This window comes from Halanaerocella petrolearia, assembly GCF_054657875.1.
This window is the reverse complement of sequence record NZ_BAAHXW010000002.1, coordinates 230,687-461,372: the sequence shown is the minus strand read 5'-3', so window position 1 is coordinate 461,372 and position 230,686 is coordinate 230,687. Positions and strand designations below refer to the sequence as shown.

The following is a 230,686-nucleotide window of genomic DNA, read 5'->3' as shown; positions in this document are numbered from 1 at the left end:
ATCACTTAAATACTTATCACTTTCTATAGCTTCAATTTCTTGAACAGTTCCAGTTAATTTATATCCATTCTTTTTTAAAGTGTTATAAATAGAATTTTTAGCTAAATCAATTTCCAACAATCTAGAACAAACTGAATGTGGAATAAAAGATTTTTCAAAAGCTATAGGAATACTATCAGCTAATCTTAATCTAACTGTTAAAATTACTTTTTCTTCCTTGGATATTTCTAATTTATTACAGATGATTTCTTTAGGACAAACTATTTCTTGTGATAAAACTTTAGTTTCAGGTTCCACCCCTCTACTCTTCATAGTCTTCTTAAACCCTTTAAAATCAGAAAAATCATCTATTTTTTCTTCAGAAACAAAAGTTCCTTTGCCTCTTTCTCGATATAAAACTCCTTCTTCTACCAAATTATTAATTGCCTTACTAATAGTCATTTTACTTAGATTAAATTTCTTGCTTAATTCTGTTAGAGAAGGAATCTTATCTCCTACTTGATATTCCTCCTTTTCTATTCTTTCTCTAATTATATTCTCTAATTGGTAATATAACGGAATGGGACTATTTTCATTAAGTTCCATAGCAGACAATATCATTTCACCTCCTTTAATAAGTTAATATTAAATAATAAAAACCTATAATAGATTATCTTAAAGAATAATATAGTTATCCCCAAGATTCCCTAATAATAGGTCTTATAAACTCGTTATAATTAACTTATACTTGCTTAAATATTCACTTTTTAAATTCTACATTATACAACTCTATAATTATACACTAGCGGTCTATACCACATATAATAAAAAATTTCCTTATCTAGACATTGTAAAATTATATTATTATATTTTTTAAATTACATATAATATAGTTGTATGCTAGTGGTCTATACCTCTTTGATCTTAATCATAGTATAGCAAAAATTATGTTTAATGTCAAATTATTCTTGGTATACTAATTAATTAATGAAATACTACTTAGTGTTAGTATAAAAATATAATTAGAGAAAGAGTCTGTTCGTATGGCTAAGAGATATATGGAATATATAACTTCTTAGATAATTTCTAAGAATAAAATAGCATTAAAAATATAAATAAATTACTGTTGCTTATAATATTAGTCTTTACTTGATATAAATACTTAAGCGATTTTAATTATTATCTTAAATAATTATAGTAAATATACCTATATATTAATAATTATTTTAACAGAATAGCCCGTCCTCTCCTTTCTTTATCTGTAAAGGAGGACAAATTAAAGTATATTCACCTGAAGAGACTTCTGTAAGATTAATCCCTTCTAGAATCTTTACACCATTAGTTAACAAAACTTTATGAGTTAAATGTTCAGGCTGATTTCTTTCTATCCCTAAAGCATCAATCCCTACTCCAGACACCATTTTTAAGTATAAAATAAAGAAATTACCATAAATAATCCTAACGAACAGAGAATAGATAATGAAATAGTACTATCAACATAGGCTTGATTCTCTTCTTCTTTTTCAGAAACAAACAATGATATCATAAAAGGAGGGGGTAAAATAAATAATACAAGTACAGCAACTTGAAACAGATAATTCAACTCTAACATCTGATTAAAGATAAAATGACTTATCAATAAAGCTACTGAACTTAAAACTGTAAATCTTAATATTAGTGTTTTTAGTGGCAAATACAACTCATCAAAATCAAAATTAACTTTATATCCAATTGTTATTAAAATTAAAGGTAACATAGTTGGGGAAACTAAATCAATTGTATTCTTAATTCCTGATAAAAAAATATTTTTACTGAATAATGGCTGCATCCCTGCTAAATTTAAAGTAACTCCTGTTACAATTCCTATTAGAATTGGATTTTTAACAAAAGATATAACTAATCTCTTTATATTTCTAGAACCTGTCTTTAAAACCAATAAGGAAGGAAAGATCATCGTCCAAACATATAATTCTTGCCCTAATTGAATAGTTCCAAATATACCAATATTATCTATGCCATATACTATTCCAAATAAAGGTATTCCCATTGCTCCAGCTGCAAATCCAGTAAACAACAAAGGGAAATAAGGATTATTTATAGCCAAAACTTTATTAAGTAATTTTGCTAACATAAAAATCAAAATATTAACAGCATAAATTAACAATATAATATTGAGATATTCAAACTTAAACTCCATTTCAAGAAAAGATTTAAATAGTAAAATAGGTAATAAAATATTGAGAAGTAAATTATTAATCTCATTTATAGTACTACTAGATAAAAATTTAGTCTTTTTCATTGCATAACCTATACTTAATAAAATAAAAATAGGCATTACATCTGGAAAAATTTTAAATAAATTGTCCATCTTCTATCCTACCTCTTACCTTTTAATTTCATTAAAACTTCAGCTACACCGTTTTCATCATTAGAAGGAGCAACAAAATCAGCTTTTTTCTTTAATTTAGCACAATCTGAATTATCCATTACTACAGATACTCCTGCACTATCAAAAATTTCTAAATCATTTCCACCATCACCGAATACCAAAGACTTATCAACTGAAATATCAGATTTGCTAGATAAAAATTCTAAAGCTGCTCCTTTTGTAGCACCTACAGCATTAATTTCTAGATTATTTTTTCCTGAACTACTTAGATTAATATCTTTAAAATTAGAATTCATTTTACTTTTTACAATATCTAACCTAGTTTTATCTCCCATAGCAAATATTTTTTGGATATCTAACTCTTTTTCCCTCATAAATTCAATTGGATTATCAATTTCTTTTATAGGCATCTTATTAACATGTTTTATAAAACTAACTAGTTTTTTTGTTGAGTTAACTAATTTATTTAACGATAATAAACTCTTATCAGATCCTTCTATCGAAAGAAAAAGTTTTTTTAAATAATTAAACTTATTAGTTACTAAAATATGATCTGGTAAATAAATAGAATAACTTAAATCATCTTCTTGTTCTAATATTTCTATCAGATCTATAGCCTTATTATTTAAAATAGGTTTATTTAATAATAATTCACCATTTGTATCAACAATATTACTACCATTTGAAGTTATGTAAGTTAAATCTGGAATATCATTAGTTAAAGCTTTAGCTGTTGCATAATTTCTTCCAGTAGCAATAACGACTTTATATCCTGCATCAATACATTTATGCAGAACTTTCTTAGTTACATCAGTAACCTGAGCCTGTGAGTTTAATAGTGTCCCATCAAGATCAATAGCTATCATTTCTATTTCTTGAGATAAATCGATCGAGATCACCTTCCTATCTACTAAATTATTATACTAATTTATCTTGCATTAATAATTGCTCCTAAAAGATTGGCATCATTATTATACTTACATGGTCTAATTTCAGTAGTAAGAGGATTAGCACCTCGAAAATATTGATCACAAGTATCTACAAATTTTTCTCTTACTAGTTCAATAAACCATTCTTCCTCTGATATACCTCCACCTATACAAATAACCTCAGGGTTATAAAATGTAGCTATAGTTAATAAATGCACTGCTATATTAGTTATCCATTCTTCAATAGCTAACTTAGCTACTTCATCTCCAGCTAAATATTTTTCAGTAACTTCTCCACCATACTGTAAAGGATTTTGTTTACTAACTTTTCTATTATAAATTTCAACTAATGCAGTAATAGATGAGTAATCTCCTTGTCTATCTATGGAATTATCCTTTAAATTAATAAATGGCAGATGATGAAATTCACCAGCAAAACCATCTTTACCATAGATAACATCCTCACTATTACAAATACAGCCACCAGTTCCTGTACCAATAATCAAAAAGGCGGAACTATCATTATTTTTAGCATTTCCTATCTTTAATTCACAAAGTCCTGCCGCCTTAGCATCATTAATTGTAGCAATTTGCTTTCCGGTTCTCTTAAAAATCTCTTGGTTAACATTAGTATCATACATTATTTTTACATTAGGCGCAGCATAAGATTTAACATTAGATTCTTGATCAATCAAACCTGGAGCACTAACTCCAATAATCTCTATTTTATTTATATCTCTAATGTTTGCACATAAATAATCATAAAACTCATCTTTAGTATCGAATTTAACTGTAGATACTTTCCACTTTTCAACTATATTATATTCTTCATCCACTAACGCATACTTAATAAAAGTTCCTCCAATGTCAATCCCTAAATCATAGTTGATCATCTTATCCCAACCTCATCTTATAGTTGTTAATATCATTCTTGTAATAATTGGTCATTAGTTTTTATAACTTCTTCATACCATTTAAAACTCTTCTTTTTAATTTTCCTTAAACCATTTAAATCAAATTTAACTTCTTAGAAAATAGAAACTGTAGCAATTTAGTTCTTGAATTTGAAGATTTTAAACTAGCTCATAGCCCATAACTCATGACACACGACAATTTAATCACTCAACAAGATAAATACTAAAAATAAGCAAGTATCAATCCAGCTATTATCCCTCCAATAATTGACCCAATTAAGTTAGGAGCAGCTTTTCTTAGCTTACCACCAAGTATAGCTGTGGCAACCATTACTCCTACTCCTGCTGCCCAAGCCATATCTATAAATATCTTGCCACTTTGATGAATCATACTAAAACCATGGTTGAATACCCAAGTTGTACCTACTAAAAATAATGCCGCCATCCAACCACCAATTACTCCCCAATTATCAACCATTTTTCCCCAAAACATTCTCAATAAAAAAGGAAACAAAAAACTTCCTAAAACTGTTGTAAATATAAACGTAATAGTCATAATTTGATCTCCTAGTCTAAATCAAATAACTATTCTTATTATTTTCTTGAGACTTGCTTTTTTCTACTAATCCAGCTACTAGCCCTCCTAGTATACCACCAGTAACCACCAATAAAAATGTCGGTAAAGATTCTATAACAGTAGAAAAATCTTCTGTTAAAAAAATATCCTTACTAGCACTAGCAACTGCAATTCCTAGAGCCATATCTATAAATACTGCATCATCATCATTAGCTATTAAGCCTAGATAATGATTTAGAAACCACATTGGCCCAATAATAATTAATCCTGCCAACCAACCACCTAACATACCATAATTAGCTACCAACTTACCCCATACACTAACTACCAAAACTCCTGTCATACAACTAGCAATTATAGCTCTGAAGGTCTTCATATCTTCCTCCTGATTTTATAATTAAAAAGGAGACCTACCTCTTATTTAAAAGATAAGTCTCCTCTAAATCTACCTTGTTCTTCTATTTATTAAACTGTGGTAAATAATCTTTATTAGCTTCAATCAAATCATCTAATAGAGGCTGAGCAATACTGCTCTCAACTAGAGGGTGCACTAATAATGCCTGTAGAGCAGCCTCATAATCACCATTTACACCAGCTTCTACTGTTAGAGTTTCATATTCATTAACAGGCTGTAATATCCCCTTTACTTTAGCTGGCAATGGTTCAGCATTTAATGGATGTGCTCCTTCACTATCAACATAACAAGTTCTTTCTATTGCAGAATCATTTGGTAGACAATCAACTGTACCATTATTCTGCACATTTACATAATGAATATCTCCTTTATCATTATAGATAGAACTAATTAGATCGCAGGCAGCATCAGAATAGTACTGTCCACCACGTTGTTCTAGCTGTTCAGGCTTTTTATTTAATTCAGGGTCCTTATAAATCTCAAATAACTCTTTCTCTAACCCTTTTACTACTTCTCCTCGGGTGCCTTCTTCTTTAGCAGCTTCAATCTCTTCTTCTAACATCTTACCTGTTAGATAATAATATCTATGGTAAGGACAAGGTAGCATCCTTAAAGATCTTAATAGATCTTCTCCCCAGCCAAAGTCAGGCACATTTTCCACTGCAGACATATCCTCTGTAATTAACTTCTCAATAACTTCATCCATCTTACTTTCTCCCTTATAGATTGCATCTCTACCCCAAACCAAGTGGTTTAATCCTACATAGTCCATTCGTAGATCTTCTCTCTCAACATCTAGAATATCTGATGCCATCATATGCATTACTACTGGAACATTACATAGACCAATTGCATTCACGTTAGTATGCTTATTAACTGTCTCTGTAATAATTCCACTTGGATTAGTAAAATTAATTAACCATGCGTCAGGGGCCAACTCTTCAATATCCTCGCAGATATCAAGAATAACTGGAATAGTTCTTAGTGCCTTAGTCATTCCTCCTGCACCAGTTGTCTCCTGACCAATACAGTCATACTCTAAAGGAATCTTCTCATCTCTAATTCGAGCATCTAAGAGACCTACTCTAAATTGAGTTGTTACAAAATCAGCATTCTTAATTGCTTCTTGTCTATCTAAAGTCAAGTGGATATTCATATCAATACCAGCTTCTTCAACCATTCTTTTAGCCAAATCTCCAACTATATCTAACTTCCACTTACCTTCTTCAATATCTACTAGATAAAGGTCTTTAACTGGTAGTTCATCATAGCGTTTGATAAAACCTTCAATAATCTCAGGAGTATAACTACTTCCACCACCAATAGTTGCTACTTTTAATCCTCTCTCAGTTGCCATTATTGATCACCATCCTGTTTAAGAGTATTAATCTCTTTCTGCATTCCAATCATTTCTTTTACTAAATCTTTAGTTAGTGTAGCAGTTGCTAGATGATCTTGAGCATGAACCATTAGAATACTTACTTCTTCTCCTTCTCCTTGCGCCTCTTTACTGATCAATTCAGTCTGTATATCATGAGCTTTATTAAAACACTCATTAACCTCTTTTAACTTCTCTTCAGCCTCTTCAAACTTACCTTCCTTAGCTAAGCTAAAGGCTTCAAATGCCATTCCCTTAGCATTTCCTGCTTCAGTAATAATAGTAAATACAGTCTCTTCAGAAGTCATCTTAGTCTCCTCCTTAACATACATATTTATCTGATATTTACTTTAAGCAGTTACTGTTCCTTCACCACTGATATTCTCTTCCTCAGCTTCACCTTCTTTTTCTATAAGTTGCTTTTCATAAGCTTTAAAGAATGGGTAATAGATTGCTGCTGATATAATAGTTAGTACTACTATTAATATAGGAGCTCGCCAATCTAAAGTAGTAAGAAAAGCCCCTATTGGTGCTGGAGTAGTCCATGGTGCTGTAGTAAAGGCCTTTCCTACCCAACCCCATTTAGTTACATAATAAGCTATTACCCCTAGAATAGGTGAAGTGAAGACAAATGGGATAAACATAATTGGATTTAATACTAGCGGTGCACCGAAAATAACAGGTTCATTAATATTGAATAAAGCAGGTAGGATAGATACTTTTCCTACACTCTTAAGTTGTTTAGAACGACTCTTTAATAGCATAAATACTAAGCCTAAGGTTGCTCCTGACCCACCAAGAACTATATAGTAAGACCAGAATGGTCTAGTAAAGATATATTGCATCTGTTCCCCAGCTAGACGAAGTTCTGCATTCATATTCCAGTTCTGGATTAAGAATGGATTAATTACAGCTCCAACTGTTGTTGCTCCATGAATACCTGTAAACCATAGTAACTGACATAAGAGAGCTGATAAGAAAATTGCAACTGGACTATCAACAGCCGCTACTAAAGGACCCATCATAGCCATAATTGCTTCTGGTAATACCATACCTGTTGTACTCTGTAAAATAAGGCTAACTGAATAGAAGATTACCATTAAAGCAAAACCAGGAATCAGACTACCAAAGGATTCTGATACTGCTGGTGGCACACCATCAGGCATCTTAATCTTTAAACCTTTTTCATCCATGATTCTTAAAATTTCTATTGATACAATACCTACTATAATAGCTGTAAATAAACCTTTAGCGTCTAAATACTGCATCGGTAAAGCACCATCTTTTGCTGGTGCAGAGACAACCAGATAAGACATTACTGATAATGTTACACTAGATAACGGATTCAATTTATAGGTCTTAGCCAAGTTATAACTAATTGCTACTACTGCAAATAATCCTAATAAAGCCATCGTCATATTAAATGGCATCATAATTGCAGCTGCATTAGCATCTGCCCAACTTTTCCAAGCCAATAACATCTTAATAAAGAAGTTAGGATTAGCACCTACTCTACTTGGATCTATCGGAGGAAATCTCAAGATCAAACAAAGACTACCTAAAATTGTAAAAGGAATTATACCTACCATTCCATTTTTAACTGCTTTTAAATGTCTCTGGTTTCCAATTTTACCCATAACCGGCATCATTTTATTTTCTAAAAAGTCAAAAAACTTATTATCTGCCATATTAGATCCCCCTTATTTAAAACTATATTTAAAGATTCAGTAACTTTTAATATTTGGCCCAAACTCAAACTAAAATATTAGACTAGCCAAACTTAACCTTAATGATAGAGTATTACTCAGCAAGTTCTAAAGCTTGATCTAAAACCTTATCTCCATCTACCATTCCATAAGCTGCTGAATCAATTACTGCTACTGGAATATCATATTCACTAGCAATTCCTTCAAACTCAGCCTTCTTGTATCTAACTTGAGGACCTAATAATACAACATCATACTATTCCACTATATCTTCAAATTTATCAATTGGTTCTGCTTCTATTACTGACTCTAAATCTCTCTCTTTCGCCGCTTTTTTCATCTTCTCAACCATTAAACTAGTGCTCATTCCTGCTGCACAAGTTAATAAGATATTCATAGTAAACCCCTCCTATTTTTTAGAATATTATAAATTCTCAAACTAAAAATAACATGGTTTACTTATAATCTTATAAATTTATTAGAGTTTAGTAATAAAACTTATATTATTAAGTTATTACATCTACCGGACTATACCACCTTGTTAAAAATAAAAATTATATCCTTATAATCTATTAAATTTCTAACTTATAATCTTATGAACTTATGTAACTTAGCAAATACAACTATCGGACTATACCACTACTAATAAATAAAAAATTATATTCTTATATTATAGTATAGTCTATTTAGCACCTCTTTTTAAAGACTATACCTCCTCTCAATTTTCTTAATAAAATTATAACATGTATTATAGGTGTTTTCAAGGAAAAATATTAATTAAAAATTAATCACATAGCTATCCTTTCTTTTAAAACATATTTTTTAATAGCATAAGCAACTCCATGTTCATCATTACTTAAAGTAATAACATCACTCTGTTTTTTCACTTCTTCATTACCACTTTCCATGGCAATAGACAATCCTGCTACTTCTAACATAGGGATATCATTTCCTTCATCACCAATAGCAACTGTATTTTCTAGTGGAATGTTAAAATGGCGAGCCATTACCTTAAGGCCATTCCCTTTATGTCCATTAATATGACTGACATCAAAACTAAATGAGCTAGGTTTAACAATCTTAGTTTCTTTAACAGATGCTAAATATGACTCTACCTTTTCATTTTGATCGGGATCTAATCCCAAAACAAAATATTTTTGTAACATAAGTTCTTCGTTATTAAGCACTTCTTCAATATTATCAAAAAGAGTTTGGCCAGCTTCAATAGGAGAATTAGTAAACATTTCATAGTGTTCATTTTTGTAGTATTCCTCAGGTACACGTCCTGATGAGATAACTCTTTCAAATCGTTCATTCCAATCACTAGGAGCAATAACTCCTTTATTAGTAGTTACATTATAAGGCATAAACTCTTCATCAAGCTTTGTGATAATTTCTCGGTTTTGGGATTGAGTTAAAGAGGTCAACTCTATCAATTCTCCATCAACAAAAACAGCTGTTCCATTAGTTGCTCCAATAGGGCAGTCTAATCCATATTTGGTTAATTTCTCACTAATCGATTTTCTTGAACGTCCAGATAAGACCATAACTATATGTCCTTCTTTCTGAGCTTCTTTAATTACTCTAATATTCTCTTCACTAATCTCCTTTTCTGAATTCAAGGTAGTACCATCCAAATCAAGTGCAATTAATTTCATAACTATCCCCCCTCTGCTTAATTCCCAACTTTTTTAGCATATTTAGATCTTTTTGGATTCTGTTCTGGCTTACTGTTAAGTACTTGTTCCTCATCTTCTATCTGAATTACAAATTCAGTAGCAATAACTACTTCAGCTTTATATGGTTTTAAAGTTTCTCCTACTAACTCTTCATTAGTATAGGAATCATAAACTTCAGCAGTATCAAAAATGATGAATATTTCACGTTTTTATGACGATAAAATTACTGTTATTCATAATCTTTAGCTATCTCCTGTACAGAGAATTTAGACTTATTCAACACACTCTTAAGATAAAGGATAACTCCCACTAGAATTAATAAATAAGAAATTTGGATTCCATATCCTACCTTGATCCCTACTAAATCATTAATTAATCCAATTACCCAATCACCTAAGAATGAAGCTCCTAAACTAGAAGTGGTTAGAGTTAGACCTAAAATAACTGCTTGCCCACTATCAAATATCTCAAACATGGCTGCTTGCATGGTAGGAAAATTAACTGATATAAACAAAGCAGCTAAAGAAAAGGTAAAAGCTAAATAATCTGGGCCAACAATCCCAATAAAAATTAAAGTAGCAGAAATTAAAGAAGATATAATTACTAAATCTAGATAATCTATCTTCTCTACAAATATACTAGCCAAAAACCGCCCTAAAGTAAAGAGAGCAAAATAAAGGGCTATATAAAAAGCTACCTCTTCTTCAGTTCTATGCTGAATATCTGTTAAATAAATTGCTATCCAATTTCTACCTCCTAATTCTGTTCCTACATGTAAGAAAAACATTAAATTAAATATTAAAATTCTAGGATCCTTAAGTATTTCTAAAAAACTAATATTTTTTCTCTTTCTTTTAGAAGAAACACTAGGAAAATCAATCACTAAAGTAATAATAAAGAAGGCTAAAATAACTATCCCAGCATAAAAATAAACTGTCTGCCAACTAAAACCTGAATCTAAAATTGAACTAGCATAGATTGGAGATAATATACCACCAACTCCAAAAAAGAAATGAAATAGATTCATCATTCGACCTTTATTTTTTACAAACAACTGGGACGCTAAAGTATTAAAAGAAATATTTAAAACTGCTAATCCAATTCCTGTAACCAAAACTGCTATTACCAGTAAAGCATACTTATTAACATAACTTATACTCATTAACCCTATCACACTAACTATTATACCTACTAATAAAACTCTTTTTATTCCATATTTCTGAATTAAAACACCACTAATTAAAGTAATCATTAGGCTACCAATAGAAAAAAAGGATAAGGCAAAACCTAATTGAGAATAGCTAATTCCATAATACTCTTGTATTAAAGGACTAAGCTGAGTTCTTAGATTACGAATAATTCCAAATACCATAATTAAAGTAAAGAGAAAGCCCGTTAGAAATTTGTACTTAATGCTCTTCTTCATTGCTAAAACCCCTTTAAATTTAAAATTTATTAACTAAATAAGTTATTTAAACTATTTATTTCTCTAATGGAATCAAAAATAACTGCCTGTAATTTACTCATTTCCCCCACCTCTTTAAAAAATTATCAACTATAACAAACCAGATACAACTAACGGGCTATACCACTACTACAAGAGATTATCCTTTTCACTATAAAATAATTAGTTAGAGATTCTAATGTTAGATATGATTTAATCAGTTACTGTATAGCATCCACTCATTTTATCTCCACGATAATAATTATAACTAAATTCTACTGGTCTATTATTAGAAAATGTAACTCTTTTCTTTCTTAAAACAGCACCGCCATCCTTCATTTCTAATAAATCACTTAATTTATCATCTGCTAAAATAGCTTCTACTTCGTCTTTAGCTTTAGTTGGCTTATATCCTGCTTCTGCTAAACACTCATAGACAGATTCCTGAGACATATCAACTTCTAATAAATCTGAACAGACAGAATAAGGCACATAAGATCTTTCGAATCCAATAGCTTTTCCATCTGCTAGACGTAACCTTTCAGTTAAGATTACTTTCTCATTTTCATTAATCTCTAATCTATTACTAATCTCTTTTCTAGGAATGATTAAGTCTTGACTTACTACTTCATTTGTACATTCAAGACCTCTCATCTTCATACTTTCAATATATCCTATTAATCCAGAAATTGGCTCTAATTTTTCTTTAGAAACAAAAGTTCCTTTACCTCTCTTTCGATGAAGTAATCCTTCATCTACCAAATTATCAATAGCCTTTCTGATAGTCATTCTACTTAAATCAAACTGTTGGCTTAATTTTCTTTCTGAAGGAATCTTATCCCCTGATTGATACTCACCTTGTTCAATCTTTTCCCTAATTATATTCTCCAATTGATAATATAATGGAATTGGACTATCTTCATTTAGTTCCAATTCAATCTCCTCCTTATTAAATTATAATCTTACCTAGATCATTAACTCTAAGCTAATATCTAATATTTTATATTCAATAATATCTTATTACTTAGAGTTAACTCCAGGTCAAGAGTTTTTTTAATTTTGAGATATTTTCTCTATTTAATAATATACTGATACTGAATTATTATTTTGACTTCATAATTGTGTTTAAGTGTATAGGACTATACCACAATTGACAAAAATTATAATATATACTTATTAATATAACTATCAAGTGAGATGAAGATCAAATTTAATTTAATTAGTTACTGTATAGCATCCACTCATTTTATCTCCACGGTAATAATTATAACTAAATTCTACTGGTCTATTATTAGAAAATGTAACTCTTTTCTTTCTTAAAACAGCACCGCCATTCTCCATTTCTAATAGATTACTTAATTTATCATCTGCTAAAATAGCTTCTACTTCGTCTTTAGCTTTAGTCGGCTTATATCCTGCTTTAGCTAAACACTCATAGATAGATTCTTTAGACATATCAACTTCTAATAAATCTGAACAGACAGAATAAGGCACATAAGATCTTTCAAATCCAATAGCTTTTCCATCTGCTAGACGTAACCTTTCAGTTAAGATTACTTTTTCCTCTCCATTAATTTCTAACCTATTACTAATCTCTTTTCTAGGAGTGATTAAGTCTTGACTTACTACTTCATTTGTACATTCAAGACCTCTCATTTTCATACTCTGAATATATCCTATTAATCCAGAAATCGGTTCTAATTTTTCTTTAGAAACAAAAGTTCCTTTACCTCTCTTTCGATGAAGTAACCCTTCATCTACCAAATTATCAATAGCCTTTCTGATAGTCATTCTACTTAAATCAAACTGTTGACTTAATTTTCTTTCTGAAGGAATTTTATCTTCAGCCTGATAAGTTCCCTGTTCAATCTGCTCTCTAATTATATTCTCTAACTGATAATACAACGGAATTGGACTATCTTCATTTAATTCCAATTCAGTTCCTCCTATCTTAAATTATAAAGTTATATTCTTACTAGATTTAAATTATACTACAATTCATTGAAAACTTCAACCTAGTAAGAGCAGACCTTTACACAACAAACGGAACATACGTATACTTTAACTAGATACATTACAAATAACTAACATATGCGATATTAAATGTTTAGTCTTTAATCTTAACCCTTAACTTCTAATCTTCTTATTTTTTCAACTCTTCTTCTTTAACCAGTACTCTGTCTTCATATCCATCAATCTTATTATCCAAACGACTTAGTGTTTCTTTCATCTCTTCAATTCTTGCATAAAGCTTTTGTCGTTCTTCTAGTAGAAGTTCTTTTCTGGCCTTGATTGTTGAATTACCCTGCTGAAACATAGTTACATACTCTATCAATGACTCTATAGATACCCCAGCTCTGCGCATACATTTAATAAAATGAACCCACTTACAATCTTCTTCTGTATAATCTCTATTACCACTTTCATTGCGATTAACCTCAGAGAGCAATCCAATTCGTTCATAGTAACGGAGAGTATCCTTGGTAAGATCAAATCTTTCACTTACTTCCAAAATCCTCATAAAACTCCACCTCCTATTGTTAAGTATTATATCATCTGGAGTTAACTCTAGGTCAAATAATTTTTATAAATTTTTTAGATGATTTCCTATATAATAAAAAAAGACCTCCTAAATAGGAGGACTATTATAATTTCAAATTTGGTTCAGCATTTAAGTCAAAATCAGCTACTACTTTTGTCTGTTGATACTTAAAATAACCAGCACTAGCAATCATAGCTGCATTGTCTGTACATAATCTAAGATCAGGATAATAAAAATCAATACCTGCTGCAGTTAATTCCTTCTCTAACTCTCTTTGCAGCTGGTTATTAGCAGCTACTCCTCCTGATAAAATAACTTGCTTTACATTCTTATCCTTAGCAGCCTTACTTACCTTAGCCGTTAAAACATCAACTACTGCTTGCTGAAAACTAGCAGCTAAATCTGGCTTAGAAATATCATCGCCTCGTTGCTTTGAATTATTAATATAATTTAAAACTGCTGTTTTAAGTCCACTAAAACTAAAGTCATAGCTATCCTTATTTAACAAGGGTCTAGGCAAGTCAATTGCTTCTGGATCACCTTCTTTAGCCAATTTATCTATTGCTGGTCCACCTGGATAGCCAATTTCCATTACTCTAGCTATCTTATCAAAGGCCTCTCCTGCTGCATCATCTCGCGTCCGACCTAAAATTTCATAATTTCCTAACTCTTTAAAGTATAATAAATCTGTATGCCCACCAGATACAGTTAAACAGACAACTGGTGGTTCTAACTGAGGATGAGAAATAAAGTTAGCATAGATATGACCTTCAATATGATTAACACCTATTAATGGTAGGTTATGCGCATAAGCAATTGACTTAGCTGCTGCAATACCTACTAACAAGCCACCTACTAAGCCTGGCCCATAGGTAACTGCTACAGCTGATAAATCACTAAAATTAACTTCAGCTTCTGTTATTGCCTCATCAATAACTGGATTTATCAATTCCACATGCTTTCGAGAAGCAATCTCTGGTACCACTCCTCCAAATTTGCGATGCCAATCAACTTGTGAAGCAATTACATTTGATAAAACTTCTTTACCATCCTTAATTACGGCAGCCGATGTCTCATCACAAGAACTTTCAATCCCTAATGTTAAAAATCCTTCTGACATAAATTTCACTCCTAATATCAATTAAATTTCAAGACATTTTATATCTTTTGATTTCAACTGTAAATTGTACATTGTCAACTGTCAATTGAATTATAGCTGTTTCCACATCACTATAGCATCTTCTCCATTATCACTATAATATTCTTTTTGAATTTTTACTTTAATAAACCCTTCATTTTTATAGAGTTTCTGAGCCTGATAATTAGACTCTCTAACTTCTAAAGTTGCCTTAGTATAGTTGGCCCGTTTAACATCACTGAATAATCTATCTAATAGCTTAGTAGCTATCCCTTGTCGCCGATAGTTCTTCTTTACTGCCAAAGATGTAATATGTATCTCATCACATAATAGCCAACTACCCAGATAGCCAATTATTTCTTCACCAAATACTGCAACTATATAATAAGCATAACTATTATATAACTCTCTAATGAAAGTAGGTAAAGACCAAGGGTTGCTAAAAGAATCTTCCTCAATAGCTAACACTTGGTCTAAATGTCTTTCAGTTAAGGGAATTATTTCAAATTCCTCTATCTTTTCAACCATGATTTTGATCCCATTGGATCTCTGCTTGAGAACGTTTAAGATAATTGGGAGTCAAAGTAAATAAATCATCTTCAACACCTTGGGCCAACTTCTCAAGGGCCAACTCACCTATAGCCCCAGCCCTTGGCAAATTGAAATTATCAGTTACGAATTCAGCTTCTTCTATTTCACTAGCTATTTCATCCTGATACTGCTTAACTATCTGACCTGCAAAGTAGATTGGTTCTTCTAATTTAGATAAACTAGTTGTTAAATCATCAACTTCTAGCATAGTTTCCTCTCTCTTAACCTCCAACTTAGAACCTGCTTGATACAAACAAGCAAAGACTCGGCCACCATGGGCATTAATCATAGAACATATATAACCTGAAACATACTTTAAGCTATATGCTATTGCCTCTAAAGTAGAAACTCCTACAATGGGAATATCTAAAGACTGGGCCAAAGACTTAGCAGTAGCCATTCCAATTCTTGTTCCTGTAAAAGAACCTGGGCCAACTGTAACTCCTATCCCCTCTAAATCTTCAACTTGATATCCAGAACTCTCTATTAGCTCAATCACCTGAGGCATTAACCGTTGCGAGTGAGTTTCAGTCAGATTAAGAAGATGCTCCCCAACTAATTTTTCTTTATTCATCAAACTAACACTACCTACATCTGTAGAACTATCTATACTTAATACTAACATCTTATTTCAACTCCGATACCAGCTCGATAAACTTATTAGCTTGGGGAATAAGCCTAATTTCACGCTGATTACCTTGCCCTTGTAAATTAATATCTAAATAATTATCTGGAATCAAAGTACCAGCTTTATTAGGCCATTCAATAATTGTTACTCCATCACCATAAATATAATCTTCAAATCCTAAATCATATAACTCTCCTTCACCCTGAACTCTATATAGATCCATATGATTAACTTTCATTCGTCCTTGATACTCATTAACAATAGTATAGGTTGGACTTGTAACTTCATCATCAACCCCTAAACCAGCACAAATACCTTTAGCCAAACTAGTCTTCCCTGCTCCTAAACTACCTTGTAAACAGACAATATCACCTGGATTAAGCTTACTACCTAGATCTTTTCCGAAATTAAAAGTTTCTTCAGGACTATCTGTCTCAACTTTTAACATTTTAATTCACTCCTTTATTAGACTGCTTCAAAATAGAAATCATATCTTCTGCTAACTGTAATAGTTCACCTCTAAGACCTGATTTAGCCAATTTAACTTCAAAATCATTACCTTGTAAAGCTTGTAAAAGTACTATATAAAAACGAGGTAACTGATAATCATAATTCTCAAATAAGGCTGCCTGGTATTTAACTAAAGCCTCATCTAACTTACCTTGTTGTCGTAACTTATTTGCTTTTAAATAATTGATACGCCCTGGTACATAGACCTTTTGATACTTTTTCTTTAACTTTGTTAATTTATTTTTCAACCTTAATAATTGATTTGCCTTTTCTATTGCTCCTAATGAATTTAAAATCTTAGCCTCTTCTTTTACTGCTTCAAATTTATCTGCTAAAAGATAGCTAAGGGCTAAATTATAATGATTAGTTCGATTATTATTAATCTTAGTAGCTAGTTTAAAATTACTAATTGCAGATTTAAAGTTACCATTAGCCAGTTGATACTTACCTAATAACTGATAAATCATAGCTTGAGACTGAAGAGGAACAATTTCTTTTAACTGTTCTAGCTCCCAACTTCTTTCTCTATTATAAAAGATTCTATTTAAAGAACTATAAACTCTATCCTGCTGTTGAGTAGTTAATACAGATTCTGTCTCTAAAGCCAGTTGATAAACTTCAATAGCTAATCCTAAATCATATCTTTCTACCATCTCAGCTAACTTAAGATATAACTTTCCACTCTGCTCCTTTTGTAACATATCTTTAGCTAGTTTCATACCTTCTCTTTGCTTTCCTGTTGCTAAATAAGATTCAATCAACTTAAACTTAAGGTCTATATTACCTGCACTTCTATTATTAATTACCTGATATTCTTCTAAAGCTAACTTATACTTTTTGAGATCAAAATAAAGCTTAGCCAACCGTCGATGGTTCTGCAAAGAATCATCTAAGTAAATTACATATCTATATAACTCTTCTGCTTTATCATATCTGCCTGTCTGCTTATAAAAATTAGCTAATTTAATATAGCCCCAGGTATCTTCAGGAGCTAACGCAATAGCCTTATTATAAGCTTTAGCAGCTTTAATCAATTCTCCTTGATCGAAGTATAAATCACCTAGATAGATTTGATAATCCTTATTATCACTATCCAATTTAACTAGTTTCTTAATGATTTTCTCAGCCCGCTCTAACATATATCTATCAGATTCTTGAACTGAATTATAGTATACCCAAAATAACTTTTCTAAATAAGTTGTATTTTTAGGAGCATAATTAACTGCTTTCTCTAGATAATAACGGCCTTGATCTGTATTACCAAGTTGTAATTTTAACTCACCTAATAAATAATTAAGTTCTGGATTATTATAATCTAGCTGTAAAGCCGTTCTTACTTCTCCTAAAGCTTCCTGATACATGCCTTGAGTTCGTAACAATTCAACCAATTTTTTTCGATATTTAATCTGATCATTAATCCTAATTGCTTTACGTATATTAGAAACTGCCTTATTCAATTGACTATTTTGTTGATAAATCTGGCTTATCTGCCAGTATAATTTATCATTTTGTGGGGTTTTTTTCAACTTCTGTTTCAATTTATTAACCTTAGTCTGATAATTACTTTGGAATCCTTGCGCAAAATCAAAAGATGTTAAACCTAGATTTACTTTCCAATCTTGAAATGAAATTTGCAGCGATTCCTTATTTAGAGAAGTCTCTACTTTAACCTTCGTTGGTAACCAGACTTTTGTATCAAATTTCTTAAAGTTAGTATAACTAATATCAGCCACCTTGATATTACTACTATTAAAGACTTTTATCTCAGTAATCAACTTACGTTCACGATCAATATAGAAACGTTGAGTTGAAAAGAGATTAGATAATTCAATAATATAAACTGAACGATTATTATAAATAGCTTCACCTAATAACTCTAACTGATATAACTTTTCTAATACCTGAAGTGGCTGTTGATAATCTAGTTGTCCTTCAAGAGGTAATACCTCCATAATAGTACTATAATCTGGTGGTAGATACAACCACGGAATTGTATTCAACATTCTACTTGTTTCAGCAATAGAATGTTGAGTACTTGTCAAATTTTTAGTCATAAACCTAGTTTTAGATTTCATAATCTGCGTTGCTGATTTTAATTCTTGGTCATCTACTTTTACTTTAGTAACTACTGTACCCTTAAAATCTTCAACCTGCTGTAATTTATCTCGCACATCTTCAATCAAACTAATAGCAGATAAATCATTAGCATTAACGGGATTACCTAAAATTAATAGAAAGCCTACTAAAAAAAACGCTATATATCTCTTCACCTACTATTTGACCTCCTTTCTGCTGAAAAAATCAGCTGATTCAAGCTACAAATTATTAAGCCTACAATATTTTATATATTGATTATCAACTACAAAATTTCCTTTAAGAAAAGATAAACTACCAATTTATATTAGTTCTTAACGCTAATCCTTATAAATAATTCAATTCTTGATTTTATAAAATATAAAATTAAAAAGTAAAAGTAAAAATTTAAAGGCATGGTTCATATGAACCATGCCTTTAAATTTGCACTATAAAGTTATTTCTTATAAAAATTTTGTTATCTATGCTTTAAAATAATTGATTTTCATTGCTTTACGAACTTCATCAAGTGTTTTAGCTGCTTTTTTCCTAGCTCTGTCTGTTCCTTTATTTAAAATATTCATTACTTCACCAGGATCTTTAGCATATTCTTCTCTGCGTTTTCTAATCGGTTTCAAAAAATATTGTAATACTTGATTAAGTCGTTCTTTTACTTTAACATCTCCTAATCCACCTTGACGATAACCAGTTTTTAATTTCTCAACTTCTTCTTGTTCTGGATCAAATACATCGAGATAACTAAAAACTGGATTTCCCTTAACTTGACCTGGATCTTCAATTCTAATGTGGTTAGGATCAGTAAACATACTCATTACCTTTTCTCTTATCATATCTGGTGAATCAGCTAATGAAATAGCATTACCTAAGGACTTACTCATCTTATTTTTACCATCAGTTCCTGGCAATCTTGGAACTTCAGGAACTAATGCTTCAGGCTCTACTAAAACTGATTTATAAATTCTGTTGAATCTCCTTACAATTTCTGAAGTTTGTTCTAGCATTGGTAATTGATCTTCACCAACAGGGACAAGATCTGCTTTAAAAGCAGTTATATCTGCTGCTTGATTGACAGGATAAGTCAAAAAACCAGTTGGAATACTATCTCCAAAATCTTTTTGATTTATTTCATTCTTAATTGTAGGATTTCGTTTTAAGCGATTTACTGTTACTAAATTTAAATAATACATAGTTAGTTCAGCAATTTCTGGCACTAATGATTGAATAAAAATCGTACTAATTTCTGGATCAATTCCTACAGCAAGATAATCTAATGCAACTTCTAAGATATTATCACGTACTTTGGTTGGATTATCTGCATTATCTGTTAAGGCCTGAGTATCTGCAATAATAATAAACTGATCATAATCAGTTTGTAATTTAACACGATTTTGTAAAGAACCAATATAATGTCCTAAATGTAACCTTCCAGTTGGACGATCACCAGTAAGAATAACTTTCTTATCAGTCATAATAAACTCTCCCTTGATTTTTTAGTTATTCTACAACCTAATTTCTTTTATTAGATACTGGTGATATCCATATCCATGAAGCAATTATTCTTTTATAATTTTGCTTCACTTAATATCACTCCCTAAATATCATTTAGCATTTATATTACCATATATATCCTCAAATATAAAGTAGGTTAATAATCTTTATTAAATAAAAAATCTTATTCTTAACTAAGTTTTTCTAAAGTCAGATATACAAAAAGAGCCACTCCTACTTTAAGTGCCTCTTCATCAAAACTAAATTTAGGATGATGTGCTGAATAATAATCTTTTTCTTTCTTAGCTGCTCCTAATCTAAAGAAGATACCTGGAACTTGCTGTAAGTAATAAGCAAAATCTTCAGCACCTAATGATGGGTGAGACATGTATTCTAACTTATCTACATAAGAGATTGAATTTATAGTCTCTTCTAATTCATCAACTAAAGCATTAGAATTAATTAGAACAGGATAACCAAAATCATAATCTAACTTATAACTAGCTCCCTGACTTTTTGTAACACCTGAGACTAGCTCTTCAATTCTAGTTGGCATCTTCTCTCTCAATTCTGGATTAGTAGTACGTACTGTTCCTGTTATCTCTACTTTATCTGCTATTACATTCCTTCTATAACCACCATTAATAGTTCCTAGATTGATTACTGCTATTTGGTGAGGATCAGTCTGTCGACTAATAATATTTTGAAGAGATGTTATCACTTGGCTAGCAACTACTATAGCATCTACTCCTTGATGTGGGGTAGATGCATGACCACTCTTGCCTAAGATAGTTAGATTTATTTCATCTGCTGCTGCAGAAACTACTTCAGAGTGAAGTCCTATTACTCCTGTTGGTAACTCATTATTGATATGTAAGCCAAAGATATTATCCACTGGAGGAGAGCTTAATACTCCTGTTTCTACTAAGGGTAAAGCTCCTCCAGGGCCTTCTTCGGCTGGTTGAAAGATAAATTTGATCTTTCCTGATAATTGATCTTTAATTTGGGATAAAACTTTAGCCGTCTCTAACAATATAGCTGTATGACCATCATGCCCACAAGCATGCATTACCCCATCTACTTTAGATTTGTAACTAACCTCAGTTTGCTCAGGAATGGGTAAAGCATCCATGTCAGCCCTTAAAGCAATAGTTGGCCCAGCTCCACAATCTAATAATCCTACAACCCCTGTTTTAGCTACTCTATCAACTTCTAGTCCCAAATCTATCAAAAAATCAGCTACTAATTGAGAAGTCTTAGTCTCTTTAAAACCTAATTCAGGGTACTGATGTAACTTTCTTCTCAGAGAAATTAACTCTTCTTCTGAATTCTCTATTAAATTAGTAACCTTCTTCACTTTACCACTTCCTTAAATAAAAAATTAAAGTTCAATTAAACCTAAACTTATCTTTAAGGCCTCATCTACCCTAGCCACCATTTCATCATTTAGATGGGTTACACGCCTTTTTAGTCTTTTTTTATCAATAGTTCTAATCTGTTCTAATAAAACAACTGAATCACATTTTAAATCACATTTACTACCATCAATTTCTACATGTGTAGGTAATTTCGCTTTTTCTATTTTAGAAGTGATAGCTGCTATAATTACTGTAGGACTATACTTATTACCTATATCATTCTGGATTACTAATACAGGTCTAATACCTCCCTGCTCTGAACCCACAACTGGATTCAAGTCTGCATAATAAACATCACCACGTTTAACCCCCATTTTAATCACACTCCGCTAATCTAGCCTCATAATTAAAGAAAGTTTTATTTTCTAGATCAAAGTTTTCAGTAGCTAATTTAAGATTTAACTTAGCCATTTCCAAATAACCTGCTTTCATACCTTCCTTAACCTTTCTCTTTTTTAATTGTTCTAATACTAATTGATTCTTTTCTTGACTGTTTTTAATGTGAACTCGATCAGCCTTATCCAACTCTCTGATAAAGTTATTCTGCAACGAAGCCATGGATTTTTGCAAGTTAGTCAAGAGGACCCCCCCTATACTATTACAGTGTATGATAATATATTTTACTGCCTATCTTATTGTGTCTATAAACCATAGGTAACTTTTAGTAACCATATTACATAATAGTAGTCTCTGCAAATAATAATTAAAATATACATCTTAACTAATAGAATAAAAAGAGACGCTACTAACGCCTCTCACAGATAATTAATTAAATTCTCTGGTATGCTTCTCTATCAGCCATTAACCCCTCCTGGGCCAACTTTAAGTTTAAATCTGCCATTTGAGCGTATCCTCTCTTTAAACGTTGCTTTAAGCTTTCTTTCCTGTCTCTACTATCGTCATCTTGTCTTTCTATTTGCTGACCTTGGCCCATATACTTATCACCTCATTAAGAATTATAAACTTACTTGTAGGGCTTATAATCCACATTGAGTCCGACATCCCATAATAACCATTGATATTATATCACATATCATACAAATTTAAAAAGGAAATATCAAACTGGGAAATAATGTAATGCTATCTATAGACACGTTCCAACTCCTAAGAACATAGAAACTATAATGATTTAGTTTTTGAATTCCTATGAGTCTTACGGACTCTCCGTGAAGATCTGCTGATAGCTCATAGCACAAGACTCATAGCTTAACAACTATAAATCATAGTAATAACCATTCTCTTTGATATATTCTACTAGCTGTTGATAAATATCATGACTAGTTATTGTAGCAGAATCACCAATAATAATTAATTTCTTTTTGGCCCGAGTCAATGATACATTAAGCCGCCTAATATCTCTTAAGAAACCAATATTACCTCGTTCATTACTCCTAACTAAAGAATAGATAATTAATTCTTTTTCTCTCCCTTGAAATCCATCTACAGTATTTACTTCAACTTGCTCTGATTTAATTAACTGATCAATTAAGTCAACTTGATCCTTATAAGGAGTAATCACTGCAACCTCTTTGGCAGCTATTCCTGTATTAACAGCTTGAGTAACTAGTTCAGCTGCTAAATCAGCTTCAATTGAGTTTTGAATTGATGTAGAATCTCCTTTAGAATATTCAGGAGCATTCATCCCAACAGTATCTAAAAAGGATATTGTTTCATCAGCTGTTAAAGCTCTTTCTGTTGGCGATTGACCAGTGGGTAAATCAATATCTAAATCAGTTAACCTCCAATCTTTAACTTGATCAGCTGCTACTAACTGTCCATTATATAACTCTTGACTAGAAAAATTCATAATTTCATGATTCATTCTATACTGAACTGTTAACATCTCTTTAATATCAGAACCATGTACCTCTAATAAACGTTCAAATAGTGACTTAGATAATCCTTTTCTAGCTGCCTCTTCATTTAAAATAGTTGGTGGTAATTGTTTATGATCACCTGCTAAAACAACTTTGTCAGCTTTAATTAAAGGGATTAAAGCTGAAGGTTCAGTGGCTTGAGTAGCCTCATCAATTAATAATAAGTCAAATTCCTGCTCTTCTAACACTTGAGAACCAGCTGTAGAATTAGTTGCACAGATAACATCAGCTTCAGCAGTCAACTCAGAGATTGCTTCTGTTTCTAACCTTTCTACCTGATCAAATAACTGATTAATCTCATCTTGAATTTCAAGCCAGTTAGCCATTCTCTTTATCTGCTTAGGACTAATTCCCCTTGGGCGTCCATCAATATCTTTCTTAGCTAAATCCTTAATCTGTCCATTACTAAATCCACGGCGATTCTTTCCACTAGGAAAGATATAAGCTGAATCATTATCCTGCTGCTCCTTTAACTTATAGGCTTTTTTTCTTAACTGATTAGCCTCTTGATACTTAGCATGCTCTTGTACTAAATAATCTAAAGTATGTTCTCTTAACAAAGGATTTACTCGGGCTGGATGACCAACTCGTAAAACATTGACCTCCTGCTTTACTAATCGCTCTACTAAATTATCAACAGCTGTATTAGAATCTGCAGTAGCCAAAATATCTTCTTCTTCTTTAATAGCTTGCTGTAAAATCTCAATAGAAGTCATAGTCTTACCTGTGCCTGGAGGACCATGTACTAAGAAGAAATCTTTAGCTGCTAATGCAGAACGCACAGCTTGTCTTTGCGAATCATTCAATGATTGATTATGATACTCTACTTCTGGTAAATCAGCAAACTTAATATCTGTTATACCAAGTAATTTCCCTCTTAATTCTCTTAATCTTCTATTAGCAGTTTCTATTTCTTCTAAAGCATATAACATCCGTTGAAAAGTAATATCATTAACATATAAGTCTAAACGTAGTCCTTTACTATATAAGAACCTTGAAGGTTGATTATCAAAAACAACAGTCATTGAATAATTAGTCTGCTCTATTACAGTACCAGTTGGATTATTATCATCTAAAGGACGATTTTTACTGATCATCACTAAATCCCCAACACTAATCTCATTCTCTGGCAACTGTTCTCCTTTTCTTTGGCGCACAAACTTAATTAAATGCTTACCACCAAAAGCTTGTCCTTCATCACGTCCAGATAAATGTAAGATAGCTCGTCCTTTATTTTCACGCTGTCTACCACTTAAATTCTTAATCTCCATTTCATGGCGTTTCATCTCTTCTTCTCTCTCTAACTGGACTAAATATTTATAATTATCAATATATTCTTCTACCTTCGCTAATCTCTCTCGATAATCTTCATTAACTTCTACTTTTACTCTAACACCAGCAATCTGATTGCTATCCATAATTTCTGCTACTTTTAGAGCTACATCGTCCTCTACTTCTACAATAGCAACTCCAGCATTAAAATCTATCTTACCAATTTTTTGACCACCGATACCAACCTCATTAGTAAAAGCACCCACGATATCTCCTGGGCCAATATGTCCTGGTAAGTTTTTAACTACTAAATCGGTCATACCATTATACCTCCTTAAAAGCCTTAAAAATAGAAAAGTACACCCTATAATAGGGTGCACTTACGCTAATAAATTATACCAAATAAGGTCTATATAGTCAAAATAATAGATTTTAACCTCTTACTCCTGACTCATATAACGAACAATATCAGCTCGAGTTACAATTCCAACTAACTCACCATCTTCAACTACTGGTACACGGTTAATTTCTTCTTCTACAAAAATGGTAGCTATATCTTCTACATCAGCATCAGAACCAACGGTAATTATATCTTCAGTCATCAAATCAGCTACTTTAACTCCTACCATCTTCTTTAAATCCTGCTCAAAATCTTCAAGACTATCTAGATAAAAAATACTATCTAAAAAGTAGATATAATCAGGAAAGTCTAACTTTTTATCCTTAACTATCAAATCCCCTTCACTAATTATCCCTACTAAACCTCGATCTTCTACTACTGGCAGACCACTAATATTATTATCAGTTAAAAGTTTAGCCACCTCTTTTACTGTCGTTTCAGGACTTATAGTAATTACATCTTCAGTCATAATTTCATTAGCTTTCATATTATTACCTCCTTAAATTATTAACTGCTTGTGGCAAATAAGATAACAAATCGGTAGGCAACAGAGAATACTCTGTTAATTCTTGAACCCCTATATCAGCAGCCGATCCATGGAGATAAACAGCTAACTGAATAGCTTCATCAGCCTCTAATCTTTGGCTTAAAAAACCAGCAATCAAACCAGTTAAAACATCACCACTACCTCCAGTAGCCAAACCAGAATTACCAGTCTGATTTAAATACAGACTACCTCCAGAAGTAGCAATTACCGTTCTAGCTCCTTTAAGCACTAGACAGACTTGATACTGCAGTGCAAACTCTTGGGCCAACTCTAATCTATTCTCCTCTATTTCAGAAATAGATTTACCAATTAAACGGGCCAACTCTCCTGGATGAGGAGTCAAAATAGTAGTTTCTTTCCTCTCCTTTAATAAGTCTAAATTATTTAAAGCATTTAAACCATCAGCATCAATTACTAGTGGCTTCTCTATATCTTTAATTAAACTATGCATAATCTCAGTTATTTCAGTTCCTGAACTTAATCCTGGGCCAACTGCTAAAACATCTCGATCTACTGCCAGTTCTTCTATCTCTGCTATCGCTGGTCTAGCCAACATACCTTCCTTATCTGCTAAAGGATAAGTCATAGCCTCAGTCAACTTCATCTCTAAGATAGGATTTAACTTAGCAGGTGCTCCAAGTGTCACTAACCCAGCACCACTAACCAAGCTAGCCTCTGTAGCTAAAGTAGCAGCTCCAGTCATGCCTGTTGAACCAGCTACTAATAATAACTTACCATAACTTCCTTTATGGCTGTCAGAATCTCTTGCAGGTAGTAATTGAGCAACCCTCTCTTTAGTCAATAATTTTATTTTTCCTTCATGCTTATCAATTATCTGTTGCGGCAGACCAATATCCACTACTTCTAACTCTCCTACATAGCTAGTACCAGGATACAGAATCAATCCCAACTTAGGCACAGCAAAAGTTACTGTCTTATCAGCTCTTACTGCCATATCTCTTACCTTACCTGTAGCAGCCTCTACACCAGATGGAATATCTACTGCTACTACCTTAGTCGCCACCTGATTAACCATTTGAATTAGTTTAGGAAATAAACCTCGTAACTTACCTTTAATGCCTGTCCCTAATAAAGCATCAACTACCAAATCTGCTCTTTCTAATCTACTTTCTAAAGCAATTAACTCATCTTTACTAGTTACTTCTCTAACTTGATAGTCTAAATTATCTAAAATATCTAAATTAATCTTAGCATCTCCACTAACATCACCTTTAGTTCCTAATAAAACTGTCTCTACATCAAATCCTTCTTCTGTTAGTAACCGAGCTATAACAAAGCCATCGCCACCATTATTACCTCGCCCAGTTAAAATAATTACCTTCTCTCTAGCAGATGATAGTTCTTCTCTGATAGCATCAGCTACCTTCATTCCAGCTCGTTCCATCAAGACTACTCCTGGAACCCCTATCTCTTCAATGCTTTGACGATCAATCTCAGTCATCTGTTTACCTGTAACCAACTTCATTTAAATTCCTCCCAACAAATACAGCTAACAGTAACAAGTAAAAGACTAATAGATTACTTGTCTCTCATCACTTATTACTTGTTATTGAGAATCAAAACTATGATTTTGACTTTAACTGTAAACTGTTAACCGTAAACTGTACACTATATAGCTACTGCTTGGGCTACAGCATAATCATGACTATGAGAAATACTAAGCATAACCTCTGTAATCTCTTTATCTTCTGCTAACCTCTTAGCTTTATTATACAATATAACTTCTGGTTTGCCCAACTTATTATTATTTATTTCTACATCTTTCCACTTGAATTCTCGAAAGCCAGTACCTAATGCCTTAACTACTGCCTCTTTAGCAGCAAACCTTGCTGCATAATGAGACCATGGCTTTTGATACTCTTCACAATATTCTATTTCATCTTCTGTAAAAAATCTATATTTGAATCTATCTCGTTTATTAATTGCCTTTTCAATTCTTTCAATCTCTATAATATCGACTCCTAGCCCTTTCATTACTAACACCTTCTTTATTTAATTTAGATTTAACAGTTTAAATTATCCATTGATTTATATAATATAGTCTACTCTAAAAACAATATAGTAAAGAAATGACATATACTTCCTGCTAATACAAAGAGGTGCCAGATGGCATGACTATATTTCATTTTCTTTGCTAAGTAAAAAAATATTCCTACAGTATATAAAACTCCTCCGGTTACTAGAAAAGTTATACTCTTATCATTCATAGTAGCTAATAGAGGTTTAATAGCAAAAATAATTAACCAGCCCATAACTACATAAAGCAAAATAGAAATAAATTTAAATCTCTTCCTAGGAATTACCTCAAGTATAATTCCTACTATAGCTATAATCCAAACAGTTATAAAAATACTCCATCCTAATTTTCCTTGTAGTGTAATTAAAGTTATTGGAGTATATGTCCCTGCTATTAATAGATAAATAGAAGAATGATCTAAAAGTTGAAAAATATCTTTTACTTTCCCCTTAGGAAAACTATGATAAAGTGTAGAAGCCAAATAAAGAATTATTAAAGTAGAACCATATATAATAAAACTAACCATATGCAAGATATTATCAGATTGTTTAGCAAATATAATCAAAATTACTAAAGCTGCAATTGCCAACCCTAAACCGATACCATGCAAAATTGCATTAGTAATTTCTTCATTTTGGCTATATCTTTCTTTCTTTTCCATCTTAGTTCCTCCTTCTCAAGACTTATTTACTACTCTTGTTATTACCAATAATTTACTAGAATATAAGTGTCTATTAAGATTGGTTCAAATAATGCTTAATGAGTAAAAGACATACCTTTTGAGGCATGCCTCTAAATAAGACTTTATTAGTAGATTTATAATTTAAATTCAGCTAATATTTTTAACATAACCAGTATATCTTTTCTAACTCGCCAAGGTTAAATCTATATCCTCCTTAAGCTAAAAAATTAATTGCTAATCAATTTATTTTTATATATCTTATCATAACAAGAAAAATAATGCAATATTTCGACTTTATTCACAAACCCCTTGTAAAAACAACTTTAAGATCATTTAAAGAATCTATTATACACATCTATTTTCATCATTAAAATAAATACTAGTACTTATTACTACAATCAATAAAACCAACACTATTAACTGCCAATTAATAAATCCACTTACCCCCAACTCTTTTGATTCACCTAAAAGCCTCTCTTGATTCCTATTGTATTCTCTAAATAAATAAGGCACAAACTCTCTAAATGTCTTATATTTATCTCTATTATTACGATAATATTCTAATTGCTTAATAGTAAACTCTGTTAGATAAAAGCCCTTTCTCTTATGATACTTGACCAACTTCTCATAAATCTCTTTCCCATATAAATCCTTTCCAGCAAGACAAGTCACTGCTCTTAAAACCTGTTCATTAAAGAAAAATTCTACTGAACCATATGCCTGATTTTTCATCTCTTCTGCTACTGGTTTATAAAACTTCTTTAGATTTAACTTCTCCATAATATCACTATACTTCTCTAAAGAAGGATTAACAAAGGAATGTCCCCACTCATGAAGTGTTAATCTTTCTAATTTACTACCAGTTTGAAACTCAGGTTCTTTATTACTGCGTCCTCTCTCCCTAACAACTTGATAAATAATACTTTCACCATTATCTTTATTTATTGTTGCAGCATATCCACCACCTGGAAACATAGCAGGAGCTAAAACAACATGAAATTCATCACCAGACCAGCCAAAAAACTTACGTAACCACCTAATAACCTTCTTACTATCAAAATCTTCTACTGTCTGATTAAGATGTCCTTCTAACTCTTGCCTATGCTCATTAAAAAACTGTTTGAAATTTGATTTCTGAGCTAAATCAACTAATGCCAACCTAAACTCTTCTAAATTATCCTTACCATGAGCTCTGTCAATCAAATAATCACCATAACCATTAACAGCCTTCAATTTTGGTAGTGGTCCCAATCTCAAAACAAAATGAGGAGGAGCATCATAAGTAAATCCCTTCTGAGTCAAATCCTCTGCTATTTTCACTGCTCTATGGTTCTTATAATCGCTAAAAAACTCTTTAAGTTCACGAAAATACTCATTTCCCTTCCCCTGGGGACCTCTTCTATCTATCCAAGAAGTCTGGCTCAAAACTCCAGATAATAACTCCAACCTTGGTACTATCTCTTCATAAACACCTCTAGCTGAATCATCTGTACTAATAGCCCTTACATTATCCTCAGCATAGCTTTGACCTATCATAGATAAAACCAGTCCAACAACTAAAAAAGCCATCAAAACCCTTTTAAGCCTCACATTCATCCTCCTTAAAATTAATTTTCTATCTCTCCTTTTATTAAATAAGAATTAGATTTTCCTGTTTTTACTCTAATTATAAGTTTATTCATTATCCAAGCACTCCATTAAACAATAAAATATTAATATACTATTAAAAAAGATATTAATCTAGTTGTATACATTTTGATCAAACAATTTTATAACTTAAACTGCTCTACTAATCTTTCTAATTCTTGAGCCATTTCTGCCAATTTCTCTGATGAAGTAGTAACCTCATTAGACATATTACTTATGTCCTCTGTTGCAGTTATTATTTCATTACTACTTTGTGCTAAATCACTAGTTGAGCTAGCAGTCTGCTCCATTTGAAGTGATGTTCTTTCTACATCCTTTTCAATTTTCTCAAATACTTTACTTGTTTGTTCTACTATTCCTTTCCCTTCTCTAGCCCTAACTTCAACTTTTTTTACCTTTTCTATCCCTTTTTTAGAATATTTTTGAGTTTGATTAACTAAATTAGTAATTTGATCTGTTGCCTTAGTGGTTCTAGTTGCTAACTGTCTTATTTCTTCTGCTACAACTGTAAAACCTTGTCCATGCTCCCCAGCCCTCGCTGCTTCAATAGATGCATTTAAAGCTAACAGATTAGTTTGTTCTGCTATATTAGTTATCAACTCAACTATATGTCCGATCTCTTCTGAATTATCATCTAATTTATTAATTACTTCTACAGTTTCATCTACCGTTTTATTAATTTCTTCAATACTATTAACTGTCTGCTGAATATTTTGACTACCTATGCTAGTTTGTGAATTAGATTTTTCAGAATAACTAGCTACTTCCTCTGAACTAGCTGAAATTTCTTGAATACCTGCTAACATCCCCTGAATTAATCCATTTGTTGTTTCGATATTGGCATAACCTTCTTCTGCCAAAGCCGATAATTCTTCACTATAAGCTGTTATTTCTTCAATTGAATTACCAATTTGAATAATCATATGTTTAATATTTTCTTTCATTTTATTTAATTTCTGTCCCAACTGTCCTATTTCGTCTCCTGAATTAATATTCAGCTCTCCATTCAAATCACCTTCAGAAATCTGTTCAGCAAAATCTAGAGCTTTTAAAATTGGAGTAACTATCTTATTGCTCATATAAAATACATATACTGATAAAAATAATGCAACTATTAAAATAACCACCCCTACCTTAATAAATATAGACCTAACCATTTTATCAACAAATCCTTGAGGAGCTCCAACATACCAAATACCTATTATATCACCTTGAGAATTCTTAATTGGTGTATATGCCGTTTGATACATATTTCCTACAACATTGGCTTTACCATAAAAATCCTTACCTTTATTTAACACAGTCTGCGCTACATCATCAGATACAGTAGTTCCAATTGCCCTTTCACCATCTTTATCAGTCACATTAGTTGCTACTCTGATATTATTAGCAAAAATAGTAACTGTATCACCAGTTAACTCTCCAATCAAATCAACAATTTCATAATTTTTATTCATTAATTGGTTCCCTTTGTACAATTTATCTCCTTCTAACCTCCAATTTCCTGAATATTTGCTATCAAGAATCTCATAACTAGTTTGTAAATCAGTTTGTACTTTTTCTACTGCAACTTGGGTAGCTTGTTCAATAACATCCATTCTTACAATGAACAAAGTTATACTTACTAATATTAAAAGTGATACTAAAAATAATAATACTAATTTAAACTTAATTGATAGATTCCTTAATCTCAATAAAATACTACTCATTATTCGAGCCTCACTTCCATAATTATATTTTATTAATATAATAATATTGATGAAATATTATCATTCATTGTAATTATTTTCTATGATATCAAACAAACCCCTGCAAGTAATTTCATTTTTTGTATATCAGATAAATAAAAAACCCTGAGGAAAATTCCTCAGGGCCAACTTCCAACTAATCTATTCTACTGTTACACTTTTAGCTAAGTTACGTGGTTGGTCAACATCGCAACCACGCTCTACTGCTACATAATAAGCAAGCAACTGTAATGGAACAACAGTTAAGATACTAGTAAATAACTCTTCTGTTGCTGGAATCTCAATTCGATAATCAAGATCTTCAATCTCTTGTTCACCGGCAAGAGTTACTCCAGTTACAACTCCACCACGAGCCTTAACCTCTTTAACATTACTTAAGGTCTTATCTAAAACAGACTCCTGAGTAGCCAACGCTACTACTGGAACTCCCTCTTCAATTAAAGCCAAAGTACCATGCTTTAATTCTCCAGCGGCATAAGATTCAGCATGAATATAAGAGATTTCTTTTAATTTCAAAGCACCTTCAATAGCTACTGCATTATCAATACTCCGCCCAATGAAGAAACTATTTTCTTGATCAGCAAATTCAGTAGCTAAAGCTTTAATTTTATCTTCATTATCATCAATCAACTTTTGAGTTTGATTAGGTAGTTTCTTTAATGCGGCAATTAATCTTTGACTATCTTCATCTGCTAATAGATCCTTAGCTCGAGCAAAATAGATTGCTAACATATAAAAAGCCATTAACATTGTAATATAAGCCTTAGTAGAAGCTACTGCAATCTCTGGTCCAGCCTGTAGATATAATACCTCATCAGCCTCACGAGGAATAGTACTACCAACTACATTACAGATAGCAATCACTTTAGCACCTTTATCTTGAGCCTCACGTAAAGCAGCTAAAGTATCAGCCGTCTCTCCTGACTGACTAACTACAATTACTAATGTATTTTCATCAACAATTGGATCTCGATATCTATATTCGGATCCTATATAAACCTCAACTGGAATTCGGGCCAATTTTTCAATAGCATACTTACCAACTAAACCAGAATTATATGCTGTACCACAAGCTACGACCTGAATTCTATCATAACTATTAAGCTCTTCAGCAGTCAAATCAACATCATCTAAAGATATATCTGTACTATCTAATCGACCAGTAATACACTTATTAAGGGCTTCAGGCTGTTCATGAATCTCTTTTAACATAAAGTGATCATAACCAGATTTTTCAGACATACCTGGATCCCAATCAACTTCAAATACATCCTTATCAACTGGCTTACCATCTATAGTAGATAATTTAACTTCATCACAAGTAATAACAGCCATTTCACCATCATCTAGAATATAAACTTGATCTGTATATTCTAAAATAGCCGGAATATCAGAAGCAATATAATATTCTTCATCACCTAAACCAACTATCAATGGGCTATCCTCTCTAGTAACAACTAATTTATTAGGCTCTTGAGTAGATAAAACTCCTAAAGCATAAGAACCTTCTAACATTGACGCTACTTTTCTAACTGTTTCTTCTAAATCACCACTATAATGCTCTTCAATTAAATGGGGTACTACTTCTGTATCAGTTTCAGATTTAAACTGATACCCTTTATCTTGCAATTCTTCTTTTAGCTCAATATAATTCTCAATAATCCCATTATGAACCACTACAAATTGACCATTAGCACTAGTATGAGGGTGAGCATTAGGAGTAGAAGGTTTACCATGAGTAGCCCACCGAGTGTGTCCAATTCCTACTTGACCCGTAGGTTCCTCTTCTTCTACTATCTCTTCTAACTGATCAAGTTTACCAACTGTCTTAACTACATCTATATCATCTTGCTCATAAAGTGCTATCCCTGCTGAATCATAACCACGATACTCTAATCTATTCAATCCATCCACTAAAATAGGAGCAGCTTCTTGCTTACCGATATAACCAACAATTCCGCACATATATATTAACCTCCTATAAATTTCAATTTAAAGGCTATTCTAGACTCCTTTTACCCTGTAATTACTTACAAGTTTTAAGAGTCTAGTTAAGAGGATTCCGGTTCTCAGGCTAATAGCCACTAACCTAGGGGCATCCGCCGATAAATCGATGACTCCCCTTCCTCGTCAACTCACATGATAGTGAGTCCGGGCGCTATAATTATAGTTCACAGTTTACAATTAACAATTGACAGTTAAAATCAAAAATAAAAACAATTCCAAACCCAATCATTATTTTAAACACTAGATCTAAAATATATCTTAATTCTCTTACTTGGATTATATAATGATTAGTTTTTATTAAGTTTTTGATTTAAAAGGTCTTAACTGTAAATTGTACACTGTCAACTGTCAATTTAGTTCTTTCTCGACCACTTCTGCTACACTATTAGCTAACTCTTCTAGCTCAGCCTTATCTTGCCCTTCAACCATAACTCGAATTACAGGTTCAGTACCAGAAGCTCTGACAAAGATTCTTCCTTCATCAGCTAAAACGTCTTCTACCTTTTGAATAGCCTCTTGAATTCTATTATTATCTTCCCAATCTTTACTCTCTACTTCAACATTGACTAACAACTGAGGCAATTCTTCCATCTGTTGACGTAACTTAGATAGTGGTTTACCAGTCTTTTGAACTACATCAATTAATTGCAACGCTGTCAATAAACCATCTCCAGTGGTATTATAATCTAAGAAGATAATATGTCCTGATTTTTCTCCACCAAGATTATATCCTTCTTCTTGCATCTTAGCTAAGACATAACGGTCACCATTCTTAGTAACTACTACATCACCATCTACTTCAGCCATAGATTGATGTAAACCTAAATTACTATATTTAGTAGCTACAACTTTATTATTTGCCAATTGTCCTTCTTTTATCATCTGTCTACTACAAATAGCTAAAATATAGTCACCATCAACTAACTGTCCTTCTTCATCAACAGCAATTACTCTATCAGCATCACCATCATGAGCAATTCCTAGATCAGCCTTATGCTCTACTACAGCCTTTTGAATTACTTCTGGGTATGTAGAGCCACAATCTACATTGATATTTTGACCAGTTGGCTGGTTATTTAAAGTTACTACTTCAGCTCCTAACTGGGATAAGACTTTAGGACTGACTTCATAAGCAGCACCATTAGCTGTATCAACTACTATCTTCAATCCTTCAAAACTACTATTAACACTTTCTTTAATATACTCAATATACTTATCTAAACTATTATGCACAAATTGAGCACTACCTACTTGATTACCAGCAGAAACTGATAAATCATCTAGTGAATTAAAAATAATATTCTCAATTGCACCTTCCACTTCATCAGTTAGTTTAAATCCTTCTTTATCAAAGAACTTAATACCATTATCTTGAGCTGGATTATGAGATGCTGAAATCATAATTCCAGCTGTTACATCTAACTCTCTTGTTAGATAAGCCACTACTGGTGTAGGTACTACCCCTACCTTGCTTACATCAATACCTAATGAAGTAATTCCTGCCACTAAAGCCGCTTCTAACATATCACCAGACACTCTAGTATCTTTCCCAATTAACACTTTAGGTTCCTCTTCTTCTTGACATAAATAATGAGCTCCTGCCTTTCCTAACTTAAATGCTAATTCAGGAGTTAAGTCTTTATTTGCTTCACCTCTAACACCATCTGTTCCAAATAATTCTCCCACTTGGTCACCTCCTTTATCTTATTATATGATTCTTTACCTTAAATGTGAGAGAAGTAACATTTCCCTTAACTTTCAATTATATATCAACAAAAGCTTGATTTCAACTATTAATCTTCACATCTATTTTTTATTTTATCCTACTCTCTGTCATATTATTAAATATTCATAATACTTCATTATAATTTAATCATAACAAACTAAAGAAGTAAGGAATCACTCTTAAGAATGATTCCTTACTTCTTTACTCCTATAAACTATTATATTCATTTAATACTCTCTCTCCTATATCACTTTCAGAAGAAAGTCCTGTAACATTTTCTAAAGTTTCTACTACTCCTTTTTCTGCAATAGAATCTTGAATCTGCTTTGCTGACTTATCTTCCTCTACATCAAATAATAGCCCTGCAGCAATACACTTACAAAGGTTTTCAGGAAATCTACCATTTTCAAAAGCTCTTACTGCTGGATTAACTAATCTATCTTTCGGACCTAACTTCCGCCTAGGATCTCGACCTACTCTTGTTACTGAATCCATTAACTCTTTATTCTCAAATCTTTTCAAGATTTTTTCAATATATTTCCTATGAGTTTCTTTATCAAATCCATATAACTTAATTAAGCTACTGCCCGATTCTAATAAAGCCTCTTTAACTATTTGATGAACTTCTTCATCTTTAATTGCTTCATGGATATACTCATAACCTTTATAATATCCTAGATATGCTACTCCAGCGTGTCCTGTATTTAGAGTGAATATCTTTCTTTCTACAAAAGCAAGTAAATTATCAGTTAATTTCATTCCTTCAATCTCAGGAGTTGGCCCTTTAATCTGTGTTTCATCAACTATCCATTCACTGAATGGTTCTACCTTAATTTTTAAACCATCACATTCTTGAGGAGGTACTATTCTATCAACTGCTGAATCAGGAAATCCTACATATGACTCAGCTGTATCTCTTTTAGACTCATCTAATTTCTCATATACATATTCCTTTAAATCTGTTGACGCTCTTACAGCATTTTCACATGCTATAATATTAAGGTAATCTTGATCTCTACCTTCTAATCTTTCTTTTAACCCTTTAATAATAGCTGGAGCTATATACTGTAAATTATTTGCTCCTACTGCTGTTGTAACTAGGTTAGCATCTTCTATTTCCTGAGCAACACTAGCCACATCAGATCCATTAATAGCTCTAATATTATCTACAGAGTATTCTTGTTTAGAATTTCCTACTTCTACAACTTGATAACTTTCAACATCATTAATATCTGATACTAGGTCGTCATCAAGATCAACAAAAACTACTTCATATCCAGAAAGACTGAGCAGCAGACCAATAAAGCCTCTTCCTATATTACCAGCTCCAAAATGAATAGCTTTTTTCATAATTTATTCCTCCTCAAGTAAAAGATTATCGTAAATAAGATCTTTATTATCTGTCTTAACCATTCTTTCTATTTCTTCATCATCTTCACAAATAGTTGCTAAATTTTTCAAAATGTTTAAGTGTTCATCTCCTTTTCCTGCTATACTAATAATTAAATAAGCTCTATTTCCATCACCAAAATCAACACCCTCTGGGATTTGAAGCACAGAAATACCTGATTTTCTTATATTCTCCTTTGCTTCATTTGTACCATGAGGTATTGCTACTCCATTTCCCATATAAGTTGATACTTTTTTCTCTCTTTCTTTCATAGCAGCAACATATTCTTCAGTTACATATCCTCCATCTACTAAAAGCTGTCCACCCATTTCGATTGCTTCTGTTTTGTTTTTAGATTGCGCACTAAGAATTATTGATTCTTTTTTTAATACTTTACTCCCTTTTTCTTTTTTCTTGCTTTTAAATATATCGAAAACTCCCATTTTTCATCCCCCTTTATCAACTAAAGTTTTATAATAATCTTCCAATACATTTCTTAAATATATTAAAAAATCCTCTTTTTTTCCTTTTCTAACTATTTTATAAAATTTCTTATTTTCAACAATTGAACTACTAAAACTACTCAATAGTTTAATTTCTTCGGGTAAAGGATCCTTAGGTGCAAGAAGTACAACTATTCTATCAACCTCTTTTTTAACTTTGTTTGAATCAGCCAAAAAAATAGGTTCATCTAAAATAATTAAACCAATAAAAGGTTTCTCAACACCTTCTGTTCTAGCATGCAATAAGCTAAGATTAATTTCAGGTATTATTGTTGCTCCTTTTTCTTCACGAGCTTTCAACGCCTTATACACCAGTTCAGATTCTGCTCCAGAAGATAAAAATTCCTCTTCAGAAGCTCTTTCTATAATTTGATTATAGTCTTTAATATCTTGAATCTTAGTAATCTTAAAATTATCTATGATTGCCATCATATCATTTGAAATAGTATTAATAGTTTCTAACTTATCTTCTAATTCAAATTCTTTATTTTCTTCTTCCTTCTCATTCTCCAAACTATCGATTTCAACTTGTCCTAATTTCCCCTTTATTTTTTCAACTTCGTCTGGTAATAAGATAGGACTAACAACCACACTATCTCCTTCATAATTATCGAGGGGATGGGTAGATATCACAAGATCTATACCTTTATTATTAACTGTTTCTTGATTAACTGAAAAGCTTGATGCTTGATCGACTATCTCTATATCTTCAATAGTCTTTCGTAATCTAGTGGCTAAAATTTTAGAGCTACCAACTCCACTAGAACAGACTACTAATACTCTAGGTTTTCGTTCTAAATTATTATCATTTTCTATTGCTGCTGCAATATGCATAGTAAGAAATCCAATCTCTGCATCAGGTATATCGCGATCTACTATCTGAGCTATTTTATTAGCAGCTTTCTTAGTAGCAATAAATATTTCATTATATTCATCTTTTAACTTATCTACTATAGGATTCCTAATATCCATACCCAATTTCAACCGTGAAATAGCCGGGGCTAAATGAGTAACTAAGCCAGAAATCAGGTTAAAATCATTTGACAATGTTGTCTTCAATTCTTTTTCTACTTCCTTTACCAGTATTCGAGCTAATTTTATAATTTCTAACTCTTCAGTATCTAAAGGTGCTTCTTTTATTTCAAGATTCTTTTTTAATTTGGCCCCTTTTAAATGCATAGTTATATACCCTATTTCTTCAGAGGGAATAGATAAATTAAATATTTTTTCTAGTTTACTAGCTATTTTTTCTGCAACTTGATATTCTTCAGTTGGTTTTAGTTCATATAATTTATCTTCATCAATATAAATTCTTTCTCCCATTTTCAACCTTTTAATAGCCAAAGATAAATGAATCATTAGACCAATATAAGAACTATTAATCATTTCAGAATTAGTTTCTCTTAAAGTTTTATTAACTACTCTTTGTAAATCAGAAAAACTTTCTAAATTTATAAAATTCAATATCTTACTTTTAGTTTGTGAATTTCTAACCTTATTCAAATCATTTTGAATTAAGTTTAATACTTCCTTTTCTCCTAGATTTTGATAGAGAAAATCAAGTATTGCTCTTCTAAAAGCAGTTTCTGAACCTTTTAATTCAACTCCTACCCCCTGACGTCTTTCAAGAGATAAGCCTCTCTTTTTAAACCAGTTAGAAACTCTATTGAGATCATAACTAATAGTTGCTTCAGTCACTGACAACTTATGGGCCAAAGCAGTCAATTTATTAAAACAATCCGACAATAAAAACTCCTGTATAATATAATTTTCTCTTTCTTGTGGAGTTAAAATTCTCTGATCAGAAAGGGAACTTTGTAATTTTAACTTAATATTTTCTATTAACTCTTTGTTACCTTCTATAGAAACTCCTACTCCTGGTTTAGTCTTTAAATTTAAATTAGTATCTTTTAAAACTACTTTTAATTTAGATATTTCCCTGTGAACTGTTTTTTTACTAACTTCCAATTGTTCAGCTAACTGTTTTAAAGTAACAAAATTAGATGACTTTATTAAGTTAACAATAATTTCTTTTTGCCTAGAAGACAACCTATTTAAATTCATAGCATCTCCCCTTTTTACTTTAAATAGGAGAAAAGAAGATAAAGTAATGGACAAACTGTCCACTACTTTAATATTACTAAAATTTCACTCCTTTAATCTTTCTAAAAGTCTGTTATACAGCCTGGGATTTCTGACCTTTTAATTTCTCAACAAGTTCATCATACACTGGATTATTTACAAAAGTATCAATAGTAATATATTCTTTACCTGGCACTGCTTTTTTAGCTCTATCTAGTAAGTCCTGATGAACAATTACAATATCAACATCTTGAGGAATTTCATCTACAGCAGAATTATCTACCTCAATATCTAAACCAGCACTTTCAACTTTCTTCTTGACCTGTGATGCTGCCATAGCACTAGAACCCATACCTGCATCACAAGCAACGATAATTTTATTTACCCCATCAGCAGTTTCTTTTAATTCTCCGGCAACAGATGAATCTTTTCCTTTTAGATCTTGCATCTGATTAGTAGCATCATCTAAATCATCTTCAGAACTTGACGTCATCTTCAGAAGAGCAGATGCAACAAAGAAAGATGCTGCTGTAGCTGTAACAACACCTGCTATAACTCCAAAGAAACCTCCTTTAGGTGTCATAGCCAATAGTGCAAAAATACTTCCTGGAGATGGAGTCGCTACTAAACCAGCTCCTGTTATAACAAAAGTAAATACTCCTGTCATTCCACCAGCAATTACTGCTAAAAGTAAACTTGGTTTCATTAAAACATAAGGGAAGTAAATCTCATGAATTCCTCCAAAGAAGTGAATAATTGCTGCTCCAGGTGCCGAATCTTTAGAACTTCCTTTTCCAGCAACCATATAAGCTAATAGAATACCAAGCCCAGGTCCTGGGTTAGTTTCTAATAAAAAGAAGATTGACTTACCTGCTTCTTTAACTTCCTGAACACCAATTGGACTTAATACCCCATGGTTAATAGCATTATTTAAGAATAATATTTTGGCTGGTTCAACAAATAATGAAGCTAAAGGCAATAATCCTGCATTAACTATTGTTTCTACTCCAACCTTTAATACATTATTTAATGATAGAACAACTGGGCCAATTGTCAAATAACCTAAAATAGCCATTATCATTCCAATAATACCAGCAGAAAAGTTATTAACTAACATTTCAAAACCAGATTTAACCTTACCTTCAATCATACCATCAAACTTCTTAATTACAAAACCACCAAGCGGGCCAATAACCATAGCACCTAAAAACATAGGAATATCTGCTCCAACAATAACTCCCATAGTTGCTACCGCACCAACTACTCCACCTCTATTGTCTCCAACTGCTTTACCTCCAGCATAACCGATTAACAGTGGTAATAAATATGTGATCATCGGGCCAACCATAGAACTTAGACTTTCATTTGGTAGCCAGCCACTTGGAATAAATAAAGCTGTAATAAATCCCCAAGCAATAAAAGCACCTATATTTGGCATTACCATTCCACTAAGAAAACGTCCAAACTTCTGAATTCGTTGTCTCATAATAGTATTCCTCCCTTAAAATAATTTTATAAACACCTTATCAGCCGACTTATATTATTATAAACTTATTTACTTTCCTCTTTGACTTACTTACATCATACTACCCGAGCCCCTTTGATACAAGAGTTTCAATTTAACACTATGTCTATATCTATTGAGGACATTTTTTAATATAAGCAGATTAAAAAGTCGCTACTTCAACTACATCTTCTTTAATAACTACCTATCTTCATACCTAAACTAAATAAAATTTATTTAATAGATTAGCTCAAACTAATAGACATAATTTAAAATTCATATTATATAGTGTTTATAAGCTAATTAAATTTATCAATTAAATAAAAAGATTCAGCCTATAATAGGCTGAATGGTTAAATAAATTCTCTATCATTTTAATTTAATCAATAATAAGAACTGTCCCATTTTCATAAATTATCTTTAGGTTTTTACCTTTACCTTCTACTTTATCAATCAGTTTCAAACCTTTAATATCATCTATACAAGTACCCTTAGCTTCTTCATATACTAAATCTAATGGTTTAATCCATCCATCTTCAATACAGTATATTCCCCTTTTCGGTGAAAGCCTAATAGAAACACCATAGTTTCTATTAGAAGTCTTACTAATTATATTTAATGCTGCTGCTAATTCCTTATATTCTTGATGGATTTTATCAACCTCTTCTATATTTTTGCTTATCTGTTCATCATAATCAACCACTGATACTTTCCCCCTTTCCATTCTAACTTTCAAGTATCTAATTATATTCTTAGATAAATAATTATTAATAATATGAAATTAGTAAATCAAGCTCACTAGAAACTATATTACAATTTCTATAATCAACTCCTAACCCCTTCAATTTTATAAAAGTTAAATCTTCTTATATAAATTGATATCATTCTATATTTAATTATTCTTTTTATCTTATTAAAATAGAAACAAAATAAACTTATTAAAATTTGTCAACAATATATATAGACAATATTTAACAATCTTAATTTGATATTTATTGAAACAAATACATAATTTAGTTATAATGTCCTCAGTGATAAATAGTAGATTATTACCAAATGAAATAGTGGGAGGCATTAAAAATGAACAAAAGATTTCAAAATACAACTTGGCAAAAATCAATGCGGCTTAAATTAGATGTTAATAATATGTTTGCTGAACAAGTTGGTAAAGAGCATGGCTTTACTGAAAGTGACGTTGATAAGATGCAAGATAAAGCTATAGAAACTCACAAAGCAATTAAAACTGCTGAAGAAGGACAATTTTTCTATCTTTATGAGTTATCAACTGCTTTTATAGGAGAGTTATATAATATTAATGCCTTTAACCAGCCAGGAGTTCAGTTAGGTAAGAAATATGCTTATGGCATATTAGGTAGAGAAGGATTTAGTGATATGAAAAAAGAATTTGCCAGTCGTCCAAAGAAGAAGGAGAATTTCATTTTATAATTAGAACTAACTTAATTATAAAAACAATAGATCCCTTTGATTTAAATCAAAGGGGTCCAACTATAACAAGATTTCTAATCATCAACTCTTTTCAGCAATTTTATTACTTCACCTCTTACTTAATCTATCCTTTGAAATCTTTAAATAATTCCTCTTTTAAAGCAAATTCATCTAAATTATACTTAAACTTCCCTTCTCTAGCCAAGGAAATTACACCTGTTTCTTCAGAAACAACTAATACTATTGCATCACTCTCCTCACTAACTCCCAAGGCGGCTCGATGTCTAGTCCCTAAACTTGAACCTAATTTTTTGCTTTCTGTCAAAGGTAATAAGCAATTAGCAGCTACAATTTTCTTCTCCTCTACAATTACTGCCCCATCATGTAAAGGAGTTTTTGGAGTAAAAATACTAATTAATAGTTCTGCTGATAAATTAGCACCTAGTTTTACTCCAGTCTCAATTACCTCTTGTAATCCATTATTACGTTTAAGTACTATTAATCCTCCAGTTTGGCTTTCACTCAATTTAATTACTGCTGTCAATAACTGGTCAATCTTGGTCTCTACTTTATTATGCCTAGTTAAATAATCGCGTCCTATCTGTTCTAAAGCTCTTCTTAATTCAGGCTGAAAAATAACAGGAATAGCAATTAAAGCTACAGTTCTTATCTGTTCCAATAAATAATTAAAGACTCTAAAACCCAACTTTTGGCTAATAAAAGTAATTAAAAACAAGAATAAAATTCCTTTTAACAGTTGAATAGCCCTTGTCTCTCGAATTATACTAAAAAATTTATAAACTACTACTAATGTAAAAAGAACATCTAAGATTAAAACAAAATTAAGTTCCATTTTTCTCCTTCCTCTAACCTATTATATGATTAATATCTTTTAATAAACTTGTCTACTTAAATAATTAATAACAAATGAGTCTAGCTTATTAAGCTAGACTCATATTAAAATTATCCTAATTTCTTTTTGGACTTATTATTGTTTATTAATTCATAATAACTTTCTTTTAAATGTTCAACAATTGAATCTAAGTCCTCTATCTTTGTATGTGGTGAAATCATAAAAGCCTTAGTAGCATTTAAATTATAGTCAACTTCTGTATCAACTGCTCTAATACTAATTGATTGTTTAGTATCTCCAAATAATATATTCTCTCTTTTATCTCGTAATAAATTATAAAAGTCTTCATTCAACTGATTAATTCTCTTAATCTCATCAACCTTAGCCCTCTCTTTAATCTCATTCTGATACTCAGCTTCATTATTATAAACTCTAAATAGAGTAATTGGGCCTAAATTATTTTTATTCATTACCTTAATATAATCTGTTGTCTGACTTAATTTCTTTCTAAATTCAATTGATAATTTCACATAATGACCTAATAATTTTTGATAACCTTCTACTCCAAAAGACATTAAATTCGCATAAGCTGCTATACCAGAAGCCATTCGTGAACACTCAGCAGTATAATGAGTAAAATAATCTCCATAACCTTGTTCTCCAAGATAAGGATTATCCTCTTTATCTAAATCAACCAAGTTCAAATCTTGATTATCTTTCACAACCAGTACAGAGTTATTATAAGGAGCTTGTCCTAACTTATGAAAATCAATAGATACACTATCAGCCTGCTCAATAGTCTGCATTATCTTCTGTATTCTATTTAAAGCCTGTAAAACACCGAAATCAAAATTTAACTTGTTTTCATCAAAATTATAATTATTAAATATAGTATACAACCCCCCCATAGCTCCATCAGCATGTAAATGGGGAATATAATCTAAATCATACTTTTCTACCATATCAGAAATCATCTCTTTTATAGCACCTACATTATCAATAGCAAAAGTATCTGTTGTTCCAGTAGTAGCTAAGACAAGACTAATTTTGCCATCTTGTTCAAGAACTTGATTCATCTTAATACGTAAATCATCAATATCCATAGTTGTATCATTATTAGTCTTTACTTGAATAATATTCTCACTACCTATTCCTGTCTCAACAGCCTTTTTTAAAGAAAAATGAGCTCTATCAGAACAAAAAGCATATAAATTATCAGGAACTCCTTGTTCATTAGAATCAGGTGCTGCCTTCTCAATTCCTATCCTTAAAGCATTAAATACTCCTCCCTGACCACCATAAGTAAAAAAGCCTCCTGCTTTTTCAGGATCATAACCTATAATCCGGGCCAACATTGCCACGGATTTAACCTCAGCCTCTGCTGCTGCTGGAGAAATAACATCCCAGATAGCATTACCATTTAACAAACTAGCTGTCATCACCCCTAATAAACTAGCAATACTGGCCTGAGGAATTGCATTTAACATATAATTCTTAGTTTGAAAAGGATGACCTGCAGCCAATTGGTCTAACTCATCAACAATACCTTCTAATTCTATCCCTTCCTTAGGAATAATTGCTTCAGTAATTATATCTTTATAATTTCGTTCACTATTACCAGCTAATTTAGCTACTTTCTCATTCTTTCTATCATCAATTTTAGTAAATAATTTTTCAAATAGAGCTAGTATGTCATTCCTTGCTTTATCATTACCATCAATACTTGGAAATAAACTTCTTAAATCATCCATCATTATCCTCCTTTTAATATTATATTACTTATTATAAATATCATAAATATTATGTAATAAAAATACATATAAGACTTATATTTAATTTTGTATAATAAAACAAATATTCCTTTATATATTTCAAAAAATAAATAAATCTACCGATAAATAAAAATCCCCAGATTAAACTGGGGAAAAATAAGGCAAATTAAACTTTAAATTGATCAACTATCTCCTGTAACTTCTCTGCATTAGCTGCTAAATCAGTAGAAGAGTTAGCAACTTCATCAACAATTTGATTTATCTCATCAGTTGCATTTACAACCTCATCACTACCAGAAGCTAACTGTTGGGTAGCAGCATTAGTCTCTTCAATCTGTACTATTGTTTCTTCAATAGCCTCTACAATATCTTCAAAAGATTGACCGGCTTGATCGATAATTTTTTGACCTTTAGCTATCTCTTCATCCGCTTCTTTAGTTACTACCAAAGCTTGGTCAGTATTTTCTTGAATTTCTCTAATTAGATTAGTAATTTTATCTGTAGCATCAGCCGACTCTTCAGCTAACTGACGAATCTCATCAGCTACCACAGCAAATCCTTGACCATGTTCTCCTGCTCTAGCAGCTTCAATAGCAGCATTTAATGCCAATAAATTAGTCTGTTCTGCTATATTAGTAATCAGTTGAATAATCTTATCGATCTCTTCTGCCTTCTGATCTAACACCATCATATAATCACCAGAATCTTCTGCCTTATTGCTGATCTGTTCCATCTGGCTAATTGCACTATTAATACTTTCTCTACCTTCCTGAGCTACTCTTCCTGTATCCTGAGCAAAATCATTAACTGACTGACTACTAGCTGAAACTTGTTGAATGCCTGAAGACATTTCTTCCATATTAACAGTTGTTGTCTCAACTACAGCATTACCTTCTTCAGCTGATGCAGATAATTCTTCACTAGCTGAAGCAACATTCTCAGTCTCATCACTAATATTCTTCATAATATTATGTAAGCTAGCTAATAACTTATTAAATGATTTAGATAACTTACCAATTTCATTATTAGACTTAACTTCTAGTCGTTGAGTTAGATCTCCACCATTTTCAGCAATCTCAGCTATCCTCTGCTGTAAATCATTTAGAGGTCGTAAAGAACGTTGAATTAACCAGTATAATAAACCACATAATACTAAAAAGCCTAGAACACTTAACCCAATCATCTTCCAAGTTAATTTATTTATCTCAGCCAAGACTTCATTCTCAGCTACTGTTATCACTAATTTCCAATCTCCAACTTTTACTGGAGCATACGCAACAAATTTATTTAAATTAGAATCTTTAACTATTTTACCTTTTTCTTTCCCTAAGAGACTGTTAAAAGACATCTTATATTTATCTACTTGATTTATTTTTTTATTTATTAACTCATCCTCATCAGAAGTTGCAACAATTTTATTATTAGAACTAAGCAGATAATAATGAGATGTCTCAAAATTCTTTAGCCTTTTCAAACGTTTCTGAATCTGACTCAAGGTTTTATCTACACCAGTTATTCCTTGAAACTGACCATCAATCATAATTGGAGCAGCAAAACTAACTACCATAGTTCCATCATACATATATGGTTCTGTAATAGTTAACTTACCAGTCTTTTTTGGGTTTTGATAAAAGGACGCATCAAGTCCTACTAAAGTAGTTAAATTAAATCCATCCTTACTCTTACTTAGATATGGTAAAAAACGTCCCTGCTTATTATAAGCTTTAGATGAATTTCCAGCATATTTATCATCTTGGCCATCAGCATTTGGTTCATACCCAAAACCACCTGCTATTATATTATGATTATTTTCTAGAAATTTATGTAGAAACTCAAGGCTTGCTTCTCGCCTACCAAAACCACCTGCTTCTTGATAATCAGCCATAGTCTGAACTAAAGATATTATCTGTTTATGCTCCTGACTTATTGTAGAAGCATTCTTTTCTATAATAACCTTCATTTCTTTTTTTATTTCTCGAATTTGTGCTTCTCTAAAATCTAAAATGGTTAAAGTAGAAATTAAAGTTAAAATAATTATTGTTGCTAATCCAATCTTAAATGTTATCTCTTTCTCTAAACTCTTTTGCATTATATCCCTCCATATAGAATCTAACTATAAAGATAATAAAATAAAAAACCTATCCCTCATAAAATAAGGAATAGGAATTAGTAACTCCTGGATTCCTTCGGTAGTCTGACTATCTTAGCATAGTTCGCCTTAGATTCAAAGACTCTGCGACCTTATCTTTCAATAAGTGTGCCTTTATCGAGGAATAATTATCTAATTTTACTTTTTTCTACATTATATTATATACATAAATAATCCATTTGTCTATTATATTTACAAATAATCCAAATTAAATGCTATTTTTCTCTTATCTTATTCTTTAAACTACCAATAGTTTCGATTCTAACCTCAACTTCATCTCCTTTTTTTATCTCTCCTACTCCTATAGGAGTACCTGTCAAAATCACATCACCTGAATTTAATGTCATTATTTTAGAAATAAAAATAACTAATTCTGGCACTGAAAAGATCATTTGAGAGGTATTAGATTTCTGTTTTACTTCTCCATTCTTTAATAATCGTATCTTTAGACTATCAGGGCCAACTTCTGTATCTATCACTGGCCCTAACGGAGCAAAAGTATCAAATGCCTTAGCCCTAGTCCACTGCCCATCCTTCTGTTGTAGATCTCTTGCCGTTACATCATTAGCACAAGTATAACCTAAGATATGTTCTCTAGCCTCTTCTACTTCTATATTTTTAGTCTCCTTCTTAATTACCACTCCTAACTCTGCCTCATAATCAACTTGCTGACTCATCTCTGGATACTTAATATAATCGCCTGGGCCAACTACTGCCGTAGCAGGCTTTAAAAATATAATAGGTTCTTCAGGTAACTCCATATCCAACTCCTGAGCATGATCCTTATAATTAAGACCTACACAGACTACCTTACTAGGCTGACAAGGTGCCAACAATTCTACTTCTGCTAGAGAATAGGACTTATCAGTCAACTGATAATCGCCAGTAATCTCTCCTGTAATCACTTGTACTTCTTGATTCTTTAGAACACCATACTCAACTTCTCCCTGCTGATTATTAAAACGAACTAACTGCATAATTGGCCTCCTTTATTTTAAGTTATCAGTCATCAGTGTGAGTGTGAGTAACTTCAGACTCTTAATTTATATATTTTTACTCATGACACATAACACACGACTCACAACTCATAACAAATCCCCAATAGTCAATTCTTTAAAATCTTCTGCTAAATCCTGTTTAATAAAACTATAAATCTGTTCTACCTCTCTATCAACAAAGATTTCTCCAATATCCAACTCTCTTTGCCAAATACCTTCTTCACAGACTTCCCATAAAGGTAGTTCAGTTACAGAACAGATAGGAATATACTTACCTTCTCTAGTTATAGTAATTAGTTCTTCTTGTTTCAACCTTTCTAACTCTTCTTCAATAATAGGCGAGGGAATGTTAATCCTATCTATTAACTCTTTCAATATAATTCCAGTCTTTCCTGGTGTAACAAAATTTTTATGTAGAATAATCATAACTGCTACTGGAACTAACATTCTAATTCCTAAAGTCACATCTTCAGTATCAGTAAAATAAGCTAGATTATTACGATGTTGAAAAACATAAGAAATTACTGCTCCTAATAAAGCAATCATCCATATTAAATAAAGCCAGACTAAAAATAAAGGTGCTGCAGCTAATGAACCATAGATCTGATTATAATTAACTACATTATTAGTATATAATACATACAAGTTTTTAGCTAAATAAAACAAAGTTCCACTAGTTACTCCTCCTACTAAAGCAGCAATAATCTCAACTTCAGTGTTAGGAATTAAATAATAGGCTATAAAAAAGACCAAAAAATAGGCTAAAATAGATAATAAACGCAAGATCAGATCTTGACCTGCAGAAATATTAATAAATCCTTGTTCTAAAAAAGAAAGAATATTTCCAACTGATAAAGCTAGACTGACAGATAAAGTAACCAAAAAAGTTCCTAAAGTAATAAAGGTCCAAAAAGAGACAAATCTTTTAAATAAATCTCGATGCTTATCAACTCCCCAAATTTTATTGAAGGTTCTCTCCACTCTAGCTAAAAGAAAGATAACTACCATAACTAAAGACAGAAAACTGATAACCCCTAATTGATTAATATCAATATTGGTTACTTGTTTCTCCAAATAATCAATTACTGTTCGCCCTGCTCCAGTAGCTAAGTTATTAAGGATAGCCAACTTTAATCTATTAATTAGATTACTCATTCCACCAAAAAAATTAAATAAAGTTAAAATATAAAAAGAAAAAATCAATAGAGGAATGATTGAAAGTAAGGTAGTATACACCAGACTCATAGCATTTACAAAGATATCTACTTCTTTGGCTTTCCGATAAACTAGTTTGATAAACTCCTTCCAATCTATTTGAATTAATTTTTGTAACATACAGAACCTACCTTTCTCACCCAAAAATTATAACAGACTACTTTAGTTTACGATAAAATGAAAATAATAATAACTAAAAAACCCTTCCTGATCTAAATCAGAAAGGGTAAATATACTAGAATCCTAACCACTCTACTTTTTCTACTAACTCTGGATCTTCTCTAGGGGGAGCTTCTGGATCCATATCTGGATAGCCAATAGGGATAATTCCTGCAATTTCTTGCTGATCATCTAATCCTAATAGTTCTTTGGTCTCATCAGCATGTGCTACATGTCCAGCAATCCAGACTGTACCAAGCCCTTCCTCGTGGGCTGCTAAAGATAAATTCTGAATAGCCGCACTAGCTGCCATTAAAGCCTCTTCAGTCTTGATTTCATCATCAAAGCTCTGATAAGTAACTACAATATGTACTGGAGCTCCTCCAAAGTCCTTTGCATACTCTAACATAGCCGGTTTCTTTTCTTCAGAAATGTAAGATGCATTAGGAATATAGTCTTTGGCCCAGTCATAGAAGACACTACTAATTCCTTCTGCATACTCTCCAGTAGCAACCTTAAATTCCCAAGGTTGACTATTACCATTAGAAGGTGCCCAATTTGCCGCTGCTAAAACTTTTTGAATCTTATCCTGCGATACATCTTTATCTTTATACTTCCGAATACTTCTTCGTTCTTTAATTGTTTCTAAAATATCTTCCATTTATATTTCACCTCTCTTAACTTTATCAGCACTATAACATATTAACCTGAATCATTAAATCTTTTGCTACTCAATTATGATTTAACCATATATAGAATCAATTAATTTATCAAAAGAAATTCTTAAAAAGAAAACTATACACTTCCTAATTTAAACTTAACTATCAAATATATTCATATCTCCTATTTAAACTTTGAATTTATCTACTAACCCTTCTAAGTCTTCAGCCATATTAGCCAACTCCTGAGTAGAATTGGTAATCTGCTCCATAGCTGCAGACTGTTCTTCTGTAGCTGAAGAAATTTCATCACTACCTGATGCAATCTCTTTCATAGCTCTATCTGACTGATTAATCTGCTCTACCACTACTTTTATTCTCTCTGTAATTGTTGCAAATGATTCTTCAGCCTCATCTACAATCTCAGCTCCTGCTTTGATTTGCTCATTACTATCTTCAATGACATCAATTGTCTCTTTAGTTTGACTGTCTAATCGACTAACAAGTTCCTTAATATTTTCAGTAGAACTTTGAGTCTCTTCAGCCAGACTACGTATCTCTTCAGCTACTACTGCAAAACCTTGACCATGTTCACCTGCTCTTGCTGCTTCTATAGCTGCATTTAAAGCCAATAAATTAGTCTGTTCTGCTATATTAGAGATAATATCTACAATTCCAATTATCTCTTCTGCAACTTGACTTAATTGATTAATATTCTTAATAGATTCTTGAGAATAATCCATAGTTTCTTCCATCTCTTCTTGAGTAGCATCCATCTTCATTAATCCATTATCAGCTAAATCATTTACTCTACTAGCATTATCTGAGATTTGACTTGAGCTTTCATTTGTACTCTCAATAGTAGCAGTTAACTCTTCTACTGAAGCTGATACTTCTTCAATAGAAGCAGAAGTTTCTTCACTACTAGCATTCAATTCTTGGCAAGTAGATAGTGTCTGTTGGGCAGAGTCTTTGACCTCTTTAATCATCTTTCTAAGATTAGACAAAAACTGATTAACTACTGTAGCTAAATCTCCAATCTCATCTTTAGTTTCAACTTTAATCTCTTGTGTTAGGTCACCACCATTATTGGCCAACTTCTCAAGTTCCTGTCGTAGAATATCTAGTGGATTAACTATACTTTTAGTAATTATAAATGCTATTAATAAGGCTACAACAAAGTTAATAAAACCTATTATAGCTAGATTTCTAATTGACTTAGAATAGAGTATATCTCCATGCTTACTAGCTTGTTTAGCTTCATTTATATTATATCTAACTAACCTATTTAGCATACTAGCAGCTTTATTAAAATGTATCTTTGCCTCACCTAACATCAATTTTCGTGCTTCTTTAGTCTTCTTCTGTTTACTTAACTTCATAACTTTATTGCTTATATTAATGTATTTACCATGTTCACTTAAAATAGTATTCAATAATTCTTTCTCTTTTCTACTATCGATAGTTTTCTTATACTTACTCAATTTAGCCTCATACTTTTTACCTACATCTTCCATATTCTTTTTTGCTTCTTGTCTTCCTTCTTCAGTGGTAGCAGTTATATAATCAAATTGACTTATTCTATATTCAAAGGCCAAATCATCAATAGAATTTATTAGATTAATACTAGGTAATTGATCATCAGTAATAATAGTCGATTGACTATTAATTTCTGACATTATTCCCCTTACATAGAAACCAAAAGCAATTAATAAGATTATAAGCAACCCAAAACCCAAATACAATTTTGTTCCAATCTTTAAATTAAAATTTATTTTATCTTTTAGATTCATACTATTACCTCCTATTGTTTAATATTTTACAATCTCTACTATCTTTTCTTATCTACCTCCTTTAATTTTTTAATACTTATAGATAAATGTAATATTATACTTATTTATAATTATACATATCCCTTCAAAAAATTACAAAAAGACACTTTATTTATCATTAACTATTACAATTCTTAAAATATATCCTAAAACATCTATCTTTTCTTGATCCTTTATAAATAAAAAAACTATAATCCCAATTAAGGAATTAGAGCTTACAACATACTCTATGCTGTCTATTCAAGGATTCCAAAATTCAAGAATTCTTTTACAAACTAGACAGATTTCTGTCTTATTAATATTCTATTGATTTTCGTCTTTCCTTAATCTTACACCATACTCTATACTATCTACCAAGGCCTGCCAGCTTGCTTCAATAATATTTGTTGAAGCTCCAACAGTACCCCAAGTATTATGTCCATCGCCAGATTCAATTAAAACTCTTACCTTAGCTTCTGTACCATCATTATCATCTAAAACACGTACCTTATAATCAATTAGATGAATTTCTTCTAAACAAGGATAAAATCTAACTAAAGCTTTTCTTAAAGCACTATCAAGAGCATTTACTGGACCATTACCTTCAGCAGCGGTATGTACTCGCTGACCATCTATCTTAACCTTGATTGTAGCTTCTGAAACTGGGGACAACTCCCCACGCTTCTCAGTAATAATCCTAACGCCTTCTAATTCAAATAGTTTTTCATAAGTTCCACTAGCTTTAGCTACTAGTAATTCAAAGGAAGCTTCAGCACCTTCAAAATGATAACCTTGATGTTCTAATTCCTTAATCTGGTTTAACACTTGGCGTATATTAGTTGTCTCTTGGTCGATTTCAATTCCTAACTCCTCAGCCTTATAGATCAGATTACTCTTACCTGATAATTCAGAGACCAAGACATTCCGCTTATTACCTACTAATTCAGGTTCAATATGCTCATATGTCTCTGGCTCCTTCAAGATAGCACTAACATGAATGCCACCTTTATGAGCAAAAGCACTATCTCCTACATAAGGCTTATGAGTGGGCGGGTTAAGATTAGCTACTTCACTGACATAACGAGAAACTTCTGTTAATTCAGATAATTCTTCCTCATCAACTAAATTATAGTTATATTTTAGCTGTAAGTTGGGGATGATAGAAGATAGGTTGGCATTTCCACAGCGCTCACCATAGCCATTAAGAGTACCTTGAATCTGATTTATTCCAGATTCAACAGCTACTAAAGAGTTGGCTACAGCTACATCCGAATCATTATGGGCATGAATACCTAAAGTAGTTGTCAGCTGACTCTTAATCTCATTAATAATCTCTTCTACTTTAAAAGGCATTGTACCACCATTAGTATCACATAAAACTAATGTATCAGCCCCACCCCTTTGAGCAGCTTGTAATACCTTAAGAGCATAATCTGGATTAGATTTATAACCATCAAAAAAATGTTCTGCATCAAAGTTAATCTCTAATCCCTGCTCTTTTAGATAACGTACTGAACTCTCTACCATATTCAAATTCTCTTCTAGTGTCGTCTCTAATGCATCAGTTACATGTAAATCCCAAGCCTTACCAAAGATAGTAGCTACCTCAACACCACAGTCTAAGATAGCATTCAGATTTTTGTCTTCTTGAGGCGAGATGTTGGCCCGACGAGTACTACCAAAGGCTGCTACTTGAGCATTTTCCAGTTCTAACTTCTGAACTCTCTTAAAATACTCTATATCCTTAGGGTTAGAACCAGGCCACCCTCCTTCAATATAATCTATTCCTAACCTATCTAACTGTTGAGTTATATTTAATTTATCTTCAGTGGAATAAGAAATTCCTGCTTGCTGGCTACCATCACGTAATGTAGTATCGTAAATTTTAAGCATCTCTTCCACCTCTATTCTAACAGACTACAGATATGGTCTCCTACCTGGTCTGTTGTTAAGTTACCACCCATATCAGGCGTTGTCTGATCTGCTTGTAATGATGACTGAACTGCTTCTTCTATCTGAGCAGCTTCTTCTGGATAACCTAAGATCTCTACCATCATACTAGCTGCTAAAACAGCTGCTAGAGGGTTAGCTTTATTTTCACCAGCAATATCTGGAGCAGAACCATGAACAGGCTCAAACATAGAAACTCCCTCTGGGTTAATATTACCTGATACAGCTAAGCCCATACCACCTTGAACCTCAGCACCTAAATCAGTGATAATATCACCAAACATATTACAGGTTACTACTACATCAAAATCTTCAGGATTTCGGATCATCTTCATTGTCATAGCATCAACTAACATATGATCTTGCTCAACTGCTTGATATTCTTCTCCTAACTCAGCAAAAACCCTCTGCCACAAGTCATGAGCATAAGTTAACACATTACTCTTATCACATAAAGTCAATTTCTGCTCTTGACCTTGTTCTTTAGCATATTCATAAGCATAGCGAGTTACTCGCTCTACTCCTTTATAAGTATTAACCATCTCCTGAGTAGCTACCTCATCTTCAGTATCTTTCTTTAAGAAACCACCTACTCCTGAGTATAACCCTTCTGTATTTTCTCGTACAATCATCATATCAATATCAGCTGGGTTTTTATCCTTCAATGGAGTAAATCTTGAATCATACAATCTAATTGGTCGTAAGTTAATATATTGATCAAAGGAAAATCTTAAATCAAGTAAGATACCATGTTCTAAAACACCAGGCTCTACACGAGGATCACCTACTGCTCCTAAATAGATAGCATCAAATTCAGCTAACTCTTCTTTAGCTTCTTCAGTTACTAACTCTCCTGTTTCTAGATAATGCTCAGCTCCAAAAGGAAACTCTTTAAATTCAAAATCTAGCTCACTTAATTCTGCTATCTTTTCTAATACTTTAACACCTTGACTAACTACTTCTGGGCCAATTCCGTCACCAGGAATTACTGCTATTCTTTTAGTCATAACTACTCACTACTCCCTCCAGTATTTAAATTTACAATTTAGAATTGATAATTAATAATAAACCGTTCTAAAATAGAATGTAGAATAATGTTTTCCAATGTATGAGTTTGAGTCTGAGCCTGAGTTTAAGCCAACCATTAAATAAAAATATCTGGGTTCATGGGTTACTTAGACTTAAACTCAAACTTAAACTCCATATTAACTATTAACTCGCTCCTTAACGTAATTAACTAGACCATCTTTAGCCATTATCTCCTGCATGAATTCAGGAAAAGCTTCTGCTTGATACTCTTCTTCTTTAGTCAGATTCTTAATTGCACCTGATTCAATATCAACTTCTAGCTCATCTCTTTCTTCAATAGCTGCTACTGCCTCTGGACACTCTAAAATAGGTAATCCAATATTAATAGCATTTCGATAGAAGATTCGAGCAAAAGAATTAGCAATTACACAAGAGACTCCTGCGGCTTTAATAGCCAATGGAGCATGTTCACGTGAACTACCACAACCAAAGTTATCTTGGGCTACAATTAAATCTCCTTGCTCCATCTTATCAACAAAATCTTCATCTAAATCTTCTAAACAATGTTTAGCCAATTCTTCTGGCTGGGACGTATTTAGATAACGAGCCGGAATAATTACATCAGTATCTACATCATCACCGTATGTCCATGCATTTCCTGTTAATTTCTTAAGCTCCATACTACATTACCTCCTTAGGACTAACAATTTTACCTTTGATAGCTGAAGCTGCTGCTACAGCTGGATTAGATAGATAAACTTCACTTTCAGGATGGCCCATTCGACCAACAAAGTTACGATTAGTTGTAGCAATTGCTCTTTCTCCTTCAGCTAAGATACCCATATGACCACCTAAGCAAGGACCACATGTTGGTGTACTGACTATTGCTCCAGCATCTAAGAAGATATCAACTAAACCTTCCTTCATAGCCTGACGATAGATCTCTTGTGTACCTGGGAAGATAATCAATCGTAAATGCTCTGCTTTCTTCTGACCTTCTAATACTTCAGCAGCCACTCTTAAATCCTCTAAACGTCCATTAGTGCAAGAACCAATTACTGCTTGGTCTAATTCAATATCTTCAACTTGACTAATACCTTTAGTATTCTCAGGCAGATGTGGGAAAGCAACCTGTGGTTCAATCTCACTAACATCATACTCAATTACTTCTGAATAATCAGCATCATCATCACTCTTATAGACTTTATAATCTCTCTGTGCTCTATCTTTAACATAGTCTAAAGTAGTCTCATCAGGTTCAATTAAACCACACTTACCTCCAGCCTCAATAGCCATATTAGACATTGTCATTCGATTAGCCATTGAGAAATCATCAATTACTTCTCCAGTAAACTCCATTGCTTTATAAAGAGCACCATCAACTCCAATATCACCGATAGTATAAAGAATTAAGTCTTTACCACTAACCCAATCCTGCAATTCTCCATTATAAACAAACTTAATTGTTTCTGGTACCTTAAACCATGCTTCACCACTAGCCATTCCAGCTGCCATATCAGTACTACCTACACCAGTACCTAAAGCACCTAAAGCACCATAAGTACAAGTATGAGAGTCAGCTCCAATAATAATATCTCCTGGTAAAGCTAATCCCTGTTCTGGTAATAAACAGTGTTCAATTCCCATCTCTCCTACTTCAAAGTAATTATTAATCTCTTTGTCATGGGCAAAGTTTCGGACCTTCTTACACTGTTGTGCTGAATTAATATCTTTATTAGGAGCAAAGTGATCTGGAACAATTGCTACTCGATCCTTATCAAATACTTCTTCTACTCCTATCTTATTAAACTCATTGATAGCTACTGGCGTAGTTACATCATTTCCTAATACCAAATCAACTTTAGCATTAACTAAATCACCTGGCTTAACCTTATCTTGACCAGCATGAGCCGCTAATATCTTCTCTACCATTGTCATTCCCATAGCTACTTCCTCCTCGACTTCGTTTATTAGTTTACAGTCTACAGTTTACAGTGTACAGTTAAATTCAAATAACAATTAACTAACAAATAATAATTAATAAATAATATCTGAAATATTTATATCTTATTCTTTACTATTCTCTATTCTTTACTATTTACTTCTTATACTCTATTCTTTCTTCTTTATGCTTTACTAACTGTCAACTGTCAATTGTAAACTGTTAACTGAATTTTATTATAAATCCGCTGCAACCTTATTAACTGCATTATTATAAGCTTTAGCGCTAGCCTCGATTACATCAGTACTAACTCCTCGACCAATATATAACTCATCTTGATACTCTAACTTAACAATTACTTCACCTAAAGCATCCTTACCACTTGTCACTGCATCAATATTATAATTAGCCAACTTACAATCCAAACCAGTAATTCGATTCATTGCTTCATAGACAGCATCTATTGGCCCGCCTTCAGAACAAGCAGATTCATTGACTACTTCATCTTCTCTATTCATCTGTAAAGTAGCTGTTGCTAATCCATTACTACTAGTTACCTGTAGCAGATTAATCTGATAAATATTAGGTGGTTGACTAATCTCATCCTCCATAACTGCCTCTAAATCAAGATTAGTAATCTCCTTTTTCTTATCAGCAAGATCTTTAAAGCGCTTAAAAGCAGAATCTAATTCATCCTGGTCTAATTTATAACCTAATTGTTCTAGTTTCTCTCTAAAAGCATGTCGCCCTGAATGTTTACCTAAAACAATTTTATTCTTTTTTAAACCAATTGTCTGAGCATCCATAATTTCATAGGTCGTTCGCTCTTTAATAACTCCATCCTGATGAATGCCTGATTCATGAGCAAAAGCATTCTGACCTACAATAGCCTTATTAGGCTGAATAGGCATACCTGTTAAATGGCTAACCAATCTACTAGTTCGAGCAATCTCCTTTAAATTCAAACTAGTCTGATCTGAAAAATAGTCATAGCGGGTATTTAATGATAAAGCAATCTCTTCTAAAGCAGTATTTCCAGCTCGTTCACCTAATCCATTAACTGCACATTCTACCTGCTGGGCTCCATTGTCAACTGCAGCTAGAGAGTTAGCCACTGCTAAACCTAAATCATTATGGCAATGAACACTGATTACAGCATTATCTATATTAGAAACATTATCTTTAATATAACTGATCAATCCGCCAAACTCTTCTGGTGTGGCATACCCAACTGTATCAGGTATATTAATTGTTGTTGCTCCTGCCTTAATTACTGCCTCAAAAATATCACACAAGAAGTCCTTATTACTACGAAAAGCATCTTCTGCTGAAAACTCAACATCTTCAGTATAGGACTTAGCATATTCAACAGCTTTGACAGCAGCATCTAATACTTCCTCTGGCTCCTTCTTTAATTTATATTCCATATGAACTGGAGATGTAGCAATAAAGGTATGAATCCTAGGCTTTTCTGCTTCTTGTAACGCCTCCCAAGCTCGATCAATATCTCCTTTAGTAGCCCGGGCCAACCCAGCAACTACAGGACCAGATACTTCTTGGGCTATCTTCTTAACAGCCTTAAAGTCACCAGGAGAAGCAATTGGGAAACCAGCTTCAATGACATCAACTTCTAACTTAGCTAACTGTTTCGCAATCTCCACCTTTTCCTTCACACTTAAACTGACACCAGGAGACTGTTCACCATCACGTAAAGTTGTATCAAAAATCTTGACTCCCATCTACTCCACTCCTTCTTTATTAGCTTTAAGTCGTGAGTCTTGAGTCATGAGCTTAATGGCTTAAACCAATAGCCCATGACCCATAGCTCACAGCTTATTCTCCGGGTTCTTACGAACCCTTCGTGATCGATAAATTCTTAAAAACCATAGAATTTATCCTCTCTACTCCTCAATCCAGTTCATTTTATTTCTTAACTTCTCTCCTACTTTTTCAATTTGATGATTAGCATCAATTTCTTTCCGCTTAGAATAAGCTGGACGTCCTACTTGATTTTCAAGTAACCACTGCTTAGCAAACTCTCCTGTCTGGATATTCTTAAGCAACTTCTTCATTGCTTCTCTAGACTCATCATTGATTACTTGCTTACCAGCAATTAAATCACCATATTCAGCAGTATCAGAGATAGAATCTCTCATTGTAGCAATACCACCTTCATACATCAAGTCAACAATCAGCTTTAACTCATGTAAACACTCAAAGTAAGCAATCTCTGGCTGATATCCAGCATCTACTAACGTTTCAAATCCAGCTCTAACTAACTCACTTGCTCCTCCACATAATACAGCCTGCTCACCAAACAAGTCTGTTTCTGTTTCTTCTTTAAAGCTAGTCTCAATTACACCTGCTCGAGCACCACCTACACCTTTAGCATGTGCTAAAGCTAAGTCTTTAGTTTCTCCTGTAGCATCTTGATAGACTGCAATTAAGCACGGTACTCCAGAACCATCTTCATAAACTCTTCTTACTAAATGACCAGGACCTTTTGGAGCAACCATATAAACATCTACATCTTTAGGAGGAACAATCTGCTCAAAGTGAATATTAAATCCATGAGAAAAGACAAGTGCATTCCCTTCTTCTAAATTAGGCTTAATATCATTCTGATAAACCTTCTTCTGTACTTCATCAGGTAATAAAACTTGGATAACATCAGCTTTCTTAGCAGCTTCAGCCGCTGATACTGGCTCAAAACCATCTTCAACTGCTTGCTCATAACTAGCTCCACCTTTTCTCTGACCTACAATTACATCTAGACCAGCATCTCTCATATTCTGTGCTTGAGCATGACCTTGACTTCCATAACCAATAACTGCAACTTTCTTATCTTCTAAGTAGTTTAAATCAGCATCTTCTTCATAATACATCTGTACCATATCTACTCAACTCCTCATTTTAGTTTAGTGTACAGTGAACAGTTGACAATGAACAGTTAAAAGCAAATTCTAAATAACTTAACACCATCAAACTGTTTCACAGTTTTAATTCTCATAAATATAAGTTTCAGTTTAAGCTTGAGTCTAAGTTTAAACCAATAACTAAAAGATTATTTTATAGATACTCATACTTAATCTCAAACTCAAGCTAATTATTTATTTTGATTCTAGAATTCAACTGTAAACTGGTAACTATTAACTACTTCTTCCCTCGCCCCATAGCTATCTTACCTGTTCTCACCAGCTCTTTGATTCCAAAAGGACTTAGTAGTTTCTCAATAGCATTAATCTTCTTTTCATCACCAGTAATCTCTACCATAATTGAATTACTAGCTACATCAACAATCTTGCCTCGAAAACTATCAACAATCTGCATGATTTCTGATCTAGTATCAGAATTTGCCTGTACCTTAATTAAAGCTAAACCTCGGCTGACTGTTTCATCTTCTGTTAAATCGCTTATTTTATGAACTACAACTAATTTATTTAATTGTTTAGTTACCTGTTCTAACTCTCTATTACTACCATCTACTACTAAAGTAATTCTTGAAATATCCTCATTTTCAGTTCGACCTACTGATAAGCTATCAATATTAAATCCTCGACGACTAAACAGACCAGCAATCCGGGCCAACACTCCAGACTCATTGGCTACTAATACAGAGAGTGTATGTTTCATTCCACATCCTCCTTTAAAACCATCTTATCTAAGCTACCTCCAGGGGGCACCATAGGAAAGACATTTTCTTCTTCTTCAATAATAAAGTCCAACAGATAAGGTTCAGGTGTATTGATTGCTTCTTCTAGAGCTGGTCTAATCTCCTCTACCTTAGTAACCCTCTTAGCTTTAATTCCAAAACTTTCAGCCAACTTAACAAAATCTGGCGTCATTGTTGGACATTCTTTACTAGGTGAAGAACAATCTGGAGGACAATCTTCTTGTTCTTTAAGACAGACAGCAGAATAACGCTTATCATAAAACATCTCCTGCCACTGTCTAACCATACCTAAATATTGATTATTAAAGACCACAATATTAACTGGCAAATTGTTCTTAGCAGCAGTAGCCAACTCTTGTAGATTCATCTGAAAACTACCATCTCCAGCTAAAGCAAAGACATCTTTATCAGGATTACCAACTTGAACACCTAATGCTGCTGGAAAACCATAGCCCATAGTTCCTAAACCACCAGAAGAAGCAAAACTACGCGGCTGACTGAACTGATAAAACTGAGCTGCCCACATCTGATGCTGACCTACCTCAGTAGTCAATAAAGCTTGCCCTTTAGTCAAATCGTCAATCTCTTCAATAATCTCATGAGGTAGTATTTTATCATCAGTAGCTCTTGTTCTAGGATCATCTAACTCACGCCATTCATCAACCTGGGCAATCCAATCTGATCGTTTCTTATCTTCTACTAATGGATTTAACTCATTTAGAACATTCTTAACATCACCAACAACTGGAATATCAACTACTACTCTCTTTCCTACTTCAGCTGGGTCAATATCAATATGAATCACCTTGGCATCTTGGGCAAAAGATTCTAACTCTCCTGTTACTCGATCATCAAAGCGAGCTCCAATTGCAATTAATAAATCTGTATTGGAAACAGCTAAATTTGCTTCAGTAGTACCATGCATTCCTAGCATACCTAAACTTAATTCATCTCGTTCATCAACAGCTCCTAATCCATTTAAAGTAGTAGTTACTGGAATTTCAGCCTTAGATACTAATTCTCGTAATTCGTCACTAGCTTCAGAACCAATAACTCCTCCTCCAGCATAAATAACTGGATTTTCAGCTTGATTGATAGCATTAGCTACTTCCTTTATCTGTAGATTATGCCCTTGATAGTTAGGCTTATAACCTGGTAACTCAATCTGATCTGGATAATCAAATTCCCCTTCAGCTTTTAGGACATCTTTAGGAATATCAATTAATACTGGCCCTGGTCGACCAGTTCTAGCTAGATGAAAAGCTTCCTTAATTATCTTCGGTAGCTCCTTTACATCCTGTACTAAATAATTATGCTTAGTAATTGGAACTGTAATCCCAGTAATATCTGCTTCCTGAAAAGCATCTGTTCCTATCATAGAACCAGGCACCTGACCAGTAAAAGCTACAATAGGTACAGAATCCATATAAGCTGTAGCTAGACCTGTAACTAAATTTGTACCTCCTGGTCCTGAGGTAGCAATACAGACTCCTACTTTACCAGTCGAACGAGCATATCCATCAGCAGCATGGACACCACCTTGTTCATGATGAGGCATAATATGTTCAAAATCAGCCCCATATAACTGGTCATAAATAGGTAAAACTGCTCCTCCTGGATAACCAAAAATTGTCTCTACCTTTTCTTGATACAGAGACTCAACAAACATTTCAGCACCAGTCATTACTGCCATTTTTTTCACTCCTTTTACTTCTCTACTTCTCTTTTAGGTATTATATAAAAATAAAAGCCCTGAGTAGCAACTCAGAGCTTAAGACCGGATAGAGGAAATTAGGTACACCTTCCCCTAGGTAATCTATTCCAATCTACTCCTTGCTAATTACTACTCTTGTTTAATGACCAATCTTATCTACTACTTATTATTACTTATCTATTCTAATATCTATTACTCTATAATAACCTAACTACTCAATTAGATATTATTCCATTTTAAAACTAACTATCTACTAAAAAGTATATACTTACTTAATATAATAAAAAACCTCTCATCTCAATCAACAGTTGAATACTGTTAACTGGGACGAGAGGTCTTCTCACGTGGTACCACCCAATTTTGCTACTATCTTACGACAATAGCCTTAATAAGTACTCGCATGTTGTAAGTCCAGACTAACATATTAATCATATCTGTACAGGTTTAATATATTAACCCCAACACACTTCATACCCCAGCATATGATAACGGATGCTGTTTTCCTAAGCCTTTACTTAGGTTGCCGGCATAGCTTACTCAAATTAACTTTCAGCTTGCAACTCCAGGGAGATATTCAATAGGCTATTTTATTCTGGCTCTCACCAAACCCAGTTCGCTGTAAATAAAATCAAACTATCTACTATACCCCTTCAACGCTTTTAACATTAATTAACTTGTTACCTATAAGTATAAAGAATTAATGTTAATTTGTCAATATTTTTTAAAAGTTAATTTTTCAACTATACAGTTCAAGAGTGAGAGAAATAATTAAGTCAGATACGGTTCTCAGCTATCCCGTTTCTCTGTAATCTTATTAACTATTTCTGTCTCTATCACTACTTTTAATTCTATGTTATTTGCTCAATAGTATATGTAATGAAATTACAATTGTCAAGAAGATTCAACAAAAAAATTCACTTTCTCTTTCTGTAAACTTTAGATATTTTGAGTTGACAATACCAAGATCATTCTCTATAATATCAATATCAGATCTAGGAGGGATACTATGGGACTCAAATCATAACATTTAATCAATCTAAACTAAAAAGATGGTCTACAACCTTTAACTTAAAATTTGACTGGAATAAGCAAGTGCCAGCTATGATAGCTGCTAGCTTGTCCTTATCTACTTTAGGACAGGAAGTAGATGATAGATACTATTTAGCTAAACAGAAATTTAAAGTTAAACAATTACCTAAACTAAAACAGAAACTAACACTAACAGGAGAAGTTAAAAAAGTTCACAACAGAGAAAAACTGAATTACTTAACCTGTAGAACAACGGTAAAATCAAAAAAAAATAAATTAATAGATCTATCATCAACTTTAATTAAAAGAAAAGAAGACAATAAATCTGACAGAAAAAGCTTTAATAAAACTCCAAAACTTTGGAGAAATATTACTCCAGAAGAAGTCTATAAATTCAGTCAGTATAGTTCAGACCCTAATTCAATCCACTTAACAGATCAACCTATAGTCCAAGGAATGCTACTTCTATTACTTTTAGAAGACTATCTAGCTCAAAACAATGCTAGACTTAATAAGGGAACTATTACTTATCTTAAACCAATTAGAAGTGGAGAACAAATTAGATTAGCAGAAAAAAATAATACTTTACTAGGGATTGTCAATAATCAAATATGTTTTAAATTAACTATCAAGGAGGAATTATAAATGTTTAAAAAGTTAACTACGCAAGATATGGTTTATTCAGCAGTCTTTGCTGCTTTGATAAGTGTATTATCATATGTATCAATTCCTATTCCCTTTAGTCCAGTTCCAGTTACTGGTCAATCACTAGCTGTTATGCTAGCAGGAGCTATTTTAGCCACTAGACAAGCTGGCCTGAGTATGGTAATTTTTCTACTACTTGGAGCTATTGGAGTTCCTGTCTTTTCACAAGGTCGTGCTGGTATTGGAGTCTTTATGGGGCCAAGTGGAGGTTACCTAGTTGGCTATTTAGTTGGGGCTGTAGTGATTAGTCTAATTGTACAAAACAAAAAATCTTACTTACGTATTGGCTTAGCTAATGTTATAGGTGGTATTGTGGTTGTTCATTTATTAGGTATTATTTGGCTCAATATAATTACTGATATGGGATTACAAAAAGCTTTTATGTCAGGTAGTGTACCTTTTATCCCTGGAGATTTACTAAAAGCAGTAATTGCTGCTATTATTAGTGTGCCTATTATGAAACGACTAAAAGGAAGATTCTAATGAAAAAAGTCTTTATTATTGGAGGACTTAGAACTCCTATCGGCAAAACTAACGGACAACTTAAAGACTTCTTACCTAAGAATTTAGCTGCTCATATATTAAATCAAACTATAGATAAATATAACTTAACAGCAGATAAAGTAGATCAGGTTATTTTGGGTAATGCTGTAGGATTAGGCGGGTTGGCCCGCCTTTCTTTATTAGAGGCTGGTTGGCCAGTTGAAATACCTGGTACTACTATAGATTTTCAGTGTGGTTCAGGCCTGAGTGCCATCAACTTTGGGGCCAACTTAATTCGAGGAGGTCAAAGTGATCTTATTGTAGCTGGTGGAGTAGAAAGTACCAGTTTAGAACCCCGCCGCCAATTTAATCCTACTGACCCTCGTTTTACTGGAGAAGATGATTATCTCGATCGAGCTATCTTCTCTCCTACCTCTTTAGGAGATCCTGATATGGGCCAAGCCGCAGAAAAGGTAGCCCAAGTCAAAGATATATCACGCCAATCCATGGATCAATGGGCACTAAGAAGCCACCAGAGAGCAACTAAGACCCAACAGGAAGGACTACTAGATGAAATCATAACGTCACTACAGATGGATAATCAGATAATAAACAAGGATGAATCTATTCGGTCTAATATGTCATTAAAATTATTAGAAAGAATGTCACCAGTTTTTGTAGAAGAAGGAAAAGTAACAGCTGGTAATGCTTGTCTAACTCATGATGGAGCAGCAATAGTCATTCTAGGCTCTAAAGAAGCAGTTAAAGAATATAATTTAAATCCAGAAGCTAAATTCATCCAAGGCACTACAGCAGGAGTAGATCCTAACCTGTCTCCTTTAGGGCCAATTCCAGCTATTAAAAAGTTACTTACAAAAGAAGATATCACTTTATCAGATATTGACGCTTTAGAAATCAATGAAGCTTTTGCCGTTAAAATTCTAGCCTGTCTACAAGAGCTTGATATAGCCAAAAGTAAAATCAATATCCTAGGTGGAGCTTTAGCTTATGGTCATCCTTATGGTGCTTCAGGAGCTATTATACTACTTCATTTACTACAGGCTCTCAAGAAAGTCAATGGCAAGTTAGGAATTACTTCTCTTGGTGTGGCAGGAGGACAAGGGATAGCCACGTTGATTAGAAGAATCACTTAAAGATTTACTATCTTACTTCAGTGAAATATAATTGATATAAAGTGGCACAAAGTGCCACTGCTATCAGCTAATTCAAAATCTTTACAGTCAAAACTTAACATTCTAAAAATTTAGATTATATTTATGATTTTGACTTTGAATTGGCTCACGACTGACAGCTCATAGCTCATGACTATTAATAAAGTAAAGAAAGGAGTCTAACATGTTAATTCACGAAACTATCAAACAACATGCCCAACAAAATCCAACTAAAGCTTGTTTAATTAATGGACAGAAGAAAGTCTCTTATCAAGAATTAAATCAGCAAGTAACTACTATCGCCTCTAAACTAACTACTCTAACTCAGCTACAAGATAAAATAATCATTAAGCTAGCCAATCCAATTAAAGAACTACTTTATTTATTAGGCGCTGCTAAAGCTGGATTAACTTCAGTATTAATTGATACCGAGCTACCAGCTAAGAACTATCAAAATATTATTCAACGTATTGACCCTAAAATAATCATCGACCAACAATTCAGATTACCACAACAGAAGGCTGATAAGTTGCCGACTGTTAAAGATGATTATCTTTTCTTAGGAGCTCTAAGCTCAGGTAGTACAGGAGAGCCTAAAATCATCTGGCGTAACCACAAAAGCTGGGTTAGTGCCTTCCCCCACCAGAGTGAACTTTTTAATCTAGATAATAGTGACAGACTACTGTTAGTTGGCCCGTTAGTCTATACTGGTAACCTTAATAGTGCTATTCATCTAATCTATGAAGGTGGAACTATAGTATTTTCTGAATCTAATTTTCCTAACAGATGGCTTACAGATATAGCTAAACATAATATCAGTGCTCTATTTATGGTTCCAGCCCACTATAGAATTCTAATTAAACGACTTAAAGAACCAATTCAACATATAAAATCTGTAGTCAGTACTGGAGCCAAATTAGATATTTCTACTGTTAAACAACTCCAACACTACTTCCCTAAGGCCCAAATCTGTCAGTACTATGGAGCTAGTGAATTAGGCCATGTCAGTTATGCTCTAGCAGAAGATATGATTAAAAAACCAGATACAGTAGGTAAAATCTTCCCTGAAGTTACAGCTTGGACTAAAGATAATCTAGTCTGGGTCAAGAGTCCTTATTTAGCAACTAGTTATCAACCTCAGGCTACTGCTAATGACTTAGGAAGAATTGATGAAGACAACTATTTACATTTATTTGGCCGAGCAGATGATGTTATTAACCAAGGTGGGGTTAAAGTAAATCTTAATCATATTAAAGAAATACTTACTAACTATCCTAAAATAGATCAAACCGCCATTATCAGCCTTAATAACCAGCTAAAAGGCAAAGAAGTAGCAGCAGCAATAGTTAAAAATGATACTGGATTAACTAAGCAACAAGTTAGAGACTTCTGCCAGACTAATCTATCTAAAAGTAAACAACCTCAGAAAATTTTATTTATAAAAGAAATCCCAACCACTAAAGTTGGGAAAATTGACTACAAAAAATTAAGTAGATTATTTAGAGAATTGTTTTAGAGCCTTCCCTTCTAAATAATCAAACTTTCTACCTTGATATGTATCTCGTTCTTCCATCTCTTCTAAGATAAAGTTATTAACTTCTGAATAATTATAACCCCAGTTAACAAATAAAGTCCCTTCTTTAGGGGCTTTACCTAATAATCTCTGAACTCCTATCTTAGGATCAAGATATTCTAGGAAAGCTATTACACGATCAATATACTCTTCTAGCGAAATCATCTCCAACTCTCCTTCTTGATACTCTGCTCCTAACTCAGTATCTTCTCTAATATACAAAGCATGGAGTTTAACATTATCAACTCCTAAAGCTGAAACTATCTTAGCACTTTCAATTGTATCTAACTTATTATCACCTGGTAAATTTAAGATTAGATGGACTCCTACATCTACTCCATACTTCTTAGATAGATTAACAGCAGCAATAAATTCTGCTAGCGTATGTCCTCGATTGATCTCTTCTAAAGTATGATAGTTGACTGTCTGTAGTCCTAACTCAAGATTAAGATTAACTTCAGAGCTATTACTTTCAATTAAATCGACAATACTCTCTATATACTCCTGATTAATACAATCAGGTCGAGTAGCAAGAACAACTTCGACTATATCTTCTACTTATAAAGCCTGAGCTATATTATCTAATAACTCATCTAAAGGTAAATATGTATTAGTGAAATTCTGAAAATAAGCAATAAACTGTTTGGCATTATATTTATTAGCAATCGGTTCCTTAATATCTAGTAACTGTTCTTTAACTGGTGTTGGACTAGCTTCTTCAAAACTAGCTCCTTCCTCACCACAATAAGTACATCCTCCTTCTCCTAAAACTCCATCCCGATTAGGACAGCTCAAAGGTAGATTAACAGGTAGTTTATAAGTCTTAGCTCCATACTTACCCTTTAGATAATTGGAATACTTATAGTATTTAGTCATAATATCTCTCCCCGATTAATAATTTACAGTTTACAATTTACAATTGACAGTTAAAATCAAAAGCTAAATCCTAAAAAAATAAATTCTCTTGAATTCAAGTAAGCTGAAAGTTGAGCATAAGTTTGGTCTATAATTTTTACTAAAACTCAAACTTAAATTAATCATTTATTCTTCATTCTTTATTACTTATTCTCTATTCTTTATTAATTGTCAATTTTATTCTTAATTAGCTTTATTCTTAATTAGCTTTATTCTTAATTAGCTTTATTCTTAATTAGCTCTCTTCTTAATTGCTAAGACCTGAGGTGGCTCTTTCTCTTGATTGATAAAACTATAATGTAGTACATTATAAGCCTTTTCATCAAGTGCTGTAGCATAATCTAATAGCACTTGTTGTTCTTCTTTCCCACCTGGATGTCCTAGATACATAACGAGTACTAATAATCCTCCTACCTGTAGTAGATCAATCCCCTCTTTTACAGCCTGTAAAGTAGTCTCTGCTTGAGTAATAACTTCCTTATCTCCACCAGGCAGATAACCTAAATTGAATAAAATACCATCTACCGGCTGATCTATATAGTCTGCTAAATCCTCATGGCCATCATTAATCAATTCTACTTGTTGCTTCAGATTAGCTTCTTCTAATCTCTCTTTAGCTCTTTTAATTGCTTCTTCTTGCAGATCAAAGCCCCAAATAGTTCCTGATCTTCCGACTAACTCAGCCATAAACTTAGTATCATGACCATTACCTACTGTAGCATCAACTAAGTTGGCCCCTTGCACTATATGTTCTCTTAATAACTGATGAGAAAAATACACCCCTTGTTTGAAATCTTGTTGCACTCTGTTCTCTCCCCCTTAAAATTACATATCATTCTTCTCTAACTACTTTTAATTTTTTCTGTAAGCCTTTCCTGATTCCTTTAATCCATTTTTGAACTTGCAAAAAATTATTTTATTCCAGTATGTAAAGCTACTACTCCTCCTGCAAATTGATTTGTCTTTACCTCTCTAAATCCAGTTTCATAAAATATATTCTCTAATTGCTTACTATTTGGAAAATTAGTTAAAGATTCAGCTAACCAAGCATACTGCTTAGGCTTATTTACAAGCGATCTAGCTAAGACTGGAACAACTTTATAAACATAAAAAAAGAATAATTTACGATAAATTTTCCAAGGTGGTTTAGAAATATCTAAAGATACAACTAAACCATCTGGTTTAACAACTCTCCTCATTTCAGCTAAACATTGATAAATGTCTACAACATTTCTAAGACCAAAACCAATAATTGCACAATTAAACCTATTATTATCAAATGGTAAATCTAAAGCATCTCCTTGGATCAATTCTACTCGTTTATTCAATCCTTGTTCTTTAAGTTTCTGTTTACCAATCTCAAGCATATTCGAACTAAAATCAATTCCTATAATTTCTCCTTGCTTGCCAACAGCTTGAGTTAAATCTACTGTCCAATTAAATGTACCACAACAAACATCTAACACTGTTTCGCCAGGTTGAATATTTAATTGTCTTAAAGCCCTCTTTCTCCAAAATCTATGTAGTCCTAGACTGATAATCTCATTCATAAAATCATAATCTGGAGCAATAGTTTCAAACACAGAATGTACATAATTAGATTTTTTTGCCATAGCTATAGCCTCCATCTATTATTAGTTTGCCACTATAGCTATCTATCTTTCGTGAAAAATAAAAAAAGCGGGCCAACTTTGGCCCACTCAACTTTATTCAAATACTGCACCTGTACTAGCTGAACTAACTAATTTAGCATATCGTGATAGATAGCCTGTCTTAATCTTAGGTTCAGGTTTCTCCCAGCTCTCTAATCTTTCTTCAATCTCTTCCTCGCTTAGCTTTACATTTAACTTACCATTAGGAATATCAATTTCAATTATATCTCCATCCTCTACAATGGCAATTGATCCACCTTCCATTGCTTCAGGAGAAATATGACCAATAGAGGCCCCTCTTGTAGCACCAGAGAAACGTCCATCAGTAATTAAAGCTACCTCTTTATCTAAACCAGCTCCTGCTACAGCAGAAGTAGGTGTTAACATCTCACGCATTCCTGGTCCACCTTTTGGCCCTTCATACTTAATTACAACTACGTCTCCTGCTTTAATATCTCCATTGTGAATAGCTGCTACTGATTCTTCTTCTGAATTAAATACTTTAGCTGGTCCTTCATGAACTAACATCTCATCAGCTACAGCAGCCTGTTTAACTACTGCACCATCAGGAGCTATATTACCTTGTAAGAATGATAAACCACCTGTTTCATGATAAGCAGTCTCAAAGTCACGAATTACTTCACTATCTAATACCCTTACTCCTGTTAAATTCTCTTCAATTGTATTTCCTGTTACAGTAATTAAGTCCTCATTTAAGGCATCTTCATCACTTAAGACCTTCATTACAGCTGGAATACCTCCTGCTTCATGTAAATCTTCAATATGATACTTACCAGCTGGACTTAAGCTACATAAATGAGGTACTTCCTCTTTAACTTCATTAATCAGCTCTAAATCAAGTTCAATTCCTGCTTCATGAGCAATAGCAGGCAGATGTAGAGCTGTATTAGTAGAACAACCTAAAGCCATATCCACTTTAAGAGCATTAATAAAATTTTCTTCTGTTAAAATATCTAAGGGCTTAATATCTTTCTCTAACATCTCTAACACCTGAGCCCCAGCCTGTTTAGCTAATCTTAATCGATCAGCATAAACAGCCGGAATTGTACCATTACCTGGTAATCCTAAACCTAAAACTTCTGTTAGACAGTTCATAGAATTGGCTGTAAACATTCCTGAACAGGAACCACAGCTTGGGCAAGCACTATTCTCTATCTCCAATAACTCATCTTCAGACATTTGACCAGTCTTATGGGCAGCTACACCTTCAAAAACTGTCTTAAGGTCAATATTCTCCCCTTGATGTCGTCCGGCTAACATTGGCCCGCCACTAACTACTACTGTAGGAATATTTAATCGAGCAGCAGCCATTAACATACCTGGCACAATCTTATCACAGTTAGGAATTAAAACTAACCCATCTAAAGAATGAGCTCTAGCTACTGTCTCTACTGAATCTGCAATTAATTCTCGACTAGCTAAAGAATAATGCATTCCTTGATGACCCATAGCAATACCATCACAGACACCAATAGAACCAAATTCTACTGGAGTTCCACCAGACATTCTGATACCATCTTTAACAGATTGAGCTACTTTATCTAAATCAACATGTCCTGGAATTAATTCATTAACTGAATTACAGACACCAATTAAAGGCTTATCTAATTCATCATCAGTCATACCTAAAGCTTTAAATAAAGAACGTTGTGGTGCATTATTAACTTTCGTTGTTACTTGATCACTTCTCATCTTCTCTCCTCCTTAAATTCTTAACCTTCTAGTTACAGATATTTTAACAGAAAAATGACTAATAAGCAATCTAACCTGCTTTAAAATCAACTTGTTACATAGCAAATTATCAATTAAAATTTAATTCTAAACAATACAGGAATATAATTACATTTATAGAACTATTTATATAAGATGAATAATGGAGGAATTAAGATGACAGAAGAAAAAGAAGAAGAATTAACAATTATTGATCTGATTAGGCTACAATTAATCTGGTATATAATCAATTTCTTAGTTATTTTTTGCCAAAACCATATTCAGTTCGAATTACCTTACTTTAATGACCTATACCAAATAATCTTTAAAATCATCGGACGCAGTTTCTTTATTTCTTTTGTTCTTTATTGGATTACTAATTATGATATATCTTTTTCAGAATTAGGAATTAATTTTAATTGGACAAGCACTAAAGTGGGAGTTAGAATCAGTTCCTTTTTATTACTAGGGATGCTTATCATTAATCTATCCTTTACTAAAGAAATTATTACACCATTAATTGATATTAGAGATGTAACAGATTTAACTAGTAGTTTCTTTTATCTTTTACTATTAATTATTGGTTATTTAATTCCTGCCTTCAGTAAAGAACTGTTTTATCGGGGTTTCATTTATTATCATTTTAGAGAAAAATTTGGAGGGAAATTAGCTTTTATTATCAGCAACTTATATTATACCATTAGTTATCTTGATATTAGATTAAATCATCTAGTCATTTATCTCTTGATTGGTATTATTACTACCTATCTCTATCATAAAACTGAATCACTATTAGCTCCTACTATATTCCAGACTATTTATCAGGCTAGCTTAACTCTTTATCTCTTTGGATTCTCTGAATGGTTATTTTAATTAATAATATTTAATTCTGCTTTACAATTAGCACACTGATTTCCAGCCTGTAGGTTATTTTCTAATTGATAATCTCGTTTAATGAGTGGTTTATCACAATGAGGACAATAAGTAATTAGACTTTGTTTATTATTCACATTTCCTAAATAAACATAATCTAAATATTGACTAGCAATATCTTTGGCTTCTTTCATCTTTTTGATAGAAGTTGGTTCTTTATCTAATTGATAATTAGGAAAATATCGACTTAAATGGAGGGGAATACTAGAATCAAGATCTGCAATCCAAGCTACTAGTTCTTCTATTTCTTCTCTACTATCATTTAAGTTAGGCACTAATAAAGTAGTAATTTCTAATAAAACATCTTGATAAACTAACTCAGCTGTTTTTTTAACTGGATTGAGTTTACCTTTACAGATTTCACGATAGAACTCATCAGTAAAAGCTTTTACATCCAAATTAATGGCATCAATGTAAGGCAACAACTCTTTCAAAGGTTCAGGATTAATCATTCCATTTGTAACTAATACATTTTTTAATCCTTCTTCTTTTGCTAACTTAGCTGTATCTAAAATATACTCATACCAAATTAATGGTTCAGAATAAGTATACGCAATACCTATTGAATTCTCTCGCTTAGCAGTACTAACTGCTTGTTCAAAAGTTATATTCCTAGTTGGCGCCTCTGTATCCTGAGCTATTCTATGATTTTGACAAAACTTACACTTTAGATTACAACCTACTGTCCCTAAGGATAGAATCTGACTACCAGGATAAAAATGATATAATGGTTTCTTCTCAATAGGGTCTAGAGCAATAGAACTAACTTTATTATAGGCAGTAGATCTCAGTTTTCCCTCCTTTACTTTTCTTACTTGACACCTTCCAGCTTGACCTTCAGTCAATTTACAGTAATGAGGGCAGAGCAGACATTCAATCTGCTCCTCCTTCTTTTGATAGTACAAAGCTTCTTTCACTAGAATCCCTCCGTTATTTATATCTTGTGACCTCAAACTTCATTAAATCTATATCGTCATCAGTTTCAGGAATTCCAGCCTTTCTTTTAGCAATCTGTACCTGCTTTTGAGCAGTATCAATACCTTCTAAATTAGGTAGTAACAAGCCAGTAGCATTCCCCTTCTTAACAATAACTCCATACTTATTGGGATCTAATTCTGTAATACTATCAACTTCCTTTGGTTCACCTAATACATCTACTGAATATGTAAGTTTCTTTAGTTCCTTAGAATCAATTGAGTCAAAACGTGGATCTTTAAAACCTGCGCTAACAGCATTCTTAATAATCTCTTGGGCTATATTTGCTTCAGTCGGTCGAGTAGTTCCAATACAACCTCTTAAATTATCATCTTTTTTAATAGAGACAAAGACTCCAGCTTGATCTGTCAATTCTGGGCTCAATTCAGCTGGTACTTCAATAATCTCCTTCTTATAAGTATATTCCTCTATAGCTTCTCGGGCCAACTTTACCGGTTCACTTTCATTCTCTCGAATCTGCTCTAACTCTTTTTGCTTTCTCTCTTCTATCTCTGCTAAAAAAGCTCTATCTTCATCTCGACCTTCTACTTGATAACTAGCTACTGCATAACCGACTCCAAAAGGCCCTTCATAAGAAAGAACTTCCCCTTCTACATCTAACGCATCTAATGTCCCTAACATCATAATAATTGGTCTTAAACCACACTCACCAGCCTTTTCAATTAAAGAAGAATCTAAATCAAGTATCTCCTCTACTGCTAAATCATCTAAATATTGAACTAGAGCTGTATCAAAATCTTTAGCATGTGGATTATAACCTGCTGGAGCATCAGGAGTCAATCGATGTGATAGATCACCACTAGCAATTACAGCAACCTTATAACCCAACTCTTGGGCCAACAATTGAATTATTTTCCCAAACTTATATAGATTCTCATAGGGTAACATTCCCATATTAATTGGCACTAAAGGAGTATTTACTCCTGCTTGCTGAAGATAATACAAAGGTACTACTACTCCATGGTCTAACTTTGTCTCTACATCAAACTTTCTAGCAGCTCTATCATCAATTCGAGCTACTTGAATATCTTGAGTATGACAGGCTCGAGCAATCTCTTGAGTAAATTCTTTTTCTAATTCATAACTTAACTCTACCTCATTAACTCCAAAACCACTTAAATCACCTTGTAGTGGATCTTGATTTAAGATACTAATAGCATCAGAAAAGACTGGACCATGAGGACTGATAGTAATAATTAAATCAGGATCAGCCTCTTTTACATCTTGGGCCAACTGTTCCATACTAGCTACTGTATCTTCAATCTGCTCTAAATCATCACCACCAACTTCAGGTATTGCTACTGGTGGATGAGGCGATAAACCAGCAAATACAATTCCAGACATCCTATCACTCCCTTATTTAAATTTACAATTTACAGTTAAAATCAAAGAACAGATAATAAAGTTGAGCATAAGTTTAGGTCTATAATTTTGACTCAAACTCAAACTTAAACTTAGACTAATCATTTATTCTTCATTCCTTATTATTTATTAATTGTGAATCATCAATTGTCCATTATCAATTCTACAAAATTCTCTTCCCAAAAGCGGAAGTAATCAATTCTACAGCCAGCTCAGCAGTCTGATTATGCCGATCAAGAATAGGATTAACTTCAACTAAATCCATAGAAGATAGAATATTAGCCTCAGCAACCATTTCTAAAGCCAAATGAGCTTCACGGTAGTTCAACCCACCTCTGACTGAAGTTCCTACTCCTGGAGCTTCTAAAGGATCTAATACATCAATATCAAAACTAATATGTACTCCATCAACTCCTTGGTTACTAATCATAATTGCTTCCTTAATCACCTGATGAATCCCTAATTTATCTATATCATCCATAGTAAAGACAGTTACTTCAGATTCTCGTAGTAACTTCTGCTCTCCTTTATCTAAGTCTCTAGCGCCTACTATTACAACATTCTCTTCTTTAACCTTTGGTGCAAATCCATTACAATTGACTAACTCATCTGCACCTCGCCCTACAATAGCAGCCAACGGCATCCCATGGACATTACCTGTTTCACTAGTCTGAGTAGTATTGAAGTCACCATGGGCATCGAACCAGATTAAGCCCATCTCTTTCACTTTAGCCATTCCAGCTAAACTACCCATAGTAATACTGTGATCACCACCTAAAATAAGGGGGATCTGACCCTGATCAGCTATCTTGCTGATTATTAAAGCCAATTCTTCACAGATGTCAATTATCTGAGCAGCGTATTTAGCTTCTTTATTCTCTGCTTTATTATTGATAACAGGTATTCTAATATCACCTAAATCTTCTACTATTAAATTCATATCATCTAACTGATCTAATAAATGGGCATATCTAATGGCACTTGGCCCCATATCAACTCCTCGGCGATTTGCTCCAAAATCTGCTGGCACCCCTAAAATCTTAACTTCCATCTTAATCCTCCCGATACACCTTTTTTACATATGGTGAAGTCATTGCCTGCAATAAAGCAGCATAATTTAATCTGAATTCTATTTGATCACCTAATATAATATCTGGATTATCTGTTACATCTAAAATTAAATGATCACTACTAGCGCCTTCTATAGTTATTCCCTTATTTAATGGAATTAATCCTTTAGGAGAAATATCCTGCCTACCTAGAGCCAAAATCGCTCTTCTTCTAATTCCTTTGTCTACCACTTCTTTCGTCTCAGCAAAGGCATTTTGGCCCATCTCGCCTTCAGTACCTGTCGGTTTCTCCTTTAACTCAATTACCTCGCCTTTAAGTTTAAATGTATTCAGGCTAGTTACAGCAAAAGGCTTACCATCAGGTACTCTACGACCTAGCAGAATTGTCTCCCCCACTCGTAGTTGATTACTAATAGCTTGGTAATTATCTTCTAATAATAACGGTAAAGAACTACTATTACCTCCAGAAATAATCGGTAGCTCTAATTCAAATTCTCTTTCTACTTTTTCCACCTGTTTAGCCAACTCTTCCATCTTATCTTGCGTAGGTAAGACCCCTCTAAAACAAGCTAAATTAGTACCTAATCCTACTACCTTAATATTACTCAATTGCTTAACTTTATGTATTGTCTCCATCAAATTGTTTAGTAAAATCCCTTCTCGTCTATCTCCTAGATCAACTAATAAAATTACTTGGTGAATCATATCTTTATTTTCTGCAGCATAATTCAATGCCTTAATCACTTCAAATTCTGTATTTAAGCTAATATCAGCTAATTCTACCACTCTATCTACTTCACTTAAACTAGGAATTCTAAGTAACAACAAAGGGCTATTTAAAACAGCTAACCTCTCTAAATTAGCAAGACGTGAATCTGCTAAACCATCTACCCCGCCATCTAACATAGCTTTGGCTACCTGTAAGTTACCACAAGCGCCTTTAGTTACTCCCCAAATATCCATATTATGTTCAGCTGCTAAATCAACTACTTGTGTTGTATTCTCCTTAAGTACTGTTAAGTTTATTTCTAATTGAGCGCTCATCTATAGCTCCCCCCATTTAAATTAGGGATTAATGTATCATTTTCAATAATACTAGTCGTGAGTCGTGTGCTATGAGTTATAAGTAAATTTAAAACCAATTATTACTTAAAAATTGCTTTGATGGAAAATAATTTTTCAAAAGTTTTGAACTTTAACAGGAAAACAAGGCAACTATTTATTTAAGACAATAGTTAATATATAAATTCAAATTATTGAATATAATCTAGTGTTTTTTAATAGTACAAAGCATATGATGTTAACTTTTTAAAAGTAAAAAGTTATATCAATAAAGTAAAAAAAGGAAGAGTATAGTATACCCTTCCTTGCAGTGTAGTAATTTGATTGATTATCTCTTAGAGAACTGTGGAGACTTACGTGCTTTCTTACGACCATACTTCTTACGCTCTTTCATTCTTGGGTCACGAGTTAAGAAACCAGCCTTCTTAAGCACATCTCTATGTGCATCATCTACTTTTAATAAAGCACGAGAAATTCCATGACGAATAGCTCCAGCCTGTCCAGAAACTCCTCCACCATCTACATTAATAGCTACATCAAAAGTACCATCTGTATTTGTAATTTCTAATGGCTGCTTTACAATCTGTTCTAAGCTGTCACGACCAAAATAATCAGATAGCGGCTTATCATTAACAACAATCTTACCATCACCTGGAAGTAATCTAACACGTGCAGTTGACGTCTTTCTACGTCCAGTTCCTAAATATTCAACTTCTGCTGCCATTATAAGTTCCTCCTCTCAGAATTATAATTCTAGTTCTTTAGGTTCTTGAGCTTGATGTGGATGTTCAGCATCAGCGTAAACCTTTAATTTCTTAAGCATTTTTCGTCCTAACTTGTTACTAGGTAACATTCCCTTTACAGCCTTTTCAATAGCTCGTTCAGAATTATCCTGTAATAGTTCTTCATAAGCAGTCTCCTTTAATCCACCAGGATATCCAGAATGCTTACGATATTGTTTATTGGCTAACTTATTCCCTGTTAAATGTATCTGATCAGCATTAACTACTACTACATAATCACCAGTATCAACATTTGGTGTATAAATAGGCTTATGCTTCCCTCTTAAAACCGTAGCAATTTCAGTAGCAACACGTCCTAAAGTCTTACCAGCAACATCAACTACATACCATTTCCTATCAATATCTTCAGGACTAGGCATATAAGTACTCATGATTCTTACCTCCTAAATATTTTATTAAACCACAATCTATAATCTATAAACCGGGGCTAAGATTAATTCAGAGAATATATATTCCCTGAAGTGGCTGACAAACTCACAAACTAATTTTATGATACCAATGGTCTACTGTCAAGACATATTCAGAATAAATTCAACCTTTAGTAGTATATTTCTTCTAAGAAAAGACCATAACCAGGAGCATTTGGCCCAGCTACTTCTCTATCCTTAGCTGCCAAAATATCTTCCATCTGCTCAGGTTTTAATTTTCCTAAACCTACCTGAATTAGAGTCCCTACCATTGTTCGCACCATTTTATATAAAAAACCATCTCCATGAACATTAATAGTAATCAACTCATCTTCTTTTTCTATACTAAGCTCCAAAATAGTACGGATTGGAGTCTTAGCATTACAACCTTTGGCCCGAAAAGAAGAAAAGTCATGCTTTCCTATTAAATACTGAGCAGCTTCTTTCATAGCCTCTAAATCAAGAGGTCTATAAACATGATAGGCATGGTTTCGCCAGAATGGAGACATAAAGTAGTCATGATAAATCTGATAGAAATACCTCTTACCTTGGTTGTGATAGCGAGCATGGAATTCAGAATCAACTTCTATAGTCTTCAAAATAACTATATCATCTGGTAACTTAGTATTTAAAGCCAGAGCAAATTTTTCAGTTGGAATTGATGAATCTATCTGACAGTTAAAAACTTGACCTTTAGCATGTACATCTGCATCAGTTCTACTAGCCCCTACAATATCTATTTCTTGTTTTATTAATTTACTAATTGCATCTTCTATTTTTCCTTGTACAGTTGCCACGTGAGACTGTTTAGGCTGTCTTTGAAAACCATGGTAGTTAGTCCCATCATAAGCTACAGTACATTTTAAATTTCGCATCTTTTCCACTCCATAAATATAGATTATTATAAGAAAATAGCCACTATAATGAGATAAGTTATACTAACTACTAGACTTAAATAATCACGATTAGTAAATTTAAGAACCTTCATTCGACTGCGATTTTCACCACCACGATAACATCTTGCTTCCATAGCTAGAGCCAAATCATCGGCTCGGCGAAATGAATTAACAAATAAAGGTACTAATAAAGGAATTAAACTCTTAGCTTTTTGGACTAAATTTCCACTTTCAAAATCTGCTCCTCGTGCCTTTTGAGCCTTCATAATCTTCTGTGCTTCTTCTAATAAAGTAGGAATAAAACGCAAGGCTATAGTCATCATCATTGCTAATTCATGGGCTGGTAGTCCAAAACGCTTAAAAGGGTTTAATAACCTCTCTAAACCATCAGTCAACTCTAATGGCGAAGTAGTCAAAGTTAATAAAGAAGTATACGCAACTAAAAAGATTAACCTCAAGGCCATAAAAGAACCTAACTCCAGACCTTCTTCTTCAATTCGTAAAAACTTCCACTCCCATAAAACTTCTCCACCTCTAGTCATAAATAAATGAATAGTAAAGGTAAATAAAATAATAAATAATAACGGTTTTACACTTCGTAATATATATTTAATTTCTATCTTAGCTAATATTACTGTTAATAGTACAAAAACTGCTAAAGTAAAGTAACCTGTAAAACTATCTAATAAAAAGATAGCCGTAATAAATGCAATAATAATTAAAATTTTAGTTCTAGGATCAAGCTTATGCACTATAGAATTACGCTCAATATACTGACCAATCATAATATCATCTAACATAGTTTACCCTCGCAGTGCTTTTAATATTTCCTCTTTAGCCTCTTCAACAGTAAATATATCTGAGGTTACATCAAAACCTTTCTTTTTAAGTTGCTCTAAAACTGCAGTTACTTGAGGAACACCTAACTGAATCTCTTCTAAGAATTCTCTCTGCGCAAAAACATGACCTGGACTTCCCTGTAAAACCAACTCACCATCTTCTAGTACTAGAACTTTATCTGCTAATTGTGCTATCTCTTCCATTCGATGAGAGATTAGAATAATAGTTAAAGAAAAATCTTGTTGTAACTTAACAATTTCAGCCAATAGATCCTTTCTAGCCTTGGGGTCTAATCCAGCTGTTGGTTCATCTAAAATGAGCACTTCAGGCTCCATAGCTAAAACACCTGCAATAGCAACTCTTCTCTGCTGACCTCCAGATAACCTAAAAGGGGAACGATCTTTAAATGAATTATAGTCTAAATTAACTAAATTTAAAGATTTTTTAACCCTATCTTCAATTTCATCCTCAGCTACACCTAAATTTTTAGGACCAAAAGCTACATCAGCAAAGACAGTCTCTTCAAATAACTGATGTTCAGGATACTGAAATACTAAACCAACTTTACGCCTAACTTCTTTTAAATCATTACTAGCAGTAATATCTTGATTATCAATTATAATCTGTCCTTCAGTAGGTTCAATTAAACCATTTAAGGTCTGAACCAAAGTTGACTTACCAGAACCAGTGTGCCCAACTAACCCTACAAAACCACCTTGCTCAACACTAAAGTTAATATCTTGTAATGTATAGTCTTCAGGATTCAATTCTGGGTTATAGTTATGTCCTAGCCCCTTTACTTCAATGAACATAATTCTTCCACCAACCTATCAACTTCATAAATATCTGCTGTAATATTTACTCCTGCTTGCTTTAGTCTGACTGCCAATTCTGTTACTTGAGGTAAATCTAAATTATATTCTTTAAGTTTATCTAACTGACTAAAGATCTCCTGTGGACCACCTTGCAAAGCAATCTCCCCATCTGCCATAACAATAATTCTATCAGCTTGAATTGCTTGGCTCATAAAATGAGTAATATGAACAACTGTCATATTTAAGCTTTGATTTAAATCATGGGTAGTAGATATCACATTTTCTCGCCCTACTGGGTCTAGCATAGCTGTAGGTTCATCTAAGACCAAACACTTAGGTTGCATAGCTAAAATACCAGCAATAGCAACACGTTGTTTCTGTCCTCCTGATAAATTATGAGGAGCATGGCGACTGAAATCTTCCATTCCCACTCTAGCTAAAGATTGTTTAACCCTACTTCTAATCTCTTGTGGCTTTAAACCTAAATTTTCTGGTCCAAATGCTACATCTTCCTCTACAATATTAGCCACTAATTGATTGTCTGGATTTTGAAAGACCATACCTATCTGCTGTCTAATATTCCATAATTCGTCTTGATTATCAGTTCTAAGCCCAGCCACATTGACCTTTCCTTTTTGAGGAAGTAATAATCCATTTAACATCTTAGCTAAAGTTGATTTACCAGAACCATTATGTCCCACAATGGCAACAGACTCACCTGCTTCAATCTCTAAGTCAATCCCCTTTAAAACCCAGTCTTCTTGCTGATTATACCTATAGTATAAATCTTCAACTTTAATTAATGGCATGATTTCACCAACCTGATATAAAAAAACAGCCATTTATACCGGACTGTCTATTGTCCAGTACCAAAAACTGGTCATGGCTGTTTAAAAATTATTAAATTTAAATTAATCTAATAAAAAATTTAAGATAAGCATTTTAAACTAATCAGAATAAAAGTTACTCAACTAACTCCAAAATACCCATCTGCGTTCCATCGCCTCTTCTTTCACCTAGCTTAATAACACGTGTGTATCCACCAGGACGTTCAGCAAAACGATCAGCAAGTTCATCAAATAATACAGTTACACTCTCTTCATCCTGTAACTTGTTCATAACCTGTCTTCTTGCATGCTGACTTCCTTTTTTAGCTTTAGTAATCATTTTTTCAGCAAATCTTCCTGCTTCTTTAGCTTTAGGAATAGTAGTTTCAACACGCCCATTCTTAAATAAATTGTTAGCTAAATTAGTTAATAGTGCTTTTCGATTAGCACTTTCACGATTTAACTTACGTCGTGCCATAGTATCCCTCCTTCTATATTCTATTATAACTCAGGTTGTTTTAAAGTTAGGTCAAGCTCAGCTAACTTTGCTTTGATCTCCTGTAGCGACTTCTTACCTAAGTTTCTAATTTGCATTAGTTCATTTTCAGTAGTACTAGTTAATTCCTCAACAGTATCAATTCCAGCTCGCTTAAGACAATTAGAAGAACGAACTGATAGGTCAAGTTCCTCAATAGTAGTTTCTAGAATTTCATTCTTCTCTTCTTCCTCTTTTTCAACCATAATATCAGCTTCACTAATCTCTTCATTAAGGTTGATTAATAAATCTAAGTGTTCATCTAATACCTTAGAAGCTAGACTAATAGCATTCTCTGGAGTAACGCTACCATCAGTATGTACTTCTAAAGTTAATTCATCTAAATCACTTCTATTTCCCACTCGTGTATCAGTCACATCAAAATTAACTCTACGAATAGGGGAGAAGGAAGAGTCAACCGCAATTTCTCCTATTACATTTTCTTCTTCCGAGTCATTCTCTTCTGCTGTTACATAACCTCGACCTTTTTCAACTGTTGCCTCTAAATTAAGCTCTCCCTCATCAGATAAAGTAGCAATCTCTAATTCTGAATTAATAATTTCTAAATTACCACTAACCTGAAATTCATCAGCAGTAACTACACCTTCTTTATCAGCTGAAATGCGAATGGTTTGAGGTTCTTCATCTTCCATCCTAATAACTAGATCCTTTAGATTTAAGATGATATCTGCTACATCTTCTACAACTCCTGGTACAGTAGAGAATTCATGCTGCACTCCCTCAATCTTAATAGAAGTCACTGCAGCACCGGGAATAGAAGATAGCATAATTCTACGCAATGAATTACCAAGAGTAATTCCATAACCTCTCTCTAAGGGAGTAATCACAAATTTACCATAAGTATCATCAGATTCAACACGTTCAATAGTCGGCTTTTCAATCTCTATCATTAGTATTTCTCCCCCTTTTTTAATGATCAAAACTGCTGAGGGTAAATAAAGTGGTTCATTACGAACCACCACCTAATATTATCTAGAGTAAAACTCTACAATTAATTGTTCTTGAATTGGTAAATCGATCTCTTCTCTTACCGGCTCAGCTAGAACTTTACTCTGTAACTTATCAAAATTAACTTGTAACCAAGAAGGAACTTCTTTATCTTCATTATACTCAGCAATTTCCTTCATTCTCTTCAAGCTTTTACTACCCTCTTTAACTGCAATCTCATCATCTGCTTCTACACGATAAGATGGAATATCTACTCGACTACCATTAACTTCAATATGTCCATGTCTTACAAGTTGTCGAGCTTCATTTCTAGAAGTAGCAAAGCCTAATCTATAAACAACATTATCTAATCTACTTTCTAATAACTCTAAGAAGTTCTCACCTGTAATCCCTGGCTGATTCTCTGCCTCTTCAAAATAACGTCTAAATTGATTTTCTAGCACACCATAAGCTCTTCTAACTTTCTGTTTCTCTCTTAACTGTACTCCATATTCAGATAACTTTCCTCTACGACCTTGCCCGTGCTCTCCCGGGGCATAAGGACGACGTTCAATAGCACACTTATCAGAATGACACCGTTCACCTTTTAGGTATAACTTTTCTCCTTCACGGCGACAAAGTTTACAAACTGGTCCTGTATTTCTTGCCATATTATTTACACCTCCAAAATTATATCATCTTAATATTTACTATACTCTACGACGTTTCGGTGGTCGACAACCATTGTGTGGAATAGGAGTTACATCTTGAATAGCAGTAACTTCAATTCCTGCAGCCTGTAAAGCCCGAATAGCAGACTCTCGACCAGAACCAGGCCCTTTAACAAAAACTTCTACCTCTTTTAGACCATACTCCTCTGCAGCTTCTTGAGCAGCTTCACTTGCTGATTGTTGTGCAGCATATGGAGTTCCTTTTCTAGAACCCTTAAAACCTAAATTACCTGCACTTGACCAAGCAATTGTATTCCCTTTTTTATCTGTCAAAGTAACAATTGTATTATTAAAAGTAGAACGAATATGAGCTTGACCTCTCTCTACTCTTCGATTTCGTTTCTTAGCCATCTCTATCCCTCCTTATTATCTATTTTTATTATCTATTGAACTGTAGTCTTTGGTCCTTTTCTAGTTCGAGCATTAGTTTGAGTTCTTTGCCCACGAACTGGAAGACCTTTACGATGTCTAACTCCTCGGTAACTTCCAATATCTTTTAGACGTTTAATATCGCCTCTTACTTGACGACGTAACTCACCTTCAACAACATATTCCTCATCAATTACTTTACGTAATTGAGCAACTTCACTTTCTGTTAACTCATGGACTCTTTTACTAGAATCAATTTCTGTCTTCTCTACGATATCTTGTGCAGAAGAACGACCAATTCCATAAATATAAGTTAATCCAATCTCAACTTTTTTATCCTTTGGTAAATCTACACCTTCAATTCGTGCCATAGCTACTTACACCTCCTAATTATCAATTATTTCAAATTAACCTTGGCGTTGCTTATGCTTAGGATTTTCACAGATTACATAAACTCTTCCCTTACGTCTAACCACTTTACATTTATCACAAATAGGCTTTACTGATGGTCGAACTTTCATGCTACCCCTCCTTTAAAGCTTTTTAGGACTCATGACGATAAGTAATTCGACCGCGTTCTAAATCATAAGGAGACAACTCAACAGTAACTTTATCACCAGGTAAAATCTTAATAAAGTTCATTCTCATCTTACCTGAAACATGAGCCAATACTTCATGATCATTTTCTAACTCTACCTTAAACTTAGCATTAGGTAAAGTCTCAACCACGGTACCTTGAACTTCTATAGGTTCCTCTTTTTTAGACATTAAGGCTCCTCTACCTCCTCTATAAAATAAAAATTGATTTAGTTTGATTTCTATACCAATTTATAGACCCTCAGTATATGATTATATCACATATCAAATATTTTATGCAATATTAATCAATTATGCAATCAAAAATTAAAGTTGAGTCAATATTTGAGGGCCAGTTTCCGTTACAGCTACAGTATGCTCAAAATGAGCTGAAAGCTCTCTATCTTGGGTTATTACAGTCCAACCATCATCTAAAGTCTTTACCTTATGAGTACCAATATTAACCATAGGTTCAATAGCTAAAACCATACCCTCTTTTAACCTTGGCCCTCGACCCGGAGCGCCAAAATTAGGAATCTGGGGTGATTCATGCATCTTTTTTCCTACACCATGACCTACGAATTTACGAACTACTGAGTAACCATACTCTTCAACATACTCTTGAACAGCATGGGAAATATCAGAAATTCTATTTCCTGACTTAACTTGCTCAATTCCCTTAAACAGTGATTCTTCTGTCACTTCTAATAATTGCTCAGTTTCAGAAGAAACTTCACCAACTGCTAGAGTTTGAGCAGCATCTCCATAATACCCATCAACAATAGCCCCAATATCTAATCCAATAATATCTCCTGATTCTAAAGCATTGGAACTAGGGATTCCATGAACTACCTGCTCATTAATAGCTACACAAACAGTATTAGGAAATCCTTGGTACCCTTTAAAAGCGGGTTTAGCCCCCTGATCTAAGATGAATTCTTCAGCTAACTGATCAATTTCTTGGGTAGTAATTCCTGGCTCAATTTCTTCAGCCAACATATTGTGTGTCTTAGCTACTACCTCTCCAGCCCGCTTCATAATTTCAATTTCTCGTTTAGACTTTCTAATAATCATCTATTCTAACTCCTCTAAAATCTGAGATATATCAGCAAAGACTTGATCAAGATTTTGTTCACCATTAACAGACTGTAATAGATTGCGGTCTTTATAATAATTAATTAAAGGAGCAGTTTGATCGTAATAAACCTTTAATCGCTCCTTAATAGTTTCTGGTTTATCATCGTCTCTCTGATATAAATCTGCACCACATTCATCACAAAGCCCTTTTTTTTGAGGCTGATTATACTCTAAGTGGAAAGTCGCTCCACACTCTTTACAGACTCTACGACCAGATAAACGATTAACAACCTCTTCATCACCAACTTTAATATTCAATACAGTATCTAAATCAACTAAATCAGCTAAGGCTTCAGCTTGTTCTATTGTTCTAGGAAAACCATCCAAAATAAAGCCTTCCTGACAATCATCTTCACTTAATCTTTCTTCTACTATACCAACTACAATCTTATCCGGAACCAATTTACCTTGATCTATATACTCTTTAGCTTTCTTCCCTAATTCAGTTTCTTCTTTAATTGCTTGACGAAATATATCGCCAGTAGCAACATGGGGAAGGCCATAAGCTGCTTCCATACGAGCAGCTTGGGTTCCTTTTCCTGCTCCTGGCGGACCAAGCAAGACTAAACGCATCATTTATCACTCCCTGCAGATTAATTCATGAAACTTTCATAATGTCTAGATAGCAAATAAGTCTCAATCTGCTTCATTGTTCTTAGAGCAACACCAACTACAATTAATAGAGCTGTTCCTCCAAATCGTGCTTGAATCCCTGTTAGCCCAATAACAAAATTAGGTAATACAGCCACTCCTGCTAAGAAGATAGCCCCTGCTAATGTAATCCGAGTTAAGACCCTATCTAAATACTCAGCAGTAGGTCTACCAGGACGACGACCAGGAATAAAGCCACCTTGTTCTTTCATATTCTGAGCTACCTCAATCGGATTAAAACTGATAGCCGTATAGAAATAAGTAAAGAAGATAATTAAGACTGCATACAAAATAATATATAAAGTTGAACCTGGACTTAAAGCTTGAGCTATAGCTTGTGCCCAATCATGTTGAATAAATCTAGCAATAGTAGCTGGGAATAATAAAACTGAAGATGCAAAGATTACTGGAATTACCCCAGCTTGATTTACCTTCATAGGAATATGAGTTGATTGTCCACCATAAACTTTATTACCTACTACTCGCTTTGAATAACGAACAGGTATCTTTCTTTGGCCTTCCTGAATATAAATAACTACTCCAACTACTAATACTGCAATTACTAAAAATATTAATAGATTAAAAATACTAATTGTTCCTGCTTTTAATCCTTCAAATGTTGTAATGACTGCTGTTGGAAACCGAGATATGATTGATGCGAAAATAATTATTGAAATTCCATTTCCAATACCCTTATCTGTGATCTGCTCACCTAACCACATTAAAAAGATTGTTCCAGCTGTTAGAGTAATTACAATAGTAGCTAAATTAAAGAATGTTGGATTAGCTATTGCACCATAATTCTTAATCATCATTGTAATTCCAGTTCCCTGAATCAGTCCTAAAACAACAGTAGCATAACGAGTATAACGATTAATCACCTTTTTACCTTCTTGCCCTTGTTTAGAAAGTTCCTCTAACTTAGGAATCACTATAGTCAATAACTGCATGATAATAGAGGAAGTAATATATGGACTGATACTCATAGCAAATATAGTAAATCTTTTTAAGGCTCCACCAGCAAACATATCCAAGAATCCTAACACACCTGATCCTTGGAATAGCTTACCTAAAACCTCCGAATCAATCCCAGGGACTGGAATATGAGCTCCAATACGATAAACTACTATCATTGCTAGAACAAAAAGTAATTTTTTCCGCAGCTCTTCAATCTTTAAGGCATTCCCTAACGCTGACAACATTTTGTTAGATCACCTCTGCCTTTCCCCCAGCAGCTTCAATTTTTTCAACTGCAGATTTACTGAATTTATTAGCTTCAACAGTTAAAGATTTCTCTAATTCGCCATCACCTAAAATTTTAATGCCCTCTTTAACATTTTTGACCAATCCAGCATCTTTTAAATCGGCAACAGTAACAGTAGAATCTTCTTCAAAACGGCTAAGATCATCAACATTAACTACAGCATACTCAGTTTTAAATTTAGCATTGGAAAATCCACGCTTAGGGAATCGTTTAAAGTAAGGCGTCTGTCCCCCTTCAAAGGCACGTCTTACGCCACCTCCAGAACGAGCGTTTTGACCTTTATGTCCTCGACCACTAGTCTTTCCTTTACCAGAACCAATTCCTCTTCCAACACGTTTTTTATCTTTTTTAGAACCTTCGGCTGGCTGTAAATCATGTAGATCTAATCCCATCGTTGTCACCTCCTTAAATAATTAATAATTTGTTATCCCAATAATTCTTCTACGCTCTTACCTCTTAGTTTAGCAACATTTTTGGCATCTTTCAAATCTTTTAACCCTTGAATTGTAGCGCGTACCATATTAATTGGATTATCTGTACCTAGAGACTTAGTTAAAATATCCTTAACTCCTGCTAATTCAACAACTGGACGAACAGCTCCACCAGCAATTACTCCAGTACCTTCAGAAGCAGGCTTTAAAAGTACACGTCCTGCACCAAAGACACCAGTAATTTCGTGTGGAATAGTTCTGCCTTTTAAAGGAACTTTAACTAATTCACCTTTAGCAGCTTCAATACCCTTTCGAATAGCAGCTGGTACCTCATTAGCTTTTCCAATCGCAGCACCAACATGACCATTACCATCTCCAACTACTACTAAGGCACTAAAGCTAAATCGACGACCACCTTTAACTACCTTAGAAACGCGACTAATATCTACTACACGTTCATCTAAGTCCAACTCACTTGGATCAATTAGATTTGCTTTTCTCTTTTTCTTCATCATCTTCCCTCCTTTACTTTAAAAATCTAATCCAGCTTCACGAGCTGCTTCAGCTAAGGCTTTGATTCGACCATGATATTCATACCCTCCACGATCAAATACAACTTTTTCAATACCTTCTTCTAAAGCACGTTCAGCGATATATTTTCCTACAACTTTAGCGGCTTCAACATTACCACCATTTTCAACTTCATCTCTAATGTCTGTATCAACAGTAGAAGCAGACACTAAAGTTATTTCTCTAAAGTCATCAATAACTTGAACATAAATATGCTTCAAACTTTTGTTCACATTTAATCGAGGTCGTGTTGGAGTTCCTTTTACTTTCTTACGCACTCGTTTATGTCTTCTTCTTCTAGCTTCTTCTTTGCTTAATTTACTCATAACTCTCCCTCCTTTTCTAGCAATTTAACCGGCTATCTATTAAGCAGTTTTACCTTCTTTACGTCTAATTCTTTCATCAGCATACTTGATACCTTTACCATTATAAGGTTCTGGTTTTCTTACCTCTCTAATTTCAGATGCTGTCTGGCCTACTAACTGCTTATCGCTACCTTTAACAATGATTTCGTCTCCATCTACCTCAAATTCGATTCCCTCTTCTGGCTCGATAACTACAGGATGAGAGTAACCAACTTGTAGCTCTAAGTTATTTCCTTTTACTAGTGCTCTATAACCTACACCATTAAGTTCTAATTTCTTCTCATATCCTTTAGTTACACCTTCAATCATATTAATAATGACACTACGTGCTAAACCATGTAATGATTTATCTTGCTTAGAATCAGTAGGTCTAGAAACAACTAATTCATCATCATTAATTTCAATATCTAATCTAGGACTAATATCCTCTGTAAGTTCACCTTTAGGACCTTTAACTGTAATAGTACTTCCTTCTAAATTCAATTCAACTTTCTCTGGGATTTCAACAGGCAAATGACCAACCCGAGACATAATTTACACCCCCCTTGATTATTAAAAATTACTAATTACCAAATATAACAAAGAACCTCTCCACCAATTCCAGCTTTACGAGCAGCTTTATCAGTCATTACTCCTTGAGAAGTAGAGATAACTGAAATACCTAAACCACCTAATACTTTAGGTAATTCTTCTTTATTAGCATATACTCTTAAACCTGGCTTACTGATTCGCTTTAAACCTGTAATAACTTTTTCTCTATTAGAACCATACTTTAAAGAAAGAGTTAATGTACCTTGAGCAGTATCATCTTTTCTTTCGTATCCCTTAATGAAACCTTCTTCATCTAAAACAGCAGCAATTTCTTCTTTAAGATTAGAAGCTGGAATATCTACTTGATTAGCATAATTTTGATTAGCATTTCTGATTCTAGTCAACATATCAGCAATAGGATCGTTTACTACAGACATAATAATACTTACCTCCTTTCAAATATACACTTATTGATTACCAACTAGCTTTCTTAACTCCTGGCAATTTACCTTCGTGAGCTAACTCTCTAAAGCAAACTCGACATAACTCAAATCTTCTTAATACACCACGAGGTCGTCCACAACGTCGGCATCTTCTCTCTTCACGAGTCTCATACTTAGACTTCTTATTGGCTTTAACGACCTTAGACTTCTTAGCCACTATTTTCCCTCCTTAGGTTATTTTTTAAATGGCATACCCATTTGTGCTAATATTTCTTTAGCTTCTTCATCAGTTTCCGCACTAGTTACAATAGTAATATCCATACCTAAGACTGTATCAACCTCATCAACATCAAGCTCTGGGAAAACTGTATAATTATCAAGACCTAAAGAATAGTTACCTCGTCCATCAAAGGAATTAGCAGGTACTCCTCTAAAGTCACGTACACGTGGTAAAGCAACATTAACTAACTTATATAGGAATTCATACATTTCATTCCCTCGTAGAGTCACCTTACAACCTACTGGCATGCCTTTTCGAATCTTAAAGTTAGCAATAGACTTCTTAGCTCTTGTAACAACAGGATTTTGACCTGTAATTGCTTGTAAACCTTCAACAGCTTCATCTAATAAATTAGCATTTTCAGCTACATCACTAAGTCCCATATTAACAACCAATTTTTCTAACTTAGGAACTTCCATAATATTATCATAACCGAACTTTTCCATCAATGCTGATACTACTTCTTCTGTATATCTTTCTTTTAGTACTGACATATTAATACCTCCTTCCTGCTAATTAATCTACAATCTCATCGCAGTTTTTACAATAACGTACTTTTTCTCCGCTATCTAAAAATTGTTTACCAGTACGTGCTGTCTCATTACAGTGTTCACAGACTAACATTACATTAGAACTATGAATTGGAGCTTCCTTTTCAATAATCCCACCTTGTGGATTATCTTGCGTTGGTTGAGCATGTTTCTTAATAATATTAACTCCTTCAACAATTACCCGACTCTCTTGAGGAAAAGCTTTAAGAACTTCTCCCTCTTTTCCTTTATCTTTCCCAGCAATCACTTTTACCTGATCACCTTTTTTAACGTGCAACTTAGGTTTAGACATACTGCCAACCTCCTTTCTTAATTACAACGACTAATTATAAAACTTCAGGAGCTAAAGAAATAATTCGAGTATACTTTTCATCTCTTAGTTCACGAGCAATTGGCCCGAAGACACGAGTTCCAACAGGTGCATTGTTCTTATCTACTAATACAGCTGCATTTTCATCGAAACTAATATAAGAACCATCATCTCTTCTTACCTTTCTCTTAGTTCGAACAATTACAGCTTTTACAACTTCACCTTTACTTACCATACCATCAGGAATTGCTTCTTTAACTGTAGCAACAACTACATCTCCAAGAGAAGCATAACGCTTTCCAGAACCGCCTAATACTTTCACGCATAATAATTCTCTAGCACCTGAGTTATCTGCTACTTTTAATCTGGATTCAGTTTGGATCATTGTAGTCCCTCCTTTCAAACAAACAATTCAAATTATTTAGCTTTCCGGATAATCTCTGCTACTTTCCAATTCTTAGTTTTACTTACTGGACGAGTTTCTACAATTCTTACCTTATCGCCCTCTTTACACTCATTATTTTCATCATGAGCTTTGAACTTGGAAGTACGAGTAATTACACGCTTATATAGAGGATGTTGCTTTTTTCGCTCAACAGCTACTACAGCTGTTTTATCCATCTTATCGCTAACAACTTTTCCAATCTCTTCTTTTATCTGCTTATCGGCCATAATATCCCCCCTTTATAACTACGCTTGATTAATACCTAATTCACGCTCATTCACAATAGTCTTAACTCTAGCAATTGTTCGTTTAACGTCTTTAATCCGACTTGGATTATCTAATTGCATTGTAGCATTCTGAAAACGTAGGTTAAATAATTCTTCTTTTAGCTCATCTAACTTCTGTTCTAATTCCTCGTCAGTTAGCTTGCGTAATTCTTTAGCTTTCATCTTGCTCACCGTCCATTTCTTCCCGTTTTACAAATTTAGTCTTAATAGGCAACTTGTGAGATGCTAATCGCATAGCCTCACGTGCAACCTCTTCTTCTACACCACCAATCTCAAACATTACACGACCAGGCTTTACAACAGCAACCCATTCGTCAGTAGCACCTTTTCCACTACCCATTCGAGTTTCAGCAGGTTTAGCAGTAACCGGCTTATCAGGGAAGATGTTGACCCAGATCTTACCATCACGCTTAACATACCGCGTAATGGCTATTCTGGCAGCTTCAATCTGACGATTTGTAATCCAAGCTGGTTCTAAAGCTTGTAATCCAAAATCTCCAAAATTAACTTCAGTTCCACGATGTGCTTTACCTTTTAGTCGTCCACGATGTTGTTTTCTATGCTTTACACGCTTTGGAATTAACATTTTGCTGCCTCCTTTCTAATTACTCTTCATCATTAACTTCAGGTAATACTTCACCCTTATTAATCCAAACCTTGACTCCAATCTTACCATAAGTTGTATAAGCTTCTGTAAATCCGTAATCAATATCTGCCCTTAAAGTGTGTAATGGTACACTTCCTTCATTGTAACTTTCTGTTCGAGCCATATCGGATCCACCTAAACGGCCAGCACATTCTATTTTAAATCCTTCTACATCTTTTTGACGCATAGCTCGATTAAGTGATTGTTTCATAGCTCTTCTGAAAGATACTCTATTTTCTAACTGGTGAGCAATATTCTCAGCTACTAATTGAGCATTCTGATCTGGACGTTCAACTTCTACTACATTTACTTGAACTTCCTTACCAGTCATCTCTTCTAATTCATTTCTTAATTCTTGTACTTCAGATCCACCTTTACCGATTACCATTCCTGGTCTAGCAGCATGAACATCAAACTTAATTCTTTCTGCTGCCCTCTCAATAACAATTCTAGAAATACCAGCTTCATACATCTTTGTTTTAATATGCTCTCTAACTTCTAAATCTTCATGTAATAAATCAGCATATTCATCTTTTTCAGCATACCATTTAGCGTCCCAATCTTTAATAACTCCAACTCTTAGACCATGTGGATTGATTTTTTGTCCCATCTCATTATCCCTCCTTCTCTGCCACTTTAATAGTAATATGACTTGTTCTTTTATTAATCGGACTTGCTTGGCCCATTGCTCTTGGCTTATAACGTTTCATTGTTGGTCCCTCATCAACATAAGCCTCAGAAACATAAAGTTCATCAGCAATCATTCCATGATTATGCTCTGCATTCGCCACAGCAGAGTTAAGAACTTTTTCAATAATTTCAGCTGCCTTCTTTGGCGTATTCTTCAGAATACCAATAGCTTCAGCAACTTTTTTGTCCCGCACTAAATCAATAACCAATCTTGCTTTACGTGGGGAAATCCGTACTTCCTTAGCAATAGCTTTTGCCTCCACAATTTAACCCCCTTTACTATTAAACTAATAAATTTCTACTTAAGAGCTGTAGATCGATCAGTGTGTTCACCGTGACCTCTAAATATTCTAGTTGGTGCAAATTCACCTAATTTATGACCAACCATCTCTTCCGTAATAAAAATTGGAACATGCTTACGTCCATCATGAACAGCAATAGTATGTCCTATCATTTGTGGATAAATAGTTGAACTTCGAGACCAAGTCTTAACAACTTGCTTTTCATCCTGCTCATTCATTTCTTTAATTTTAGCTAATAACTTTTTATCCACATAAGGCTTATTATGAGCCACTAGTTAGCCCCCCTTCAATTACTTTTTAGACTTTTTGTCATGTCGTCTCTTGACGATCATTCTATCAGACTTCTTGCGCTTACGTGTCTTATTACCCATTGTAGGTTTACCCCATGGAGTTACTGGATGTCTACCAGCAGGTTTTCTACCTTCTCCACCACCATGTGGATGGTCATGTGGGTTCATTGCAACACCACGAACACTAGGTCTACGTCCTAACCATCGGCTTCTACCAGCCTTACCAATAGTAATATTCTCATGCTCAATATTTCCAACTTGACCTATAGTTGCCTTACACTTAATATTAACTAATCTAACTTCTCCAGAAGGCAATTCAATATGAGCAAATTTATCTTCTTTAGCCATTACCTGTGCTTGCGCTCCAGCAGCACGAGTTAACTGACCACCTTTACCGGGTTTCAGCTCAATATTATGAACTAGAGTACCTACTGGAACCTGTTCTAGTGGTAATGCATTTCCTGGTTTAATATCAGCATCTGAACCAGATAGAACCTCATCTCCTACTTCTAATCCTCGAGGAGCAAGGATATATCTTTTTTCGCCATCAACATAATTTAATAAAGCAATTCGAGCTGAACGATTTGGATCATATTCAATAGTAGCTACTTTTGCCGGAACTCCATCTTTATCCCGCTTAAAATCAATAACTCTATACTTTCTCTTATGACCCCCACCACGACGTCTAGCAGTAATTCGACCTTTATTGTTACGACCACCAGTCTTTTTTAAAGGCTCTAATAAAGACTTTTCTGGCTTATCAGTTGTAATATCTTCAAAAGTATCAACAGTCATATATCTCCTTGATGGAGTAGTTGGCTTGAATTTTTTAATTGCCATTCGGATTCCCTCCTTTTTCTAAAAGTTATACACCCTCAAAAATATCAATCGTATCATCTGTAGCTAGTTTAACTCTAGCTTTCTTCCAATCAGATGTTCTACCTTCATGATAACCTCTTCTTCTTTTCTTACCAGAAACTCTACAAGTAGTAACTTTGTCTACTTTAACATTAAAAATTTCTTGTACAGCTCTTTTGATTTGAGGCTTGTTAGCATTTAAATCAACCTTAAAAGTATACCAATTTTTTTCTTCCATATCCTCCATACTCTTCTCAGAAATATGAGGTGCAATAATAATATCTCGAGCGTCCATTATACTACAAGCACCTCCTCAACTTGATTAATAGCATCCTTCGTCATTAATACCTTATCACTATTTAAAACATCATAAACAGTTACCTGATTAGATGAAACAACTTTAACTCCTGGAATATTACGTGCTGATTTATAAACATTTTCGTCTCTACCATCAAGCACAAGTAAAACTTTCTTATCAGCAGCATCCAAGTTATCTAATACAGCAACCATCTTCTTAGTCTTTGGTTGCTCAAAATCAAACCCATCAACGATAGTTAAGCTATCTTCTTCAACCTTAGCAGTTAAAGCAGATTTAACAGCTAATTTCTTAACTTTCTTAGGGATTCTTTTCTCATAATTACGTGGTTGTGGACCAAAAGTAGTTCCACCACCAACCCAAATTGGAGATCTAATACTTCCGTGACGAGCACGACCTGTACCCTTTTGACGCCAAGGTTTACGACCACCTCCACGCACTTCACTACGAGTCTTAGTCTTAGCAGTTCCAGCTCTTTTAGCGGCTAATTGAGCAGTTACTGCTTCATGAACAACATGTTCATTTATTTCAACATCAAAAATATCATCATTTAGGTCAACATTTCCTAATTCTTGACCTTGCATATCATATAAAGGTAATTCAGGCATCTTTTCTCCCCCTTCCTAATACTATTTAACTGCCTTTTGAATAGTTAATAATCCTTTTTTAGGTCCTGGAACAGAACCTTTAACTAATAATAAATTTTTCTCTGTATCAACTTTAACAATTTCTAGATTTTGAATAGTCACTTTTTCACGACCCATGTGTCCTGCCATCTTTTTACCTTTAAATACTCTTGATGGATCAGCACTCTGACCAATAGAACCTGGTAACCTATAGTTTCTAGAACCGTGAGTCTTTGGCCCAGTATTAAAGTTCCATCTCTTGACTGTACCAGCAAAACCTTTACCTTTAGAAGTACCAATTACATCAACTTTATCTCCAGCTTCAAAAGTATCAGCTTTTACTTCATCACCAGTTTCTAATTCTTCAGCACCATCAAAACGAAACTCTTTAATGTATTTTTTAGGTTCAATTCCATACTTCTCAAAGTGCCCTTTCAATGGCTTATTTACTCGGGATTCCTTAGCATCCTCAAAACCTAACTGAACAGCAGTATATCCATCTACCTCTTCAGTCTTCTTTTGAATTACAGGGCAAGGACCTGCTTCTACAACTGTTACTGGTACGACTTCTCCATTATCAGTGAAAACCTGTGTCATACCAACTTTCTTCCCTAAAATTGCTTTCATTTAATCACACCTCCTCAAACTAAAAGACTATTATAATTTAATCTCAATATCGACACCAGCAGGTAAATCTAATCTCATTAATGAATCAATCGTCTTTGGTGTCGGCTCTTTAATATCAATCAAACGTTTATGAGTTCGAATCTCAAACTGTTCTCGTGCCTTACTATTTACATGTGGCGAACGCAAAATTGTAAATACTTCCTTTTTAGTCGGTAAAGGAACAGGACCAGAAACCTCAGCTCCAGTTCGAGTAGCTGTTTCTACAATCTTCTCTGCTGAATTATCCAATAATTGATGTTCATAACCCTTTAACTTAATTCTAATTTTATCTCTACCTTGCTCAGCCATTTATCTTCACCTCCGATTAACATTGATTAGACAGAAAAAAGATGAGGAGAAGACAAGCTCCTCATTCCTCTTTTAACCTGTCATTATTCAACAATTTCAGTAACAACACCGGCTCCTACTGTCTTTCCACCTTCACGAATCGCAAATCTTAATCCTTCTTCCATCGCAATCGGAGAAATCAATTCTGCATCCATCTCAATATTATCTCCTGGCATTACCATATCTACATCTCCTGGTAAATCAATTGTTCCAGTTACGTCCGTTGTTCTGAAGTAGAACTGTGGCTTATAACCATCGAAGAATGGAGTATGTCGTCCACCTTCATCCTTACTTAATACATATACCTCTGCTTTAAACTTAGTATGTGGTGTAATTGAACCTGGCTCTGCTAATACCTGTCCACGTTCTACATCTTCTTTATCAATACCTCTTAATAATGCTCCTACATTATCTCCTGCTTGAGCACTTTCCATCTCTTTTCGGAACATTTCAATTCCTGTAATTACTGTTTCTTCTGTCTCTTTAATTCCTACAATCTCTGCTTCGTCTCCTACTTCGATTGTTCCTCTTTCTAGACGTCCTGTCGCTACTGTTCCACGACCAGTAATTGTAAAGATATCCTCAATCGGCATTAAGAATTCTTTATCTGTATCTCTTTCTGGAGTAGGAATCTGCTCATCTACTGCATCCATTAATTCATTAATGTTATCTGCCCATTCTCCTGTTGGCTCTTCTAATGCCTTTAAAGCAGAACCTGTAACTATTGTAGCTTCATCTCCATTAAAGTCATACTCATTAAGTAATTCTCTTACTTCCATCTCTACTAACTCTACTAATTCTTCATCTTCTACCATATCTGCTTTGTTTAGGAATACAACAATTTCTGGTACTCCTACCTGTCGAGCTAATAGTAAGTGCTCTCTTGTCTGTGGCATTGGTCCATCTGCTGCAGATACAATTAAGATTGCTCCATCCATTTGAGCTGCACCAGTAATCATATTCTTTACATAGTCTGCGTGACCTGGGCAGTCAACGTGAGCATAGTGTCTATTAGCTGTTTCATACTCTACGTGTGATGTTGCAATTGTAATTCCTCTCTCCTGCTCTTCTGGTGCGTTATCAATCTCACCAAATTCTACAGATCCTTCTTCTCCTGCTGCTAATACTTTTGTAATTGCAGCTGTTGTTGTTGTCTTACCATGGTCTACGTGTCCAATTGTACCAATATTAACGTGTGGCTTATTTCTTTCAAACTTTTCTTTTGCCATCTCTATCTTCCCTCCTAAGTAAAAACAAATTTATTATTTTACTTTTTCTTTAACTTCTTTAGCAATATTACTTGGAACTTCTTCATAGTGGTCCATCTGCATTACATATTGAGCACGACCTTGTGTAGCAGATCTTAAATCAGTAGAATAACCGAACATTTCAGATAATGGTACATAAGCTTTAATTATTCGGGCATTACCTCTTTGTTCCATTCCTTCTACCTGTCCACGACGACTATTAATATCACCAATTACATCGCCCATATATTCTTCTGGAGTAGTTACTTCTACTTCCATAACTGGCTCTAATAATACTGGATTAGCTCTGTGTGATTGTTCTCTAATTGCCATAGAACCAGCAATCTTAAATGCCATCTCAGAGGAGTCTACTTCGTGGTGAGAACCATCATTCAATGCAACTTTAACATCGATCATTGGATATCCGGCTACAACACCATTTTCTAAAGCTTCCTTAACTCCTTCTTCTACAGAACCAATATAATCTCTAGGTACAACTCCACCTACAATATTATCTTCAAATACAAATCCTTCACCTGGTTCTAATGGTTCAATTTCCATAACTACATGACCATACTGACCACGTCCACCAGACTGTCGGATAAATTTACCTTCAATTTCAGCTTTTTTAGTAATTGTTTCTCGATAAGCAACTTGAGGTTCTCCAATATTGGCTTCTACACCAAATTCTCTTGTTAGTCGGTCAACAATCACTTCTAAGTGTAACTCTCCCATACCAGAAACAATTGTCTGACCAGTCTCTTCATCAGTTCTAACATTAAATGTTGGATCCTCTTCAGCAAGTTTCTGTAAAGCTTCACCTAACTTATCGCTATCTTTTTGTGTCTTTGGTTCAATAGCTACGTCAATTACAGTCTCAGGAAATTCCATAGATTCTAAGATAACTGGGTCATCTGCTGTACATAAAGTATCACCAGTACCAGTATTTTTAAGTCCAACTGCTGCAGCTAAGTCACCAGCATATACTTCATCACGTTCTTCACGTTTATTAGCATGCATCTGTAAGATACGTCCAACTCTTTCTTTCTGGTCTTGACTAGAATTATAAACATAAGAACCAGATTCTAAAACTCCAGAGTAGACTCTAAAGAACGCTAATTTACCAACATAAGGGTCAGTCATAATTTTAAATGCTAATGCTGAGAATGGAGCCTCATCATCAGATTCACGAGTAATCTCCTCTTCAGTCTTAGGATCAATTCCCTCTACTGGAGGAATATCAACTGGTGCTGGCAAATAATCTATTACTGCATCTAATAAAGGTTGAACTCCTTTGTTCTTTAATGCAGTACCACATAATACTGGAGTAAATTCATTATCGATTGTTCCTTTTCTTAAAGCAGCTTTAATTTCTTCAACTGTAATTTCTTCATCTTCTAAATACTTCATCATAATTTCTTCATCTACATCAGCAACTGCTTCAATTAATAATTCTCTATACTCCTGAGCCTTATCTTTTAAGTCCTCAGGAATTTCTTCTTTATTATAATCAATACCTAGTTTATCATCTTCATCATTGTAAATAATAGCTTCCATAGTAACCAAGTCGATTGAACCTTGGTAGTTTTCTTCTTTGCCAATTGGAAGTTGAATAGCAACTGGATTAGCATCAATTCTCTCATCCATCATATTTACTACATTATAAAAATCTGCTCCAGTTCTATCCATTTTATTTACAAAGGCAATTTTTGGTACATTATACTTGTCAGCCTGGCGCCATACCGTTTCAGATTGTGGTTCTACTCCACCAACAGAACAGAATACACCAATAGCACCATCTAATACTCTTAGTGATCTTTCTACCTCAACAGTGAAGTCCACGTGTCCAGGCGTATCTATAATGTTAATTCTATGATCATCCCATTGACAAGTAGTCGCAGCAGAAGTAATAGTAATTCCTCTTTCCTTCTCCTGATCCATCCAATCCATCTGAGAATCACCATCATGAGTTTCACCAATCTTGTGTACACGACCTGTATAAAACAACATACGCTCTGTAGTAGTCGTCTTACCAGCATCAATATGCGCCATAAGTCCAATATTTCTTGTCTTTTTTAGCGGAAATTGTCTGGGCACTTACAACACCCTCCCTTTTATTTAATCTCTAATTACCATCTATAGTGAGCAAAAGCTTTGTTTGCTTCAGCCATGCGGTGAACTTCCTCTTTCTTTCTTACAGCACCGCCTTCTTCATTATAAGCATCAACTAATTCATTAGCAACTCTATCAACCATATTTCTTTCACCACGACCTCTAGCAGCTTCAACAACCCACCGTAATCCTAAAGTTAAACGACGATTATTATCAACTTCAACAGGAACCTGATAGTTAGCTCCTCCTACACGGCGTGTCTTAATCTCTAATACTGGCATTACATTATTTAAGGCACCTTTTAATACTTCCATTGGTTCCTCACCAGTCTTTTCAGCTACCATATCCATTGCTTCATAAAAGATATTTTCTGCAAGACTTTTCTTGCCATCATACATAATCTTATTAATAAAACGACTAGCTAGCTTACTTTTATAAATTGGATCCGCGTTTACTTCACGTCTTTGTGCTTGACTTTTACGTGACACTAAATTCTCCCTCCTTCCAACTTAACCTTTAGTTTATTCGTTAGGTTTCTTAACACCATACTTAGACCGACCTTGTTTTCTATCCTCTACACCAGCACAATCTAATGCACCACGAACAATTGTATATCTAACACCAGGTAAGTCTTTAACACGACCACCTCTAACTAATACAACAGAGTGCTCTTGTAAATTATGCCCAATACCAGGAATATAAGCTGTTACTTCCTTGCCATTAGTTAATCGGACACGAGCAACCTTTCTTAAAGCAGAGTTAGGTTTTTTAGGAGTAGCAGTATATACTCTTGTACATACTCCTCTCTTCTGTGGAGCTCCTTCTAATGCTCTAGCTCCCTTCTTCTTCTTAACTTTTTCTCTCCCATTTCGAACTAGCTGATTTATTGTTGGCATTTCTACACCTCCTCTCGAAATTTACAGGTCTATAAAACTCTAGATAGAGGAATTATACCTCTATCTAGATTAAATTTATTAACAAAATCCGTTATCATATAATCACTCACAACACACTTACGTATTTTAACACTTTACTTTTTACCTGTCAACCATTTTTCTTATTTATTTTACGATTTCTGCTTCAACATCCTCATACTTTTTCATTCCAGTACCAGCAGGAATTAACTGTCCAACAATTACATTCTCTTTTAATCCTTCTAGATCATCTCGCTTACCTTCCAAGGAAGCTTCAGTTAAAACTCTAGTTGTCTCTTGGAATGATGCAGCAGATAAGAAACTTTCTGTATTTAAAGAAGACTTAGTAATTCCTAATAATAGAGGTTCAGCAGTAGCTGGTTCCTCACCATTAGCAACAGCTTTCTGATTTGCTTCTTCAAATTCAAAGACATCAATTAATTCTCCAGGAAGAAAATCAGTTGCTCCTGCCTTCTTAATTTTCACTTTATTAGTCATCTGTCTGATGATAACTTCAATATGTTTATCATCAATCTCTACACCCTGAGATCTATATACTCTTTGCACTTCAGCTAACAGATATTGTTGAGCAGTCTGCTTACCATCAATCTCTAAAACATCTTCTGGATCTAATGGCCCTTTAGTTAATCTATCTCCAGCTTTAACATGATCTCCATCTGATACTTTTAACTCAGAACCATAAGGTAATTTATAAGTCTTCTGTCTTCCTTCTTCTGTCTTAATTACTGCTTTATGGGACTTGTTATTCTCTACAATATTAACCTCACCACTTAATGCTGTAACAATGGCTTGCCCTTTAGGGCTACGTGCTTCAAATAACTCTTCTACTCTTGGTAAACCTTGTGTGATATCATCTCCAGCAACTCCACCAGTATGGAAAGTTCTCATCGTCAGCTGAGTACCTGGTTCACCAATTGATTGAGCTGCCATAATTCCAACTGCTTCTCCAGGTTTAACAATCTTACCATCAGCAAGGTTTTTACCATAACATTTTTGACAAATTCCATCTTTAGAATGACAAGTTAAAACAGTTCTGATTTCAACTGAATCAATATCAATTTCATTAACTTTTGCTGCATCTTTTTCAGTAACTATTTCATCTGCTTTAACAATTACTTCTCCCGTTTCTGGATGTACTATATCTTCTAGAGGTAAACGACCTTCAATTCGTTCACTTACTGGTTCAATAATTTCTCCATCTTCTCTAATTGCCTCCACTACAGTACCTCCATCAGTACCACAATCCTCTTCAGTAATTGCAACATCTTGTGATACATCAACTAATCTTCTAGTTAAGTAACCAGAGTCTGCAGTTCTTAAAGCAGTATCAGCTAATCCTTTACGAGCACCGTGAGTAGAAATAAAGTATTCTAACACAGATAACCCTTCCCGGAAACAAGCTTTAATCGGCATATCAATAATTCGACCAGAAGGATCTGCCATTAAACCACGCATACCACCTAACTGAGAAATCTGAGATTTATTACCTCGAGCTCCTGAAGTAGCCATCATATAAATTGGATTAAACTCACCTAAATTATCAATTAAAGCATCAGTAACTTCATCTTTGGCATCATTCCAAACATCAATTACTCGTTGGTATCTTTCTTTCTCAGTTATTAAACCACGACGATACTGAGTTTCAACTTTTTCAACTTTCTGTTCAGAATCTGCTAAGATATCATACTTTTGCTCTGGAATATCAACATCAGTAACCCCAATTGTAATTCCTGACCTTGTAGCATAATGGAAGGTTAATTTCTTAATTTTATCTAAAATATCTGCTGTTTTATTAGGACCTAATTCATCATGACATTCACCAACTAATTGTCCAAGTCTCTTTTTATCAAATACTTCATTATAAAATGGTAATTCATCTGGTAAAATGTCATTAAAGATAATTCGACCTATACTAGTATCAATCCAACCTTTATCTTTTGATCTATACTTTACTTTAGTCTGTAAAGTAACTGCATCATTTTCATAAGCTTTGATCACTTCTGAAACAGAACCAAAGTACTTATCTTCACCTTTAGCTCCATCTTTTTGAATTGTTAAATAATAAGCTCCCAATACCATATCCTGTGTTGGAACTGCTATAGCTCTTCCATCAGCTGGAGATAATAAATTATATGTTGAAGACATTAACATTCTAGATTCTGCTTGAGCAGCTGTAGATAGTGGAACGTGAACAGCCATCTGATCTCCATCAAAGTCAGCATTATAAGCAGGACATACTAATGGATGAACTCTAATTGCTTTACCTTCTACCAAAACTGGTTCAAATGCTTGGATACCTAATCTGTGTAATGTTGGAGCACGATTTAGTAATACAGGATGTTCTTTAATTGTTTCTTCTAAAACATCCCAAACTTCTTCAGCCTCATTTTCTACCATACTTTTAGCGCTTTTAATGTTATGGGCCAAATCCTGCTCTACTAAGCTCTTCATAACAAATGGCTTAAAGAGTTCTAAAGCCATCTTCTTCGGCAGACCACACTGATCTAATCTTAAGTTTGGACCAACAACAATAACAGAACGTCCTGAATAGTCAACACGCTTTCCTAATAAGTTCTGACGGAAACGTCCCTGTTTCCCTTTTAACATATCACTTAATGACTTCAATGGTCTATTTCCTGCACCAGTTACAGGACGACCTCTACGACCATTATCAATTAAAGCATCCACAGCTTCCTGTAACATCCGCTTTTCATTTCTAATAATAATCTCAGGAGCACCTAATTCTAATAGCCTCTTAAGACGATTATTACGATTAATTACACGTCGGTAAAGATCATTTAGATCAGAAGTAGCAAATCTACCCCCATCTAACTGAACCATTGGTCTCAATTCAGGTGGAATAACAGGTAATGCCTCTAACACCATCCACTGAGGTTGATTATCTGAGTTCTTTAGACCTTCTAATACCTTTAACCTTCTGACTACCCGCTTACGTCTTTGTCCAGAAAGTCCTTTAACTTCTTCTTCTAGCTCTTTAATTTCTGAATCTAAATCCATATTAGCTAGAATCTCTTTAATCGCTTCAGCTCCCATACCAGATTTAAATCTGTCACCATACTTAGTCTTAGCTTCTCGATATTCGCTTTCACTTAATAACTGTTTTGTATTTAATGGGGTATCACCTGGATCAATTACAATATAAGAAACAAAATAAAGGGCCTTCTCTAAAGAACGAGGAGACATATCCATAACTACTCCTAAACGACTAGGAATTCCTTTAAAGAACCAGATATGGGAAACAGGAGCAGCTAACTCAATATGCCCCATTCTTTCCCTACGCACTTTAGATTTAGTAACTTCTACTCCACACCGGTCACAAACAACACCTTTATATCTTACTCTCTTATATTTACCACAATGGCATTCCCAATCCTTAGTCGGGCCAAAAATTTTCTCACAAAATAGCCCTTCCTTCTCTGGCTTCAGTGTCCGATAATTAATCGTTTCTGGTTTTTTAACCTCACCACTAGACCAGGAACGAATTTTTTCTGGGGAAGCCAAACCAATTTCCATAAAATCAAAATTATTTGGATTAAACAAGGCCACACTCCTCCCTTATTTTAGTCTTAGCTAAAAGATTCGACAGTATACAATTTAATGAAAACAACTACTATAAAGCTGTTTTAAGCACCTTCTTCTTCATTATCAGACAAGTCACCAATTCCAAGCTTCTTAGAAGTTTTATTAACTTCTTCATCTTCTAAAGATAATTGTTTCTCATCTTCAGAATAAATATTAGCATCAAGTCCAATACTTTGCATCTCTTTAATTAATACTTTAAAGGACTCAGGAATACCTGGTTCAGGAACATTTTCTCCTTTTACAATCGATTCATAAGCTTGTACTCGGCCAACTACATCATCTGACTTAACAGTTAACATCTCTTGTAGAGTATGAGCTGCACCATAAGCTTCTAGCGCCCAAACCTCCATTTCACCAAATCGCTGACCACCAAATTGTGCTTTACCACCTAGTGGCTGCTGAGTTACTAGTGAATAAGGACCTGTAGCACGACCATGCATCTTATCATGGGCTAAGTGATGTAATTTTAGCATATACATAACTCCGACTGTTACTCTTTCTTCAAGTTGCTCTCCAGTTCGGCCATCATATAAAACTGTCTTTCCATCACGAGGCAAACCAGCTTCTTCTAGTATATCTTCCACATCTTCCTGAGTTGCTCCATTAAAGACAGGAGTAGATGTATGAATTCCTAGAGCTTTAGCTGCCATACCTAAATGCGTCTCTAATACCTGACCAATGTTCATACGAGATGGAACACCTAGTGGATTAAGAACAATTTCTACTGGCTCACCATTAGGTAAATAAGGCATATCTTCCTCTGGTAAGATTCTAGAAATAACACCTTTGTTTCCATGACGACCTGCTAGCTTATCACCGACAGTAATTTTTAACTTCTTAGCTACATAAACTCTAACCAGCTTATTAACTCCTGTCTGTAAGTCATCACCTTCTTCTCTATCAAATACTTTAACATCAATTACAATACCTTCTTCACCATGAGGTACCTTAAGAGAAGTATCTCTTACTTCACGTGCCTTCTCACCAAAGATGGCTCGTAATAATCTTTCTTCAGCTGATAATTCCTTCTCTCCTTTAGGAGTCACTTTACCTACAAGGATATCACCTGCTTCAACTTCAGCACCTGCCCTAATAATTCCTCGTTCATCTAAATCTTTTAAAGAATCTTTACTTACATTAGGAATTTCTCTTGTTATCTCTTCAGGTCCTAACTTAGTATCCCTAGCTTCAGCTTCATACTCTTCAATATGAACAGAAGTTAAAGCATCTTCTTTAACTAAATTCTCACTAATTAAAATAGCATCCTCATAATTATAACCTTCCCACGGCATAAAGGCTACTGTACAATTTCTACCTAAAGATAGTTCACCTTTATCAGTAGAAGGACCATCAGCAATAATCATATCCTCTTCTACCTGATCACCTTTTGATACAATTGGTCTCTGGTTCATACAACTACCTTGGTTAGAACGAGCAAATTTAGTCAACTCATACTTATCAATTGTATCATCATCAGTTCGAACTAGAATTTTATCTCCAGTTACTTTAACTACTTCTCCACTATTCTTAGCTACTATTGTAGCTCCAGAATCTTTAGCAACTTCATATTCAATACCAGTACCAACTAATGGAGCATCAGGCTTTAATAATGGTACAGCCTGTCTCTGCATGTTAGCTCCCATTAAAGCACGGTTAGCATCATCATTTTCAATGAATGGAATTAAAGCTGCAGAAACACCAATTATCTGTCTAGGAGAAACATCCATATAATCTACTTCATCTGGATCGATTTGAATATCTTCTCCATTATGACGAGCAAATACTTTCTCACCGATCAAATTCCCATTCTCATCAGTCTGTTGAGTAGCTTGAGTAATTACATATTGATCTTCTTCATTAGCATTCAAATATTCGATCTCATTAGTAGCTACCTCATCAACTACTTTACGATAAGGGGTCTCAATAAACCCAAATTCATCTGTGCGACCATAGATACAAAGGGACCCAATCAAACCGATATTTGGCCCTTCTGGCGTTTCAATCGGACAAATTCTACCATAGTGAGTGTGGTGAACATCACGCACATCAAATCCTGCTCGTTCACGACTCAATCCACCTGGTCCTAAAGCACTCATCCTTCGTTTATGAGTTAATTCAGCTAATGGGTTAGTTTGATCCATAAATTGAGATAACTGACCACTGCCAAAGAATTCTTTAATAGAGGCTGCTACTGGTCGAGTATTAATTAAATTTTGTGGGGTAATAACATCAAGATCTTGGATAGTCATTCTCTCTTTAACTACTCGTTCCATTCTAGAAAGACCAATTCTAAATTGATTTTGTAGTAGCTCTCCTACTGTTTTTAACCGTCTATTTCCTAAATGGTCAATATCATCTATTTCAGCATCATCATCTTCATGAAGTAACTTTATCATATATTTTACAGTTTCTATAATATCTTCTTTATCTAAAGTTCTATTCTCTAACTCAGAATCTAACCCTAACTTTTGATTGATCTTATAACGCCCTACTTTAGCTAGATCATACCTTTTAGGGTCAAAGAATAATGATTCAATTAAATTTTGTGCACTTTCAACTGTTGGTGGTTCTCCAGGACGTTGATTCTTATATAGCTCAATCAATGCTTCCTCTTGCGTTTCAGTGTTATCCTTCTCAATAGTCCTATGAACCACATCATGATCACCTAGTAAATCAATTAATTCAGTATCAGTTCCAAAACCTAAAGCCCTAAATAAAACTGTACTTGGTAACTTTCGATTACGATCAACTCTAACTGAAATAATTGCTTTCTTATCATATTCAAATTCAATCCACGCACCGCGATTAGGTATAATACTACCATCATACAAAGTTCGCCCATCTTTAGTCATTTCCTTATTGAAATAAACACCAGAAGAACGAATTAACTGGTTAACAATTACTCGTTCAGCACCATTAATAATAAAAGTTCCTCTATCTGTCATTAAAGGAAAATTAGCCATGAAAACATCTTGTTCTTTAATCTCTCCAGTATCCTTATTAATCAATCTTACTCTGGCATTTAATGGTGCATCATAACTAACATCACGATTTTTACTCTCCATTTCATCATACTTAGGTTCCTCAATTGAATAATCAATAAATTCTAAAACCAAATTATCTGAAAAGTCTTGAATTGGGGAAATTTCATCAAATAACTCCATTAGACCTACATCTAAAAACCACTGATAGGATTGGCTTTGCGTTCTTATCATATAAGGCATTTCCATTGCATTTTCTACCTTAGCAAAAGTGCGCCTCTCCCTTTTTAATGAGTTTGCTGGCTTGGCCATAAAAATTGTCACCCCCGCAGGTTTTATCAATAAAAATAAACTTTGTCTATAATCAATGTCTACCATTTATATTTACTCATTTTATACAAAATATGTATCTAATTGAAAACAATTAAACTTTTCCTATGATACCACTACAACAATAACCAATAGTAACACAATCTCAAATTATTGTCAAGAAACAGGAACTAAATAAGGTAAAAAAGCACCCTGTTATATTAACAGAGTGCTTTTTAATCCTGATTGACTATTCTATTTCAGAACTTAATTACTTAAGTTCAACTTCAGCTCCAGCTTCTTCTAACTGTTCTTTGATTTCTTCTGCTTCTTCTTCTTCTAAACCTTCTTTTACAGGATTTGGAGCATCGTCAACTAGTGCCTTAGCATCCTTAAGACCTAAGTCAGTAACTCCTCTTACAGCTTTGATTACCTTAATCTTACTGCTTCCAGCAGAGGTTAAAACAACATCAAATTCAGTCTGTTCTTCTTCTTCAGCTCCACCAGCAGCCCCACCAGCAGCAGGAGCAGCAGCTACAGGAGCAGCACTCACATCAAACTTCTCTTCTAATTCTTCAACCAATTCAGCAAGTTCTAAAACCGTCATTTCTTCAATAGCTTCTAAAATATCTTCTTTATTCATTTAAATCTCCTCCTTGAAATTTATATTATTCTTCTTTTTGGTCTTTAACAGCATTAAGCGCATGTGCTAAACTTTGTAATGGATAATTCAAAGCGTGTGCTAAACCAGAAATAGGCGCTTTCATAGCACGAGCAACCTGTCCAAGTAAAACTTCTCGAGGTGGAATATCAGCTAATGCTTCAATTCCATCTACACCAACAACTGAACCTTCAACAACACCTGATTTTACTTCTAAATCCTCATGTTCTTCAGCAAAATCAGATAAAACTTTTGCTGGAGCAACAGGATCTTCAGCAGAAAAAGCTATAGCAGTAGGTCCGGATAAATATTCTTCAATTTCCTCACAACCTGCGTCTTTTGCTGCTAAGTATGCAAGAGTGTTCTTAACAACTTTATATTCTACACCAGCTTCTCTTAACTTATCTCGCAGTTCTGTTACTTCTTCTACATTTAAACCGCGATAATCAGTTAAAACAGCTGATTTAGCATTCGTAAATTTCTCTGTTAATTCTTCAACGACTAATTCCTTCTCTCGTCGAGCCACTGTGCTCTTTCACCTCCTTGCGTCAAACTAAAAAAGAGTCTCCGTCGTAGCCGGAGACTCTAAACAGGTGACCAAGGTAGTAATAACAAAGTTTGAGATAAAATTCAAACTCAAGCTAAACATATTACTAACCTCGGCAGGCAATAATTTAAGCCTTAAAGGCACCTACTGTCTTCGGCTACGAATTATATTCTTTTTTAATCACGCAGAATATTATAGCATATTAAATCCATTCCGTCAATTAATTATTGACATTAAGTAACTATATCTAAAACTTTCTGAGGATCAACTTTAATTCCAGGCCCCATTGTAGCAGAAACAGCTACATTAAGCAGATATCTTCCTTTAACTCCTTCAGGTCTAGATTTAACTATTTCTTCCATTAACCCAATGAAGTTTTCATATAAGTCGTCTTCTGAAAAGTCATCTTTACCAATTGGGGCATGTACATTACCAGAGCTATCGGCTCTATATTCAATCTTACCTGCTTTAAGTTCATTAATTACTTCTTCTAAGTCAAAAGTTACAGTTCCTAATTTAGGGTTTGGCATTAAACCTTGTGGACCCAAAATAGGACCTAATTTACCTACTACACTCATCATATCTGGAGTAGCTACTACTGCATCAAAATCTAACCAACCATTTTCGATTTTTTCAGCTAATTCTTCTCCACCTACAAAGTCAGCACCAGCTGTTTCTGCCTCTTTAGCTTTTTCACCTTGAGCAAAAACAACTACTCTAACTTCTTGTCCAGTACCATTAGGTAGAACAAATGTATCTCTAACCTGCTGATCGTTTTTACCTGGATCGATTCCTAACTTAACAGACAATTCAATTGTCTCATCAAAATTAGCAGTAGCAGTTTCTTTAACTAATTCTAAGGCCTCTTGTGGATTGTAAACTTTTTCCTCATCCACTTTTTCTGCAGCATCTATATATCTTTTAGACATTATAATACCTCCTATGTGGTAATAACGGTTCTATCCTCCCACTGATTTATAAATTACTCTTCTACAACAAGTCCCATACTACGAGCAGTACCTTTAATCATACTCATAGCTGACTCTAATGTAGCAGCATTTAAGTCTTCCATCTTTAATTCAGCAATTTCTTTTACATCATCTATATCTACAGTTCCTACTTTATTAACATTAGGTTCTCCTGAAGCAGTTTCAAGTCCAGCAGCTTTCTTTAACAAGTCAGCTGCAGGTGGAGTCTTAGTAATAAAATCAAAAGAACGATCAGCATAAACTGTAATTTCAACTGGAATAATATTTCCAGCCTGATCAGCTGTTTTAGCATTAAATGCTTTACAAAACTCCATAATATTAATTCCATGTTGTCCTAATGCTGGACCAACCGGAGGAGCTGGACTAGCTTCACCAGCAGGAATTTGCAAACTAATCTTACCAACTACCTTCTTAGCCATAAGTTACACCTCCCTATACTCTATCTACTTGATTGAATTTTAGTTCAATTGGTGTTTCACGTCCACCAAACATAGATACTAAAACTGTTACTTCTTCTGTTTCATAATCTATCTCTTGGATCTCTCCTACATGTTCCTCTAAAACTCCATCAGTTACTTCAACTTTCTGGCCTATTTCTAGGTCTGTATTTGCTTTAGTTATTTCTTCTACACCCATGTCTTGTTTTATTCTCTTGATTTCTTCATCAGAAACTGGAACTGGGTCAGTTCCAGCACTAGCAAAACCAATCACTCCCGGGGTATTACGAACTACATACCAGGCATCATCTTCCATGATCATTTCTACTAGAACATATCCTGGAAAGATTTCATCCTTTTTTACTGTTTTTTTACCATCTTTTACTTCAACTTTATCTTCTGTTGGAATTAAAACATCAAAAATTTTATCTTCCATTCCAGTACTTTTAACTCGTTGTTTTAAATTAACTTCTACCCGTTTTTCTTTACCTGAATAGGTATAAAGAGCGTACCAATTTCTTTCACTCATAAAATGGACCCCTGATTTAGGAGCCGCACCCCCTCTAATCAAGAATAAGTGGCCGAATAATCTGAGAAAATACTAAGTCAATGCCACCAATAAATAAACCAACAACTACAACTACAAAAACTACTACTCCTGTATAGGATATTACCTCATTTTGATTCGGCCAATTTACTTTTCTAAGTTCAGCTTTTACTTCACGAAAAAACTTTTTGACTTTATCTACAGTACCTTTATCTTTGGCCATTTACCACACATCCTCAATATTAAGTAATTTAATTTAAGTTTATGGCAGGCCTGGAGGGAGTTGAACCCACAACTTTCGGATTTGGAGTCCGACGCTCTAGCCAGTTGAGCTACAAGCCTACATGAAAATAAAATTATCTAGTTTCCTTATGAAGAGTGTGTTCTTTACAGAACTTACAATACTTCTTTAATTCCATTCTTTGTCGTTGATTGCTTGAATTTTTAGTAGTACTATAATTACGTCTTTTACACTCTGTACAAGCTAAAGTAATTATTTCCCTCATTAACTGCCACCTCCTCAGAGTGCACACCAACTAGTAACCCTTACACCGGATACACTTTATCATATTATATAATAAAAGTCAATACTTTTTCCACAAACCATACATTTTAATACTTTAACAATAGAAAAGCAGGTATATAAGATACCCGCCCTTCTAAATCAATAGCAAGCTACTTATTCAACAATTTCAGTAACAACACCGGCTCCTACTGTCTTTCCACCTTCACGAATCGCAAATCTTAATCCTTCTTCCATCGCAATCGGAGAAATCAATTCTGCATCCATCTCAATATTATCTCCTGGCATTACCATATCTACATCTCCTGGTAAATCAATTGTTCCAGTTACGTCCGTTGTTCTGAAGTAGAACTGTGGCTTATAACCATCGAAGAATGGAGTATGTCGTCCACCTTCATCCTTACTTAATACATATACCTCTGCTTTAAACTTAGTATGTGGTGTAATTGAACCTGGCTCTGCTAATACCTGTCCACGTTCTACATCTTCTTTATCAATACCTCTTAATAATGCTCCTACATTATCTCCTGCTTGAGCACTTTCCATCTCTTTTCGGAACATTTCAATTCCTGTAATTACTGTTTCTTCTGTCTCTTTAATTCCTACAATCTCTGCTTCGTCTCCTACTTCGATTGTTCCTCTTTCTAGACGTCCTGTCGCTACTGTTCCACGACCAGTAATTGTAAAGATATCCTCAATCGGCATTAAGAATTCTTTATCTGTATCTCTTTCTGGAGTAGGAATCTGCTCATCTACTGCATCCATTAATTCATTAATGTTATCTGCCCATTCTCCTGTTGGCTCTTCTAATGCCTTTAAAGCAGAACCTGTAACTATTGTAGCTTCATCTCCATTAAAGTCATACTCATTAAGTAATTCTCTTACTTCCATCTCTACTAACTCTACTAATTCTTCATCTTCTACCATATCTGCTTTGTTTAGGAATACAACAATTTCTGGTACTCCTACCTGTCGAGCTAATAGTAAGTGCTCTCTTGTCTGTGGCATTGGTCCATCTGCTGCAGATACAATTAAGATTGCTCCATCCATTTGAGCTGCACCAGTAATCATATTCTTTACATAGTCTGCGTGACCTGGGCAGTCAACGTGAGCATAGTGTCTATTAGCTGTTTCATACTCTACGTGTGATGTTGCAATTGTAATTCCTCTCTCCTGCTCTTCTGGTGCGTTATCAATCTCACCAAATTCTACAGATCCTTCTTCTCCTGCTGCTAATACTTTTGTAATTGCAGCTGTTGTTGTTGTCTTACCATGGTCTACGTGTCCAATTGTACCAATATTAACGTGTGGCTTATTTCTTTCAAACTTTTCTTTTGCCATCTCTATCTTCCCTCCTAAGTAAAAATAAGTTTATTAATAAGCTTAAATATTAAAGGTGATCTTGATCACCTAACTTATACTTATTATGTACAATATTAAGTTTTTAATTGGAGCCCACAACCGGAATTGAACCGGTGACCTCATCCTTACCATGGATGCGCTCCACCGACTGAGCTATGTGGGCAAAAAGAACTTATCAAACCAAATCAAATAAAACAGGTATATAATACCGATACTAACCAAAGCATCATCGGTATTATATATCTTTTACTTAAAGAGGTCAAGAGGTAAAATAATTTATTTGATTAAATTATATTCCATTTAAGCTAATTAACTCCATTTAAGTCATCATTTCTCTGGATTTATTTAAAGATTATGTTTCTCTAAAAAATCATTAATTTTATTCTTTACTCGTTGCAAAGCATTATCTACTGATTTAACATGCCTATCTAAAGTACGAGCAATCTCCTGGTAACTCTTTTCTTTTAGATACTCTTGTAATACAGCCAGCTCTAAATCACTTAACATCTCTTTAATACTTTCCTCTAAGAAACTACATGATTGATTAGTAACAAATATCTTTTCAGGATTATAAAGTTCACTATTCTCTAGTACATCCAGTAGAGTTCTATCAGATTCTTGACTAAAAATAGGCTTATTTAAAGAAACATAGGAATTTAAAGGTTGATGTTTCTGTCTAGTAGCAGTCTTAATAGCAGTAATAATCTGACGAGTAATACATAATTCTGCAAATGACTTAAAAGAAGCTAATTTATCTACTTCATAATCCCTAATAGCCTTATATAATCCAATTAATCCTTCTTGGACTATATCATCTTGATCAGCTCCCACTAAAAAATAGGATTTAGACTTAGCTTTTACAAAATTCTTATACTTTTTAATTAAATATTCAATTGCCAGTTGGTTTCCTTGTTGTGCTTCCTTTATTATCTCATCATCAGTCATGTCACGATAATTACTATATTCTTTGGCTTGCAAAGTTGGTTTTGGCATAATTCCCTCCACCCTCTATTTTATATATTAGATGACTTGTTATTTCTATATCAAAACAGGAGCAATATCATTATAACTTACGTTATTTATTATAGTCAAGAAAGGAGCAATTGTAACTTTTTCCTTAAATTATTCTTTTGCATTATATTTGATAATCCGAGGTTGAGGGGAATAAATATCCTTGGAAATAACTTCTTCATTAATCAACTTTCCTTCTCTAAATAATAACTTTTTAACTATCACTTTAAAACCTTTTTTCCCATGCTGGAATACTTTACTAGTGCCCAATTTTAGATCCTGATCTAACTTTTCTATAACTTTTGGCTTTAATATTTTCGAAGTAGATGTAGTAATCTTAACTTGTTCATGTAGATGACGTGCCAAAACGCTAACTGTTAGTTGTTCACCTCTTAATCGGGCCAAGATCAGTAATGGATCAGAGGTATTATTTCTAAACTTATAATCTATCCAGTTATAATAAACAGTAGCTCCTCTCCCTAAAGGAATATAATCGACTGGTTGAGAGTGATTCTTTCTTTCGACAATTTCTAAATTAGATAATAAGGTAGCATTATACAGAGTAGAAGATAACTGGCAGATACCTCCTCCTACTCCAGGTACTAATTCACCATCTACTATTTCAGGAGCTTCTTTAAATCCTCTTTTTTTAGTACGCGGGCCAACTACTTCATTAAAAGAAAATACTTCCCCAGGCATTAACAATGTGCCATCTACTTGTTTAGCTGCCAGCTTTATATTTTGCACCCTATTTTTTTCTTTTCCATCAAAACTAGTAGTATATGTGGCAACCACATTATTTAATCCATACTTAGCAATTTTTTCAGAAATTGATAGCTTAGTATTAGCTGAAACTGGCGTTATTAAACAAACTGTATAAATAACTAATACTAAACTAACTACTTCTAATCTTTTCATCTTTAGCCTCCAATACGTTGACGTATAGAGTCATAAATTAAAATACCAGCTGCTACCGAAGCATTCAATGAATCAACCTGTCCTCTCATAGGCATCTGAACTAAAAAATCACACTTTTCTTTAACTAATCTTCTCATCCCGGTTCCCTCACTACCAATTACTAAACCTATAGAACCAGCTAAATCCGCTTCAAAATAATTTTGATCACCATCTATATCTGCTCCTGCAATCCAAAATCCTTTATCTTTTAGCTTATCTATTGTTCGGGCCAAATTAGTTACTTTAGCTACAGGCACATGTTCAACTGCTCCTGCTGATGCTTTAGCTACTACTGGAGTAAAACCAACAGATCTTCGTTTAGGAATTATGACACCATCAACACCTGCTCCATCACAAATCCTCATAATTGCACCAAAATTATGAGGATCTTTAATCTCATCTAATAAGACTAAAAAAGGCGCATCTTTGTCGTCATCAATAGCTACCTGTTCTTTAACATATTGGACTAAGTGATCTAAATTCCAATAATCTAAGTCTTTAGCCTGAGCAATAACCCCTTGATGAGAATGCGATTTAGCTAGCTGATTCAACCTACCTTTAGCAACCTTCTTAATATTAATATCTTTTTCATTAGCTAAATCATAAATTTGATTAATAGCATTACCTCGAGCTGTCTTTAAAACTAAAATCTCTTCTATTTCTCTATCAGCTTTTAGAGCTTCAATTACTGGATTTCTACCTTCAACTTGTGCCATTATTTGTCCTCCCTTAAGAATTTATCTCGCATTTCCTTCTGCTGTCCACAAGTAAGTTTACCTTCTTTACACTTACCATAGATACAAGATGGTAGAGCCTTTTCATATAAAGTATCAGATAGTTCTCTTAAAATATCTAGTTTTTTAGTAGATAATTCTCTTATCTCCCATTGGGCATTCTTACATATTCTCTCAGCCAACATCTCTATATCAATTCTTGCATTAGTAGAAATGGTTAGTTTAATCTGATCACAATTTAAAATAAAAGGGAATGCTTTATCTGTATCATAATTTTCTAATATATAATGTCTAAATTCTTTAAACTCTGTAACTAACTCTAAAAATTCTTGTTCAAATTTTGACTCTTTAATACTTGGAGGTAGAAGTACTTCTCTCGTTTCCAAAATAAGATTGGCCAAATCTTCTCTATGATTCTCAGATAAACGATGTCTAATCTGTTGGTGATATGTAACCATACTACACATCATACCAAAAGTAGTTCTAGCCTGCTCAGCAATACTTTCATGACCATAGCCTAAGACCCTTTCAGTAAGTCCTTTTGCTTTAGCAGTAGCTTCTGCTCCCCAATCAGCCAACTTTTCAGTAGGAGTTAAGGAAGAAGTACTAGTAGCAGCACCAAGACCTACTTTTAAATCTAAATCATTAAAAGAATCTAACAAGACCATCTTATTATCTGAATTTATTTTTCTCATATCATTCTCATATAAATCTTCTATTACCGTATTATTATTACTATACTCAGTTGGTAACAATTGAACTAAAAAGTCTGGTAAACAATTTATAATTTTAGTTCTAAATTGATCAAATAAGTTAAAATACTCTTTATCATACAATAAATTAAATAATTCATACAGCTTGTTTCCTGTCATTGCTACTGAAATATTCGTCTTTGTCGCTAAAGGTAGAATATATCTTGCATCTTCTATTGGAATTCCATACTTATAATGTTCAACCTTAGGTCTTCCTTTAAAATCATCTTCCTTCAACTCTGACATCCTATTATATAAGTCAAAAGTCTTATCAATTAACTCATCTGCTTTTTTTCTATCTTCGCTTGATATATCTGGTAATAGATATAAATCATCTTTCATAGTTACATATCTTTGGCTCTGCTGTACATAAGAATCTTTTAGCTCACATAATAAAGTACTGTGAACTCTATTAATTCCTTCAGCCACAAAAGAGAGATTTACTCTCTTTAGTGCCTCTTTAATAGTATCTTTGTCTAAATTATTAATCTTATTCTTTTTCACCCATGATTTTACTTTATCTAGACCTGTTGTTTCAAAATTATTAATCTGCATAATCTATACTCCCCCTAGAACTACTATTTTAAATCTTACTATATTTTCATAAACTACTCCGTCTAAATAAAAATTCAGACGGAGTCTACTATTAATCCTCTGTTAATAACCCTTTTATTATATTAAATAATTCTAGTAATCTGTCCTCTTTTCCTGCTAAATATAGATACCCAATTAATGTTTCAAAAGCTGTACTATATTGATAAGTAGCTCGATCTACATTACCTGGAGCATTAGTTTTAGCATTTCTTCCTCGACGGACAATAACTGCTTCATCTTCAGTCAATTCTGGTCTTATATCTTCTAATAACTGAGCTTGAGCTTCAGCATTTACATATTCAACAGCCTGTTGGTGAAGACGATTAGGTTTCCCACCTTCTTCTAACAGAAAAGTCCGAATAAATAGCTCAAAAACACTATCACCAATATAAGCCAAACTAGGTGGCGATAATAACTCAGGACGATTAGAAAAATTATTTAGTTTCTCAAAAATTAATGACACTTACTTCACCTTCCATTCTGTTCCTTGAGGAGTATCTTTAACTTCTACATTTAATTCAGCTAACTCATCTCTAACCTTATCAGCTAATTGATATTCTTGTTGTTCCCGTAAATCCTCTCTTAATTCTAACAACAGCTCAACTAACGGGCCAACTAACCCTTCATTCTCTACTTCAGTCTCAGTCAAAATACCTAGAACCTCTCTTCCTAACTCATCAAATAAATCATTAACTAATTTTAGCCCTTCTTTAACATCTGCTGTTAGCAGAAAATCATCATTACTTATAAACCGATTAACATCACGGGCCAACTCATGTAATACTCCAATAGCTAGAGCAGTATTAAAGTCATCATTCATAGCTTGAATGAATTCCTCTTTTCGTTCCTTACAGATATCTTCAAGTTCAGTTCTTGTTGCCTCACCAGCTACTGGATCTTGGTCTAATAGATAGTCTAATTTATCTACTGTATTCTGTAATCGCCCTAACCCTTTAGCTGCTTCTTCTAAAGCTTGGTCACTAAAGTTAATTGGACTCCGATAATGTTTAGAGACTAAGAAGAAACGAACTACATTAGCCTCATACTTATCTAATATCTCTCTAGTAGTAAAGAAGTTACCTAATGACTTAGACATTTTCTCTCCATCAATATTAATATAGCCATTATGAATCCAATACTTAACTACTTCTGCTCCACAGCAAGCCTCACTCTGAGCAATCTCATTTTCATGGTGAGGAAAGGTTAAATCTATACCTCCTGTATGAATATCAAACTGATCACCTAAATACTTAGTAGACATTACTGAACACTCAAGATGCCAACCTGGTCTACCTGCCCCCCAAGGACTATCCCAAGCTGGTTCACCTTCTTTACTAGCCTTCCAGAGTACAAAGTCAAGTGGATTATCCTTTTTATCACTGACCTCTACTCTAGCTCCTGCTTTTAAATCTTCTATCTTTCTATTAGATAGCTTACCATACTCAGCAAACTTTTCTACTCTAAAATAGACATCCCCACCACTTTCATAGGCATAATCCTTCTCTATTAAATCTTTAACTAACTCAATCATTTCAGTAATATGCTCAGTAGCCCGAGGATAGACATCAGCTTGCTTAATATTTAAAGCATCAGTATCCTCAAAGTAGGCTTCAATAAACTTATCAGCTAACTCTTGGATAGTAATTCCTTCTTCATTGGCCCGTTTAATCATCTTATCATCAACATCTGTAAAGTTTAAAACATGTTTGACTTCATACCCTTGATACTCTAGATAACGCTTAATAATATCTGGTACAATAAAGGCCCGAGCATTACCAATATGAAAGTAATCATAAACAGTTGGCCCGCAGGAGTACATCTTTACTTTACCATCTTCTAAAGGTTTAAACTCTTCCTTCTGATTAGATAAGGTATTATAAACTTTTAGTGCCACTTTAATCACTTCCTTCCTGATTATTATTCTGTTCTTCTAATTTCTTTATTCTCTTATTCAAACATAACATCATCTCTTGAACAGGGTCTGGTAAATCACCATGTTCTAAATCAACACAATTATCCTTTACCTTCTTACCATCTTTAACCACTACTCGACCAGGAATTCCCACGACTGTAGAATTATCTGGTACATTATCTAAAACTACTGCTCCTGCACCTACTTTAACATTATTACCAAGCTCAATTGAACCTAAAACCTTAGCTCCAGCACTGACCATTACATTATCTCCTAAGGTCGGATGCCGCTTTCCTGTCTCCTTACCTGTTCCACCTAAAGTAACTCCTTGATATAAAGTAACATTGGCCCCAACTTCTGTTGTCTCACCAATTACAACTCCCATTCCATGATCAATAAAAAAACCTGGGCCAACTTCCGCTCCAGGATGAATTTCAATCCCAGTTAAAAAGCGGCTAAATTGAGATATAATACGAGGTATTATTCTTAACCCCATCTTATACAAAGGATGGGCCAAACGATGAAAGGCTATAGCATGTAATCCTGCATAAGTTAGTAACACTTCTAATATATTATTCGCCGCTGGATCCCGTTCAAAAATGACTTCAATATCCTGCTTTATCATCTTAAAAAAATTGAACATCAACTTCACCTCCCTGATAAAATCAGTGTACAGTTTATAATTTACAGTTTACAGTTGAAAACATAAAATCAAAATCTTTTGACTACTAATATATAAGGAATTATTGTAAATTATAAAGTGTGACTTTATATTAATAATATTCAACTATTAAAAGATAAATTTACTAGATAATTAGATTATTCAATAAAATAATTAACAAATAAAAATAGACCTTCCCTCCCCTGTTGATAACAGAGGCGAAAAGGCCCGCGGTTCCACTCTGCTTAGCTATATCTAAAGATATAGCTCGCTTTAAACCATTAACGCTGGTAAGACGAAATAACCTACTTTTACTTCAGCCATTCAGCTCCAAGGAGCATTCAATTAGCATCTTTTAGTAAGACTCTCAGCCTCTGATCTTACTCTCTAAACAAAAGATAACTAATCTACTATTCCTTTTCCAAGCTTTTAAAAACTCCTATTCTAACTTCTTATTTAGCTAACTCTAATGCTTGCTCTAGGCGATTGATTGTCTCTTCTTTACCTAATAAAGTAGCAACATCAAATAAAGCTGGTCCAGAAGTTTGACCAGTTAAAGCAATTCTAGTTGGATGGAAGAATAATCGACCACCAACTGGTAGGTCTTTAATAACTTGATTCATCATATCTCTAACTTCTTGTTTAGCAAAAGAATCTAATTTTTCTGTCTCTTCCTTTAAAGTCTCTAGTACTAGATCAACATCTTCCTCTTGGAAAGTCTCTTTAGCTTCTTCCTTATCTTCATACTTTAACTCACTAAAGAATAACTCTACTTCCTCTGTAATCTGAGCTACATAATCTAATGATTCTTGAGCTGTAGCTACCAATAATTTAATCCATTCATCTGACTTATCTCCTAAGTCATACTCTTCTTCTAAATAAGGTAGAGCTAAATCAACTAACTCCTCTACTTCAAGGTCTCTAATATAAAGACCATTCATCCAATCTAACTTTTCTACATCAAAGACAGCAGCACTATCATTTACTCGATCTATAGAGAAACGATCAATGATTTCTTCTTTACTAAATACCTCTTCATCATCTTTAGGAGACCAACCTAATAAAGATAAAAAGTTGACTAATGCTTCTGGTAAATATCCTTTTTTACGATACTCACTAACATATACATAAGCTTCACCACTACGCTTACTTAACTTAGAACGATCAGATCCTAAGATCATTGGTAAGTGAGCAAAGTTTGGTGACTTCCAACCAAAAGCATTATATAATAATTGTTGCTTTGGCGTATTAGATAAGTGGTCTTCACCTCTAATCACATGTGTGATTTCCATTAAATGGTCATCAATTACAACTGCAAAATTGTAAGTAGGAATTCCATCAGACTTAACAATTACAAAGTCGTCAATTACATCACTACTAAAGGATACATCACCATGAACTAAATCATTAACTGGAACTTCTTGCTCTTCTAAAGGACTTTTAAACCTAATTACTGGTTCTCTACCTTCAGCCTCTAACTCTTTTCTTTCTTCTTCAGTTAAGTCACGACACTTTCCAGTATAACGTGGCGGTTCATCATTCTTACGTTGCTCTTCTCTCATTTCCTCTAACTCTTGTGGAGTACAATAACAACGATAAGCTAAATCTTTGTCTAATAATTCTTGAATATATTCTTCATAAATATCTAACCGTTCCATCTGGCGATAAGGGCCAAAATCTCCACCAACATTAGCACCTTCATCCCAGTCTAATCCTAACCATTCCATTTCTTGATGGATAACCTCTTCAAATTCACTAGTAGAACGTTCTCTATCTGTATCCTCAATTCTTAGAATAAATGTTCCATCATTCTTTTTAGCAAATAAGTAATTAAAAAGAGCTGTTCTAATATTTCCAATATGTATTTGCCCCGTTGGGCTAGGAGCAAATCTTACTCTAACATCACTCATAAAATACCCCTTTCTATCCTATATTAGCAAAATTTATTATAGACTATTAGATTATTTATTGCAAGTTGAAACCAATTTTAAAGTGTACAGTTTACGGTTTATAGTTAAAAGCAAAACCTTTACATGCAAAATCTAGTTCTCACCAAAACTCTTATTTTAAACATTTGAACTATTTTGTAATTTTGATTTTTAATTATTATATCACACTCATACCCACAGCTAACTGCTCTGGACCATCAACTAAAGCATGACCAAACTTACCGAAGACAGCTACAGACACTCTACCTTTACCTCTTACAATTGCTACTTTAAATCCACCACCTAAACCAGGGTTAACTAAATTAAGTTGAGTATAAGCATCTTTAACAGCATTTGAAACTGCTATCTTTTCCTGGGAATTCTCTCTAATAACTCCTCGGGCAATAGCTGCTACAGTAGTACTTTCACGTAATTTAATTGGTAAGTTTTCAGCATTAGCTCCTGTTTGAGTAATAGCAGCCTGATAACCATAACCTTTAATCTTATCTAACCAGTAATCTTCATATTCTCTACTCCGAGTCATAGATAAATAAATTGCAGAGCTTTCTGGAGATAACTTTTCTACTGATTCTTCTTTTACATAACCAGATACAATATCTTCAGCAGTTACAATACCTACTAACTTATCAGCTGCATCTAAAACTGGTACTCCTCCAATATGATGATCAGATAATACCTGAGCAGCTTCTTGAATACTTTTATTATTTTGAATTGTAATTAGATCTGTCTCCATTATATCTTCAATTGAATTATCTAAATCATGATACTGTACCAAATCACCATCAGTAACAATCCCTAAAACCTCTTCATTATCTATAACTATTAATCGACCAATATTATTAACATTCATTAATCTTTCAGATTCTTCAACTGTTGTTTTAGGATTAACAGTTACGACCTGTTTAGTCATTATCTTTTCTACTAACATTATTTACTTCCCCCTCTGTTAAGGTAACTATTGCTTGGGCTGCAATACCTTCTTCACGTCCTATAAACCCTAGTCTTTCTGTAGTAGTTGCTTTAATATTAACTCTAGTAGTCTTTACCTCTAAAGTCTGGGCCAACTTCTTCTCCATCTGACTAAGATGAGATGCTAGTTTAGGCCTCTGAGCCATAATCACTGTATCAAGATTATTAACTACTAATCCTCTCTCAACTACCAACTCTTGAACCTCTTCTAATAAAATCAAACTAGAGATACCTTTATACTGAGGGTCATTATCAGGAAAGTGTCGTCCAATATCCCCTTCTCCAATGGCCCCTAGCAAAGAATCCATAACAGCATGTAATAATACATCAGCATCAGAGTGGCCTGCTAATCCTAATCTATGCTCAATCTCAACTCCACCTAAGATTAAATCTTCTCCTGCTTCTAAAGCATGTACATCATAACCGATTCCAGATAACATTATTTCCTCCTGGCAATAATTTTCTCAGCAAACTCTAAATCTTCTGGTGTAGTAACCTTTAAGTTCTCATAAGAACCTCTAACTACCTTAACTTGCTTATCTAATCTCTCTACTAAACTAGCACTATCAGTTCCTAAAACCTCTTCTTCAATAGCCTTTTCATAGGCTCTTAACACTAAACCTTTTGCAAAAGATTGAGGCGTCTGAACTGCTACTAACTTAGAGCGGTCAGGAGTATTAATTACCATCTCATCTTGTACTACCTTAATTGTATCTTTAACTGGTACTCCTGCCAATACAGCATTATACTTTACAACCTCTGTAATTATATTCTGAATCAACTCTGTTGTCAACAAGGGTCTAGCTCCATCATGAATTAATACATAATCAGTATCTTGATCAATAGCTTCTAACCCATTATATACAGACTCCTGTCTTGTAGCACCACCTATAACTATTTGACTAACTTTAGTGAAATCATATTTATCAATTATTTCTCTTTCACAATACTTAGTTTCCTCTTCTTTAGCTACTATTATTATTTCATCAATCAAATCAAGATGTTGAAATTTACTAATTGTATGAGCCAATATAGGCTTATTATCTAATAGCAAAAACTGTTTGTTTCTTTCTGCTTTCATTCGTTTACCTTGGCCCGCAGCAGGAATAACTACACTTAATTTCATAGTCAACTCCTCCATTACCTATTTTATAATGCCTGCTGAGCGCTAAATTTAGGTTTAGCAAAGATCATTCTGCCCGCAGCAGTCTGTAACACACTAGTAACTAAGACTTCTATCTCATCATCAATATAATCCTTACCTTCATCGACTACTACCATTGTACCATCTTCTAAATAGCCAACCCCTTGTCCTGGTTCCTCACCATCTTTAATAATCTTAACTTCCATTTCTTCACCAGGTAAAACAACAGGTTTAACTGCATTTGCTAGCTCATTAATATTTAATACGGTTACCCCTTGTAACTCAGCTACTTTGTTTAGATTATAATCATTTGTAACAACCTTACCACCTAAAACTTGAGCTAACTTAACTAATTTACTATCAACTTCTTCAATCTCTTCAAAATCATAATCATATATCTGTACTGGTATATCAATTTCATTCTGCATCTTCTTTAGAATATCTAATCCTCTTCGTCCTCGATTACGCTTTAATAAATTAGATGAATCAGCAATATGTTGTAACTCTTCTAAAACAAAACCAGGAACTACAAGCACACCTTCTATAAAAGAAGTTTGACAAATATCAGCTATCCGGCCATCAATAATCACACTAGTATCTAAAATTTTGTGACTAATCTGTCCTTCATTTTGGTCTGCATTATCCTCTTTTGGTTCTCTATTATCTTCTTGTTCAGTATCATCTTCTTCTGTTATTATCTTATTATTAGACCGTGAAAAGATTCCTATAAACTCTTCTCTCTTTTTTATTCCTAAATTCCACCCTAAATACCCTAATCCAGCATTAATTAAAATTTGAATTAATAATCCAAACTTAGGAATAAAAGAAATAGAAAAGGCATTGACTGCTAAAATTCCTAATCCTAAACCAACTACTAATCCTATAATTCCAGATAAAATATCTTTTCCAGGCACCTTTTCTAATTCATCTCTAAATTTTAAAAACCACTTAACTAATTGATCTGCCACTACCGGTAAAATTATAAATCCTATTAATCCACCAATTAATATACCAAAAACTTGATTATTAGTAATAATACTTCCTATATCCCAAATTAAATTCTCAGCTAAACCTAACTCTATAACTACTTGATAACCTAATAGACCGCCTAACAACAAAAAAATAAAATTCCATATTCTATTCATTTCTGTCACCCCCTTCTAATTAAAATCGATTCTTAAAAGAGAACTCTTATAATGCAGATAAAACGTCAGGGCAAATTGAAATCCTGACGTTATTCTTCATCAAAGTCTTGTTCAGCAAAGATAGTTTCAATTCTCTCTTCAACTTCTTCTTGAGATTTATCTTCAGCTAATACTAATTCGCTAATTAAGATCTGACGTGAATTACTTAACATCTTTTTTTCACCAGTAGATAGCCCTTTAACAATGTCACGAATAGTTAAATTTCTAACTACTTCAGCTACTTCAAAAATATCTCCTGTCTTTATCTTCTCTGAGTTAGCTCGATAACGTCGATTCCAATTCTGAGACATTTCACTCTGTTCTCCAGATAAAACTTGATACACCTTAGGAACTACTTCTTCATCTATAATACTTCTCAAACCAACTTCTTGCGCATTATCCTTAGGAATCATAACTTTCATTTCACCTATTGGTAATTGCATAATAAAATACTGTTTTGTCTCACCTAAGATCTCTTTCTCTTCTAGCTCTACAATAGTACCTGCTCCATGATTAGGATAAACAATCTGATCACCAACTTCAAACATTAACTTAACCCCCTATTCAATACACAGAATTATAATTCTAAATTATACCATATAACAGTGTGAATATCAATTTAAAACTACATATGACGGTCTAATAGCACTTGATCTCTTAATCTCTTTAACCCTTCCTTAATTGCCTGTGCTCTAACTTCTCCCACTCCATCAACATCATTTAATTCTTCAATAGAAGCATTTAAGATCTCCTGAAAACTACCAAAAGAATCTACCAAATTTTCAATTACTCGCATCGGCAACCGTGGAATCTTTCTTAACAATCTATATCCCCGTGGAGAAATAGATAAGTCTAAAGCATTCATATTCCCACCATAACCTAAATATTTACTGATGGTAGATAAGCTTAATAATTCATCAGAGGAACAATTAGATATCTTTTCAAAAACAGCTGCTAAATCATCAATTTCCTCTTTTTCCTCATCACTTTCTTCATCTTCAGCCTTATAGTCTCTAATGATTAATAAACCTTCTTCTTTAACATTAGATACTAACTCTTCTAGCTGCATCTTTATTAATCGCCCTTCACTACCTAACTCTATAATATATCTTTCAATTTCTCGTTTGATTCTTAATACCATCTCTGTTCTCTGTAAAACAGTAGCTACATCAGAAATAGTAACTAAATCTTCAAATTCTAAAGCACTTAAATTAGTAAGTGACTGATCTAGTACCTTCCTGTACTTCTCTAAAGTCTGAGTAGCTTGGTTAGCCTTAGCTAAGATAACTCTAATATCCTCTAGAACGTATTTTTTATCAGCTTTATATAGAGTAATTACATCCCGGCGCTGGGAAATTGAGATAACTAGCTCACCAGTCTGTTTAGCAATTCTCTCAGCTGTACGATGTCTGGTACCAGTCTCCATTGAAGATATAGAGGGATCAGGAACTAACTGAGTATTAGCACATAAAATTCTTTCTGCATTTTCACTTAAAACGATAGCACCATCCATCTTAGCTAGTTCATATAAACGAGTAGAGGTCATTTCAGCATTAATATTAAAACCACCATCAACAGCTCCTAAGACTTCTTCACTATCTCCTACTACAATTAAAGCACCTGTTTTAGCCCGAAGAATATTCTCTAATCCTTCTCTAAAGGAAGTCCCTGGTGCAATTAATTTTAATATATCAGCAAACTCTTGATGAAGACCAGACATTTATTCACCCCCTAAAATAAGATCTAAAACTTCTCTAACATTACTAACACCATTAATAGATAGTTCAGAATAAGCAGAAGATAGTTTATCCTCATTACTCTGAGGAACAATAAATTCTTTAAAGCCTAACTTACTTGCTTCTACAACTCTCTTTTCTACCTGATTAATTGCTCTTACTTCTCCTGATAGACCTACTTCACCAACTACTGCTAAATTTTCTCCTACAGGAAACTCTCTAAAACTTGAAACAACTGCTACAATTACACCTAAATCAATAGCTGGTTCATCAATCTCAAAACCACCTGCAATATTGATATATACATCTTGATTTTGTAAATGTAAACCTAATTTTTTTTCTAGAACAGCTAATAATAAAGAAGTACGTTTATAATCAATACCTGTAGTCATCCGACTAGGATTTCCAAAATTAGCTGAAGATACTAAAGCTTGTAGCTCAATCAAGATAGGTCGACTTCCTTCTAAACAAGGAATAATAACTGACCCAGAAACTTCTGCAGGTCTTTCAGAAATAAAAGCTTGCGAAGGATTCAATACTTCTTCTAAACCTTCTTGTTTCATTTCAAAAATACCAACTTCATCAGTAGAACCAAATCTATTCTTAACAGCCCTTAATAATCTATAATTCCGATGTCTATCTCCCTCAAAATAAAGAACAGTATCAACCATATGCTCTAATACTTTAGGTCCAGCAATAGCCCCTTGCTTAGTAACGTGACCTACTACAAAAATAGGAATTTCATTTTTCTTCCCTAATTCTCTTAACTTATTAGTAGCTTCTCTAACCTGACTAACACTACCTGGAGCAGAATCAAGATTTGGATTATGTACTGTCTGAATTGAATCAATAACTACTAAGTCTGGTTTCAGTTTCTTAACACTTTCAATTACAGCTAACAAGTTAGTTTCTGCTAATATATATAAATTAGAGCCAACTGTATTTAGGCGGTTGGCCCGTAATTTAACCTGCCTTTTTGACTCTTCACCAGTAACATATAATACTTTATCATATTTTTCGCTTAAGTTATAAGAAGATTGTAATAGTAGTGTAGATTTACCAATCCCTGGATCACCACCAATTAAAATCAGTGAACCAGGAACAATCCCTCCACCTAATACTCGATCTAATTCATCAAATCCAGTTTTCAATCTATCCTCTACACTAGTTTCAATTTGATCAATTTTCTCTGCCTCTACATTAGTAATTGTTTTTTTCTTCTTTTTTTCCTCTTTAGGATCAATAATTTTCTCTTCTAATGTATTCCAATTCTGGCAGTTAGGACATTGTCCACTCCATTTCAAAGCTTGATAGTTACATTCCTGACAAATATATCTCTTCTTTGCCTTTGGCATACAATCACCTAATTATATATAAAGTGTTAAATTATATTATAACATTTATTTACTACCTTTACAAGTCAAGAATAAAATCGAAATAAAAGAAGCAGAGGTTACAATCCCCTGCTTTAAATCTTTAGTTATAACTTATTAAATGTTAATTCACCATCTTGGATATCAATTTCAATCTTACTTCGGTCCTCAAATTCACCAGCAATTAATTTCTCAGATAGTGGATTTTCAATTAAACGTCTAATTGTTCTACGTAATGGTCTTGCTCCAAATTCTTTATCATATCCTTTTTCAGCAAGTAATCCTTTAGCAGCATCAGTAACATCTATTTCTATTCCTTTATCTACTATTCTCTCCTTTAGTTCTTCTAACATTAAATCAACAATTTCTTTAGTCTGTTCTTCAGTTAAAGAATGAAAGACTATTAACTCATCTAATCTATTTAAAAATTCAGGTCTAAAAGTATCCTTTAGGTTATCCATAACTTTTGCTTTCATATCTTCATATTCAGCTTCAGTATCTTCTGTAGTTTTAAAACCAACTCCACCAGTATTATCTTGGATTAAATCAGCACCTACATTGGAAGTCATAATAATCACAGTATTCTTAAAATCAACTGTTCTTCCTTGAGCATCAGTTAATTGACCATCTTCTAAAACCTGTAATAGACTATTAAATACTTCAGGATGAGCCTTTTCAATCTCATCTAATAAAACAACAGAGTACGGGCGACGTCTAACCTTCTCAGTTAATTGACCTCCTTCTTCATGTCCAACATACCCTGGAGGAGAACCTACTAAACGAGACACAGAATGTTTCTCCATATACTCAGACATATCAACTCTTACCATAGCTTCCTCATCATTAAACATTGTTTCAGCTAAAGTACGTGCTAATTCTGTTTTACCTACTCCAGTTGGCCCTAGAAAAATGAAGGAGCCTATTGGTCGATTTGGATCTTTTAAACCAGCTCTAGCTCTCCTAATTGCTTGGGCTACAGAATCGACGGCTTCATTTTGGCCAATAACTCTTTCATGTAACTCATCTTCTAAATTAAGTAACCGCTCAGATTCTTCTTGAGCTAGCTTTGTAACTGGGATTCCAGTCCAATCAGACACAATATTAGCAATACTTTCTCGTGAAACTGTTGTTTCATTCATCCCTTTTTCATTTTTCCACTCAGTTTTAGTCTCTTCTAACTTTTCTTTTAACTGCTCTTCTTTATCTCTTAGACTAGCCGCTTCTTCAAATTCTTGAGCTTCAATAGCTGCTTCTTTCTCCTGTTCTACTTGTTCTAATTCTTTATTTAAATCTTTTAATTCATTTGGAGCAGTATTTTGACGCAATCTAGCCTGAGAGCCTGCTTCATCAATCAAATCAATTGCTTTATCAGGTAAAAATCGGTCACTAATATAACGATGTGATAACTCAGCAGCTGCAGAAATGGCTTCATCAGTAATTTTTACTCTATGATGTGCCTCATACACATCACGTAGTCCTTCTAATATTTTAGTAGTATCTTCAATAGTTGGTTCTTCTACTAAAATAGACTGAAATCTACGTTCTAAAGCTGCATCTTTCTCAATATACTTACGATACTCATCTAAAGTAGTAGCTCCAATAGTCTGTAATTCTCCACGTGCTAAAGCTGGTTTCAAAATATTAGCAGCATCTATTGCCCCTTCTGCTCCCCCAGCTCCTACTAAATTATGAAGTTCATCAATAAATAAGATTATCTCACCAGACTCTTCAATTTCTTTCATAACAGCTTTTAATCTCTTTTCAAATTCGCCTCTATACTTAGAACCAGCTAACATAGAACTTAAATCCAAAGCTAAAATCCTTTTATCTACTAAGGGTTCTGGCACTTCCCCCTCTGCAATTCGTTGAGCTAAACCTTCAGCAATAGCAGTCTTACCAACACCTGGTTCACCAATTAAAACTGGATTATTCTTTTTTCGTCGGCTTAAAATCTGAATAACTCTTTTTATTTCATTATTGCGACCAATAACAGGGTCTAACTTTCCTTCTTCAGCAAGTTCAGTTAAATCCCGACTAAATTGATCTAACTTATTTCCTCTCCGATTATTCCTTTTACCAAATTTGTTATATCCACCAGCCTTTTTAGAACCACCTAACATATTAATCACCTGCTTTTTAATCTTATCAAATTCTATTCCTTCTTCTTTTAAAAGTCTGGCTGCAACTCCTTCTCCTTCTTTTAATAATCCTAATAATAAATGCTCTGTTCCTATATAATTGTGCCCTAATCTTCTTGCTTCTTCTAGAGAAAGGTTTAATACCTTCTTAGTTCTAGGAGTAAAGGGGAGTTTATCAGCTTTTATTTCTCCTTTAGAATCCCCAATAATTTCTTCTACTTTATCTCGTAAATTATCAAGCTTTAGCCCATTCTTCTTTAACGATTTGGAAGCAACTCCTTCTCCTTCATCTAATAAACCTAATAATAAATGCTCTGTTCCTACATAATTATGACCTAATTTTCTGGCTTCTTTTTGGGAACTAGACATCACCTTTTTGGCCCGTTCAGTAAACCTTCCAAATAACATACTAATCCCCCCTTAATTTATTTTTAATTAGTTCAGCTCGATATGCATCATAATCTGTTACCTCTTCTTTTCCATTAATCATATGCAATGTAGCAGGTCTAATAATAATCATTAATTGAGTCAATAACGTAGGGTTAACATTATCTAGTATTCCTAAATCAACTCCTAATCTTACATTAGAAATTAAATTTAATGCTTCTTCAATAGAAATATTATAGGCATGCTTTAAAACACCATAAGCTCTAGACACCGTATCCTTTAAATTAATTTCTTGTTCTTTCAATAAAATTTGACGAGCATTTCTTTCTTTATCAATAATCTGGTGAGTTACCTCAAGCAAATTTTCTATAATTTCATCTTCTGAATAACCTAAAGTTACCTGATTAGAAATCTGGTATAGATTACCTATTGTATCTGTACCTTCTCCATATAATCCCCTTACAGTCAATCCTAACTTTGAGATAGCCCCCATTAGATTTTTCACTCGATCCAAAATACTTAAAGCAGGTAAATGAACCATTATTGAAGCTCTTAAACCAGTTCCTACATTGGTAGGGCAGGCTGTCAAGTATCCATACTGTTCATCAAAGGCAATATTTAAACTATCTTCTAAGTAATCATCTATCTCTTCAGCTATAGTCCAATTTTCCTCTAACTCTAAACCTGGCAATAATGTTTGTAATCTAATATGATCTTCTTCATTAATCATTAAACTTATTGTCTCATCTTCTGATAAAGCAGTTAATCTATTTTTCCCACCTTGTGCATGATCAGGACTAATTAAATGACGTTCTACTAACATTTTTCTTTCTGTCTCCGATAAAGTATCTAGAGCAAGTAACTTTAAATCAAACTGATTATTACTATTAATTAAACTACTAATTTTCTCTGCAACCAAAGATAATTCTTCATCATCAGCTTGAGTCGTAAAAGGTATATTATTTAAGTTTCTAGCTAATCTAATTCTACTACTAACAACTACATCTGCTTCTGAACCTGTCTGATCCATCCACCGACTAACAAATTCATCTTCCATTATACCCCCCCTACTCTTCTATTTTATCTTCTAATTCCTGAATTTCATCTCTTATCTCAGCTGCTCGTTCAAACTCTTCTCTATCTACAACTTCATCCATCTCCTGTTTCAATTCTTTTATCTTTCTTCTAACCCTTACCCTCTCTCCAGCCCGTTTAGGAATCTTCCCACTATGTTTAGTACTACTATGAATTCGTCGCAAAATTTTATCCAATTTGTTTTGAAATGAATCATAGCAACTACTACAACCTAATCGTCCACTACGAGCAAATTCAGTATAACTTTGTCCACATACAGAACATTCAAAATCTGTTTTAGATATATCTATTTTAGGCTGAGAATTTAATTTATCATTTAATAAACCAGTCAATAAATTATCAAATGAAAAATCGAAACTTAAATCAAACTCCTCTGTTTCTTCAGCACATTCTTGACATAAATATAATTCTCTTTTCTCACCGTTAATGATTTTAGTAACATGTATTCTAGCTTCTTGCTCCTGACACTCTTGACAAAGCATACTATTCCCCCTTTCTAATCAATGATTTCAGGATTCCTTTCAATAATCTTGCTCTAAGTAGTTTACAACTTGTAGTGTTTAGGTCTATTGTCTTTCTACAAAGTATAGTATAAAATAAGTCTCTTTCATAAAGAGATATTACTTCCTCTTCATATAATTTATCAATTATATTTAAAGCTTTACGTTGACTAATTTGATTCTCTATTTTATTATACAACTTATTAACTAAGTCTTGGACTGAGGTTAATTCAACTTTAGTAATTTTTATATAACCAGTTGACTATCAATTACATATCCTTTTTCTTGAGTAAAACGAGTATCTAGAACATAATTTATTTGTGACGGTGCACAATCAAATCTTTGGGCTAAATTACTTCTTTGGATTTTAATAACTGCAGTTTTAATCAGTATTTCTTTTAAATATTTCTCTATCTGATCTGATAAGCTCTTCATATATTTCTCTCCTCTAACTTCTTTGATCATCTTTGATTTTGACTATATTTTACTATAATTAAATTATTTTTTCAAGACCTTATCAGTATTAATTATCATTAATCAATATACTATCAAAGCCATCCTTAACCTTAGTTTATTATTTATTATTAAATAAAAAATATACAAAAAATAAAAAAACACCTGCTAAGGTGTACAAAAAATAAAAATGGCTCCCCGAGCAGGACTTGAACCTGCGACAAAGTGGTTAACAGCCACTCGCTCTACCAACTGAGCTATCGGGGAACAATATAGTTTTATATATAGCAAATTCTGGCGGCGACCTACTCTCCCATAGGGCTACCCCTATAGTACCATCAGCGCTGGAGGACTTAACTACTGTGTTCGAGATGGGAACAGGTGTTGCCCCTCCGCAATCACCACCAGAATTATTTATTACACTTTCAAAACTGCACAATAATAACTTTATCTAGATTAAACCCTCGTTCTATTAGTACCAGTCAGCTTAATATGTCACCATACTTATACTCCTGGCCTATCTACCTGATAGTCTATCAGGGAACTTACTGGATTATTCCATGGGATATCTAATCTTGAGATCTGCTTCACGCTTAGATGCTTTCAGCGCTTATCAGTTCCGTACTTAGCTACCCAGCAATGCCATTGGTTGACAACTGGTCCACCAGCGGTACGTCCATCCCGGTCCTCTCGTACTGGGGATAGTTTCCCTCAAATATCCTGCGCCCACGGCGGATAGGGACCGAACTGTCTCACGACGTTCTGAACCCAGCTCGCGTGCCGCTTTAATGGGCGAACAGCCCAACCCTTGGAACCTGCTCCAGCTCCAGGATGCGACGAGCCGACATCGAGGTGCCAAACCTCCCCGTCGATGTGAACTCTTGGGGGAGATAAGCCTGTTATCCCCGGGGTAACTTTTATCCGTTGAGCGACGGCAATTCCATGCTCTACCGTCGGATCACTAAGCCCGACTTTCGTCCCTGCTCGACCTGTATGTCTCGCAGTCAGGCTCCCTTCTGCCTTTACACTCTTCGTGCGATTTCCAACCGCACTGAGGGAACCTTTGGGCGACTCCGTTACTCTTTAGGAGTCGACCGCCCCAGTCAAACTGCCTGTCTGAAACTGTCCTAACACTGGGTTACAGTGCGTAGTTAGAACACCGGCACAATAAGAGTGGTATCCCATTGATGGCTCCATCGACACTAGCGCGCCGATTTCAATGCCTCCCACTTATACTGTACATAGTGTACCAAAGTTCAATATCAGACTGCAGTAAAGCTCCACGGGGTCTTTCCGTCCAGCCGCGGGTAGTCTGCATCTTCACAGACACTTCAATTTCACCGAGTCCTTCGTCGAGACAGTGCTTAGGTCGTTGCGCCATTCGTGCAGGTCGGAACTTACCCGACAAGGAATTTCGCTACCTTAGGACCGTTATAGTTACGGCCGCCGTTCACTGGGGCTTAAGTTCAATGCTTTGGATCTAAGTCCTAACATATCCCCGTGACCTTCCAGCACCGGGCAGGCGTCAGCCCCTATACTTCGACTTGCGTCTTAGCAGAGACCTGTGTTTTTGGTAAACAGTCGCCTAAGCTTCTTTGTTGCAACCTCTTCGAGCATAACTCTATTGAGGCACCCCTTCTCCCAAAGTTACGGGGCTAGTTTGCCGAGTTCCTTGACGAAGGTTCACTCGCTCGCTTTAGAATTCTCATCCAGTCCACCTGTGTCAGTTTGGGGTACGGGTACCTATCACCTTGCTAGAGGTTTTTCTTGGCAGTAGAGAATCAACTTCTTCGTTCCCGTAGGAACTCCTGATCACACTTCAAAGTTATCAATGGTCCGGATTTGCCTAAACCATCCTTCTAAGTGTTTCAACCTGTCATACCGTTGACAGGCAAGTCTATCTTCCTGCGTTACCCCTTCGCTCAAATGCTAATAGGTAGCGTCGGAATTTTGACCGACTATCCATCGCCTACGCCTTTCGGCCTCGGCTTAGGTCCCGGCTTACCCTGAGCGGACGAGCCTTGCTCAGGAAACCTTGGACTTTCAGCGAACAGGATTCTCACCTGTTTCTCGTTACTCATACCGGCATTATCGCTTCTATACAGTCCACAGCTCCTTCCGGTACTGCTTCAGTCCGTATAGAATGCTCCCCTACCATTGGATAACCAATTCGCAGTTTCGGTGGTAGACTTGAGCCCCGGATATTTTAGGCGCAAGACCACTCGACCAGTGAGCTATTACGCACTCTTTAAATGAATGGCTGCTTCTAAGCCAACATCCTGGTTGTCTAGGCAGTCTCACTTCCTTTGCCACTTAGTCTACACTTTGGGACCTTAACTGGCGATCTGGGTTGTTTCCCTCTCGACTATGAAGCTTATCCCACATAGTCTGACTCTTAAGCTTTCTGTATTAGGATTCGGAGTTTGAATGGATTCGGTAGCTTGGGTAAGCCCCTAGTCCAATCAGTGCTCTACACCCAATACAGCCGTCTTAAGGCTAGCCCTAAAGCTATTTCGGGGAGAACCAGCTATCTCCGAGTTCGATTGGCCTTTCACCCCTATCCACAGTTCATCCCATGGCTTTTCAACGCCAACGCGGTTGGGACTTCCACAGGCTGTTACACCTGCTTCATCCTGACCATGGATAGGTCACTCGGTTTCGGGTCTATGCTAAGCGACTTGCGCCCTCTTCAGACTCGCTTTCGCTACGGCTTCACCTTTTAGGCTTAACCTCTGCCACTTCACATAACTCGCCGGTTCGTTAAGCAAAAAGCACGCCATTAGGCTGATATATATACGCCCTCTGACCGCTTGTAAGCATATGGTTTCAAGGTCTATTTCACTCCCCTCTCGGGGTTCTTTTCATCTTTCCCTCACGGTACTGGTTCACTATCGGTCGCCAGATAATATTTAGCCTTAGGAGATGGTCCTCCTTACTTCCCACGAGGTTCCACGTGACTCATGGTACTCAGGTACTATCTAAGCCTCTTTTAACTTTCATCTACAGGACTATTACCTTCTGTGGTGTGGCTTTCCAACCACTTCGACTAGCTAAAAGTCAGCTTATGATACTTCATAGTAGTATCGTGATAGCCCTACGACTCTGTAATAGCAATGCCTATGAGCTTTTACACTATTACAGTTTGGGCTATTCCCCTTCCGCTCGCCGCTACTTAGGGAATCGCTTTTGCTTTCTTTTCCTAGGGTTACTAAGATGTTTCAGTTCACCCGGTTACCTTCCTAGAGTTATTTTAATTCACTCTAAGATGACATGGGTTACCATGTCAGGTACTCCCATTAGGACATCCTTGAGTCATCACTTGTTTGCAGCTCGTCAAGGCTTATCGCAGCTTGCCACGTCCGTCATCGGTTTCTGGCGCCTAGATATCCACCATACGCCCTTACTAGTTTAATCTAGACTCGGTTAATCGTTGTTATTGTGCAGTTTTCAAGGTGCAATTACGAGAGACTCAGTCTCTCAAAACTAAACAATGTAACATTCCAACTACCCTCAGCGTTTAACTCCTTAGAAAGGAGGTGATCCAGCCGCACCTTCCGGTACGGCTACCTTGTTACGACTTCACCCCCCTTATCGGGCACACCTTCGGCGCTTCTCTCACTTGGTTGAGCCAGCGACTTCTGGTGCCCCCAACTCGGGTGGTGTGACGGGCGGTGTGTACAAGGCCCGGGAACGTATTCACCGTGGCATTCTGATCCACGATTACTAGCGACTCCAGCTTCATGCAGATGAGTTGCAATCTGCAATCCGAACTGAGACTCACTTTACAGGATTGGCTCTACCTTGCGGTCTCGCTTCCTTTTGTGTAAGCCATTGTAGCACGTGTGTAGCCCAGAACATAAGGGGCATGATGACTTGACGTCATCCCCACCTTCCTCCGCGTTCTTCCGCGGCAGTCTCCTTAGAGTCCCCATCATTACATGCTGGCAACTAAGAATAAGGGTTACGCTCGTTGCGGGACTTAACCCAACATCTCACGACACGAGCTGACGACAGCCATGCACCACCTGTCATTTCTGTCCCCGAAGGGAACTTCTCTGTTAAAAGAATATCAGAAAGATGTCAAGTTCTGGTAAGGTTCTTCGCGTTGCTTCGAATTAAACCACATGCTCCGCCGCTTGTGCGGGCCCCCGTCAATTCCTTTGAGTTTCAACCTTGCGGTCGTATTCCCCAGGCGGGATACTTAAAGCGTTAACTACGGCACCGAGGGAGTTGAACCCCCAACACCTAGTATCCAGCGTTTACAGCTAGGACTACCGGGGTATCTAATCCCGTTTGATACCCTAGCTTTCGTGCCTCAGCGTCAGAGTCAGACCAGGAGACTGTTTTCACCATTGGTATTCTTCCTAATATCTACGTATTTCACCACTACACTAGGAATTCCATCTCCCTCTTCTACTCTCAAGTCTAACAGTTTCAAAGGACTTTCACTAGTTGAGCTAGTGGCTTTCACCTCTGACTTGCTAGACCGCCTGCGCACCCTTTACGCCCAGTAATTCCGGACAACGCTTGCCCCTTACGTGTTACCGCGGCTGCTGGCACGTAATTAGCCGGGGCTTTCTTTTGAGGTACCGTCATACCTAGCAGTTGTTCACTACTAAGTTGTTCTTCCCTCAAGACAGAGCTTTACGACCCTAAGGCCTTCATCACTCACGCGGCATTGCTCCGTCAGGCTTTCGCCCATTGCGGAAGATTCCCCACTGCAGCCTCCCGTAGGAGTCTGGGCCGTGTCTCAGTCCCAGTGTGGCCGATCGCCCTCTCAGGCCGGCTACCCATCGTTGCCTTGGTAAGCTGTTATCTTACCAACTAGCTAATGGGACGCAAGCTCATCTTTAAACGATAGTAATCCATCTTTCCTCTAAAAAGAGTATATCCAGTATTAGCCACCCTTTCGAGTAGTTATCCCAGATTTAAAGGTAGATAACTTACGCGTTACTCACCCGTTCGCTGCTTTACTCGTTACCCGAAGGTAACTTTCTCGCACAACTTGCATGTGTTAAGCATGCCGCCAGCGTTCGTCCTGAGCCAGGATCAAACTCTCCGAAAAAAGGAAATGAGTTTGACACTGACTTCGGAATAGTCGGATGTTACATTGTTTAGTTTTCAAAGACCGAAATCTCTGTCGCCTTTTTAAGCGACATTTACTATATTATCAAATGTTTATCTTTCTGTCAAGAAGTTTTCTGGATTGTTTTTCGCTTGTCCAGAAAAAACAAACTTCCCTTTCAGCACAATCAATAGTCTAACAGATCAACTGTCTGCTGTCAAGAAGTTTTTAGGAATAATGAATTTATATTTAATAATTAAGGGCCAAAAACAGCCCTCTTCTAGACAACATTTACTATAATAACACCTATCTACTTGCTTGTCAATAACTTTTCTGATTTATAATCTACAAACTGCAACCATCAAATAATATTTCTTATCTTCTTTTGGTTTTTCAATCTCACTATCTCGTTGACAAAAAATTTCTACTTCTGAAAAAGGAGATAATAGTTCTCTAAACTCCTCTTCAGTATACTGACGATAATGGTAAGGGTTAGAACATTCGACATCTCTACCTCGACCAAAAGGAGTAGAGATGATTAATGTTCCATCTTTTCTCAGCAATTTCCTTAAGTTGGTTATGAATTTATAATCATCTTTTATATGTTCTACTGTTTCCATACTAACTATTGTATCAAACTGCCCTACCTTTTCTACTAACTCTAAGTCTGTTGCTTCTCCAAGCATAAATTTTGTCCACGGATATTTATAATGATCCCGGGCATATTTAATACTCTCTTCATCAACATCTACTCCAACAACCTCTTCTATTCCTTCACCCATAGCTAATAACACTTCTGCTCCATAACCTACTCCACAAGAAAAATCTAAAACTCTACCTTGAGTATAATCACTAGCAAATTTATACCGTGCAATATGTTCAACTAATAAACCATTATTAGAATTCATCTTCTTAGGAATAACTCGTTCCTCTGTCAACTCCACTTTACTTCATCCTTCCTTTATCTTATTAATAAGTGCTTCAGTTGTATAATTAGAACCTGGATTCCATAATAACCAACCTGTTAACTGTTGATCTTTAACTGCTTTAATCTGCGCTTTAACCTCTTCTTTATTATATATATATTGTAGAGAAAAATCTTGCAACCAAGGTCTTATTTTATAACTATCTTCCTTTAACTTTTCCTTAGCATCTGCTAAGCTCTCACTGATCAGTTGATAAGGATTAGAACTAGGATTCTCTAAACCATAAATTCCTGAATTATAATGTGAAGGGTATATCATTGGAGAAATATAATCAATATAGTCTACCATTCTTGTGATGTCTTGACCAATACCTAAATCTCCATCAATTGTAGTTGTTAAGCCAAAAACATCAGCTGATAATAATATATCTTTACCCTGTAACCTTTCTCTAGCATACTTTAAAAAATCTACTATAACATCTACTTTAGAATAATCATCTGCATTCTTAATAGTTAAATTACTATTAGTCCCTAAAGTAGGAAAACGAATATAATCAAATTGAATCTCATCTATTCCTAATTTTATTGCTTCTTCTACTATATCTAGGTTATAAGCCCATACCTCTTTTGAATAAGGACTTGTCCATTTAGTACTATTAACTATAATATTAGATTTAGCTTTGATATATTTTAAGGCATATTCTTTCTTTTGAGACAGATGTAAATCTTTAAAAACAGCTAAGCGACCAATAATATAAATCCCGTTTTTTTGACAACGAGTTATTAACTCTTTTAAATTTTGCTTTTTTCTTTTATTATTAAAGAAATCAATTTTACCTGTTATATCTTTAATATCTACTACAATAGCATTTAAGTTACTCTTAGCTACAACTTTCATTAACTCATTCATACGTTTTTTACTTCTAATTGTCCAACTATTAACATAAACTCCTTTAATATTTCTGGCATATGTAATATGGGGAGGAAGTAACTTAGGAATATTTAAAGTATATTCCTCTTGGTTATTATTTTTATATTCTAATTGACCTGTCAATAAATTATATTTTCTTATCATTGACTCCTGTTTATGTAAATTAAATATTCCTTTATCTAATTGAAAATTTGACTTAGCATCAGCAGTAATATTAAAAAGAATAGTACATAAAATAACTAACATTGGAACAAATATCTTTTTTCGCAACTCTAACACCTCTTAAATAACTATTATATATTTAATTATAACATGTGTTAGAGTTAAATTTAATCTACAGTTTATTGTAACAAATGTAAAAAAAGGAGGAACAATTCCTCCTTTTTTATATCTACTATTCTTTTTCTGGTCGTAAGTGTGGGAATAGAATTACTTCTCTAATAGATGGAGAATCTGTTAATAACATAATCAATCTATCAATTCCAATACCTAATCCACCTGCTGGCGGCATACCATATTCTAAAGCTTTAATAAAGTCTTGATCCATCATATGTGCTTCATCATCACCAGCTTCTCTTTGTTCAACCTGTTTTTCAAATCTTTCTCGTTGATCAATTGGATCATTTAACTCAGAAAATGCATTAGCCATTTCATTTCCAGCAATAAATAATTCGAATCTATCTGTAAACTCTGGATTATCAGGATTTCTTCTTGCTAAAGGAGATACTTCTACTGGATATTGAGTAATAAAAGTAGGTTCAACTAAATTATCTTCTACAAACTCTTCAAAGAATTCATTTATAATTTCTCCAATAGAAGTATTATCTTCATATTCTACTCCTCTATCATCAGCTAAACTCTTAGCTTCATCTAGATTTTCTACCTTAGAGAAATCTATTTCTGCATATTTTTCAATTGCCTCTATCATAGTCATCTGTTGCCAGCTACTTAAGTCTATCTCTTGACCATCATACTCTATCTCTAAAGTTCCTAATACTTCTTCTGCAACTGTTGTAATTAAGTCTTCAGTTAATTCCATCATATCTGTATAGTCAGCATAGGCTTGATAAACCTCTAGAGAAGTAAATTCTGGGTTATGCTTAGTTGATAATCCTTCATTTCTCATATTCTTACCTAACTCAAAGACCTTCTCAAAGCCACCTACTAATAATCTCTTTAGATATAGCTCAGGAGCAATTCTCATATATAAATCAGTATCTAAAGCATTATGATGGGTAACAAAAGGTCTAGCAGAAGCTCCTCCAGCTACCTGATGCATTAAAGGTGTTTGTACTTCTAAAAATTCTTCTTCTTCTAAAGATTCTCTAATCTTATGTATAATCTTACTTCTTAATACAAACTTTTCTTGTACATCATCATTAACTATTAGATCTACATACCTTTGCCGATATCTTTTTTCTACATCTTTTAATCCATGCCATTTCTCAGGTAAAGGACGTAATGATTTAGCAAGCACTTTAAAGTCTTCTACCTGGATAGTTACTTCACCTTTTCTAGTTTTAAATAATAAACCCTCTACACCAATCTGATCTCCAATATCTAAATCATTAAACACTTCATATGCCTCTTCACCAACATTACCTTCTTTAACATACAATTGTACCTTACCTGACATATCTTTTAAGTCAGCAAAACTAGACTTTCCATGATTTCTAACAGCCATAATTCTACCTGCTGCCTTAACAACAACTTTCTCTTCTCTTAATTCCTCATAGTTATCAACTATCTCAGCTGTCTTATGAGAGCGACTAAAATCATTACCATAAGCTCTAACCTCTTGTTCTTCTAATTCTTCAAGCTTTCGCCGTCGCTCTAGCATTAACTCATTCATTTCAGATTCTTCAGTTGTCATCTCTATACCTCCATATTACTATTTTCTAATTGCTAATACTTTATACTCAATTGTTCCCACAGGAACCTCAATCTCTACTGTTTCTCCTACCTTATGACCTAATAATCCTTTACCAATTGGTGACTTATTAGAAATCTTGCTTTCATCTGGATCAGTTTCAGCAGAACTAACAATCTTATATTCTACTTCTTCATCAAGTTCTTTATCTAGCAATCTAACTGTAGTTCCTATATTTACTTCAGTAGTATCAATATCATCTTCATCTAAAACTTCAGCTTTTTTAATCTGTTCTTCCAACTCTTTAATTCTACCTTCTACAAAAGCTTGTTCATTTTTAGCATCATCATACTCAGAGTTCTCACTAATATCTCCAAGTTCACGTGCTTCTTTAATTCGTTGAGCTACTTCCTTTCGTTTTGGCCCACGTAAATAATGTAATTCTTCTTTTAATTTATCTAATCCCTCTTGTGAAATAATCATTTTTTCATCATTGCTCATCATAAATCCCCCTTTTCAATTTCAAATTTCAGGAACCCATATATACATTATTTGATTTAATTAGCATATTACTTATGATAATTAATTTTTCTTATAAACTTCCTGATCATTATATGGTTAACATATTCATTATGTCAAAAATAAAAAATAGTGTCAAGAAAAATAAATATGACTAACTTACTATTCCAAACAATTACTTGATTTGTAGATTTAAACTTCAACATAACTTTAGTAAGAGATTATAATTCAGTTTATAACCTTTGTCAAGTTGATCTGACTAACTGTCTTACTTTATTTACTTGTTGTAATGTTACTTCACGTTCTAAACTTCGTAAACTAGCTAATCTAAATCCATGTTCAGTAGCTAACCTATCAATTTCAAGAACTTTATTAGGATCTAAATCTGATCCTAAACTATAATTTTGGTATTTCCCTTCTAGAGCTAAAATCATAGTCTCTGCCATACAAGCATATGATGTTCCTGGTGGAAAACCAAAGTCTAAATTAAACTCTACTTCACCAGGCACCTCAACAATTCCCCCATCAATAACTAAAACATCTGGTCTGTTTAAGGCAACTTCCTTAGCTACATCCCTAGGTCTGGCAACATCACAAATAATAGTTCCTGGTTTAAGTAGCTCTACACTAATCAAACTTTCTACTGCACTGGAAGCAGCAATAATCACATCTGCTTGTGTTAAATATTTAGTCAAATTAGTAGTAAACTCTATATCTGCAGAATATTTACTATTTACCTTTCGAGCCAACTTCTTAAGCTTGTCTTCTCTTCTAGCTGCTAAAATAAGATGTTTATTATCTCTAGCTAATAGTTTAGTACAAGCTTTCCCAATAGAACCAGTTGCCCCTAGAACTAAAATATTACTTTCTTTTATATCAATTTCTGCCATCTCAGCAGCTAGTTTAGTACCTTCTAAAGCAGTTGCCACTGTGTAACTATTACCTGTTGTAACAGGTATATCAAGTCTTTCTGCTACAGTAATTCCTTTATCACCTACTATTGAAGCAAAAGCCCCTAAGCCAACAATATCAACTCCTAACTCTTGAGCTTTTTTACCAGCCTGTACAATTCGATCTATTACCTTATCAGTAGGTAACTCTATCATTTGTTGGGAAGTCAATGGGCAACTAATAAACCAACCTTCTGCTTTAGAACCTAATTTTGATTCAACTCCAGTAATATGAGAGGCTCTAAAAGCAGGTAATAATTTAATCATGCTCCTTACTAAAGGATCAGGTAGTTTCTTACAGATAGGAAATTTCCTTGCTACATCATCAACTGTTAAGGGGTGAACAACAAATCCAAATTTTTTCATCTAATTCCTCCTTAGACTTGTTAAAGGATTAAGTTCATTGATTATTCAAATCTAATATTGATAAAACTTAAACTTATAATTAAGATCAGAGAAGTAATTTTTCAATAACCTACTTCTTATAAAGCCTGTTGACCCAACTCTTCTATTCGAGGAGTAAAATCAATCTGTCGTAATAATTTCAAATAATCAGAAATTTGAGTCTCTTTTATTGGTTTATCTATTAAAGTTACCAAAGCAGCCTCTATAACATTAGTTCCAAAAGAACGACCTTCAAACTCAGGAGTTGTAGTAATTAATTTATTTACTCCTCGCTGCTGTAATAATTTAATATCTTGGCTAGTTACTGTGTTAGTAATTATTATTTTACCCGCTATATCATCTGGTAAATAACGTCTAATATAATGAAAATCTCCTGCTATAATATCTGCTTCTCTATAATATTTACTATATTTATTCTTGACCTCTGTCTGCTGATCACCAGTTGGATATAATACTTTAAATGGGAGTTGACTTACTAGAGGCATTATTAACTTAGCAACCCTATGTAATGTTGATAAAGAACTTAGGGGAATAGGAATCCCTAATCCAAAAATTAAGTCACCAATGATTAAATCTACTTCTTGATCAGCTAAAGATTCAGCCATACCAAATCTATCTAATGCACTAACTAATAGAACTTTCTGTTCTTTTAAATTTATTTCCTCAGCTACTTTATTAATAGCCATCCTCTCTAATGTACTCTTTAAGCCACTACCATCTACAATAGGTGTCTGCTTAACATTCTTTACAATCTTATTAGCAGTTCTTAAACGATAACTTTTCTCTCCAGCATATAAATCAAGATCAATACCACCTAATCCAAAAGCATCAACTTGACCATCTAAATGTCTAAATAAATCAATAGCTTCCTTTAAATCACCATCAGTTCCAACTCTCTCTATAATAAAATCCTCACTTAGAAGTTGGCATTTAGCCCTATGATCTCGAGTGGAAGCCCCCAAACTGATACTTACTACATGTTTCATCCTACCACTCCTTTTTTCTAATATGTACAAGTCAACTAAAATTATTATACCCAAAAATAAAAAAAGCTGATACATATAGTATCAGCTAAATTGAGTTCGATATTCAATTAATACATCTTTCATCTTCTCTAAACTTTCAGTTTGATTTATTCTATCTTTAACATGAGAACAATTTCTAAGTCCTTTTAGATACCAGCTAGCATGCTTTCTCATCTCTCTGATTCCTACATATTCCCCTTTATACTCTACTAATTCTTCTAAATGAAAAATAGCTTTATCAATCTTCTCTTTAGAATTAGGAGAAGGCAATACCTCTCCTGTCTTCAAGTAATGAGCTGTTCGCTTAAAGATCCAAGGATTACCTTGAGCACCACGAGCAATCATTACAGAATCACAATCTGTCTCGTCTATCATCTGCTTAGCATCTTTAGGGCCAAAAATATCACCATTCCCAATAACTGGGATAGAAACTGAATTCTTAACTTGCTTTATAACTTCCCAGTCAGCTTGTCCTTGATAAAACTGCTCTCTTGTTCTACCATGAACTCCTATAGCAGCAGCTCCATTTTCTTCAGCAATTTCAGCTATCTGGCAAGCATTAATTGAATCTTCATCCCAACCAGTTCTAATTTTAATAGTTACAGGTATATCTACAACATTATCCATAGCTTTAACTATCTGTCCTAGTAACTTAGGTTCCTTCATCAAGGCAGATCCATAACCATTCTTAGTAATTTTAGGAGTAGGACAGCCTACATTTAGATCAATAATATCTGGCTGACTAACCTCCATTACTATTTTGGCTGCTTGAGCCAAAGTCTCTGGTTGATTACCAAATAACTGTAAAGAAACTGGCCGTTCTTTCTCTTCTATCTGTAATAATTTTTTTGTTCTTTGATTACCATGAACTAAACCTTTAGCACTGACCATCTCGGTACAGACTAAACCACAACCACCTAGTTCACTAACTACTTGGCGATATGGTAAATCAGTTACCCCCGCCATTGGAGCTAAAATAACAGGCGGATCTACTTCAACAGTTCCTATCTTCATCTCCTATCACCTCAATCTTAATCAACGATTCATATTAGCAACAATTCTTAATCCTTCTAGAGTTAAAAATTGATTATTAATCTCTATCTCTTCTGACTTTTTTGCAATTAAATCTGCTAATCCTCCAGTAGCTATTACCTTAGGAGTAGTCTTAAATTCTTTTTTCATTCGTCTTACTATACCATCAACTTGTCCAACAAAACCATACAAAATCCCTGACTGTAATCCATCATGAGTATTCTTACCAATTACTTGGTCAGGAAAATCTAATTCAATATTAGGTAATTTAGCTGCTTGATCAAATAGGGCATCAGTTGAAATACCGATTCCAGGAGCAATTACCCCACCTGAATAATCTCCTTGGCTAGATAAAGCATCAAAGGTAGTTGCTGTACCAAAGTCAACAATAATAGCTGGCCCTCCATATAAATGATCAACAGCTACTGAATTAACAATTCTATCGGCACCTACTTCTTTAGGATTATCCATCTTAATATTAATACCTGTCTTGACTCCTGGGCCAACTACTATAGGATTAATGCCTAAACACTTAACTGCAGTCTCTTCTAAAATATTAGTAATTGGAGGCACTACTGAAGAAATAATAACCCGATCTATATCTTCTAACTTATAACCTTCATTAGTAAATAAATTAGTCAATACCATACCATACTCATCAGGCATCTTCTTACGATCAGTAGAAATTCGCCAATCAATTATTAATTCTTCCTCTTGATATAATCCTAAAACAATATTAGTATTTCCCACATCAACTGCTAAAATCAAAATTCTCACCCTTTATTTAATTATAATTTACAGTGTACAGTGTATAATTTACAGTTAAAGTCAAACTCAAATTCAAAGTCTCGATAAATACTTATATATTAGTGTTTAATTTGATACTTTTAACTGTAAACTGTAAACCGTAAACTGTACACTATCAACTGTCAACTACTTAATTTCCTGAACTAAAATCTTTATGTGATAGTGAAACATCACCAGAATAAACTTTTTGCTTACCTTCATCAGTCTCTACCACTAAAGCTCCATCAGAAGTTATATCACTAGCTAAACCAAGATACTTTTTATCACCATCAACTATCTTTACTTCTTGACCTAAAGTATAAGCATATTCTTTCCATTCGGCTAATAATTGATCAAATTGATTTAACTTAGGGGCCAACTCCTCTATTTCTTCTAACAGATGTGTTACAAATGATACACGATCTATTTTAGTACCTAATTCATGATAAATAGTTGTTACTTTATTATGTATTTTAGCTGGTAATTCAGCTAAAGAAAAGTTAGCATTAATACCTAATCCCATTACTAAATAATTGATTCGATCTAATTCAGCATCCATCTCTGTTAGAATACCACAGATCTTTTTATCATTAATCAAGATATCATTAGGCCACTTAATTTTAGCCTCTAAGCCTGTTAATTGATTAATAGTCTTAGCTAAAGCTAGAGCAGATAAATATGTAGCTCGTCCAGCCCACATTGGTTTCAAGTCAGGAGCTAGAATATAAGATAACCAGATCCCTTCCTGAGGACTACAAAAACTACGATTTAATCTTCCTTTACCGCCTATCTGCTCTTCAGCTACTACAATAGTCCCTTCCTTAACTCCACTTTCTGCTTGTTCTTTAGCTACTCGATTAGTAGAATCTATCTGATCATAATGAATAATATTTTTTCCCAACTTCTCAGTAGTTAAACTCCTACTTATTTCTTCTGGCAATAAAATATCAGCTGGTTTTAATAATCTATATCCTAGTTTAGAAGAAGATTCAATTTCATATCCTGCTTCTCTAAGATAATTGATATACTTCCAGATAGTCGTTCTAGAAACTCCTAACTGTTCACTTAATTCTTCTCCTGATATATACTCATCTTGAAACTGATACAATAAATCAAGCACTTTAGCTCTACGTTTTAAATTTTTTCTCATACTATCACCTTCTTTTTTTCTAAACTAATTATATAATATTACTAATTAAAATACAAAGTTAGTTTGTATTGAGTTTAAAAGTTATAGATTGTATAATAATTATAATCTATTCTTAATTGACATAAAGGAGGAAAATTATCAGAGTAAAAAAAATCTATTACTTATTATCTCTATTAATCTTAATTATATTAGCTACTTATAGTACTCCCCCTGTCTTGGCTAACCAAAAAATTAATCAATACAATTTAGCTGATACAGTAGAAAAAGTTACTCCTAGCATAGTCAAAATTAAAGCAATCAATTCACAAGATAAAGTAGAAACAGGCGCAGGAATTATTATCAACTCTAATGGTTATTTAATTACCAGTAAACATCTAATTAATAAAGCAGATCAAATAAAAATTAAACTAAAAGACCAATCTAAATATAAAGTTGCTAAAGCAATAGGAAATGATACAAAGTTAGATATTGCTTTACTAAAAATTAATGAAAAAGAACTACCTACAGCTAGTTTAGGAGATTCAAATAGATTACGCCCTGGAGACCTAATTCTAGCTATTGGTCATCCCTATGGCTTTGATTACTCTATTAGCTTAGGAATAATAAGTGCTACCAACCGCTCTTTAAAATTAGAGGAAGATGGAAAAACCGAAACTTATAATAACTTAATTCAAACAGATGCTGCTATTAATCCAGGCAATAGCGGCGGGCCAATCTTAAATACTAATGGAGAAGTAGTAGGTATTAATATAGCAATCAATTTTAAAGCACATGGAATTAGCTTTGCTATTCCAATTAATCAAGTTAAAGATTCTATTAGAGAACTTAAAAAGCATGGTAAAATAATTAGACCTTGGTTAGGAATCTATCTCCAAAATTTAAATGATAATCTTAAACAATACTTTGATTTAAATGAAAACTATGGTGTCCTAATCTCTAATATTACTACTAATAGTCCAGCAGCTAAATCTAAGTTACGGACTGGTGATATTATTTTAAAGTTTAATAACCATAAAATCAAACAACCTATAGATCTAAAAAAAGAACTAGTTAAATTAAACATTGGTCAACAAGTAACTATCACTATTTTAAGAAATGATAAATACAAAACATTCACTCTCCAAATTGCAGAAAAACCTGCTCAAGAAAAAGAAATCATCTCGGAATAAATAAAGGCCCCTATTGGGGCCCTAACTACTCTAATTTATTAAATTCTTTTCTGCTACCCCTAGATTTGATTTGTCTAATACTTTAGCTATTGCTACTGTAATCAAAGCACCTACTACAACTTCTGGTAATCCATGGGTAATTCCAATTCCTAAAGCAGCTTCAGCAGTTAAATAACCTCTGACTACTGCTAAAGATAAAGCTCCAACTGTATTAGTCAAAGTACCGATTATAGCAGCAATGATTGAGCCTAATACTCTTTTTTTTACTAGCTTATAACTATAAGCAGCCAAAATACCAATCAGAATCCTTGGTAAAATAGCTATTAATGGATCAGCAAAAAAAGCTCCTCCTCTAATGAAACTAGCTATTCCAAAAATCAATCCTACCAAAGCACCAACAGTTGGCCCTTCTATAATGGCACCAATAATTACTGGAATATGCATAATTGTAGCTGAGCCTGCTGGTGTAGGGACAGGAATAAAACCTAAAGGTGTCACACTTAACAAGATAGCAATAGCTCCTAAAATACCTGTTATAGTCAACTGTCTAGTCTTTAACTTCACTCTTCTCACTCCTATTCCTATTTGATTTTATTTTCTTCATCTACTAATACAACTTGAGGTTCTAAACTCTTAGTTTCTTCTTCAGTTAGTAAAGCATAAGAAATAATAATTACTGTATCTCCTGGTCTAGCCTTTCTAGCTGCTGCTCCATTAAGACAAATAACTCCTGATCCTCTTTCTCCAGGAATAACATAAGTTTCTAAGCGTTGACCATTATTATTATTAACTACTTGAACTCGTTCATTAGGATATATATCTGCTGTTTCCATTAATTCTCGATCAATAGTGATACTACCTACATAATTTAAATTAGCATCAGTAACTTTAGCCTGATGAATTTTTGACTTATGCATCATACGCATCATCATTTACACCTCCAACATAAGATTATCGATTAATCTTGTTTCTCCTATATATACTGCCAGAGCAATTAATACCTTCCCCTGCACTTCTTCTACTTTTTCTAAAGTATCTTGATTAACAACTTCTACATAATCTACTTTAGCTAATGATTCTTGAGTAAGCTGTCTTAACATTTGTTCCTTAATAACTAAAGAACTTGTTACTCCATCCTCAATCAATCCTTGAGCTAATTGTAATGATTTATAAAGCACTATAGCAGCTCCCCGTTCTGCTTGATTTAAATACTTATTTCGAGAACTGACAGCTAACCCATCCTCTTCTCTGACTATAGGCACTGTTACTATGTCAAGATCAAAGTTTAAATCTTTAACCATTCGCTTAATAACTAATACCTGTTGAGCATCTTTTTGGCCAAAATAGGCTCTATCAGGATTAACAATATTAAATAGCTTACTGACTATTGTACAAACCCCTGTAAAATGACCAGGACGACAAGCACCACATAACTTATCAGTTAAACCTTCTACTTGAACTGTAGTAGCAGCATTAGGAGAATATATCTCGTCAACATCTGGTGCAAAAATGATATCAGCTCCTACTTCAGCTGCTAATTCTGCATCTCTATCCAAATCCCGAGGATACTCTTTATAATCTTCATCAGGGCCAAATTGAGTAGGATTAACAAAAATACTAGCAATTACTATATCATTGTCCTGTCTAGCTTCTTTCATCAAAGACAAATGTCCTTGATGTAGATAACCCATTGTAGGAACAAAACCTATCTCTTCTCCTGCTAGCTTTTGAGATTTGATAAACTCTTTGATTTCGGAAATTGTCGTATAGATCTCCACTTTACCCCTCCTAATTACTAAAGCTTTCTTCTGAATTCGGAAATTCTCCGGATTTAACGTCTTCTTTATATCTTCTTAAAGCTTGACTAATCTCTTCATTCAAATCTGAATATTGTCTAACAAATTTAGGAACAAAGTCGTTAGAAACTCCTAACATATCTTGGCTAACTAAAACTTGACCAGTACAGTCTTTACCAGCTCCAATTCCAATAGTAGGAATCGATAACTCTTTAGTTACTCTATTAGCTAATTCTGCTGGTATACACTCTAATACTAGAGAAAAAACCCCCGCTTCTTCTAGTTTTTTAGCATCTTCTAATAATTTTTTAGCAGCATCAGTATCTTTTCCTTGTACTTTAAAGCCACCAAATTGATTTACAGATTGAGGAGTTAAACCTAAATGTCCCATTACTGGAATCCCAGCTTTGATAATTGCCTCTATCTCCTCTATTATCTTACTACCACCTTCTAACTTTACAGCCTGAGCCCCACTTTCTTTAATAATCCGTCCAGCATTCTTAACTGTATAGCTAATATCATCAACCTTATAAGCCATAAAAGGAAGATCAGTAACTACTAAAGAATTATTAGCACCTCTAGTTACCGCTTTACTATGATGAATCATATCTTCAACTGTCACGGCTAATGTATCCTCATAACCTAAAACTACCATGCCTAATGAGTCTCCAACTAAAATCACATCAATTCCTGCTTCATCTATAGCTTTAGCCATTGGATAATCATAAGCAGTTAACATTGTAATTTTCTCTCCAGCAGATTTCTTCTGTTGTAGAGTTTTAACTGTAACTTGATTATTCACCTCTTTCACCTCCAGTAAAATTCTTTGATATTATGTATAGTTTATTTCACAAAAAAGAAAAAACTCCTAACCTAGACAGGAAAGGAGTTTTCTATAGATATAGATAGGCATAGTTACCCCACTACAACTACACTATTTCCCGTCTCAGTCTGCTATAGATCCAAGCGGATAACTATTCAATTTCACTTTATTATACTAAGTCAAATTTAAAATTGCAAATCTAAAATAAACCTGTAATCTTTCCTTCAGCATCAATATCAATATCTTCTGCAGAAGGATCTTTTGGTAAACCAGGCATTGTTAATACATCACCAGTTAGAGCTACCAAAAAACCTGCTCCAGCTGAAACTTTAACTTCTCTGACAGTCAATGCAAAACCTTCTGGGCGTCCTTTTAGAGATGGATCATCAGATAATGAAGCTGGAGTTTTAGCCATACAAATTGGTAAGTCAGCAAAACCATCTTGTTTCAGTTGCTTAATATTCTTTTTAGCTTGAGCTGTAAGATTAACCTCATTTGCACCATAAACTTCTGTAGCTATCTCTTCTATCTTTTCTTCAATAGTATCTTCAGTAGAGTATAACATTTTAAAATCACTTGGTTCATTAACTAAGTCCAATACTTTTTTAGCTACTTTTACTCCACCAGCTCCTCCTTTTTCCCATACTTGAGAGAGAGCTACTTTAACACCTAACTTTTGACAACGTTCTTTAATCAACTCAACCTCTGCTTCTGTATCACTAGTAAACTCGTTAATAGCAACTACTGGAGAGATTCCAAACTTCTGTACATTCTCAATATGCTTTTCTAAATTTTCTAATCCAGCAGCTAAGGCATCTAAGTTCTCCTCCTGTAAATTATCCTTACCTACTCCTCCATGCATCTTTAAAGCTCTAACTGTTGCCACTAAAACAACTGCATCTGGTTCTAAATCAGCATAACGACACTTAATATTAAAGAACTTCTCTGCTCCTAAATCAGCTCCAAAACCAGCCTCAGTCACTACATAATCGGCCGTATGTAAGGCTAATTTAGTAGCCATAATACTGTTACAGCCATGAGCAATATTAGCAAATGGTCCTCCATGAATAAAGGCTGGAGTATTTTCTAATGTCTGAACTAAATTAGGCTTTAGAGCATCTTTTAATAAAGCAGCCATTGCTCCTGCTACTTCCAATTCTTTAACTTTAACAGGTTGGCCCTTATAGGTATAACCAATGATAATCTCTCCTAACCTTTCTTTCAAATCAATTATATCTTCAGCTAAACAAAGAATAGCCATTACCTCAGAAGCAACAGTAATCATATAACCATCTTCTCGACTCTGACCATTCTTATCACCTAAACCAACTACAATATCCCTTAAAGATCGATCATTCATATCTACAACTCGCTTAAGAACAACTTGATTAGGGTCCAGATTCAATTCATTTCCTTGCTTAATATGATTATCAATAGTAGCAGCTAATAAGTTATGAGCTATACCAATAGCATGAATATCACCAGTAAAATGAAGGTTGATATCTTCCATAGGTACAACTTGAGAGTAACCACCACCAGCTGCCCCTCCTTTAATACCCATACAAGGTCCTAAAGAAGGTTCGCGTAAAGCAACTGCTGCTTGTTTACCTAATTGATTTAAGGCTTGGCCCAATCCAACTGTTGTAGTTGATTTTCCTTCTCCAGCAGGTGTAGGCGTAATAGCTGTAGTTAAAATTAGCTTACCAGGTTCATTCTCCTTTAATACTCGTTTATAAGTATCTAACTTAACCTTAGCTTTGTCATTACCATACAATTCAATATCTTCTGCACTTAAATCTAACTCTTTTGCAATCTCAGTAATAGGTTTCATATTAGTCTCTTGAGCAATCTTGATATCACTCTTCATCTTAATTCCCCCTTAGTTTGATAGTTTAATACTCTCTATGAAAATTATACTTTACCAATTCTAAGCTGTAAACTATTAACCTATAATCTAAATAAAAAACCGTCTGAACAGATAGTAACTATTACTATCTGCCCAGACGGTCGGCAATTTACTTTATCATGTTCCCTGATGGTTAATCCCATCTCAACTCCGCCAGTCACATGATAAATATCTATTCTATTATTGCTCTCTATTCATTATCTTCTTCTAGATCATCATCTGGAGTAATTACTTCCTCATCTTCAGGATCCTCTTCATTCTCACCATAAAATCCTGGCTTATAGTTAGTGATGATCTCTTTAATATCTTCTTTATCTAAAGTTTCTTTCTCTTTTAAAGCTACTACCATATCTTCTACCATATCACTATTTTTACTTAAGATATCTTCAGCTCTTTGATAGCAACCTTCTATTAAGCTCTTAATTTCCTGATCAATAGCTGCTGCAACATCTTCACTGTAGTTTCGACTGCGAGAAATATCTCGTCCTAAGAAGACTTGTTCATTCTGTTTCTGACCTAAAGTTAATGGTCCTAATTCTTCACTCATACCATAATCAGTAACCATCTGTCGAACAATCTTAGTAGCTCGCTCTAAATCATTCTGAGCTCCTGTACTAATGTCATCTAAGAATATTTCTTCAGCTACTCTTCCTCCTAATAAGGATATTACTTTATCCTTTAACTCAGATTTAGTGATAAAGCTTTTATCTTCTTCAGGAAGATTAATAGTAAATCCTCCTGCTCTACCACGAGGAACAATTGTAACCTTGTGAGTTGGATCAGCATTCTCTAATAACTCACCTAATAAAGCATGACCAGTCTCATGATAAGAAACTATATCCTTTTCTTTATCACTAATTACCTTACTCTCACGAGCCGGACCAGCAATAACCCTATCAATAGAATCATCAAATTCATCCATACCAATAGTTTTCTTATCTCGTCGAGCCGCTAAAATAGCAGCTTCATTAGCTAAATTCTCTAAATCAGCCCCTGTAAAACCAGGAGTTCTTCGAGCCAATACTTCTATATCAACATCATCAGTTAAAGGCTTATCTTTAACATGGATTTCTAAGATACCTTTTCTAGCTTTATAATCTGGTTTACCAACAGGAATCTGTCTATCAAAACGTCCTGGTCTTAATAATGCTTTATCTAATACATCAGGACGATTTGTAGCCCCCATGACAATAATACCTTCATTAGGCTCAAAGCCATCCATTTCAACTAATAACTGGTTTAAAGTCTGTTCACGTTCATCATGACCTCCACCAACACCAGCACCACGTTGGCGACCTACAGCATCTAACTCATCAATAAAGACAATACATGGAGCATTTTCCTTTCCTTGTTCAAATAAATCTCTAACTCGAGAAGCTCCAACTCCGACAAACATTTCAACAAAGTCAGAACCACTGATGAAGAAGAAAGGAACTCCAGCTTCACCAGATACTGCTCTAGCCATTAACGTTTTTCCTGTACCTGGAGGGCCTAAAAGTAAAACTCCTTTAGGAATTTCAGCCCCTAGACGGCTAAATTTATCTGGATGCTTTAAAAATTCAACAACTTCCTGTAATTCTTCCTTAACCTCTTCATAATTAGCTACATCATCAAAGGTGACTTCAGTATCTCCTTCTTTATGTAATTGAGCTTTATTCTTACCAAAAGACATCATCTTCTTGCCGCCACCTTGCATGCGATTCATAATAAAGATCCAAGCACCAATTAAAATGATGGTTGGTAATAAATAAGCAAATAACCCTGTCCACCAAGGAGGTTCAGGTTCAGGTTTAGTCTCAATTTTTACATCATTAGTACGTAATAGTTTTTCTATTTTTTCTATTGTTCCTGGAATATTTATTTCAAATTGTTGACCATTTGCTAATTTACCCTTTATTAAGTTTTCACCGACAATTGTAACTTTCTCTACTTTACCAGATTCAACTTGATTAATAAATTCACTATAGGATATTTTTTGCTGTGGTTGATTAGGAGCAATAATATATTGAGCTATTAAAACTCCAATAGCAATAATAATCAAATAAAATCCTATACTCTTTGAAAACTTCTTCAACTAACAATCCTCCTTCCCTAAAACTAACTTACCTTTTCCATTTTATATAATTTCACGTCTATTAATTATACCACACTTTATCAATTATAGCAACCAAATCAAACTAACCTTATTTAATTACTTATCTCGATATAATTCTGGCTTAGGCACGAAAATATAAGGAATATTACGATATTTCTCTTGATAATCTAATCCATAACCCATTACAAACTTATTAGGAATTTCGAATCCATTCCAATCAACTTCAACTTCCTTTTCAGTTCTTCTAGCTGGTTTATCTAATAAAGTACAAATTTTGATACTTTCCGGTTTACGAGTTTCTAACATTTTAATAACATGTTTTAAAGTTAGACCAGTATCTATAATATCTTCAGCAATTAAAACATGTTTTCCTTCTATACTTTCTTCCAAATCTTTTATGATTCGAACATTACCTGTAGAGCTTGTTCCTCCTTCATAACTAGTTACATCCATAAAATCAAGCACTACTGGTAGATCAACCTGTCTAGATAAATCAGCCATAAAGAAGAAACCACCTCTTAAAATACAGACCATAATTACTTCATCATCTTCATCATAATACTCAGTAATTTTCTTCCCTAGTTCCTTAATTCTAGATTGTAGCTCATCTTCTGCAATTAAAACTTCATCAATCATACCTTCTAACACTACAATTCCTCCTTTATCTTAATCATTAATATTTGTTCTGTATCTTCTGTTACCTTAAATCTATCATCGACTCTTAGGCCTCCAACCCAAAAGATATCATTTCCTTCTGTAACAAAAATAGGGACTTGATCTCGTTTCCAAATAGCTAGTTTTTGATCAATAAAGAAGTCTTTTATTTTTTTTCTACCTTTCATTCCTAAAGGGTAAAAGCGATCTCCCGATTGACGACTTCTAATATAAAAAGGAGAACCTACTTGCTTATAATCAAAAAAACCATAATTAGAATTATCTATTTCTTGTCGCCAAGGATAATTACTATCTACTATTTCACTACTAATTATTATTCCTAATTCAGGAATTTCAATTTCTTCTAGTGCTATTTGATACTCAAAATCAAATCTATCTTCCATTAGCCCACCTATAGAGAAAATTAGTTGATTATAATTTAACCTTACAATTAAATCAGCAGGTAATTCGACTCTTTTTCCTGTTTCCTTAGTAGTAGCCAATTTCATAATACTTTCAATATGTTGATAATAAAGATCTTGATAATCATCCTTGCAATATCTAACAGCTTCTCTAATTATACGTCGTTGTAAGGCAGTATGCAATTGCAAAAACTTTTCTAAATCAATTACCAACTGCTTCTCACTCTGTTTAATAGTTATTTCTTGTAAAGTTTCTTTTGCTTGTTGATTTAGATAATCATCTTCTGTTCTAAATATTTCTGCAGTCCGATTTAGAGTTGCTACAATATTATTATTATATTCTTTTTCTAATACAGGTAATAGCTCCAATCTAATTTTATTACGCTTATAAACTGCTTCTAGATTTGTTTCATCAAGACGTGGAGTTAAATTTTGTTGCTTACAATAATCTTCTAAATACTTTTTAGTTACTTCAATTAACGGCCTAATTAATTTATCATTTTTAGGAGCTATACCTCCTAAACCTTTTAGTCCTGCTCCTCGCAAAAATTTCATTAATACTGTCTCTGCTTGATCATCAGCATGATGTCCTAGAGCTATTTTATCAAAACCTAATTCGTTCATTAGTTCAAAAAAGAAATTATACCTTACCTGACGAGCAGCATCTTCTAAAGATAAACCTTCTTTTTTCTGATAAGCTTTAACATCATAAGCTTCTATTGTTACTGGTATCTGCCAACTATTAGCTATCTCCTTTACAAATTGAGCATCTGCTAATGCAGCTTGACCTCTTAATCGATGATTTAAATGTGCTATATGTAAGTCTAGTTGATATTCACTCTGTAATTTTCTTAAAATATGTAATAAACTTAATGAATCTAGCCCACCAGAAACTGCTACTAATATTTGATCATTAGTTGTCAACAATTGATATTTATCAATTGTTGTTTTAACTTTATTAATTAATTTTATATTATCAACCACTTGTCTAAAGTACTCCTTTATTAAATCATTGATTTATTATATCTTAACATCTATCTACCCTAATTACAAGCACTGTCATATCATCCTCAATTTTCTGATTCTCTTTAGCTTTATCTAATATATATTGGGCCAAGGTCTGAGGGGCATCAATTAAATTATTCCTTAAAATTTGTAGTACCCATTCTTCTTTAATAGCTAAATTTTTCTTACTATCTAATACACCATCACTCATCATAATAATTAAGTCTTTATCTTGTAGTTTCAAAGTATTAGACTCTAAATCAACCTGATTGACAATACCTATAGGTAGAGTAGTAGATTTAACCATGCTTATTTCTGCTCCTCGCTTAATAAAACTAGAAGCTGAGCCAAACTTAATAAATTCAGCTTTACCATCCATTTGATCTATCTGTAATAAATCTATAGTAGTAAAATTATCTTCTTTAGAACGTAAACCTAAAATAGAATTAACACTTTTTAAAGCCAACTTATAATCTAAACCTGCCTGGAGCATCTTTTCTAGAAGTCTTACCGCACTTTTGCTTTCTTGACAAGCCTCTGCCCCAACTCCCATACCGTCACTTAAAATAGACATAAACTTTCCTTCTTTTTGCTTAAAGAAAGTAAAATTATCTCCAGAAATACCAGTAGCTTGACTAGCTGTAGCCACACCAGTCTGTAATTGATATTCAACTGCTGGAGTCAAACGACAGATACAATTAGATTTATTTAACTGAGCACCACATTCACTCCAAGTTAGATCAAATTTACACTCCATCTTACTATTAAGTAACGGAATCATATTTTTAGCACATTCATGATTGCCATTACAACTCTTCTTTCTAATAGTTAATTCTAACTCTTCATTATTATAATTAGTAGCTAATACTTTTTTTACTTTAAATCCATTCTTCTTTAATATAGAATGAACTCTCTTTTCTATTTCATCTTCTGGTTTAACACTGATAGTTAATTCTTCTGCTAAATTATCAACTACCTGAGACATACCAGACAACTGATTTAATAATATCTTTTCATTCTTATATAGTTTATTCTCCCAATAATGATTTAACTCATACATTTTAACAAACTGATTAATTGCAGTAGCTAATTTTACCTTATGATAACATTTAATAGGCATCACTTCATCTAAATCATCAATTAATACTTCCCCTCTATTTTCTGCAATAGTCAGTAGTTCAAAGATTCCTTGATAAGTAGAATAAAAAGACTGTTGCCAACATGAATCACATAGCTCACATTTAACACAGACTTTATCTGTAATTAAGTCAAGAAAAGTACCTACATCATTAACATCATTCTCCTTCTCTGGTAACACTTCAGAAAAAGCAGTCGATAGTTCATTAAAGATCTCAGAAAATTGGCGAACTCGTCGTGTAATAAAAGACTGTAATTTCTTATCTTCTAATTTTTCTCCTCGTTCCTGTTCTTGACTTAATTTATTTGCAGCAGAAATCATTCTACGTGGAGTGGCAATTAAAATTATGGCTGCAATTACTGATTCTTGTATTAGAGGTGCTACATAGTCTGGAATAGTTATAAAAGTAGCATATAATAAATTACTAAGAACAAAACCTAAACCAACTCCTAACTTATCTTGCTTTTGAAAGTTACCAGCAATTAATCCTGCTAGAGCATAATTACCAGCTAATGCAACAGAGTCTAAGTGCGTAATATTGTATATAAATCCTGTTATTACTCCTAAAATAGTTGCAGCAGTTGGCCCTATTGCTAAAGCAAACAACATAATTAAATAAGTCATTAAGACTCGAAGTAAATTCAATCCTCCTACTCTCTCTCCTACTAAAGAGAATATACCTAGACCAATAATAGATGTTATAGCTAAAAGAAGTTTAACTTTGTTGCTTTTCTTATCTAAATATATTAAAATATCTGGCAGTGATTTTAAAAGCAATAGAGTAGTCAATAGAATAAGGAAGACTTCTGCTCCTAAAGAAATGTAGCTCGCAGGTGCAGAATTGAAATAAAAATATGGAATTTGACAGAGTAAAAAACTTAAACTGGTAGATAAAGAATATACTAATTCATCAAGTTGAATCAATTTTTTCTGGAAACTAAACAGTAACAAACTAGCAATAATATATTTTAGGGCCAACATGTCCAGTTCGATAAAATAACCCAAACTAACTCCTACCAAAATAGCTACTAATCTTAAAGGATTAACAAAAAACTTATCTCTTTTATACAAAAAAACAGCAAAATAACTTAAACCAAAAGGCATCAAACCATTCAAAATAGTAACTTTCCCTAATACAAGTCCTAATAAAGATAAGATTAAAGCAACTAACGGAAATTTTTGTTGTAGCTTGTCCAATAAATTCTTTTCCTCATCTTGGTCGATATCTTCTTGCCGTTGATAAATAGGAAAATCAATACTTCTCAAAACTATATCCCCCTTTATTAACTTACATATTATGTAACTATTAACTATATTATACATGGTTTCAAGGAGATATTTTGTCGAGAATTAACAATCGCCCTTCCTAATTTTACGACAATTTACAAAAAACAAAAAGGATGTCCCTATATAGGGACATCCTTTTTGTATGTATGGTAGCGGCGGAGGGGATCGAACCCCCGACTCTGCGGGTATGAACCGCATGCTCTAGCCAGCTGAGCTACGCCGCCTCAATGGTTGCGGGGACTGGATTCGAACCAGTGACCTCCGGGTTATGAGCCCGACGAGCTACCAACTGCTCTACCCCGCGTCAATTTTTATTACTTTTTTATATCAAGCATTTATTATTATAAGTTATTTATTCTTATTTGTCAAGAAATAATTAAGAATAAATAATGGTGCCGGGGGTGGGATTCGAACCCACACGGGCACAAAGGGCCCATCGGATTTTAAGTCCGATGCGTCTGCCAGTTCCGCCACCCCGGCAATTTAAATTTTTTGTCGCTTTTCTCTCATGCGACATCTAGTATTATATTATCTATTCCCCAAATAGTCAAGAATTATAAAGTTGATTAAAACCTATTAGATAAAATTAAATATATATTCCTCTTTAATACTCTCATTATCTAACCCATTTATAATTTATTATGGACTATTCCTTCCAAAATTCCTGCATCACTGACAGTAATATTATCTATCTTAGTCTGTTCCATTATTACTAACAGAATAATTATTCCTGCTAAAATAATGTCAGCTCTATCGGCATCAAGCCCGATAACTTCTTCTCTATCAGATAAAGATAAACTTGCTAGTCGATCTAAAATTTCTTCTACTCTATTATAAGATAAAGTTGAAGCATGAACTACTTCTCGCTGATAATCCTCTAAAGAATTATCTATAGCTGACAAAGTAGTAATTGTACCTCCTACTCCTACTAATTCTGTAGTAGAGTAACTACTTAAAACTGGTTCTAATTTAGTTTTCACATCTTGTTTCATTTCTTTTAAGTCATCACCAAAGCTTTCAGTCAATCTAATTGCGCCTAAGTTAATACTTTTGTATTCAGTTAAATTCTCTTGTTGGCCCCAAATAAATTCAGTACTACCACCACCGATATCTATAACTAAAGTATCTCTAGCCAACTCACTTAACTCTGAAATAACTCCTAAATAAGATAATCTAGCCTCTTCTTCTCCAGAAATTGGAGTTACTTTCCAACCTACTTCCTTCTTAACTCTAGTTACAAATTCTTCTCTATTATTAGCATCTCTAACTGCACTAGTAGCTATTATAGAGGGTTGAGCGTTAAATCTCTTAACTACCTTCTTATAACCCTGTAACACTTTAATAGTACGCTTGATTGCATCTTCTTTCAAAAAACCATTTTGATGAATATTCTCTCCCAATCTAGGTACTTTTAATTCTTGATTCAACCTCTTTAAACCATCTTCATCAATCTCAGCAACTAGCAATCTAACAGAATTAGTTCCTAAATCAACTGCTCCAATTGACACTTTTATTCCTCCTTCTCACACTTGATAAGACAATCTTCTGTATCTAAAGGTTCAAAGTTGTCCTTTAATAAGTTATTAGTTAATCTACCAATTGGATTATTCTCTGTAGCTAAATAATGAGCATAATGAGTATGTAAACATTTAATCCCAGCAAATTCTAGAATACCACCTACACCAGATTCTTTCAAGACTCGATAACGGTTAGGATATTTATCAGCTATATCTACCTGTTTTTGCTCTGGCATTAAATTCAACCTATATTCTGCATAACTTTGATGTGCTTCTTCTAATTCTTGGGCCAACTCTTCCTTATCATTAAGTTGATCCTGGATCTTTTGTATCCAACCTTCATCTTCTAACTTACTGATCCGATAGTTTAATTCAGGACAAGTCAGCCAGAAAGTCGTAGGAAAAATTCCTATATCATTCTCCTGTTCTAAGATAGGAGCTGTAACTATCACCTGAGGATGATTAGCTGAACACCGTTTGCTAACCTTAACTACATTTCTTGGTTCACGTCCTAATTGCTCTTTTAATACTTGCATATCTTCTTGAGTACAAGTCATTATTCTTCCTCCTTTTATTTCTTATTTTTTATTATGTACTTATTTCATTCAATAGATAATTACTTTGAAAAGTGAAGTAATATGGAGATATTTCATCAGTTTACAGTTTACAGTGTACAGTCAAGGTCAAAACCAATAAAAATCTAAGAAACATCTTTACTAAAAATAATTTTGTTATTTTTAACAGATTTTAAGATTTAAACAAGAAAAACAATGCGACCTTTTACTTAAGGTAGTAGTTAATATATGAATCAAAAGTGTTGAATATAATCTAGTAGTCTTTTGATGGTAAGAAACATAACTTGTTTTTCTGAAAAATTTTTGATTACTTTTGTTTAAAACAAAAGTAATTCGGAAGGAAGACCGATAGGCCGTTCCGAAATAGTCTTTGAACTTAAACTTTTACTGAAACTTTTTATTAAAAAGTGAAATGATATCTCAATAAATATAAATAAGCACCCTATGAAACAAGGGTGCTTAAACCAAAATTTAGTTATATTTTAAGAACGGCCGCCACCTTTATTCTCTAAATTATTCTTTAGATCCTGCTGCCGTTGATTACTCTCCTGCATAAAGTCATCAATCATATCATCAAGAGACTTCTTAGGAGCAGTCTTCTTAAATTTCTCTTTCTTCTTCTCATCACTTAACTGCCTAATAGATAACCCAATCTTACCATCTTCATCAATAGAAATAACTTTTACTTTTACTCGTTCTCCATCATCTAAAAAGTTACTAATTTCTTTAACATAAGTATCAGCAACTTCGGAAATATGAACTAATCCAGTATCTCCATTTCCTAAATCAACAAATGCACCAAAATTAGTGATTCCTGTTACTTTTCCTTCAACTACACTTCCAACCTCGATTGACATACCTAAAAAATTCCTCCTCATAATTTTAAATTAAAAGCAATTTGTTACATTATACTATATCCTTAATATAGTGTCAACTAAATTAGAAATCCATAGTTAAAGATATTCGACTTTGTTTAGAATCTATATCCAATATCTTTACTTTTACTGGTTGACCTACTGTTACTACTTCTAAAGGATTATCAATATAATTAGAACTAAGTTCTGAGATATGTACTAACCCATCTTCTTTAACTCCTATATCAACAAAAGCTCCAAAATCAACTACATTTCTTATCTTACCTTGCAATATCATACCTACCTCTAAATCATCTATTTTTAAAATGTTTTGCTTAAAGATAGGTATTGGAATACTGTCTCTTGGATCTCGGTCAGGCTTTAACACAGCCCTTTTTATATCTTCTAAAGTAGGTAAACCAACTTCTAAATTGGTAACAAACTGTGTTAAATCTATCTCTTCAATCTGTTGTTGTAACTCTACTCTCATCTCATCAACAAGTAAATCCTTAATTGTAAAACCAACTTCAGATAATAATTTCTTAGTTGTCTGATATGATTCAGGGTGAATAGCAGTTTGATCCAAAGGATTAGCTCCATCTTTAATTCTTAAAAAGCCTGCTGCTTGCTTAAATCTACTCGGGCCAACTCCATAGACATCTGTTAGCTCTTCTCGACTACTAAATTTGCCTTGCTCTCTTCTATACTCAACAATATTTTCTGCTACTGATGAATTAATACCAGCTACATACTCTAATAAAGCACTAGAAGCAGTATTCAAATCCACTCCTACATAATTAACCACTGACTCTACAACTTCTTCTAAAGCCTCTTCTAAATTAATTTGATTTAAATCATGCTGATATAAACCTACTCCTAGATGTTTAGGAGCAATCTTAACTAATTCAGCAAGTGGATCTTGTAGACGTCGCCCTATAGAAATGGCCCCTCTTAAAGAAACATCTAAATTAGGAAACTCTTCTTGAGCTAATGAAGAAGCCGAGTAGACTGATGCTCCATCTTCATTTACTATTATATATCTTAAATCTGGAGTTGATTCGGAAATTATCTCCGCTATTAATTCTTCTGTTTCTCGACAAGCAGTTCCATTACCAATAGTAACTACATCCATTTTATATTCCTCAATTAGAGTGTTTAAGCTTTCTTTAGCATCTTCCCAATTCTTCTGAGGTGCATGAGGATAAATAACATCTGTAGTTAATAACTCTCCTAATTCATTTAACACAGCTACCTTACAACCTGTTCTAAAAGCTGGGTCAATAGCTAATATCCGTTTATCCAATAAAGGAGGTTGCATTAATAGATTCTTTAAGTTTTCAGTAAATACATTAATAGCGTGTTCTTCAGCCTTTTCTGTTAGCTGACTTCTCACTTCTCTAGCAATTGCTGGGGCCAACCGCTTGTAATAAGCATCTTGAATAGTTTCCTTTAATATTGGCTTAAAGATAGAATCTGTAGTAATAAATTCTTTCTCTAACTTATTGATAATCTCATCATCTGAGGCAATTACCTTTACTTTAAGGATCTCTTCGTCCTCACCTCGATTAATAGCTAAAGTCTGATATGGTGCTAATTTTTTAATCTTCTCAACAAAATCATAATAATTCTGATACTTAGTTACTTCATCCATCCTACTGTCTACAGTAAGTTGGCCTTTTTTAAAAGTAACTTCTCTAGCTAATTGTCTACTCTCTGGCTGATCTGTTACATATTGTATAATAATATCCTTAACTCCTTCTAAAACATCACCAGCATCTTCTAAACCTTTATCAGAGTCTATAAAATCAGCACATATCTGCTTTATTGAACCCTTTTTTATCTCCTGTTCTAAAAACAACTTAGCTAATGGCTCTAGCCCCTTCTCTTTTGCTCGAGCAGCTTTAGTCTTCTTCTTCTGTTTATAAGGACGATATAAATCTTTAACTTCTTGTAAACTAGTAGCAGCACTAATTTCTTTCTGTAACTTAGAAGTCAACTTTCCTTGTTTATCAATAGCATTAATTACTTTTTCTTTCTCTTGCTCAAGTTTTCTTAAATAATCTAATCTCTTAGATAATTTTCGTAGCATATCTTCTGCTAACTTACCAGTTGTTTCTTTACGATAACGAGCTATAAAAGGAATAGTATTTCCTTTATCTAATAACTCAACAGTACCTTTAACTTGTCCAATATTTAAATTGAATTCAGTAGCTAATTCTTCTGCTATATCTAGTACCACATTCTAACCTCCTATTTTTCTACTGTAATATACAAAACTTCCCCTTTTTTAACTAACCCTAGTTTTTGTCTAGCAATATTCTCTACAAAATCCTTAGAGTTAACCTGTTTGACTTTAGTTCTTAATTCTTTTTTTTCCTTTTTTAACTGTTTAATCTCAGACTTTAAAGCAACAATTTCCTGGTCCATTTTCTGTAGCTCACGATAACCATGATAAAAATTAATTATTACTAAAATAGGAACTACTAATAAAAATAAAAAAATTAACCCTCTGACTACTTTCTGTCCTTTAGATAGATTCTTATTCTCCATTTAATCACCATTCTTTCTTAATAATTGCTTTATCTTTAAAATAATAGCCTTAGTCTTACTATAGATAAAGATTATTAATCTTTTTAATTGACTACAGACCCAAAAAATACTATCAACTATTCTATTAAAAATACTGACTACTAAATCACTTACTAATAGATAATAAATTATTAATCCAAAAGAAACTCCCAGAAAAGCATAAATTCTAACTGACCCACCATTACTATATACTAAGCCCATAAAGATAACAATTGTAACTAGAACTGAGAATAAGATATCACAAAAGTCTACTACTAACCTTTGTAAGTTAAACTTACTTTTTACTACACGATAAAGATCAAAACCAATCCCAATTATCATACCTACTACTATCATATTTAAAAAGGTAAAAAATTGCAAACGTAATGATACCATTTCCTATCCTCCTAAAATCACTTAAATAAGCGCTGAAAGAAATTCTTTGCTTTAGATTCTTGATCATACTTTAACTCCTCAATATGACCATCTACAATTAGATCATTACTATCTAAATCTAAATGTTGAATATGCAATTCTTGACCTGTAATTAATAGACTACCTAAATTAGTCTCTAAATTAATTTCTTCTTCATCATAATTGATTACATCAGTTACCCCTGTCAACTCTAACTTCTGGCGATTCTGCAGATTTAATTCCTGTTGTTGATTCTCCATTATTATAATCCTCCTTTCTTAATTCAACTAGGTTATTAATTCGTATGTCAAAAATATGACATCTATTCATAAAGTGAAGTTTAATTGATATAGTGTGTCACTTTTAGTGACACAGCTATCAATAATAAAAAAAGAGAGGCACCAAATGGCACCTCTCCTGATAATAGTTGAGTTTTAAACTTGAATTAAATAATTGCCTCTTCTGTTTCAGAATCAAAGATATGCATCTTGTCAAGATCAAAGGAAACTTTCATCTTATCTCCAACTTGAACATTACTTTCAGCATCAACAATTGCTATTATTGTTTGACCACCGATATTTAAATAAACATTAATTTCAGAACCCATTGGCTCAACTACCTCTACTTTAGCCTCAACAATGTTACCTTCTAATTCTTCATCCATTAATTCAACATCCATAATATCCTCAGGTCGAATACCAAAGACAATTTCTTTACCAACGTAAGTCTGTAGAGCTTTCATAGCTTGAGACATATCTTCAGGAATAGTAACTTCAAAACCATTACCTGCAACTACTAAGTCATCTCCTTGCTCTTCAATCTGAGCATCTAAGAAATTCATTGCTGGACTACCAATAAAGCCTGCTACAAACATGTTATTTGGCTCATTATAAAGAGTAATTGGATCATCAATCTGCTGAACTACCCCATCTTTAAGAACAACAATTCTATCAGCTAAAGTCATTGCCTCTACTTGATCATGAGTTACATAAACAGTAGTCGTCTTTAATCTTTCATGTAACCGCTGTAGCTCAGCTCTCATCTGTACTCTTAACTTTGCATCTAAGTTAGATAACGGCTCATCCATTAAGAATACCTTAGGTTCCCGTACAATAGCTCGACCCATAGCTACACGTTGACGCTGACCACCAGATAATTCTTTAGGCTTTCTATCTAATAATGGTGTAATACTTAAGATATCAGCTGCTTCCTTAACTCGCTGATCAATCTCTGAATCATCCATCTTACGTAATCTTAAACCAAAAGCCATATTATCATATACATTCATATGTGGGTATAAGGCATAGTTCTGGAATACCATAGCTATATCTCGATCTTTAGGTGCTACATCATTAACTATATCATCACCAATATATAACTCACCATCAGTAATTTCTTCAAGTCCAGCCACCATTCTTAAAGTAGTAGATTTTCCACAACCAGAAGGGCCAACTAATACAACAAACTCCTTATCCTGAATATCTACATTAGCTTCTTTAACAGCCTTTACTGGACCATCATCTCCACCACGATAAACTTTAGTAATATCATTTAAAGTAACCTTTGCCATTTTTAATTCCTCCTCAATTATATTAAGTAGATTCTCTAATAATCAACTCACAGTCTAAAACTTCAATCTCTTTTCCTCGTTCCTCATCTGCAATAATAGAAAAAAGCTTACTTACAGCCTGCTTTCCTAGCTGATACATGGGCTGAGCTACAGTAGTTAACGGTGGATCAATAACAGAAGTTACAATAGTATCTTCAAATCCAACCACCGCTATATCTTGAGGAATCAAATAGCCGCCCATTTTAATTGCTTCTACTACTCCAGCAGCAATAAAATCGTTTGCAGCAAAAATGGCATCAGGAGGAGTAGATAAATCAACTAACTCTAAAAAACCTTGGTAGCCACTTTCTCTACTCCAATTTTTATACAGCACTAGATCAGAATCAAATTCTAAATTATAGTCTCTTAGCGCTTTCTTATAACCTTGTAATCTATTTTGAGCCTGCCAATTATTGCGTGGTCCATTTACTAAAGCAATTCTAGAATAATCTTTATCAAGCAGATAGACTGTAGCTTTGTATGCACCAGCAGTATTATCAATAATCACTGAAGGTAATGTTACCTCTTCTACTAACCTATTAGCTAAAACTACAGGATAATCAGTTAATCCTAACTTCAGAATCTGATTATTAACTAATCTTTCACCTAAAAATATAGCTCCTGCAATTTTATTGCTCTGCAACCATTCTATATAACTAAGTTCTTGGTCTTGATTCCCATCAGTATTGCAGACTACTACTTGGTATCCCTTTTCTAGGGCCAAATCCTGAATAGCTCGAGCTACTTCTGAATAGAAGAGACTTGAAATATCAGGTAGAATCAAACCAATCATCTTAGTCTCTTGCTTGGCTAAATTTCGGGCCAACTGATTAGGTCTATAATTATATTTCTGAGCTACCTTTAGTATCTTCTTTTTTGTTTCGTCACCTACACCAGGTTTATCATTAATTGCCCGCGAGACAGTTGATTCAGTTACCCCAACCATCTGGGCAATGTCTTTCATAGTAATGCTCATAATTACCTCCTTGAAATTGGCCCTTACTAATTTACTCAAGCGCTTGAGTAAATTAGTTATTAAAAAAAGACCTACTACTCCCTTACTACAAAATAACAGTGAGTAACAAGTCTTTATTATTGGCTTATTATCTTATTATGACTTATTTTAGTTATATTATTATTTTAAATAATTTATTTCACTTATATTGTAACACAGTTTGTTTTATTTTTCAATATTTTTCTAATCTTTTTTTCTTTTACAAGATCCTCTAATAATTAATTCTGGTTCTAATTCTCTAATTACCAACTCATCTTCTTGAGAACAGATTACCTTCACTAAAGTTTCTATTCCTAACTTTCCCATCTTGAACATAGGCTGACTAATAGTCGTTAATTCCAAATAACGGGCCAACTCAATATTATCATAACCTACTAAAGAAAAATCATCTGGGACAGATAATCCTACCTCTTCAATTGCTTCTAAAGCTCCAATTGCCTGATTATCAGAAGCTGCAAAGATAGCAGTTGGTCTATCTTCCTCTGGTAGAGCTAATATTTGATTCATCATTTCATAGCCTGAATCTATATCAAATTCACCTGTCTTCAATAATTCTTCATCAAACTCCAAATCTGCCTCTTCAAAAGCAAGCTGTACACCTTCTAATCTCTTATGACCATGTCTACTGTCCAGTGGACCATCTAAAAAAGCAATCTTACTGTGGTTTAACTTTAATAAATAATTAATTGCTTTCTTTACTCCAGCAACGTCATCAACAAAAATAGAATCTACATTATTCTGAAAGTCATCAATCATGACTAAAGGAAGGTTAACTTCTTTGAATCTAGTAACTTCCTCTTGAGTTAAATCAAGAGTAATTGCCACTATTCCATCGACTCTTCTTTCTTTTAGAACTTGGTTGATATGTTTTTCTTTCTCTCTTTTATCAACCTTAAATAATACTAGATCTAAATCAAACTCTTTTAAAGACTCTTGAACTCCTTTTAATACCTCTACAAAGAAATGCTGTGTAAATGTAGGCACCATAACCCCAATAGAATTTGTTCGCTGTAAAGCTAAACCTCTAGCCATTCCATTAGGATGATAATTTAAATCCTTAATTGCTTTTAATACCTTACTTCTAGTCTTATCACTAACCTTTTCACTCTCATTTAAGACTCGTGATACTGTTCCTATTCCTACTTCAGCAGCTTCAGCTACATCATAAATAGTTACTTTACTCATTTGAATTCCCTGCCTTACAATAATTTTTATTTCTTATTCGATTGTATTCTACTATAAAATTATTTTATCAAATTTAAATAATAATTTCATCTTATTTACCTATTATCTTAAAAAAGTAGAATATTATAGTTTCTTAATAACTTGAGCTGGATTTCCACCAACTACAACATCATCTGGAATATCCTTAGTTACTACACTTCCTGCTCCTATTACAACATTATCTCCTATCTTTACTCTAGGACAGATAATAGCACCTCCACCAACCCAGACATTATCTCCTATTTCAATTGGATATGCCATCTCTTTGCCTGAATTTCTTTCTTGAGCATCAAGAGGATGAGTAGCAGTATATACTTGGACATTTGGCCCAAACATTACATTATCTCCAATCTTAACTTTATTCACATCTAAAATAACACAATTATGATTAGCATAAAATTCTTCACCAATCTCTATATTATATCCATAATCACAATAGAAATCAGGTTCTACATAACAGGATTTTTCTGTCTGAAATAGCTCTTGTAATAAAGATACTCTTTTATCATAATTATCAGGTTCTAAATCATTAATCTTCTTACATAACTTTTTAGCTCTTTCTCTATCTTTAAATAATTCTTCGTCCATTGGATTATAAAGCTCTCCAGCCAACATTTTATCTTTTTCACTCATTTTACTTCCTCCTTTAATCCCATAAGCCATGAGCAATAGTTTGGCCCATGGCTTATGACTCAATACTTACTTTAATTTATATACTCTAGCTTCATAAGGTCTAAGTTCTATTTCTGAAATTTCTTCATTATTGACATCATAATTACTAATTAATAATTCTTTCTCATCAATATTAATACTGTCTGGTAATTCAAACTTTGTTTTATCTGCAAAAAAATTAAGGATTACTAATAACTGTTCTCCCTTATACTCTCTTAAATAAGCATAAATACTCTCATCATCTTCTAAAAGTAATCGATAATCTCCATAAACAAATACTAGATATTCTTTTCTAAGCTCAATTAGCTTTTGATAATAATAAAAGATGGAATCTGAGTCTTCTAAAGCATTCTCTACATTTATCTCCTTATAATTAGGATTAAGTTTAATCCATGGCTCACCGTCAGTGAATCCAGCATTTTCACTATCATCCCATTGTATTGGAGTTCTTGCATTATCTCTACCTTTGAAATAAATTGCCTCCATTACTTCTTCTGGATCTTGATCACCTTCAACTACTCTTTCTTGATACATATTTAAAGTTTCTATATCTTCATAATCATCAATAGAATCAAAGGCAACATTAGTCATTCCAATCTCTTCTCCTTGGTAAATATAAGGAGTACCTTGTAAAGTATGGCTCATAGTAGCTAACATCTTAGCAGATTCAACTCGATACTCTTCATCATCTCCAAAACGAGAAACCGGACGCGGTTGATCATGATTATTTAGATACAGACTATTCCAGCCTTTACCTTCTAATTCAGTCTGCCATTTACTCATAATATCTTTAAACTCAGTCAATTCCCAATCTACAATATCCCATTTGCCACCTTGACCAGAATCAATATCCATTAACTCAAACTGAAATACCATATCAAGTTCACTACGATCTTCTCCTACATACTTTATACCTTCTTCTGGAGTTACTCCGGGAGTCTCTCCTACTGTCATAATATCATACTTAGATAAGACTTCTTGATTCATCTCTTGTAAGTAATCATGAATCCTTGGCCCATTTAAGAAGTAGTCTCCTCCAGAAGCATAGCCATCTTCTCCTAAATCCTCACCATCTGGTAAACCTTCTACTTTAGAAATCATATTGATTACATCCATCCGGAAACCATCAATTCCTTTATCTAACCACCAAGTCATCATATCATATACTTCTTGTCTTACATCTGGATTCTTCCAATTTAAATCTGGCTGCTTTTCACTAAATAAATGAAGAAAATATTCGTCTGTCTTATCATCATATTTCCAAGCAGAACCACTAAAGTTAGACCTCCAATTATTTGGTTCGTTACCATCTTTACTAGGTCTCCAAATATAATAGTCTCGATATGAATTATCCTTTGATTTACGAGACTCAACAAACCACTTATGTTCATCAGAAGTATGGTTGACTACTAAATCCATAATCAACTTAATATCTCGTTTATGAAGCTCTTCAAGTAATCTTTCCCAATCTTCCATTGTCCCAAACTCATCCATAATTGATTGATAATCACTAATATCATAACCATTATCGTCATTAGGAGATTCATAAACTGGGTTTAACCAGACTACATCTATACCTAATTTCTTAAGATAATCTGCTTTTTCAATAACTCCTTTTAGATCTCCAATTCCATCTCCATTTGTATCATTAAAACTTCGTGGATATATCTGATAAACTACTGCTTCCTTCCACCACTGTTCTTCCATAATTTAGCCTCCTATATTTTAATTATAAAGCGCTTCCAAAGTTTTTAAATCTATTAACATGACTCTCTAATAATCAACTCTGGATCTAACTTTTCTCTTTTCAAATTGCTTTCTTGAGAACATATATCTTCTATTAAAATTTCAAGACCCAATTTCCCCATTCTAAACATAGGCTGACTAACTGTCGTTAATTTTAAATAACGGGCCAACTCTATATTATCATAACCAATGAGAGCAAAATCATTTGGTATAGAAAATCCAGCTTCTTCAATTACTTCTATAGCACCAATTGCCTGATTATCAGAAGCAGCAAATATAGCTCTTGCTCTATTCTTTTCCTCTAACTTAAGCAATTCATTCATCATTTTATAACCTGATTCAATAGTAAAGTCACCTTCTTGTAATAAATAATTAGGAAACTCTAAACCTGCTTCTTTAAAAGCCATCTTTACTCCCTGTAATCGATTCTGACCATGAGTACTATCTAATGGCCCATCTAAAAAAGCAATCTTCTGATAACCTAACTCTAATAAATAATTAATTGCTTTTTTTACTCCTAGAATTTCATTAACAGAAATAGAGTTTATATTCTCTTGAAAATCATCTACTAGGACTAAAGGTAGAGCAATCTCTTTAAACTTAGCAACTTCTTCTTGAGTCAAATCAAGAGTAATTGCTAATACTCCGTCGACTCTTCTTTCCTTTAAAATCCGATTAATATGTTTCTCTTTTTCTCTTTTATCCACCTTAATTAAAACTAAGTCCATTTCAAACTCTTCTAGTCCTTCTTGAACACCTCTAAGTACTTCTACAAAAAAATGATCGGTAAAAGAAGGTACCATAACTCCAATAGAATTGGTTCGTTGTAAAGCTAATCCTCTAGCCATTCCATTAGGTTGGTAATTTAACTCTTTAATTGCCTTTAAAACCTTTTCTTTAGTCTTATCACTAACTTTTTTACTATTATTTAAAACCCGAGATACAGTTCCTATTCCTACCTCAGCAAGGTTAGCTACATCATAAATAGTTACTTGTTCATTACTCATAATATCCGACCTCTTTTCAAAACTATCAACTTATCATACTAACAGATCCGGTTACTCTTTAATTGAACCTCTCATTACTCCACCGATAATCCATTTTTGAGCTACAATATAGAGAAGTAACATAGGGAGTAAAGCCAATAAATAAGACGCAAAAGCTAAATTATAATCAGTATTAAACTGAGATTGAAACACATACTGCATTAAAGGTAAAGTCATTAATTCTCGATCATTTAAAAGTACTAATGGTAACATAAAGTCATTCCAAGCCTTTAAACCAGTTAAAATTGCTACTGTAGCATTAATTGGTTTCAAAAGTGGAAAGATAACCTTCCAAAATACTTGCCAAGTGTTGGCCCCATCAATGATAGCTGCTTCTTCTAGAGATGTTGGTAAAGATTTAATATAACCTACATAAATAAAAATATTTAAGGTTAAACCGTACACAACATATAACATAATTAACCCCATTCTGTTATCTAAACCTAAGAAACTCATCTCTTTAACAATCGGTAACATAATAATCGGAAATGGAATAAACATAGCGCTAATAAAATAATAATATAAGAATTTAAAGAATTTCTTATCCATATTTCTTGCAATAGCATAAGAAACCATTGAATTTGTCAATAAAGTTATAATTACAGCTGGAAAAGTAATAAAGCTACTATTTTTAATACTACGAAAATAATGTGTCATGTCCATTGCTTTAACAAAATTCTCCCAATGTAACCCCCAAGGGAACCCAAGTAATGATTGAGCCATTTCATGTGGTGTCTTTAAAGATACAGTAAAAGCCAAATATAAAGGAAATAAAATTACAAGTGAACCAATTAACAATAAAATTGTAGCTGTCCAGTTTATATCTTGATCTTTAAAGATATTCGATAACCAGTTTTTCTCTTTTTTCTGTTCTATAGTTGTTGGACTACTTACCTGTTCATTATTCATTAGACATCTACCTCCCGCTTCTGTAAGACCTTAATTTGGAAGAATGAAATTATCAAAATTACTATAAAGTAAATTACTGCATTAGCCGATTGATAAGCAAATTCTCCTCCTTGAAAGCCTCCACGGTAAATCAACAGTGAAATCGACTCAGTAGCCCTACCTGGACCACCACTTGTTAAGGCCATAATATGATCAAATACCATCAAAAAGTTCTTCATTGCTACTACCATATTAATAGTGAAAAAGGAAGCAATTAACGGAAAGGTAATCTTCCAGAACTGTTGCCACTTACTTGCACCATCAATACTTGCTGCCTCATATAGATTTTCAGGAATAGTCTGTAAGCCAGATAGATATAATAAAGTATTAAATCCACTTGACTGCCAAACAGCCAAAATTACTACTCCTACCCACGCTAAATCAGGATTACCTAAAATGCTCTTTGTTAAAGTATTGATTCCTAATGTTTGAGCTATTTCTGGTAAAAAATAAGTAAAGATATAGTTAAAAATAAAACCAACAACCAAAATACTCAACATATAAGGCGTAAAGTATATAGCTCGGAAGGCAGACTTAAATTTAATCTTAGCATTTAGACCAAGAGCAATTAATAAACTAACTATATTAACTAATATAGTAGAAACAATTGAAAATTTAAAAGTAAAAATATAAGAATCAAGAACTCGACTATCTTTAAATAAATTAATATAATTCTTTATACCTACAAAATTCCAATTACCATAACCTTTCCAATTAGTAAAACTATAAAATATCCCTTGTAAAGCTGGGAAGGTATGAAAAGCAAAAAAGATTAGTAACGCTGGAATAGTCATTAAATAAAAAGCCTGCTTAGACTTCTTTGTTACCACTATATATCCCCCTTAAATCAATCAGTTTTTTAACTCAAACTAAAATAATATTAATATATTGTATCAAGATCAAGGCAGAGGCCGAGGATAAAGAACCGCCAGCCAATAAATCTTATGATTGTAAGATTTTGATTTTCCTCAGCCTTAACCTTAACCCCGTTCTAAAATTTATTATCTAGCCTGCACCTTATTCCATTCATTGTCTAACTTATTTAAAAATTCACCTACATCACCATTTAATAAAAACTCTTGAATTAAATTAGGCACTTGCATACCAGATGGATAATAATGATCTGGGAAAGGTGCTATCTGACCATTCTCAAAGTACTTTTTCAAATCGGCTACAGATGGATCATCTTGATAAACTCCTTTTATAGCAGAGAAAGTCATTTCTTGATCAATATATTTTTGGGCATTTTCTTTTTCTATCAAGAAGTGAATAAACTTCTTAGCCGCTTCAGCTTTTTTATCTTCTAATTTACTAGACATAGTCAATACAGTATCCACACCAGAAACTAGTTTATTTTCACTAGCGTTATTAACAGCTGGAAGAGCAAAAGAACCAATCTTAATATTAGGATTAGCTTTTTCAATCGGGCCAATTGCCCAAACCCCTTGTAAGTACATTACAGACTTCCCTTTAGCAAAAGCTTTATTACCTGTATTATAACCTTTGCCAAATGGATCTTGCTGGCCATAATCTAATAATTTATAGATTCTTTCTGCTACTTTTCTATAATTTTCTTTAAAAGTAGTCTTATTCGATTTTCGTTGAGCAATGAAATTTTCACCTTGTAAGTTAGCAGCTAAAGAATTCCAAGGAATCATTGCTGTCCAAGCATCTTTAAAAGTTAGATAGAATGGAGTCTCTCCAGCTTGCTTGATTTTCTGTGCTGTAGAAATTAATTCATTCCAAGTATCAGGAATTTCCAGGCCTAACTCTTTAAACTTATCTTTATTATAAAGAACAGTATTAGCATTTGCTGTATATGGAATTCCAAAGTTCTTATTTTTACCATGTAAATCTTTAAGCATATTTAAGTAAGATTCTTGAATTTTATCATTCTTAATCTCAGCATCAGTAGAAAAGTCAGCTAAAACACCTGCAGCAGCCAATTCACCATAAGTAGCATTTCCACCTAGCCCCATAATATCTGGAACATCATTCTTAGTTAGACGTGACTTTAAAACTGTCTCTGCTTGAGGAACATGATTCTGTTCAATATCAATATTAGGATTTTCCTCTTCAAATTTAGCAATCAATTGATTATAAGTTTCAACTGCTTCTGATTTGTTCTGAAAAAATTCAAGCTTTAATTTCGAATTTTTAGTACTTGTCTTCTCTCCACCACAGCCAGTTACTAATAATCCAATAATTAATAACATTAACATAATTGAAGTAAATTTTTTCATAAAGTTCCTCCTCCTTTGTCTAAAAACACAAACTTTAGAAGCGCTTCCAAAAGATGAATAAAAAAATTAATCTTTTGGAAAGGCTTCCAATTATATTATATGATAACTTTTATTATTTGGCAACTGTTCCTAAAAATTAAATTATATAATTATAAATATAATAAAAAAAGCTAGCTCCTTAAGGAGCTAGCTTTACTGGCATTTATTCTACTAAATTCATTACTGCTTCTTTTAAAGTAGTTAATTTTTGACTAGCAGCTTCGTCACTATCAGCTGTAACAGAAAAATAAAACTTAATCTTAGGCTCAGTTCCAGATGGTCGAACTGTAACTAAACTATCATCTGCAAGAGCAAACTGTAATACATTAGATTCTGGTAAATCGAGCTCACTTTCCTCACCAGTTTCTAAATCATAACTCTTACCTACTAAATAATCCTTCTTAACTATTACCTCTTGGCTATTAATTTCTGTCGGACTATCTTCTCTCAAACCATCTAAAATATCATTGATCTTCTCTTGACCTTCCTTACCAGGCATTCTAATGGCTTCTAAATCAGCTTTGTAATAGCCATATTCCTCATACATTCTCATCAATTCTTCATAAAGACTACTACCTTCTGATTCATAATAAGCAGCCATCTCAGCAATCAACATAGTAGCTACTACAGCATCCTTATCTCGAGCATGAGTTCCATATAGATAACCATAACTTTCTTCAAAACCAAAAATATACTCTTTATCATACACACCAGCTTTAAACTCTTTAATCTTCTCTCCAATATACTTAAATCCAGTTAATGTATTCATTACATCAATATCATACTTCTCAGCAATCGGGTTAATCATCTCAGTAGTTACAATTGTTTTAATAATAGCCCCATTCTTTGGAACCTGATCTAAAGAATCTAAAATATACTCAGATAATAAGACACCTACTTGGTTACCATTTAAGTATCTCCATTCTCCTGTAGTATCCTTTACAGCAATACCAACTCGATCAGCATCAGGGTCATTAGCCATAATTAAGTTAGCATCCTTTTCTTCAGCTAAATCTTGAGCTAAATTAAATACTGCTGGTTCTTCAGGATTAGGATAGTCTACAGTTGAAAACTCTGAATCTGGTTCTTCCTGTTCTGAAACTACATGTACATTCTTAAAACCTAATTCATCTAAAATTCGCTGAACAGGAATATTTCCTGTCCCATGAAGTGGTGTATAAACAATATCAAAATCATCTGCTACGTCCTTGATAACTTCTGGATTTAAAGATAACTCCTTTAATGTTTTAGTATACTTATCATCCATCTTAGGATCAATAATCTCAAATAGATCTTCTTTCTCTGCTTCTACACGATCAATTGTCTCTACTTCTTCAAAATTATCAATAGCATTAACTTCAGAAATAATACCTTCATCATGTGGTGCTACAATTTGAGCTCCATCATCCCAATATACTTTATAACCATTATACTCAGGCGGATTGTGACTTGCTGTAACCATTATTCCGGCTGTAGTATCTAACTCTCTAACAGCAAAAGAGAGTTCAGGGGTTGGCCGTAAATCATCAAATAAATAAGCTTTAATACCATTACCTGCTAACACTAAGGCAGTCTCAATAGCAAATTCACGTGACTTACGTCTAGAGTCATGAGCAATGACAACTCCTTTAGCTTTATCTCCTTCTTGAGCTATGTAATTAGCCAGACCTTGCGTAGCTTTTCTAATAGTATACTTATTAACTCGATTAGTACCAGCACCAATAATTCCTCTCATTCCACCAGTACCAAAATCTAAATCAGTATAAAACCTCTCTTCAATCTCTTCCTCTTGTCCTTTAATAGATTCTAACTCTTCTTTAGTCTCTTCATCAAAGTAATCACTCTTTAACCATTCTTGATACTTTTTCATATAATCCATACTAGTCTCCCCTCCTACTATTAATCAACTTATTATAAATTCCATTTATTGTTATTCAAGATGGATTAAATAATTCCTAGTTAATTAACCAAATATTTTAAATTTATTTTATTAATCAATCTTCTAGATTAATCTTAATCCCACTTCTTAATTATCTTAACCTCTTTAAAATAATAATTTATAATCTCTTCTGGACTCCTTCCTTGCCGGGCCAACTTATAAGCCCCCCATTGACTCATACCTACTCCATGTCCATAGCCCCTGCCAATGAGAACAAAACTATCTCCTAGTTTCTTAATTGACTCTATTAAAGTCGACTTCAACTTATCAGGGCCAACTGCCATTCTAAAATCTGCTCCATGAATCTTTTTAACTCCTTTATCATGTTTAATCCCTACTCTTACAATTCGCCCTGTTTTATCTCTATCAAGAACTTCAATATCTATTACCTGGTTAGCTCTTTCTCCAGTCTTCTGTAAAACTCTAAGTAACTCTTTTTTAGTAAGAGTTAACTGCCAACTTCTAATATTCTGTGGAGCTGCATCATCTGGTGATTCTATACTTTTGATATAGGGCGGTTCTTTCTTTTTGTAATTAAGTCCTGCCTTAGCTGTAGTAGTCTCTCCACCAGCACTAGAATGAAACCAGGCCTTAATATATTGACCTTGATAAGTAGCCACTTCTCCTCGTGTCATTCGAACTGCCTGTTTAATTATTGGAGTAATATTCTGGGGCTTATAAGCTTGAGCCTCTTGATGTCTAGCACTAATCAGATTATTATCTTTATCCTCTAGCCTGCGCATAGTAAAAGTCCTAGCTTTAATAGCTTGAGCAGCATAAGCCTCTTTAGGCCAGTTCTGTTTCATCTCACCAGCAACAACACCTGCTACATACTCTTCAATTGGCAATTTTTTAATATCTCCATTTTCTAATTTAACCTTAATAATCGGTTCTTCTATCTTACTTTGATTTTGTTGCTGAGTACACCCAGCTATCACAAGGAAAACGACTACTAATAAAATACTACATAAATCATTTCTGAATCTAAACATAACTTCCCCCCCCACCTTATTCTCTTTCTATTAAATACTATTATTAACTATTAGACTTGACATTATAATCAACAGAAAGTATAATTTATCTTGAAACTAAATATTCTGGTGATGAGGCTCGCCATGATATCTATAGATATCAAAACCGTCTTAATGACTAATGGCTTCTACTCGTAAAGAGTAGGAGCTTTTTTGTTTTTTATTATGAGAAAAATTATTATTAAAGTAGATTAATTTTTAATAATGACACAATATTGATATATTGTGTCACCGTAGGTAATACAGTAGTCAGTCGTGTGCTGTGTGCTGTCAGCAGATTTTAACGGAGAGTCCATAGGACTCATAGGAATTCAAAATACTTAAATTCTAAAACCAAATCTTTATAATTCCTATATTCTAAGGAAAAGTCTTTCTATGGTTTTGAATTTGATTTAGCTCACAACACACAGCAGACGACAGATAGCTGTGATACGAAAGTACCACCTTACTTTCAACTTTCATATAACTTAACAGAGCGAACAAAACAATAGGGAGGTTCACTATGTTATTAAGCATTGCTCTAATTTTATCATTAGGATTGATGTTAGGATTTATCTTTAACAGATTCGATCTACCTAGTCTATTAGGAATGTTAGTGGCAGGAATTATATTAGGCCCTTCAGGTCTATCTTTACTAGATAGCAAATTATTGAGTATCTCTCAAGAGATTCGCCAATTGGCTTTAATTATTATCTTACTTAGAGCTGGATTAGGAATTAGTAAAGATACCTTAAAAAAAATAGGAAAGGCAGCTTTTAGATTAAGTTTTATTCCTGGCTTATTAGAAGGAGGGACTATCTTCTTACTAGCTACTTACTTTTTTAATCTTCCATGGAAATCAGCTGGAATGTTATCATTTATAATTGCTGCTGTTTCTCCTGCAGTAATAGTACCATCAATGTTGCGCTTAAAAGATAAGAAATTAGGTAAAAATAAAGAGGTTCCTACCCTTATCTTAGCTAGTGCTTCAATTGATGATGTATTTGCTATTACCCTCTTTAGTATCTTTCTAGAGTTATTTAAAAGTGGTAACATATCTATCGTAAATACAATAATTCAGATTCCTTTTAAAATTAGTGGTGGAATAATTCTAGGGTTAATTATAGGTTACCTAGTTCATAAAACCTTTGCTAAATCCCCTCAATTAAATCTTACTTATCAATCAATTATTTTAATCATCACTGCTATCTTTACTTCAGTCCTAGGTGATTATTTAAAAGCAGCTAGCTTATTGAGTATAATGACAATTGGTTATTTATTATTAGAAAAGAATAAAAGTTTGGCTACTGACTTAGCTAATACTTTAAATAAATTATGGGTACCAGCTAAAGTATTTTTATTTGTTTTAATTGGAGCAGCAGTTAAAATCCAAGCTGCTTATCAAGTAGGGATATTTGGTATAGTAATAATCTTTATTGGTTTAATTGCTAGAAGTATTGGTGTTTTAATTGCTACAACTAATAGTTATCTTAACTTAAAAGAAAGAGTATTTTGTGTTATAGCTTATCTACCAAAAGCAACAGTTCAAGCAGCTATTGGAGCTGTACCATTAGCAGCTGGTGTTCCAGCAGGAGAGTTGATTTTGGCCCTAGCCGTAATGTCTATAATCTTAACTGCTCCCTTAGGAGCAATTGGAATAGAATATTTTGCGCCACAACTGTTACAACAAAACAAAGTAAAACAGTATAGACCAGACTATGATTAATACTTTTTATCAACTAGCAAGACCAAAGTGACGGCTAAATAGCCGTCACTTTAAAAAACAACTCTTTATTTATTAAAAAATCCAAGTACAAAATCCTTTAACCATCTATATAATAAAGTAAAAAGACCTGCTTTTTCTACTTTATTAACAGTTACTAGTTTTACCGAATCTAGCGCTTTATCATCTTGCTTAAAGATTAATCTACCTACCTTAGCTCCTTTTTCTACTGGTGCTTCTAATTCATGATCTATCTTCACTTCCTGCTCAACCTGTTCTTTGGTCCCCTTCTTAACCACTGCTGATAATCCACTAGCTGTTTCTACTGGAACCTTTAACTGTGTTCCTTTTTTAACTGGTACTTCTTCAATCTCTACCCCTTGATTAATCAACTTTACTTTACGAAAAGCTCTAAAACCATAATCTAATAACTTAGATGTTTCATCCACCCGAGCCTGTTCACTATCTGTACCCATTACTACTCCAATTAAATGTCTATCCCCTCGTTTAGCTGTACCAGCTAAACAATAACCTGCCTCTTCTGTCCAACCAGTCTTTAAGCCAGTTGCTCCAGGATAATTACCAATTAGATTATTTGTGGTATATAAAGGTAACTTACCATTATTAATATAATCTACTCGCTTATCTGTCCACTTTAAAACTTGGGGATGTTCAGTTATTAACTCACGAGCTATGACCGCAATATCATGAGCACTAGAATAATGTCCTCCATTGTCTACTGGCAAACCTGTCGTATTAATAAAACTAGTATGCTTTAAACCTAATTCTCTTGCTTTACGATTCATCATCTGAACAAAGTTCTGTTCTGTACCACCAATATATTCAGCTATCGCTACTGCAGCATCATTAGCTGATGGAATAATAACTGCTCTTAATAACTCCTCTAATTCTAATTTATCTCCTGCTTCAAGCCATACCTGAGATCCTCCCATTGATTCAGCCAATGGAGTTACTTCTATCTTACTAGACAAGCTAGTCTCTCCATTATCAACTGCTTCCATAGTCAATAGAATAGTCATTAACTTAGTAATACTAGCTGGTGGTAGTTCTAAATTAGGTTCTTTACTAAATAAAATCTGTCCTGTTTCAGCATCCATTAACACAGCAGAATTAGCCTTAACATCAAAAGCTTGAGCCTGAACAACTGTTGGTAATAATAATAAGACTAAGAACAACCCAACACCAATCTTACGCTTAAATCTATGCATCATCTTCCCTCCTAATATTCTGTTTAGTTTCTTCCCAATAAACATCTAATTCTTCTAAAGAAAGTTTATCTAGTTCTCTATCTTCTATCGTCACTTTATCTTCAATACAAGCAAAACGTCTTCTAAATTTTTGAATTGTAAGCCGTAAACTAGTCTCTGCATCAATTTCTATAAATCTAGCTACATTTACTAGAGAAAAGATTAAATCACCAAACTCCTCTTTAATATGTTCTATATCTTCTTTAGCTAAAGCAGTCTTAAATTCACCTAACTCCTCAGTTACTTTCTCTAAAACACCTGAAATCTCTGGCCAATCAAAACCTACTTCAGCAACTTTCTCTTGTATCTGTTGTGCCTGTATTAAAGCAGGTAATTGAACAGCAACACTATCCAATAAATAATTATCTGTTTCTTCTTTTTCCTCTTCTTTAATCTGTTTCCAATTAATCATTACTTCATCTGCATCTTTAACTTCAATCCCTTCAAAAACATGTGGATGACGTCTTACCATCTTTTCAACAATCTCAGAAATAACATCTCTAACTGTAAACTTTCCTTCTTCTGTAGCAATCTGAGATTGAAAGACAACCTGTAATAATAAATCACCTAATTCTTCAGCTAAACCAAAATAATCTTCTTCTTCGATTCTCTCTACTACTTCATAAGTCTCTTCAATTAAGTATTTCTTTAAACTTTGGTAATCCTGTTCTTGATCCCAAGGACATCCTTCATTACTTCTTAAAATTTCCATAATCTCCACTAATCTACTAAACTGTCTTGGATTCTGCTTATCAGCTGATACATAAACCGATGTCAAGTGGTCAATCCAATCTAAACGATCCAACATATACAAAGGAATTTCTTCTATCCTTTCATCTTCTAAACCTACTGCTTGTAAGACTTGAATAGAAAACTCATCAGGATAGATTTCCATTAAATTCAACTTAACCTCAGATGCAGTAGCGCGATTATAAACTTGGCTGATAATAGTATCTACAGTAGGATCTAAATCTCGACTAGTAAAATTCAGAGCATCAATAATCTTGACTCCATCAATCGGATCTAAATTCAATCGAGCAAAAACAGTATCCAAAAAACTTGGCCCGGCTAAGATTTGATAATGAGACTTGTCCACTTGTTTGATAATCTGTTGAACTGAACTTTCAGCTACCAATGGATGGCCAGGTACAGCATAAACAATCTTTTCTCCCTTATTAGACAAAGAAGATATTTGATTAGCAATCTGCTGATAAATCTCTTGAAATTCATCAGCACCTTCGTATAGATAATCAAAAGACTTAAATTCAATTCCTTCTTCCTTCAGACCTTGAACTGCTGGATGAAACTCTGTCCTTAAATATATTTGCTCAGCATCCTTTAAAGCTTGATAAACTTCTAAAGTTACTAACTTTAAATCTCCTGCTCCTAGTCCAACTATCTGTAACATATTATCCCCTCACTACTCCCAATTTATCTAGTATAGAAGATACTTTAGACCCTACCTTAGGTACTAACTCTATATCTTCTTTTGTTAAACCACCTGTTAATAATAAAACTAAACTATAACTGATTATCCCTACCAGTACTGCAGTTAAAGTAGTAATAGACTTAATATGAATCATAGAATTTAAGGTATAATAAGTACTATAAACTAAAACTGACATAACTAGCCCACTAAATAAAGGCTTTATAAGTAGATTATAATAATTAAATTCCGGTTTAGCAATCTTAAAGACAGCTATAATATTAAGCAAAGCAGCTAAAGTAAAACCTGTTACTGTTCCAATAGCTGCTCCTCTAATACCTAATTCAGGTTGAGAAGTTAAATAATAGTTTAAAGCTGCATTAACTACTACTCCTAAAAAGAGATTTCTAGCTGGTAACTTAGGTTGGTTAAAACCTTGTAAAATACTAGAGGTCATCTGCTGTAAACTAACTGCTACTACCCCTAAAGCAACATAACGTAAAGAGATAGCTGCTTGAGGAATACCAAAAATCATAGTACATAATGGTCTAGCTAAAATAAAAAGCCCCAAAGAAGATGGAATTGATAAATATAATGTCAATTTAAAAGCTTTGCTAATTCTACTCTGTACCAACTCATTCTCCTCTAAAGTAGCAGCTTCTGAAATTGCCGGTACTAAATTAACTGCTAAAGAAGCAGCCACTACAGTAGGAAATCTAACTAAAGTCATTGCCATCCCATTAAATTGACCATATAAATTAGTTGCTTGTTTTAAAGAAAAGCCTGCTACTCGTAAACGACGAGTAATCATTGATGCATCTACTAGCCTCATGAGCGGCAGAATTAAAGCACCAATAGTTACTGGAATAGCTAAAGAGAAGATTTTTCTTAAAATGATCTGTAACTCAGGCATTGTTTCTGGCTTGTCCAAATTATCTGTAACTTCTTTTTTCTTATGTCGATAATAAATAATCAACATAACTATCAAACCAGCAACTGCTCCAAAAAAAGCCCCAGAAGCTGCTCCTGCTGCTCCTAATTCTACTCCATAAGGCAATAAAAAGAGGGCCAATAATATCATAGTAGTCATTCTTACCAATTGTTCCACTACTTGAGAAATACCAGTTGGTTTCATCTTCCTTAAGCCTTGAAAATAACCCCGATATGTAGCCATAACTGAAACAATAAAGATAGCAGGAGCAATAGCCAAAATTGAGTAATAAACTTTAATATCATCTAGTAAATAATAAGCAATAGGTCGCGCCAATAATCCAACTATAATAGATGCTACTAAACCAAATACAAAACTAACCTTTAAAGCAGTATTAAAGATATAATCAGCTATATAATCCTGACCTTCAGCTTTCTTTTCAGAAACTAACTTAGAAATTGCTACTGGAATACCAACTATCGAAACAGTTAAAATCAGTGTATAAACTGGATAAGCTTTCTCATATAGGCCAAGTCCTACTCCACCAATCATCCTAGCTAAAAAAGCTTTATATATAAAACCAAGAAATTTACTAATAAACGCAGCTACTGCTAAAATAAATGTTCCTTGCAATAGTGAGTTCTTCTCTCCACTCAAAAAAATCTTCCTCCTTAAATCTCACTCCAATTATCTATAATATCAAAAAAGAAACTATTATGCCAGTAACTTTAAATAAAAGTAAAAGGTGAGCTCAAGAGCCCACCATCAGTTTAATCTTCCATCTGCTTAGCTAAAAAACCAGCAGCAGTATCTGCCAATTTAATTTCCATATCCCCCATAGTTGCTCCATCTCGTTGTGAAGCCACAACTACTACTCCAATAGTATCACCATTAGAGGTAATAGGAACTAATACTTGTGATATGAAAGTATCTTCCTCATCATAAATTCCTCCACAAAAGATATCATCAGTTTCTTCATTAATTATCTTAATTTCCTGGTTTTCCATTACCTGAGTAGCTAAATCACTAGCTGGTTTATCAATAAATTTATTCTTCTTAGTACCTGCTACAGCAACTACAGCATCTCTATCTAAAACACAAGCAATATGACCAGTTACTTCAGCTAGAGAATCAACATATTCTTGGGCAAATTCACCTAATTCACCAATAGGAGAATATTTCTTTAAAATTACCTCTCCATCACGATCAACAAAAATCTCTAAAGGTTCCCCTTCTCTAATCCGCATAGTTCTTCTAATTTCTTTAGGTATTACCACTCTTCCTAGATCATCTATTCGTCTTACAATTCCTGTTGCTTTCATCGGGCCAACCTCCTCACAAATTTTTTCAGGGGTCATTGGTATATTATTGTATCTTATATAGCAAATTATATTATAGCTGTTATGTCCCCCTGATTTCCCATCTGTTTCATTATTAGTATATAATTAGAATCGAAATTTTATTCTTTAAGATGCTAACTAATGTTAAAAATTAGGAGGTTAGCAGAACAAAAATGTTTTCTAGTAAATCAAGTTTCTCATTAACTGATAAATCCTTAACTGTAACTTTAATTTGAGGTTCTTTGCTAGCTACCACTTTAAGCTTAGAAAACTGTCTTCCCAACTTTAAAAAATCTTCTCCTTCTAGCTTAGTATCAACATCAAAAGTTATTTTAACCTGATTTTGTTTCTCAGTTATCTCTGTTACTAATAACTTTCGACCTGAAATTCTTAACTGAGCAACTGTTAACAATCTCTTAGTTGCAACTGGTAATTCACCAAATCTATCTACTAATTCTGTTGCTAAATCTTGTTTTTCTTCCTCGGTCTGTAAAGATTTAATCCGTTTATAAATCTCAATCTTCTGGTTAGAATCAATAACATAATCATCAGGTAAATAAGCATCTGCCTTCAATTCTATCTCAACCTCTTGTTCTTCCTCAACTTGATTCTGTAATCGCTTAATAGCAGTTTCAAGCAATTTACAATATAAAGAAAAACCAACTGCTTCAATATGTCCATGCTGCTCTGGTCCTAAAATATTACCGGCTCCTCTTATTTCTAAATCGCGCATAGCAATCTTAAAACCAGAACCTAAGCTAGTAAATTCTTTGATAGCCTTTAGTCTCTTCTCAGCTACTTCTGATAAGACTTCTCCTTCATCATATAATAAGTAAGCATAAGCAATCTTATTACTCCTACCTACTCGTCCCCGTAACTGATATAACTGAGATAATCCCATCTTATCAGCCTGATTAATAATGATAGTATTTACATTAGGAATATCCATTCCAGTTTCAATAATTGTTGTACAGACTAAAATATCATAGTTTCCTTCTAAGAAGTTCACCATTAATTCTTCTAACTTCACTTCACTCATTTGCCCATGTGCTATTGCAACCTCAGCATCAGGTACAAGCTTTTTGATTTTAGATGCTATCTTCTTAATATTTCTAACTCGATTATGGACTATATAAGCCTGTCCTCCACGATTTAATTCTCTTAACAAAGTCTCTTTAACTAATCCATTATCATATTCTCCTACATAAGTTCTGATCGGATATCTATTCTTAGGAGCCGTCTCAATAACACTAATGTCTCTAATACCTACTAATGACATATGCAAGGTACGTGGAATAGGAGTGGCTGTTAAAGTCAGAACATCAATATTCTCTTTTAGCCGCTTTAGACGCTCTTTCTGTTTAACACCAAAACGTTGCTCTTCATCAACAACTATTAAACCTAAATCATTAAATTTAATATCCTGAGATAACAATCGATGTGTTCCAATTACAATATCCACTCTTCCTGCCTCTAAATCTTCTATAATCTCTTTTTGTTGTCTTGCAGTCCTAAATCTACTCAACATAGCTATATTAATAGGATAGTCACTAAAACGATCAGTTAAATTATTCCAATGCTGCTGAGCCAAAATAGTAGTTGGTACTAAAAAAGCTATCTGCTTACCATCCATTACTGCTTTAAACATAGCCCGAATAGCAACTTCTGTCTTACCATATCCTACATCGCCACATAATAATCTATCCATTGGTTGTTTAGATTCCATATCTTCTTTAACTTCTTGAATAGCCTCTAACTGATCAGGAGTCTCCTGATAAGGAAAAGCGGCTTCGAATTTTTTCTGCCACTCTGTATCTTCACCAAAAGCATAGCCTGATGCTACTTCTCGTTTAGCATATAAATCTAATAGTTCTTCTGCCATATCTTCAACTGACTCTTTAACTTTAGCTTTAATCTTGGCCCAACTATCACTATCTAACTTGTGTAATTTAGGTTGCTTATCATCCATTCCTACATACTTTTGAATTAGATCAATCTGATCAGTTGGAACATATAATTTATCATCACTAGCATATTTAACTAATAAATAGTCTTCACTATTCCCTTGAACTTCTAACGTTTCAATTCCCAAATATTTTCCAATCCCATGATTCTCATGAACAACATAGTCACCTTCATTAAGCTCAGTAAAGGAAGATATTTTAGAACCTTGATCAAACTTCTTAATTCTTTTTCGTTGTCTCTTAGCCTGTTTAAATAGTTCACTAGTAGTATAAAAAACAAACTTAGACTCAGGAAAAACAAATCCTTTCTTTAGATTGCTAACTGTCAAAATAATATTCCGCGGCCTAATCTGATCTATAATATCCTCTATTACAACTGTAGGCAATCCATTCCCTTGTAATCTTTTCTGTAGCCTTTTAGCCTGCTTTAAATTAGATAGCCCAATTACAATTCTATAATCTTGCTCTAAATAATCCTGTAATTGCTTAGCCAATAAATCAAGTTGACCATGGACTGATTCAAGAGATTGAGCTGTAAAATCAATAGTAAAGTGAGAAGTAATATCCTCTAACCTCTTTTTGGTGGGAGACAAATAAAGGCTTGGTCGCTGGTCAATAAATAATAATTCATTGAACTCTTGAAAGTAATCTTGATAACTAGGCAATACCCTCCCTTGCTCTAATAAACTACTATAACGATCTTGGATAGATGTTAAAAATTTAATAGCTCGTTGCTTAATCTGTAGCCAATTATCAAAAACAGCTAATCCATCAGTATAATCGAGCAAAGTAGATGGTTGATAAAAATAAGATAGATACTGTCTTACTGCAGTAAAATCTACTCCTTCTTCTAACTGCTCTAAATCATGTTTAATCTTTTTATCTAATTTTTCTGCTGGTTGACCAGTTAACTGCTCTAATCTACCAGTAAAATCTTCCTGGAGTTTCTGTAAACCATTCTCTCTATCTCTAGGCAATAAAAATTCAGTTGCTGGAGAAATAGTAACTTCCTTTAATTGATCCTTAGACCGTTGACTGGCTACATCAAAATAACGAATTGACTCTACTTGATTCCCAAATAAGTCAAGACGTATAGGCTGGTCTAAAGTATAAGTGTAAATATCAATAATACCTCCACGAATACTGAATTGACCTCGCTGCTGTACTTGATCAACTCTTTCATAACCAGCTTGTACTAGTTCTGTACTGAAGTCACTAGTAATTATCTCCTGATCTAAACCGACTTTAATCAGCCGATCTTGATATACTTGTGGCGGAATAATAACTTCTAATAAAGCTTTAATTGGTGCAATAATTAACTTACCTTCTTCTTTTAATGCTCCTTCTAAAGCATTTAACCGTTCTATTTTAATTGTATCTTCAAGCTCTAATGGCTCATGAGGTAGAATTTCAAGTTGGGAAAATAATAATACCTCTTCTGAGTCTAGTAACCTAATTAAATCTTCGTAAATAGTATCAGCTTTCTGAGAATTAGCAGTAATAATTAATAATCCATCATCTATTTGAGAATATAAATTAGCCAAAAATAAACTTTTACCGCTACCTTCTAATCCAATTAATTCTCCATTTTGAGACTGTTGATAATAAGATACCAACTTATGTAACTTTTCTTCTTTATTTAATACTGATAATAAATTATTTCCCATCCTAATCTACTCCTTTAATAACTCAGGAAACAACTCAACTGAATTTATAGTTAAATTTAACTAAGACTTTTTCAAAGCAAAAAAAGGCCTCAGGTCAACTAAGGCCCTTTGAGTCTAATGTATCTGAAGGTTAGAAAGAGCTTGCTCCTTTATATAATTACCTTGAGCGCATTCATCACATACTACATTAACATAAGTATTATCTTCTTCTACTTCAATTATATCCTCTCGTTCTTCTGGCGTCAAGATATTAAATCCTAATGTTTCATCATCTATCTTAGATACATCTAACTGATCAATAACTTTTTCACACTCTGGACATTGATAAATCAGATTCATTCTTGAACCTCCTTACTTAGCACTTTTATTTATTATCATCACCAAGGTTTCTCTTAATATGTATAAGTTGTTCAACTATATCGAGATATTTCTTTACTTTTTAATAAAAAGTAGCTTAAAAAATTAGATTCAAAGGGGATTTCGGAACGGCCTATCAGCCTTCTTCCGAGTACCTTTTGTCAAAATACACCCCAAGAGTACTTCTTCATTTCATTCAGAGCGCAATTAGTAGTCTTTATCATTAATTCAATAATTTTAATCAGCTATATAGTTTAACAATAAATGAATTGAAGTAACTGACTATTTTTCATTTACATCTGATAAAACTACTAAAAAGGTACAAAAATATTTTTTAGAAAAACAAGTTATGCTTCCTACTCTTAAAAAAGCACTAGAGTATATTCAATACTCTTAATTTATATATTAACTACTATTTTTAATAAAAGGTCGCATTGTTTTTCTTATTTAAAATCAAAATCTTTTAAAAATAACAAAATTATTTTTAGTAAAGATACATCTTAGATTTTTATTGGTTTTGACCTTAACTGTACACTGTAAATTGTAAACTGTAAACTGCAGAAATATCTCGATATCATTTCACTTTCAAAAAAACAAAAAAGTCTGGGAAATTTCCCAGACTCATTCCTAATTATACTTATTCATTACTAGATTCAGGTCATCTTTATCTAAATATAATTTAACAGCTTCTCTAGCTTGGTCTAAAGTTTCATCAACTTGAGACCATTCATCCTTAGTAAAACGTCCCAATACATGATCAGTAACTGTTCCTTGTTCTGGTCGACCTATTCCAATTCTAATTCGTGAGAATTTCTTTTCTCCTAAACAAGCAAAAATAGACTTAAGTCCATTATGGCCCCCATGACCTCCTTTAGGTCTAATCCTAAGTTGACCTGGCTTTAAATCCAAATCATCATAAATAACTAATATATCCTCTATATCAATCTGATAATAACTAACTAACTTTTCTATTGCTTGACCACTTTTATTCATAAAAGTCTGTGGTTTAGCTAAAATAACAGTCTCGCCTGATACTTTAATCTTACCTACCATAGCCTTGTGTTCTTCGCAACTAATCCGAGTATGATAATAATCAGCTAATTTATCAACTACCATAAACCCAGCATTGTGGCGTGTTGACTGATATTTAGTACCTGGATTACCTAATCCAACAACTAATTTCATGATTCCACCTCCAATTAAAAAAGGCGTAATCTAAATGATTACGCCTTAAACTAACCTCAATTATTCTGCTACTTCTTCTTCCATTTCCTCTTCTTCTTCTTCGTCTACTTCACCAATAACTTCTGGTTCTTCTAATTCTTCCTCTTCTGTTTCTTCACCTGGTTCATCTAAGTCCAACTCGTCAGGAACAACTACAGTAGCAACAGTTTCACTTGGGCTACTTACTATTTCAATATCTTCTTCGACATCAATATCAGCCACACTTAGAGATTGTCCAACTTCTAATTCAGATACATCGACTACAACCTTAGAAGGAATATTAGCTGGTAAACATTCAATTTCAAGTTCTCTAAGTATCTGTTCTAGAACCCCACCTTCCTGTTGACCAACTGCTGGTCCATCAAGCTCAACAGGAACTTCAATAGTAACAGGTTCATCAAGAGAAATATGATGTAAGTCTACATGTAATAGACTACCTTTAATTACATCACGTTGAACATCCTTAACCATTACTGGCTGAGTACTACCATCATCTAAAGTCAAGTCAATAATCTTATTACCACCTGTCACCTCATTAAGCTCTTTAGCATCTAATTTTAAGCTAACTGGGTCACGATCTCTACCATATAATACACCTGGAACAAGTCCTTGTTCTCTTAATCGACGAGCTACACCGGAACCAGTTTTTTCTCTTACTTCAGCATCAAGTTCTAAACGATCCATCAATACCCTCTCCTTTTTCAATTTTTTCATAAATTATATTATAACATCTTTATATCCAACTATCAACGAAAGAGCACACTAACTGATAAATCATCATAAATTCGCTTAATTGCATTAGCTACTAATGATGATACAGACAAAACAGTTATTTTATCTAATTGCTTTTTCTCAGTTAATGGAATAGTATCAGTTACTACTAATTCACTAATTGGAGATTTTTCTATTCTATCAACTGCTGGACCAGAAAATAAAGGATGTGTACAAATAGCAAATATTTCTTTTGCTCCTCTTTCCTTTAAAGCAGAAGCAGCGTTAGTAATTGTTCCAGCAGTATCAATCATATCATCAACTAAGATTACATTTTTCCCCTCTATATCTCCAATAATATTCATCACTTCAGATACATTAGCCTCTGGCCTCCGCTTATCAATAATAGCCATTGAAGCATCTAACCGTTCAGAGAAGTCTCGTGCTCGCTTAACCCCACCAATATCCGGAGCTACAACAGCTAGATTATCAACTTCCTTCTCACTAAAATAGTCTCCTAAAATAGGAGCTCCTCGTAAATTGTCTACTGGTAGGTCGAAGAAACCTTGGATTTGACGAGCATGAAGATCAATTGCTACTACTCTATCTGCTCCAGCAGTAGTAATTAAATTAGCTACTAATTTAGCAGTAATAGGATCTCTGGCCTTAGCCTTTCTATCCTGTCGAGCATAACCATAATAAGGAACTATAGCAGTAACTACTTCTGCTGATGCTCTCTTTAAAGCATCAATCATAGTTAACAATTCCATTAAATTCTCATTTACTGGGGGACAAGTTGGTTGAACAACAAATACATGATCTCCTCTAACACTTTCATCAATTTCAACGCCAATTTCTCCATCACTAAAACGTCTTACTTTAGCATCAACTAATTCAGTACCTAAATCATCACATATCTTCTTAGCCAACTGTAAGTTTGAATTGCCAGCTAAGACCTTCAAGTTCATCCCACTTGATGTCATTAATATAAACCTCCTAATTTATAGTTAATCACCTTGATTAGTATCCTTATCCTTTGGCTTGGCTGGAACACCTACTACTGTCTGTTCTGATTCAACATCTTTAGTAACCACTGCTCCTGCTCCAGTAATAGCATTATCTCCTACTCTTACAGGCGCTATTAAAGTTGAATCACTACCTACAAATACATCATCTCCAATAATAGTTCTATGTTTTTCTTCTCCATCATAATTAGCTGTAATACTTCCAGCACCAATATTAGTATTCCGTCCAATTGTAGTATCACCAATATAGCTTAAATGAGGCACCTTAGATCCATCTCCAACTTCTGACTTCTTGACTTCTACAAAATCACCTATTTTAGCTTTACGTCCTACTTTAGTACCTGGCCTTAAGTAAGCATAAGGGCCAACTACTGTCTCAGCTCCAACTTTACTTTCAATAACTGTTGAAGATTCAATCTCCACACCGCTACCAATCGTGGAATCAATTATTCTACTACGTGGCCCAACTATAACTTCACTCCCTAGCTTTGTATCTCCTTCTAAAAATGTAAAAGGATATATAATACTATCTTGACCAATTTCTACTTCACTATCTATGTAAGTATTCTCTGGATCAATAATAGTAACTCCTTCTTCTAGATGTCGATTACAGACTCTAGTTCTTAAGATTGATTCAGCTTTAGCCAAATGAGCTCTAGTATTAACTCCTACAGTCTCTCTTCTATCTGGAGCTACTACTGCAGTAACTAACTCTTCCTGCTGAGCTAAAATCCCAGCTACATCAGTTAAATAATACTCGCCTTGAGCATTATCACAGGTTAAATTATCTAAAGCCTTCCATAATAACTGACTATCAAAACAACAGATACCTGTATTAATCTCATCAATCTTTGCTTCTTCTGTAGTCGTATCTTTATCCTCTACAATCTTGACTACTTTACCAGACTGATCACGAACAATCCGCCCGTAACCACTAGGATCATCTACTTTAGCAGTCAAAATTGTAGCTGCTGCTGACTCCTCCTGATGCGTTGTAACTAGTTTTTGCAAAGTATCAGCAGTCAATAATGGAGTATCACCATACATTACTAGAATAGTACCTTCAAAATCAGCTAGCTGATCCTGAGCTTGCATTACTGCATGACCAGTTCCTAGCTGTTCTTCTTGGATTACAAAATCTAAGTCTCCTTCTGTTTCACTCTCTACTTGCTTAGCCTTATAACCTACTACTACCATATTATGTAATGGTTCTAATTCTTCAGCAGTATCCACTGCATGCTGCACCATACTCTTACCAGCAACTTTATGTAACACCTTAGGTAGCTTTGATTTCATTCTAGTACCTTTTCCAGCTGCCAAAGTAACTACTGCTAACTTCGACATCAATTATCCCCCTTTAAAGAAATCGATTGAAACTCTATTAGACTCCAAACATCAGACCTGATAATCTGATCTATATCTAAGCTAGGCTCTACATCTGGCAGCTCACCAGTCATAAAATAATCTCTAGCATAGATAGGATAAATGGCATCTTTAATTCCATACTTAATAAATAAATCTAAATCTTGATAAGCATTAAATAAACCTACTGTTCCATCAGAAAATATCTTTTCAATAATCTGATCAAGACTAGCTCCACCAATAATATTGGATACATTGCTCTGCCTTACCATCTGTAAAGTATCATCATAATTATGTAGAACAGGTAATTTATTATTATATCCTTTTTCTAAGACAGTAATATCACAATTGAAATTATGACCTACAAAGATATCGGGCTGAATATCCTGAATTATCTCTTTTAATAGATCAATTCCTTCTTTAATTTCTACTGCAGGAGCCAGTTCTGAATTAGTAAAAATAAGACCTACTCTCCACTGCTTACCATTATATGCAGCATACTGAATTGAATCTAAATCACTCCATAAATATTCAGTATCTACACACATAATAGTTTCTGCTGTAGGCTTATTACTTAGATCTAAATTAAACTTTGGGTCAGTTAAACGCTGATATGTCTTATCCAATTCATCTAATTGGCATAAAATTTTAGAGTTCTTATTCTTAATCTTTAATATTTTAGCAATCTCATCCAAAGAGGCCGCTTTAAAATCAGATTCAGTAGGAAATCTACTCAACATTCGCTTTAGCCTTTTTCCTCGACCTAAAATAACAGCCAATTTATGTTCATACAACTCAACGTTATATAAGTCATCTGTATCCAGATAAATCTTCATAATGGCCCCTTCCTTAAGCTCCATTTTTAAATCCAACAAACTTAAAAACAAAACAATGGAGCAATTCTCCATTGCTATAAAAGAGCCAATACTTTTTTATAATAATGTTGTTTTCTGTAGTAAAACCTGCTAAATCAAATGTATTATAACAAACAGTCAAGTTGAAGTCAAAATTATTATATCCAAGACTAACATTAATCATGCATACTTTATACTAGAGAAAATAATTTTGATTATAAAAGTAAAATCTAATTAATATTTAGAACACAAAAACTGTAAGGATCTAGTTTTTTAATTTAAAGGTTTTGAATTCCTACAATTAAAATAAATGTCTATCAAAAAATAGAACCCCCGTTTTTAATTACGGGAGTCTTACTCTAATCTGTATCTTCTCCACCTAATACTTCATATAACTGAGCCCTATCTGATACTGGATAAAGAGAGGTCAATCCACTTTGCTGCCCACGACTAAATTTATTTAAAGGTCTTCCATCATAAGCTGGGCTAGTATCATCTTCTTTTTTTTCATTTTTCTTATGCTGTATAGAACTTAACTTCTTTTTAACTCCAGCTATATTCAGACCTTCTTCTAGTAGATCTTTTATCCTTTTTAATCGTTTGATATCCTGCTCAGAATAAATCCTTTGGTTTCCTTCAGTTCTTGCTGGTTCGATCAACTGACACTCTTCATAATAACGAATCTGTCTTCCTGTTAGACCAGTCTTCTTTTTGACTACTCCAATAGAATAAATTGGAGTAGTATCTTTTACATCTGACATCCTATCCCCCCTTTTTTCTATTAATTAACCCAAACCATCTATCCAAGAACTAGGCTTAACAACAATCTCCTGTTTAATTCTATCTACTTCCTCTAATACCACTAAAGATGTATAATTATCAACTAATTTATCCTCTGGAATAGCAGTTTCAACTAATACTCCTATTTCTTCTACTTCAGCTTTAAATTCAGCCATTAAATCTAACATCCCTTTAGCTGTTCCTCCAGCTTTCATAAAATCATCAATAATTATTACTTTAGACCCTTCTGGTAAAGCCCTACGAGCTAAAGACATTGTTTCTATCTTTTGTGAAGAACCTGTTACATAGTTAATACTAACTACTGATCCTTCAGTAACTCTGCTGTCTCGTCTAATACTAACTAATGGTAAATTCAAAGCTCGAGCCACCATTAGAGCAATTGGAATACCCTTTGTTTCCATAGTAATTATATAATCAGATTCTACATCAGAAAATTTAGTAGCAAATATTTTACCGATATCAGACATCAAATCTGGATTAAAGATCAAATCAGTCATATATATATAACCACCAGGTAAAATTCTGTCAGAATCAGAAAGTTCCTTACAAACATCAGATACTGTATCTTGGATATCACTTTCTCCTTTACTAGGAATAAAACGTACTCCTCCAGCAGCACCAGACACAGTCTCTACTTTCCCCATCTCTTCTTGAGCAAATACTTCTTTAATAATCGCTAAATCCTCACTAATTGTTGATTTAGCAGCATCAAATCGTTTAGTAAAACAATTTAATGAAATTAACTTATACGGATTATCAGTTAATATCTTAGTTACAGCTACAATTCTTTCACTTCGTCGCATCTTCATCTTTTAGAACCGACACTCCTTCCGAATATTCTTTCCAAAAAAAGGGGTCATTCTTTGGTTTAATCATATCATTAAATTATTAATTTGTAAATTGCAAAGAGTTATAATAGACTTCTTCTATTAAATCCAACTGATGTACTTCATCGATATCAAAACCAACTTCTGGATAAGAGAGAATTATCCCTTGACCAGAATAACCAAATAATTCGTTAATTCTTTCTTCTACTTCTGTTAGACACAGAGTGCCAGTCCAAAATTTAAAGATAAACTTTAATCCTAATAACCGAACTAGTCGCCAAGGTTTCTTTCTAAATTCTAAAACTTTAATTAATTCTTCCTCTAGCTCTAAGAGAATCTTCCGATTAAGTAAAAACAGATTACCTCCTGTAAAAGTACCTTCTTCTAATTTAAAGTATGTCTTCTTAGCTTGAGGAAACATTTCTTCTAAATCTACTTTGGGGATTATTGGATAATAAAAAGCATTGTTTACATTCTTACATTGGGCTAAAAAAGAGTCAATAGCCTCTGTAGTAAGTAAAGGAATATCTGATGTTATCAGTAAAACATAGGGACTATTTGCTGTCTGTAAACCAAATTTAATATTTTCTAGCAATGAATCTTGATCTGGTACTAAAATATCTATTCCCTGTTGCTTTAACTCTGATGGGCCAACTCCTATAATTTTATCCATTAAAGCAACCTGCTGTAATGTCTCAATTATATACTTAACCATAGGTTGGCCCCCCACCTCAATTAGAGCTTCATACTGTTGATTACTTACTGAACTAAACTTACCTGTATTTTTAGCACCAGCTAGAATAATGGCGTCTAGCATCTTTGCCCCTCCTTTATTAATTACAGGACAATTTACTTAAAACTATATTCCTTCTATTCCTTGATCAACTGTCTTAGCCACTAAAACTCGGTGATCAGTAGTTAATTCCTGCTCTATTTTTTCTTTTACCTTCTTAACCTCTTCTTTCCTCTCTACAAAGCCTAAAATAGTTGGCCCGCTACCAGACATCAAAACTTTATCAGCCCATTGATTCATTTTATCCTTTAATTTAGCTACCTCAGGATATAACTGTAAAGTAGCATTCTCTAATACATTATCCATATTAGAAACTACTTCTATTTTATCTTCTCTTTTCAAGGCATTAATAACTTTTTCAGTCTGTGGATGATCTGTAATATCTGATAAAGGTAAGTTCTGATAGACTTGTGCCGTAGAAACTTCTAGTGGAGGATTGACTACTACTAAATATAATTCAGAAACAGCTGGCAACTTCTCAAGATCTGTACCAGTTCCTGTAGCCAGTTGTGTTCCTCCTTCAATACAAAAAGGTACATCTGCTCCTAACTTAGCACCTCTAATGGCTAATTCTTCTTTACTTAATCCTAAATCCCAAAGTTGATTGATAGCTACTAAAGTAGCAGCAGCATTAGTACTACCACCTGCTAAGCCTGCTGCTAGAGGTATCTGTTTATCAATTCTAATCTTTATTCCACTTGTTGGATTAAATTCATCAAACAATAATTCAGCAGCCTGATAAACTAAATTGTTCTTTCCAGTAGGAAGATAAGGATGATTAGTTTCAATCTCTATTCCTGTATCAATCTGAGAGAATGATAATCGATCATATAAATCAATAGTCTGCATAATCATTTCTACTTCATGATAACCATCCTCTCGTTTACCTAATACATCTAAAGTTAAGTTGATTTTAGCATATGCCTTTAAGTCCACTTCTAGTCACCTCAAAACTATATATAATATGTATTGTATCTTCTTATTTAACTACTTACTACTAAACTCCTTCATCTTCCTGAAATCAGGCTTTAAGAAACCTTTTCTTCAATATTATCTTCTGTTATTAAATCCGGATCTTCTGCTAACTCTATTAACTTATCTAAATCTTGTTCATAGAAGACAACTACTACATCTCCTTCTTTAGCTTGACCCAATCCTGTTTTAAAGGCTTCTTTCTCATCTAATTCAACTGTTACTTCCTCTAGACCAGTTTCTAAAACTCCTCTTTTAAGTAACTGAGCTACTTCTCCTTTTTCTCTACCTTTTAACTTACTATCCTCTTTAATAATTACTTGATCAAGATAAGAACCAGCCACCTTACCTGTTTCCTCAATTAAACTATTCTTTCTATTACCTGGTACTCCAATAACTCCAATCAACTCTCCTTCAACTAACTCTTGGGCAAAACTTAAAGTAGCCTGATAACCAGCAGGATTATGGCCATAATCAATAATAGTAGTAAATTGACTGTTAGTAATTACATTTAATCGTCCTGGGTTATCTGTAACTTTCGCTCCAAACCTCTGCAAAGCAGTCCGGATAATAAAGGTTGGAATACCATATGCAAATCCAGCTGCTATAGCAAATAAGGCATTCTCTAGAATATGTTTAGCACGTCCAGATTGAGCAGCTGGTAATCTATCTATAGCCATTACCGGGAGTTCATCCTCTCCATCAAATAAGACTAAATTTCCTTCTTTTACATAAGTCGCTGGTTTAGATTCCTCGCAATGCCTTTGAACTACTAAATTCTCTTCTAAGCTACAATAAATAACTCCTTGGGCATTACTTCTTTCAGCTAGATCTACCACTTGTGGATCATCTGCATTTAAGATAGCATATCCATTCTTTCGAGTTCTCTCTATTACTAACGATTTGATATCGGCTAATTCTTCTACTGTTTCAACACCATCTTGCCCTAAATGATCAGCAGTAATATTAGTGATGATTCCAATATCACTCCAATCATAACCTAAACCACTACGTAAAATACCACCTCGAGCCGTCTCTAAAACAGCCGCTTCCACCTCTTGGTGTCTTAAGACCGTTTGAGCACTTAATGGCCCTGTTGTATCCCCTTCTAAAATTACTTCATCACCTATTTGAATCCCACCAGTTACTGCCTGCCCTACTTTAATTCCTGCCTCTGATAAGATACTAGCTATCATTCTTACTGTCGTTGTTTTACCATTAGTTCCAGTTACTGAAATAATTGGAATCCTAGCTGGATTAAGAAACTCTACTATCTTCTGAGCCACATCTCTAGACTGTCCTTGGCTAGGATAATGATGCATCCTAATACCAGGAGCAGCATTAACTTCAATAATAGCACCTTCTTCAGAAAGTGGTTGACTAATATCAGAGGTTATTAAATCAACTCCTGCTATATTTAAACCTATTGTCTTGGCTGCTCTAATAGCTAACTTTTTATTCATAGGATGGACTTTCTCAGTACAGTCGACGGCAGTTCCTCCTGTACTTAAATTAGCTGTCTGTTGAAGATATACCCTTTCTCCTTCTACTGGGATTGAACTTAGATCATACCCTATAATAGATAAGTTAGCTTTAAGTGATCTGTTAATCTGCACTTTAGTTAGTGGTTTTTCATGGCCTATACCTCGTCTAGGATCCTGATTCAATTCAACTATTAATTCTTCTATAGTCTGCTCTCCATCTCCTACTATATAAGCTGGAACTCGCTTAGCTGCAGCAACTACTTCATCTCCAACTACTAGTAGCCGATAATCATTACCTGAGATATACTCCTCAACCAATATACTTCTACTATATTCTTGAGCCTTATCTATTCCTTCTTTTAATTCAATAGGAGTACTTAAATTTAAACTAACACCTTTACCTTGATTGCCATTGATTGGCTTAGTAATTACTGGTTTATCTAATTGTGACTGAAATCTAATTACCTCTTCTAAAGTTTTTACCACTTTTCCTCTAGGCGTTGGTAAACCCATATCTTGTAACAACTTTCTAGTTTGATCTTTATTGCAGGAAATATCAACACCTACACAAGATGTACTCTCACCAATAGTAGCCTCAATCATACGACTATATTTCCCATAACCTAATTGAACTAAACTATTAGTAGTACCTAATCTAGTCACTGGAATCCCTTCTTCTTTAGCTGCTTTAGCAATAGCAGCAGTACTTGGCCCTAAAGCACTATATCGTTCCTTTTCTCTCAATTCAGTAACTAACTTGTCCCGATTAACTTCTTCTTCCTTAACTAAATTGCTGACTAAATTTACAGCCTTCTTAGCTGCCAGTAAAGCAGTAGCTTTATTTTGATATTCAAAAACCACTTCATAGATTCCTTCACTCTTATCATCTCTTGTCTTACCATAATATACATCCTGACCTGCTATAACTAATAGTTCTAGTGCAATATGCTCAATTACATGTCCTAAATAGGTTCCTTCTCTTAAACGTTTAATAAAACCACCTGGCTTACCTAACGAACAATAATGTTCTTTTAATCCAGGTAATAAGTCTATCAGATTATCATTAAAACCAGATAATTGAGCACTATCTACCTCAGCATAATCCTCCAAATCAACAACTAACTTAATTACTGACTGGTAAGTATAAAGATTTGGCCCTGAAATTGATTTTAAATTAATAATTCTCATACTATTCCTCCTTCAAAATAACTGCATTTATTTTTAACCAAATTATGGATATTTATTCAGGATTAATGACTTCTTTAGTATATAAATCAAAACCATATCCTCTAGCTAAAATATGTAACTTAACATTAGTCAATGCTAAAGCTTCATCTCGGGCCAAATCAGAAATATTAGTAGTTCCTATCTGACTACAATCAACTACTGTCACTGTTCCTGACCCTATAACCTGACAGTTATCTTCTCTTACAATAACTGCTGTGTCTTCATCAATTCCTAAACCTAATAGAGCAGGATTATGAGCTAAACCAGTCAATAACCTGCCTAACCTGCCACGTTGAGAAAAATGTTGATCAATAATAACATCATCTATTAACCCCAAACCTAATGCTAGATTTAAAGCCCCCTGCTTAGGATTTTCATCATTTTCACCTGTTACAATCATCAACTGGCTCATAACTGCAGCTCCAGCACTTGTACCAATGATTACTTTACCTTCTCTATAACCTCTTCTGATTGCATGACAGACTCTACTCCCACCTAATAAACTTGTAATTCTTAGTTGATTACCTCCAGTAAAGAACAATCCAGTTGCCTCTTCTATCATTTCTACAAACTCTCTACAGTTAGACTTTTCTCTAGAGTTAATATTTAAAACCTCTACTTCTGCAACTCCTAATTCAGTAAAGATTTCTCGATACTCTCGTCCTGCTACCTTAGGTTCTTGAGTAGCAGTAGTAATAATTAATAGTTTACTAGCTACTAACTCTGCTACCTTATTTAATATTTCTGGGTCGCCTTTCTTATCTTCAGCACCTCCAATAATCACTAATTTACCTAACTGTGACATCTTTTTCCTCCCATCGAGATTGATATCCTTATTATTCCTAATTCTAGATTAATTATTAACATCTAACTGGATAAAAAATGATTTACTAGGTGATAATAAGTTAGAGAGAATAATTTATCTTAAGTTTAAACTTCAAAGAGGTGATATTATGACAGAGGAAGTTTCTATTATTCCTTTAGGTGGACGAGAAGAGATTGGAAAGAATATGATCTTAGTAGAGTATAATAATGAAATACTAGTCTTAGATTGCGGAATTATGTTCCCTACACCTGAAATGTTAGGTGTAGATTTAGTAATGCCTAAATTAGACTATTTACTTGAAAATAAAGATAGAGTTAAAGGAATATTAATCAGCCATGGTCATGAAGATCATATTGGAGGAATTCCTTTCTTACTATCAGAAATGGATCTTCCTATCTATGGCACTAAATTCACTTTAGAAATGATTAAAAAGAAACTAAAGGAAAGAAAATTACTGAAAAAAACTGAATTAAAACAGATCAACCCTAGAGGAGAAAAAAAGGTAGGTAACTTTAAACTCAAATTTATCAGAGTTAACCATAGTATTCCTGGAGCAGTTGCCATTAGCATCGAAACTTCTGCTGGTACTATTCTATATACAGGCGACTTTAAGTTTGACCAGACTCCTATCAATGGAAAACCAACTGACTTTTACAGCTTGGCCAAATTAGGTGAAGAAGGAGTCTTAGCCATGTTATCAGATAGTACCAATGCTGAACGTAATGGTTATTCAACATCAGAAAAAGTGGTAGCTGAAAATATTAATCAACTCTTCAAACAGACACATGGCAGAATTATCATTGCTACTTTTTCTTCACACTTAGATAGACTCCAAGAAATTGTTAATGCTACAGTTAGAACTAATCGTAAACTAGCTATATCTGGCCGTAGTATGCATGAAAATACAGAGTTGGCCCGTAAATTAGGACAACTAAATCTTCCTGATGATTTATTAATAGATTTAAGGGAAATGAAAAAGTTACCTAATAATCAAGTAGTATGTATGATGACAGGTAGCCAAGGAGAAACAATGGCTGCTTTAACTAGAATAGCTAGAGGTGAACATAGAAATATTGAGATACATAAAGGAGATACTGTGCTCTTCTCTGCTACTCCTATTCCTGGTAATGAACTAGCAGTATCTAATAGTATTAATCAGCTCTTTGAAAGAGGAGCTATTGTCAAGTATGGTAGCGATTTAAATTTACATGCTTCAGGTCATGCTTGCCAAGAAGAACTTAAGTTAATGCTTAATTTAGTTAAACCACAATACTTTATTCCTGTTCATGGCGAATACCGTCACCTTTACCATCATGCTTTATTAGCAAATCAAGTAGGTATTAGTCAAGATAATATTTTCATTGCTAAAAATGGTTCTCGACTTAAATTGAGTTCTAACCAAGCATATTTTGGATCTTCTGTTGAAGCTGGTAAATTATTAATTGATGGTAGTAAAATACAAGATGTTGGGCCAACTGTTCTTAAAGAAAGACAAAGATTATCTCGTAATGGGTTTATAACTATTATAGCTAATATTATTAATAATGATATATTAGAACCAGAGATTATTTCTCAAGGTTTTGTTTATCTTAGAGAAACTCAAGAATTAATAAAAAATATTAAAGATTTAACTAAAAAAACCTTACAGCAAAATCAAGACAAAAAAACAGATAAACTAAAACAGAAAATAAAATACAATATACAAGACTTTATCTATCAAGAAACAAAACGAAATCCTCAAATCATACCTATTATTAATAAGTGTTAGTAATATTGATATATTGTGTCACTAAAAGTGACACAGTTATGATTCATATATCGTGAGCCATGAGCTAAATCAAAACCATTTAATTCAAGATCAAAACTACTATAAATTCCATATTTTAAATGATTAATTTGACTTTATAATTTTGAATTTAAAGTAGCCCACGACTCATAGCTCATGACTCACAGCTAAAGATTGGCAGTTAAAATGATTTTAAAAGTTTTAACTTTATAGTCTTAACTGTAAACTGTCAATTATAAACTGTACACTAATATAAAAAAGCAGGATGCAAATACACCCTGCTCTTAAAATTACCCTCTAGGTCTATCAATTATATTTTTAGGAATTATCAACTTCTGACCAACATCAATATAATTTGGATTATCTATGTCATTAGCTTCAACAATAGCATCAACAGTAGTATTATAGCGAGCAGCTATCTTATATAAGGTATCTCCTGACTGAACAACATAAATAATTCTAGACGGACGATCATAGTCAGGTTGATCAACTACAGGAGAAAGGGGAATTATATCAGTCACAATACTTAATTCTCTTAAGTTAGTTACTCGCACATATTCACTTAAAGTAGCAGTTACTTTAACACTTCTATCTCCTTGCTTACTAGCACTTACTCTCTTTAATACTACATCAAGATAACAATACATACCTGGTTGAGCTCCTGATACGCTTACAAAACTAGTAAATCCTTCATCAGCATCGGTTTCAGTAGAATAAACATGGTGCACTGTATTATCAGCTGCTCGATAAAGTACACCACTCTGTAGTATACCTTCAACTGTTACTCCACCACTTTCTACATCACAACTTACATCTAATAAGTTTGCTTTAGATTCAACAATACTTTGAATATCTGGCTTTTCGGTTGGTAAATTAAAGTTTTGCACTACAGTATCAGTTACCTGATTTTCACCAACAATTTCTTCAACTCTAACTAATTCTTTTTTTACTTTCACTTTATCGCTTTTAACAGCAACAACAGCCATAATTTCTCGTGGAATAGTAACTTTAGTATGAACACTTACTACTGCATCAATATTAACTATATTGGAATTAGAAATACTATAATTCCAACGTTTTAAATCTATATCAGCATAGGCTTTCATCTGCTCTCTAGCTTCAGGCATATCTACTATCTTAGTGAAATTAAAAGTACCTTCCTCGATATAAACTGGTTGATCTCCAGCAGCAGTATCAGCTACATACATCACCTTAGCTCTAAACTCACCTGTAATCTTGACTGCTCCTCCACCTTCTACTACTTCAGCTGTTACATTGGTAATTAAACCACCTTCTACTTTTAATATTCGAGAAATATCATTATCCAACTCTAAAGTATTATCTTTAATTACCTGTTGATGTCTATCTTCAGCAATAATATCTTCAATCCTTAATAATTCCTTCTCAATTAACTTATCTGGAATACCTGTCACATCAGTAATAATAGTAATAAATCTAGTCTCTGTTGCTTTAACACTAATAGCTAAAACTGCTGTAACATCAACTGTATCTGTAGGTGGATCAATCTCATAACTAACATCTAATACTTCTATATCAACATCAACATCCATATCTGGTTCTACCTCTGGTATTTCAATAAAAATATCTCCATTAGCTGCTAAATCAAGATCATCATGGAAGAAATGAACTGGTTGGTCAGCTTCAGCTGCTACATAAACTACCCCCATTTCTATTGCTCCACCTGTTAGAGAAATGCCTCCTTCTTCTACATAAACATCACTATTATCGCCAGTATCATCGACTTTAACCTGCTCAACTCCTACTTCTAAAACCCTTTGAATATCAGGTTTCTGATTTGGAACTTCTAAAGTTCCACTAACAGAGCGTCTAACTGTCTCTTCTACAACAACATACTCAACTCTTACTTCTTCTTCTTTAAAGTTAACAGACATTATCTTCCTCCCTTTCTATTAATTTATAGAAGAGGCTTCATTACTAAGTATATGCTACAAGAGGAAAAATGTTCATGATTTCAAATTACAATTATTGTAAATCACCCTAAGTAAATAGCTGGTTGCGTTAAAATACTTTGTCGGCCAATCTCACCACTATCTACCATAATAACCCCCTCTACTGTTTGGCTAGTAAATTGATCTTTACTGACTAATTTGCTCATATCAAAATAAGCTATCAATTTACCATTATTATTATCAACTCGAGAAGCACTGACTCCCTCTCCAGAAATATCTTCACCTTCTTCCTTAACGCCAAAGAATTGAATACTACTCTCTTCTAATTGATAATTATTAATTTCAACTGCCAAATAACCAGGTCTCTGTTCTTTGGTTAACTGATCAACTGTTATCTTGATTTCTCCATTAGGACTCAGCCTCTTTACTTCTAAACTCTGAGGTTCATTTAATTTTTTAGCTGTCTTAAATACTGACAATGTATTACCTCCTCTTAAAGTAAGTTATAGTTACAACTAAAAATCTATTTAAAATTAAAATAACTAGCTAGTATATACAAGACCTTATTTACCTTACTATTGACTAATATATGTAACTAAAATAACAAATATAATAAAAAAATAAATCAGAAAGAAATTAGTTTCTTCTACCTCTTTCATTCTCCTTCTTTTTCTATCTCAACCTCTTCTTCTTCAAAAATAAAAGCCTTTGCTCCATCTTCTAAATCTTTAACATCCATTTTCTCTGAATTGAATATAACTTCTCCTTTTTCGTCAATTGCTAAATTAAAATCTTCTCCCAAAATATCTTCTAAAGGTTTTAGATTTGGAACTGAATTATCTGAATCACCAGTAAGTATTACAATATAATTTTTCTGAGTAACATATATATCAGAATCATTTCTCTGTCTAATATCTCCCTCAATATAAGAGTTATTGATATTATCTTTACTTGGATTCTGTTTATTACTTTTCATTTTATCCCTCCTCATTTCTAATATATTCTATTTAAAACAAGAATACTAAGTTAATATAATTTAGTTTTGCTAATAAAAGAGTTCGGCCTATTTAAGTAGGCCGAACTCTTTTTTGGCCAATTATTCATCATCAGATTCATTTTCATTCTCTAGTTCCTCATCATAATTATTATCAATATCAGAGTTATCATCTGCAAAGTTATTGAATTGTTCATTCTTTATATTAGCATTATTGGTCTGAGTTGGTGGACCGTCTACTTCAGCTGTAGCTGTAGCTTCTGAATCGGAATTTGATTCTGCATCTGCTTCGGATTCAGAATCTGCATCAGCTTCAGACTCTGACTCGGATTCTGATTCAGCTTCAGACTCTGACTCGGATTCTGATTCAGCTTCGGACTCTGACTCGGACTCTGATTCAGCTTCAGACTCTGACTCGGACTCTGATTCAGCTTCAGACTCTGACTCGGACTCTGATTCAGCTTCGGAATCTGACTCGGACTCTGATTCAGCTTCAGACTCTGACTCGGACTCTGATTCAGCTTCAGACTCTGACTCGGACTCTGATTCAGCTTCGGAATCTGATTGTGACTCAGAAGTAGCATCAGCTTCTACATCAGCTTCAGCATCTGATTCGGAATCTGAGTCTGATTCACTCTCTGATTCACTCTCTGATTCACTTTCTGATTCACTTTCTGATTCACTCTCTGATTCACTTTCTGATTCACTTTCTGATTCACTTTCTGATTCACTTTCTGATTCACTTTCTGATTCACTTTCTGATTCACTTTCTGATTCACTTTCTGATTCACTTTCTGATTCACTTTCTGATTCACTTTCTGATTCACTTTCTGATTCACTCTCTGATTCACTCTCTGATTCGGATTCTGTATCTGCTTCCGCTTCAGCTAGTGCTTCTGCTATAGCCTCTGCTAGAGCTTCAGCTAAGGCTTCTGCTGTAGCTTCAGTTTCTTCATTATTTGAATAAAGATCTATACCTTCCCCTTCTAATGCCTCTTGCACTTTAACCTTTATCTTATCAACATCTGGTTTATAATCCATTTTATCCCTCCTTTGTACTAATTTGTTATATAATATGTCCTTTATCTATAATCTGTTACAAAGATTTGAATTTCGTAATAGTAAATGGTGATTGCTGACAGATTCCTGTCAATCCTTCAACATAATTTTTTATTTCCTTTTGGTTACAATTTATTTCCATATTAACTGTATCTTCTGTTAATTTTAAATTAAAATTACATACTTCTTTATCTTGATCATCAATATATACAAGCGCCTCTCCTTTAATTATAATTTCTTCTAGTTCCTGATTATAAGTTACTGAATTAATTCTTCCTACTTTTGCAGGTGATACTAGTAATTCTATCCTTCTACCACCAATTTTTTCTTTACAAAAATAATTAATAAAACTACCCTTAAAATTAGTATCTTGATAAACTACTAGGGATAACTCAAGCATATTTATCTTATCTGCAATAACCATTGACTTCTTTTTTTCAAAATTAATTCTAATTTTTCTCCCATAACCATATACCTTAGCTCTTGTTTCACCTTCATTTTCACTACTAACTGATTCTTCTTTATCATCAATCTGCTTCTGTTTAACTTTAGTTTCTCTCTCACCACAATTATCAATCTCATCTTTATTTACTTTTTCGTCATCTATTTCTATACCCTCGTTTTCATTACTTATCTTACTATTAATATCATTAAAAGGTATGTTCTTATCCTGCATCTGTTTATTAACACTAAAGTCATTAACTGAAGGTATATCTTTTAGATTATTTTTATAACTTTCGTTACCTGCATTCTTTTGGTCAATCTGGCCATTATTATTTTCATCATCTATTTCTATTACTTGGCCTTTGTCTTCTTCTTTAGTGAAATCATCACTATTAATCTTTCTATCTTCTTGTGATTGTCTAATTCTACTATTCAAATTATGAGTTGAATCTTTTCTATTAGATATATTAGGGCCAATAATAACAGAAACTATAGCATCAATTAAAATAAATATCTTTCTCCCAGAATCAATCAGTATAATAAAATCTTTAGTAGCCTGACATATAATCCCTTGGTATTTACAACAACATGAGAAATTAAAATTACAAAGGCCTCCTGATTGAATAACAACAATTACCTCTTCTCCTTCTTTAGATAACTTCAATAATCTCTCTCTAAAAAAAGTATTATTATTGACTCCTATTCTCATCACCCCCTTCCTACTTTTTAGGGTAGGCCTTTGTAGTAAACTCGTTATAAGACGTTAAAAATAATTCTGCTATCTGTCGTCTGCTGTGTGTAGATGGTCCTTATCACGAAAAGTTTCTATAAAACTCGTAGAGTGAGCCAAATAAAAGTCAAAACCATAAATACAATCAAATCCCTAGAATATAAAATTCATAGAGAATTAAATTTTGAAAGCATATATTTACTTATCAAGTTTACTAATAATAAATGGCTCCTCTGCATAGACTCCTTTCAAGGATTGAGTCCGACTTTCTATTATCTCGCCATCACAAGTTATCTCCATAGTCATTGAATCTTCTTCTATTACTAACTCAAAATTGCATTCACCTTGATCTTCATCATCAATATGAACTAAAGCTAAACCTGTGATAATTGCTTTATTTTCTTTTTTATTACAGACTACAGAATCAATACTCCCTGCTGGTGATAAGGATAATTCTATACTTTTACCTCCAATTTTACTTTTAGAAAAGTATCTAATAAAATAACTTTCATAACTAGAATCATCACTAACTAACATAGATAACTCTGTTATATTAACAGTATCTATATTAGTTATCTTTCTTTGCCCATTAAAGTTGATTCTAATCTTACGACCATAGCCATATATTTTACAGGGCCAATATTCTCTATCATTTTCCTCCTCGACTTCCTCCTTAGTTTCTACTGCATCATCTTGAATATCTATGGTCTGGTTATCCCTTTCTTCTTTAACCACTTTAGTTTTTTTATTATCTACTTCCTCTTCTTGGACATCTTCATCCTCTTCAACTTCAAATTCTTGAACAACGTCATCATTAGATTGACTCTTATTCTGATCTTCTTCTATCTCCTCTTCTATAAGAGTAGTCATTTCATCATCTAATTTCTCTTCTTTATCTTCTATATTAGGAATAATACTTACTATGGCATCTATAGGAATAAAAACAGTACTGTCATCACGAACTAAAATAATAAATTCTTTCTTACAAAGACAAACAATACCTTTAAAACAACAACAATTACTACCTGATTTAACAACTACTATCGTCTCTTCTGCCTGAGTGACCAAATCACATAACTCCTTATCAATACCTATACCTTTCTTTTCCTGCACCCTTCTTGCCCTCCTTTCCTTGCTTTAACTGATATATAATATGTTTCCTAACTATAATTAGTTAATAGCCAAAAAATTAAGTCAACCAATTAATTGGTTGACTATCAATCTCAAACTATGTAAATAATAAATCTATAAAGCTTCTAAATGTTTCTGCTGCTCTATCTCTTCATCTTCTACTTGCTCTTTAGTAACTTCTTTTTCATCTTTTTTATTATTCTGATCTGCTTTATCTTCAGTTTCTTTCTTCTGTTGAGCAGCTATATCATTCTGTTCTGTTTCTGTTTCTTCTAGTGTAGCTTTGTTTAAATTTTGATTGTTATTTTGGTCATCAGAACTATCTTCATTAGATTTACGACTTCCTCCACCATTATCAGTTATTTTAAGAGCTGCTATCTTATCAATTGGTATCTTAATTAATTCCTTATCTTCATTAACTATAGTTATAAAATCACTATGTACTCTACATAGATGGCCTGATAACTCACAACAGTCCTGTCCAGCTACAATTATAACTGTTACAAAATCAAAATCAGATACATGTTTTTCTAATTCACTTCCAAAATCATAATCTATTCTGCTAGATTTTATCCCTTTCGAATCACTGATCTTATCTTGATTATCAACCACCTCTGCCCCCCCTTTATCCTTCAGATCTTTCTTTTCTTGTTCTAGACTCTTAATCTCCTCCTCTTTCTTAGACACTTTCCTTTCTAATTCCTCTAACTGGTCTATTAAATGATCTGGATCTTCTTTCTCTTCTTTTAAAGCCTTTATTTTATTATCTTTCTCTGCTAATTCTACTTCTAACCCCTTTAAAATATCTAATATTTCTTCTGCTTCTTCTTGATTAATAGTTATAGTATCATCTTCTTGTTGATTGATAGAAGGAGTTGGGGGATTTACTATTGGTGTTGATGAATTATAATTCAATAATCCAGTTGCAACATCTATTAAATCTTCTATAAAAGCCGTCTGAGTACTTCCTGTCATATATCCTCCTCCTCTCTAAACTTTTAAATAAATTTATTATAATAACTATTACTAAACAAAAAAGGGCAGATAAAATATCTACCCTTTGTTAATTACAGACTTAAGTTCATTAATCTAATTTAATAATTGCAGCAATAGCATCAATTGGAATAAATGTCTTTTTACTATCACCAATTAAAACAATAAAGTTTCTAGTTACATTACATAAGATTCCTCTATGTCGACAACAACAAAACTGTCTACGTCTTCTAGATCGTTGACCACCACATTCTACTTCAGCATCTTCAGCTCTTGGACCTCTATCTCTAGGGACATTACAATTACCACCTGACTTAACAACAACAATAACTTCATCAACATCTTCTTCTAAACCTTTTAATAAATCAACAATTCCACCATCAGCACAACCTTGAACTTCTACTCCATCACTCATACTGTTTTCCTCCTTTCTTGATAATACCAAATAATAACCCTCTCATAATTTTGAGGTACTATATACTATGTCGTCCTATTTTGAAGTGTTAAAATAAAAAGCTGGAATAATCAACTTTTATTAACAATCTAATCTATTCTGATTTTAATTAAAATATAATTTTTTATTCCATCTAGAGATGAATTTGAATATTAATGTAATGAATATTGCCTAGAGAGGGGGATTTTCTATGAGAATTATTAATGTACCTGATGATCAAGCTACTATTCAAAACGCTATTAATATTGCAGAAGAAAAGGATATTATTCTAATTAAAGACGGAGTCTATTCAGAAAATATTACTATTAATCAAGATAATATTAAGATTCTAGCTGACGAAGATAATGTTGTAATTAAAGGGGATAATGAAGGAATAGGACTCAACATATCTGCTAATCAAGTTAAAGTTAAAGGACTTATAGTTGAAAACTATACAATAGGAATTAAGATAACTGGTAAGATGAGCACTATTACTAGAGTTGAAATAAAAGAAAACGAAGATAAAGGAATCCATATTCTAAATGGAACTAAAAATACTATTATTAAAAATACAGTCAAAAATAATAAACAAGGAATCATATTAGAAGGAGATAATAATAAAATTTCTAGAAGTAAAATAAATAACAACCTAGAACATGGAATTTACTCTAAAGGAGACGACAATAAATTATCTAGAAACAGACTGAAGAATAATGGAGAATATGGAATTTACTTTATAGGAAATGAAAACAAAATTACTAAAAATAAAATAACTAACAATAATAAAGATGGCATCTATTTTAGTGGAAAAAGCAACAAAGTTACTAAAAATGAAATAATGTCTAACTTAAATGGAATCTTAGCTGATCAAAGAATGGGAAAAAATAAAATTAAACGTAATTTAGTAATCAATAATCAAAAAACTGGAATTAGCATCTATGGTGACAATAATACCATCTATAACAATAAGTTAAAGAATAATGGGGAAAAAGATATCTTTATTGCCTCAATCGCTAAGGAGAATAACATTAGAAAGAATAGAATAAACAATAGCTAACTTAAGAAATTAACATACTAATATATCTGAAACTAGTACTATATATTAAAGAGCAGGGAATTAATTTAACTCCCTGCTCTTTTTAATGCAACCTATTTAATTTTCTAAATCAGCAAATTCTTGGGTATACATCTTACCATATGGACCACCATCAATAATTCCAATCCCAATATGAGTAAATTCAGAATGTAGAATGTTTTTTCTATGTCCTTTGCTAGCCATCAATCTATCATGGGCCAACTTTACCTCTGAAGCTCCTGCTATATTCTCACCTGCTAAATAATAATCAATATTTAACTCTTTCATCATATCAAAAGGTGATCCATAATTTGGGGAATCATGACTAAAATAATTCTCCTTAATCATATCTCGGCTTTTGGCCCGAGCAACCTTTACTAAACGATAGTCAGTCTTTAATGGTTCTAACCCCTGTTTAGTTCTAGCCTGATTAACAAACTCTAGCATCTTTCTTTCATCTTGAGATAAAGAAGTAACCTTTCTCGTCTTCCAATCAGTTTCAGTATCTACTTGAGATTCTGGTGTCGAATCTGTTGAACCATTACTGCTGGTATCAGAACTAGTTTCTTCATCTTCAAAAGCACCAAAAAATAACAAATTTAATAATTCTCGTAGTATGTTAAAAAAACCATTACCCCAGTCTGCTCCTTCCGAAGCATAAGCTATCTCTGTACCACCCATAGTGAACACTGGCAGAATTAGTATTACAACCAATACTATACTTATTAGTCTAGTTAAGTCCATCTGTAGCCTCCTGCTAATATTATTAATTCTCTTTGAACTCATTATACCATAGGACATCGGCTACAGAATAATGTAACTTATGGTAGTCTTGTATAAATTAAAGCTCTACTTGTAAAGTATTTAAAACATTATTGATCTTATTACAAATAGTGCTCTTATTTGAACCTGCAAATAAGAGACCAACTGCTTTGTTTTGCTTATCAACTACTAAAGCACCACTATCTCCTGGTTGCGAAAAAGGCTCAGTTATAATCTGGTCAGTAAAGATAGCTGACTGAGAAGCAGTTAATTGGACTTCTATAGTAGCATTTACAGCTTTAATCTTAGCTTTAGTTAGACCACTAGTACGGCCACTCTTCTTAACTAACATACCCAATTGAGGTTTAGTAGTACCTACCACTTCTCCAATACCTAGAATTTCAGGTTTAATTAAATCAGGGGATTTAGGTTTAGCTACTGCACAATCTACTTTATTCTCTACAGCCATAGGTTGCATCTCATAAGGCACATTAAACAAATTACCAAAACCCTTTATAAGTCGCCTAAAACCAGACATTATAGGACAGCGAGGTGGTTTGCTATCATAAAGCGGTATAAATCTTTCTAAATGACCAATTACATCATCCTCTTCTCCACCATCATAACTACCAGGTTGTAAAATTTTATCTCCAATTTGAGCCTTCCCATCTTGACCATTTGTAATATTAGCTAAGACATGATTATTTGATAAAATTAGTGGCTCTCCAGTCTTGCTATCTTTAACTACTGCTCCAAAAGTACCAGCAGTAATCTTATAATGGCCAATACTAACTCCAGGCTGAGCTGGTCTTAATTTAGTTGTTCTAACCTGATCACTAGTTCCTAATAATTCTACCTTACCTACTTCGATAACATCTGTCTTTTTTTCTTCTATATTTTGAGGTACGATATGTTCATCATTTAACTCATCAGCTGTTAGTTTCTCTTCTACTAATACTACAATACAATCCTCTTCTGTCTGTTGACCATTGACTTCCTTATAACCATGACCCACTCCTACTACATTATCTAATGAGAATATTTCTTGCTTATATTTATCTATGATATCTTTGATATTACTCATCATTATCCCCCCTTTCACTTGTTTTAATATATTCACTTACTAACTGATTTCGTGAAAGAAGGAATAAAAAAAGAACTCCTCACAGTTGAGGAGTTCTTTTTAAACAGTAATACAGCCTATCTTCATTTCATTTTCTTTAATCTCTACTTCAACCGTTTCCGTAAGTACATCAGCATAACTATAAGACATTCTCTGAGGAGTCTGACTACCTTCTACTCTAACTACAAAAACTTTAGGGTATGTGCTCTCTAATACACCTTCGCGTTGGATAATCTTTCTTCGTCCTTGATTGGCCTTTAATGTAACTTCCTCACCTACAAAAGAATCAAGGTCAGATTTAATTTGTCTCAAAATATTATTGTCCCCCATTAGAGTCCCCTTTCGTTTCATTGGAGTCACAATATATTATAACACACCTTCAACTTTTTTGCAAGAAATTTAATTATATCAGAAAAAGATAAATATGTCAATAGCTATCCTTATTTCAAAAATTATTTTAATTGAACTTTAATTGGTAGATAGTATCACTTAATTGAGCAAACTGTTCTATATTTAACTTCTCCCCTCTTCTTCGAGAATCAATTCCTACTTCATCTAAAGCTTGATCTACTAAATCACGACTTAAATTGATATTAGCTGCTTTACTTAAAGCATTTCTAATTGTCTTTCTTCGTTGCTGAAAAGCAGCCCGTACCACCTTAAAGAAGAATTCCTCATCTAAAACATCTGCCTTAGCCTCTTCTCTTACTTTAAGTGATACTACTGCTGAGTCAACTCTAGGCTGAGGAATAAAGACATTTGGTGGCACCTCAAAAGCTATACTAGCCTCTGTATGATACTGCACTCCAATAGATAAGACTCCATAATCTTTTCCATCCTCTGGACTAGCTACCATTCTCTCTGCTACTTCTTTCTGTACCATAACTACTATTTCATCAACAGCAAAGTCTTCTTCTAATAGTCTCATTACAATAGGAGTAGTGATATAATAAGGTAGGTTAGCTACTACTTTATAATCTTCTCCAGCCAAATTATCAAAATCAACTTCTAAAGCATCATCATGAATAATCTCCACATTATTATATCCATCTAACGTATCATTTAATACAGGAATCAACCTATCATCTAATTCAACTGCCATAACATGTCCTGCTTCATCAGCTAACTGCTCTGTTAATGAACCAATTCCTGGGCCAATTTCTACTACAGTATGCTCTTTAGTCAAATCAGCTACTCTGACAATATTTCTTAATATATTACCATCGACTAAAAAATTCTGCCCTAAACTCTTCTTTAAATTCAAATTATATTCTCTTAAAATTTCCTTTGTTTGACTTGGACTAGATATCTCCATTATTATTCCCTCCAATTACTTCCTCAACTGCCTCTACTAACTCTCGTGGACTAATTCCATAGTGATTTAATCGCTTAACAAACTGCTTTCCATTAGCATAACCAATTCCTAAGTTTTTTCCTACCGCTCTGCGCTTCATCTTAGCTTGAGGAGTACCTAATAGACCTAGCTGTGCTAAATCTTGCTTAGTAAATTCTTCTCTTTTAGTCTCCTGTTGTACTTGAGCCTTATGCAAAGCTTCTTTAATAGCTCTAGGAGGTGCATTCTCTATTCCAATATCATCCTTTTCAATAGCATCAGCTTGAGCTAGATAAGCATCCTTACAACCAGATACTTGTTCTTTAATTCGCTTTCTAATCATTGCTCCAGCATGATCAGGATCAGTAAAAATAATAACTCCTTTACGTTCTTGAGCCAACTTGATCCTGTCTATTACTTCTGAACCTAAAGAAAAACCACCTGTCACAATTACTTCAGCATCAACAGCACGTTTTACTGCATCAACATCATCTCTACCTTCAACTACAATTACTTCTTTAATCATTTTTATCACCATTCTTTAGTCATTTTTTCCACCACAGGAATCTCTGATAATCATATCTGTAGGTACTATGGAATTATAATAATCTGTTATTTCTTCATTAATTACCTCAATTAATAATTTAGTAGCTTGATTACCTAACTGATAGGTATTAATATCAACAGTAGTTAAAGGGGGACTGATTAACTCTGATAAGGGATTATTATTAAAACCTACTACAGATATATCCTGAGGTATTTCTAAATCTAATTCTTTAATTGCCTTAATTGCTCCATAAGCTATTCTATCATCAATTCCATATATAGCTGTTAATTCAGGATGAGACTCAAGTATTTTTTTAGTAGCCTGATAAGCTGATGATTTATTACCCCCTTCAATTTGTACTACATAATCTTGATTATAATCAATACCTTGTTCTTGTAAAGCTAGTTTATATCCCTCTAGCCGATCTCGATCAACAATATATTCTTCACTACCAATAAATACCCCAATCTTATTATGCCCTAATTCTATCATATATTCAACCAATTCTTTACTAGACTGAATATTATTATTATTAACCCAGTAATAATTATCTTCCTTTTCTGGCCTACCTACTATTACAAAAGGAAAATTCATTTCATCAAGCTTTTTAATTACCTGATCATCTTTTTTAGCCCTTAATAGTAATAATCCATCTATCTGCTTTCCCTTAACTGCTCTAAGAACTGCTTCTAATTCTCCTTTTTCTTCATCACTAGTAATTAATAATAAACTATAACCATTTTTTTGAGCCATAGAACCAATACCTCTTAATACTTCAGCATAAAAAGGATCAGCAAAGGCCTCTTCAGTAGAATAAGGCATTACCAAGCCTAGAGTATTAGTCTGTTGATTAACTAAATTTTGAGCTATAACGTTAGGATGATATCCAATGTCATCCATCGACTCTAAGACTTTGTCTCTAGTATCCTGACTGATTCGAGGATGATTATTGATTACTCGTGAAACTGTTGAAGGCGAAACTCCTGCTTTCTGAGCTACATCTTTAATTGTTGGCATAACTATCTTCCTTCCATTTATTTATTAAAATACTTAGTTTTATTTTTTAACCCAGTACATAATTAGATTTTTAAGATATATCAAGATGTTATTTCATTCACACTACATCTATTTACTATAATTGAACAAACTAATTAAATCAATAGCTAGACAAAGAAAAAAGCCATAGACAAAGTGTCTATGACTTAGTATATCTCTTATCCTTTTACTCCACCTAATGTTAAACCGCCAACCAAGTAACGGGATAAAATTAAGAAGATAGCCATTACTGGAATCATAATTAGTACTGAGGCAGCAGCAAAGTTGGCCCATTGAGTATTAAATTGGGATGCTAAATTTTGTAGACCAACTGGTAGAGTATATAATTTGTTATCAGTCATTACAACTCTAGCTACCATAAATTCATTCCAAGCAGTCATAAAGGAGAATAAAGCTGTAATAACTAAAGCCGGCTTAGCTAGTGGTAAAACAATCTTATAAAAGGCTTGAAATTCATTTAAACCATCAACTAAAGCAGCTTCTTCTAAACTATCTGGAATTGTATCATAATAACCCTTCATCTGCCAGACACAAAGTGGTAATGCAGTCGTAGAATACATAATTATTAAGGCTATATGAGCTTTAGACAATCCAATAAGTGGAACAACTACATCCTGAGAAGTCAATCCAAATTGAGATAGTAATAGATACATCGGTAAAATTAACATAGTAGCCGGAAACATCTGAGTTACTAAAAAGAAAGTCAAACCTGCTTTTCGTCCTGGAAACTTACGCCGAGCGAAAACATAACCAGCAGTAGTAGCTAGAGATACTCCTATTGCTACTGTAAATAGAGTAACAACTAAACTATTTTTAAGCCATGTTAAGAAGGGCTTTTCAAATAATATAGTCTTATAAGCTTCAAAAGTTGCATTATCAGGAATAATCCCTATATCACTAGTATGAAGTGCACTACTAGGTCGCAAAGATATTCCAAACACTCGTAAAGCTGGATATAGAGCAAGTCCTACTGAAACTAATAATACAAGGTGGATTATAGTTCTTTTTAATTTACTATCCTTACTAACTGACATCTGAATTCCTCCTATTCTTCACCTATATGGTCGATAAAGATTATAGTCCAAATTAATAAAATTATAAAGATTACAAATGAGAACGCTGCAGCATAACCATAACGATAGTAACTAAAGGCAGCTTTATAAACATAAGTTACTAAGATATCTACTTTACCAGTCAATGTTTCATTAGTTAACATAAATATTACCTTTAAGTTCTTAAATGTCCAGACAACACCAAGAATAACTGCTGGAATCATAACAGGTTTTAGTAAAGGAAGAGTAATATTCTTTACTTGCTGCCAACTACTAGCTCCATCAATCTCAGCTGCCTCATAATAATTAGGATCAATACTCTGTAATCCACCTAAAGCAATCATCATCATAAAAGGAATTCCTAACCAGACATTAACTATAATTGCAGCTAAAAAGCCAGTTGTAGGGTCACTCAACCAAGCTATAGAATCAATTCCTATTTTATTCAATACTAAGTTAATAGCGCCAAACCGGTAATTAAACATACCTCTCCAGACTAAAATTACAATATATTGTGGAATAGCCCAAGGGATAACTAATAAAGTACGATAGATTCCTTTAAACTTCATATCTCTATCTAATAAAATTGCAAGAAAAATACCAAATCCTACGTGACAAATAACATTGACACCAGTCCAAACTATTGTTCTTGCAAATACAGTCCAAAAATCACTTGTAGTTACCACCTCAATAAAATTCTTAAATCCAATATAATCTAAAGTTCCACTACTAATAAACTCTCGCATGCTATACATATTCAAACCAGAAAAAGCAAGTCTTAAATTATAGAAAAATGGATAAATAATTACAAACAACACTGCAATAAAAGCAGGCAATAACATTAAATAAGCAAATTTATTTCTTTCCCAAAATTCTTTTAAAGAAAAATCAAGTAAACTAGATTCGTCTACAGTCTCTTGAGCTTTAGTACTCATCTAACTTCCCCCTCTACTATCTTGATAAAAAGATGGGGAAAACTCGCCCCATCTTTCATCTTTTATGACTTTATTATTGCATCTCTTTAATTTTCTTTTCAGCAGTCTTTTGAATTTTAGCAGGAGCTTGAGCAGGAGCTAAGTCACCAGCCATAACACTTTGTAAGACTGGTCGAATAGCATCCCAAATAGCTCTCATTTCTGGAACCACAGGCATTGGTTTACCTTTTCTCAACTGTTCCCCAGAAACTTTCATGACTGGATCATTCTTGATGACTGGTAAATTATAAACTTTCTTATTACTTGGTAATCGTTTATGATGATCAACAATTGTCTTTTGAGCTTCTTCATTAGTCATAAACTTAATAAATTTCATTGCAGCAATTTTTTTAGCTTCTGATAAGCCATTTACCATAATTAAACCAGCACCACTAGTCATTGGCTGAGCATACTTACCAGTTTCTTTAAACTTTGGTAAAACAGCTACTCCAGCATCAATCTTATCATTTTTCATATAGCTGTTTAAAGACCAAACTCCATTAATAATGAAAGCAGATTTTCCTTTCTTAAATAGACTGTTAGCTACATTATAATCAGCTTCTTTAGGTACAATCTCATGCTTAAACTTTAAGTCATGAGCAAACTGCATAGCTTTCTTAGTTGGTTCTGTATCTAAAGTTGGATTCTCTTCATTCTTATCAAAGACCCAACCATCAAATCCACCATGGAATGTAACCCACCAGAATGGTTCAGTTAAGTTGTATACTAAACCATATTGATCAGTCTTTCCATTACCAGTTGTATCCTTAGTTGCTTTCTTAGCTATCTTAATTAATTCATCCCAAGTTTTAGGAGCATGATCAACTAGATCCTTATTATAATATAACATTAAGTGATTACCCATAGTAACTGGTACTCCATAAGTTTTGCCTTTTAATTTCATACCTGGTAGGGCAGAATCAATATATCGATTCTTTAAATCATCACTCATTAGCTCATCTAATGGTTGAGCAATTCCCATTGCAGAGAATGGACCAATGTGATCAAAAGGACTCCATACTACATCTGGTCCTTTCCCCCCCATATAAGCAGTCTGCGTATTCTTTCTTAAATCTTCAATTCCCATATGAGTTCGTTCAACTTTAATATTAGGATATTTCTTCTCAAACTTCTTAATTAAAGGAGTCATTGTCTCCTCATCAAATTTTACCTTTTCTTTCTCCCAGAACTTAAGTGTCACTTTTTTAGGCACTTCTCTTTTATCCAGAGCCACTGTTTTACTTTCAGAACCTTTATCCTTCTTATCTGATGTAGCCTCTTTATTAGAACTACATCCAACTACTAATAAAGATAAAGCCAAAACAGCAATTAATGCAACAGTAAGACCTTTTTTCATTGATAGTTCCCTCCTCAAATTTTAAAATTTAGAATGATAAATCAGATTCCTCATCTTATGTAATTATAAAATTATTGAGGAGACTATCTAAGCCTATAACAACCTATGCAAACGGTTGCACCATTAAATTTTAATCTGCAACAATTGAGTTGCAGCTACTTATTATTACTATAATCTTATTTATTTTATTATAACATATATAAGACATGTTGAAAACATAAATTTATATTAAAAAGTAATCTTTTTAATATAATAGATAAAATCTAAAATAACCTTATAAGTGCAACTATTGCATCTGTTATATTATTCTTTCTAGGGATAATAAAAAATTCCTCCTTATTTTTTAAACTTTTCTTATTTTTTCGGAACCAATTGGAAGATTAGCGTATTCGAAATTCAACTCCTAACTTGATAGCTAATTTTCTACAAGCATCTACATCAATATCAGAAGTATCGACTACTGAAACAACAACTTTAGGAATTAAATTATTAGCCTGCTTAATAAAGTCAATTACTGCTTGAAAAGAGTCTTTTCCAAAGTCTGATTGGCAAACCTCTTGATATTTAGAAGCATTAGAGGCATTTAAACTAACAGATATAGTATCAACTACTTTCGCTAAATTAGGTAACACATTCTCTTTATGAATCAAATTAGCTTGCCCATTAGTATTAATTCTAATTGGTACTTCAGGATAATTATTCTTCAGATACTGACTAATCTCTACTATAGTATCAACTCTCATTAATGGTTCTCCATAACCACAAAATACAATTTCTTGATACTGACCGGCATTAACTATTTCTTCTATTACTTCTGATGCAGTTGGTTCCTCAGCAAGCCATAAATTATAGTCTCCAACTCCATCTTTAATACGTCTAACACAAAATTTGCAATCATTACTACATCGATTAGTTAAATTAATATATAATTTATCCCCTAATTGATAAGTAATAGTCATGTTTTATCACCCTTTCTTAGTTTTAGCTATGAGTCTTAAGTCGTATGTTATGAGCAAACTCAAAACCTTTACAGTTAAAACCTACTCTTATTAAATCTTGTTTTAACTGAATATTTTATAGTTTGATTTTAAATTAGATCATAGCTTACAGCTCAGTACTCATAGCTCTATAAAAATAAGATACTAGCTGCTTAAAAACAGCTAGCACCATTTTGTTAATCTAACTCAAACAATTCTTTTGCATTGTTCGTAGTCTGTTCTGCTACTTTTTCTAAGCTAGTATTCTTCAGTTCAGCTATCTTCTTAGCTACTTCCTTAACATACTTTGGTTCATTACGCTCCCCACGATGTGGCTCAGGAGTTAAATAGGGGGCATCTGTCTCTATTAATACTCTATCTAAAGATAAATTAGGTACTGTCATTCTCAACTCTTGAGCACTACCAAAGGTTAGTACTCCTCCTAAAGCTACATAAAATCCTAAATCAATGACTTCACGTGCTACTTCTAAATCATAACCAAAACAATGTAATACACCTTCTGAACCTTTAGCTTCTTCTTTTAAAATTTCAAGTGTATCTTCTCTTGCCTCTCGACTATGAATTACAACTGGTAGATCAACCTCTTTAGCTAACTGTAGTTGCTTTCTAAATACTTCTTGCTGCTTCTGTCGAGGTGAGTTATCATAATGATAATCTAGCCCCATCTCACCAATAGCAACTACCTCACTTTGACTAGCTAATTTCTTTAATTCTTGGTAATCTTCATCTGTAAAGCTTTTAGCCTCATGAGGATGAACACCTACACTAGCTGAAATAAAGTTATATTCTTTGGCTAGTTCTACTGAATTACGACTAGATTCCATGTCAGCTCCTACATTAATAACTTGCTTAACTCCTAACCGATAAGCATCTTGAATTACTTTATCTCGATCATTATCAAATCTAGGAAAATCAAGATGAGCATGAGTGTCTACTAGCATTCTACCACCTCATTATAAATTATCTAATTCAAATTACTTAACCTTTGCACCGCTATTGATATCACGATCTACAGTAGTTACTGTTAAGTCTCCTTCATCATTAGAAGCAGCTAAAATCATTCCATTAGATTTAACACCAAAAATTGTTGCTGGTTCCATATTTGCTATCATAACTACCTTTTTATCTTCTAATTCTTCTGGTTCATAGTGCTTAGAAATACCAGCTACTAATTGTCTCTTATCTGCTCCTAATTCTACTTGTACCTTAAGTAACTTATCACTACCTTCAATCTTTTCTACTTCTAAAACTTCTGCAACTCTTAAATCTAATTGACCAAATTCATCAAAACTAATATATTCTTCTTCCATTTTTTCTTCCTCCTTATCTTCTTTATCTACTGTTTCAGTATCTTCTTCATCTAAATTAGCATAGTACTCTTCAATATCAATTCGTGGAAAGATTGGTTCTCCTTTATTAACTATTGTACCAGTTTCTAATCTACCTTTTGTCTTAACATCCTCCCAAGTCTGATCTGCTAAATCTTCTTCAATTCCAATCTGCTCCCAAATCTTAGCTGGGGCTTCTGGTAAGAAAGGTACCAATGAAATAGCAATTCTTCTTAAATTATCCATTAAATTATATAATACTGTTCCTAATTCATCACGCTTAGCATCATCTTTAGCTAAAACCCAAGGTTCAGTCTGATCAATATATTTATTAGTTCTTCTAACTAATGCCCACAATTCCTCTAAAGCAGTACTAAACTGTAGTTGTTCCATATTCTCTTCGATAGCAGCAAATGTGTCTTGAGCTACCTCTTCTAAATCTGAATCATAATCTGTCTCTATTTTGTCAACTGGAACTTGACCATCAAAGTATTTCTCTACCATAGCTACTGTTCTATTTAATAAATTACCTAAATCATTAGCTAAATCAGAATTAATTCGTTGGATAAAAGAATCAGTTGAATAAGAACCATCTGTACCAAAGGCAATCTCCCGTAATAGATAGTATCTAACAGCATCAACACCAAAATCATCAATTAACTTAACTGGATCAATAACATTACCTTTAGATTTAGACATTTTACCACCTTCAACAAGTAAAAATCCATGGCCAAATACCTGTTTAGGTAATGGTAATTCAGCAGCCATTAAAATAGCAGGCCAAATAATCGTATGGAATCTTAAAATATCCTTTCCCACAATATGAACATCAGCTGGCCAATAGCTATTAAATTTATCATCATCCCTTCTCCAGTTAATACCTGTTAAATAGCTAGTTAGAGCATCAAACCAGACATAAATTACATGTCCATCATCAATTGGAACAGGAATTCCCCAATCAAAAGTTGTTCTAGAGACACATAAATCCTCTAAGCCATCTTCAATAAAGTTAATCATTTCATTTCTTCTCTTTGCTGGTTGAATGAAATTAGGGTTATTCTCTAGAAAATCTAATAATTGCTCTTCATACTTAGACATCTTAAAGAAATAACTCTCTTCTTCCATCCATTCTACTGGACGATTACAATCAGGACAATTACCATCATCATCTAATTGTCTTTCCTTCCAATAAGCTTCACATGGAGTACAGTAATATCCTTCATAACTATCCTTATAGATATCACCTTTATCATAGACTTTTTTAAAGATATTTTGTACATCTGCTTTATGTTCTGAACTAGTCGTTCGCACAAAATCTGTGTAGTCAACCTTTAATTTAGTCCATAACTCCTTAAAACTACCTACAATTCCATCTACATATTCTTTAGGTTCCATACCATGTTCTTGAGCGCTCTTTTGAATCTTTTGGCCATGTTCATCAGATCCTGTAATAAATTCAGTTTCATAGCCTTGTAATTCTTTAAATTTAGTAATTGTATCTGCTGCAGTAGTTGTATATGTATGACCTATATGCAGCTTATCATTTGGATAATAGATTGGTGTTGTAACATAAAAAGTATCTTTACTCATTTGTATTCCTCCCAATTTTTTAATTGACACAGTCGTGAGTCATGTACTTTGAGCGAATGATTTGTATTACGAAAGGTCTTGTCTTTTAAACCTGAAGGATGAGTAGATTTTCACCAAGAGTTCATAGGACTTCTAGGAATCCAAAACTATTACATTCAAAATCTAACCCCCTATAAATTCCATATTTCAGGGATTTAATTGCATTTATAACTTTGACTTTGATTCAGCCCACGACTGATAGCCGTGGCACAAAGTGCCACTTATATCATACCAATTCACTCCTTTTAACTATCAACTCTACACCGTAAACTGTAAACCAAAACGACCCCTCACCCTGACTAGGGGCGAGAGGTCGCGGTACCACCCTATTTGTCACCTATATAGATGACCACTTTAAAGCTATTAACGATAGCTAATCGATATAGCCTACTAATTATTTCGACTATATAGCTCAGGAATCATATTCAATATTCTTACTAGCCTAGGTTCTCAGTTGCCCCTAGTTCTCTGTAACTAATTTGAATATCTACTCTTTCCTTCTTAGCTTTTATCTCTATTTATCAATTATTATATAAAACCTAGTTAAAAATATACAAGATAACAACAATTTTGTCAAGAGTAAGCTTTAGCTTAAGATTTATATAGATCTATATCTTTTACTACTAATTCATGTAAGTCATCTACTACGCTATCTAGCCTATCAGCAATAGCAGCTGTCTGTTGTGCTTCAGCTGATTGTTCCTCACTAATACCAGTTACTTCTTGGGCTGAGGCAGACACTTCTTCTGTAAAAACAGTCATTTCTTCTGTTGCCTCAGTAACATTATCTAAAGTCTGAGCCAACTTATTAACTCGCTCTTTAATATCCATAAATAACTCATCAGCACTATTAATAATCTCTAAACCAGTATTTGCTTGCTTACGTCCCTGACGCATCTCTGTTACTGTATTCTTAGACTGCTCTTTCATCCGACTAATCAAATCTACAATATCCTCTGCAGCTTCATTAGATTCAACAGCAAGTTGTCTAATCTCTTCTGCTACTACTGCAAAACCTTGTCCATGCTCCCCTGCTCGAGCTGCCTCTATACTAGCATTTAAAGCTAATAAATTAGTCTGTTCAGCAATATTTGTAATAACCTCAACAAACTGACTAATCTCATTAGTGAAATCATTTAATCTCTCTACTGTATCAGCCGATTGATTAATTCGCTGGTTAACTTCTTTCATCGTGTCTACAGCTTCATCTACTAATTCAGTTCCTTCACCAGCAGTTTGAGAGATATCTTTAATAGAGATCTGACTAGTACCATCTACATCACCATTAACTTTTTGAATATCTGTCTTTAAATCCTGAATTAAACTAACATGTCGCTCTGAACTGCTAGCTACCTGCTGAATAGCACTGGCAGCTTGAGTAGCCATTTCACCTGTTTCTTCAGAAGCCATAGACAAGTCTGAGCTAATCTTATCAACCTGCTGAGTAGTCTGATCTATATCTTTTAACATATCATTCATATTAGTCATCATTAGATTGATTTCCTGTTGTAACTCTCCCACTTCATCATTACGATTGACCTCAATAGTTTCTGTGTCCAAGTCTCCCTCTGCTAATTGACGAGTTACCTGAATCATTTCCCTAATTGGGCTAATAATTAATCTATTAGTTAAAAATAAAATAACTGCTGTAACTACAACAGCATTAATTATTGTAGATAAAATAGGTAGTTGTTCATAACTAATATAAGAATTAATCAAACCATTTATCTCTTTGGCAATTATAGGTCCAATTAATAGAGAAAATAAAACAGATACTATAAATTTAATACGTAGACTAAATCCAATATTCCAATTAAAAAATTCTTTAAACTTCTTCATATTATTCCTCCTTATAAACATTCCATTCATTAATTCAATATTGAAAACCATTATACCTTGTTATTTTTTTATTTATTCTTCAACTAACTGATAAATTTTATCGCCTAATGGTGAATCCTTAGCTTTAATCTTACCTTTATCGGCCAACTTCTCCAACTTCTCCAATAACCTATCACGGTCTAAAGTACCATCTAGCTGCTCATTAATCTCCTCTAGTTTAGACAGAATATTAATACTATCAATTGGTAAGCTATCGATAATTGCTTGATATAGTTCTTCGTCTTCCTGCTGGCTTTTAGCCTCTAACTCATCAAAAGGATTTTCAGTATGAGGACTAGTAGTCTTAGACACTCTAATTCTAATCGACATCGTCCGACCAAAGATAGCTGATGATACAAAAGTATCTCCAGAACGTAAATAAGGTAACCTTTTAGCCTCTTCAGCTGTCAAATCAGTCTCCTGCTTAATTGTCTCAATATCAGTAGCCCTGACTGTTCTAAAGACAAACTTAGTATTGAGCTGAGCTGTAACTGTCTCATTTAACAGAGTTGGCCGTTGTGTAGCCAAGATCAAGAAGGTACCATACTTTCTTCCTTCTTGAGCTATCTCTTTAATAATCTTATTGGCTGGTGCATCCTGACCCTTTGGAGCAAAGTTATGTGCTTCATCTGTTGCTACTACAAAAGGAGGGAAGTAATCCGCCTCTTCTTGGCGATACTGGGCATCTTTATAACTACGTCGTTTACGATAAAGAGCACCTAATACATATGTAGCAAAGACCTGTAACAGCCAGATTGGCCCTTGGATAACTACCTGTTTTCTGCTACGAATAGCAGTTTCTATCTTATCTATACTATGACTGAATAAACCTTCCCTTTCTAGCCGACCTAATCTCCAACTTAAGCCATTGATTGAACTAGCTGGCAGATCACCATAAGCATCTAATAACTCTTTATAATTTTGATATTCTTCTTTTTGAGTACCTTTTAGGGCTCCATTCTTTAGATCACGTTCAATTCTCTTTCTACCTAACTCTTGGGCTTGTTGCAGATCTTGAAATCTACCCTTAAAACTAAGTAGACTATCTCGTTTCTGATGGAGTTTTTGAACAGCATTAACCATAGAATTAGTTAATGTGTCAGATGCCTCTAACAGATCAGTTAAATCTTTAGTCGATAAATCAGCAAAATTAACTCCCACATCATAACCAATCTGATACTGAACAAATCTATCATCAAAATCAGTCTGTTGTTCTGAGCTCAACCCTGGATATGGATCACTAAAATCCATTTCAAAATGAGGATCAAAAACAATAGTTGGAATTTCTAACTTCATCATCTCTTCTAAAATAACTCTCATTCCAAAAGACTTACCTGAACCAGAACCTCCAATAATTCCAATATGAGGATACTGATGCATAGCCTTTAACTTAAAATTAAAAGGTACTCCCTGCTGTTTAATAATCTCATCTCCCTCTAACAGTGGAGCAATGTCCTGTAGATTCTCATCCATCTCCTTTGCCAACTCTTCTGTCCCTTTAATGACTCCTAATACTAAACTATCTTCTGGTTCTTCCTTGACCAATAAATCTTTTACTTCACTAAAATGAGGAGTCTCTACTAATACCCCAGTCCGAATAGGGTAAGGGGCTTCTTCTAATAATCTAACCTTAGCAATATTAATCTCATCTTCAGAAATATTATAACCTATACTTTTTAAAGATTCAATCACCCCTTGATCAACAAAACTATTATCAACTGACAAAGGAATATAACGATTATAGGATTGAGTCTCTACTACCTCTCCTAAAGGTTGATCTAAAGAATCATCTAGTATCTTTAGCATTTCATTAATTCTAAATTTATGTTCTTTAGAGGCTACATGTACTTCCTGTTGATTAGTTAAACCTACTACCTGCATATCTTATACCTCCTAGTTATTAGTTTACAGTTAAAGTAGACTAAAAAATCCGATCAGCCCGTTTAGAATGAAATAACCTCTGTTTGAGAGCTGGGTCTAAATAATTCTCTAATAGAAACTCCATCATCTGATCTGTAATTCGAACTTCATTATCGACTATATCTAACCATAATGGAATTCCTCTCCCTCCTTCTGGAGTTAAAGAATGGACTAATTGAACCATAAAATCTAATCTATCTTTCTGCTGATCTAGCATATCAATTCCTACTACCCCTGGATCACGAGATGGCCTTAAAAATACTGTTTCTAGACCTGGTTTGAAATCTATTTCCGAATTAAACTTTAAAACTTGGCCTTGTTCCAATAAACCAAATAATAACTCCCTATCATACATATCTTTCATTTGAATAGGTAGCTGCGACTTTGACTTTAATTCTTTACTTAATTGATGAGTTGCTATTTCTTCAATTACTCCTACTAATAAGACATTCTCTGCTATTGCTAAATCAACTAGTTCCTGCCATAAATCTTCTGCTTGATAGCAGTATCTAATTAAAGAACCATCCATCATTATTAACTGAGGATTAAAACGCTTAATACTCTCATAAGCTACCTTGACTTCTAAAGCAGCCAACAAAGAAGTTCTGATTTTACCAGCAGCTTCTTGAGCATTCTCACTCTCTTCTTTGCTCATCTTCTTAAAGATCTTCTCTTTATCTTCTTCCACCAAAGGGCTAAAAATTTCATGTTGGATAACTTCCCCTTGATTAGTTGAACTCTTAGCTAACGCCTGTAATAAAGTAATATAATGAGGATAAACTTTACCAGTAGTATTAACTGACCCATCGACTCCTATAATAGCTCCCTTACTTGTCCACTCTTTAAGTTCTTTATCTTTTAAACTAGTAACTTGCTCAAATTCTCCTAAATACTCAGTAATTAATTTCTTCAACTCTATTTCAGTCAAATTAGATTCATCTTGATACTTCCGTTGTAACTTCCGATTATAATCTTTAAGAGATAACTTTAATTCAGAACTTAACTCAAACATATCTATCAACTCCCACTTATATCAAACTGATAATTGACAATGGACAATTTACGATTAAATAATATTGATATATTGTGTCACTTTCGTGATACTGGTTGTGTGTTTTGAGTCATGTGCCGTGAGTTAATTCAAAATCTTCAAATCTAAAACCTAACTCTTATATTATAAGTTTTGAATTTAAATTGGCCCATAGCTCATAGCACACAGCTCATAAATCACAACTATTGATAACTCCTGCTATACATCTTCTAGACTAGTTTATTATTCCCTGCTCCTGTCAAAAACATTTATCGTTGACTAAAAAAGAAATAGCTGGTATAATCCTAGGTGTATTTTGTCGAAAAAAATATTTTTTATAAATTTTATTCTAACTATTGACTTATGTTGGAATTCGTGTTATTATTTAAAATGTAATAAATGTCGAATAATAGAATATGCAGGGATGTTTTTAAAAATAAAAGGAGGAATATATATGAAATCAACAGGTATTGTACGTAAAGTAGACGAATTAGGACGAGTTGTTATTCCAGTAGAGTTAAGAAGAACATTAGATATCGATACAAAGGATTCTTTGGAGATTTATGTCGATCAGGAAAAGATCATCCTTAAGAAGTATCAACCAGCATGTATCTTCTGTGGTAATGCAGGAAATATCAAGAACTTCAAAGGAAAGAATATCTGTCCAGACTGCCTAGAAGAAATGTCTGATTCTGTTTCTGCGTAATAACATATATCAGTTATAAAAGGAGAGTGCGTTAAAGCACTCTCCTTTTATCTATTAACTCTAATTTTAGTAGCAATCTGATAAACTTCACTCTTAGGTAAATTTCTTAACTTTGCTACTTCTTTAATAGCCTTCTTCTTGGTTAGACCTGATTCCATTTCTGATTTAACATGATCTAAGATAGATAAATTTTGCCATTCATCTTCTGTTTCCTCGCTAGCTCCACCTTCTAAAACCAAGACAATTTCACCTTGAGGTTTATTCTCATTAAAGTAATCTAGTAGCTGGCTGACCTTGTCTGTTAACACTTCTTCAAATTTCTTAGTCAGTTCTCTACAAATACCTATTTCTCTATCACCTAAAATATCAAGTATATCCTTTAATGTCTTTACTAAACGATGAGGAGCTTCAT

222 protein-coding genes, 6 tRNA genes, 3 rRNA genes, 1 pseudogene, 3 riboswitches and 4 other annotated features (2 of these 239 cut by a window edge) are annotated in these 230,686 nt (G+C 33.7%); of the genes and pseudogenes, 11 read left to right on the top strand and 221 right to left on the bottom strand.

Going from position 1 to position 230,686, the window contains the following annotated elements; all coding sequences use genetic code 11:
- From ACYQ39_RS09520 to ACYQ39_RS09325, 41 genes and pseudogenes are all read right to left on the bottom strand, one after another.
- Window positions 1-600: the 5' portion of a GntR family transcriptional regulator gene (locus ACYQ39_RS09520; protein WP_459842467.1), read on the bottom strand. It extends 138 nt beyond the left edge of the window; only the first 600 of its 738 coding nucleotides appear in the window; the start codon lies at window positions 598-600; the stop codon falls past the left edge of the window.
- A 605-nt stretch (window positions 601-1,205) separates the two neighbouring features.
- Window positions 1,206-1,400 (bottom strand): hypothetical protein, encoded by a 195-nt coding sequence (locus ACYQ39_RS09515; protein WP_459842465.1) that lies wholly within the window; start codon window positions 1,398-1,400, stop codon window positions 1,206-1,208.
- Between the two features lie 2 nt (window positions 1,401-1,402).
- A complete protein-coding gene (locus ACYQ39_RS09510; RefSeq protein WP_459842463.1) occupies window positions 1,403-2,347 on the bottom strand; it encodes an AEC family transporter in 945 nt (314 codons plus the stop codon).
- A gap of 8 nt (window positions 2,348-2,355) precedes the next feature.
- Window positions 2,356-3,267, bottom strand: a complete 912-nt coding sequence (locus tag ACYQ39_RS09505; RefSeq protein WP_459842461.1) for a Cof-type HAD-IIB family hydrolase — start codon at window positions 3,265-3,267, stop codon at window positions 2,356-2,358.
- Window positions 3,268-3,296: 29 nt separating this feature from the next.
- Window positions 3,297-4,190, bottom strand: coding sequence for an ROK family protein (locus ACYQ39_RS09500; protein WP_459842460.1), 894 nt, complete (start codon window positions 4,188-4,190; stop codon window positions 3,297-3,299).
- A 244-nt stretch (window positions 4,191-4,434) separates the two neighbouring features.
- Window positions 4,435-4,767: a Lin0368 family putative glycerol transporter subunit gene (locus ACYQ39_RS09495; RefSeq protein WP_459842458.1), complete on the bottom strand. Its 333-nt coding sequence runs from the start codon at window positions 4,765-4,767 to the stop codon at window positions 4,435-4,437.
- A 16-nt stretch (window positions 4,768-4,783) separates the two neighbouring features.
- The gene (locus tag ACYQ39_RS09490) at window positions 4,784-5,164 is read right to left on the bottom strand and encodes a Lin0368 family putative glycerol transporter subunit (protein WP_459842456.1); all 381 of its coding nucleotides are present in this window, start codon (window positions 5,162-5,164) and stop codon (window positions 4,784-4,786) included.
- Window positions 5,165-5,246: 82 nt separating this feature from the next.
- Window positions 5,247-6,560 carry a 6-phospho-beta-glucosidase gene (locus ACYQ39_RS09485; protein ID WP_459842454.1) on the bottom strand — a complete coding sequence of 438 codons (1,314 nt, stop codon included), beginning with the start codon at window positions 6,558-6,560 and terminating at the stop codon, window positions 5,247-5,249.
- Entirely contained in the window at window positions 6,560-6,889 is a 330-nt protein-coding gene (locus ACYQ39_RS09480; protein WP_459842452.1) for a PTS lactose/cellobiose transporter subunit IIA, read from the bottom strand. Before ACYQ39_RS09480 ends, ACYQ39_RS09485 begins: the two co-directional genes overlap by 1 nt.
- Window positions 6,890-6,931: 42 nt before the next feature.
- Complete coding sequence (locus ACYQ39_RS09475) at window positions 6,932-8,269, bottom strand: PTS sugar transporter subunit IIC (protein WP_459842451.1); 1,338 nt, start codon at window positions 8,267-8,269, stop codon at window positions 6,932-6,934.
- 112 nt (window positions 8,270-8,381) lie between these two features.
- Window positions 8,382-8,684 (bottom strand): annotated as a pseudogene (locus ACYQ39_RS09470) (PTS sugar transporter subunit IIB).
- A gap of 391 nt (window positions 8,685-9,075) precedes the next feature.
- Window positions 9,076-9,945, bottom strand: coding sequence for a Cof-type HAD-IIB family hydrolase (locus ACYQ39_RS09465; protein ID WP_459842449.1), 870 nt, complete (start codon window positions 9,943-9,945; stop codon window positions 9,076-9,078).
- 17 nt (window positions 9,946-9,962) lie between these two features.
- Window positions 9,963-10,157, bottom strand: coding sequence for an aldo/keto reductase (locus ACYQ39_RS13840; RefSeq protein WP_487247289.1), 195 nt, complete (start codon window positions 10,155-10,157; stop codon window positions 9,963-9,965).
- 38 nt (window positions 10,158-10,195) lie between these two features.
- Window positions 10,196-11,392, bottom strand: a complete 1,197-nt coding sequence (locus ACYQ39_RS09460; RefSeq protein ID WP_459842447.1) for an MFS transporter — start codon at window positions 11,390-11,392, stop codon at window positions 10,196-10,198.
- Window positions 11,393-11,623: 231 nt separating this feature from the next.
- Window positions 11,624-12,343, bottom strand: coding sequence for a GntR family transcriptional regulator (locus tag ACYQ39_RS09455; RefSeq protein ID WP_459842445.1), 720 nt, complete (start codon window positions 12,341-12,343; stop codon window positions 11,624-11,626).
- Between the two features lie 282 nt (window positions 12,344-12,625).
- On the bottom strand, window positions 12,626-13,345 hold the full coding sequence (locus ACYQ39_RS09450; protein ID WP_459842443.1) for a GntR family transcriptional regulator: 720 nt from the start codon (window positions 13,343-13,345) through the stop codon (window positions 12,626-12,628).
- A 208-nt stretch (window positions 13,346-13,553) separates the two neighbouring features.
- Window positions 13,554-13,931, bottom strand: a complete 378-nt coding sequence (locus ACYQ39_RS09445; protein ID WP_459842441.1) for a MerR family transcriptional regulator — start codon at window positions 13,929-13,931, stop codon at window positions 13,554-13,556.
- A gap of 124 nt (window positions 13,932-14,055) precedes the next feature.
- On the bottom strand, window positions 14,056-15,072 hold the full coding sequence (gene tsaD, locus ACYQ39_RS09440; protein ID WP_459842439.1) for a tRNA (adenosine(37)-N6)-threonylcarbamoyltransferase complex transferase subunit TsaD: 1,017 nt from the start codon (window positions 15,070-15,072) through the stop codon (window positions 14,056-14,058).
- Window positions 15,073-15,162: 90 nt separating this feature from the next.
- On the bottom strand, window positions 15,163-15,618 hold the full coding sequence (rimI, locus tag ACYQ39_RS09435; RefSeq protein WP_459842437.1) for a ribosomal protein S18-alanine N-acetyltransferase: 456 nt from the start codon (window positions 15,616-15,618) through the stop codon (window positions 15,163-15,165).
- On the bottom strand, window positions 15,611-16,306 hold the full coding sequence (gene tsaB, locus ACYQ39_RS09430) for a tRNA (adenosine(37)-N6)-threonylcarbamoyltransferase complex dimerization subunit type 1 TsaB (protein WP_459842435.1): 696 nt from the start codon (window positions 16,304-16,306) through the stop codon (window positions 15,611-15,613). Before tsaB ends, rimI begins: the two co-directional genes overlap by 8 nt.
- 1 nt (window position 16,307) lies before the next feature.
- Window positions 16,308-16,757: a tRNA (adenosine(37)-N6)-threonylcarbamoyltransferase complex ATPase subunit type 1 TsaE gene (gene tsaE, locus ACYQ39_RS09425; RefSeq protein ID WP_459842433.1), complete on the bottom strand. Its 450-nt coding sequence runs from the start codon at window positions 16,755-16,757 to the stop codon at window positions 16,308-16,310.
- 1 nt (window position 16,758) lies between these two features.
- Window positions 16,759-19,089, bottom strand: a complete 2,331-nt coding sequence (locus ACYQ39_RS09420; protein WP_459842431.1) for a DUF4292 domain-containing protein — start codon at window positions 19,087-19,089, stop codon at window positions 16,759-16,761.
- Between the two features lie 285 nt (window positions 19,090-19,374).
- Window positions 19,375-20,382: a tryptophan--tRNA ligase gene (trpS, locus tag ACYQ39_RS09415; RefSeq protein WP_459842430.1), complete on the bottom strand. Its 1,008-nt coding sequence runs from the start codon at window positions 20,380-20,382 to the stop codon at window positions 19,375-19,377.
- A 209-nt stretch (window positions 20,383-20,591) separates the two neighbouring features.
- Entirely contained in the window at window positions 20,592-21,758 is a 1,167-nt protein-coding gene (locus tag ACYQ39_RS09410) for a M20 metallopeptidase family protein (protein ID WP_459842428.1), read from the bottom strand.
- A 24-nt stretch (window positions 21,759-21,782) separates the two neighbouring features.
- Window positions 21,783-22,133 (bottom strand): type II toxin-antitoxin system PemK/MazF family toxin, encoded by a 351-nt coding sequence (locus tag ACYQ39_RS09405; protein WP_459842426.1) that lies wholly within the window; start codon window positions 22,131-22,133, stop codon window positions 21,783-21,785.
- A gap of 1 nt (window position 22,134) precedes the next feature.
- Entirely contained in the window at window positions 22,135-22,398 is a 264-nt protein-coding gene (locus ACYQ39_RS09400; protein ID WP_459842424.1) for a CopG family ribbon-helix-helix protein, read from the bottom strand.
- Between the two features lie 190 nt (window positions 22,399-22,588).
- Window positions 22,589-22,753, bottom strand: coding sequence for a hypothetical protein (locus tag ACYQ39_RS09395; RefSeq protein ID WP_459842423.1), 165 nt, complete (start codon window positions 22,751-22,753; stop codon window positions 22,589-22,591).
- Window positions 22,754-23,032: 279 nt separating this feature from the next.
- Window positions 23,033-25,288 carry an IGHMBP2 family helicase gene (locus ACYQ39_RS09390; RefSeq protein ID WP_459842422.1) on the bottom strand — a complete coding sequence of 752 codons (2,256 nt, stop codon included), beginning with the start codon at window positions 25,286-25,288 and terminating at the stop codon, window positions 23,033-23,035.
- A 120-nt stretch (window positions 25,289-25,408) separates the two neighbouring features.
- Window positions 25,409-25,855: a CBS domain-containing protein gene (locus ACYQ39_RS09385; protein ID WP_459842421.1), complete on the bottom strand. Its 447-nt coding sequence runs from the start codon at window positions 25,853-25,855 to the stop codon at window positions 25,409-25,411.
- Window positions 25,856-25,859: 4 nt separating this feature from the next.
- Window positions 25,860-27,401 carry an NAD(P)H-hydrate dehydratase gene (locus ACYQ39_RS09380; RefSeq protein WP_459842419.1) on the bottom strand — a complete coding sequence of 514 codons (1,542 nt, stop codon included), beginning with the start codon at window positions 27,399-27,401 and terminating at the stop codon, window positions 25,860-25,862.
- Between the two features lie 143 nt (window positions 27,402-27,544).
- Complete coding sequence (acpS, locus tag ACYQ39_RS09375) at window positions 27,545-27,910, bottom strand: holo-ACP synthase (protein WP_459842418.1); 366 nt, start codon at window positions 27,908-27,910, stop codon at window positions 27,545-27,547.
- Window positions 27,911-27,978: 68 nt separating this feature from the next.
- Complete coding sequence (gene trhA, locus ACYQ39_RS09370; RefSeq protein ID WP_459842417.1) at window positions 27,979-28,614, bottom strand: PAQR family membrane homeostasis protein TrhA; 636 nt, start codon at window positions 28,612-28,614, stop codon at window positions 27,979-27,981.
- Window positions 28,615-28,980: 366 nt separating this feature from the next.
- Complete coding sequence (locus tag ACYQ39_RS09365; protein WP_459842416.1) at window positions 28,981-30,225, bottom strand: DUF4932 domain-containing protein; 1,245 nt, start codon at window positions 30,223-30,225, stop codon at window positions 28,981-28,983.
- A 179-nt stretch (window positions 30,226-30,404) separates the two neighbouring features.
- Window positions 30,405-31,991 carry a methyl-accepting chemotaxis protein gene (locus ACYQ39_RS09360; RefSeq protein ID WP_459842414.1) on the bottom strand — a complete coding sequence of 529 codons (1,587 nt, stop codon included), beginning with the start codon at window positions 31,989-31,991 and terminating at the stop codon, window positions 30,405-30,407.
- Window positions 31,992-32,171: 180 nt separating this feature from the next.
- Window positions 32,172-33,995: a glutamine--fructose-6-phosphate transaminase (isomerizing) gene (gene glmS / locus ACYQ39_RS09355; protein WP_459842413.1), complete on the bottom strand. Its 1,824-nt coding sequence runs from the start codon at window positions 33,993-33,995 to the stop codon at window positions 32,172-32,174.
- 390 nt (window positions 33,996-34,385) lie between these two features.
- Entirely contained in the window at window positions 34,386-35,723 is a 1,338-nt protein-coding gene (gene glmM / locus ACYQ39_RS09350) for a phosphoglucosamine mutase (RefSeq protein WP_459842411.1), read from the bottom strand.
- A gap of 247 nt (window positions 35,724-35,970) precedes the next feature.
- Window positions 35,971-37,113, bottom strand: a complete 1,143-nt coding sequence (locus tag ACYQ39_RS09345) for a mannitol-1-phosphate 5-dehydrogenase (protein WP_459842409.1) — start codon at window positions 37,111-37,113, stop codon at window positions 35,971-35,973.
- A 3-nt stretch (window positions 37,114-37,116) separates the two neighbouring features.
- Complete coding sequence (locus ACYQ39_RS09340) at window positions 37,117-37,596, bottom strand: PTS mannitol transporter subunit IIA (RefSeq protein ID WP_459842407.1); 480 nt, start codon at window positions 37,594-37,596, stop codon at window positions 37,117-37,119.
- A gap of 3 nt (window positions 37,597-37,599) precedes the next feature.
- Entirely contained in the window at window positions 37,600-39,720 is a 2,121-nt protein-coding gene (locus ACYQ39_RS09335) for a BglG family transcription antiterminator (protein WP_459842405.1), read from the bottom strand.
- 112 nt (window positions 39,721-39,832) lie between these two features.
- Window positions 39,833-41,224 (bottom strand): PTS mannitol transporter subunit IIBC, encoded by a 1,392-nt coding sequence (locus ACYQ39_RS09330; RefSeq protein ID WP_459842404.1) that lies wholly within the window; start codon window positions 41,222-41,224, stop codon window positions 39,833-39,835.
- Between the two features lie 397 nt (window positions 41,225-41,621).
- Window positions 41,622-41,945: a hypothetical protein gene (locus ACYQ39_RS09325; protein ID WP_459842402.1), complete on the bottom strand. Its 324-nt coding sequence runs from the start codon at window positions 41,943-41,945 to the stop codon at window positions 41,622-41,624.
- Between the two features lie 377 nt (window positions 41,946-42,322).
- Here ACYQ39_RS09325 and ACYQ39_RS09320 point away from each other — a divergent pair, with 377 nt between their 5' ends.
- The gene (locus ACYQ39_RS09320) at window positions 42,323-42,688 is read left to right on the top strand and encodes a hypothetical protein (RefSeq protein WP_459842400.1); all 366 of its coding nucleotides are present in this window, start codon (window positions 42,323-42,325) and stop codon (window positions 42,686-42,688) included.
- A gap of 124 nt (window positions 42,689-42,812) precedes the next feature.
- Here the strand turns inward: ACYQ39_RS09320 and cdaA are convergent, their stop codons facing one another.
- The 15 genes from cdaA to ilvB all read right to left on the bottom strand — a co-directional run bounded on the left by cdaA (window position 42,813) and on the right by ilvB (window position 62,591).
- Window positions 42,813-43,541: a diadenylate cyclase CdaA gene (cdaA, locus tag ACYQ39_RS09315; RefSeq protein WP_459842399.1), complete on the bottom strand. Its 729-nt coding sequence runs from the start codon at window positions 43,539-43,541 to the stop codon at window positions 42,813-42,815.
- Window positions 43,542-43,651: 110 nt separating this feature from the next.
- Window positions 43,652-45,292, bottom strand: coding sequence for a pyridoxal phosphate-dependent decarboxylase family protein (locus ACYQ39_RS09310; RefSeq protein WP_459842397.1), 1,641 nt, complete (start codon window positions 45,290-45,292; stop codon window positions 43,652-43,654).
- A gap of 187 nt (window positions 45,293-45,479) precedes the next feature.
- Window positions 45,480-47,402, bottom strand: a complete 1,923-nt coding sequence (locus ACYQ39_RS09305; protein ID WP_459842394.1) for a methyl-accepting chemotaxis protein — start codon at window positions 47,400-47,402, stop codon at window positions 45,480-45,482.
- Between the two features lie 96 nt (window positions 47,403-47,498).
- Window positions 47,499-47,585: riboswitch (cyclic di-GMP riboswitch) on the bottom strand.
- Window positions 47,586-47,677: 92 nt separating this feature from the next.
- Window positions 47,678-48,439, bottom strand: a complete 762-nt coding sequence (locus tag ACYQ39_RS09300) for a fumarylacetoacetate hydrolase family protein (protein WP_459842392.1) — start codon at window positions 48,437-48,439, stop codon at window positions 47,678-47,680.
- Window positions 48,440-48,547: 108 nt separating this feature from the next.
- Complete coding sequence (locus ACYQ39_RS09295; RefSeq protein WP_459842390.1) at window positions 48,548-49,795, bottom strand: YihY/virulence factor BrkB family protein; 1,248 nt, start codon at window positions 49,793-49,795, stop codon at window positions 48,548-48,550.
- A gap of 115 nt (window positions 49,796-49,910) precedes the next feature.
- Window positions 49,911-50,495, bottom strand: a complete 585-nt coding sequence (locus ACYQ39_RS09290; RefSeq protein WP_459842388.1) for a nitroreductase family protein — start codon at window positions 50,493-50,495, stop codon at window positions 49,911-49,913.
- Window positions 50,496-50,681: 186 nt separating this feature from the next.
- Window positions 50,682-52,286 (bottom strand): methyl-accepting chemotaxis protein, encoded by a 1,605-nt coding sequence (locus ACYQ39_RS09285; protein ID WP_459842386.1) that lies wholly within the window; start codon window positions 52,284-52,286, stop codon window positions 50,682-50,684.
- A 342-nt stretch (window positions 52,287-52,628) separates the two neighbouring features.
- The gene (gene cimA, locus ACYQ39_RS09280) at window positions 52,629-54,197 is read right to left on the bottom strand and encodes a citramalate synthase (RefSeq protein ID WP_459842384.1); all 1,569 of its coding nucleotides are present in this window, start codon (window positions 54,195-54,197) and stop codon (window positions 52,629-52,631) included.
- A gap of 11 nt (window positions 54,198-54,208) precedes the next feature.
- Complete coding sequence (locus ACYQ39_RS09275; RefSeq protein ID WP_459842382.1) at window positions 54,209-55,261, bottom strand: 3-isopropylmalate dehydrogenase; 1,053 nt, start codon at window positions 55,259-55,261, stop codon at window positions 54,209-54,211.
- Window positions 55,262-55,459: 198 nt separating this feature from the next.
- Window positions 55,460-55,963, bottom strand: coding sequence for a 3-isopropylmalate dehydratase small subunit (gene leuD, locus ACYQ39_RS09270; RefSeq protein ID WP_459842381.1), 504 nt, complete (start codon window positions 55,961-55,963; stop codon window positions 55,460-55,462).
- 1 nt (window position 55,964) lies between these two features.
- A complete protein-coding gene (gene leuC, locus ACYQ39_RS09265; RefSeq protein ID WP_459842379.1) occupies window positions 55,965-57,227 on the bottom strand; it encodes a 3-isopropylmalate dehydratase large subunit in 1,263 nt (420 codons plus the stop codon).
- Window positions 57,228-57,461: 234 nt separating this feature from the next.
- Complete coding sequence (locus tag ACYQ39_RS09260) at window positions 57,462-58,964, bottom strand: 2-isopropylmalate synthase (RefSeq protein ID WP_459842377.1); 1,503 nt, start codon at window positions 58,962-58,964, stop codon at window positions 57,462-57,464.
- Between the two features lie 162 nt (window positions 58,965-59,126).
- Window positions 59,127-60,119, bottom strand: a complete 993-nt coding sequence (gene ilvC / locus ACYQ39_RS09255) for a ketol-acid reductoisomerase (RefSeq protein ID WP_459842375.1) — start codon at window positions 60,117-60,119, stop codon at window positions 59,127-59,129.
- A gap of 259 nt (window positions 60,120-60,378) precedes the next feature.
- Window positions 60,379-60,858, bottom strand: a complete 480-nt coding sequence (gene ilvN / locus ACYQ39_RS09250; RefSeq protein WP_459842373.1) for an acetolactate synthase small subunit — start codon at window positions 60,856-60,858, stop codon at window positions 60,379-60,381.
- Window positions 60,855-62,591: a biosynthetic-type acetolactate synthase large subunit gene (gene ilvB, locus ACYQ39_RS09245; protein ID WP_459842371.1), complete on the bottom strand. Its 1,737-nt coding sequence runs from the start codon at window positions 62,589-62,591 to the stop codon at window positions 60,855-60,857. The genes ilvN and ilvB overlap by 4 nt, the downstream gene beginning before the upstream one ends.
- A gap of 341 nt (window positions 62,592-62,932) precedes the next feature.
- Window positions 62,933-63,275, bottom strand: a binding site (T-box leader).
- A 429-nt stretch (window positions 63,276-63,704) separates the two neighbouring features.
- Between ilvB and ACYQ39_RS09240 the strand changes: the two genes are divergently transcribed.
- From ACYQ39_RS09240 to ACYQ39_RS09225, 4 genes are all read left to right on the top strand, one after another.
- Entirely contained in the window at window positions 63,705-64,286 is a 582-nt protein-coding gene (locus ACYQ39_RS09240; protein WP_459842369.1) for a hypothetical protein, read from the top strand.
- Complete coding sequence (locus ACYQ39_RS09235) at window positions 64,287-64,829, top strand: biotin transporter BioY (RefSeq protein ID WP_459842367.1); 543 nt, start codon at window positions 64,287-64,289, stop codon at window positions 64,827-64,829.
- On the top strand, window positions 64,829-65,983 hold the full coding sequence (locus ACYQ39_RS09230; RefSeq protein ID WP_459842365.1) for a thiolase family protein: 1,155 nt from the start codon (window positions 64,829-64,831) through the stop codon (window positions 65,981-65,983). The genes ACYQ39_RS09235 and ACYQ39_RS09230 overlap by 1 nt, the downstream gene beginning before the upstream one ends.
- A 202-nt stretch (window positions 65,984-66,185) precedes the next feature.
- Window positions 66,186-67,517 carry an AMP-binding protein gene (locus ACYQ39_RS09225; protein WP_459842363.1) on the top strand — a complete coding sequence of 444 codons (1,332 nt, stop codon included), beginning with the start codon at window positions 66,186-66,188 and terminating at the stop codon, window positions 67,515-67,517.
- On the opposite strand, the gene mnmL is transcribed toward ACYQ39_RS09225, so the two are convergent.
- From mnmL to ilvD, 5 genes are all read right to left on the bottom strand, one after another.
- Window positions 67,497-68,123, bottom strand: coding sequence for a tRNA modification radical SAM protein MnmL/YtqA (mnmL, locus tag ACYQ39_RS09220; RefSeq protein ID WP_459844324.1), 627 nt, complete (start codon window positions 68,121-68,123; stop codon window positions 67,497-67,499). The genes ACYQ39_RS09225 and mnmL overlap by 21 nt on opposite strands.
- Before the next feature lie 9 nt (window positions 68,124-68,132).
- On the bottom strand, window positions 68,133-68,450 hold the full coding sequence (locus ACYQ39_RS09215; RefSeq protein WP_459842361.1) for a TIGR01212 family radical SAM protein: 318 nt from the start codon (window positions 68,448-68,450) through the stop codon (window positions 68,133-68,135).
- 270 nt (window positions 68,451-68,720) lie between these two features.
- Window positions 68,721-69,293: a tRNA 5-(aminomethyl)-2-thiouridylate-methyltransferase MnmM gene (mnmM, locus tag ACYQ39_RS09210; RefSeq protein ID WP_459842359.1), complete on the bottom strand. Its 573-nt coding sequence runs from the start codon at window positions 69,291-69,293 to the stop codon at window positions 68,721-68,723.
- Between the two features lie 107 nt (window positions 69,294-69,400).
- Window positions 69,401-70,102 (bottom strand): demethylmenaquinone methyltransferase, encoded by a 702-nt coding sequence (locus ACYQ39_RS09205; protein WP_459842357.1) that lies wholly within the window; start codon window positions 70,100-70,102, stop codon window positions 69,401-69,403.
- A gap of 93 nt (window positions 70,103-70,195) precedes the next feature.
- Window positions 70,196-71,854, bottom strand: coding sequence for a dihydroxy-acid dehydratase (ilvD, locus tag ACYQ39_RS09200; protein ID WP_459842355.1), 1,659 nt, complete (start codon window positions 71,852-71,854; stop codon window positions 70,196-70,198).
- A gap of 195 nt (window positions 71,855-72,049) precedes the next feature.
- Between ilvD and ACYQ39_RS09195 the strand changes: the two genes are divergently transcribed.
- Window positions 72,050-72,745, top strand: a complete 696-nt coding sequence (locus tag ACYQ39_RS09195; protein WP_459842353.1) for a CPBP family intramembrane glutamic endopeptidase — start codon at window positions 72,050-72,052, stop codon at window positions 72,743-72,745.
- On the opposite strand, the gene amrS is transcribed toward ACYQ39_RS09195, so the two are convergent.
- From amrS to ACYQ39_RS08750, 89 genes are all read right to left on the bottom strand, one after another.
- Window positions 72,742-73,722 carry an AmmeMemoRadiSam system radical SAM enzyme gene (gene amrS, locus ACYQ39_RS09190; protein WP_459842351.1) on the bottom strand — a complete coding sequence of 327 codons (981 nt, stop codon included), beginning with the start codon at window positions 73,720-73,722 and terminating at the stop codon, window positions 72,742-72,744. The two genes, ACYQ39_RS09195 and amrS, sit on opposite strands and share 4 nt — an antisense overlap.
- A gap of 13 nt (window positions 73,723-73,735) precedes the next feature.
- Window positions 73,736-75,145: an AmmeMemoRadiSam system protein A gene (gene amrA, locus ACYQ39_RS09185; protein ID WP_459842349.1), complete on the bottom strand. Its 1,410-nt coding sequence runs from the start codon at window positions 75,143-75,145 to the stop codon at window positions 73,736-73,738.
- Between the two features lie 181 nt (window positions 75,146-75,326).
- Entirely contained in the window at window positions 75,327-76,214 is an 888-nt protein-coding gene (gene rocF, locus ACYQ39_RS09180) for an arginase (RefSeq protein ID WP_459842347.1), read from the bottom strand.
- 1 nt (window position 76,215) lies between these two features.
- Window positions 76,216-77,277, bottom strand: coding sequence for an alanine/ornithine racemase family PLP-dependent enzyme (locus ACYQ39_RS09175; RefSeq protein ID WP_459842345.1), 1,062 nt, complete (start codon window positions 77,275-77,277; stop codon window positions 76,216-76,218).
- 346 nt (window positions 77,278-77,623) lie between these two features.
- Entirely contained in the window at window positions 77,624-78,019 is a 396-nt protein-coding gene (gene rpsI / locus ACYQ39_RS09170) for a 30S ribosomal protein S9 (protein ID WP_459842343.1), read from the bottom strand.
- Between the two features lie 21 nt (window positions 78,020-78,040).
- Window positions 78,041-78,469 (bottom strand): 50S ribosomal protein L13, encoded by a 429-nt coding sequence (rplM, locus tag ACYQ39_RS09165; protein WP_459842341.1) that lies wholly within the window; start codon window positions 78,467-78,469, stop codon window positions 78,041-78,043.
- Window positions 78,470-78,636: 167 nt separating this feature from the next.
- Window positions 78,637-79,380: a tRNA pseudouridine(38-40) synthase TruA gene (truA, locus tag ACYQ39_RS09160; RefSeq protein ID WP_459842339.1), complete on the bottom strand. Its 744-nt coding sequence runs from the start codon at window positions 79,378-79,380 to the stop codon at window positions 78,637-78,639.
- Window positions 79,381-79,406: 26 nt separating this feature from the next.
- Window positions 79,407-80,201, bottom strand: coding sequence for an energy-coupling factor transporter transmembrane component T family protein (locus ACYQ39_RS09155; protein ID WP_459842337.1), 795 nt, complete (start codon window positions 80,199-80,201; stop codon window positions 79,407-79,409).
- A 3-nt stretch (window positions 80,202-80,204) separates the two neighbouring features.
- Window positions 80,205-81,053, bottom strand: a complete 849-nt coding sequence (locus tag ACYQ39_RS09150; RefSeq protein WP_459842335.1) for an energy-coupling factor transporter ATPase — start codon at window positions 81,051-81,053, stop codon at window positions 80,205-80,207.
- Window positions 81,038-81,865: an energy-coupling factor transporter ATPase gene (locus ACYQ39_RS09145; protein ID WP_459842333.1), complete on the bottom strand. Its 828-nt coding sequence runs from the start codon at window positions 81,863-81,865 to the stop codon at window positions 81,038-81,040. The genes ACYQ39_RS09150 and ACYQ39_RS09145 overlap by 16 nt, the downstream gene beginning before the upstream one ends.
- 154 nt (window positions 81,866-82,019) lie before the next feature.
- The gene (rplQ, locus tag ACYQ39_RS09140) at window positions 82,020-82,361 is read right to left on the bottom strand and encodes a 50S ribosomal protein L17 (protein ID WP_459842331.1); all 342 of its coding nucleotides are present in this window, start codon (window positions 82,359-82,361) and stop codon (window positions 82,020-82,022) included.
- Window positions 82,362-82,384: 23 nt separating this feature from the next.
- Window positions 82,385-83,329, bottom strand: coding sequence for a DNA-directed RNA polymerase subunit alpha (locus tag ACYQ39_RS09135; protein WP_459842329.1), 945 nt, complete (start codon window positions 83,327-83,329; stop codon window positions 82,385-82,387).
- Window positions 83,330-83,407: 78 nt separating this feature from the next.
- Window positions 83,408-84,037 (bottom strand): 30S ribosomal protein S4, encoded by a 630-nt coding sequence (gene rpsD, locus ACYQ39_RS09130; protein ID WP_459842327.1) that lies wholly within the window; start codon window positions 84,035-84,037, stop codon window positions 83,408-83,410.
- A 39-nt stretch (window positions 84,038-84,076) separates the two neighbouring features.
- Window positions 84,077-84,448 (bottom strand): 30S ribosomal protein S11, encoded by a 372-nt coding sequence (gene rpsK, locus ACYQ39_RS09125; protein ID WP_459842325.1) that lies wholly within the window; start codon window positions 84,446-84,448, stop codon window positions 84,077-84,079.
- Between the two features lie 32 nt (window positions 84,449-84,480).
- Window positions 84,481-84,837 (bottom strand): 30S ribosomal protein S13, encoded by a 357-nt coding sequence (gene rpsM, locus ACYQ39_RS09120; RefSeq protein ID WP_459842323.1) that lies wholly within the window; start codon window positions 84,835-84,837, stop codon window positions 84,481-84,483.
- A 36-nt stretch (window positions 84,838-84,873) separates the two neighbouring features.
- On the bottom strand, window positions 84,874-84,987 hold the full coding sequence (gene rpmJ, locus ACYQ39_RS09115; protein WP_013277182.1) for a 50S ribosomal protein L36: 114 nt from the start codon (window positions 84,985-84,987) through the stop codon (window positions 84,874-84,876).
- 22 nt (window positions 84,988-85,009) lie between these two features.
- Window positions 85,010-85,234, bottom strand: coding sequence for a translation initiation factor IF-1 (gene infA, locus ACYQ39_RS09110; RefSeq protein WP_459842320.1), 225 nt, complete (start codon window positions 85,232-85,234; stop codon window positions 85,010-85,012).
- Between the two features lie 135 nt (window positions 85,235-85,369).
- Entirely contained in the window at window positions 85,370-86,116 is a 747-nt protein-coding gene (gene map / locus ACYQ39_RS09105) for a type I methionyl aminopeptidase (RefSeq protein WP_459842318.1), read from the bottom strand.
- Window positions 86,117-86,752 (bottom strand): adenylate kinase, encoded by a 636-nt coding sequence (locus ACYQ39_RS09100; protein ID WP_459842316.1) that lies wholly within the window; start codon window positions 86,750-86,752, stop codon window positions 86,117-86,119.
- Between the two features lie 20 nt (window positions 86,753-86,772).
- The gene (gene secY / locus ACYQ39_RS09095; protein ID WP_459842314.1) at window positions 86,773-88,032 is read right to left on the bottom strand and encodes a preprotein translocase subunit SecY; all 1,260 of its coding nucleotides are present in this window, start codon (window positions 88,030-88,032) and stop codon (window positions 86,773-86,775) included.
- Between the two features lie 4 nt (window positions 88,033-88,036).
- On the bottom strand, window positions 88,037-88,486 hold the full coding sequence (gene rplO, locus ACYQ39_RS09090; RefSeq protein WP_459842312.1) for a 50S ribosomal protein L15: 450 nt from the start codon (window positions 88,484-88,486) through the stop codon (window positions 88,037-88,039).
- Window positions 88,487-88,518: 32 nt separating this feature from the next.
- Window positions 88,519-89,037, bottom strand: a complete 519-nt coding sequence (rpsE, locus tag ACYQ39_RS09085) for a 30S ribosomal protein S5 (protein WP_459842310.1) — start codon at window positions 89,035-89,037, stop codon at window positions 88,519-88,521.
- A gap of 18 nt (window positions 89,038-89,055) precedes the next feature.
- Entirely contained in the window at window positions 89,056-89,421 is a 366-nt protein-coding gene (rplR, locus tag ACYQ39_RS09080; RefSeq protein ID WP_459842308.1) for a 50S ribosomal protein L18, read from the bottom strand.
- Between the two features lie 39 nt (window positions 89,422-89,460).
- Window positions 89,461-89,991, bottom strand: a complete 531-nt coding sequence (gene rplF, locus ACYQ39_RS09075; protein ID WP_459842306.1) for a 50S ribosomal protein L6 — start codon at window positions 89,989-89,991, stop codon at window positions 89,461-89,463.
- 35 nt (window positions 89,992-90,026) lie between these two features.
- Window positions 90,027-90,428, bottom strand: coding sequence for a 30S ribosomal protein S8 (gene rpsH / locus ACYQ39_RS09070; RefSeq protein WP_459842304.1), 402 nt, complete (start codon window positions 90,426-90,428; stop codon window positions 90,027-90,029).
- 37 nt (window positions 90,429-90,465) lie between these two features.
- Window positions 90,466-90,651, bottom strand: coding sequence for a type Z 30S ribosomal protein S14 (locus ACYQ39_RS09065; RefSeq protein ID WP_459842302.1), 186 nt, complete (start codon window positions 90,649-90,651; stop codon window positions 90,466-90,468).
- 17 nt (window positions 90,652-90,668) lie between these two features.
- Window positions 90,669-91,208, bottom strand: coding sequence for a 50S ribosomal protein L5 (rplE, locus tag ACYQ39_RS09060; protein ID WP_459842300.1), 540 nt, complete (start codon window positions 91,206-91,208; stop codon window positions 90,669-90,671).
- A 22-nt stretch (window positions 91,209-91,230) separates the two neighbouring features.
- Window positions 91,231-91,557 (bottom strand): 50S ribosomal protein L24, encoded by a 327-nt coding sequence (rplX, locus tag ACYQ39_RS09055; RefSeq protein WP_459842298.1) that lies wholly within the window; start codon window positions 91,555-91,557, stop codon window positions 91,231-91,233.
- A gap of 34 nt (window positions 91,558-91,591) precedes the next feature.
- Window positions 91,592-91,960, bottom strand: coding sequence for a 50S ribosomal protein L14 (gene rplN / locus ACYQ39_RS09050; RefSeq protein ID WP_459842296.1), 369 nt, complete (start codon window positions 91,958-91,960; stop codon window positions 91,592-91,594).
- A 32-nt stretch (window positions 91,961-91,992) separates the two neighbouring features.
- Window positions 91,993-92,247 carry a 30S ribosomal protein S17 gene (rpsQ, locus tag ACYQ39_RS09045; protein WP_459842294.1) on the bottom strand — a complete coding sequence of 85 codons (255 nt, stop codon included), beginning with the start codon at window positions 92,245-92,247 and terminating at the stop codon, window positions 91,993-91,995.
- Between the two features lie 18 nt (window positions 92,248-92,265).
- Window positions 92,266-92,469 carry a 50S ribosomal protein L29 gene (rpmC, locus tag ACYQ39_RS09040; RefSeq protein ID WP_459842292.1) on the bottom strand — a complete coding sequence of 68 codons (204 nt, stop codon included), beginning with the start codon at window positions 92,467-92,469 and terminating at the stop codon, window positions 92,266-92,268.
- A complete protein-coding gene (gene rplP / locus ACYQ39_RS09035) occupies window positions 92,459-92,893 on the bottom strand; it encodes a 50S ribosomal protein L16 (protein ID WP_459842290.1) in 435 nt (144 codons plus the stop codon). The genes rpmC and rplP overlap by 11 nt, the downstream gene beginning before the upstream one ends.
- A 19-nt stretch (window positions 92,894-92,912) precedes the next feature.
- A complete protein-coding gene (gene rpsC, locus ACYQ39_RS09030) occupies window positions 92,913-93,563 on the bottom strand; it encodes a 30S ribosomal protein S3 (protein WP_459842288.1) in 651 nt (216 codons plus the stop codon).
- 4 nt (window positions 93,564-93,567) lie between these two features.
- Window positions 93,568-93,906 carry a 50S ribosomal protein L22 gene (gene rplV, locus ACYQ39_RS09025; RefSeq protein ID WP_459842286.1) on the bottom strand — a complete coding sequence of 113 codons (339 nt, stop codon included), beginning with the start codon at window positions 93,904-93,906 and terminating at the stop codon, window positions 93,568-93,570.
- 35 nt (window positions 93,907-93,941) lie between these two features.
- Window positions 93,942-94,217, bottom strand: a complete 276-nt coding sequence (rpsS, locus tag ACYQ39_RS09020; RefSeq protein WP_459842284.1) for a 30S ribosomal protein S19 — start codon at window positions 94,215-94,217, stop codon at window positions 93,942-93,944.
- An 18-nt stretch (window positions 94,218-94,235) separates the two neighbouring features.
- Entirely contained in the window at window positions 94,236-95,075 is an 840-nt protein-coding gene (rplB, locus tag ACYQ39_RS09015; RefSeq protein WP_459842282.1) for a 50S ribosomal protein L2, read from the bottom strand.
- 25 nt (window positions 95,076-95,100) lie between these two features.
- On the bottom strand, window positions 95,101-95,388 hold the full coding sequence (gene rplW, locus ACYQ39_RS09010; RefSeq protein ID WP_459842280.1) for a 50S ribosomal protein L23: 288 nt from the start codon (window positions 95,386-95,388) through the stop codon (window positions 95,101-95,103).
- Window positions 95,388-96,017, bottom strand: coding sequence for a 50S ribosomal protein L4 (gene rplD / locus ACYQ39_RS09005; protein WP_459842278.1), 630 nt, complete (start codon window positions 96,015-96,017; stop codon window positions 95,388-95,390). Before rplD ends, rplW begins: the two co-directional genes overlap by 1 nt.
- 21 nt (window positions 96,018-96,038) lie before the next feature.
- The gene (gene rplC / locus ACYQ39_RS09000; RefSeq protein WP_459842276.1) at window positions 96,039-96,662 is read right to left on the bottom strand and encodes a 50S ribosomal protein L3; all 624 of its coding nucleotides are present in this window, start codon (window positions 96,660-96,662) and stop codon (window positions 96,039-96,041) included.
- Window positions 96,663-96,692: 30 nt separating this feature from the next.
- Window positions 96,693-97,010, bottom strand: coding sequence for a 30S ribosomal protein S10 (gene rpsJ / locus ACYQ39_RS08995; protein ID WP_459842274.1), 318 nt, complete (start codon window positions 97,008-97,010; stop codon window positions 96,693-96,695).
- Between the two features lie 83 nt (window positions 97,011-97,093).
- The gene (gene tuf / locus ACYQ39_RS08990) at window positions 97,094-98,278 is read right to left on the bottom strand and encodes an elongation factor Tu (RefSeq protein WP_459842249.1); all 1,185 of its coding nucleotides are present in this window, start codon (window positions 98,276-98,278) and stop codon (window positions 97,094-97,096) included.
- 33 nt (window positions 98,279-98,311) lie between these two features.
- Entirely contained in the window at window positions 98,312-100,393 is a 2,082-nt protein-coding gene (gene fusA / locus ACYQ39_RS08985) for an elongation factor G (RefSeq protein WP_459842272.1), read from the bottom strand.
- Window positions 100,394-100,425: 32 nt separating this feature from the next.
- Window positions 100,426-100,896 carry a 30S ribosomal protein S7 gene (rpsG, locus tag ACYQ39_RS08980; RefSeq protein WP_459842270.1) on the bottom strand — a complete coding sequence of 157 codons (471 nt, stop codon included), beginning with the start codon at window positions 100,894-100,896 and terminating at the stop codon, window positions 100,426-100,428.
- Window positions 100,897-100,929: 33 nt separating this feature from the next.
- Window positions 100,930-101,304, bottom strand: coding sequence for a 30S ribosomal protein S12 (gene rpsL / locus ACYQ39_RS08975; RefSeq protein WP_459842268.1), 375 nt, complete (start codon window positions 101,302-101,304; stop codon window positions 100,930-100,932).
- Window positions 101,305-101,469: 165 nt separating this feature from the next.
- On the bottom strand, window positions 101,470-104,904 hold the full coding sequence (gene rpoC / locus ACYQ39_RS08970; protein WP_459842266.1) for a DNA-directed RNA polymerase subunit beta': 3,435 nt from the start codon (window positions 104,902-104,904) through the stop codon (window positions 101,470-101,472).
- Window positions 104,905-104,987: 83 nt separating this feature from the next.
- Window positions 104,988-108,239: a DNA-directed RNA polymerase subunit beta gene (gene rpoB / locus ACYQ39_RS08965; RefSeq protein WP_459842264.1), complete on the bottom strand. Its 3,252-nt coding sequence runs from the start codon at window positions 108,237-108,239 to the stop codon at window positions 104,988-104,990.
- Between the two features lie 268 nt (window positions 108,240-108,507).
- A complete protein-coding gene (gene rplL / locus ACYQ39_RS08960; RefSeq protein ID WP_459842263.1) occupies window positions 108,508-108,879 on the bottom strand; it encodes a 50S ribosomal protein L7/L12 in 372 nt (123 codons plus the stop codon).
- A gap of 25 nt (window positions 108,880-108,904) precedes the next feature.
- A complete protein-coding gene (gene rplJ, locus ACYQ39_RS08955) occupies window positions 108,905-109,423 on the bottom strand; it encodes a 50S ribosomal protein L10 (RefSeq protein WP_459842261.1) in 519 nt (172 codons plus the stop codon).
- Window positions 109,424-109,443: 20 nt separating this feature from the next.
- Window positions 109,444-109,619: a sequence feature (ribosomal protein L10 leader region), on the bottom strand.
- Window positions 109,620-109,677: 58 nt separating this feature from the next.
- Window positions 109,678-110,373, bottom strand: coding sequence for a 50S ribosomal protein L1 (gene rplA, locus ACYQ39_RS08950; RefSeq protein WP_459842259.1), 696 nt, complete (start codon window positions 110,371-110,373; stop codon window positions 109,678-109,680).
- Window positions 110,374-110,426: 53 nt separating this feature from the next.
- Complete coding sequence (gene rplK / locus ACYQ39_RS08945; RefSeq protein ID WP_459842257.1) at window positions 110,427-110,852, bottom strand: 50S ribosomal protein L11; 426 nt, start codon at window positions 110,850-110,852, stop codon at window positions 110,427-110,429.
- Between the two features lie 13 nt (window positions 110,853-110,865).
- On the bottom strand, window positions 110,866-111,399 hold the full coding sequence (gene nusG, locus ACYQ39_RS08940; protein ID WP_459842255.1) for a transcription termination/antitermination protein NusG: 534 nt from the start codon (window positions 111,397-111,399) through the stop codon (window positions 110,866-110,868).
- 34 nt (window positions 111,400-111,433) lie between these two features.
- The gene (gene secE / locus ACYQ39_RS08935; RefSeq protein WP_459842253.1) at window positions 111,434-111,640 is read right to left on the bottom strand and encodes a preprotein translocase subunit SecE; all 207 of its coding nucleotides are present in this window, start codon (window positions 111,638-111,640) and stop codon (window positions 111,434-111,436) included.
- A gap of 42 nt (window positions 111,641-111,682) precedes the next feature.
- A tRNA-Trp gene (locus tag ACYQ39_RS08930) sits at window positions 111,683-111,759 on the bottom strand.
- Between the two features lie 14 nt (window positions 111,760-111,773).
- Window positions 111,774-111,923, bottom strand: a complete 150-nt coding sequence (gene rpmG / locus ACYQ39_RS08925) for a 50S ribosomal protein L33 (protein ID WP_459842251.1) — start codon at window positions 111,921-111,923, stop codon at window positions 111,774-111,776.
- Between the two features lie 173 nt (window positions 111,924-112,096).
- A complete protein-coding gene (tuf, locus tag ACYQ39_RS08920; RefSeq protein WP_459842249.1) occupies window positions 112,097-113,281 on the bottom strand; it encodes an elongation factor Tu in 1,185 nt (394 codons plus the stop codon).
- 108 nt (window positions 113,282-113,389) lie between these two features.
- Window positions 113,390-113,465 (bottom strand) — tRNA-Thr (locus tag ACYQ39_RS08915).
- Between the two features lie 182 nt (window positions 113,466-113,647).
- Window positions 113,648-114,295 carry an RNA polymerase sporulation sigma factor SigH gene (sigH, locus tag ACYQ39_RS08910; protein WP_459842247.1) on the bottom strand — a complete coding sequence of 216 codons (648 nt, stop codon included), beginning with the start codon at window positions 114,293-114,295 and terminating at the stop codon, window positions 113,648-113,650.
- A 129-nt stretch (window positions 114,296-114,424) separates the two neighbouring features.
- Window positions 114,425-115,231, bottom strand: a complete 807-nt coding sequence (locus tag ACYQ39_RS08905; protein ID WP_459842245.1) for a VanW family protein — start codon at window positions 115,229-115,231, stop codon at window positions 114,425-114,427.
- A gap of 2 nt (window positions 115,232-115,233) precedes the next feature.
- Window positions 115,234-115,986: a 23S rRNA (guanosine(2251)-2'-O)-methyltransferase RlmB gene (gene rlmB / locus ACYQ39_RS08900; RefSeq protein WP_459842244.1), complete on the bottom strand. Its 753-nt coding sequence runs from the start codon at window positions 115,984-115,986 to the stop codon at window positions 115,234-115,236.
- Window positions 115,986-117,311: an FAD-dependent thymidylate synthase gene (locus tag ACYQ39_RS08895; protein ID WP_459842242.1), complete on the bottom strand. Its 1,326-nt coding sequence runs from the start codon at window positions 117,309-117,311 to the stop codon at window positions 115,986-115,988. The genes rlmB and ACYQ39_RS08895 overlap by 1 nt, the downstream gene beginning before the upstream one ends.
- Window positions 117,312-117,402: 91 nt before the next feature.
- Window positions 117,403-117,813 (bottom strand): Mini-ribonuclease 3, encoded by a 411-nt coding sequence (locus ACYQ39_RS08890; RefSeq protein WP_459842240.1) that lies wholly within the window; start codon window positions 117,811-117,813, stop codon window positions 117,403-117,405.
- Window positions 117,814-119,244: a cysteine--tRNA ligase gene (cysS, locus tag ACYQ39_RS08885; protein WP_459842238.1), complete on the bottom strand. Its 1,431-nt coding sequence runs from the start codon at window positions 119,242-119,244 to the stop codon at window positions 117,814-117,816.
- 1 nt (window position 119,245) lies between these two features.
- Window positions 119,246-119,905, bottom strand: a complete 660-nt coding sequence (gene cysE, locus ACYQ39_RS08880) for a serine O-acetyltransferase (RefSeq protein WP_459842236.1) — start codon at window positions 119,903-119,905, stop codon at window positions 119,246-119,248.
- A gap of 229 nt (window positions 119,906-120,134) precedes the next feature.
- Window positions 120,135-120,356 (bottom strand) — a binding site (T-box leader).
- A 19-nt stretch (window positions 120,357-120,375) separates the two neighbouring features.
- Window positions 120,376-121,833, bottom strand: coding sequence for a glutamate--tRNA ligase (gene gltX / locus ACYQ39_RS08875; protein WP_459842234.1), 1,458 nt, complete (start codon window positions 121,831-121,833; stop codon window positions 120,376-120,378).
- 196 nt (window positions 121,834-122,029) lie between these two features.
- Window positions 122,030-122,800 carry a HutP family protein gene (locus tag ACYQ39_RS08870; RefSeq protein WP_459842232.1) on the bottom strand — a complete coding sequence of 257 codons (771 nt, stop codon included), beginning with the start codon at window positions 122,798-122,800 and terminating at the stop codon, window positions 122,030-122,032.
- The gene (gene ispF, locus ACYQ39_RS08865) at window positions 122,775-123,281 is read right to left on the bottom strand and encodes a 2-C-methyl-D-erythritol 2,4-cyclodiphosphate synthase (RefSeq protein WP_459842230.1); all 507 of its coding nucleotides are present in this window, start codon (window positions 123,279-123,281) and stop codon (window positions 122,775-122,777) included. Before ispF ends, ACYQ39_RS08870 begins: the two co-directional genes overlap by 26 nt.
- Entirely contained in the window at window positions 123,281-123,967 is a 687-nt protein-coding gene (ispD, locus tag ACYQ39_RS08860; protein ID WP_459842228.1) for a 2-C-methyl-D-erythritol 4-phosphate cytidylyltransferase, read from the bottom strand. Before ispD ends, ispF begins: the two co-directional genes overlap by 1 nt.
- Window positions 123,968-123,990: 23 nt before the next feature.
- Window positions 123,991-125,130, bottom strand: a complete 1,140-nt coding sequence (locus ACYQ39_RS08855; protein ID WP_459842226.1) for a PIN/TRAM domain-containing protein — start codon at window positions 125,128-125,130, stop codon at window positions 123,991-123,993.
- An 89-nt stretch (window positions 125,131-125,219) separates the two neighbouring features.
- Window positions 125,220-125,717, bottom strand: a complete 498-nt coding sequence (locus ACYQ39_RS08850) for a CarD family transcriptional regulator (RefSeq protein WP_459842224.1) — start codon at window positions 125,715-125,717, stop codon at window positions 125,220-125,222.
- Window positions 125,718-125,794: 77 nt separating this feature from the next.
- Window positions 125,795-126,889 carry a DNA integrity scanning diadenylate cyclase DisA gene (gene disA / locus ACYQ39_RS08845; RefSeq protein ID WP_459842222.1) on the bottom strand — a complete coding sequence of 365 codons (1,095 nt, stop codon included), beginning with the start codon at window positions 126,887-126,889 and terminating at the stop codon, window positions 125,795-125,797.
- Entirely contained in the window at window positions 126,890-128,260 is a 1,371-nt protein-coding gene (radA, locus tag ACYQ39_RS08840; protein ID WP_459842220.1) for a DNA repair protein RadA, read from the bottom strand.
- Between the two features lie 125 nt (window positions 128,261-128,385).
- Window positions 128,386-130,824, bottom strand: coding sequence for an ATP-dependent Clp protease ATP-binding subunit (locus tag ACYQ39_RS08835; RefSeq protein WP_459842218.1), 2,439 nt, complete (start codon window positions 130,822-130,824; stop codon window positions 128,386-128,388).
- Between the two features lies 1 nt (window position 130,825).
- Entirely contained in the window at window positions 130,826-131,860 is a 1,035-nt protein-coding gene (locus tag ACYQ39_RS08830) for a protein arginine kinase (RefSeq protein ID WP_459842216.1), read from the bottom strand.
- 10 nt (window positions 131,861-131,870) lie between these two features.
- The gene (locus ACYQ39_RS08825; protein ID WP_459842215.1) at window positions 131,871-132,380 is read right to left on the bottom strand and encodes a UvrB/UvrC motif-containing protein; all 510 of its coding nucleotides are present in this window, start codon (window positions 132,378-132,380) and stop codon (window positions 131,871-131,873) included.
- Between the two features lies 1 nt (window position 132,381).
- Window positions 132,382-132,642: a hypothetical protein gene (locus tag ACYQ39_RS08820; protein WP_459844321.1), complete on the bottom strand. Its 261-nt coding sequence runs from the start codon at window positions 132,640-132,642 to the stop codon at window positions 132,382-132,384.
- Between the two features lie 2 nt (window positions 132,643-132,644).
- A complete protein-coding gene (locus tag ACYQ39_RS08815) occupies window positions 132,645-132,833 on the bottom strand; it encodes a CtsR family transcriptional regulator (RefSeq protein WP_459842213.1) in 189 nt (62 codons plus the stop codon).
- Between the two features lie 209 nt (window positions 132,834-133,042).
- Window positions 133,043-133,118: transfer RNA gene (locus tag ACYQ39_RS08810), tRNA-Asn, on the bottom strand.
- Window positions 133,119-133,143: 25 nt separating this feature from the next.
- Window positions 133,144-133,260 (bottom strand): 5S ribosomal RNA (gene rrf, locus ACYQ39_RS08805).
- 43 nt (window positions 133,261-133,303) lie between these two features.
- A 23S ribosomal RNA gene (locus ACYQ39_RS08800) occupies window positions 133,304-136,265 on the bottom strand.
- Window positions 136,266-136,380: 115 nt separating this feature from the next.
- Window positions 136,381-137,916 (bottom strand): 16S ribosomal RNA (locus tag ACYQ39_RS08795).
- The 16S, 23S and 5S rRNA genes sit together here with 1 tRNA gene alongside, the layout of an rRNA operon.
- Window positions 137,917-138,254: 338 nt before the next feature.
- Window positions 138,255-138,860: a class I SAM-dependent methyltransferase gene (locus ACYQ39_RS08790; RefSeq protein WP_459842212.1), complete on the bottom strand. Its 606-nt coding sequence runs from the start codon at window positions 138,858-138,860 to the stop codon at window positions 138,255-138,257.
- Window positions 138,861-138,866: 6 nt separating this feature from the next.
- Window positions 138,867-140,042, bottom strand: coding sequence for a putative glycoside hydrolase (locus ACYQ39_RS08785; RefSeq protein ID WP_459842210.1), 1,176 nt, complete (start codon window positions 140,040-140,042; stop codon window positions 138,867-138,869).
- Between the two features lie 124 nt (window positions 140,043-140,166).
- Complete coding sequence (lysS, locus tag ACYQ39_RS08780) at window positions 140,167-141,645, bottom strand: lysine--tRNA ligase (RefSeq protein WP_459842208.1); 1,479 nt, start codon at window positions 141,643-141,645, stop codon at window positions 140,167-140,169.
- 18 nt (window positions 141,646-141,663) lie between these two features.
- Entirely contained in the window at window positions 141,664-142,143 is a 480-nt protein-coding gene (gene greA / locus ACYQ39_RS08775; RefSeq protein WP_459842206.1) for a transcription elongation factor GreA, read from the bottom strand.
- Between the two features lie 263 nt (window positions 142,144-142,406).
- Window positions 142,407-143,477, bottom strand: coding sequence for an SDR family NAD(P)-dependent oxidoreductase (locus tag ACYQ39_RS08770; RefSeq protein WP_459842204.1), 1,071 nt, complete (start codon window positions 143,475-143,477; stop codon window positions 142,407-142,409).
- 116 nt (window positions 143,478-143,593) lie between these two features.
- Window positions 143,594-144,502, bottom strand: a complete 909-nt coding sequence (locus ACYQ39_RS08765) for a quinate 5-dehydrogenase (protein ID WP_459842202.1) — start codon at window positions 144,500-144,502, stop codon at window positions 143,594-143,596.
- 81 nt (window positions 144,503-144,583) lie between these two features.
- Entirely contained in the window at window positions 144,584-145,555 is a 972-nt protein-coding gene (gene dusB / locus ACYQ39_RS08760) for a tRNA dihydrouridine synthase DusB (protein WP_459842200.1), read from the bottom strand.
- Between the two features lie 21 nt (window positions 145,556-145,576).
- Window positions 145,577-146,341 carry a type III pantothenate kinase gene (locus ACYQ39_RS08755; RefSeq protein ID WP_459842198.1) on the bottom strand — a complete coding sequence of 255 codons (765 nt, stop codon included), beginning with the start codon at window positions 146,339-146,341 and terminating at the stop codon, window positions 145,577-145,579.
- Between the two features lie 169 nt (window positions 146,342-146,510).
- Window positions 146,511-147,509 (bottom strand): biotin--[acetyl-CoA-carboxylase] ligase, encoded by a 999-nt coding sequence (locus ACYQ39_RS08750; RefSeq protein WP_459842196.1) that lies wholly within the window; start codon window positions 147,507-147,509, stop codon window positions 146,511-146,513.
- A 215-nt stretch (window positions 147,510-147,724) separates the two neighbouring features.
- Here ACYQ39_RS08750 and ACYQ39_RS08745 point away from each other — a divergent pair, with 215 nt between their 5' ends.
- Window positions 147,725-148,678, top strand: a complete 954-nt coding sequence (locus ACYQ39_RS08745; RefSeq protein WP_459842194.1) for a S1C family serine protease — start codon at window positions 147,725-147,727, stop codon at window positions 148,676-148,678.
- A gap of 30 nt (window positions 148,679-148,708) precedes the next feature.
- On the opposite strand, the gene ACYQ39_RS08740 is transcribed toward ACYQ39_RS08745, so the two are convergent.
- The 30 genes from ACYQ39_RS08740 to ACYQ39_RS08595 all read right to left on the bottom strand — a co-directional run bounded on the left by ACYQ39_RS08740 (window position 148,709) and on the right by ACYQ39_RS08595 (window position 179,205).
- On the bottom strand, window positions 148,709-149,242 hold the full coding sequence (locus tag ACYQ39_RS08740; RefSeq protein WP_459842192.1) for an ECF transporter S component: 534 nt from the start codon (window positions 149,240-149,242) through the stop codon (window positions 148,709-148,711).
- Between the two features lie 17 nt (window positions 149,243-149,259).
- Window positions 149,260-149,607: an aspartate 1-decarboxylase gene (gene panD, locus ACYQ39_RS08735; RefSeq protein ID WP_459842190.1), complete on the bottom strand. Its 348-nt coding sequence runs from the start codon at window positions 149,605-149,607 to the stop codon at window positions 149,260-149,262.
- Window positions 149,608-149,610: 3 nt separating this feature from the next.
- Window positions 149,611-150,456 (bottom strand): pantoate--beta-alanine ligase, encoded by an 846-nt coding sequence (panC, locus tag ACYQ39_RS08730; protein ID WP_459842188.1) that lies wholly within the window; start codon window positions 150,454-150,456, stop codon window positions 149,611-149,613.
- 10 nt (window positions 150,457-150,466) lie between these two features.
- Window positions 150,467-151,276, bottom strand: a complete 810-nt coding sequence (gene panB / locus ACYQ39_RS08725) for a 3-methyl-2-oxobutanoate hydroxymethyltransferase (protein ID WP_459842186.1) — start codon at window positions 151,274-151,276, stop codon at window positions 150,467-150,469.
- A gap of 220 nt (window positions 151,277-151,496) precedes the next feature.
- Window positions 151,497-153,164 (bottom strand): formate--tetrahydrofolate ligase, encoded by a 1,668-nt coding sequence (locus ACYQ39_RS08720; protein ID WP_459842184.1) that lies wholly within the window; start codon window positions 153,162-153,164, stop codon window positions 151,497-151,499.
- 123 nt (window positions 153,165-153,287) lie between these two features.
- Window positions 153,288-153,374, bottom strand: a riboswitch (ZMP/ZTP riboswitch).
- Window positions 153,375-153,393: 19 nt separating this feature from the next.
- A complete protein-coding gene (ftsH, locus tag ACYQ39_RS08715; protein ID WP_459842182.1) occupies window positions 153,394-155,277 on the bottom strand; it encodes an ATP-dependent zinc metalloprotease FtsH in 1,884 nt (627 codons plus the stop codon).
- A 117-nt stretch (window positions 155,278-155,394) separates the two neighbouring features.
- Window positions 155,395-155,934 (bottom strand): hypoxanthine phosphoribosyltransferase, encoded by a 540-nt coding sequence (gene hpt / locus ACYQ39_RS08710; RefSeq protein ID WP_459844318.1) that lies wholly within the window; start codon window positions 155,932-155,934, stop codon window positions 155,395-155,397.
- 11 nt (window positions 155,935-155,945) lie between these two features.
- The gene (gene tilS / locus ACYQ39_RS08705) at window positions 155,946-157,358 is read right to left on the bottom strand and encodes a tRNA lysidine(34) synthetase TilS (RefSeq protein ID WP_459842180.1); all 1,413 of its coding nucleotides are present in this window, start codon (window positions 157,356-157,358) and stop codon (window positions 155,946-155,948) included.
- A gap of 43 nt (window positions 157,359-157,401) precedes the next feature.
- A complete protein-coding gene (gene spoIIE / locus ACYQ39_RS08700) occupies window positions 157,402-159,783 on the bottom strand; it encodes a stage II sporulation protein E (RefSeq protein ID WP_459842178.1) in 2,382 nt (793 codons plus the stop codon).
- 168 nt (window positions 159,784-159,951) lie between these two features.
- Window positions 159,952-160,028, bottom strand: a tRNA-Met gene (locus ACYQ39_RS08695).
- 4 nt (window positions 160,029-160,032) lie between these two features.
- Window positions 160,033-160,108: transfer RNA gene (locus ACYQ39_RS08690), tRNA-Met, on the bottom strand.
- An 86-nt stretch (window positions 160,109-160,194) separates the two neighbouring features.
- Window positions 160,195-160,284: transfer RNA gene (locus ACYQ39_RS08685), tRNA-Leu, on the bottom strand.
- A gap of 149 nt (window positions 160,285-160,433) precedes the next feature.
- Window positions 160,434-161,312, bottom strand: coding sequence for a Ppx/GppA phosphatase family protein (locus ACYQ39_RS08680; RefSeq protein WP_459842176.1), 879 nt, complete (start codon window positions 161,310-161,312; stop codon window positions 160,434-160,436).
- 2 nt (window positions 161,313-161,314) lie between these two features.
- A complete protein-coding gene (locus ACYQ39_RS08675) occupies window positions 161,315-161,878 on the bottom strand; it encodes a DUF501 domain-containing protein (RefSeq protein ID WP_459842174.1) in 564 nt (187 codons plus the stop codon).
- Between the two features lie 500 nt (window positions 161,879-162,378).
- Window positions 162,379-162,753, bottom strand: a complete 375-nt coding sequence (locus ACYQ39_RS08670) for a S1 RNA-binding domain-containing protein (RefSeq protein WP_459842172.1) — start codon at window positions 162,751-162,753, stop codon at window positions 162,379-162,381.
- Between the two features lie 82 nt (window positions 162,754-162,835).
- Entirely contained in the window at window positions 162,836-164,989 is a 2,154-nt protein-coding gene (locus ACYQ39_RS08665; protein WP_459842170.1) for a helix-hairpin-helix domain-containing protein, read from the bottom strand.
- 11 nt (window positions 164,990-165,000) lie between these two features.
- Window positions 165,001-165,300: an FtsB family cell division protein gene (locus ACYQ39_RS08660; protein WP_459842168.1), complete on the bottom strand. Its 300-nt coding sequence runs from the start codon at window positions 165,298-165,300 to the stop codon at window positions 165,001-165,003.
- The gene (gene yabQ / locus ACYQ39_RS08655) at window positions 165,301-165,714 is read right to left on the bottom strand and encodes a spore cortex biosynthesis protein YabQ (protein ID WP_459842166.1); all 414 of its coding nucleotides are present in this window, start codon (window positions 165,712-165,714) and stop codon (window positions 165,301-165,303) included.
- A gap of 17 nt (window positions 165,715-165,731) precedes the next feature.
- Window positions 165,732-165,992 carry a sporulation protein YabP gene (gene yabP, locus ACYQ39_RS08650; RefSeq protein WP_459842164.1) on the bottom strand — a complete coding sequence of 87 codons (261 nt, stop codon included), beginning with the start codon at window positions 165,990-165,992 and terminating at the stop codon, window positions 165,732-165,734.
- A 185-nt stretch (window positions 165,993-166,177) separates the two neighbouring features.
- Window positions 166,178-167,302, bottom strand: a complete 1,125-nt coding sequence (locus ACYQ39_RS08645; RefSeq protein WP_459842162.1) for an ABC transporter ATP-binding protein — start codon at window positions 167,300-167,302, stop codon at window positions 166,178-166,180.
- A gap of 22 nt (window positions 167,303-167,324) precedes the next feature.
- Window positions 167,325-168,317: a LacI family DNA-binding transcriptional regulator gene (locus ACYQ39_RS08640; RefSeq protein ID WP_459842160.1), complete on the bottom strand. Its 993-nt coding sequence runs from the start codon at window positions 168,315-168,317 to the stop codon at window positions 167,325-167,327.
- Window positions 168,318-168,539: 222 nt separating this feature from the next.
- A complete protein-coding gene (locus ACYQ39_RS08635) occupies window positions 168,540-169,541 on the bottom strand; it encodes a LacI family DNA-binding transcriptional regulator (RefSeq protein WP_459842158.1) in 1,002 nt (333 codons plus the stop codon).
- Window positions 169,542-169,664: 123 nt separating this feature from the next.
- Complete coding sequence (locus tag ACYQ39_RS08630) at window positions 169,665-170,213, bottom strand: sugar O-acetyltransferase (protein WP_459842157.1); 549 nt, start codon at window positions 170,211-170,213, stop codon at window positions 169,665-169,667.
- A 66-nt stretch (window positions 170,214-170,279) separates the two neighbouring features.
- Window positions 170,280-171,959: a glycoside hydrolase family 13 protein gene (locus ACYQ39_RS08625; protein WP_459842155.1), complete on the bottom strand. Its 1,680-nt coding sequence runs from the start codon at window positions 171,957-171,959 to the stop codon at window positions 170,280-170,282.
- A 53-nt stretch (window positions 171,960-172,012) separates the two neighbouring features.
- Entirely contained in the window at window positions 172,013-173,005 is a 993-nt protein-coding gene (locus tag ACYQ39_RS08620) for a LacI family DNA-binding transcriptional regulator (RefSeq protein WP_459842153.1), read from the bottom strand.
- A 51-nt stretch (window positions 173,006-173,056) separates the two neighbouring features.
- Window positions 173,057-173,953: a carbohydrate ABC transporter permease gene (locus tag ACYQ39_RS08615; protein WP_459842151.1), complete on the bottom strand. Its 897-nt coding sequence runs from the start codon at window positions 173,951-173,953 to the stop codon at window positions 173,057-173,059.
- Window positions 173,953-174,786, bottom strand: coding sequence for a carbohydrate ABC transporter permease (locus tag ACYQ39_RS08610; RefSeq protein ID WP_459844316.1), 834 nt, complete (start codon window positions 174,784-174,786; stop codon window positions 173,953-173,955). Before ACYQ39_RS08610 ends, ACYQ39_RS08615 begins: the two co-directional genes overlap by 1 nt.
- 207 nt (window positions 174,787-174,993) lie before the next feature.
- Window positions 174,994-176,235, bottom strand: a complete 1,242-nt coding sequence (locus tag ACYQ39_RS08605; protein WP_459842149.1) for an ABC transporter substrate-binding protein — start codon at window positions 176,233-176,235, stop codon at window positions 174,994-174,996.
- 202 nt (window positions 176,236-176,437) lie between these two features.
- A complete protein-coding gene (locus ACYQ39_RS08600) occupies window positions 176,438-178,153 on the bottom strand; it encodes a phospho-sugar mutase (protein ID WP_459842147.1) in 1,716 nt (571 codons plus the stop codon).
- 134 nt (window positions 178,154-178,287) lie between these two features.
- Window positions 178,288-179,205, bottom strand: a complete 918-nt coding sequence (locus tag ACYQ39_RS08595) for a SpoIID/LytB domain-containing protein (protein ID WP_459842146.1) — start codon at window positions 179,203-179,205, stop codon at window positions 178,288-178,290.
- A 98-nt stretch (window positions 179,206-179,303) separates the two neighbouring features.
- Window positions 179,304-179,382, top strand: a riboswitch (Fluoride riboswitch).
- Between the two features lie 364 nt (window positions 179,383-179,746).
- Between ACYQ39_RS08595 and ACYQ39_RS08590 the strand changes: the two genes are divergently transcribed.
- Window positions 179,747-180,949, top strand: coding sequence for a cation:proton antiporter domain-containing protein (locus tag ACYQ39_RS08590; RefSeq protein WP_459842144.1), 1,203 nt, complete (start codon window positions 179,747-179,749; stop codon window positions 180,947-180,949).
- A gap of 65 nt (window positions 180,950-181,014) precedes the next feature.
- On the opposite strand, the gene ACYQ39_RS08585 is transcribed toward ACYQ39_RS08590, so the two are convergent.
- The 17 genes from ACYQ39_RS08585 to ACYQ39_RS08505 form a co-directional block, all read right to left on the bottom strand.
- Window positions 181,015-182,175 (bottom strand): D-alanyl-D-alanine carboxypeptidase family protein, encoded by a 1,161-nt coding sequence (locus ACYQ39_RS08585; RefSeq protein WP_459842142.1) that lies wholly within the window; start codon window positions 182,173-182,175, stop codon window positions 181,015-181,017.
- A complete protein-coding gene (gene yabN / locus ACYQ39_RS08580) occupies window positions 182,168-183,622 on the bottom strand; it encodes a bifunctional methyltransferase/pyrophosphohydrolase YabN (RefSeq protein ID WP_459842140.1) in 1,455 nt (484 codons plus the stop codon). Before yabN ends, ACYQ39_RS08585 begins: the two co-directional genes overlap by 8 nt.
- A gap of 1 nt (window position 183,623) precedes the next feature.
- Window positions 183,624-185,228, bottom strand: coding sequence for a putative polysaccharide biosynthesis protein (locus tag ACYQ39_RS08575; RefSeq protein ID WP_459842138.1), 1,605 nt, complete (start codon window positions 185,226-185,228; stop codon window positions 183,624-183,626).
- A gap of 113 nt (window positions 185,229-185,341) precedes the next feature.
- Window positions 185,342-185,893: a stage V sporulation protein T gene (gene spoVT / locus ACYQ39_RS08570; RefSeq protein ID WP_459842137.1), complete on the bottom strand. Its 552-nt coding sequence runs from the start codon at window positions 185,891-185,893 to the stop codon at window positions 185,342-185,344.
- 169 nt (window positions 185,894-186,062) lie between these two features.
- Window positions 186,063-189,542, bottom strand: coding sequence for a transcription-repair coupling factor (gene mfd / locus ACYQ39_RS08565; protein WP_459842135.1), 3,480 nt, complete (start codon window positions 189,540-189,542; stop codon window positions 186,063-186,065).
- Between the two features lie 114 nt (window positions 189,543-189,656).
- Window positions 189,657-189,881 (bottom strand): anti-sigma-F factor Fin, encoded by a 225-nt coding sequence (locus tag ACYQ39_RS08560; protein WP_459842133.1) that lies wholly within the window; start codon window positions 189,879-189,881, stop codon window positions 189,657-189,659.
- A gap of 645 nt (window positions 189,882-190,526) precedes the next feature.
- On the bottom strand, window positions 190,527-191,084 hold the full coding sequence (gene pth / locus ACYQ39_RS08555; protein ID WP_459842131.1) for an aminoacyl-tRNA hydrolase: 558 nt from the start codon (window positions 191,082-191,084) through the stop codon (window positions 190,527-190,529).
- 60 nt (window positions 191,085-191,144) lie between these two features.
- Entirely contained in the window at window positions 191,145-191,807 is a 663-nt protein-coding gene (locus ACYQ39_RS08550) for a 50S ribosomal protein L25 (RefSeq protein WP_459842129.1), read from the bottom strand.
- 62 nt (window positions 191,808-191,869) lie between these two features.
- Window positions 191,870-192,817 carry a ribose-phosphate diphosphokinase gene (locus ACYQ39_RS08545; RefSeq protein ID WP_459842127.1) on the bottom strand — a complete coding sequence of 316 codons (948 nt, stop codon included), beginning with the start codon at window positions 192,815-192,817 and terminating at the stop codon, window positions 191,870-191,872.
- Window positions 192,818-192,841: 24 nt separating this feature from the next.
- Entirely contained in the window at window positions 192,842-194,203 is a 1,362-nt protein-coding gene (glmU, locus tag ACYQ39_RS08540) for a bifunctional UDP-N-acetylglucosamine diphosphorylase/glucosamine-1-phosphate N-acetyltransferase GlmU (protein ID WP_459842125.1), read from the bottom strand.
- Window positions 194,203-195,057: a hypothetical protein gene (locus ACYQ39_RS08535; RefSeq protein WP_459842124.1), complete on the bottom strand. Its 855-nt coding sequence runs from the start codon at window positions 195,055-195,057 to the stop codon at window positions 194,203-194,205. Before ACYQ39_RS08535 ends, glmU begins: the two co-directional genes overlap by 1 nt.
- A gap of 377 nt (window positions 195,058-195,434) precedes the next feature.
- A complete protein-coding gene (locus ACYQ39_RS08530; protein WP_459842122.1) occupies window positions 195,435-195,836 on the bottom strand; it encodes a MerR family transcriptional regulator in 402 nt (133 codons plus the stop codon).
- Between the two features lie 24 nt (window positions 195,837-195,860).
- Complete coding sequence (gene purR / locus ACYQ39_RS08525) at window positions 195,861-196,685, bottom strand: pur operon repressor (protein ID WP_459842120.1); 825 nt, start codon at window positions 196,683-196,685, stop codon at window positions 195,861-195,863.
- Between the two features lie 79 nt (window positions 196,686-196,764).
- Entirely contained in the window at window positions 196,765-197,520 is a 756-nt protein-coding gene (locus ACYQ39_RS08520; protein ID WP_459842118.1) for an NTP transferase domain-containing protein, read from the bottom strand.
- 42 nt (window positions 197,521-197,562) lie between these two features.
- A complete protein-coding gene (gene ispE / locus ACYQ39_RS08515) occupies window positions 197,563-198,432 on the bottom strand; it encodes a 4-(cytidine 5'-diphospho)-2-C-methyl-D-erythritol kinase (RefSeq protein ID WP_459842116.1) in 870 nt (289 codons plus the stop codon).
- A gap of 92 nt (window positions 198,433-198,524) precedes the next feature.
- Window positions 198,525-201,140, bottom strand: coding sequence for a cyanophycin synthetase (gene cphA, locus ACYQ39_RS08510; RefSeq protein WP_459842114.1), 2,616 nt, complete (start codon window positions 201,138-201,140; stop codon window positions 198,525-198,527).
- A 52-nt stretch (window positions 201,141-201,192) separates the two neighbouring features.
- Complete coding sequence (locus ACYQ39_RS08505) at window positions 201,193-201,984, bottom strand: cyanophycinase (RefSeq protein WP_459842112.1); 792 nt, start codon at window positions 201,982-201,984, stop codon at window positions 201,193-201,195.
- 148 nt (window positions 201,985-202,132) lie between these two features.
- Between ACYQ39_RS08505 and ACYQ39_RS08500 the strand changes: the two genes are divergently transcribed.
- Window positions 202,133-203,773, top strand: a complete 1,641-nt coding sequence (locus ACYQ39_RS08500) for a ribonuclease J (RefSeq protein ID WP_459842111.1) — start codon at window positions 202,133-202,135, stop codon at window positions 203,771-203,773.
- A gap of 308 nt (window positions 203,774-204,081) precedes the next feature.
- Here the strand turns inward: ACYQ39_RS08500 and ACYQ39_RS08495 are convergent, their stop codons facing one another.
- From ACYQ39_RS08495 to ACYQ39_RS08460, 8 genes are all read right to left on the bottom strand, one after another.
- A complete protein-coding gene (locus tag ACYQ39_RS08495) occupies window positions 204,082-205,704 on the bottom strand; it encodes a DUF3794 and LysM peptidoglycan-binding domain-containing protein (protein WP_459842109.1) in 1,623 nt (540 codons plus the stop codon).
- A 101-nt stretch (window positions 205,705-205,805) separates the two neighbouring features.
- A complete protein-coding gene (locus ACYQ39_RS08490; protein ID WP_459842107.1) occupies window positions 205,806-206,201 on the bottom strand; it encodes a hypothetical protein in 396 nt (131 codons plus the stop codon).
- A 176-nt stretch (window positions 206,202-206,377) separates the two neighbouring features.
- Complete coding sequence (locus ACYQ39_RS08485) at window positions 206,378-206,698, bottom strand: hypothetical protein (protein ID WP_459842105.1); 321 nt, start codon at window positions 206,696-206,698, stop codon at window positions 206,378-206,380.
- A gap of 120 nt (window positions 206,699-206,818) precedes the next feature.
- Window positions 206,819-207,757, bottom strand: coding sequence for a hypothetical protein (locus ACYQ39_RS08480; RefSeq protein WP_459842104.1), 939 nt, complete (start codon window positions 207,755-207,757; stop codon window positions 206,819-206,821).
- Between the two features lie 55 nt (window positions 207,758-207,812).
- Entirely contained in the window at window positions 207,813-208,928 is a 1,116-nt protein-coding gene (locus ACYQ39_RS08475) for a hypothetical protein (RefSeq protein WP_459842102.1), read from the bottom strand.
- 219 nt (window positions 208,929-209,147) lie between these two features.
- Entirely contained in the window at window positions 209,148-210,062 is a 915-nt protein-coding gene (locus ACYQ39_RS08470; RefSeq protein WP_459842101.1) for a hypothetical protein, read from the bottom strand.
- A gap of 132 nt (window positions 210,063-210,194) precedes the next feature.
- Window positions 210,195-211,055 carry a hypothetical protein gene (locus tag ACYQ39_RS08465; RefSeq protein WP_459842099.1) on the bottom strand — a complete coding sequence of 287 codons (861 nt, stop codon included), beginning with the start codon at window positions 211,053-211,055 and terminating at the stop codon, window positions 210,195-210,197.
- Between the two features lie 109 nt (window positions 211,056-211,164).
- Window positions 211,165-211,488 (bottom strand): hypothetical protein, encoded by a 324-nt coding sequence (locus ACYQ39_RS08460; RefSeq protein WP_459842098.1) that lies wholly within the window; start codon window positions 211,486-211,488, stop codon window positions 211,165-211,167.
- Window positions 211,489-211,717: 229 nt separating this feature from the next.
- Between ACYQ39_RS08460 and ACYQ39_RS08455 the strand changes: the two genes are divergently transcribed.
- Window positions 211,718-212,563: a right-handed parallel beta-helix repeat-containing protein gene (locus ACYQ39_RS08455; protein ID WP_459842096.1), complete on the top strand. Its 846-nt coding sequence runs from the start codon at window positions 211,718-211,720 to the stop codon at window positions 212,561-212,563.
- A 96-nt stretch (window positions 212,564-212,659) separates the two neighbouring features.
- Here the strand turns inward: ACYQ39_RS08455 and ACYQ39_RS08450 are convergent, their stop codons facing one another.
- The 15 genes from ACYQ39_RS08450 to ACYQ39_RS08380 all read right to left on the bottom strand — a co-directional run bounded on the left by ACYQ39_RS08450 (window position 212,660) and on the right by ACYQ39_RS08380 (window position 229,550).
- A complete protein-coding gene (locus ACYQ39_RS08450; RefSeq protein ID WP_459842095.1) occupies window positions 212,660-213,325 on the bottom strand; it encodes a CAP domain-containing protein in 666 nt (221 codons plus the stop codon).
- Window positions 213,326-213,422: 97 nt separating this feature from the next.
- A complete protein-coding gene (locus ACYQ39_RS08445) occupies window positions 213,423-214,427 on the bottom strand; it encodes a chymotrypsin family serine protease (RefSeq protein ID WP_459842093.1) in 1,005 nt (334 codons plus the stop codon).
- A 99-nt stretch (window positions 214,428-214,526) separates the two neighbouring features.
- Window positions 214,527-214,796, bottom strand: a complete 270-nt coding sequence (locus tag ACYQ39_RS08440) for a Veg family protein (protein ID WP_459842091.1) — start codon at window positions 214,794-214,796, stop codon at window positions 214,527-214,529.
- A gap of 127 nt (window positions 214,797-214,923) precedes the next feature.
- Window positions 214,924-215,781: a 16S rRNA (adenine(1518)-N(6)/adenine(1519)-N(6))-dimethyltransferase RsmA gene (gene rsmA / locus ACYQ39_RS08435; protein ID WP_459842089.1), complete on the bottom strand. Its 858-nt coding sequence runs from the start codon at window positions 215,779-215,781 to the stop codon at window positions 214,924-214,926.
- A complete protein-coding gene (gene rnmV / locus ACYQ39_RS08430) occupies window positions 215,768-216,325 on the bottom strand; it encodes a ribonuclease M5 (RefSeq protein WP_459842088.1) in 558 nt (185 codons plus the stop codon). Before rnmV ends, rsmA begins: the two co-directional genes overlap by 14 nt.
- A gap of 15 nt (window positions 216,326-216,340) precedes the next feature.
- Window positions 216,341-217,363 carry a LacI family DNA-binding transcriptional regulator gene (locus ACYQ39_RS08425; protein WP_459842086.1) on the bottom strand — a complete coding sequence of 341 codons (1,023 nt, stop codon included), beginning with the start codon at window positions 217,361-217,363 and terminating at the stop codon, window positions 216,341-216,343.
- A gap of 197 nt (window positions 217,364-217,560) precedes the next feature.
- Window positions 217,561-218,436 carry a sugar ABC transporter permease gene (locus ACYQ39_RS08420; RefSeq protein WP_459842084.1) on the bottom strand — a complete coding sequence of 292 codons (876 nt, stop codon included), beginning with the start codon at window positions 218,434-218,436 and terminating at the stop codon, window positions 217,561-217,563.
- 11 nt (window positions 218,437-218,447) lie between these two features.
- Complete coding sequence (locus ACYQ39_RS08415; protein ID WP_459842082.1) at window positions 218,448-219,389, bottom strand: carbohydrate ABC transporter permease; 942 nt, start codon at window positions 219,387-219,389, stop codon at window positions 218,448-218,450.
- A 73-nt stretch (window positions 219,390-219,462) separates the two neighbouring features.
- Window positions 219,463-220,785 (bottom strand): extracellular solute-binding protein, encoded by a 1,323-nt coding sequence (locus ACYQ39_RS08410; protein ID WP_459842080.1) that lies wholly within the window; start codon window positions 220,783-220,785, stop codon window positions 219,463-219,465.
- Window positions 220,786-221,165: 380 nt separating this feature from the next.
- A complete protein-coding gene (locus tag ACYQ39_RS08405; RefSeq protein WP_459842078.1) occupies window positions 221,166-221,744 on the bottom strand; it encodes a TatD family nuclease-associated radical SAM protein in 579 nt (192 codons plus the stop codon).
- 215 nt (window positions 221,745-221,959) lie between these two features.
- Window positions 221,960-222,724 carry a TatD family hydrolase gene (locus tag ACYQ39_RS08400; protein WP_459842077.1) on the bottom strand — a complete coding sequence of 255 codons (765 nt, stop codon included), beginning with the start codon at window positions 222,722-222,724 and terminating at the stop codon, window positions 221,960-221,962.
- A gap of 33 nt (window positions 222,725-222,757) precedes the next feature.
- The gene (gene metG, locus ACYQ39_RS08395) at window positions 222,758-224,701 is read right to left on the bottom strand and encodes a methionine--tRNA ligase (RefSeq protein ID WP_459842075.1); all 1,944 of its coding nucleotides are present in this window, start codon (window positions 224,699-224,701) and stop codon (window positions 222,758-222,760) included.
- A gap of 337 nt (window positions 224,702-225,038) precedes the next feature.
- Window positions 225,039-225,252 (bottom strand) — a binding site (T-box leader).
- A 79-nt stretch (window positions 225,253-225,331) separates the two neighbouring features.
- Window positions 225,332-226,579, bottom strand: coding sequence for a methyl-accepting chemotaxis protein (locus ACYQ39_RS08390; RefSeq protein WP_459842073.1), 1,248 nt, complete (start codon window positions 226,577-226,579; stop codon window positions 225,332-225,334).
- Between the two features lie 72 nt (window positions 226,580-226,651).
- Entirely contained in the window at window positions 226,652-228,499 is a 1,848-nt protein-coding gene (locus ACYQ39_RS08385) for an ATP-binding protein (protein WP_459842071.1), read from the bottom strand.
- Window positions 228,500-228,539: 40 nt separating this feature from the next.
- Window positions 228,540-229,550: a DNA double-strand break repair nuclease NurA gene (locus tag ACYQ39_RS08380; protein WP_459842069.1), complete on the bottom strand. Its 1,011-nt coding sequence runs from the start codon at window positions 229,548-229,550 to the stop codon at window positions 228,540-228,542.
- A gap of 472 nt (window positions 229,551-230,022) precedes the next feature.
- On the opposite strand from ACYQ39_RS08380, the gene ACYQ39_RS08375 reads away from it, so the two are divergent.
- Window positions 230,023-230,274 (top strand): AbrB/MazE/SpoVT family DNA-binding domain-containing protein, encoded by a 252-nt coding sequence (locus ACYQ39_RS08375; protein WP_459842067.1) that lies wholly within the window; start codon window positions 230,023-230,025, stop codon window positions 230,272-230,274.
- Window positions 230,275-230,321: 47 nt separating this feature from the next.
- On the opposite strand, the gene rsmI is transcribed toward ACYQ39_RS08375, so the two are convergent.
- Window positions 230,322-230,686, bottom strand: the 3' end of a protein-coding gene (rsmI, locus tag ACYQ39_RS08370; RefSeq protein ID WP_459842066.1) for a 16S rRNA (cytidine(1402)-2'-O)-methyltransferase. The gene runs 481 nt beyond the window's last position; the window shows 365 of its 846 coding nt (coding positions 482-846); its start codon lies off the right edge, out of view; the stop codon is at window positions 230,322-230,324.

Bases quoted from the DNA above. Each gene is read 5' to 3' on its own strand.
- ACYQ39_RS09515 (WP_459842465.1), bottom strand. From the start codon at position 1,400: ATGGTGTCTGGAGTAGGGATTGATGCTTTAGGGATAGAAAGAAATCAG.
- ACYQ39_RS09510 (WP_459842463.1), bottom strand. From the start codon at position 2,347: ATGGACAATTTATTTAAAATTTTTCCAGATGTAATGCCTATTTTTATT.
- ACYQ39_RS09500 (WP_459842460.1), bottom strand. From the start codon at position 4,190: ATGATCAACTATGATTTAGGGATTGACATTGGAGGAACTTTTATTAAG.
- ACYQ39_RS09495 (WP_459842458.1), bottom strand. From the start codon at position 4,767: ATGACTATTACGTTTATATTTACAACAGTTTTAGGAAGTTTTTTGTTT.
- ACYQ39_RS09490 (WP_459842456.1), bottom strand. From the start codon at position 5,164: ATGAAGACCTTCAGAGCTATAATTGCTAGTTGTATGACAGGAGTTTTG.
- ACYQ39_RS09485 (WP_459842454.1), bottom strand. From the start codon at position 6,560: ATGGCAACTGAGAGAGGATTAAAAGTAGCAACTATTGGTGGTGGAAGT.
- ACYQ39_RS09480 (WP_459842452.1), bottom strand. From the start codon at position 6,889: ATGACTTCTGAAGAGACTGTATTTACTATTATTACTGAAGCAGGAAAT.
- ACYQ39_RS09475 (WP_459842451.1), bottom strand. From the start codon at position 8,269: ATGGCAGATAATAAGTTTTTTGACTTTTTAGAAAATAAAATGATGCCG.
- ACYQ39_RS09465 (WP_459842449.1), bottom strand. From the start codon at position 9,945: ATGAAATTAATTGCACTTGATTTGGATGGTACTACCTTGAATTCAGAA.
- ACYQ39_RS09460 (WP_459842447.1), bottom strand. From the start codon at position 11,392: ATGAAGAAGAGCATTAAGTACAAATTTCTAACGGGCTTTCTCTTTACT.
- ACYQ39_RS09445 (WP_459842441.1), bottom strand. From the start codon at position 13,931: ATGAGGATTTTGGAAGTAAGTGAAAGATTTGATCTTACCAAGGATACT.
- tsaD (WP_459842439.1), bottom strand. From the start codon at position 15,072: ATGTCAGAAGGATTTTTAACATTAGGGATTGAAAGTTCTTGTGATGAG.
- rimI (WP_459842437.1), bottom strand. From the start codon at position 15,618: ATGGTTGAAAAGATAGAGGAATTTGAAATAATTCCCTTAACTGAAAGA.
- tsaB (WP_459842435.1), bottom strand. From the start codon at position 16,306: ATGTTAGTATTAAGTATAGATAGTTCTACAGATGTAGGTAGTGTTAGT.
- tsaE (WP_459842433.1), bottom strand. From the start codon at position 16,757: ATGTTAAAAGTTGAGACAGATAGTCCTGAAGAAACTTTTAATTTCGGA.
- trpS (WP_459842430.1), bottom strand. From the start codon at position 20,382: ATGACTGATAAGAAAGTTATTCTTACTGGTGATCGTCCAACTGGAAGG.
- ACYQ39_RS09405 (WP_459842426.1), bottom strand. From the start codon at position 22,133: ATGGGGGTTAAACGTGGTGATGTTTATTATGCAGACTTGAATCCAGTT.
- ACYQ39_RS09395 (WP_459842423.1), bottom strand. From the start codon at position 22,753: ATGGGCCAAGGTCAGCAAATAGAAAGACAAGATGACGATAGTAGAGAC.
- ACYQ39_RS09390 (WP_459842422.1), bottom strand. From the start codon at position 25,288: ATGACCGATTTAGTAGTTAAAAACTTACCAGGACATATTGGCCCAGGA.
- ACYQ39_RS09385 (WP_459842421.1), bottom strand. From the start codon at position 25,855: ATGAAAGCTAATGAAATTATGACTGAAGATGTAATTACTATAAGTCCT.
- ACYQ39_RS09380 (WP_459842419.1), bottom strand. From the start codon at position 27,401: ATGAAGTTGGTTACAGGTAAACAGATGACTGAGATTGATCGTCAAAGC.
- acpS (WP_459842418.1), bottom strand. From the start codon at position 27,910: ATGAAAGGGCTAGGAGTCGATATTATAGAGATTGAAAGAATTGAAAAG.
- trhA (WP_459842417.1), bottom strand. From the start codon at position 28,614: ATGGAAAAGAAAGAAAGATATAGCCAAAATGAAGAAATTACTAATGCA.
- ACYQ39_RS09360 (WP_459842414.1), bottom strand. From the start codon at position 31,991: ATGAGTAGTATTTTATTGAGATTAAGGAATCTATCAATTAAGTTTAAA.
- glmS (WP_459842413.1), bottom strand. From the start codon at position 33,995: ATGTGCGGAATTGTTGGTTATATCGGTAAGCAAGAAGCTGCTCCTATT.
- ACYQ39_RS09345 (WP_459842409.1), bottom strand. From the start codon at position 37,113: ATGAAAAAAGCTATTCATTTTGGAGCTGGTAATATAGGAAGAGGCTTT.
- ACYQ39_RS09340 (WP_459842407.1), bottom strand. From the start codon at position 37,596: ATGGGAGTTTTCGATATATTTAAAAGCAAGAAAAAAGAAAAAGGGAGT.
- ACYQ39_RS09335 (WP_459842405.1), bottom strand. From the start codon at position 39,720: ATGAATTTAAATAGGTTGTCTTCTAGGCAAAAAGAAATTATTGTTAAC.
- ACYQ39_RS09330 (WP_459842404.1), bottom strand. From the start codon at position 41,224: ATGAGACAACGAATTCAGAAGTTTGGACGTTTTCTTAGTGGAATGGTA.
- ACYQ39_RS09320 (WP_459842400.1), top strand. From the start codon at position 42,323: ATGAACAAAAGATTTCAAAATACAACTTGGCAAAAATCAATGCGGCTT.
- cdaA (WP_459842399.1), bottom strand. From the start codon at position 43,541: ATGGAACTTAATTTTGTTTTAATCTTAGATGTTCTTTTTACATTAGTA.
- ACYQ39_RS09310 (WP_459842397.1), bottom strand. From the start codon at position 45,292: ATGGATGATTTAAGAAGTTTATTTCCAAGTATTGATGGTAATGATAAA.
- ACYQ39_RS09305 (WP_459842394.1), bottom strand. From the start codon at position 47,402: ATGCAAAAGAGTTTAGAGAAAGAGATAACATTTAAGATTGGATTAGCA.
- ACYQ39_RS09300 (WP_459842392.1), bottom strand. From the start codon at position 48,439: ATGCAGTTAGTTCGTTTTAATAATCAGCAGGGAGAAGTTGAGTATGGT.
- ACYQ39_RS09295 (WP_459842390.1), bottom strand. From the start codon at position 49,795: ATGTTACAAAAATTAATTCAAATAGATTGGAAGGAGTTTATCAAACTA.
- ACYQ39_RS09290 (WP_459842388.1), bottom strand. From the start codon at position 50,495: ATGGAAGATATTTTAGAAACAATTAAAGAACGAAGAAGTATTCGGAAG.
- ACYQ39_RS09285 (WP_459842386.1), bottom strand. From the start codon at position 52,286: ATGAATCTAAAAGATAAAATAAATTTTAATTTAAAGATTGGAACAAAA.
- cimA (WP_459842384.1), bottom strand. From the start codon at position 54,197: ATGCTTAAAATTTACGATACTACATTACGTGATGGTAGCCAGCAAGCA.
- ACYQ39_RS09275 (WP_459842382.1), bottom strand. From the start codon at position 55,261: ATGACTAAAAGAATAGCAGTAATTCCTGGTGACGGAATTGGCCCAGAA.
- leuD (WP_459842381.1), bottom strand. From the start codon at position 55,963: ATGGAGCTTAAGAAATTAACAGGAAATGCATGGACATACGGTGATGAT.
- leuC (WP_459842379.1), bottom strand. From the start codon at position 57,227: ATGGGAATGACAATGGTAGAGAAGATATTAGCGGCTCATGCTGGTCAA.
- ACYQ39_RS09260 (WP_459842377.1), bottom strand. From the start codon at position 58,964: ATGGGAGTCAAGATTTTTGATACAACTTTACGTGATGGTGAACAGTCT.
- ilvC (WP_459842375.1), bottom strand. From the start codon at position 60,119: ATGGTACAGATGTATTATGAAGAAGATGCTGATTTAAACTACTTAGAA.
- ilvN (WP_459842373.1), bottom strand. From the start codon at position 60,858: ATGAAACATACACTCTCTGTATTAGTAGCCAATGAGTCTGGAGTGTTG.
- ilvB (WP_459842371.1), bottom strand. From the start codon at position 62,591: ATGGCAGTAATGACTGGTGCTGAAATGTTTGTTGAGTCTCTGTATCAA.
- ACYQ39_RS09235 (WP_459842367.1), top strand. From the start codon at position 64,287: ATGTTTAAAAAGTTAACTACGCAAGATATGGTTTATTCAGCAGTCTTT.
- ACYQ39_RS09230 (WP_459842365.1), top strand. From the start codon at position 64,829: ATGAAAAAAGTCTTTATTATTGGAGGACTTAGAACTCCTATCGGCAAA.
- ACYQ39_RS09225 (WP_459842363.1), top strand. From the start codon at position 66,186: ATGTTAATTCACGAAACTATCAAACAACATGCCCAACAAAATCCAACT.
- ACYQ39_RS09215 (WP_459842361.1), bottom strand. From the start codon at position 68,450: ATGACTAAATACTATAAGTATTCCAATTATCTAAAGGGTAAGTATGGA.
- ACYQ39_RS09205 (WP_459842357.1), bottom strand. From the start codon at position 70,102: ATGGCAAAAAAATCTAATTATGTACATTCTGTGTTTGAAACTATTGCT.
- ilvD (WP_459842355.1), bottom strand. From the start codon at position 71,854: ATGAGAAGTGATCAAGTAACAACGAAAGTTAATAATGCACCACAACGT.
- ACYQ39_RS09195 (WP_459842353.1), top strand. From the start codon at position 72,050: ATGACAGAAGAAAAAGAAGAAGAATTAACAATTATTGATCTGATTAGG.
- amrA (WP_459842349.1), bottom strand. From the start codon at position 75,145: ATGTCTGGAATTGTATTTGCTGGTTTATCGCCTCATCCACCAGTAGCA.
- rocF (WP_459842347.1), bottom strand. From the start codon at position 76,214: ATGGAAGTTAAGATTTTAGGGGTGCCAGCAGATTTTGGAGCAAATCGC.
- ACYQ39_RS09175 (WP_459842345.1), bottom strand. From the start codon at position 77,277: ATGAGCGCTCAATTAGAAATAAACTTAACAGTACTTAAGGAGAATACA.
- rpsI (WP_459842343.1), bottom strand. From the start codon at position 78,019: ATGGCAGCAGAAGTTGAATATTTAGGAACTGGACGTAGAAAGACGTCA.
- rplM (WP_459842341.1), bottom strand. From the start codon at position 78,469: ATGAGTACTTATATGCCTAGTCCTGAAGATATTGATAGGAAATGGTAT.
- truA (WP_459842339.1), bottom strand. From the start codon at position 79,380: ATGCGAAATTTAAAATGTACTGTAGCTTATGATGGGACTAACTACCAT.
- ACYQ39_RS09155 (WP_459842337.1), bottom strand. From the start codon at position 80,201: ATGTTAGATGATATTATGATTGGTCAGTATATTGAGCGTAATTCTATA.
- ACYQ39_RS09150 (WP_459842335.1), bottom strand. From the start codon at position 81,053: ATGTTCATTGAAGTAAAGGGGCTAGGACATAACTATAACCCAGAATTG.
- ACYQ39_RS09145 (WP_459842333.1), bottom strand. From the start codon at position 81,865: ATGCCATTAATTAAAGTTGAAGATTTATACTATAGGTATAATCAGCAA.
- rplQ (WP_459842331.1), bottom strand. From the start codon at position 82,361: ATGGCACGACGTAAGTTAAATCGTGAAAGTGCTAATCGAAAAGCACTA.
- ACYQ39_RS09135 (WP_459842329.1), bottom strand. From the start codon at position 83,329: ATGATAGAGATTGAAAAGCCGACTATTGAACGTGTTGAATCTGATGAT.
- rpsD (WP_459842327.1), bottom strand. From the start codon at position 84,037: ATGGCAAGAAATACAGGACCAGTTTGTAAACTTTGTCGCCGTGAAGGA.
- rpsK (WP_459842325.1), bottom strand. From the start codon at position 84,448: ATGGCTAAGAAACGAAATCGAAGAGTAGAGAGAGGTCAAGCTCATATT.
- rpsM (WP_459842323.1), bottom strand. From the start codon at position 84,837: ATGGCACGAATTGAAGGTGTAGATTTACCAAAGGATAAAAAAGTTGAG.
- rpmJ (WP_013277182.1), bottom strand. From the start codon at position 84,987: ATGAAAGTTCGACCATCAGTAAAGCCTATTTGTGATAAATGTAAAGTG.
- infA (WP_459842320.1), bottom strand. From the start codon at position 85,234: ATGTCTAAAAAAGAGGAACCTATAGAAGTTCAAGGTACCGTGGTTGAG.
- map (WP_459842318.1), bottom strand. From the start codon at position 86,116: ATGATTATTAGAAAGTCTAAACGAGAAATTGAAATTATGAAGCGGGCT.
- ACYQ39_RS09100 (WP_459842316.1), bottom strand. From the start codon at position 86,752: ATGCGTTTAGTCTTGCTTGGTCCGCCAGGAGCAGGAAAAGGAACCCAA.
- secY (WP_459842314.1), bottom strand. From the start codon at position 88,032: ATGTTGTCAGCGTTAGGGAATGCCTTAAAGATTGAAGAGCTGCGGAAA.
- rplO (WP_459842312.1), bottom strand. From the start codon at position 88,486: ATGGGATTAGATCTACATGATTTACAGCCAGCCGAAGGTTCTAAAAAA.
- rpsE (WP_459842310.1), bottom strand. From the start codon at position 89,037: ATGAAGAAAAAGAGAAAAGCAAATCTAATTGATCCAAGTGAGTTGGAC.
- rplR (WP_459842308.1), bottom strand. From the start codon at position 89,421: ATGAGTAAATTAAGCAAAGAAGAAGCTAGAAGAAGAAGACATAAACGA.
- rplF (WP_459842306.1), bottom strand. From the start codon at position 89,991: ATGTCTCGGGTTGGTCATTTGCCTGTTGAAATCCCAGAGAAAGTTGAA.
- rpsH (WP_459842304.1), bottom strand. From the start codon at position 90,428: ATGTCTGTAGTAAACGATCCTATTGCTGATATGTTGACTAGAATCAGA.
- rplE (WP_459842300.1), bottom strand. From the start codon at position 91,208: ATGTCAGTACTAAAAGAAAGATATACAGAAGAAGTAGTATCAGCATTG.
- rplX (WP_459842298.1), bottom strand. From the start codon at position 91,557: ATGTCTAAACCTAAGTTGCACGTTAAAAAAGGTGATCAGGTAAAAGTG.
- rplN (WP_459842296.1), bottom strand. From the start codon at position 91,960: ATGATCCAAACTGAATCCAGATTAAAAGTAGCAGATAACTCAGGTGCT.
- rpsQ (WP_459842294.1), bottom strand. From the start codon at position 92,247: ATGGCCGATAAGCAGATAAAAGAAGAGATTGGAAAAGTTGTTAGCGAT.
- rpmC (WP_459842292.1), bottom strand. From the start codon at position 92,469: ATGAAAGCTAAAGAATTACGCAAGCTAACTGACGAGGAATTAGAACAG.
- rplP (WP_459842290.1), bottom strand. From the start codon at position 92,893: ATGTTAATTCCAAAGCGTGTAAAGCATAGAAAACAACATCGTGGACGA.
- rpsC (WP_459842288.1), bottom strand. From the start codon at position 93,563: ATGGGACAAAAAATCAATCCACATGGTCTAAGAGTTGGAGTTATTAAA.
- rplB (WP_459842282.1), bottom strand. From the start codon at position 95,075: ATGGCAATTAAAAAATTCAAGCCAACTACTCCATCAAGGAGATATATG.
- rplW (WP_459842280.1), bottom strand. From the start codon at position 95,388: ATGGACGCTCGAGATATTATTATTGCACCTCATATTTCTGAGAAGAGT.
- rplD (WP_459842278.1), bottom strand. From the start codon at position 96,017: ATGCCTGAATTACCTTTATATGATATGCAAGGTCAAGAATTAGGAAAT.
- rplC (WP_459842276.1), bottom strand. From the start codon at position 96,662: ATGAAAGCAATTTTAGGGAAGAAAGTTGGTATGACACAGGTTTTCACT.
- rpsJ (WP_459842274.1), bottom strand. From the start codon at position 97,010: ATGGCTGAGCAAGGTAGAGATAAAATTAGAATTAAGTTAAAGGGTTAT.
- tuf (WP_459842249.1), bottom strand. From the start codon at position 98,278: ATGGCAAAAGAAAAGTTTGAAAGAAATAAGCCACACGTTAATATTGGT.
- rpsL (WP_459842268.1), bottom strand. From the start codon at position 101,304: ATGCCAACAATAAATCAGCTAGTTCGAAATGGGAGAGAAAAAGTTAAG.
- rpoB (WP_459842264.1), bottom strand. From the start codon at position 108,239: ATGGCCAAGCCAGCAAACTCATTAAAAAGGGAGAGGCGCACTTTTGCT.
- rplL (WP_459842263.1), bottom strand. From the start codon at position 108,879: ATGAATAAAGAAGATATTTTAGAAGCTATTGAAGAAATGACGGTTTTA.
- rplA (WP_459842259.1), bottom strand. From the start codon at position 110,373: ATGTCTAAAAGATATATAGATGCTGCAGAAAAAGTGGATGAGGAAAAA.
- rplK (WP_459842257.1), bottom strand. From the start codon at position 110,852: ATGGCTAAGAAGGTAGTTGGTAAGATTAGTTTGCAAATTCCTGCTGGT.
- nusG (WP_459842255.1), bottom strand. From the start codon at position 111,399: ATGAGTGAAAGAAATTGGTACGCTCTTTATACCTATTCAGGTAAAGAA.
- secE (WP_459842253.1), bottom strand. From the start codon at position 111,640: ATGGCCAAAGATAAAGGTACTGTAGATAAAGTCAAAAAGTTTTTTCGT.
- rpmG (WP_459842251.1), bottom strand. From the start codon at position 111,923: ATGAGGGAAATAATTACTTTAGCTTGTACAGAGTGTAAAAGACGTAAT.
- tuf (WP_459842249.1), bottom strand. From the start codon at position 113,281: ATGGCAAAAGAAAAGTTTGAAAGAAATAAGCCACACGTTAATATTGGT.
- sigH (WP_459842247.1), bottom strand. From the start codon at position 114,295: ATGCCAAAACCAACTTTGCAAGCCAAAGAATATAGTAATTATCGTGAC.
- ACYQ39_RS08905 (WP_459842245.1), bottom strand. From the start codon at position 115,231: ATGAAAAGATTAGAAGTAGTTAGTTTAGTATTAGTTATTTATACAGTT.
- rlmB (WP_459842244.1), bottom strand. From the start codon at position 115,986: ATGGCACAAGTTGAAGGTAGAAATCCAGTAATTGAAGCTCTAAAAGCT.
- ACYQ39_RS08895 (WP_459842242.1), bottom strand. From the start codon at position 117,311: ATGCAGATTAATAATTTTGAAACAACAGGTCTAGATAAAGTAAAATCA.
- cysE (WP_459842236.1), bottom strand. From the start codon at position 119,905: ATGTTCAATTTTTTTAAGATGATAAAGCAGGATATTGAAGTCATTTTT.
- gltX (WP_459842234.1), bottom strand. From the start codon at position 121,833: ATGAGTGATGTTAGAGTAAGATTTGCTCCTAGCCCAACGGGGCAAATA.
- ACYQ39_RS08870 (WP_459842232.1), bottom strand. From the start codon at position 122,800: ATGTTAGTAGAAAAGATAATGACTAAACAGGTCGTAACTGTTAATCCT.
- ispF (WP_459842230.1), bottom strand. From the start codon at position 123,281: ATGTTATCTGGAATCGGTTATGATGTACATGCTTTAGAAGCAGGAGAA.
- ispD (WP_459842228.1), bottom strand. From the start codon at position 123,967: ATGAAATTAAGTGTAGTTATTCCTGCTGCGGGCCAAGGTAAACGAATG.
- ACYQ39_RS08855 (WP_459842226.1), bottom strand. From the start codon at position 125,130: ATGAATAGAATATGGAATTTTATTTTTTTGTTGTTAGGCGGTCTATTA.
- ACYQ39_RS08850 (WP_459842224.1), bottom strand. From the start codon at position 125,717: ATGTTTGAAGTTGGTGATCAGATTGTTTATCCTAATCATGGAGCAGGT.
- disA (WP_459842222.1), bottom strand. From the start codon at position 126,889: ATGTCTGGTCTTCATCAAGAGTTTGCTGATATATTAAAATTAATTGCA.
- radA (WP_459842220.1), bottom strand. From the start codon at position 128,260: ATGCCAAAGGCAAAGAAGAGATATATTTGTCAGGAATGTAACTATCAA.
- ACYQ39_RS08835 (WP_459842218.1), bottom strand. From the start codon at position 130,824: ATGTTATTTGGAAGGTTTACTGAACGGGCCAAAAAGGTGATGTCTAGT.
- ACYQ39_RS08830 (WP_459842216.1), bottom strand. From the start codon at position 131,860: ATGGAAGATGAATTTGTTAGTCGGTGGATGGATCAGACAGGTTCAGAA.
- ACYQ39_RS08825 (WP_459842215.1), bottom strand. From the start codon at position 132,380: ATGCTTTGTCAAGAGTGTCAGGAGCAAGAAGCTAGAATACATGTTACT.
- ACYQ39_RS08815 (WP_459842213.1), bottom strand. From the start codon at position 132,833: ATGAAGAGCTTATCAGATCAGATAGAGAAATATTTAAAAGAAATACTG.
- lysS (WP_459842208.1), bottom strand. From the start codon at position 141,645: ATGACAACTGAAGAATCTGAAATGAATGAGTTAATGCTAGAGCGACGG.
- greA (WP_459842206.1), bottom strand. From the start codon at position 142,143: ATGAGCAATGATGAAAAAATGATTATTTCACAAGAGGGATTAGATAAA.
- ACYQ39_RS08770 (WP_459842204.1), bottom strand. From the start codon at position 143,477: ATGAAAAAATTTGGATTTGTTGTTCACCCCTTAACAGTTGATGATGTA.
- ACYQ39_RS08765 (WP_459842202.1), bottom strand. From the start codon at position 144,502: ATGAAACATGTAGTAAGTATCAGTTTGGGGGCTTCCACTCGAGATCAT.
- dusB (WP_459842200.1), bottom strand. From the start codon at position 145,555: ATGAAGATAGGAACTGTTGAAGTAGATCCGCCTGTTATTTTAGCTCCA.
- ACYQ39_RS08750 (WP_459842196.1), bottom strand. From the start codon at position 147,509: ATGAGAAAAAATTTAAAACGTAGAGCTAAAGTGCTTGATTTATTGTAT.
- panD (WP_459842190.1), bottom strand. From the start codon at position 149,607: ATGATGCGTATGATGCATAAGTCAAAAATTCATCAGGCTAAAGTTACT.
- ACYQ39_RS08720 (WP_459842184.1), bottom strand. From the start codon at position 153,164: ATGAAGAGTGATATCAAGATTGCTCAAGAGACTAATATGAAACCTATT.
- hpt (WP_459844318.1), bottom strand. From the start codon at position 155,934: ATGATTGATGAAGTTTTAATTGCAGAAGATGAGCTACAATCTAGAATT.
- ACYQ39_RS08675 (WP_459842174.1), bottom strand. From the start codon at position 161,878: ATGACTTGTACTCAAGAAGATATGCAAGTATTAAAAGAGCAATTAGGA.
- ACYQ39_RS08670 (WP_459842172.1), bottom strand. From the start codon at position 162,753: ATGTCAATCGAGGTTGGAAGTGTAGTTGAAGGAAAAGTAACAGGAATC.
- ACYQ39_RS08660 (WP_459842168.1), bottom strand. From the start codon at position 165,300: ATGGAGAATAAGAATCTATCTAAAGGACAGAAAGTAGTCAGAGGGTTA.
- yabQ (WP_459842166.1), bottom strand. From the start codon at position 165,714: ATGGTATCATTACGTTTGCAATTTTTTACCTTTTTAAATATGATAGTA.
- yabP (WP_459842164.1), bottom strand. From the start codon at position 165,992: ATGGAGAATCAACAACAGGAATTAAATCTGCAGAATCGCCAGAAGTTA.
- ACYQ39_RS08645 (WP_459842162.1), bottom strand. From the start codon at position 167,302: ATGGCAAAGGTTACTTTAAATGATATTACTAAAGTTTATCGTGGTGGA.
- ACYQ39_RS08640 (WP_459842160.1), bottom strand. From the start codon at position 168,317: ATGAGCATTACTATGAAAGACATTGCCCAGATGGTTGGGGTAACTGAA.
- ACYQ39_RS08635 (WP_459842158.1), bottom strand. From the start codon at position 169,541: ATGAGTAAAGTAACTATTTATGATGTAGCTGAAGCTGCTGAAGTAGGA.
- ACYQ39_RS08630 (WP_459842157.1), bottom strand. From the start codon at position 170,213: ATGAGTGAAAAAGATAAAATGTTGGCTGGAGAGCTTTATAATCCAATG.
- ACYQ39_RS08625 (WP_459842155.1), bottom strand. From the start codon at position 171,959: ATGGAAGAACAGTGGTGGAAGGAAGCAGTAGTTTATCAGATATATCCA.
- ACYQ39_RS08620 (WP_459842153.1), bottom strand. From the start codon at position 173,005: ATGAGTAATGAACAAGTAACTATTTATGATGTAGCTAACCTTGCTGAG.
- ACYQ39_RS08615 (WP_459842151.1), bottom strand. From the start codon at position 173,953: ATGAATAATGAACAGGTAAGTAGTCCAACAACTATAGAACAGAAAAAA.
- ACYQ39_RS08610 (WP_459844316.1), bottom strand. From the start codon at position 174,786: ATGACTATTCCAGCGTTACTAATCTTTTTTGCTTTTCATACCTTCCCA.
- ACYQ39_RS08605 (WP_459842149.1), bottom strand. From the start codon at position 176,235: ATGAAAAAATTTACTTCAATTATGTTAATGTTATTAATTATTGGATTA.
- ACYQ39_RS08600 (WP_459842147.1), bottom strand. From the start codon at position 178,153: ATGGATTATATGAAAAAGTATCAAGAATGGTTAAAGAGTGATTACTTT.
- ACYQ39_RS08595 (WP_459842146.1), bottom strand. From the start codon at position 179,205: ATGTTTAGATTCAGAAATGATTTATGTAGTATTTTATTAGTAGTCGTT.
- ACYQ39_RS08590 (WP_459842144.1), top strand. From the start codon at position 179,747: ATGTTATTAAGCATTGCTCTAATTTTATCATTAGGATTGATGTTAGGA.
- ACYQ39_RS08585 (WP_459842142.1), bottom strand. From the start codon at position 182,175: ATGCATAGATTTAAGCGTAAGATTGGTGTTGGGTTGTTCTTAGTCTTA.
- yabN (WP_459842140.1), bottom strand. From the start codon at position 183,622: ATGTTACAGATAGTTGGACTAGGAGCAGGAGATTTAAAGTTAGTAACT.
- spoVT (WP_459842137.1), bottom strand. From the start codon at position 185,893: ATGAAAGCAACAGGAATTGTAAGACGAATAGATGATCTAGGAAGAGTG.
- mfd (WP_459842135.1), bottom strand. From the start codon at position 189,542: ATGGGAAATAATTTATTATCAGTATTAAATAAAGAAGAAAAGTTACAT.
- ACYQ39_RS08560 (WP_459842133.1), bottom strand. From the start codon at position 189,881: ATGAATCTGATTTATCAATGTCCAGAGTGTGAAAAAGTTATTGATCAG.
- pth (WP_459842131.1), bottom strand. From the start codon at position 191,084: ATGAAATTAGTTGTTGGATTAGGTAATCCAGGTACTAAATATCAGTCA.
- ACYQ39_RS08550 (WP_459842129.1), bottom strand. From the start codon at position 191,807: ATGGATCGTTTAGAACTTGATGCTGAAGTAAGAGAAAAAACTGGTTCC.
- ACYQ39_RS08545 (WP_459842127.1), bottom strand. From the start codon at position 192,817: ATGACATCAAGTGGGATGAACTTGAAGGTCTTAGCTGGCAATTCAAAC.
- glmU (WP_459842125.1), bottom strand. From the start codon at position 194,203: ATGTCGAAGTTAGCAGTAGTTACTTTGGCAGCTGGAAAAGGTACTAGA.
- ACYQ39_RS08535 (WP_459842124.1), bottom strand. From the start codon at position 195,057: ATGAAGATTTATCTGGATACAGATGACTTATATAACGTTGAGTTGTAT.
- ACYQ39_RS08530 (WP_459842122.1), bottom strand. From the start codon at position 195,836: ATGTCAGATGTAAAAGATACTACTCCAATTTATTCTATTGGAGTAGTC.
- purR (WP_459842120.1), bottom strand. From the start codon at position 196,685: ATGAAGATGCGACGAAGTGAAAGAATTGTAGCTGTAACTAAGATATTA.
- ACYQ39_RS08520 (WP_459842118.1), bottom strand. From the start codon at position 197,520: ATGCTAGACGCCATTATTCTAGCTGGTGCTAAAAATACAGGTAAGTTT.
- cphA (WP_459842114.1), bottom strand. From the start codon at position 201,140: ATGAGAATTATTAATTTAAAATCAATTTCAGGGCCAAATCTTTATACT.
- ACYQ39_RS08505 (WP_459842112.1), bottom strand. From the start codon at position 201,984: ATGTCACAGTTAGGTAAATTAGTGATTATTGGAGGTGCTGAAGATAAG.
- ACYQ39_RS08500 (WP_459842111.1), top strand. From the start codon at position 202,133: ATGACAGAGGAAGTTTCTATTATTCCTTTAGGTGGACGAGAAGAGATT.
- ACYQ39_RS08495 (WP_459842109.1), bottom strand. From the start codon at position 205,704: ATGTCTGTTAACTTTAAAGAAGAAGAAGTAAGAGTTGAGTATGTTGTT.
- ACYQ39_RS08485 (WP_459842105.1), bottom strand. From the start codon at position 206,698: ATGAAAAGTAATAAACAGAATCCAAGTAAAGATAATATCAATAACTCT.
- ACYQ39_RS08480 (WP_459842104.1), bottom strand. From the start codon at position 207,757: ATGGATTATAAACCAGATGTTGATAAGATAAAGGTTAAAGTGCAAGAG.
- ACYQ39_RS08475 (WP_459842102.1), bottom strand. From the start codon at position 208,928: ATGAGAATAGGAGTCAATAATAATACTTTTTTTAGAGAGAGATTATTG.
- ACYQ39_RS08465 (WP_459842099.1), bottom strand. From the start codon at position 211,055: ATGACAGGAAGTACTCAGACGGCTTTTATAGAAGATTTAATAGATGTT.
- ACYQ39_RS08460 (WP_459842098.1), bottom strand. From the start codon at position 211,488: ATGAGTGATGGAGTAGAAGTTCAAGGTTGTGCTGATGGTGGAATTGTT.
- ACYQ39_RS08455 (WP_459842096.1), top strand. From the start codon at position 211,718: ATGAGAATTATTAATGTACCTGATGATCAAGCTACTATTCAAAACGCT.
- ACYQ39_RS08450 (WP_459842095.1), bottom strand. From the start codon at position 213,325: ATGGACTTAACTAGACTAATAAGTATAGTATTGGTTGTAATACTAATT.
- ACYQ39_RS08445 (WP_459842093.1), bottom strand. From the start codon at position 214,427: ATGAGTAATATCAAAGATATCATAGATAAATATAAGCAAGAAATATTC.
- ACYQ39_RS08440 (WP_459842091.1), bottom strand. From the start codon at position 214,796: ATGGGGGACAATAATATTTTGAGACAAATTAAATCTGACCTTGATTCT.
- rsmA (WP_459842089.1), bottom strand. From the start codon at position 215,781: ATGGAGATATCTAGTCCAAGTCAAACAAAGGAAATTTTAAGAGAATAT.
- rnmV (WP_459842088.1), bottom strand. From the start codon at position 216,325: ATGATTAAAGAAGTAATTGTAGTTGAAGGTAGAGATGATGTTGATGCA.
- ACYQ39_RS08425 (WP_459842086.1), bottom strand. From the start codon at position 217,363: ATGCCAACAATTAAAGATGTAGCTCAGAAAGCAGGAGTTTCGCCTTCA.
- ACYQ39_RS08420 (WP_459842084.1), bottom strand. From the start codon at position 218,436: ATGTCAGTTAGTAAGGATAGTAAATTAAAAAGAACTATAATCCACCTT.
- ACYQ39_RS08415 (WP_459842082.1), bottom strand. From the start codon at position 219,389: ATGAGTACTAAAGCTCAAGAGACTGTAGACGAATCTAGTTTACTTGAT.
- ACYQ39_RS08410 (WP_459842080.1), bottom strand. From the start codon at position 220,785: ATGAAAAAAGGTCTTACTGTTGCATTAATTGCTGTTTTGGCTTTATCT.
- ACYQ39_RS08405 (WP_459842078.1), bottom strand. From the start codon at position 221,744: ATGACTATTACTTATCAATTAGGGGATAAATTATATATTAATTTAACT.
- ACYQ39_RS08400 (WP_459842077.1), bottom strand. From the start codon at position 222,724: ATGCTAGTAGACACTCATGCTCATCTTGATTTTCCTAGATTTGATAAT.
- metG (WP_459842075.1), bottom strand. From the start codon at position 224,701: ATGAGTAAAGATACTTTTTATGTTACAACACCAATCTATTATCCAAAT.
- ACYQ39_RS08390 (WP_459842073.1), bottom strand. From the start codon at position 226,579: ATGAAGAAGTTTAAAGAATTTTTTAATTGGAATATTGGATTTAGTCTA.
- ACYQ39_RS08385 (WP_459842071.1), bottom strand. From the start codon at position 228,499: ATGCAGGTAGTAGGTTTAACTAATCAACAGGAAGTACATGTAGCCTCT.
- ACYQ39_RS08380 (WP_459842069.1), bottom strand. From the start codon at position 229,550: ATGTTTGAGTTAAGTTCTGAATTAAAGTTATCTCTTAAAGATTATAAT.
- ACYQ39_RS08375 (WP_459842067.1), top strand. From the start codon at position 230,023: ATGAAATCAACAGGTATTGTACGTAAAGTAGACGAATTAGGACGAGTT.